This window comes from Acinetobacter sp. ANC 7912 (assembly GCF_039862785.1).
In the GTDB taxonomy this organism is placed as follows: Bacteria; Pseudomonadota; Gammaproteobacteria; order Pseudomonadales; family Moraxellaceae; genus Acinetobacter; species Acinetobacter thermotolerans.
Genome location: NZ_CP156795.1, coordinates 806,316 through 1,037,001, shown reverse-complemented (window position 1 = coordinate 1,037,001; position 230,686 = coordinate 806,316). Strand labels below are relative to the sequence as shown.

Here is a 230,686-nt window from a genome sequence, read left to right as displayed (position 1 = left end):
GTATTCCGTATATCGCGGTGATCGTGACTATGATTGGTGGTATGCCAGGTTTGCTGTCTGAACAGTTTGCGCCAGAAACCATTTTCACCAACCTACTTGGTATTGCTGCTTTTACCATGGTGGTGGTGTGGATGAGCATCTGCGTCAGTATGTTTAACTTCCGCCGTGAATGGCACAAACAAGGCAAAACTGCCAAAGACCTGCAATTCGCTGCACCGCTCTTTCCAATCGTGCCGATTTTGGGCTTTGTGTTCTGTTTAATCACCTGTATCAGTATGGTGTTTGACCCGAGCATGCGCATCAGCTTCTTTGGCTGTCTGCTGTTTATTGCACTGTGCTATATCAGCTATTACAAGTTCTATCACCCAAAAGCTTAAACATTAAAATCACGAAAAGAGCGGCTTCGGCTGCTCTTTTTTATCTATACTGAAAATGTTTCAGGCAGCCAGCGTGGTGTGTCGATGAAAATTATTTATATTCATGGCATGAACAAGCAGAAGTTCAGCTCTGCTTCCCTACGTCAACGCTGGCTCAGTCTGCTAAAACACGGTCTGGAACAGTCGCATCAACAAGCACAGTTCTCTTATCTTAAACGGCATATCCGTATCCCTTTTTATGGCGACTTATTGTCACGACATCATTTGCATAATGTATTGAATGCCAGTACCTTAATGCCACAAGACTGGCCGCGTTTTCCCTTCCATCATCCACTTAAATCTCAGCCGCCACCGCCGCATTGCCCGCACTATTCACCTGAAACTTGTGAGATTCCCGAGTTAAAGGCTGAAGATGCCATGACCTTTAACCAGAAACTGAAATTCATTACTATCTTAAGCCGGAATACTGCCTTACGGGATTTTGTGATTTTGTTAAATCATTTTCCTTATCTCCACGATACGCTGATCAAAAAATTCCTGATCGAGACCTATTCCTATCTGGCAAATTCCACTTTTATGCAGCAAGTTCATCAGCGAATTGGTCAGCAACTGCATGGTGATAAACCCTGTATCCTGATGGCACATTCTTTAGGCAGTGTGATTGCCTATCATTATCTGCTTTTGCACCCTGAACTGAATATTCAACGCTTTATTAGCATGGGATCACCAATGGCTTTCCGGGTAATTCAGGAACACTTACCTCAACCTATTCACCGACCTAAAGCCATTACCGGTGACTGGATCAATTTCTATTGCAGCGATGACTTTCTCACTGCTTTTCCTTTATCAGAACCACCCTTCCAGTTTCAACCGGCAATTATCAATCGGGAGATTCGTACTTCCATCTATCATCCACATGATATTGATGGCTATATCCAACATCCAGAAGTCATCAAAGCCCTGCTGGAATTACTCTAAAAATCACCTCAATCTCTAGAGTTCATTTTACGATTTCCTTCGCCCGCCCTATTATTCCATTTAGTCAAATCGTTGACCTAGAACTGCTCATTTTCTGCTTTTAAATATCTTAATTTTATAAATATACACATGTCTGTTAATTATTGTTTTATCGAAGGAATTTACACATTAACACCACAAAAAGCGCTGCTTTTGCTACGCTAAATATCTCTATACTGTGAATATAAAGCTATCGAACTCAGTGGGGTATCGATGAAAGTTATTTTTATTCATGGAATGAATCAGCAACATCATACCGCTGCCTCCATCCGGCAGCGCTGGCTACATATACTTCAAAAAGGGATTCGCAAACATCAACAAGATGCCAGATTCAGTTATTTAAAACGTCACATTCGCATTCCATTTTATGGCGATCTGCTTTCACGCTATAACGTCCGCAATATCCTGAATGCCGGTACCTTGATGCCACAGCAATGGCCGAGTTTTTCTTTTCGTCAGCCGGTTCAGCCCCCACCTCCTGCGCCAGTACCACGCCCCGGCTGGCGCAAACCTGTCATTCCTGATATTCCCGAGCTTAAATTGAATGACTCGATGAATTTCAACCAGAAGCTCAAATTCATTACCACTTTGAGCAAGAATGTGGCACTTCGGGATTTTGTGCTACTGCTCAATTATTTTCCACGCCTGCACCGCAGCCTGCTTCAGAAATTCCTGATTGAAACTTATCTGTATCTAGATAATCCGGATTTTATACGCGAAGTGCATGAACGGATTGCCCGGCAGCTCAATGGTCGTAAACCCTGCATTGTGATTGCACACTCACTTGGCAGCGTGATTGCCTACAATCATCTGATTCAGCATCCTGAACTGAATGTGCAGCGTTTCATTACCTTGGGCGCGCCAATGGCCTTCCGGGTAATCCAGGAACATCTGCCACAGCCCATCGTGCGGCCTGAGGCAATTAAAGGCGACTGGATCAATTTCTATTCAACCGATGATTTTTTGACGGCTTTTCCACTGTCTGAACCGCCATTTCAGTTTGAACCGGAAATTATCAACTATGGCATCCGGACTCATATCCACCGTCCGCACGATATTACCGGTTATTTACTGCATCCACAGGTGGTGGAAGCGATTCTGGAATTGCTGAAAAATCCTGCTTAAGCCATGTATTTTTCAAGTATTTTCCTGATATTGTTTTAAAATTATGCACTCAACGCAAAAATGCAAAAAAAGTGTAGAAATGCGTTTGACACCCCCCTATTTTCACCCTATTATACGCCCACCTCTGAAACGTCCCTATCGTCTAGAGGCCTAGGACATCGCCCTTTCACGGCGGTAACCGGGGTTCGAATCCCCGTAGGGACGCCAATTTCAGAAGTCATATTTTATTAAGTCCCTATCGTCTAGAGGCCTAGGACATCGCCCTTTCACGGCGGTAACCGGGGTTCGAATCCCCGTAGGGACGCCATTACTTCTAAAAGTTCTGGTTTAAAATATTTCTTCTACACTGTCCCTATCGTCTAGAGGCCTAGGACATCGCCCTTTCACGGCGGTAACCGGGGTTCGAATCCCCGTAGGGACGCCATATTCGAGATGGATGTTTAAATTCTCTCATAAAAAAGCTCAGGCATAGCGACCTGGGCTTTTTTATTGCCTTCTTTTTATTTAACTTTTATTTTAATTTCAAAATAAAACTGCCGTAATTCTTTACGCAGCTTTGCAAAGGCTGTGTATTTCCTGTCATAAAAGTGAACAAAAACTAAACACCTGATCTTTCACATAAGGCTAAGGTAAGTGAGGAGCAAAAATGCAAGGATAATAATTATGTTCACCAGTACGGAGTTTTGTTTAGCTGTATCCCCGATTCAAAATATTGCTCACCAACCAACAAACTTTAAAGATTGGGTAAATTTTTTCCAGGATGAGCAGATTTCCAAAACAACAAAAACACATTCGGCAGAACAATATCTCAGTCATTTAATCAAACATCTGGATCTCAGCTCCTTAAGCTGGCTGGATCATCCCGAACATGCCGGTTCTCATTTCATGGAAGATCATCATAAGACTTGCAGCATATTTCAGGACTATCTGGCTCGTCGTCAACAAGGCGGTCAGCGTGAATTTTTCCCCACTGTCTCACATGCATTCGAATTTCTCTATCGCGTTGCTCCAACTAAAATGGTCGATGGTTCCTGGCTCTACTCCACTCTGGATCATGCCGATCAGGCGGCAGTCAAAGACCTGATTCATATCTACCTGGAAGAACTTGGTTTAGGTCATCCGCAGGCCAATCATGTCACTATGTATCAGGACTTGCTGAATACTTATGAGCTGAGCACGTATGCTGAACAGCTGGATGATCGCTACTATGAACAGGCTGCTGTGCAACTGGTACTGGCCTATGCTCCACCGGAATATTTACCTTTGGTGATTGGCTTTAATCTGGGTTATGAACAGCTGCCGCTACATTTGCTCATTACCAATTACGAACTGGCCGAACTCGGTATCAATCCGCATTATTTTAATGTGCATATCACGATTGATAATGCACACAATGGTCATGCACAAAAATCCTTGCAAGCTTTTGTCGATCTGTACCGTTCTGCGGAAGATCCACAGCGTTATCTTGAAATGGTCAAACAGGGTTATCTACTCAATGATATCGGCAAAAGTTCGACTCAGATTGTGCGGGAACTGGATCTGGATCAACAGGTACTTAAACTGTTCCGACAAAAAGCCCTGATTGGTCAGTATATCCATAACCAGAAATGCCAGTTTAGTGGTAAGACCATTAATGAATGGCTGTCTCAGCCGGAGCAGATTCACGAATTTCTGCACGTACTCATGAAAAAAAGCTGGATTCAACGCGGACAGCCAGCCGAACAAAGTCACTTCTGGAAACTGATTGATGATCCCGATGGCAAAATGTTTGGCGTCTTTAATGCTACCGAGAAACAGATGATCCGTGACTGGATTCAGGGTCCTGAATTAGCACGCCGGTTGTCTTCACATCAGCTGCATATGCCATCACCTGTAGTTGACCGGCAACAGCAACGCAAGCTGGAAGAACTACGCTTGCATTTAAGACAATGTGAAAACCATGAAGAAAAGCTGGAACTGCTGATACCTAATATCGCACCACATTGTCATTACATTCAGCCAGGATTATGGGCAACGCAACAGGTATCTAAAATTCTGTTTCCCTTCCAGACGCAGGCGTTACAGTTCAGCTAAATATTGGAGCATTTAAAAAGGCACTCAAAGTGCCTTTTTATTTATCAAAACTACGCTGATTTACGCGAATTGATCTGCCCTTTAATCACTGCAGTAACATTCCCACGCAGATAATTCAGAAAGACTTTGAGCGGCGATAATTTTGGATCCGGCTGCTTGCCTTGGGCAATACGCTTAAACTGCGCCGCATACCAGATGATTTCCATAATCGCCATTTTATCGATCATTGGAATACCGGTTTTGATTTTTTCCACCGCATAGCGTACATCCTGCCCCGCCACCAATTTCTGCCCCAAATCGGTTTCCACGGCAAATGGACGGGCGATCCCCACAAAATCACAGGCACCACTATCCAGTGCAGCATTCATACCGGCTGCGGTTCTAAAGCCACCAGTGACCATCATATGACAATTGACTTGTTTACGGATCTTCTCGGAAAAATCCAGGAAATAGGCTTCACGGGCGATCGTTGATGCTTTACGTCTTTCAGCCTTGGCTCCTGCCATGGCGGGTGCTTCATAGGTGCCACCTGACACTTCAATCAGGTCAATCCCGGCAGCATCAATCGCTTTAAATACATAAATCACATCCTCTTCAGTAATACCACCACGCTGGAAGTCTGCTGAATTTAGCTTCACTGAAATAATGAAATTTTCTGAAGTTGCAGCTCGTACTGCCTTATAAATTTCCAGCAAGAAACGGGTACGGTTTTCAATACTGCCACCCCATTGATCCCTACGCTTATTGGTCAGTGGTGATAGAAACTGGCTGATCAGATAACCATGGGCTCCATGCAGCTGCACACCTTCAAAACCCGCCTTTTCACAAATGGCTGCAGAGTTGGCAAAGCGCTGAATAATGTCCAGAATCTCATCTTCACGCAGTTCCCTTGGCGTACCAAAGCTCACTGCCAGCGCCGGACTAAACGGCACTGCCGACGGCGCCACGGTTTCCTTATTCAATCCTTTCGGACATTGACGCCCTGGATGTGATAACTGTATCAGCTGCACCATGTCATGACGCTTGCCCACCCCAGCCCATGCTTTCAGCTTATCCAGATCACGTTCAGTTTCTACTACAACGACACCCGGTTCATTCTTGGCACGAAAGTCCACCATGACATTGCCAGTAATCGCACAGCCCAAACCACCTTTGGCCCAAGCCTCATACAGCTTTAAATGCGCATCATTCGGCTGACCGGCATCATTCGCCAGTGCTTCACTCATGGCACCTTTGATAATGCGGTTTTTAAATATGGTTTTGCGAATCTGTATTGAATCTGTCAGTTGAGTCATGTTTCATCCTAAATCTTTATTGTTTTATTCCATGCTTGTTATAACCTGACAGTCAGAAATTGACAATGATACATGTCAATTTTGATTGCAGAGATTTGTAGCCTAATACTGGCTGGCTGCAATCAGCTGACGGGTATATTCGGTTTGCGGATGCAGGAATAACTGTTCGGTTTCCTGAAATTCCATTACCTGGGCATGATGCAGGACCAGCACCTGTTGGCATAGCGCACGTACGACTTTCAAATCATGACTAATAAACAGATAGCTAATACCTTCTTCCTGCTGAATCCGGCGCAGCAATTTAACAATAGCTCGCTGTGTGGTCCGGTCCAGTGCCGAGGTTGGTTCATCCAGAATCAGTAATTTTGGTCGCAGAACCAAAGCACGTGCCAATGACACCCGTTGTCGCTGTCCACCGGAAAGTTCATGCGGATAACGGTCTTTATTAAACGCAGCTGGCAATTCCACGCGCTCTAAAGCCTGCTCCACCCGACTGCGGATCTGCTCTTTGGACATGGCTTTGAGACCTAAGCCTTCACCAATGATCTGCTCAATAGTCATCCGCGGATTCAAGCTACTAAAAGGATCCTGAAATACGATCTGGAAATCACTGCGTAATGGTCGTAAAGCTTTTTCAGACAGTTTGTTCAAGTCTCGTCTTTGCAGCAAAATCTGCCCACTGCTGTCAATCAGTCGGGAAATAGCGAGCGCCAGTGAACTTTTACCCGAACCACTTTCCCCGACGATACCAATCGACTGGCCTTGCATCAACGTTAGATCAAGAGGTTCTACTGCCGTGACATAGCTTTTCACGCGATTGAGTAAACCCTGCTTGATTGAGAATTTTACTTCCACTTGTTTCAGTTCCAGCAAGGTTTCTGTTTGCCCCAAAGGCAATGCCTGACCAAAATCATGATTCAGTAGGTCTTGGGTATAGGCTGACTGCGGTGTATTAAAAATCTGCTCGACTTTGCCCTGCTCTTCCACAATGCCTTTATTCATCACTATCACCTGATCAGCATAGCGTTTGACCAAATTCAGGTCATGACTGATCAGGATCATTGCCATCTGTCTAGTTTTTTGTAGAGATTTAAGTAGTTTTAAAATCTGTGCTTGCAGGGTGACATCCAGTGCCGTAGTCGGTTCATCGGCAATCAGGATATCCGGATCCTGTGCCAATGCCATGGCAATCATCACCCGCTGACGTTGCCCACCAGACAATTCATAAGGATAACGTTTTAACTTGTCTTCCGGTTCTGGAATCCCCACGTCATTGAGTAGTTCCAGAACCCGTTCACGCACTTTGGTTTTGGACCAACCCTGTAGCAGCAAGGTTTCACCAATAATTTTTTCCACCCGATGCAAAGGATTCAGCGCGGTCATTGGCTCCTGAAAAATCATGGCAATTTTCTGGCCACGAATCTGGCGCAGTTGCGGCTGGTTCATGGACAGTAAATTCTGACCATCCAGCATCACCTGACCTTGGACTTTCAGATTTTTCGGTAAAAGACCAAGAATCGCGAGGCTACTGATGGATTTACCGGAACCGCTTTCCCCCACGATTGCTACAGTCTCGCCGGCATGTAGCTGAAAATCCAGCTGTTGTACCAGTACCTGATCTGGGCTGCGGATCTGTAGGTTCTCGACCTGCAACAGCGGCGCTGCGTTATTGACGTCTTGGATCGAATGCATCACGCGTCGCCTCCCCAATATAGATCAGTAATGAAAGAACAATGGCCAGGGTAAAGAAGCCGGATAAAGCTAGCCACGGCGCATTCAAATTGTTTTTGCCTTGCAATAACAGTTCACCGAGTGAAGCAGCATCGGGTGGCAAACCATAACCGAGAAAGTCCAATGCGGTTAAAGCTGTAATATTGGCGGTCAGCATAAAAGGTAATTGCGACAGGCTGGAACTCATCGCATTCGGCAGAATATGCCGAAAGATGATGGCACGATCTGAAACACCGAGACTGCGTGCTGCACGGACATAGTCAAAATTCCGTGCTCGTAAAAATTCAGCCCGAACCAGCCCCACCAATGTGGTCCAGCCAAACAGTAGCATAATGAGGAATAGCCAGTACACATTCGGGGTAAACATGCTAACCAGAATCATCACCATAAACAGCATTGGTAAACCACCCCAGACTTCCAGAATGCGTTGTCCGGCCAGATCAATCCAACCACCGTAATAGCCCTGAATCGCACCGACAATAATGCCGATCACAGCCGAAGCCAGCGTCAGTGCAAAACCAAACAGCAGTGACACCCTTAAGCCATAAAGAATCCGGGCCAGTACATCACGGCCTTGGTCATCGGTACCTAGCCAGTTTTGTGCAGTCGGTGCTGAAGGTACCGGAACGGTTAGCTCTAAATTTGGTGTCTGGTAGGAATATTCAATTAGCGGCCACAGTGCCCAGCCCTTGGCATTGATCAGTTGCTGTACCACCGGATCTTTATAATCCGCTTCAGTTTCAAATACTCCACCAAATGTCGTTTCCGGATAAGTCTTAAAGGCTGGGATATAGAGAGAATTGTCGTATTTCACCAGCAGCGGTTTATCATTCGCAATCAGTCCTGAACCCAGCGATAAAACAAAAATAATGATAAAGACTATAAAGCAGCCAAAGCCGAGTTTATTTTCCTTAAACCGTTGCAGGCGCGCTCGCATAATTGGTGACATTATTTGGCACCTCGCGATTCAAAGTTAATTCGTGGATCAATCACCTGATACAGCACATCACTGATCAGACGCAGAATCAGGCCTAGCAAGGTAAAGATAAACAGGGTGCCAAAAATCACCGGATAATCACGCTGGGTGATTGCTTCAAAGCCAAGCAACCCCAACCCATCCAGATTAAAAATGATCTCAATAAACAGGTTGCCGACAAAGAAAATTCCCACCAGTGCTTCTGGCAAACCCGCAATCACGATCAGCATGGCATTACGGAATACATGCCCATATAAGACGCGAGATTCATTTAAGCCTTTGGCACGTGCTGCCAACACATATTGCTTACCCAACTCTTCCATAAAAGAATATTTAGTCAGATAGCTCAATCCGGCAAAACCACCAATCACCATCGCCAAGAGTGGCAAGGTCATATGCCAGAAATAGTCTTTGATTTTTCCGAATACAGACAATTCAGCAAAGTTTTCCGATACCAGTCCTTGTAAGGGGAACCATTGGAAATAGGAACCACCGGCAAAAAACACAATCAACAAAATAGCAAACACAAAGGCTGGAATGGCATAACCGACGGCAAGCAGCATCGAAGTGGATTTATCAAACAGACTGCCATGCTGACGCGCTTTGCGAATCCCCAGCGGAATCGAAACCAGATAGATCAGTAAGGTGCTCCATAAGCCAAGGGACAGTGATACTGGAAATTTTTCCACCAGTAATGTGGTCACAGGCTTATCCTTGAAGAAACTGGTACCAAAATCCAGCTGTATATAGCTTTTCAGCATTTCCCAGAAACGGACATGCGCTGGCTGATCAAATCCATATTGTGCCTTGATCTTTTCCACCATCTCATCACTGAGACCTTTGGCCCCCTGATAATTGCTGGTTGCCTTGGCAGTTTCAGCACCCATGGTACCGCTCATTCCCTGGAATTCTTCAGCCTGCTGAATCGCCTGCTCGACTGGGCCACCGGGTGCAATCTGGATCACCACGAAATTAATCAGCAGAATCAAAAATAAGGTCGGAATAATCAGCAAAAGTCGTTTGAGTATATAAGTTCCCATCAGCTGTCTTGTTCCTTGTTATTTTTGACGGCGTAAATATTGTGCCACCTGTGCGGCTTTTTTCGGGTTGCTCCACCAGAAGTCTTCCCCGACCGCCAGCTTTGGCTTGACCTTTGGCTGCTCATACATATTCCAGTACGCATACCAGTTATCGCCCTTGCCATAGGTCGGAATCTGATAATAACCAGCCCGTAACAGGCGATCCAGCACCCGGGTTCGCGTTACTAATTCCTTGCGATCTGGCGCATAAATAATCTTGTTGATGACATCATCAATCGCCGCATTTTTAATGCCGGCATAATTGTAGTTCCCTGGCTGATCAGCAGATGCACTGCCCCAGAACTGGGATTGTTCATTGCCCGGATTTAAGGATTGCGGCAAGACATTGGTGGTCAGGTCAAAATCCTTGTTACGCATCCGTTCGATATATTGTGGCACATCCACATGGCGGATATTCACGCTAATCCCCAAGCGTTTCAGATTGCGTATAAACGGCATCAAGGTACGCTGCAAGCCATCCTGATGAATCAGAAATTCCAACTGAATCGGCTTTCCTTTCGGATCCAGCAATTGCATATTCTGATAACGATAACCAGCTTTTAACAGTAATTCTCGGGCAATCAGCAAATTGTTGCGGTTAAATCCGGATGCATCCGAAACGGAATATTTCCATTCTTTCAGTACCCCTGCACGTTGAATCGGATCTAGCTTAGCTAAATGCGGTTTTAAAATCGCCAGTTCTTCGGCTGTGGGTTTGCCTTTGGCTTCCAGTTCACTATTGGAGAAAAAACTTTGCAGACGGCGATATTGACCATAAAACAGCGCCTTGTTCTGCCATTCAAAGTCATAAGCATACGTCAGCGCCTGACGGAAACGAATATCCTGCATCGGCGCACGACGGGTATTAAACACAAAACTCTGGGTCGGAATCGGGTTTTCGTGCTTGAACTTGTATTTCACCACCATGTTATTTTTGATGGCCGGGAAATTGTATTCAGTGACCCATTTACGCGCAGTATATTCCTGATGCAGGGTGTACTGGCCGGATTTAAAACCCTCAAAGGCCACATCCATATTGCGGTAATAGACAAACTTGAGCCGGTCAAAATTATATTTGCCGCGATTCACCGGCAGGTCTTTGGCCCAATAATTCGGATTGCGTTTATAGCTAATACTACGCCCGGCATCAATACTTTCAATCAGATAGGGTCCTGAACCCAGAATCGGCTGCATGGTCACCCGGGTAAAATCCTTGCCCTGCCAATACTTTTTTGAATAGATCGGCATTTGCGCCAGAATCAGAGGCATTTCCGAATTGTTATCTGACTTAAAGCTCATCTTGACCTGATACTTGGACAGTACTTCGGTTTTGGCCAGATCCGACAGATACATCTGCAGCCCCGGATTGCCCTGAGTCGTATAAGTATCGAAGCTGAATTTCACATCTTCCGCAGTGACGGGAGAACCATCACTAAAACGAGCTTTCGGATTTAAGTGATAAATGACAAATGCCGTCTGCTTGGGATCATAAGTAACTTTCTCTGCCAGCAAGGGATACATCACCCCCGGCTCATCCAGTGAACTCGACATCAGGTTATCAAACAGATATTGCACCCCATCTGCAGAGGTGCCCTTGCCATTCATAGCGTTCAGATTATCAAAAGTCCCTTTGGAACTTTGACTTAGATAACCACCTTTTGGCGCAGAAGGATTGGCATAGGGCAAATAACTCAGCCCAACATATTTGGGCTGGCTATGAATGGCAATATAGGGCGTCGTCTGCAGTGCAGCCCATGTCCCCTGAGTCACGACTGACCATCCCACAAGATAAAGCAGGCGTTTTGCCACTGCAAACGGCATTCAGATACTCCCTGTATCGTTATTATTTTTTAGAGGTTCGGTACCTTGATCACATCACCAATACGCAACTGGGTATTTGGCTTCATGTCATTCATTTCTGCCAATGTACCACTGTCAACCCCATAACGCGATGCCAGACCGATCAAGGTATCACCGCGCTTGATCTTGTACTCGGTCACACGTTTCGGCACATGCAGGGTTTGACCGACACGCAGCCCTGCTTTGGCAGATAGATTATTCATGTCAGCTAATTCAACTGTACTCAGACCATAACGGCTGGCAATCGCAGTCAGGGATTCTCCAGATTTAACCGTATAACTTTCAGTTCCTTTTGTAGAAGTAGCAGATACCTTGGTCGCTACCGGTGCTGCAGTTACAGGACGAATACTGTTGGCACGTGCCTCAATTTCTGGCGGTAAACCAATTTTTAGCTGCTGGCCGACACGCACCTTGCTGGTGGTGGTTAAATCATTCAAATCCGCCAGATACTGCAGTTGCAGATAATGCTGACGCGCAATCGAACTTAAAGTTTCACCTGCTTTGACCACATGTACAGTTGGTTTTACACCTTTTACAGCATGTTCGGTAGTAGATGCACTTGTATGTGTCTGTTCAACTTCACCAGTTAATTTAAGACGTTGTCCGACACGCAAACCTGCGGTACGTGACAAGCCATTCAGACTGGCAAGATGCTCCATAGTCAGATTATATTTGGCGGCAACACCGGATAAGGTATCCCCTGACTGTACGGTATAGCTATCTGGCACCTTGCTACCAGCCGGAATCTTGATAGTCTGACCCACACGCAGGCCACTGTTGCTAGACAAACCATTCAAGGCTGCCAGTTCGCTGACACTCAGTTTCGCCTGGCTGGCAATGCTATACAGGGTTTCACCACGTTTGACCTGATGATTTTCAGTCGAGATATGATCGACTTTGACATTCTCGATCTTCTGCTCAACTTTCTTGCTGTTGCTGGACGCAGTTTCTACCTCATGTACCGGCACATTGATTTTCTGGCCGACCATTAAACTACTGGTCGCAGTCAGACCCGGCGTCAATGCAGCCAGTTCAGCATTGGATAGTGCATAACGATCCGCGATCAGTTTCAGATATTCACCACGTTGCACCGTATAAGTCTTGGTCTGCACTTTGGTTAATTCTGCTTTTTTCGCTTCTTCCACTTTAGCTTTGGATGCTGCAGTTTCTTTCAGTGACAGCTTCTGACCGACATAAAGACCACTTGTCGTGCTGAGGCCATTATAGTCGGCCAGTTGTTTAACCGTAAGACCGAACTGACTCGCAACACCTGTAAGAGAATCATTGGCCTGAACCACATAGGTTTCAGGTTTCGCTGCTGGCTTTTTAGTTTCCTGTACCGGTTTGGCATCGTACAGGTAAATGGTGGTGCCGACATACAAGGTTGCGTTCGGATCGATCTGGTTCCATTTCGCTACATCACGCCAGTTCACGCCGTTCTTTGCCGCGATTAACGCTAAAGTATCGCCCGGCAATACGGTATAGGTACTGCGATTGCCTTTCGGTGGAACAACGACCACTTCAGACTCGGTCTTGACGTAGTTTTTACCCTGGTTCAGCTTGGCTTCAACAGAATCCGCCTTGGTATTTTCCGCCACACCTTTCGGATAAGAGAAACCTTTAGTCAGCTCTTTACCCTGCTGTTCGGCAACAGACAGGCTGGTCTGAATCGCAGTCAACTTGATCTTGCCATCATAAGGATCGACAATTTCCGTTCCTGCAGGCGCCAGCGCTTTCAGCTCTTCAACCACTTCTGCTTGTTCCGCTGGCGTTGCCACTGGCTTCAGGATTTCATCTACCGACTTTGGCAGTTCTTCAGCAGCAACCGCAGCCAGAATTTGCTGACGTTCAACTTCGGAAATTGGTGGTTCGACCTGAATTGGTTTTACCGGTTCAACTGGCGTCACCGCCACTGGAATACGTGGTGCACTTGGAATTGGCACATCACTCTTGGCAGCAAACTCAGCCAGTGCAGCAGAACCTTGCGGTGTCGCCACTTTCTTGGTGTTTAGTGCAGTCAGGTTTGGTGTTGCTGTAGATGCTGCAACTGTAGCTGTCGTGGTCGCAGTCTTGCTTGCAGTTGTTACTGCAGCAGTTGTTGCAGTAGTTGCTGCCTTCACTGCTGTTGTTGCTGCTGGAGTAGTAGCCGTACTTGTAGGTTTAACAGTAGTCTTCATTGTGGTTGAAGCCGTAAGTGCTGGCGGTGTCTGCTTCGACGGCGTAATCGTTGCCGTATTTAACACAGGTGGTGTGGTCTTCACCGGGGTAATGGTCTGATTGTTTTTCGGTAAAGTGCTCGCAGGGCCTGCCCATAAACCTTTTCCTGACTGCAATTTTTTCAGCTTTTCATCCACGGATGGGCTCAGGTCTGCCGGAATCAGGATACGGCGTGGACTTTCCGGATCAATCCAGTCACCACGATGCCCCGGGTTCAACTGATACAGCTCAGCACGGCTTAAGCCCGTAATCGCAGCGATTTCATTCAGACTCGCTGCACCGACACTGACTTCACGGAAGTGCGGACGGTTGGCAATTGGTGGCAGGCTAACACCATATTTGGATGGATTCTTGATGATCTGCGCCACCGCAATAAAACGCGGCACATAGTTCATAGTTTCCTGTGGCAGTTTCAATGACCAGTAATCGGTTGGCAAGCCCGCAGCCTTGTTGCGGTTAATCGCCTGCTGGATCCGACCCGGACCGGCATTATAAGATGCCAGAGCCAGTTCCCATGAACCGAACTGATTATAAAGCGCACCTAAAAATTCATACGCAGCACGAGTCGATTCCACCACGTCACGACGGCCATCGTACATCGAGGTTTGTTTCAGACCATAAATACGGCCAGTACTTGGAATAAACTGCCATAAACCTGCAGCTGCAGCACTACTGGTGGCTGCCGGGTCATAAGAACTTTCAATTACGGGCAATAAGGCCAATTCGGTTGGCATACCCCGGCGTTCGGCTTCTTTCACGGTATGGTACAAATAACGTGAAGCACGCGCACTCAAACGATCGAGGTAAGGCTGACGTGAAATAAACCAGCCCCGCTGGGCATCAATACGCGGATTCCAGACATCCAGGTTCATTTTGAAACCCACCGTCATGCGTTTCCACACATCACCATGTTTCAGGATCAGTAAGCGGTCACCTTCTACCGCACGCATATCCGTTGCAGACAACAGGTCTTCCAGACCATCCAGACTATCAGCACCTAAGAAATCAGAACTGCTCTGTTTGTGTTTGGAACCTGCTGCACTTTGTGTCGTCGAACAACCCGTTAAACCTAAGGAAGCTAGTGCTGTACCAAGTATGGATACTTTTAAGAATGAAGGTAACGAGGGCTGCCACAATGATGCAGTTGGTTTATACATAAAGAAATCCAAACAACTTGTATAAAATTTATTTTTTAGATATGCCATTTTAGTGAAGCATGTCGACGACACAAGCGGATAATTTACCGCGATTTGCCGTTAAATGTTACAAGAAATTAAAAAATCGCGCTGATATGGATTATTCAAACGTATTTGCGTTATACAATAGCTCGTTCAGCTAGTTCTTTTTTGATCGGATTTGATTTATGTCTCAAACAATCACACTCTACGTGGATGGCGCTTGCCGCGGCAATGGTAAGGATGTCGCTGTAGGCGGATGGGGAGCCTTTATTCAGACCGGCACCGAAGAACACAAGATTTATGGCGGCGAACTGCAGACCACCAATAACCGCATGGAGTTGACTGCGGCGATTGAAGGCATTTCCATTTGCCCGAAAGATACCAAACTGGTGATCTGGACCGATTCCAACTATGTCAAAAAAGGTATTACCGAATGGATTGAAGGCTGGAAACGCAAGAACTGGAAAGATGTGAAAAATCCGGACCTTTGGAAACAGCTGGATGCGGTATGCCAAGGTCGTGAGATTGAATGGAACTGGATTAAAGGCCATGCCGGTCATGCGGGCAATGAAATGGCAGATCATTTAGCCAATCTCGGGGCCGATCTGGCCCTAAAAAATAATGGAATTGCCCGTCATGTGCCACAAATTCAGTTCGAGAAACCCTCTAGCAATGAAGCACAAGATATAAAAAAGCCTGAACAGGACTGGCTGCTGGACGACCCGTTTGGCCTGGAACTCGCTGAAGATATGGCGGAAGAGGAGATCATAGAAATCATGGAAGAAGAAACTGAAATAGAAATTGAAACTAATCTAGAAAATGACACTGAAACTGAAGAAAATTCGATAGAAAATCAGCTGCATCCACAGATTGTGATTACCCCCGCAACACTGGAAGCTCATGGCCCGCGTCAACTGATTCTGGATACCGAAACCACCGGTTTCTATTATCAGGATGGTGACCGGATTATCGAAGTCGGTGCGATCGAAATGATCAACCGTAAGCTGACCGGCAGCTCGATTCATATCTATATCAATCCGCAAAAACCAGTGGGTGAATCCGTCACTGTCCACGGCATTACCGATGAATTCCTGCAGGACAAGCCGCTATTTGAGGACATTTCCCAAGTCTTGTTCGACTATCTGAAAGGTGCAGAAATCATCGCGCATAACGCGACCTTCGATATGAACTTCCTGGATATGGAATTCACCCGTGCTGGCTTCCCTGCTTTATCCGAAGTCTGCGAAGTCACTGATACTCTGGCGATGGCCAAATCCCGTCACCCGGGCCAGAAAAATTCCTTGGATGCCTTGGTTCGCCGCTACGAAATTCCACAGCGTGACCGTACTTTCCACGGTGCCTTGCTCGATGCGGAAATCCTGTCTGATGTTTACCTTGCCATGACCGGTGGACAGGTGTCTTTTGATATGGAGGCCCTGTCACATACCGAAGAACAAAGCACCAGCTCAGGCGCTGTCAGGATTGAGATCGAATTGCCGGTGATTTTACCGTCTGCCGAGGAACTAGAAGCACATGAGAACTGGGTCAAACAATATGAGGAAAAACATGGTGCACCCTGCCTTTTTGCGAAATAAATTCCATCATTCCTGCAACATTTTATATATAAAAGAATAACAGTTCAGTTATAGTAATGAGAAAGAGGTCCCACCATTGGGGAGTGGGGCTTAAAATTAGATAAAACTTTAGGAAAGGTGCAGATCAATGTCTTACCAAACCTCTATACATTTTGACCCGACGGCTTTACTGATAATAAAAAATGAGGTTGATAATTCGATCAAATTGGTTGAATCAGCAGTCAGTACACTGGTAGAAGATCAAACCTTGCCTTTTGGGATCGATGACGCACTAAACCAGTTTGAACAGTGCGCACAGGTACTGGCACTGATTGATATGCCTAGCCTGTCCAAAGTCGCGCAATATTCCGCAGATCTCATGCGTAAAATCATGGCCAATCCGGCTGAAATCAATAAAGCAGATGTGATTGCCCTGAGTGAAGGCACCACCATGCTGAAGCGTTATATCGAATTTATTTGTCTGCGTGAAGTCCGTATCCCACAATTCCTGCTGGATACCTTGAATCGTCTGGAACTGTCTTTAGGCAAACCGCTAACCACTGAAGGCCAACATATTGAGCCACTGCTGGATTGCATCACGCCTGACTTTGATCTGCCACAAGCACCATCTTTAGAAAAATCAGCTTATGTGCACCGTCTGTACAAACTGTCGTTAAACCGTTTCCTAAAACAGGAAGAAACGGATCTGGATCTGCAAGCGATTAAACTGGTCGGTGCTTATCTGGGCAGCCTGGCAGAGAAACATCCAAGCAAGCAGTACTGGAATCTGGTCTATGTCGCGTTTAATCACATTGATGCGATCATCATTAATGACCCGCGTCTGCGCACCCTGATTGGCGTTGAACGCAACATGGCGCAGTACTTCGATGCACCAGACCGCTTTAAAGCTAACATTGCTGATTTAGCTAATATCCTGAGCTTGTGCATCAGCCAGGAAGATGATGTTGCGCATCATATCCGCAGCAAGCTGAACATTGGTGAAGATTCGCTGACCGATACTCAGCTGGAAGTGTTCAGTCGTCATCTGTATGGTCCTGACTTTGCAACCATGCACACCATCAGTGAACTGGTGACTACGGAAATGGCACAGATCCGTAATGATATTGAATACAACTACCAGAACATGACACCTGAAAAGACTCAGGAATTGCAAGCGCAGCTGCGTAGCATGGCCAATATCTTCAAGGTACTGAACCTAACTGAAGCGGCGAATGACCTGACCCGCCAGGCAGAATCATTAAGCCAAGCTGAAATCCTAAAAGATGAAAGTTTTGCACAACAGCTGATGAATGTCATTCTGTCTGCGATGAACTCGATAGGTGTACTGGAACGTCATCATACTTCAAGCCGCTTGCAGCTGCGTGTGCATAACATGAACATTTCACTGGACCGCCTGGATGAAGCTCATGCTGTACTGATGAATGAAACCAGAGCAGTCATTGATCTGGCCAATCAGACCCTAACCAATTATCTGCAAGATCATAACCTGCAGACTTTGGAAACACTGCCAGCACAATTACGTGAAATCGGCGGTGCCCTGCTGTTCCTGAATGCTGAAAACGGTCAGGCTGCACTCAATACAGCTGCTGAATTTGTCCAGGATCGCGTTTCATCTTCAACGGCTTTAACCGCTGAAGATGTCAATCGTGTGCTCGATCCATTGGCCAGCGCTGACATGCTCATCGACAATTTAAAGAACAAACAGCCTGTATTACACTCGATGTTTGAGGTAGCATTGGACAGTAGTCAAAAACTGAAAACTGTAGCCTAATGTCAAAACTGTCACTTGCGTATATCTTTCAACAACAGCAACTTTTAGTCGATGAAAACCTCCAGCTTCCACAAGTGGAAGCGCTCGCAAGTGACATTCAGCTCGGCACAGGCGATCAGGTAATTGCCCGTGACCTGCTCCCGGATGAACCGATTCCCGAAGGTCTCCAGCTCGTTCCGATCCGCCAGCTGCTGCAACACTGGGATACCTCCCAGTTTGAACAGGCCAGCCGTGCTGTACAGTTACTGGAATGGCGCCGCAATCACCGTTTCTGCAGCCACTGTGGCACGCCCACTGAAGCACATCCGACCGAATATGCCATGGTCTGTCCAGCGTGCCGTTATCACCAGTATCCACGTGTACAACCGTGTGTCATTACCGTAATCACCCGGGGTGAGGATGAAATCCTGCTGGCTAAAAATGCCCGCAACAAAAACAGCCAGATGTATGGCCTGATTGCCGGTTTTGTCGAAGTGGGTGAAACCCTGGAAGAAGCAGTACGCCGTGAAACTCAGGAAGAAGTTGGCATTCAGGTCAGGAATATCCAGTATCTGGCCAGTCAGCCTTGGCCTTTCCCAAGCAACCTAATGATTGCCTTTAAGGTAGAATATGCTGCTGGTGAAATCAAACTCCAGGAAGAAGAAATCAGCGATGCACAGTTCTTCAAGTTCGATGCCCTGCCGGAAATTCCATTTAAGGGCAGTATTGCACATGCCATGATCATGCACGTGACTCAAGGCACGCCGGTAGCTGATGATACCCAGGAATGGCTCTAAGCCATTTCCAATAAAAAAGCCCAGTTTTATCCGGGCTTTTTATGTATCCATCTTTACTTAAAGGCATCTTCCAGTGCCCACAGCACTTTGGACTTGGTTGGAAAGAAACGGCTAAACAGGCTTGAGAGTGAACCAACAATGGTAATGTGTCCCAGCTTAGGAATACTAATTACATGACTGTGGTTGCCATGTTGTTTCAACACACGATCCAGATCATGACTGTTGAAATGGCCGACAATCGTATCTTTTTCAGCAATAAACAGATAATGTTTTACCGGTTGCGGCTGAACAAAATACAGCGGCATCACCTGCTGATATGGCACAGACTGGTCAAAAGCATCAGCACAGAGCGGATCATCTTTATAGTCAAAATGATACGGACCTGCCAGACCAATAATGGCGCGGATATTTGCCAGACGTTCCGACTTATGCTGTTTCGGATAATACACTGCCGACATCACATTAAAAGCACCCGCGGAATGGCCCATCAACACAATATTCTCTACAGAGATCTGTAATCGGTGTGAGGATGCTTGCAAATAATCTAGTAACAAATGCAGGTCATCCACATAATGCGGAAAAATATATTCCGGTGCGAGGTGGTAATTGGGAATCACCACATCATAACCTTCACGGGCAAAAGCCTCACCAATAAACTGGTAATCCTTCTTGTCCCCATGCATCCAGGCACCGCCATGCACGAACACAATCAGCGGTCGATGAGTTAAAGGCTGCGCTGTACGATATAAGTCAAAACGCTGACGGGCTTTTAGCCCATAAGCCAGATGCTTTTCAACGTTATAACCTTCTTTGGGAGTCAATCGATTCAGCGCATAGCTGCCAAGGTCATACAGACGGAAATCACGATAGACTTGTCGTGCAACATTCAGATGACTCGACAGCTTGGCTTTTAGTGAATACACCTTATTGGGCATAACTTGGTTCTTCTGCATCTGGATCAATAGCGATTGGGGTTTGCACCAAAGCACTCGTGGTTCCAGGAGTTGCATAGCTTTGACGGCTTAAATTTAGCTCATCCAGATTATCAATCAAGGTTACGATCTTGGTGACATTGGTCACTTGAGTCAGTACCTGATTTAGATCCACAATTTCAGCACTGTTCAGACGGCCCATCACATACAACACGCCATCTTCGGTATGCACATGCACTTTGCTGTCAGACACTACCGGCGCACGCATGATCAGACGGCGGGTATTCGCAGTTGCAGCAGTATCCTGCATGATGGTGCCATAGCTAATCTGGTTACCTACAGTGATGTAGTTATGCACGGCTTTCACATCACTCATGGATTTGACATTGTCTTCTGCCAACTGCTTCAGATGCGCATCCGGTACCTGACCGGTCAACAACACATGACCATGGAAACTTTCAATATTGACCCGTGACTGGTTAAAACGGTTATCTAATTTATACAGATTAATTTTTGCAGTCCGGACAATGGAGGAATCAATAAAAACCTGTCCAAGCGTGCGTTCACCCTGCTCTTTTCCTACAGGAGCCGTGCCTGTACCATTGGAAATAAAGCTGGCACAGCCCGATAAACTTGCGATACATAACATTGTTATTGCAATACGCTTAACCACTCAGCAAGACTCCTTATTTTAATGCGTCTTTTGTTCACTCTATTTAATTCTGTTGTCTGATTCGATCAACTTAAAATATCGTTGAACATTACAGTAATTTATTGACAAAACACTGTATCAAATACCCTGTATTGCTCAAAGATTAATAAACTCTGGATCAAAAGTAAAAGCATTTTCAATCCATTGCAAATCATAAGGGTAATCGCCAAAATCGTATTGTATGGTTTTTGCAAAATGTTGCTGAAAATCAAAACAAATCACGTCAAAACGACAGAAACACAGCTGGAAATCTTCATAATTTTGCAGAAAATGCAGCGCAGTTTTTAACAGTTTGCGCTGTTTACTTAAGGAAATGGTTTCGACTGCTTGGGCATAATCGGTACTGGCACGTGCTTTGACTTCGACAAAAACCAGCTCCATGTCTCGCTTAACAATCAGGTCAATTTCGCCATAACGGCTATGATAATTGGCCTGGATCAGTTCAAAGCCATGCTGTTGTAGTAACAGCAATGCCTGCTGCTCGGCCCATTTTCCTAGCTTTGGATTATTCCCCATACCGGTTAGCCTTTAACAAAGCTGCAATATCCAGATTTACTAATGCAGCACCAATGAATGCAGATTTATGAGTGACATACGACTTCAGAAAATTTGAGATCTTTGTCGAAATCGTATTTACCCATTTAATCAATACGGGCTGCCCAAATTCCATATCAGTACTGATGATTCTCTGTCTGATCTTCAATCCAGCTCGCACCAAAGGCCCTGGTTCGGGTAGAATAACCACCACTTCCGCTTGAACGCTGCTGATCCAGCCCAATAAGCCCAAGATATTTTTTAGCATCTTCCCATTTTTATTATTTTGTATATTCCACATGGAGAAACCTATGAGTGCTCAGTTATTTGTTGTTGCGACTCCAATCGGGCACTTAGATGATATTAGTTTTCGTGCTGTTGAGGTACTGAAGTCAGTGAGCCTGATTGCTGCTGAGGATACACGAACTTCAGCACAATTGCTCAAGCATTTTAATATCTCCACCCCACTCACGGCCTGCCACGACCATAATGAAAGCAACAAGATCGACCAGCTGATCCAGCGTTTATTGAATGGCGAAAACATGGCACTGATCAGTGATGCCGGTACGCCACTGATCAGCGATCCAGGCTTTAAATTTGTGCGTGCTGCACAGGAACATAATATTCGAGTGATTCCAGTACCGGGTGCCTGTGCTGCGATTGCCGCTTTGAGCGCGGTTGGTCTACCAAGCGACCGTTTCAGTTTTGAAGGGTTTCTTCCTTCCAAGCAAAGCCAGCGTATTCAAAATCTAGAAAAACTGAAAGATGAAACCCAGACCATGATTTTCTATGAAGCGCCACACCGTATTCTGGAATGTGTCAAAGATATGGCTGAGGTGTTTGGTAAAGACCGTCCAGTAGGTTTTGCCCGGGAAATTACCAAGACGTTTGAAACCATCCGCAAGATGACACTCGGTGAGCTGATTGATTTTGTTGCCAATGATCCCAACCAGCAGAAAGGTGAAATCGTGCTGGTGATTGGTGGTGCCACTGTAGAAAAAGATCTGGATCAGGAAAAACTGGACAAATTGTTGCTACGCCTGTTGCAAGACCTATCTGTCAAAGCGGCTTCACAACTGGCAGCTGACTTGACGGGTATCAAAAAGAAAGTCGCTTACCAGCGTGCATTAGAATTGACCGGGGCAAATGACTAAATTGTCATTTCACCTTCAGTCATAAAAAAAACACCACAGTAATCTGTGGTGTTTTTTTATATTCAGGAAATAATTTACTTATTCACGTACTGAATCGTCTGCTGGAACTTCAGTAATTCGACCACCGCGAGCTAGGAAGGCAGCCACTTCATCTTCAAGTGCCTGACGTTTTTTCTGCTTTGCAGTCACCGTTAAAGTTTCGGCTTCAATTACATCTGTATCGCTGACAACTTCGTCGCTATCCGCAGCACCTTTTTCGGCTGCTTTCGCTTCATCATCATCGATCGCTGGATCTTCTACATCATCATATTCGTTAATATCAGTCATCTTCATCTCCCCGCAAATGACGGCTATATGGCTGTTTCAGCTAACTTGTAAATTACCTGAAATTTAGCAATCTCTTTCTGTTTCGCCTAGTACCAAATATCAAAAAATCGTATCTTTTTTAAACAAATTCGTTTCTACATGCAGATGTTTGTATAAAAAAATGACATTCCCATGCTAGACGGCGTAGCGGGTGTTTTTGAGTAAATTTAAACCATTGGCCTGATTCATAAAGGCATCTTTCAGCATCGGTAACTGTTCAACCTGTTTTAGGCCAAAATTACGTGCCCAAACCACTGGAAACAGTTGAGTGGTTTCCAGCCAGCCAATCGCCGACATGCTGTGCATCATGGCTTCATTCTGGCCTTTACGCAGGTGTTCATAACGCTGCAAAGTCTGTTCATGTGCCCAAACGCCTCGTGCCTTGTCATGTAGCAATACCTCACACAGTACTGCTGCATCCAGACAACCAATATTCACCCCTTGACCTGCCAGTGGATGAATCACATGCGCAGCATCACCAATCAGCGCCAATCCATCCTGTACATAATGCTGGGCAGCACGGGCTTTTAATGGAAAGGTCGCACGTGGTGTCACTTCCAGTACCTCTCCCAACATATGATGACTTTCTCGGGTAAGTAAGTGGGTAAATTCCTGATCATTTAAAGCCGCATATTCTTCAGCATAATCATCTGGCAACGTCCAAACAATGGATTGCCAATAGCCCTGCTCTTCGGGTTTCAGGCTAGCCATTGGCAGGTAAGCCAAAGGTCCTGTCTCCAGAAAGATCTGTCGTGCTACATGCTGGTGGGGTTGCGCTGTCTTGATCGCGCAGCTCAGACCTGCCTGTTTATAGTCCAGTACATCAATATCAATAAAGGCCTGCTCACGGACAAAAGAATTGGCACCATCAGCACCGATCAGCAATCTGGTTTTTAGCTGGGTACCATCTGCCAGATGTACAGTCCAAACACCAACACCGCGTTCGATTCGGCTGACTTTGACCTGAGTGCGATAATCTTTCACTTCTTCCAGCATTTTCTGCTGAATTGCTAGATTTAAGATACTTGGCTCAACCATAGAACCGAGCGCCTGCTCGACTTTTGGTGTTTTCTCAGATGGCTGACCGAAGTTGATTTCACCATAGCCATTTTTATTCCAGACCTGCATGCCGGTATAGGGTTGCTGACGCGCCAGTTTGTTCCAGACACCTACGGTTTTCAGCAAATGAATGGTTGCTTGGCTCAATGCTAGTACACGAGGGTTAGCAACACTTAAAGTCTTTTCAGCATCCAGAATCGGCACAGCATCCAGTACGGTTGCCTGTACACCACCTTGTGCCAATAGCAGTGCAGTTAAACCACCAACCAGACCACCACCAACGATGACAGCATCGAGTACCTGATTTTGTTCTGTCATGCTTTAAGCCCCATTGCATAGTTAGCAACTAATGGTTTAATTCCCGGAATATTTTCAAAAGCAACCAGGCCAGTATTACGGATCAGTTTCAGGAATGGATTCTGGTTACTAAAACCACGTACCACGGAATCACAGAACTTGATCACGCGTTGCTGGTCTTTCAGGCGGGATTTCTCATAATCCTGCAGCATTTGAACATCACCGAGATCATTACCTTGTTCTAGTTGTTCTTTCAAGTAACGGTTCAGCACATAGGCATCGCGCATGCACAGGTTAAAACCCTGACCTGCGACAGGGTGAATGGTATGGGCGGCATTGCCCATCAGCACCACACGCCCCACGGCCTGTTTCTCTGCCAATACTTGTGACAACGGGAAACTGAAACGACGACCTGTTTTCTGAAATTTTCCAGCACGGTCACCATAAGTTTGCTGCAAGGCATTCAGAAAATGTTGATCATTTTCCTCACCTAACCATTCATGCTCGGTTCCTTTCGGTACCGGCCAGACCACAGAACGGCGGTATTCACCCGGCAGTGGCAACAAAGCCAATGGACCCAGCGGGCTAAAGCGCTCAAAACCGACATGCTTATGTGGTTTGGAAGTTTGTACGGTAGTCACAATCGCGACTTGGTCATAGTCATGTACTGATGCGCCAATACCGAGGGCTTTACGACAGAAGGAATCACGCCCATCGGCTGCGATTACCAGTTTGGATTGCAGCTTCAAAGTCTCATCACCACGTTGCGCTTCGATATAAGCCAACTCAGCATCCTGAGTCAGTGAAGTGACCTGTACCCCATCGATCAGTTCAATGAGTTGTTCTTTTTTCACTTGGGTCAGTAGCACACGACCAAGCCAGGCATTTTCAATCACCTGACCAAAGCTTTCAACTTTTTCCTGTTCTGCAATGAGACGTGCCTTACCAAAACTGCCCTGCTCTGTAATATTCACTTCTAGAATCGGTGTTGCATGTTCTTGCAATGCATCCCACAAACCCAATTCCTGATAAATTTGTACACTACGGCGCGACAAGGCACTGTTACGCGCGTCAAAGCTAGAATGATATAGAGCAAGATTTGCGTCATCATAATTCGGGTACTGGATGGCTTCTAACAGTTTTACTGCAATCCCGGTTTTTGCCAACATCAGGGAGAGGCTTAAGCCTACCATCCCACCACCAACAATGATGACTTCTTGTTGCATGCTTTGATCCTTATTTGTGGTATCCATCAAGTTTAGATACGTCTCATCATAATAGATTTTATCTTACCTCAAAGATTTTCATTTTTATAATGAATTAGTGGTTTGGACGTAAGTGATGCTGCTTTGTTGACAGGTTAAATTTAAAGATGATGAAGTTAATCCACTGCCATATTTTATGAAGCCTATCCCTAATCATGAATGGCTTTCTACACCGAAAAACCTGTAGGAATATTTAAAGAGATGTCAGTTCTGCAAGTCTTAAAAAATCATAGTGATTGAATTAAACAACGCATTTTATAGCCTCCTGTTCGGTCGAAGCCATTTGCCTGATAAAAGGAAACGGTTTGATCAAATTCAGGAACTGGAGGCGTACATAATTCGATGCATTTCCAACCCACCTGTTTTGCGTAATACTTAATAGCTGCAAGCATCTCATGGCCTATATGCTCTGAACGATATTCAGGAAGTACGGCAGATTCAAGCGGCAAGTGCAACAGTATAAAAACCAGCCATAACTTCACTCGGTGTATACCAACCTAGCGTTTTTCTAGGACGATGGTTGAGTGCAAATTCTATCTGCTCTATTTGTTCGTTTGACACGTCATCAAACGATGATGATTTTGGCAGATATTGACGGATTAAACCATTCGTATTTTCATTTCTAGCTCGCTGAATAGACTTGTAAGGATCAGCAAAATACGTCTCTATCCCGGCATCAGTAATTCTTTTGTGTTCGGAAAATTCTTTACCATTATCAAATGTCACACTATAAGCATGGCTCATTCGTAAACGATCTAACGCACAAGTAATCGTTTGAGAGGATGCTCTCGTTGATCCTAAATGAACAATATGTACATACAGGCTCTTTCGATCAACAAGGGTTAATAAAGCACCTTTATGATGTTTACCAATCACCGTGTCACCTTCGAAATCTCCTAAACGTTGTCGTTGATCAATGACCTGGTCTCGACAGTGAATACTTGTTTTTATCAATGATTTGCCCCCTACGATCCGTGTTTTTGTAACCTCGTTTTCGATATTTCTTCTGATGCCTTAAGTGTAGATGGAGTTTACCGCCTTTTGATTTATCTTGATAAATGTACTGGTAAATCCACTCATGTGAAGGTACATCCAGCCAACCGCGTTGTGTTAAAGCACCTGAAATTTGTTCTGGTGACCAGTCCAAGCCAATTAAATAATCAATATAGGCGAAGGCAAATGCTGTCATTGATGAGGAAGGACGGTACCGTCTTTGACTTGCAAATTTAGCTGCCTGTTGAGCCCTATATCCACGTTGCCCAGTATTTCTTTTTAATTCACGGTAGATGGTTGATCGTGAACGCCCTAACTCCCGAGCAAGGTTAGCGATTGAGCTTTTACTTTTCAAAGTAGCATAAATTTCGTATCTTTCATCTTGAGAAAGTTGGGTGTATTTCTTCATTGTGTGCTTTCCAATTGCGAGTTGAAAAAGTCTAATGATTCTATGAATACACCTAACTTTTTCAACTAACTACAAATGTGTCGCACTTGGGATTTGAATCTGCGCCTTCGCTAGACGTAGACGTGGTCACAGAAAACTCAAAATCGACTCAATCCTCTGGAGATTTATTGTTGAAGCGATCCGTTGTTTATGGTCTCCTCAGCAAATATCGAAGCGTTTAAAGACATTTTCTGATTTGGATCAAACAATGAATGTAAGCCATACAACGATTTACTCAACTATACGAGCATTACCAAAGGGTGAGTTGAAAAAAGACTTATTATCCTGTCTGCGTCATGAAAATAAAAAGCGAAAAGCTAACGGTGAATCTAAAAAAGATTCTATATTACAGGATATTAAAACTATTCATGAGCGCCCAGCTGAAGTTCAAGAAAGAAAAATACCGGGTCATTGGGAGGCCGATTTAATTAAAGGTAAAGACAATAAAAGTTCGATAGCAACACTTATTGAACGAAATACACGGCTCTGTATCTTGGCAACATTACCTGATGCAAAGGCAGAATCAGTGCGCAAGGCTTTAACTGAAGCTCTGAAATATTTACCTGCAGAACTGCGTAAAACGTTGACCTATGACCGTGGACGTGAGATGTCAGAACATAAAATACTCGAAGAAGATTTAGGCATAGATGTATATTTCTGTGACCCACATTCACCATGGCAAAAAGGCACATGCGAAAATATGAATGGTTTAATTAGGCAATATTTACCTAAAGGGATTGATTTAAATCAGGCAGATCAGCATTATTTAAATCAAGTTGCCATGTCACTGAATACTCGTCCTAGAAAAGCGTTAGATTGGCTTACACCATTAGAGAAGTTTGCTCAGCTTGTTGATTATCATAAGGCTTTTGAAACTGTCGCACCTCATGTTTGAATTCGCCATTTTTGATTAATTCTCACCCAAGATTATGCGAGCTTTAGCGGAACGAATATGTAGTCTTGATGCTAAAAAATCCCTTTTCTGTGTAGATCTATGTTGAATAAATGTCATGTTATAAATGACAAATTTTAATTACGTTAGTTTTCTTTGATTACTTAGAGCTCTAAGTAATCTGGATATTTTTATTGCTAATAATGATCCTCTTTAATCCTTTCTAAAAGATCATTTCTTACATAAAAATTAACCATTCAACAATTTGGCCTGTTTCTTATGCGCATACATCTTCTTATCCGCCTCAATTAAAACCTCATGCAAATCAGTGGTTAATTGACGGGCAGCAAAGCCTATCGCAACATGAATATCCGCAGCAGAAAACATCTCGGTCAGACGTTGATATAAAACTGCCGCATCTGCTGCTTTGGTTTCAGGACATAAAATCGTGAATTCATCCCCGCCGATCCGTGCGATCACATCATTCACCCGCATATGCTCTACCAGCAAATCTGCAGTACGCTGAATGAGTTGATCTCCCGCATCATGTCCAAACTGATCATTGACCTGTTTTAAATCATTCAAATCGATACTGAATATCGAAGCAGGTAGACCGTAACGCTGACAGCGCCCTTCCTCAGCTTCCAATAACTGATCCCAAGCCCGGCGGTTATATAACCCAGTGAGACTGTCGGTAAGCGCTTCCACCTCATAACGCTCACGTAAACGGCGCTGTTTATTTTCCCGCAATTCACTTTGCAGAATCGAGCTTAATAAACTACCCAACAACTCAACCAGTGCTGCATCTTTGATGATTTCTTCAGAGTGCGGTTCATTATCAATTGCACAAATAGTTCCGAATATTGAACCATCTTCTAGATAAAGAGGTTCCCCAATATACGATTTAATCGATAAGGTCTTGGCGATTTTCGCCTTGGCATACAGCTCAATTTGCTCAGAACATGGTGCAATTTTAGGCGTGGCGCCCTGCACCATGTGATAGCAAAAAGAATCCGCCCAACGGAAAACATCACCAGGCTTTACCGCATATTTTTCATTTTCAGCCTGCAAGATAATCCAATCCTCATTGTCTAAACGAGTGATCATCCATAACCCGAAACCAAAGTGGTGATGCAAATATTGAAGTACTAATTTTCCTGCTTCTTCAAAATTGTGAAACTTAATGGTGTGCATAAATAACACTCAACTTTATGAGTATTACGCCAATCTCAACTTTAAATAAGCTTTTCAAATTGAATCGGTGAATAACCACATTTTTTATTCATAACGACGCAGACCGTATGTGACAAAATCTTTCTGATAAAACGATGCGATAAGTGCCATAAATCTCTTGCCCTTACTTTTTGAATATTAAAGCGATCAGTTAATTGACCAATGACCGTTTCAATTTTCCTTCGTGCTCTCATAAGCAACCTCATTGATTCTTGAGATCTAGAGTCCGGCATATTCTTTCTTAAAGGAGTTTGTAGATCAACGTACTGAAATTTATAGTATTCTTTCAAGCTGGGTCTTAAGTAACCTTTATCTGCACCTAGTAACCCATGAATATTTTCTGTGATTTCTGGTGCAACATCACGCTCATCTACATTTGCTGGAGCGAAAGTATAGCCAGTAATCATACCCTCCAAATTAATTACAAGATGCCCTTTAAAACCATAGTATTTCTCTTGTTGTGCAGCACAATAACTAAAACCTGCATGTTCTTTGAAATTCTTGTGTCTTTTTGCTCGACTATAACGACAAACAGGTATAGGAAATCCATCAATAAAATGAATATGATCCTGACCATAATGTGCAGTTAATTGGGCTGTGATTTTTTGATGAACTTGCCATAAGTTTGCACAATGCTTACAAAAGTTAGGATATGAACCTAAATGAGGGAACCAACTTAAATAATTGTTTTTAAAAAACATCCATATGCTTTTATCCGTATCCATTTTGAGACACTCACCAACAATTTGCATTGTGATAATTTCAATATCGGTTAAAGCAGGTGGAAAACCACGTTTTCTTAATGGTTCAGAGACTATAGTTGGGTAAATTTCCTCTATGATTAAATAGACAATGATGATAAATTCTTCAGTGGACATAACTGTAATTTTATTTTCATAGACGGATTTAAAATGAGGTTATGTCCTTTTTATTTCAATGACTTAAAAAGTTGAGATTGGCGTGAGTATTGGCAAATACTACTTGGGAGATTTTAATCACTAAATTATATAAGAGTTGAATAGAAAAAATGCCAGATATTTCGAATGATCTTGATCGGGAAATAAAATAACTGAACTTTTAATTTGATCCTTTACACACTATTTTCCTAAACAAAAAAGCCAGTCACGTGACCGGCTTTTTTACAATCCACTTTTAAGCAGCACGGGCTTTAGCTATAAGCGCTTCAATATCTTCTACGGTTTTCACCACTTTTGCGGTTAATACCAGTGGACCATTCTTGGTCGCTACGACATCATCCTCAATCCGGATGCCGATACCACGCCATTTTGGATCAACAGTTTCATCATCCGGAGCGATATACAGTCCTGGCTCTACAGTGACGACCATACCTTCTTCATAAGCACGCCAGTCACCACTGGCTTTATAAGTCCCGACATCATGCACATCCATGCCCAACCAGTGACCGGTACCGTGCATATAGAATTGGCGGAAACTCTCGGTTTCGATAATTTCCTCAATATCACCCTGCATGATGCCTAGATCCAGCAAACCCTGAACCAAGATACGTACCGCAACATTGTGCGGTTCTTTATAAGAATTACCGATTTGAACCGCATTGATTGCGGCAAGCTGCGCATCCAGCACGACATTATATAAAGCTTTCTGTTCTGGACTGAATTTACCATTGACTGGGAAAGTACGGGTAATGTCTGAGGCATAAAACTGATATTCACAAGCTGCATCAATCAGGACCAGATCGCCATCTTTCAGCTCTTTATCATTTTCGACATAGTGCAGAATGCAGGCATTTTCACCGCCGCCAACAATACTGTTATAGGATGGTACACAGCCATTCTTGCCAAAGACATAATTCAGCTCAGCTTCCAGCGCATATTCCATCATGCCCGGACGTACAGTTTGCATTGCACGTGTATGTGCTTCCGCAGAAATATCCGAAGCAATCTGCATCAGTTCGATTTCATTGGCATCTTTATGTAAACGCATTTCATCGACAATACGATCTAGCTGAATCACTTGAGCAGGTGCAGAAGTCCCCCGACGGCTTTCACCATTGGCTTGGGCAATCCATTTCGCGACACGCGCATCAAACTCGGCATTGTGTCCGATGCGATAAAACAGTTTGTCCTTGTTCTGCAGTTTAACCAGAATTTCTTCATCCAGCAGATCAATCGCATAGGCTTCATCTGCTTCATAATCGTCAATGGCACCATCAATGCCAGCCCGGTAACCATTCCAGATTTCCATCTCACGGTTACGCTCACGGCAAAACAGACTGTAGGTGTAGCCTTCTTCTTCGGTATCAAACGTTTCAATGACTGCCACTGCTTCTGGCTCGGCAAAACCGGTCAGGTAGAAGAAACTGCTGTCAGCACGATATTTATAGTCAGCATCACGGTTACGAATCGCGACTGGACTCGTGGCAATAATGGCGATACTGCGTAGCCCCATTTCTCCTGCGAGGATGTCACGGCGTTGCTGAAATTCTGCTTGTGTCAGTTTCTTCATTGGACCTTACTTCTTATCTATGCTGTTGTTCACTATAAAATAATATTCCGGCAAAAGTTAAATCCTACTTACCGGAATATTGAAGCTAAATTAGAGTTTAGCTTGGACGTTTAGGCGAGAAAATCTCCACCACAGATTGCGGCTGGGTATCTGACTCTTTTTTCTCAGTTTGTTCCTGCCCAATAAAATGTTGTAGTAATGGAGTTTCATCCACTTCTACTTTTTTACGGCCCATAGATAGGCTTACCGGAATCAGACGCACAAATTCATACAGTTCCTGATAGCTTTCTTCGCCTTCGGCATCATCATCTGAATCTTCAAATTCGACTGCTGCCACATCCTGTAAATGTTCAATCAGTTCGCGTTCATCACTGCGGATATGACCTGAAGCCAGACCAAAACCAAGTACAACACCGGCACACCAGTCGGCCAATGCCTGTACTCGTTCAGCCAGTGTATGTTCATCATCTGGAAGCAATGGCAGGTAATCCAGCTCATCTTCAGACAATGAGTGGAATACGTCTTCCGCCTCGCCAGTCAACAGATCCAACGCTTCAGGATTAAGCTCAGGAATATCCAGAGTTTCCAGAATCTGTACCCACTCTTCACTGGTCGGTGCCTGAGTGACACAAACGATGCCAGTAAGCAAGCCATGTAACTCGCTTGGGCTGGAAATTTCTTCAATTGATGAAAAATTACGGTGCCAATCTGACCAACCTGAAATATCGTCTTGCATTCGTTTATCCAATCTCTATACTGCTTATATATTACCTTTGTTTGCAATACTGTGCGACCTCGATATGTTAGAAGAATTACAGCGTCTACAAGTGCATATTGGCGTTTTGAAAACGCGACTTGCACAACTGGAAAGTGAAAATTCCAGCTTACGTGAAGAACAAGACTCCTCAGTGAGTCAACATCAAGCCGAAATCAGTCAAAAAAACAGCATTATTAGCCAAAAACAACAAGAAAATGACAGCCTCACCGAACAGCTGGCTGAATCCCGCGCGCAATATCAACAGCTGAATAATGATGCCACTGCACTTGCTGACCGCTATAGCCGTCTGGAAAAAAGCTGTACTGACCTGAAAAACCGCTTTCAGGAAATTCTGGCTGAACGTAACGAACTTCGTGCACTGAAAGAAAAACTGCTACAAGAACAACATCAGTCGCATCAGGAAATCCAGCGCCTGCATCAGGAAACGGATCGTTTAACCCAGAAAAATGAGCATGCCAAAGCCAAGGTTGAAGCGATTATTCAGCGTCTGGCGATTCTGGGTACCGCACAAGATCATCATGCACAGGAAATTCAACAATTGGCCCATCCAACCGAATCGACTGAGGAAGCATCAACATGAGTGAACAGATCACTATTGATTTAAGAGTGCTGGGCCACAGTTTCCGTCTGGCATCTACCGCAGATCAGCGTGAAGAACTGGAACGTGCTGCAGAATTATTGAATGAGAAATACGATGAATTTCGTCGTAAAGCACCACGTATGGAACCAATTAAACTGGTGATTATGGTGGCGCTGGAGCTGATGCAGGAAGTGCTGACCATGAACAAGTCTTTGCAGCAGTACGCACACTGTGAACGTTTGTTACAAACTATTTTAGAAGAGGTTGAGGAACTCGCTGAATAAACAGAATTTTTGTTTAAACTTCATCCGATCAACGGTCAAGTTTACAGTTCCAACACAGCATTCAGTTGTCTCCTAAGCATTATCAGTTATACTAAGTCTAACTCTGGGATGTTCGCCAGCGGGTCAGATTCCCCTGAGCCGATATTTAAATCTTAGGATTGCGTTCTGCATATTTAGAGCGTATGCCCACCTCGAGTGGGAAACCCAGCAAGTATGCGTCGCGTCCACCTTGAACTTTAGGGTTCAAGGGTAATGACATGCAGCGGCATCTCCGGAGTGTCTTTATTTTTCAAATAAAAATCACTTGTTATTAATATTGTTTTTAATAATTCCACCTTTCTTTATCCAATTTAGTTTTCAATTCGCTTAATTTCTCGCGCTAACTCCATATCCATTTCCGGTAATACCTGTCTTAAAAATTGCAATGTAGCAATTGCTTCATCTGTCGTTACAGCCTGAGCTTTAACCAGTTTGTACTGCTCGTCTGCAAGTTGACTCACTATACGCAAATCAGGCTTCTGTCCTTGGCTGAGTTGAGTCGTGATATCTGAAATTTTTAAATAAAGCGCATCTCGTTGCTGGATCAATTCAGGTTCTAATTCTGAAGTTTTTATATCTTCTTCCACGCCTGTAACCATGACCTCAGATTCAGATCTCTGCTGAGTTTCTAAAAGAGGATTTTCTACTTGTGGATTTACTATTCCGCCATTGTCTGCGTTATTTGAATAAAAGATGAATATCAAAGCACCAAAAAAATATCGCTATTATGCCCATCCCCAGCGATTTATTTTTATCTAGCATTTTATGTATCCCAGCAAAATATCTTAAAGCTATCAGCCTTCGACCAATAGCTTTAAGACTTTAAATGAGTTATTGAGTTATGGCGTAGACCAGTCAGCTGGTGCATAACCGATACGGACACGCTGTGGATGGTTGCCTACAGGTACACTTCGAACTTTATGACCTGTAGCAAAATCAATAACTGTGACAACATCTGCCTCACTTTCAGAAATCACACAGTTTTTACCATCTGGACTTACGGTCGCCCAATATGGTTTCCCTGCTGAAATGAGTGGACCTGCTGTTAAAGTTTTACGATCTACAATGGTGGCATAATCATCCATGGTGCCTGCTACACATAATTTTTCTCCATCCTCACTGATTGAAAGTCCGTGATGGCGAGAATCATTGACCCATTTAGTACGGTCACTTGGAATAGTGCTGCTACCTGGCAGCTGGCCAATCTTGGTAATTTTGTCTTGATTTAAATCATATTCAATCAGACCATTAAAGAAAGACACCTGCGCGTAGATTTTGCTTTCATCCTTGCTTAAGACCATTGGACGAACTGAATTAGATAAATCTTTACGACCAAATTTATCTAAAGCTGGACGGAAATCAATTTTCTTCAGTACTTTAAACGTATTGGCATCAGCAATTGTCAGATAGCGTTTACCCTTGGTAAAGTCTTGCCACTGTGCATCTAACGATGTTTCCACATTACCAATGGCAGAGTTTATAATTTTACTGCCTCCATTGAAGTAGATATTTTCATGTGGTTTGTCACCCGTTGCAAAACGTCCAAGCTCCTTACCAGTATTAATATCTAAAACCTGTACGACATTCCCTGAAGATGCTGAAACTGCAATACGCTGCCCATCTGGAGAAACTGCCATATGATCTGCCCGGAAACCTTCTACGGGCTTACGCCAATTAATTTTTCCAGTTTTAATATTGATTGAAACCACATCTGCAAAGCTTGGCCGTGAAGCCACCACCGACTGACCATCCGGAGTGGAATACATATCATCCACTAACTGATCATTACCCTCGCCCGCTGTAGCTTGAATGTAGGTATAGGCAATCAGTTTGATGGGGTTTAGGTGAATTTCTAGTAAGCGCTCTTTGCGATCTGGAATCATATTAATAACACCAATTTTTTCAAAATTACCCGAAGGCTTGATGACCGTCACAGTACCATCCCAATTATTCCCAACAAAAAAGACCTGTTGGGTACCTGGAGGTGCCGGTTGATTCATTGTTGCTGCATAACTTGATGCTGAAATCAGTGCTGCACCGCCAAAAATGAGTTGCATGAACCGTGTCAAAGGTTGGATTTTCCTGGTCATTATTCTAGTCCTTATCATTTTTATATTCTTATTATGTTGAGTATTTGCCAGATGTAACTATGGGCAGACCTCAAGCCCATTCAATATACAAAGGTCTTTTGAAACGGTGTGTAGTTTCCGATAAAGGTTCTTGAACAACTTAGACAGCACCTAGGTATTCTTGATTAAATATCCATTTTTACTTTCCTCCTTTCATCCCTTAAACTAAATCCGCCCTACTAAGTAACTTCTAAAATTTATGACTACGACCATCCCGGAACTTCGCAAACACCTCCGCAAAGCCCGTCGTCGTATATCAAGATTTCAACAAAGAAAGTCGGCCCAGCAGGTACTCAATCTATTCAGGTTAAGGCTGAATCCACAATTTAAATCTGCAAAAAAAATCGGTTTGTATTTAGATGCCTTTGGCGAGATTCATACTCGACTACTCATCGAGTATTGTTTTGCACAAGGCAAACTGGTTTATCTTCCTGTCATTTGTAATATGAATCAGCACCTAGTCTGGGTGCGGATCACTCCACATCAATACCGAAATAAACGCTTTTCCCACCATGGGCTGGGTATGCGGGAACCACTGCAACACCGAGGTGTGCATGTCTCCAAACTTGATCTGTTGATCATGCCTTTACTTGCATGTGACGACCGTGGTACAAGAATTGGTATGGGCGGGGGCTATTATGACCGGACTTTAGCAACGGCGTATAAAAAGCCCTATCGTCTTGGTTTGGCACATGATTTACAAGTGGTTGAAAAAACTTTACCACGTGAGTCTTGGGATCAACCTTTGGATGCCCTATTAACACCAACACGCCTGCTGCGTTTCAAGCGTTATTACGGGCATCCGGATGTACCAAGATCTTTCTAAATCAAATAATTAATCAATAATTATACAATTTCATCTGCACAGCCCTTGTAATTTTGAAATTACCCATCACTATAAAATACATGGCAACACCGTTGTCACTCATTAGGAGTGCCCATGTCTGAAATTATTATGAATGAAGAAAGCTTCGAGCCTCAGGTTCCAAGTGTATTACCACTTTTAGCGCTGCGTGATGTGGTGGTGTACCCACACATGCAAATTGCGCTATTTGTTGGCCGTGAAAAATCGATCAATGCAGTTGATGTGGCTCGTAACAGTGACAATCTAGTATTTGTGGTTGCGCAAAAAGATTCGCTTACAGAAGAAATTGATCACGATAACCTTTATCAATACGGTACTGTCGCGAAGATTGTGCAAGTTGTGAATCATGAGAATGATGAGAACTGTATTAAAGTTCTGATCGAAGGCCTGTATCGTGCCAAATTAACTAAAATCATTGACGACACGAACTACCTGACTGCTGAGCATGAACTCAGTCCAATTACTGTCAATATTGACAAAGATACTCAGGCAACTCGTGTGCAAGAGCTACGTGCCCTGTTTGCTCAATATGCAGAAGCGAAGTTACGTAATGCACGTGAACTGATCGCTGCTGCAAACAAAATTGATGACCTGCTTCAATTACTGTTCTTCGTGGCAACGCGTGTTCCGTTGAATATTGAAGTCAAACAGAAATTCCTTGAGCACGATGAGTTTGAGGCACATCTGAATGAACTCATGACCTATCTGTTACAACAGTCTGAAGAACAACAGATTGAGCAGACTTTGCATGATTCAGTGAAACGCCAGATGGAAAAGAATCAGCGCGAATACTTCCTGAATGAGAAAATGAAAGTCATTCAGCGCGAACTGTCTGACCTGAACGGTGGTGCTGAAGATGATGTGGCTGAGATTGAAAAACGTCTTGCAGAAGCAGACCTGCCTGAGCATGTGCGCAAGAAAGCTGAATCTGAATTCCGCAAACTGAAAGCAATGCAACCTGCTTCAAGTGAAGCGGCTGTAGTTCGCAACTATCTTGAGGTGATCCTGGATACACCTTGGAACAAGGCGAGCAAAGTCAGCATTAACCTGAAGAAAGCACAGGAAATTCTTGATGCGGACCACTATGGTCTGGATGACGTCAAGGATCGCATTGTGGAATATCTTGCAGTTCAGTCTCGCGTAAAAAAACTGCGTGGTCCAATTCTTTGCTTGGTAGGTCCTCCAGGTGTGGGTAAAACTTCACTCGGTGAATCTGTAGCAAAAGCAACTGGCCGTGAGTTTGTGCGTATGGCCCTCGGTGGTGTACGTGACGAAGCTGAAATTCGTGGTCACCGTCGTACCTATATCGGTGCGATGCCAGGTAAGATCGTGCAGTCTCTGACTAAAGTCGGCGTGAAAAACCCACTATTCTTGCTCGATGAGATCGACAAGATGGCTCAGGACTATCGCGGTGATCCAGCTGCTGCTCTGCTTGAAGTACTAGATCCATCACAAAACAACAAGTTCAATGACCACTATCTGGATCTTGACCTTGACCTGTCTGAAGTGATGTTTATCTGTACTGCGAACAGCATGAATATTCCTGAGGCTCTGCTTGACCGTATGGAAGTGATCCGTCTGCCAGGTTATACCGAAGACGAGAAGATCAACATTGCTGAACGCTACCTGGTTCCGAAAGCGATCAAGAACAATGGTCTGCGCAATAAAGAGCTGACTGTGCATGAAGATGCAATTCGTGACATCGTACAACGTTATACCCGCGAAGCTGGTGTTCGTAGCCTGGAACGTGAAATCTCTAAGATTGCACGTAAAGTGGTGAAAGAAGCAGTTAGCAAGAAAGCGAAAAACCTTGAGGTTGACGTGACTTCTGCAAACCTGCCTGACTACCTCGGTCCGCACAAATTCGACTTCGGCATGGCTGAAGAAGAAGCTCAAGTGGGTCGCGTAAATGGTCTAGCATGGACTTCAGTTGGTGGAGAGTTACTGACCATTGAAGTTGCAGCAGTTCCTGGTAAAGGTAAATTCATTACTACCGGTTCACTAGGTGATGTAATGAAAGAGTCAATTACCGCTGCCATGACCGTGGTTCGTACCCGTGCGGATGAACTAGGTATCGAAGCATCACGCTTTGAAGAAACTGATGTACACGTCCACTTGCCAGAAGGTGCAACACCGAAAGATGGTCCATCTGCAGGTCTTGCTTTAACCACTGCCCTAGTATCTGCATTCACAGGTATTGCGATTCGTCCTGACATCGCCATGACTGGTGAAACCAGCTTACGTGGCCGAGCAATGCGTATCGGTGGCTTGAAGGAAAAACTGCTTGCTGCACACCGTGGCGGCATCAAGACTGTGTTTATCCCTCAGGAAAACGTGCGTGATCTGACCGAAATTCCTGAAAATGTGAAGGAAGGTCTGGAAATCAAGCCGGTGAAATCCATCGACGAGATCTTGCCACTGGCTCTGATTTCTATGCCAAAACCTTTGGTGAAAACACCCATCGTGAAAGCACCTGAAGAAGGTAAAGCAGCGCGTCACTAAGTGATCTAGCTAAACAAAAACCCTGCTCCGGCAGGGTTTTTTATTGTTTATTTGAAAAATATCGAATGGTTTAAAGATTCAGAATGGTATCGACCAACCCATCAATCACATAAGTCATTTTTTTTAGGTTAAGTTTATCCAAGGTGTCCTGCTCAGTATGGTCATAAGGATAACGATAATGTGCCGTATCGCTGATCAATACTGTTGGATAATTTTGTCGCGCATAATTCAGATAACCGGAATAATCCATGCTGTGCATAAAGTTTGGGATAATAAAACGCTCACAATCCAACCTCTGGCGTCGTTGCATCGCATCACAGAAATCACTGGTCAGTCCCACCGAACTGAGATGCCCAATACTGGCAATAAAATTGGCATGTTTCGGATAGATCCATTTCAACCCAGCTGGATAATTCTGTACCAGATTTTCGTCATAGTAACCAATCGAATCCAGCACAAATACACCTTTAACCTTCTGCTTGCTCTTTTTTAAGGATTTGGCATGAAGATAACTGCCCATATGTTCAGTTTTGAAATAAGGTGGTTCTTCCAGCGTATAAAACACAAATTCGATATTATTTTTCAGTTTGTTTTTTTGCAGACTGAGCAGACGTGCCGTTTCCAATACTCCAACCACACCCGAAGCATTGTTATTTGCTCCCAAAGTATTGGCGAATACATCATAGTGCGCCCCAACCACAATAGAACTCCCGGCTTTGGCATTTAACTTACAGATCAGGTTTCGATAACTTAGGCTATTCACCTGATAGCCCTGATACTCACATGGCACACCGAAACGGCGCATCTGCTCTTTCAGCCAGGCCGAAACCCGGTTCAGTTCAGCTATATTTTTATGGTTCCGAAATTCATCGAGACTTAAAATCTGGCTAAAAAATAGCTCCAGATTTGCCACCTGTGCATTTCGCTCTGGATTCGCCCAAGTCCAGCCTGGAAAGATCAATGAGAGACTAATCAATAACCCTAAAAAACTTCTTCTTAAAATCGCTGCAATCCGCATTTGTTATTATCCATATCCTGATCAAGCGGAAACTTGACTCTGTCTATATATGCAGCAGCAGATTTTCCAATTCAATTTCAATTTGTTTACAGACTCAACTTCATGTTGTTTCATCGTTATAATGGGCCTCTCCTGAACAAAATGAAGTCTGTATGAAAATCCGTATTCTGACCATCGGTCAAAAAATGCCTAGCTGGGTACTCACTGGTTTTGAAGATTACTTCAAGCGTATACAGCCTTTTGTTCAGACTCAGATACTTGAGCTGCCGATGGCCAAACGCGGCAAAAATGATTCGGAAGCCGATATCCTGAAATATCGCAATATTGAAGGTGAAAGCATTTTAAATGCCCTCAAGCCAAATGAAACCCTAATTGCGCTTGAAGTGGGTGGTCGTGAATTCAGCACCGAAAAACTGGCAGAAACCATGAAAGGCTGGATGCTGGAAGGCAATGATGTGGCACTAGCCATTGGCGGACCGGATGGTCATTCTGAAGCAGTACGTAAAGCAGCCGCATGGCACTGGTCACTCTCCAAACTGACCCTGCCACATCCACTAGTCCGTGTGATGCTGATTGAACAACTGTACCGTGCGATGAGTATTAACAACAATCATCCCTACCATCGTGCAGGCTAGGCAGAATGGACAGTGTTCCATTTCTGCAACGTATTGTTGGACAAGAGTGACTCCCCTATAGCCTGCATTTCATGCATTATTAATCTACTTTCTTTGAATTATTTCCAGTTGTGGCCTGAACTATGAATCTACAAACGCTTCCCGGCTTATTTATCTCACATGGCTCACCGATGCTTGCCCTGAATCCTGAGCAAGTCGGCCCGGCGCTGGAACGTTTGAGTATTAACCTACCCCGCCCACAGGCCATTATTGTCATGTCGGCACACTGGGAAAGTAATGCTCTGGAAGTAAATACTGGAATTCGCCCAGAAACCTGGCATGACTTCCGTGGTTTCCCGCCACAGCTTTATCAGATGCGCTACCCGGCACCGGGTGAACCCGAACTGGCAGAAAAAATTTTAGGCATGCTCTCTGAAGCCGGTTTGCATGCCTATGCCAACAATACCCGCCCAAATGATCACGGGGTCTGGATGCCACTGCTACACATGTATCCTGAAGCGGATATTCCGGTGGTTGGTATTTCCCTGCCTATGAGCAGGACTGCACATGATATCTATCGGATTGGCCAGACACTGGCACCATTACGTGAACAGCAAATTCTGCTGATTGGTTCAGGCAGCATTACCCATAACCTACGTGAATTGGATCGTACCGGTCAGGCGGCGACTATACCGGAATGGGCCTCAACCTTCCGCAACTATGTGGTCAGCAAACTCAATCACAGCGATTATGAAGCGGTGCTGGACTGGCCTAACCTTCCTTATCTGCAACGCAACCACCCGACGCTAGAACACTTCGCCCCACTGTTCTTTTCCATGGGCACAGGCACACGTTTTAGTCTGGTGCATAGCAGTTTTAGCATGGGTTCACTCGGGATGGATATTTACCGTTTTGACTAAAACGGTTTGTTCCATACAAACCTTGATCTGGGCTGTATTAATTTCTTATTATCTGTTTTTTCCTGCCTAAAATTTGGATACATTTTGCTACCAAAATCTTCAAAATGTATTCATATCTTTTAAAAATGAATAGGTTAAGCTTCAAGCTGTTTAACTTACTTCATGATTATTCATTCAATGAAATTAAAATATTTATTTGCGCTTGTTCTTCCTTTTAGTCTGGCTGCCTGCCAATCCAATGATGTGCAAAAAGTGGGAGATCTCGCTGTGTCTGTACTCCAACAGCAAAATGCTGCAAAAACCCTAACCGCCTATGAATGGCATCTGGATACCGGAGCAACTGATCATCTAGTGTTGAGTTTCCATAAAGACAATCGTTTTAGTGTGAAAACCATGTGTAACAGTTTAGGTGGAAGCTGGAATATCAACGCTGATAAACTGGAAACGGGCACAGTCATTTCCACCATGAAAGCCTGCACCCCTGAAGCCATGCAGCAGGAAAAGCTAGCGGGTGAAATCTTTGATAATCACCAGCTTCCCTTTAACCTGAATGCGACTGATACCGAAGCACCAACTTTAACTATTACCGCGAATAATCAGCAGTATGTTCTACACGGTAAAATGACACCAGAAACTAAATAACCTGAGTTCGATATAAAAAAAGAGTAGAAAAAAAGCCCTGTTTTTGTAACATATTGGTTCTCAAGACAAAATGTTATAAAACAAGGCTTCTCAATGGATCATATTACCGAATTATTTTGTATTTTGGATGATTTCTGCAAAAAATTTAATGAATCTTTAGAGAAAGCTTTAATTTCTAATCAAAAAACCAGGTTGAAAAAGTCAGCTTTAAGCTTGTCTGAAGCAATGACCATTGTCATTTTATTTCATCAATCCGGTTTTAGATTCTTCAAATATTTTTATTGCCAAATGATCGTTCCATTCTGGAAATCTGCTTTTCCTAAACTGCTTAGCTACAACCGATTTATTGAAATCATGCCCCGTTGTTTGCAAGCTCTGAGTAGCTTCTTCCATCAGGTGAAAGGAAAAGATACGGGAATCAGTATCATTGACTCCACTAAATTGGTAGTTTGCCATAATCTTCGGATTAAAAGGCATCGTGTATTTAAAGGCTTGGCCGGTCGTGGAAAAAGTAGTACGGGTTGGTTTTATGGTTTTAAATTACATCTCGTTATCAATAATTTAGGTGAAATTATTAATCTCAAGCTGACATCGGGAAATGTTCATGATGTTGCTATATTAGAATCTTTAACTCAAGAATTAAAAGGGATCCTACTCGGAGACAAAGGCTATTTAAGCAAAGCAAAAGCCGAAGCTTTAGCAGCAAGAGGACTGAAAATATTGACCCCATCACGTCGGAATATGAAAAATAAACCCATCCAAACTGAAGAAGAAAAACAATTACTTTGCAGAAGAGGATTGATCGAAACAGTGAATGATCAATTAAAAAATTTACATCAACTTGAACATTCACGTCATCGTTCGGTAAATAACTTCATGGTGAATATCATGGCTGCTGTAGTGGCTTATTGTTTGAACCCCAATAAGCCAACTTTCCAAAATATGCTAAAAGGTTAAGTGGATTTCATCGAACTCAGGTTAAATATAATGGTGAAGCTGAAATCGTTTTCCTGGAAATTGCACCAGAAACCAAACCATGTACCGGTGTTGTACCGCAAACCTGTCTACAGGTTCGTGAAATCAAATATAACGAGCAAGGCTTAAAAACGCAGGTAGATAAAAACTGGACGCTGTTCCATGACCAGATTAAAGGTTTTCAGCATAGTCCGAATGAACGCCAGATCATTCGGGTAAAGCGTTTTGAGGTTAAGAACCCTGCCGCAGACCAATCTAAGTATGTCTATATTTTTGATCTGGCTGTGGAACGGGAAGCTGTGAAAGGTTCTCTTTAATAATTTTCAATAAATATAAAAAAACCGGAGCAATCACTCCGGTTTTTTAAGCTTAGTCTAAGTTAGAACTTAGAATACGCCTTGCGAAAGCATTGCATCAGCAACTTTCACGAAGCCAGCGATGTTTGCGCCGTCTACGTAGTTTACAGTACCATCTTCTTTAGTACCGTATTTCACACAGTTGCGGTGAATTTCTTTCATGATTGCGTGCAGACGTTCGTCAACTTCTTCGAAAGTCCAACCTAAACGCAGAGCGTTTTGAGACATTTCCAAACCAGAAGTTGCTACACCACCCGCGTTAGAGGCTTTACCTGGAGCGTAAAGGATTTTCGCTGCAACGAATTTTTCAACTGCTTCAAGTGTAGAAGGCATGTTTGCACCTTCAGCAACACAGATTGTACCATTTGCAAGAAGTTTGTCTGCATCAGCACCATCCAACTCGTTTTGAGTTGCACATGGAAGCGCGATATCACATTTGATACCCCAAGGACGTTGACCTTCCAGGTATTCAAAACCGTGAGCAGCAGCAAATTCAGAGATACGGCCACGTTTCACGTTTTTCAGTTCCATCACTTCAGCAAGAAGTTCAGTAGTGAAACCGTCTTTCACGTAAACAGTACCGTTAGAGTCAGAAAGTGAAACCACTTTCGCCCCCAGGAACATTGCTTTTTCAGCAGCGTACTGAGCCACGTTACCAGAACCAGAAATCGCTACGATTTTATCTTTGAAGCTGTCGCCACGAGTTTTCAGCATTTCTTCAGCGAAGTACACAGTACCGTAACCAGTTGCTTCTGGACGAGCCAGTGAACCACCGAAAGTCAGACCTTTACCAGTGAATACACATGAAGTGTCATTGCTGAGTTTTTTCATCATACCAGCCATGTAACCAACTTCACGGCCGCCCACACCGATATCACCCGCAGGAATGTCAGTGTTAGAACCAAGATGACGATAAAGCTCGATGATCAACGCTTGGCAGAAACGCATGATTTCGCCTTCTGACTTGCCTTTAGGGTCGAAGTCAGAACCACCTTTACCACCGCCCATAGGCAGCGTAGTCAAGGCATTTTTGAAAGTTTGTTCAAAGCCCAGGAATTTCAGGATAGACAGGTTCACTGATGGGTGGAAACGCATACCACCTTTGAATGGACCAATCGCTGAGTTGTATTGTACGCGGAAAGCACGGTTCACTTGTGTTTGACCTTGGTCATCTACCCAAGCAACACGGAACTGGATTGCGCGTTCTGGTTCAACTAGACGTTCTAGTAAGCCGTGAGCTGCGTATTGTGGGTTCTTTTCAATGAACGGCCACAAGCTTGTCATCACTTCTTCTACAGCTTGAAGAAATTCTGGTTGATGTGCATCACGTGATTTAACGTAATCTAGGAACTCATTAAGTGTTTTGTATTTCAACGCTTAATCCTCAGCAGAAAATGGATCAAAATTGGTCAAATTTACAATCAATGTTAAATTTTGGCGCAAAATATTAAATATCTTTTGTAACTAATCCACAATAGGTTTTTTCAAAAAAATTGAAAATTAATTTTATAACAATCATTTATATTTATTATGAATCAAATTAACATCTTCAAAAAACTCAGTTTAATCAAAGTTTAATTGTTATTTTATGCCTTAAAATAATGCAGTTTGTGTACCTAAATCGGGCACAACTTTAGTGTTAAAAAACATGTTAATATTTATATTCAGACATATTTTGTTTCACCTCTTGCAATGCTCATTATGAGCGGCTTTGACTTAACATGAATTCGCAGATCTCTCTCATCCAGTCCATTGATGCTTTATTGCCCCAAACCCAGTGCGGTTTATGTGGTCATCGTGACGGCTGCCTGCCCTATGCCCAAGCCATTGCCGGAGGAGAAGATGCCAATAAATGTGTTCCGGGTGGACAATCTGTCGCGGATGCCCTTGCCAAATTACTGAATCGTCCACGTCTCGAAGCGGAAAAAAGTGTCTGGCCGATTCAGGCTGATGGTCGCCCGCAGCGTATGAAAGCAGTCATCCGTGAAGATGAATGCATTGGCTGCACCAAATGCATTAATGCCTGCCCGGTGGATGCCATTATTGGTTCGGGTAAGCTGATGCATACCGTATTGACCGATCTATGCACTGGTTGTGAACTGTGTATCCCACCGTGCCCAGTCGATTGTATTGATTTGGTCGAAGATATCCAGCCACTCATGACTGAGGAGCAGCGCATCGAAGAACAGAATGACCTGCGCCGCCGTTATTACGCCCATATCCAGCGTGAAGAAAAACGCCGCATCAACCGTAAAGGTCCGGTGGTACGCGCCGAAATCAATACCGAACTGTTTGCTGAATTCTCGGCGCATAGTACCCATGTACCCGTGATTGAAGTGGTAGAAAAACCAGCAGAAACCATCGTCACGATAGATGCACAGACTACAATTCAACTGGCCAAACTTCGTACTCAGATTAAGAAACTGGAAAAACAGCTGTCGGTACGTGAAGATGCCCGTAAACGTGCTCAGCTTGAAGAACTAACTCAGCAACTCCAGGATTTACAGGGATAAGACATTGATGACCACTGCAAATGGCAAGCCTGTCAAAAACATGACCCGCAAGCAGATTCAGACCTTCTTTGAGCGCCTGCGTGAACAACGTCCCCATCCAAAAACCGAGCTGAATTATTCTAGTCCGTTTGAGTTACTGGTCGCCGTCACCCTTTCTGCACAAGCAACGGATGTCAGCGTCAATAAAGCCACGGATAAGCTGTTCCCTGTTGCCAATACACCAGAAGCCATCTATGCACTGGGTGTGGATGGACTCAAGGAATATATCAAGACCATCGGGCTGTATAATTCTAAGGCCGAAAATGTCATCAAGGCCTGTGAGATGCTGATCAAGAAGCACAACGGTGTGGTACCGAATGACCGTGCCAATCTGGAAGCCTTACCGGGTGTCGGCCGTAAAACGGCAAATGTGGTACTCAATACCGCTTTTGGTCAGCCGACCATGGCTGTTGATACCCATATTTTCCGTTTAGGTAACCGTACCGGCTTGGCTGTAGGTAAAAATGTACTTGAAGTTGAACACCGACTAGTAAAAGTGATTCCCAAAGAATTTATTGTGGATGCGCATCACTGGCTGATTTTACATGGCCGCTACTGTTGTATCGCGCGCAAGCCGAAATGTCATGAATGTGTAGTGTCGGATGTGTGCAACTGGCCAGACCGTTTTGACTTTGGCGCTTTAAAACCCATTGCAGTTAAAAATATTGATTAATCCTATTCTAAAACAAAAAAAGCTGAACTTTGGTTCAGCTTTTTTACGCGAATTCTTCATCTGATAAAAATTCTATTTCTTGTTTTTGTTACGCTGTTCGAATTCTGCCTGAAGTTTTGGATGTAGCTGACGAGCAGGTATTTTGCCGGCATTTTCCCGTTGTTCCTGCTTGTTCACTTTAGTGAGTATACGGGCACTCATGACCACCAGCCCCACGAGAATGACCAAGAACAACACCATGAGCAAGATCAGACCAATTTTCACAGTTACTGTCCCTATACATCCCAATAAAAAGAGCCCTAATATGACTTAGAGCTCTTTGAATGTCAAAATGATCGAAGGTCGATTATTTTGATTGGTCCAGAATCGCGAACAGATCAGTTTGAACTTCGTCGATTGGACGTAAGCCGTTTAGCTTGTCGTAAGTCGGTGCATTTTCACCAGATGCTGCACGGCCTTGGTAGAAGCCAACCAGCTGTTCAGTTTCAGCGTGGTATGCGCCAAGGCGTTTACGGATGGTTTCTTCCTGGTCATCTGGACGTTGAACCAGGTCTTCACCAGTTTCATCATCTTTACCTTCCACTTTTGGTGGGTTGTAAACGATGTGGTAAACACGACCAGAAGCTGGGTGCTGACGACGACCTGAAAGACGTTTTACGATTTCTTCGTCTGGCACATCAATTTCAATCACGTGATCAATTGCGATGCCTTCTTTTTCCAGCGCTTCCGCTTGAGGAATGGTACGTGGGAAACCATCAAAAATGCAGCCATTTGCACAGTCAGGTTGAGCAATACGTTCTTTAACAAGACCGATGATCAACTCATCAGAAACCAAACCGCCATTTTCCATGACGCTTTTAGCTTGTAAACCTAATTCAGTTCCTTCACGAATTGCAGCACGGAGCATATCACCGGTTGAAATTTGTGGGATATTGTAGCGCTTACAGATCAACTGAGCTTGTGTACCTTTACCTGCTCCAGGTGGTCCGAGTAAGATAATGCGCATATATAAACATCCTCATTTTTTAACAATGTATAGGACACCAAATGTCCGGATCTACCCAAAGATATCCGGCATTTCAGCATCTCGTTATAAGAAAGCCACAAACAAATGGATTAAACCCGCGAAAAAACCGGTAACTCCACCGAGTACAATCAGAATCCATTCATCTTCCTGAAATGCAGGACGTAACAGGTTCTGAAACTCTTTCGGTGTTAACTCGCGTATGCGGTCTCTAAACATTTGATAGATTTTCTGTGCACGGCTCGCATTAAACGCAGGGTCGCATACAGGCACCATCGTAATTTCAATCGAGCGATCGATCAAGTCTGTCTTGAGTTTTGCATACTCTTTTGGCCCTAAAGACAACTGTAAAGAGGTCCGAACCAGCGGAGTTTCCATAATTTCGTTAATGTGGCGTTTGACGATCCGGCGGGTTTTGTCTTTTTTCCCACCATACATCATTTCAGTCATGATTGATTTTAACGTAATCAGGTCTTCTGTCACTACGCTCGCGAAGACGTCAGAGACTTCTTCCTGACGTTTCATAAATGCACCTTGTATGTTATAGGTGCCGATGCGCGGAATAACTGGCTTGATCCACGGAAACTTACGATTTTTAGTCAATTCAAAGAACTGTGGGTATTTCACGTAGTGCGGCTCAATCGGGTTAAACACCATCCAGATTGCGATCCAGTTGGTCAGGAAACCCCAAATCGAAGCCCAGAACGGTACAGTCCAGTGCCATGGTACCACGAACCAGACAATCATCTGGAACAGACCAAAGAACATCCCAATCACGGCACTGATATGCCAGATAAAGTTGATCTCTTTCTGCCCCACTTTCAGAAACATGCGTACCATCAGACGACGATCACCTTCCATCTGGCTGACCACCATTTCCCGCATATCTACCAGTGACTCGACGTTCATGGTCAGCTCAGTCACCAGTTGACGCAAAATATTTGGAAGCTGTTTATGCGCTTGAGCATAGATCCGGCGCTTGATCGAATACGGCAGGTTTTCCCAGAGCACTGCATTGCGGTCAATCATCACTTCATCGATCAGGTGTTCCAGTTCAAAACCGACCTGTTCCCCGATGATGCGTGCCATGTCTTCCGGATCCATCGCTTGCAGGAATTCCTGAATCGAGCCCAGTTTTGACAAGGTATTATCAGTGATAATCCCGGAAATCCGGCCTGCCTTACGCGGCACAATGCCCTGCCAACCCACTGGCAGTGGTCCAATATGGAATCCCCAGAAAGTAATTGGATAGAACACCATTTTCAGTGCCATCCAGACGTGTGCCCAGGTAACGAATGCTGTGACAGGTATGATACTCAGCACGGCCCAGAAATCGGGACGTTGCAAAAAGGCTTGCCACAACTCGTTAACGTACTCAAGCATGTATAACTTCCATATGTAATTCTTTAATTCACAGAATACGGTTATTTATCAAGTCGAATATTTTGTCTATAAACTGATACTTAAAGTATAGGAGAATTGTAGTACGGGTTCAGTTTCGGCTACGACATAGCCACTGCGGCTGGTCAGCTTTTCCCCTGCACCGATGCCGACACTGAAGGTACTGATCCGTTCTGAGCTCAGCATGACATAAGCAAGATCTATTCCGCCGCCCAGCTGTGCTTCATATTCCCCATCGACCTGTTTGGTCTGTAGGTGTCCGGTATAAACCCCGACATAATACCCATTTTTGTCCTTTCCTGTGAGATGTGCCGGATATCGAAAGCCAGCTTGAGCACCAAATGTCTTGTCATCGTCCAGAAAAACACCAGCTTTCACATAACCAATCCCATACGGGTTCACCCATTCCGGATTGACATGGATCATTTTCTTGGTAAATCCCGCCCCAATATTCCAAGTACTGGCTTGAGCATCTCCTAATTTTGGCTCAGGCGTGGAAAATATCTGGTCTTGTGCATAAGCCGCATTCGTCATCAAAGCCAATGCCAGTAAAGGGTAAAGTTTGTTCATTCCTTTTCACCAATATCCGTAAATCATTATTGTTTTTAGGTATCTTGCTTTTTATTCACTTTGGACTTTAGCAGAATTATTCCGGTAGTTGTATACAAAGCACCATAATTTTAATGTCTGCAAAGTCAACGTTCAGCACATGGACAGCCAAGTTGTTTTTAAATATCCAAAGCAGGCCAGTTGCGCTAGAATATTCCACTTTCTTTTAATCCGTGTTCAGGTCTAAGTCGATCTCGTATGAAGCAACATTTTCCCCTAAAAAATGTACAGCAGGAAAAACGCATTTATCGCAATCGTGTGTTTTTCTCGATTGGCTTGGTCACCATCTGCATGCTGCTTTTGGTTAGTCGCTATGCCTACCTGCAGATTGTCAGCTATGATAAGTTTAATACCGCTTCCGACCAGAACCGTATCCGGCTGCAACCCCTAGCCCCTGCCCGTGGTTATATCTATGACCGTAATGGGATTTTGCTGGCAGACAATTATCCGGTCTTTACCGCGACCATGAGTCGTGCTGATGTCGAAGACATTGAAGGAACGATCAAGCGACTGACGCCGATTCTGGAACTGACTCAGGAAGATATTGACCGTTTCCACAGCCGAATCCAGACTGCACGTAAAACTGAACGCGTCTCAATCAAGCTTAACCTGACCGAAAATGATATTGCCCGTTTCAGTGAAGTGAAATATCAGTTCCCAGGTGTGAAGATTGACACCCAGATGACCCGTTACTATCCACATGGTGAGCTGTTTGCGCACGTGATTGGTTATGTGGGCCGGATTAACGATAAAGAACTGAAAGAAATTGATAAGGATCTATATGCCGGCACCAACCTGATCGGGAAAATCGGGGTCGAAAAATACTATGAAGATCTGCTGCATGGCGTACCAGGGAATGAATCGGTAGAAGCTGATGCCCATGGTAATGTGCTACGTCACCTGGGACGTAAAGAGCCGGTTCGCGGCAATGATATGTATCTCTCTCTCGACTACGGTTTGCAAATGGTCGCATCAGAACAGCTGGCTGGCCGTCGCGGTGCCATTATTGCCATGGATCCGAATACTGGTGAAATTCTGGCACTAGTCTCCAGTCCAAGTTTTAACCCGAACCTGTTTGTCACCGGGATCAGCTCTAAAGATTATGCTTTTCTACGCGACAACTTAGATCAGCCACTATATAACCGTGCCGTGCAAGGGGTTTACCCTCCTGGCTCTACGATCAAGCCTATGTTTGGTCTCGGTGGCCTGCACTATGACTTGATTGACTGGGGCACAGCTATTTCCGATCCAGGCTATTTCTCCTTACCAGGTGATTCACATAAATTCCGTGACTGGCGTAAATCTGGCCATGGTAGCGTCAACCTACATAAGGCACAGGTGATTTCCTGTGATACCTTCTACTATATTCTGGCCTACCGCATGGGTATTGAGCGTATGAATGAGTGGATGCGCCAGTTTGGTTTTGGTGAAAAAACTGGGGTCGATTTACCAAGTGAAAGTTCCGGTCTGTATCCAAGTCCGGAATGGAAAATGCGGACCCGTAAATCCAAGTGGTTACGTGGTGAAACCATTTCCGTCAGTATCGGTCAGGGTGCCTTTACTGCCACCCCATTACAATTAGCCATGGCGACCGCGATTACCGCTAACCAGGGTTCGCATGTGACCCCACACGTGCTGCGTGACAGCAAAGGTGCCAAAGCCTACAAAGCGCATAATGCCCCGGATGGTAAAATCCAGTTTAACGGCAAACCTGAAGACTGGGCCAAAATGCGTGATGCCATGGTGGATGTGGTAGAAGCCGGTACAGGTCGCGGTATTCGCACTCCGATGTATCTGATCGCTGGTAAGACCGGTACCGCCCAGGTGAAAAGTATTGCACAGGGTAAACGCTATAATGAAGCCCTGCTGACTGAGCGCCAGCTCGACCATGGCCTGTTCGTTGGGTTTGCCCCTGCGGATAAACCACAGATTGCCGTCGCCATTATTTGGGAAAATGGTAAACACGGTGCTTCTGCAGCACAATTAGCACGTCCTATTTTTGACTATTGGCTACTGAAACGTAAAAAAGAGCCAATTGTGCCATCAGCCCACCAAATTAGTGGCGGCCTGATGACAGCAGGTATTAAACCAGGTGAACTGCCAAGCGGTTCAGGCATTCTCAGCCCGGATAGTGCGGCCACCCCAGCCAGCCAGCAACAAAACCACAATACCGGTGCAGCACATCCGGCTGCACCTGCACGTCCAGCCACTGCGGTTGAAGGAGATTAAACATGAAAAATCAGCTGCGTATTATTGGTGGTGACTGGAAACGTCGTCAGCTGGCTTTTGCCAGTATTGAAGGCTTACGCCCGACACCTGACCGTGTTCGCGAAACTTTGTTTAACTGGCTGATGTGGGATGTACAGAATGCTAAAGTACTAGACATTTGCACTGGCTCTGGTGCGCTGTCTTTTGAAGCCTTATCCCGTGGTGCATCCAGTGTCGTCATGATTGAACCTGATCGTACCCAGGCACAGTTTCTCACTCAAAATCTGGAGCTCTTAAAAGTCACCAAAGCACGTGCCCAGCTCAAAATCACGACGGCGCAACAGGCCCTGCCCAATTTAAAAGATCAGTTTGATCTGGTATTTCTGGACCCCCCGTATAGCCTGAATTTATGGACTGAACTGGCTGAACTGGCTGATCCATTGATTCAAACTAATGGCTTGATTTACGTTGAAGCCGACCGTGAATTACAGACTTTACAACTTCCCGCTTCATGGCAATTGATTAAAAACACAAAAGCTGGAACGGTTCGTGCTGGACTCTATCAGAAAAACGTCAGTGCATAACCCTAACTTTGCACAACATAAAAAAGGATTCCATTAAGGAATCCTTTTTTATTATATAGAGAGTAATAATTAAAACTATGGACCATCCTATTAACGGCTACGTCGCCAGTCACGGTTGTCACGATCACGGTTCCAATCACGATTATCCTTATGTTTCCATTTTCCATCATGATCCCGGTCATAATGGCCATGACGGTCGCGATGACCACGGTCATCATCATAATATGGATCCATCACACAGCCAGTCAGGGCGACTGCCAATACCGATGACAGCACTATCATTTTTTTCATCATGTTGATCACCTCTCTCCTTCACCCTGTCAGTATCAGACCTTTTCATGAAGAGTAATCGGAGCAAATGTTGATCTATTGTTTGAGTTTGTTTGCGTTTTATACATATTAAAATCAGCTAAATACTTTTTTGCCTAAACCTTTTATCAAACCCTGAACTTAGGTTTGCATAAATACAGCTAAGGATAAGCTTGGATTTTCAGGCTAGTTTCTAAATACTACATTTTTTCTAAAGTACTGATCTGTATGAACTGGCTATTATTTATTCTCGGTGCAATGGTGGCAGGCTTCGTACAGGGTCTGACCGGTTTTGCCTTTGCTCTTGTTGCCATGTCATTCTGGGTTTGGGGGCTCAGTCCACAGCTCGCCGCACCTTTAGTGGTTTTTGCTTCCGTCTGGAGTCATATCATTTCACTTCCGAATGAGCCTAAAACGACACATTTAAAGAAAGCACTCTATCTGCCCTATTTAATTGCCGGGCTGATCGGTGTGCCACTCGGTACTTGGTTATTGAACATTGTCGAAGCTGAAACTTTCCGTATCTTACTCGGGATATTTCTGGTCATCTGGTGCCCACTGATGTTATTGAACCCTAAAATCAAATCGATTCAGCATTCCGGCAAGACAGTCGATGCTTCGATTGGTCTGATTGGTGGAGTTCTAGGGGGACTGGGCGGATTCTGCGGTTCTGTGCCTTCAGCATGGTTAATGCTCAAACAGCTTCCGAAAGAGCAGCAGCGTTATATCTTGCGCCACTTCAATTTTGCTATTCAAGTCTTTACTCTGGCTGCTTATCTCTTGCACGGGACTTTAAATCAGAATCATTTACCCTATCTGGCCATACTCATTCTAGCAGTTAGCATTCCTGCCATTCTGGGTGCACGGCTATTTCATCGTATCTCGGAACAACGCTTTAAACAGATTGTACTGGGACTACTGTTTAGTTCAGGCTGTTTTCTACTCATCAAAGCGCTGATGATTTAAGCAAAGAAAAAATGTCAAAGTTTTGCATTGCTTTGCATCCAATGGGATTGCTGCTAAGGTAATCCAAATCATTTTATTCAAAATTGAACTATGCAGATATTGAACTATGCAGATTCGTGATCAAATTGTACTTGTAACAGGCGGTGCTCGTGGCCTTGGTCTAGCTATTACACAACAACTGATTCAGGAAGGTGCCAGTGTCGTGGTGAACTACTTGAGTAGTAAAACCCAAGCAGAAGCTTTACAAGACCAATACCCAAAACAAGTATTTGCCTATCAGGCTAATGTCACTCAGGCGGATCAGGTCAAAGCGATGTTTGCTGCAGCAAAAGCCCATTTTGGTGAGGCTATTCATTCTGTTGTAAATAATGCCCTGATCCAGTTTGAGTTTAATGGGGATGCACGTCCTAAAGTGGAAGACCTGACCTGGGAAGCCATGTCTCAACAATTCAGTGGTGCTGTACAAGCATGTCTGAATACCACTCAAGCGGCACTGGATGATATGAAACAGGCTCACTTTGGCCGTATCGTGAATATTGGGACTAACCTCGTGCAAAACCCGGTCGTGCCTTATCACGACTACACCACCGCAAAAGCTGCCCTGTTGGCTTTTACCCGCACGACAGCACAGGACTTGGGGCAATACGGTATTAACGTCAATATGCTTTCAGGCGGTCTGTTACAAATGACGGATGCCAGTAAAGCAACACCCGATTTTGTGTTTGACCTGATTGCGCAGTCCACTCCGCTCCGCCGAGTAATTACACCAGAAGAATTTGCTTCAGCCATCCTGATGTTTTTGTCTCCTTATTCACGTGCTGTGACTGGTCAAAACCTGATTGTCGATGGTGGTCTGGTAAAAGGCTAAGACTTAAATCTTGTGCAGTGATGATCAATCAATAAATCATGCTGCACAATACCTCATATTTTGATCAATCGCAGAGCCAACCAAGGTTCAACCTTTAAAAATCCGCTTAAAATATCAGAACTCCCTTCTCTCTATCTGATACCTAAAATGAAAGCCTTTGCAGCACTCAGTCTTATGCTCTGTCTTACAGCATGTTTATCCAATGATGCTCAAAAAGCTAAACAGATGTTAAAGCTGTTTCATTGCAATGGTATTGAATCCTCACAGATGCAGCATAATAGCGTGACTCAATATTTCGAACAGTCCTTATATAGCTCAAAAAGCAAAGCGGAATCGTATATAGAAAAATATGAAAATGGCGAAGAACCTGCAGAGATGCCTTTATATGATGCAGTGACTCAGCAATATGATTTATATAAATCAGCTTGTCAGAATTTGGGGGGGATTCCGGCTAAAGAGAGCTCCTCATAATAAAGAAACCTGAATTAATATTACCACTATTAATTCAGACACATAATTTAGTTTATTCTTGGATAAACTATCAAAAATATATTTAAAGATTTATTAATATGTAATGGCTTTGTTGCACAAACCTATCTGTAAAGGCTTTTTCAGCGATATAATTTTCAAATGAAGAAGCCTACACATAAAATCTACCACACAACCAATTGGCCCGCATATAACCGAGTACTCATGAGTCGCGGAAATATTGCCATTTGGTTTGATCCTGCTACGCAATGGTATGCTCCATCAAAAGGCAAACAAGGGCGAAATCAAACCTACTCCGACGCAGCTATCCAATGCTGCTTAATGATTAAATCCTTATTCCGTCTATCTTTACGTATGGTCACTGGCTTTGTGCAAAGTCTGATTGAACTTTGCGGATTAAATTGGACCGCACCAGATTACAGTACGCTTTGTAGAAGACAAAAGCATATTGATATTGCAATCAGCTACCAAAAAAGTAGCGAGGGGCTGCATCTACTTGTAGACTCTACAGGCATGAAGTTTCTAGGTGAGGGCGAATGGAAACGCAAGAAACATGGACCTGAATATCGTCGCCAATGGCGTAAACTACATATTGGTATAGATGCCAAAACCCTACAAATACGCGCTATTCAGCTCACAATCAATAATGTCAGTGATTCACAGGTGCTTGGTGATTTACTTAATCAGATTCCACAAGATGAGCAGATTGACTCTGTTTATACCGATGGAGCTTATGACACCAAGCAATGCCGTCAGGTCATTGCAGATCGGCAAGCACATGCGGTGATTCCACCTAGAAAAAATGCGAAACCATGGAAAGATAGAAAGAGTAGCTCGCTAGAGCGAAATGAATTACTTCGAACAGTTAAACGTTTAGGCAGGACATTATGGAAAAAATGGTCAGGCTATCATCGCCGCAGTTTGGTGGAAACCAAGATGCATTGCATCAAATTATTAGGCGATAAATTAATGGCAAGAAGCTTTCCTAGTCAGGTGAATGAAATTCATGCACGTGTAGCAGTCCTCAACCGATTTACGGAATTAGGTCGACCACTTACCCAAATTACGCCTTAAATTTGGCTCAATTAGGGGCGCTTTGCATTTCAAATCTTTGTGCAACAAAGCCATATGTAATTTTAAAAAATCTCTTTTTAAATCAATCATAATTATATTTAATATTTTTCAATTCAAATTCTAACTTACTTCTTTTCGTCTAATATAAAAGTACAAATCATTTATTAATAACAACCCTATTCAATATTTAAATGTATACCCTCCCTAAATAGGGATATCACCTTATTCATATGAATCTTTATATTAACAAGACTAATACATGAGGGAACCGAAATGAAAAAAACATTACTCGCACTTACATTATCTGGGCTATTAACTGCTTGTGGCGGGGACTCATCAAATGATTCTTCATCTACACCTCAACCACCACAAAGTTCATCAAAAATTGGTGTATTGACTGATGGTGTCATTATAGGTGCAAATTACACCATTAATGGTGTGACTAAGCAGACCAACGATCGTGGAGAATTTGAATATCAAGAAGGAGATGAAATCACCTTTAGTGTTGGAGATATTCCAATTGGGACTGTGAAGGCAGCTGAACGAATTACACCTCTTGAATTAGCAAAAGATGAAAAAGCTCAGCTTAATCTAATGGTTTTCTTACAATCACTTGATACAGAAGGTGATCATGATGATGGGATCACAATCCCACCAGATCTTTCATCAATTTCTAAAGAAACAATTAATTTTTCAGCAGCACCCGAAGAATTTGCTCAAAACTTACAAACTCAACTAAAAAATATTCCTGAACTCCAAAATAAGAGTGTAGTTAGCCCAGAAAAAGCTAAAGAAAATTTTAGTAAAACCATATTAAAAGATATTGCAGGTATCTGGTATGTTCAAGGTACTGAAGAAGATGAATCACCGATAGCTCTGATTATTAAAGAAGATGGCAGCTATATCATGGGTGAGGTTGTTCTTAATGATGAAGAAAAAGAGTTCAATGGTATGGAAGTAGGGAAAATTGATTCATATGACCCTATTACTGGCATATTTACTGCGTCCGCCACCCTTGATACTAACCAAGATTGGGGTCTAACTGATTTTGGAAAACCTCGAAATATGGTACTTCAATTCGATGGTACTCAACTTCTCATTCAAGAAGAAAAGAACCCTGAGGAATCAGCTACCTTTAGCCGACTACCAAATACAGTAAATGGAATTATAGGGGTATGGCAAAGCCCTGCTTCCCATATCTTTATTTTCAATGCAAACAATACTTATTTACTACTCGATCCAGTGGGTGATGACCAAGTAGAACCTGGAGATACACCTTGTGGTGGCCCTGGGATTGAATATGGAAAATATCGTGTTTTAGATAATAAACTCTACATCGATCCTCGAGATATTATCATTGACACCAATGGTTGTGCAGGTTTATCAGATACGAATGCGCAATCAGGTCTTTCCCTGAATGTTCAGGCAGATAAACTAACCTTCACAGTTGCAGGAGAAGGTAGCTATACCTTAAATCGGTACAAATAATAATTTACACATACTTAGCCTAATCCTTGATTAGGCTAAGTTATTCAATATGCTCAAAATTTAAAGTTAAGCCCATCAACAACCGAAGTAATTCCACTTGGGAAGTACATTTGGTCTTAGAATAAATCGTTTTCAAATAAGTTCTTAAGGAGCTCATGGTAATTTTACAGTACTGACTAATACTCTCTAAATCATAGCCATTTAAAAATAGCTCACAAATTTCAATTTCTCTTGGTGATAAACCATATACCTCTTTCATGACCTTAGTAGACAGTGAATATCGAGAATTTAATTGACTGATAAAAATTGCGACTGCTTTATTAATCTTTATAAATTCATGATCTGGAATATAATTTAAAGGCACTATAGTTAGCATCAGTGGATGCTCTTCTGCGTTTTTAATACAGAGTACTCCACCTATTTCATGATTGATTGCAGCTTTAGAGTTTTTATTTAACACACTTTGGATCAGGCTTTCTAATTGTGGCTGGTACTGTGCTAAGGTTTTTATACGTTGCTTTTGATCAACCCATAATAACTGGGTTTGATTCAGAATATTTTGAGCATACTGGTTGCTGAATCTAAGCTCCATATTTTCATTCAGTAAAATAACACCCACTTTTAATTTATCCAGAATTTGAGTGTTTTTACTATTTTCATTTTTCAATTCAATAATCTGTCGATAAATTTGCAGTGATCGTCTTAGATGCTTTCCGAATCTTTCCAGTATTTTTTTATCCTGTTCACTATAACTCTCCAATTGATCTGCACGATGGACTGCGAACATCGCCCATTTATAAGCTCCATGCTCCAATAACACCCCATTCAGATAGCGTATATTGGAAGGTTTTAGACACTTTAAATAAAATTTTTGTGCATCTGTATTTTGCATAAGCTCATAGGGTTTACTATCCAAGGTATAGCAACGCCCAACGCCCAATGCTTTCATGGTCTCCCCATGTAATTTCATATCAATGACATCAAGATGTTCTTTATGGTAATTTGCCAGGCCTTCAGCAGGAATATTATGGGTCAATACAAAATTCTGTTCAGGATTTAATTGGTCCAGATAGGTATAAATCGCCGTAGTACTCTTGGTAAATGCAACAATTTCTCCCAATACTTTATTCCAAAACTCTGGATTTAAGGCAGCATCATAAATGAGTTCAATAATTTCATTTTCTTTATCACTTAACATCATCCCCTCCTTACCCACTGATAATAAAGATTGAGCGATTTAGGCAAAAGATGCACTTCTTGTATAGCGTCTTATTTCTGCCTGTATTCTTCTTTCGAGGTTTTATCGCTTCTACTTCATAGTTCTCTTTTTTAAATATTAAATTAGATTAAATCTCTAATGGCTTTCTTTGAGCACATTGCTTAGCAACAATACTATCATTTACAAAGTTCCACTACTTTTTTGATTTCTAAATTTTTATCTTTTAAATTAAGAAATATATTCATGAGTTCAGAAAAATGAAAAATACTCTCCTTCTTGTTACAGTTACGATAGTCGCCTTAGGATTAACTGCATGCTCTAAAACCCAACAACCTTCAACTGTAGAAAATCCTGATCAACAAACAGCTATGCAAAACAATGCACCAAGTATGCCAAAGAATACTACTGTCGGGGATACTGCAGAAACTTCATTGGACTGGGCGGGTGAATATAAAGGGACTTTCCCTTGTGCGGATTGTGAAGGAATCAATATAGAACTGGAGTTACATCCAGACAAAACTTATGAACTCAAAGAAGAGTATATTTCAGACACTAAAAATACCGAAGTAAAAACTAAAGGTAGTTTTAGCTTCGATCCGAATCAGCCTTCCATCATTACACTGGACGAAAAAGGTGAAAACCGTAAATTCTTTGTTGGAGAAAATTTTGTCGAAGTCCGCGATATCCAGACAGGCGAGAAAATTAATAGCAGTCTGAATTACAAGTTAGTGAAAGAGATGAATTAAATTATATAAATAGCCCAATAAAAAATCCCCGCAAAAGCGGGGATTTTTTTGGATCAATGATCGGATGATGAATTACATCATGCCGCCCATGCCACCCATGCCGCCCATGTCAGGCATAGCAGGTTTGTCTTCTGGGATTTCAGTGATCATACATTCTGTAGTCAGCATCAGGCCAGCAACAGAAGCTGCATGTTCAAGCGCAGAACGAGTCACTTTCGCTGGATCCAGGATACCCATTTCCAGCATGTCGCCGTATTCACCAGTTGCAGCGTTGTAACCAAAGTTACCTTCACCATTCTTCACAGCGTTAATCACAACAGATGGTTCATCACCAGCGTTGGCAACGATTTGACGAAGAGGGGCTTCAATTGCACGACGAAGAATGTTGATACCTACGTTTTGGTCATCGTTGGCACCAGTTACACCGTCAAGCGCTTTAGCAGCACGTACCAGCGCAACACCACCACCTGCAACTACACCTTCTTCAACTGCAGCACGAGTTGCATGAAGTGCATCATCTACGCGGTCTTTCTTCTCTTTCATTTCAACTTCAGTTGCAGCACCGATTTTAATCACTGCTACACCGCCAGCCAGTTTAGCTACGCGTTCTTGAAGTTTTTCTTTGTCGTATTCAGAAGTAGACTCTTCGATTTGAGCACGGATCTGTTGAACACGTTCAGAAATTTGTTCTGGGTTACCAGCACCATCAACGATTACTGTATTTTCTTTAGATACAGTCACTTTGTGTGCAGTACCTAAGTGTTCAAGTGTAGTTTGATCCAACTGCATACCGATTTCTTCAGAAATGACAGTACCGCCAGTCAGGATCGCGATGTCTTGCAGCATTGCTTTACGACGGTCACCGAAGCCAGGTGCTTTAACCGCACATACTTTGATGATACCGCGCATGTTGTTGACAACCAGAGTAGCCAGCGCTTCACCTTCCACATCTTCAGCAATGATCAGCAGTGGTTTACCAGTTTTCGCAACAGCTTCCAGAACAGTGATCAGTTCACGGATGTTGCTGATTTTCTTGTCAACCAACAGGATGTATGGGTTTTCAAGCTCAGCAGTTAAAGTGTCTTGTTTGTTTGCGAAGTATGGAGAGATATAACCGCGGTCAAACTGCATACCTTCTACAACGTCAAGCGCGTCTTCGAAGCCAGAACCTTCTTCAACAGTGATTACGCCCTCTTTACCTACTTTTTCCATTGCTTGCGCAATCAGTTTACCAACAGTAGTGTCAGAGTTCGCAGAGATCGAACCAACTTGTTCAATCGCTTTAGAATCAGAAGCAGGTTTTGCAGTTGCTTTGATTTCAGCTACCAGAGATTTAACCGCAATGTCGATACCACGTTTCAGGTCCATTGGGTTCATACCCGCTGTTACTGATTTGATACCTTCATTCAGGATTGCTTGAGCAAGTACAGTTGCAGTTGTTGTACCGTCACCTGCGATGTCATTAGTTTTTGAAGATACTTCGCGAACCAGTTGAGCACCCATGTTCTCGAATTTGTCTTTTAAAGTGATTTCTTTCGCAACAGAAACACCATCTTTAGTGATGTGTGGTGCACCGAAAGAACGGTCGATGACAACGTTACGGCCTTTAGGACCAAGGGTCACTTTTACTGCATCTGCAAGAATGTTCACACCAGCAATCATTTTGCTGCGAGCTGAATCACCAAATTTTACGTCTTTAGCTGACATGTTTGACTCCAAATATTTTTATATCTTTACAAAATCTGAAATGGAATATGTAAGATCGTTTTTTAGCGAAGATTAGTCTTCCAGAACCGCTAAAATGTCAGATTCTTTCATGATGAGAAGTTCTTCACCGTTTACTTTTACAGTTGTACCCGCATAGGTACCGAACAATACTTTGTCGCCAACTTTTACATCTAACGCGCGTACGCCATTGTCAGTGATTTGACCATTACCAACTGCAATAATTTCCCCTTGCGCTGGTTTTTCTGCAGCAGAACCTGGAAGTAAAATACCGCCAGCTGTTTTAGTTTCTTCTTCAACACGACGAATAACAACGCGGTCATGTAATGGACGAATGTTGCTCATATTTAACTCCATCAGACTAAGTCTTTTTTTGATGACTGATGATGACTCATTATTCCCTGGTCACCATCAAAACTTTTTGATGTCCTTTTTATGGAGATGGAATAAATCGCTTCAAGGGCTAAAACAAAAAAAAATTCATTTTTTTTAATTTTTTTAGTAGGAGAATCTTGTTTTTGGTTATTTTTTAATCCATTCAACCTCAGAATTAGACCCGGCTTTAGTATTTTTCATCATTTTCTTTGCGTGACAACACTTTTAGAGACTTTTATAGGAAATGTTTTAGACAAAAATAAGGAAACTCATTAAAGTCAAAATTGAGCAAAATAACCTACTTCTAAAGTGTAAATTTCTTTTACGCCAGAGATCTAGATTTAAGTTCCCTTCGCTCTTTCATTCTTCTCTTCTTAAGACTTCAACATTATATAATGTTCTGCTAGATAGGCATTCGCATGGAAGAGATGAATATGCGTTATTCACCTTTTGGCAACTGACTAAAGCCTGATCCTTATGCCCTACTTATTTATATAACGCCAATCTCAACTTTAAATAAGCTTTTCAAATTGAATCGGCGAATAACCACATTTTTTATTCATAACGACGCAGACCGTATGTGACAAAATCTTTCTGATAAAACGATGCGATAAATGCCATAAATCTCTTGCCCTTACTTTTTGAATATTAAAGCGATCAGTTAATTGACCAATGACCGTTTCAATTTTCCTTCGTGCTCTCATAAGCAACCTCATTGATTCTTGAGATCTAGAGTCCGGCATATTCTTTCTTAAAGGAGTTTGTAGATCAACATACTGAAATTTATAGTATTCTTTCAAGCTGGGTCTTAAGTAACCTTTATCTGCACCTAGTAACCCATGAATATTTTCTGTGATTTCTGGTGCAACATCACGCTCATCTACATTTGCTGGAGCGAAAGTATAGCCAGTAATCATACCCTCCAAATTAATTACAAGATGCCCTTTAAAACCATAGTATTTCTCTTGTTGTGCAGCACAATAACTAAAACCTGCATGTTCTTTGAAATTCTTGTGTCTTTTTGCTCGACTATAACGACAAACAGGTATAGGAAATCCATCAATAAAATGAATATGATCCTGACCATAATGTGCAGTTAATTGGGCTGTGATTTTTTGATGAACTTGCCATAAGTTTGCACAATGCTTACAAAAGTTAGGATATGAACCTAAATGAGGGAACCAACTTAAGTAATTGTTTTTAAAAAACATCCATATGCTTTTATCCGTATCCATTTTGAGACACTCACCAACAATTTGCATTGTGATAATTTCAATATCGGTTAAAGCAGGTGGAAAACCACGTTTTCTTAATGGTTCAGAGACTATAGTTGGGTAAATTTCCTCTATGATTAAATAGACAATGATGATAAATTCTTCAGTGGACATAACTGTAATTTTATTTTCATAGACGGATTTAAAATGAGGTTATGTCCTTTTTATTTCAATGACTTAAAAAGTTGAGATTGGCGTTTATATAGCTAATTTATAGACGACGATCAGTTGTGTCAGAAAAATTACAAAAGTTAAGATTAAAAATTTCATCCAAGAACCCTAATACCAACTCTATACTTCAACAACGTGAGTTGAATCGCTTGGGCACAATAAAAATTCAGCCTTTTAGCTATACCTAAATCATTCTATACAATAGAAAAAAAATATATAAAATCAATATAGTGCAAAGATTAAACCGAATTGAGAAAATCTTAAGCAACTGTGAATAATTTCTAAACACATTCATAGGGTCTATGCAAAATTCGAATTACCATCATTTATTTAATCAATGATGAGCTGCGTTCGGCGCAAAATAATAATGTTTTGATTTTTAAAGTTATATCTTCATAAAATATTACACATCATTGAAATAAATACAAAGTTTCAGCACTACACTCACGTCTATCTTCTTGTTATTAAATCATTTAATTTAAGAATTGCATTTTGTGACAATTTCACTCTAACCCTGCTTAAGTCTTATTTTTTTTGTGATTTTATGCTTTAATACAGCCACTTTTTTTCATATTTCATCTGGGCGGTATTTTCATCACCCAGACTATACTTTGTACATATTTGTACACTTTTGAGATAGGCCTCACCATGACCCAAGTGAACGCACCAGAATTCGTTCGTCACCCTAAGCTTATTGCCTGGGTGGAAGAGATTGCTAAATTAACAAAACCAGCAAAAATTGAATGGTGTGACGGTAGCGCAGAAGAATATCAACGTCTCATCGACTTGATGATCGCTAACGGCACAATGCAAGCGCTTAACCCAGAAAAACATCCGGGTTCTTATCTTGCAAATTCTGACCCTTCTGACGTTGCTCGTGTTGAAGGTCGTACTTTTATCTGTTCAGAAAATAAAGAAGATGCTGGCGCAACTAACAACTGGGAAGCGCCTGCAGAAATGCGTGCTCGCCTTAACGGTTTATTTGATGGCGCAATGAAAGGCCGTACTATGTACGTGGTTCCTTTCTCTATGGGTCCTTTAGGTTCTCATATTGCCCACATCGGTATTGAAATCACTGATTCTCCATACGTTGCAGTAAGCATGTCTAAAATGGCACGTATGGGTAAAGCAGTTTATGACGTTCTTGGCACTGATGGCGAATTCGTTCCATGTGTACACACAGTTGGCGCACCATTAGAAGAAGGTCAAAAAGACGTTGCATGGCCTTGCAACCCTGAAAAATACATCGTGCATTATCCAGAAACTCGCGAAATCTGGTCTTTCGGTTCAGGTTACGGCGGTAACGCACTATTAGGTAAAAAATGCCTGGCGTTACGTATTGCATCTTACATGGGTCGTCAACAAGGCTGGTTAGCTGAACACATGCTGATCCTTGGCGTGACTAACCCACAAGGTGAAAAACACTACATCGCAGCGGCATTCCCATCAGCTTGTGGTAAAACTAACTTCGCGATGCTGATTCCACCAGCAGGTTACGAAGGCTGGAAAATTGAAACTGTAGGTGACGATATTGCCTGGATCAAACCAGGTGAAGATGGTCGTTTATATGCAATCAACCCAGAAGCTGGTTTCTTCGGTGTAGCACCTGGTACAAACACCAAAACTAACCCGAACTGTATGGCTACCCTGCACAAAGACGTGATCTACACTAACGTAGCGGTAACTGACAACGGTGAAGTATGGTGGGAAGGTCTGACTAAAGAAGCGCCTGCTAACCTGACTAACTGGAAAGGCCAACCACACACTGGCGAAGAAAAAGCAGCACATCCTAATGCTCGTTTCACAGTTTCTGCAGCTCAATGTCCTTCTATTGATGCTGACTGGGAAAATCCAGCAGGTGTTCCAATTTCTGCGTTCATCTTTGGTGGTCGTCGTGCCGACACAGTGCCTCTAGTATCTGAAGCATTTGACTGGGTTGACGGTGTTTATAAAGCAGCAACTATGGGTTCTGAAACTACTGCAGCTGCAGTGGGTCAACAAGGTGTGGTACGCCGTGACCCATTCGCGATGCTTCCATTCGCTGGTTACAACATGGCAGACTACTTCACTCACTGGTTAGAAATGGGTGAAAAAGTTGGTGCTAAAGCAGCTGCTGCTGGCAACAAGCTTCCTGGCATCTACAACGTGAACTGGTTCCGTCGTGATGCTGAAGGCAACTTCGTATGGCCTGGTTTCGGTCAAAACATGCGTGTTCTTGAGTGGATCATCGATCGTTGTGAAGGTCGTGCAGACGCTGTTGAAACACCAATTGGCCGTGTTCCAACTTACGAACAGTTGAACTGGACTGGTTCTGACTTCACTAAAGAACAGTTTGACCTAGTAACTTCTCAAGACAAAGATCAATGGATCAAAGAACTTGAAAGCCACACTGAATTGTTCAACAAATTAGGCGACCGTATGCCAGCTGCGTTAATCAAACGCCAAGCTGAGCTTCTGGAAGCTGTTAAATCTGCTTAATTGCTGATTTAAATAAAAAGGTCGCGTAAGCGGCCTTTTTTTATTGCTTTAAGATTAAGGGCATCACCACTTTTTGATCTGTTTTATATCTAAATAACTATATTTTCTAAACGCTACCTCTATTCATTAAAGAACAATATTTAGGCAATCAATCTATTATTAAAATCAAGTAATTACTCTAAACAAATGGTAAATTTTTGTTTTATAAAAATATTTGAAACTTCTCTTATTTATTAAGACTAAAGTCCTATAAAAAGCGAAAAGTTGCAGGCGTATAAGTATATGAAATCTCCCCATTTTCCTTCTCACTAAAACATACCTTTTTAGATTTTATAGTAATGAAAATGTAAAAAAGATGTGTTTTACAGCATTCCTTTGGAGCAATGTTGTGAATCAGCCCCTTTCTGAAGCTGTTGCACCGCAGCTTGACCGTAAAACACGGGTTAAATCCATTCTCGGTGGTTCTGCAGGTAACCTGGTCGAATGGTACGACTGGTATGTCTACGCTGCCTTTACCTTATATTTCGCTTCTCAGTTCTTCCCGGATGGTGACAACACCGTAAAACTCCTGCAAGCCGCTGCTGTCTTCGCACTGGGCTTCCTGATGCGCCCGATTGGCGCATGGATTATGGGGATTTACGCAGACCGTAAAGGCCGTAAAGCAGGTTTAACCCTTTCAGTTTCATTGATGTGTGTCGGCTCGCTGATTATTGCCTGTGCCCCAACTTATGATTCGGTCGGCATGCTGGCTCCTGCACTGCTGTTGTTCGCGCGTTTGCTGCAAGGTCTCAGTGTCGGTGGTGAATATGGTTCAAGTGCCACTTACCTGACTGAAATGGCGGGTAAAAATCATCGTGGTTTCTACTCAAGCTTCCAATATGTGACCCTGATTTCAGGTCAGCTGTTAGCACTCTGTGTACTGATCTTCCTGCAACGTACGTTGACTGAAACACAACTGACTGAATGGGGTTGGCGTATTCCCTTCCTGATCGGCGCTTTCCTGGCGATTGTCGTATTCTGGATCCGTCGTGGTCTGGTTGAAACCCAATCTGCAAAACAGGCAGTGGAACAAGCGAAAAAAGGTGGTCCGAAATCTGGTGCCCTTGCATTATTCACCAAATACCCTAAACAGGCATTTACCGTAATCATGCTGACTGCCGGTGGTACTTTGGCCTTCAACACCTTTACCACTTACCTGCAAAAATATCTGGTCAATACCTCTGGTTTTGAAAAAACCACAGCAACTGAAATCACCACCCTTGCCATCTTTGTATTTATGTTACTGCAACCGGTGATTGGCGCCCTTTCTGACCGCATCGGCCGCAAACCAATTATGATTGCATTTGGTGTACTGGGTGTACTATTCACCATCCCAATCTTCAATGGCCTAGGTTCTACTACCAGTCCAACTACTGCATTTATGCTATGCATGAGTGGTATGGTGATTGTGACTGGTTATACAGCGATTAATGCGGTGGTGAAAGCTGAACTGTTCCCAGCTCATATCCGTGCCCTGGGTGTAGCACTGCCTTACGCGATTGCCAACACTCTGTTTGGTGGTACTGCCGAACTGGTGGCTTTAAGCTTTAAAAACGCCGGTCATGAAAACTATTTCTTCTACTACATTACTTTCATGATTGCTTTGTCACTATTGACTTATGTCTTTATGAAAGACACCAAAAAGCACAGCATGATTACTGATGACTAAGTAACTGTATTGCTTTAGGAGCTTTCCGGGTGGAAACATTCGGAAAGCTTTTTTATTGGAATTTTATGTTTGCTGCCATTCCGCTTTTTCACTGCTATGGCATACTTGTCAGATAAAAATATGGGAAATCATCATGATGAAAAAAACAGTTGTTTTACTGGGTGTAGCAATCGGTTCTTTAAGCTTGGCAGCATGTCAAACCACCCCACAACCGTATAACGGTCAGACTGGCTACGAAGTGATTGAACAGGGTGCAAATAGCGCAACGTTGCGTTATACACTTTCTGGCAAAGCCAGCAGAGATGAAGCACGTTTGCAGTCAGCCTGCAGACAGGTACTCGGTTCATCGAAGAGCTGGAATGTTACTGTGTTAAGCAGCAATGAAATTAGTAATACTGCTCTGGCAGATCAGCAATATGGTCGCCAGTTAGGTAATACCCGCGCACAAATCAGCTTAAGTAACACGCCTGACCTGTACAATACCGAAAATCCAGGCGTACGTGATGCACTGAATGCTCGCCCAAGTACATTACGCGTGATTCAGTTCACCTGTTCTTAATGGTTGAGATTTGAAAAAAGGGCTAAATGCCCTTTTTTTTGTTTGTATTGCTCGTGCTTATAAAGTTTTATAGAAACTCACATTACGGAATTCAGGTGATTCATCCAAATCAGGCCAAGTGGTCGCGCTACGCTCATCCAATTTTTCATATTTCGGATGGCTAAAGTTTTTTACCCGACTGTCAGCCACCCACACTTCTGGAGCGAATTTCAGGAATTCATCAAGGAAGAAACGGTTGCACTGGTCATATAAAACATCAGCTGCTAACAGGATATCCACCTGCTCTGCTTTATACAGATCATCCAGATATTCCAGCTCGACATGATTCAGTTCAGCATTGGCACGACAGGCATCCAGACTAACCTGATCAATGTCACAGCAGATGACACGCTTAGCCCCTGCCATTTTCGCGGCAATCGCCACGACACCTGAACCTGCACCAAAATCTAGCACCACTTTATCTTTGACATGATGCGGTTCTGCTAGGAGCCACTGTGCCATCGCCAAACCCGACGCCCAGCAGAAGATCCAATACGGTGTATCGTTCCAAATCCGGCGAATCACTTCATCATCTAGCTTATCCGTTGGAAATACTGGTGGAATCAACCACAATGAAATCGGTGTTTCCGGCAGCTGTTGTGCCATTAATTCACAATTGGGAATGACTTGGTGTAAGGCTTGCAGTAAATGCTCAGGGGCTTGGGGAAATTGGAAAGTACAGCTCATTGGATTTCTTTTAATTGGTATTTATATCTTTATTCAATCTCCCCTAACCCCTCTTTAATAAAGAGGGGAACTTGCTTCTAAACAAAAATGTCTTACGCATAAATTCCCTCCTTTGAAAAAGGAGGGTTAGGGAGGATTTTATTAACCTAAAGCCTTCTCAGCAGCTTCTACAGTTTGACGAATCAAAGTTGTAATCGTCATAGGACCTACACCACCTGGCACTGGTGTATAAGCAGAAGCAATTTCTTCAATACCTTGTAACTGAATATCACCAACACCGCCACCATCACGTGGATGGAAACCAGCATCAACCACCACAGCACCTGGCTTGATCCAGTCTTTTTGAATCAGTTCAGCCTTACCTACTGCACCCACCACGATATCTGCTTGTTTCACCAGTTCAGGTAGGTTTTGAGTACGTGAGTGACAGATGGTTACTGTTGCGTTTGCTTGCAGTAACATCATCGCCATTGGTTTACCCAGAATCGCAGAACGACCAACAACCACCGCATGTTTACCCGCGATTTCAATGTTGTTTTCTTTCAGGATGGTCATGATGCCTGCAGGCGTTGCAGAACCATAAGCTGCTTCCCCCATCGCCATACGACCGAAGCCCAGGCAAGTTACACCGTCTACGTCTTTTTCAAGCGAAATTGCATCGAAACAAGCACGTTCATCAATTTGAGCAGGTACTGGGTGTTGTAACAGAATACCGTGAACATCTGGGTTTGCATTGAGTTTTTCAATTTCAGCAAGCAACTGTTCAGTAGTCGTTTCTTTTGGAAGTTCAACTTTTAAAGAGTCCATACTGACACGGCGGCAAGCATTTCCTTTCATACGAACATAAGTTGCAGATGCGCCATCGTCACCTACCAAAATAGTCGCAAGGATTGGAGTACGACCTGATTTTGCTTTAAGCGCTTCAACGCGAGTTAACAAATCAGTCTCAATTTGCTTTGCCAATGCACGACCATCTAAAACTAATGCCACGGCACTTCTCCCAAGTGTTGATATGAATCAATTTTGCACATTCTACATGATAATTCTGAATATTTTCCGTCATATGCTGTTTTTATGCGCATATGAATGAATACACTATTGTTTTTTTTGCAGGGCTTGATAATATACGCATCAACAAGACGCGGCGGGGTGGCAGAGTGGTCATGCAGCGGACTGCAACTCCGTGGACGCCGGTTCGATTCCGACCTCCGCCTCCAATCTTGTTAAAGCCCGAGTGGTGAAATCGGTAGACACAGGGGATTTAAAATCCCCCGCCCTTCAAGGCGTGCCAGTTCGAGTCTGGCCTCGGGCACCATTTTTAGACAATGAAAATGGTGTAATAAAAGAACCCAGCGTAAGCTGGTTTTTTTATGCCTGAAATTCGGTGAAATAGATTCCTACTGATATTTCTATCAGCTCCATCTCCTATCTTTCACAGAATGAATTAACGACGGCGTTTACGTTTGCCACCTTTCGCCAAGCGGTTCAAATAATTTTCCAGATTTAACAAGGCCAGATAAAACACTTTGGCTTGCTTGGATGTCACACGATTAAACAGTCGTGCCTGAATGACCTGTGCTAATGCCCGGCTTTGATGGATGGGTTTAAAAGGTCCTTTTGCAATCAACATGGCTGTTCTCCCCGGATCAAGCAAAATGAGAGTGACCACTGGATGAATGGTCTTGCTTAAACCATTGCAAAAACCCGACCAGTTTTTTACTTAAAATTCAAAAATGCACTCATTAATAGGCAGAACCAAAAGAATCAGCTGAATGAAATAACTATAAATAATTGTTATTTAATAATTTTAATTAAAAAAGTAATTCGAAATATTTTTCACATAAATGCGCATGTTTTTCAACAACAAATATTCTAGCCCAGAACAATACGTACTTCATTGCTATAAACTGACATAATCTGTCAGTTTTTGGTCACAAAATATACAAATAATTTTGTAAAAACTGAGTATGCGCAAGTGGATTATTATGTGAGAAATATCATATCCCGCACAAAAAAAGATCAGTCTGTTTATTCAAGCGGAAGTTATCAATCTTGAATAATGCTTACCCATTCTTTAAATAAAAAAGGGATAAAACCGTGACGATTTTATCCCGCATAACAGCAGCTTATTTTAAATCACTTCAACCACAATCTTACCAACGTGATCGCCCGTATCCATCGCTGCATGGGCATCCTGAATCTGATCAAACTTGAAAGTCTTATAAATCATTGGCAGACACTGACCTTGTTCCAGTAATGGCCAAACGGTTTCTTCCAGACCTTTGGCAATTTCTGCTTTCTCTTCAGTATTACGCGCACGCATGGTTGAACCGGTAATGGTCAGACGTTTCATCATGATCTGCCCCAGTTTGACCTCTTTGGCCTTTGCACCTCCCAAGAAAGCAATATAGACCAGACGACCATCACGACGCAGCAGGTTCAGGTTTCGTTCCAGATACGGCGCACCAACGATATCCAGAATCACATCCACGCCAGCATTGTCAGTCGCTTCATTGATGACTTGTTCAAAATCTTGGGTCTTGTAATTAATCGCTGTGGTCAGATGCGAGATCGCCTGCACTTTTTCATCCGTACCCACAGTTGCAAAAGTTTTCATGCCGAGTGCATTACACAGCATCAATGCCGTGGTTCCGATTCCGCTGGTACCGCCATGAATTAGCACGGTTTCTCCTGCTTTGGCTTTGCCCATCTGGAACACATTCGCCCATACGGTAAAGAAAGTTTCAGGAATCGCCGCGGCCTGTACATAACTCACTCCATTTGGAATCGGTAAAGTCTGGCTTTCTGGGACCACACAATATTCGGCATAGCCACCACCATTGGTCAGGCCACAAACCTTATCACCCACCTGAAAGCATTTTACATGGCTACCAACTGCAATCACTTCACCTGCCACTTCTAGCCCCGGAACAGGCGTTACCCCTTTGGGCATTGGGTATAAACCCTGACGCTGCAAGATATCCGGACGGTTAATTCCGAAAGCATGAACCCTAACCAGCACTTCATTCGCTTCAGGTTCAGGAATGGCAACCGTTTCATAAGCCAGTTTCTCTACGCCACCCGGTTCAGTAATGATGACTTGTTGCATGGTTTGCTGCGACATGAATTCTTTCCCTAATCTTTACGTTTCATCTATTTCCGGTTTATTTGAACACAGAAAGTCGGCAGATTGAAGAACTATGGACTTATGTATAATCAGCACAGTATTTAGTAAATTGATATACAACGACTCATGACAATAATTCAAAAAGCAAAACCAGAAGATATTAATCCAATGCTGAACATCTGGCTCAAGGCATCGCTTAAAGCCCATGATTTTATTCCTGCGGATTATTGGAAAAATCAGCTGATTCCAATGCGAGATCTGTATCTGCCCTTGTCAGAAAATTATGTGATTAAGGAACAAGACAACATTCTAGGTTTTATTTCCTTATTAAGAGCAGAAAATGTTCTGGCGGCGCTGTTTATTGATCCTGAGCAGCAAGGTGCTGGCTATGGCAAAAGCCTGGTGGACTTCTTAAAACAGCAATATGATCAATTGCATTTGAATGTCTATGCAGACAATACGTCAGCCGTTGGTTTTTATCAAAAACAGGGGTTTCAAATCATCTCTCAAGGAATTGATGAGAATACCGGACAGGCGGAACTCAACATGAGCTGGTTTAGGTCATCTTCTTAAAAAATCAAAATGAGATCAGGATGATAAAAAATGGATTTAAAAATCATTTTGCTGTTTTGTATTTTGCCTTGTATCGGGGTGGTTTTTGTCACATGGCTATTACGCTTTCCCTGGCCCTGGTTTCTAAAAGCAATGATTGGCCTTGAAATTGTGATTGCTGCCTTCAGTATGCTGATTGAGATTGATGCCCAGCGCACACCGGGAAATAGTGGCTGGATCATGATGTTTGCCGCAGCCTTTCAAGTCTATTTAGTCTTGATGCTGTTTTTGGCTCGCTTGATCATTTGGCAGGGCGAAAAACGGGACTAAACCGGCTCCATTTATCCCGCCCCCATGCTTCAACTTTTACTATTTTTCTTTTGGCATTTCGATAAACTGCATCAGAAATTTACGTACTAGCGGTAACACCACCAGAATCAATGGAAATGCCATCAGCCATGACAGGCTCCAAGCATGCAGCCACAAGGAAATAAACTGGTCACTCCAGCCTTTGTTAATGAACATGTTAAAGCAGGAAATTGCGCCACTCATAATACCGGAAAGAATTAGCGGCATGAGCCAGTTCAGGTGTTTCGGATGGAATTTTGGGAGATTGTTACTCATAAATAACCTTTTTACTTACTTCTTTTCTTTAAGATGATGTTGTGCTTTCACGGTTTGCTTCATATCGCACTTTTATAAATGGGCGATCTTAGCTGCAGCCTGTTCGATCTGATCGGCGATTTCTTTGATCTGTTCAACACTCATGTTTGTTTGCAGTTTTAAACGTAGAGACGCTTTCAGGCTCTCCATCGCTTGGTTGATATCACTATAACGCTCATCAGTCTGAATACGTCGACGGGTTTCAAAGCGACTCAGGATCAGCTCAATAGCGTCTTTATGAGCTGCGAGATGTTCAATGCCTTGAGAGGAAATGCTGTAGCGTTTACGTTCATCTGTCGTGATTTTTGAGGTGATGAACTGCTGTTCTTCCAGATAATTAATAGTTGGGCAAATCGTACCTGTACTCGGCTTATAGTTTCCGCCTACGAGCGCTGCCACGTCTTTGATAATGTCATAGCTATATTTAGGGTTCTGCGCCACAAAATGCAGTACCAATAGCTTCATCTGCCCTGCTTCAAAGAGGCGTTTACGTGGCTTGGGAGAGTTTTCTCGTTCTTCTGAAATGACAGAATCAGGAATACTTGACATAACAAAGATATATCTTAAATTTAATTAAGATATATCTTATCACCATTAAAATAATTATCAAATCATGTAACATTCAATCATATTTTCTTTTTGAGTTGTTTTTATGGGGAAAATAAGAGACATGCTCCTAACAGGCATGACACAAGCAGAGCGTAAAGAAGTACAACAAGCACTTGGACAATTAAGTGAATTACATAGAAAACTTTCAACCACTTATACACTAGCAGATAATTTAGAACATATTACTGATGGACGTGATGCAGCTGCAAAATTAATTAAAGGTGAAATTGATTTACTGCAGCTAGAAATTCAAATCTTAATTAACAAAGTAAGCGTCCGCTGAATCCCATACCAATTTTTAATTCGATTTAGGTTTCCAGCAGTGTGGCAGTAACTCTTCAATCTGGGTCACTTTATGTGTCGGCAGCCTTTTCAGCACATCACTTAAATAGGCATACGGATCCAGCCCATTTAGCTTTGCTGACTGGATTAACGTCATGATGTTTGCCGCTCGCTGACCACTGCGCAGCGAACCTGCAAACAGCCAGTTCTTGCGCCCCAACGCCCAGGGACGCATCTGATTCTCGACCCAATTATTGCAAATAGGTAGATTGCCATCATCCAGATAGCGACTTAAAGCTGGCCAACGCTTCAGAGTGTAATTGATCGCCTTGGCGGTGGGAGAACTCGATGGCACTGTCAGATGATATTGGTTGAGCCATTCATATAGTTGTTGCATCACTGGTTGACTATGCTGTTGTCGGTATTCGCGGCGGTCTTCCGCTGTACCATCGGTCTTTTTCCTGAGCTCTGCTTCTATCGCATACAGTTTCTGAATCAGCACCAATGCCTGTTCAGCGACCTGACTTTTCCCGGTCACATGCAGTTCATGGAATTTACGACGTGCATGGGCCATGCAGCCCACCTCTATGACCTGGCCTGATTTAAAGCGTGCTTTATAACCACTGTAATCATCACAGACTAGATAGCCCTGCCAGCCTTTCAAGAACTCTGCAGCATGCTGGCCTGAACGACTATCCTGAAAGTCATAGATCACTGCCTGAACTGGATTGTACTGTGTAGTGGCATAGGCCCAGACATAACCTTTCTTCGGTTTTTTATCATTCTCACCCATCCGCATGATGGTGACCGGCGTTTCATCGGCATGCAGCACCTGCTGTTGTAGTACCACCTCTTTTAAGGCATTGGCCAGAGGCTCCAGTTCTACACCGCAGCGACCTATCCAGTCAGATAAAGTTGATCTAGAAAGTTCGATTCCCGCCCGCTGATAGATCAGACGTTGACGGTACAGCGGCAAATGATCGGCATATTTCGATACCAACACATGGCTGAGCAGTTCAGGTGAAGCAATGCCTTTATCAATCACATAGGCGGGCATCGCTTGCTGAGTCAGGGTGTCACACTGATCACAGACCCATTTACCACGCACATGCTGTTCCTTATAGAACTGTGCCGGTCTGAAATGCAGTTTTTCACTGATATCTTCGCCGATACGACGTAACTGGCAGCCACAACTGCATTGGGTTGATGCTGGTTCATGCTCAATACGAATGGTGTGTAGATGATCGGGCAGCAGTCGACGTTTAGGTTTGTTGACTGTGGCTTTCTCTGTCGCTGCATCGGTTTTATCTGCATTTAATCGTTCTAATTCTAGATCAACCGCGGCAATATCTTCTTCAACCGCTTCGTCCCACAGGTGGATTTGTTTGGTCGTTAAGTGTTCATTCTTCTGGGCGAACTTATGCCGTTTAAACAGCGCCAGTTCATGCTCGTATTTTTGAGTGAGAATAGAAAGATGTTGAACTTTAGAATCTAATTGCTGATTGGTGACTTCAAGATGTTGAACTCTGGCATCTAATTGCTGGTTTGATTGTGCTAGAGACTGATGCTGCAGCGCCAACTGCCGGGTGAATTCCAGCAGTTGTTCATGGGTCAGTTGGCTTAAGTCAGGCAGCGTATTCATGACCGCAGTATGCCTGAGGTCATGAGAAGAATGAAATAGAACGTTTGGAGAATAGCAGAATGGACCAACCTAGTTTAGAGCATCGTCACCACCTGCTGTCGTCCAATGCGCTGCCAGGGCAAACCTTGGATCAGTGCCTGTAACTGTTCCGGGCTGAGGGCCACGGTTTCACCTTGGTGAACTTGAGCCCAGTGAAATTTGCCCTGTTCCAGCCGCCGGGCACACAGCCAGATGCCCAGTCCATCATGTACCAGTACTTTCATGCGATGGCCACGTTTATTACAGAACAGGTAAGCACAATGCGGTTTGATGTAGCCAAAGGCTCTCACCACCTGAGCCATGGTCGTATCCATACCTGCACGCATGTCCATGGGCTGAGTAGACAACCAGATTTCATCAATGCGGATCATGTTGCAAGTGCCTTGAGTAATTCTGCCAAGGCAGGTATTTCTGATGTCTGCCATTTTAGCTGAATATCATTATTCGTATGAGGCACGGTGATACACAACGTGATTCTCTCATCAATAGGTTGGCTGATTGCAGCAGTGTAAGGCAAAGCAATAAATGCTGGATTCACATGAGTAGGATCCTGTACGGCACCCTCATGATGGCTGAAGATCCTGATCCAACGACTGACAAGGTTGGCATTAATACTATGTTGCAGTGCGACCGAAGCGATCGAGGTATTAGGATTTTTACAGGCATTGACAATACTGAGTTTGAATTCTTTGCTGTATTTTCTGCGTTTTTTAGCAACAGGAGGTGTTGCTGAATATATATCCATGTTCATGGATTAAGTCCCCACTTGTTTTTAGGTGGGAACTAAATTAAGGCTTATAGGATCGCTTGGTAAGGCTGTGTTAGCCGGATGCTTACTTAACAAATTCTAAATCTACCCTCTTTCTGTTGTGCTCCAGATTTGTATTTATACATCCTCGCTTATATACCTCTGTCATATTCAAGCTACTATATTTTCTCATTATAGATGTGATATCAGTGTCTTTTGTTTCCAACATATAATTGATAGCTTCACTGAATCCATAGTTAAAACCTTTCATCCGGCTTTCTTCTTCTTTTCTAATTTCCACTTGCTCTTCTGCGGTTAAATCGCCCTGCTCAAGTTTATTTCTTGATGTAAAACTACGCCCAAACGTTTCATACAAATCTAAATTTGGCTCAGTTATGCCTTTTTTAATTGAAGCGACTGCACCATACCACCCCCAAAAAGCAGCGTCTGAGAAGTCAAAACAATGCGATTCAACATCCCTATTGAGTTCATCTAATACTTGCTGTTTTGTTTTACCACAAGATACCAATACACAGAATATTAGTAATAAATATAACCATTTTCATTTTATTCTCAATTTTTAAACTTATATTTTGTCTTTAATATTTAAATTATCACTTTAGACTCATTCAAAAACCCTATCAACATAATTTTCTTTTAATGCATTGAAAAACCCGCCTTACAGCGGGTTTTTCTTAAAATCAGTCTAGTCTTATAGACGAACTAATTCCACAATTTTCTCAGCAAGTTCTTCAACGGCTTCTTGTGCATAAGTCACATCTGTACCTTCTGCAAGGTCAGTAATCACTACCACACCAGTTTCACGTACAAGTGCAACCTGTTCAGCAGTCAGACCAGCTTTTGCAATTGCAACCACACCTTGTTGGATCAACAGGCTTTCAAGTGCTTGTGCATTTTCCAGAGCTTTTGCAGTTACAGTTACTGCAGCAGGTTTTTGACCTAAACGTGCAGCACGTGCTTCAGCAGTTACAGGCTCGTTGTGTGCAGTCCATTCTACCGCAGCTTCAACCATACCCGCACCAACAGTCACGTTGCTTAGACGGTCAATGAAGATGAATGAACCTGTGTAACGGCTGTCTTGATAACGGTCGAATACCACTGGCGCATCAAATTCAATGGTCACGTCAGCAATCGCATTCAGATCAAGCTGCTCAACCTGCATTTTTTCCAATGTATTCACATTGGTACGGTAGTTAATTTTTGCAACTTTTGCAGGGATGGTTTGAGTACCAAACTTCACATTATAAAGTTTGCCAACAACCAATGGCTGATCATTCATCCAAACTACAGATGCACGAGCAGAACGTGAAATTAGCGGTTGTTCACCTGCTTTCACCAACACGTTACCACGTGAAATATCAATTTCGTCGTTCAGTGTTAATGTGATCGCCTGACCTGCAACAGCATGATCCAGATTACCGTCAAAAGTCACGATTTCTTTCACTGTTGATTTCTTGCCAGATGGCAGCGCAACAATTTCATCGCCAACTTTTACTTCACCCAGTGCGATGGTACCGCAGAAACCACGGAAGTCGAGGTTAGGACGGTTGACATACTGAACTGGGAAACGGAATTCGTGCTTGCTGGTATCGTGCGCAATTTCAACGTTTTCCAAAGTCTCCATTAAGGTTTCACCTTGGTACCAAGGTGTATTTGGAGATTTGTTGACAACGTTATCACCATTTAACGCAGAAATTGGCGTAAAGATGATGTTGGCAGGCTTACGATCGCCTAACTGATCAACGAACTTGTTGTATTCAGCCTGAATTTCATTGAAGCGTGCTTCAGAAAATTCAACCAGGTCCATCTTGTTCACTGCAACCACGATATTACGAATACCTAAAAGACTCGCAATAAATGAGTGACGACGTGTCTGAGTCTGAACACCATAACGCGCATCGATCAGGATGATCGCAAGGTCGGCAGTAGACGCACCAGTGGCCATGTTACGGGTGTACTGTTCGTGCCCCGGGGTGTCGGCAATAATGAACTTACGTTTTTCAGTAGAGAAATAACGGTAAGCCACATCAATAGTAATACCCTGCTCACGTTCAGCTTGCAGACCATCGACAAGAAGTGCCAAGTCAGGTGCATCGCCAGTCGTACCCACTTTTTTAGAGTCACGAGTTACGGCTTGCAGCTGATCTTCATAAATCAGTTTTGAATCGTAAAGCAGACGGCCGATCAGGGTTGATTTACCATCATCCACGTTACCGCAAGTCAGGAAACGCAATAAGTCTTTATTTTCGTGCTGTTTCAAATAAGCCAAAATATCTTGGCTAATAAGTTCTGATTGGTGAGACATCGCTCAAAGCTCCACAAATACGTTGAAATCGTTTCTAATCTTCAAATCCACCTAAATCCTCCTTTACTAAAGGAGGAATTTCCTCCGTTTCCTTTCAGGAGTTCCCCCTCTTTATCAAAGAGGGTGAGCAGCACTGCTGCGCAAGGGAGATTTCTTAAGATTCTTAGAAGTAACCTTCCTGCTTTTTCTTTTCCATCGAACCTGCTTCATCATGGTCGATCATACGGCCTTGACGTTCAGATGTGGTTGCTAAAAGCATTTCCTGGATAATTTCCGGTAAAGTTGTTGCAGTAGATTCAACTGCACCAGTCAGTGGATAACAACCTAAAGTACGGAAACGAACCGATTTCATTTGTGGCACTTCGCCTGGGTTCAGGCGCATACGCTCATCATCAACCATGATCAGCGTACCATTACGCTCAACTACTGGACGTTCAGCAGCTAAGTACAATGGAACAAGTTTAATATTTTCAAGGTAGATATATTGCCAGATGTCTAATTCAGTCCAGTTAGACAGTGGGAATACACGAATACTTTCGCCTTTGTTTACTTTACCGTTGTAAAGGTTCCAAAGTTCAGGACGCTGGTTTTTAGGATCCCAACGATGTTTAGAATCACGGAATGAATAAACACGTTCTTTGGCACGTGATTTTTCTTCGTCACGACGTGCACCACCGAAAGCAGCATCAAACTGATATTTGTCCAGCGCCTGTTTCAGACCTTGGGTTTTCATAATGTCAGTATATTTAGAGCTGCCATAGTCGAATGGGTTAACGCCCGCATCACGACCTTCTTTGTTCTGATGCACGATCAGATCAAAGCCATGCTCTTTGGCCATGTTGTCACGGAACTTGATCATGTCTTTAAACTTCCAGCCCGTATCTACATGGAGTAGTGGGAATGGAAGCTTGGCAGGATAGAACGCTTTCAGTGCTAAATGCAGCATTACTGCTGAATCTTTACCAATTGAGTAAAGCATGACTGGGTTTTCAAACTCAGCTGCAACTTCGCGAATGATGTGAATACTCTCAGCTTCAAGCTGTTTAAGATGAGTAAGTCTTTCCTCATTTAATGACATGGACAACCTGCGTATTACACGTGTACTTATTACACTTTATAAAATTTATATTCATTATAGTGATTAAGTATTCATAACGTTTTCTTGTTTTGTGCTATCCATATATTAAAAGATCATATAAAAAATCTCTGATATATCTTATAAGTTTTATTCAATCTTATGATTTATAATGTATTTGATCTTGCTATTTTCGCGCATTCTGCCTCAAAGACCCACTATTTTTTAATAATAAGTTGATAGAAAAATCATATAAAGTGGCGGTTTTCAATAGAAGTAAAACCACCTAGAGTAGATCGTAGCTCTTATGATGATGATTCCAGATATGCCATTTAATCAATACGATCTCGAAACATTAAAAAACCGACTCGAACAAGCACCATTGGCTGGCTATATCTATCAGCATGAACAACACATGCTGATTTTGCAGGAACCTTTTGCCGATGATGGCAGCCCTTTAAATGTTTATGTACAACATGAACTGACAGCAGACCAAATCGGCCTGCAGTTCGGCATCCGCCTTAAAGATGGCCAGGCGGAGTACGTACTGGGCATTACCCACAGCAATCAGAATCCGAGTTATGAAATCGGTGCAGGCAACCTGCGCAGTGATCAAAAAGCCTTTAACCTTTTATATGCTTTCTATAATTATCCAAAAGCCTTTTATCTGGTTGCTCTACCTTTGGCAGCAAATAGCCAGGCGCTGGAAAAGGCTTTGGAAGAACAACTCTTTAATAAGCCTGAACTTGCTTTCTTGGAAACTGCAGTAAAAACCAATCCAATGGGTGAACAAATCCAGTGGATGAAGGCTTATATCCTGCAACAGGCTTTGGACATGAAAGTTCGTATCCAGACTTCCTTGCTGTAATTTTGCTTAGACGAATGGATGCAATCTACTGTCCTACTTTAGTCGAGTGGTATGCTGCATCCTTTCTTATTGACTAATTGCTCTGTTTTATCAGTGACTAAAAATATATAGTCATCAGACTTCCATGTTTTGAATTAGATACCTTCTCCCACAATTCGTCGGAAACGATATTTGCTTTTTCCTCAAGATTTTTCAGGTTTTATAAGTCCTTGAGAAGTCTGACTTCTTTATCTATTTCTTTATTCTGATCGATCAAAAACTCAAATCACAAGACTAAACCTATGAGTTTCCTAATTTATTTCATAATAGGATAAAAATTAGAAAATTATGTCTTCTATTCAACATCCTCCAATATTTCGCATAAAAGTTCGTTCAATATCTTATTTCGTATTTATGAATCAAGTCTCAAACGCTGAACTTTTGTGTGGATTTTGATTGCAAAATGTTTAATCAATGTTATCTTTTTTATAAGCAAGAATTATTCTTACTAAACCGAAAATCATAATTATAGAGACCCTAAGGAATGTGGGAGCTTTTTACCGAACCATCTAACATTGTATTTAGTATCAGTTTAAGCCTGATGCTGATGTTTGCAGCCCTAGAATGCATCCTGCTGTTCTTGGGAGGCGGTTCGCAAAGTGTTTTTGATCAGCTCCTGCCCGAAGATACTTCTCTCTCTGAGCTGCATCCCGCGCAAGATCCAAGCCTGTTTACTAAAGTTTTTGACTGGCTTTATTTAGGCAAATTGCCAATCTTTATCTGGCTGATTATCTTCCTGAGTACCTATGGTTTAAGCGGCCTGATCCTGCAGGGCCTCTTTGAACGGATAACTGGCTATTTACTTAGTGGCTGGCTAATTTCCCCTGCCTGTCTGTTCCTATGCATGCCAATCGTACGTTTCAATGCCAAAATGGCTGAGAAAATCATGCCTAAAGATGAAACCACCGCGATTCATATTGAAGAACTCATTGGCCGTACCGGTACCATTATTCTAGGCGATGCCCGCATCAACTCCCCGGCCCAAGCCAAGGTTCAGGACCAGTTCGGTCAAACCCATTATGTCCTGGTTGAACCTGCGGCGGATGAAGTTTTGCCACAAGGTCAGAATGTTGTACTGGTAGAAAAAACACGTGTCGGCTTTCAGGCAACCAGACTCTGATTTAGCAATTTAAAAAAAAATTAATTCACAACCGTTTTACACACATAACAATAGGGTCTCAATAACAATGCTAGATTTTGATTTATTTAATATTTTAATTATTGCAGGGGTAATTTTTGTTGTTCTGATTACTTTTGGGTTAATCATTGCACGTCTTTATCACCGCTCCAGCAAGGAAATTTCTTTTGTTCGTACCGGTTGGGGCGGTGAAAAAGTGATTCTTGGCGGTGGCGCCATCGTTTTACCGGTGCTGCACGAAATCATTCCAGTGAATATGAATACCCTGCGTCTCGAAGTCCGCCGCGCAGATGATCAGGCGCTGATTACCCGAGACCGTATGCGTGTCGATGTGATGGCAGAGTTCTATGTCCGGGTAAAACCGACTGCAGATTCCATTGCCACAGCAGCACAAACCCTCGGTCAAAAGACCATGTCTCCAAATGAGCTAAAAAATCTGGTGGAAGGTAAATTCGTCGATTCTTTACGTGCCGTTGCAGCCGAAATGGCGATGGAAGAACTGCATGAAAAACGGGTCGACTTCGTCCAGAAAGTTCAACAAGTAGTTTCAGAAGACTTGCATAAAAATGGCCTGGAACTTGAAACCGTTTCTTTAACTGGCCTAGATCAAACTGGCTTTAAATATTTCAATCCACAAAATGCCTTCGATGCCGAAGGTTTAACCAAGCTGACTGAAACCATCGAAGACCGTCGCCGTAAACGTAACCATATTGAACAGGATACTGATCTGGCGATTCGTGCCAAAAACCTTGAAGCAGAACAGGCACGTTTACAGATCATCCGTGAAGAAGAATATGCCAAGCTGCAACAGGAACGTGAAATTGCCATTCGCCGTGCTGAACAGTTTGCTGAAATTGCAGCACAGGAAGCTGCGAAAAAACGGGAAGCGGAAGAAGCGCGTATTGCAGCAGAACGTGAAATTGAATTAAAACGCATTGCCTCAGCACGCGATGTTGAAAATGAAAATATCCAAAAAGCCCAACTAGTACAAAAAGCACAAGTTGAGCAAAAGAAAACCATTGAGCTGGCTGAACAGGATCGCGCCATTGCCATTGCAGAAAAATCTCGCGCTGAATCTGAAGCTAAAGCACAAGCGGATCTCGCCCGTGCTCAAGCAGTAAAAGCGGAAGAAGAAGTTGTGACTGTGCGTCAAATCCAGCAAGCAGAACGTCAAAAAGCAGTTGAACTGGTTGCGGCAAAAGAACAGGCAGAAAAAGAAGCCATTGCCATTACGGTTGCTGCCGAAGCAGGCAAACAGGCTGCTGCTGATGAGGCAGAAGCGGTACGTATTGCTGCTGAAGCAGAAGCTGAAAAAGTCCGTCTAAAAGCGAAAGGTGAAGCGGAAGCCAAGGTGTTACTGGCGGAAGCAATGGAGAAACAATATAAAGTTGATGCAGAAGGGACCCGCGCGGTCAACGAAGCAAATAATGTCCTGTCTTCTGAACAGGTGGAAATGCAAATCCGTCTGGCCATGCTGAAATACTTGCCAGAAATTATTCGTGAAAGTGTTAAGCCTATGGAAAATATTGACGATATCAAGATCCTACAAGTTAATGGTCTGCATGGGTCATCTGCTGGAGCTGAGGCTTCTTATGAAGGTAATAATGTTGCCCTTTCCGACCAAGTCGTAAATAGTGCGCTACGTTACCGCAGCCAAGCACCCCTCATCGATAGCCTGATGAGTGAATTAGGGATTCAGGGTGGAGATATTAATGGGATGACGCAAAGCCTAAAAGCGAAAGCTTGATTTTTTTTATTTTCTAAGACATCTAACAAAAGGCTTCCGGTTTGGAAGCCTTTTGCAATAATTAAACATATTTCTAAAAATAAATATGTTATTTCTGAATAATAAAAATAAGCATTAAGAGGTGGTCCCACTTGTTTGAACAACTAAAAGCTTATTTATAAGTGATATTCTGCTCTAGTTAAGCTACCTTATTTTGTTGTGGTAGCTGGTCATAGTAAAACTCATCTGGAGTCATTTTGTCCAGACTCGAATGAGGTCGTTTCAAATTATAAAATTCAAAATATGCATTTAATTGCTTTTTCGCATCAAAAACATTGCTGTAGGCTTTGAGATAAACCTCCTCGTATTTAACGCTCCGCCATAATCGTTCAATCATCACATTATCGACCTATGAGCAGCGATGCTGCGCAAGATTACCGTCCATGCTGATTTGGATGTCATTTGATTTTAACACTTCAATAAACGCATCACTGGTAAATTGACTGCCTTGGTCTGTATTAAAGACTTCAGGTCGGCCATATTTTTCAATAGCTTCATTTAATGTTTCTATACAAAATGCAACCTCCATACTAATCGATACGCTATGGGCAAGCACCTTACGGCTGTGCCAATCAATCACAGCACATAAGTAGACGAAGCCTTTTGCCATAGGGATATATGTTATATCCGTTGCCCACACTTGATTACTCCGTTGAATATTCAATCCTTTGAGCAGATATGGATATTTACGGTGAGCTTCATTGGCCTGACTTAGATTTGGTTTACGATATAACGCATTAATGCCCATTTTCTTCATTAAAGTACGTGTATGACGTCGTCCTATATGATGTCCTTGACGGTTCAATAAATCACGCATCATACGGCTACCTGCAAAAGGGTATTGCATATGTAATTCATCAATACAGCGCATCAGCTTCAGATCTGATGCACTCACAGGTTTTGGGCGATAGTAATAACAACCACGGGAGACTTTCAGTAGCTTAGCTTGCTTAGATACTGAAATCTGAAGTGAGTCGTCGATTAACTTTTGTGGTTGAAGCGGCCCAGTTTCTTCAACGCACCTTCTAAAAAATCAATTTCTAATGCCTGCTCACCGATTTTTGCATGTAGTTTTTTTAGATCAATGGGTGGTTCTGCTGGAGCTTTTGATTGATCGAAGGCTTGCGAGGAAGCCGAAATCAATTGATTTTTCCAGTCGATAATTTGGTTTTGATGAACATCAAATTCAGCACTCAATTCAGCAAGTGTTTTTTCTGCTTTAATTGCAGCAAGTGCTACCTTAGCTTTAAAGTCATTTGAATGATTTCTTCTTGGTCTACGTGCCATAAAATACTCCATATATCGATGTTTATAACATCATTTGGAGAGCAAAATATCACTTATAGGTGTTGTTCAAATTTACGGAGCCATCTCTTTATGCCGATAAGGTATTATTCATTTTCCTATAATAACGATAATTAATGGAATAGCATTATGAAAATTAAATTTTCTTCTAGAGAAAAACTATTCAATATAAGTTTCAGTTTAATCTGTTGTTTGAGCTTAATCAGCCCAGCCTCTAGTTCAGCAAATGACTTAAATAACCTTTCCTATTCAAACTCGCCAACAGCAGAACAAAATAAGTTAGATCAACAAATTGAAATGTCGATCATGCATCTGGATATAGACTATATTTACGATCCAGATCCAAAACAACTAACACAGAATATTACTCATTTAATTAAAAGAATTCACGAAGTACAACCAAATACAATTTTCCTGCAAGCTTTCGCTGATCCAGATGCGAATGGTTCAGCACATGAAGTGTATTTTCCTAATCCTCATCTACCTGTAAGAGCAGATTTGTTTAAAAACATCACTGATCAGATTCGTAGTCAGACCACTGTCAAAACAATCTATGCGTGGCTACCGATGTGGGCTTGGGAACTACCACAGCATTATCAAGCAAATTATGTAAAACATGCGAATCAGAATTCTAAAGGCTATATTCGTCTTTCACCTTTTGATCCTAAAAACTTTGTTTACGTTTATGATGTTTATAAGGCTCTAACTAATGAGGTGACTATTGATGGAATTTTGTATCATGATGACATTACCTTAAACGACTTTGAAGATAGTTCGACTTATGCTATACAAGTTTACAAACGCTGGGGATTTAGAAATGCTGAGAAATTGCTTCGTAATCCAAAGCATTCCGATCAATTAAAATTTGCCAAGGCAAAAACTGCCTATCTTGATGGCCTTGCCCTACAATTAAGTCTTAAACTAAAAGAAATACATCCTAATCTCAGGTTTGCTCGCAATTCTTATGCCCCTGTCCTGCTAAATCCTGAAAGCGAAAAGTGGTTTGCACAATCCACAGTAAGTACTCTACAACACTATGATTACAACGCTGTAATGGCAATGCCATATATGGAAAAGGCAGCAGATCCAAAACAGTTTTATCTCGATCTGATTGTAAAAGCACGCCAGCATGATCCGGCACTGGCCCGAACTATTTTCGAGATTCAGACTATTGATTGGAACACACAACGTAAGCTGTCAAATGAAGAACTATTAGAAACAGTGCAATTATTGAAAGAACAAGGGGTGCAGCATATTGGTTATTATCCGGAAGACCCGTACCTACCACACCCCTCCTCATTAATTTTTAAGCCGAAGAAACCTTCATAAATTGCCCTTGAATATTATACTGTTCTAATTTACCCGCTTGATTATAGTGTAAAGTCAAATTCTTGGCCTGCACCATTTCCAATAGGGCATGTTTATCAAGTGCAAAATTATGTGCAATTTGCTGTGACTCCACTGGTTTAGGGGCTGATCTCCGATCCTTTCCATTAAAACGAAACCAGTTATAGCCTGCCCAGATCAACAAGCATGAAAAAGTGATTACAATTAAACTAGCCAGCTTGATTAAAGTCAGTCCTTGATAGGGACTAGATTCACTTAATATCTGCCCCATAATCAGATTAGACTCAAACCACCATAAACTTAATGAAACCAGAGGCATAAACAACCAAGCCCATACCATCCAACCTACAGCCATTAGGGTATACCCACCTGTTCTGTCTTTCACATAATCTGGGACATCTATATATTCAGGAATATCTAATTCCACACCTTCCACCTGAGAAAGCTCAAGCTTAGGTATTTCAATAGTTGCCGGGACTTCTATATATTCTGCAATTTTAATCTGCTTCTGCGCAGTATTATTGTTATTTTTCAGCATTTTATTCTACCTCTGTCTCACCACGGTAACCTCTGTCAGGACTTGTCCACCGTGCTCGGGTTTTGGTTTTGAAAATGGTTTTCGGTAAAGCAACTACCGTCGTTAACATAGTTAAAATCCAGAAAAATAACGGATACCAAATGACCCAGAAATAACTTCTAAACATTCTCCCTTTGTCATAACGACGATCAATCCACAAACTCACGATGAATTGAATCAAACAGCTAGAACCGAGTATTACACCATACCATTGTGGCATGAGCGATTTGATATACCACTCTGGTGCCACTGAAAAGAACAATCCATAGAAAAATAAGACGAATACACCGAACATAGTATAAGCCCAAAGCACACTGATCATAGATTCCAGCGCGATTGGCCACATACGGCGTAGATGCCATTTGAATATTTTTGGGACATAGGCAAACAGGACTTCTACTCCCCCCTGTGCCCAACGAAGACGCTGCTTCCATAAGCCTTTAAATGTTTCGGGCATATAGATATAGGTCAATGCCTGTGGAACGTATTGCACATCCCAGTGGTCAAATTGTAGACGCCACGATACATCAATATCCTCCGTAATCATGTCATCACGCCAATAGCCAATACGGTTTAACGCAGTTTTTCTAAAACCCGCGCACACACCAGAGACAGTAAAGATCCGTCCATAAGTGCGCTGTGCACGTTTTATCAGCCCAATAATAGAGGAGAATTCCCCCACCTGAACTTTACCTAAAACACTGGAACGATTCAGAATGCGTGGGTTTCCTGTGACCGCTCCCACACGTGGATACATTGTTAAATGATGCATCATCCACAAAACACAATGCGGATGTATTAAAGCATCACCATCAATGCAGATTAAATATTCATAGCGACTGACCATTGCACCAGCACGCAGTGCATAGGCTTTACCTTGGTTTTCTGCAAGATGGACCACTCGCAAATTTGGATATTTATCCGATAACTCATCTAAAATATTGCCAGTTTGATCAGTACTCCCATCATTAATCGCAATCACCTCAAATTTGGGATATTGGGTTTGCATGGCATAACGTATCGTTTGCTTGATCTGCTCAGCCTCATTAAAACAAGGGATCAAAATACTGCAACCCGCATTACCCGGTTCAGGCAAATCCTTCTGATTAAACTCACGTTTAAAAAAGAACCAAAGACCACCTGCAATCCACATCCAAGCCATAAATAGTGGATAGAAAAAGGCAAAACCAAAGACCACATCACTTAAATTAATTTGACTCATTGATGTTCTCCTTGTGCCTTAAATGGATCACGATAAGCCAAAGGATTACCATTTAAACTAATAGATGCATAAAGCCTTTGCTGAACATGTCCGGCATTTTTAAAGTTATAGTTTTCAAGTGAGATTTTTTGAATGCCCTGTTTACGTAGATCGGCAATGCGACGTGTAGTCCACTGATCTTTATTTAGCTGGCCAGCGAGATCAAAACCCACCATCAAGCGTTGTTTTTGTACAGGTGTAAGAAGCTGAATACTTTTAAGAAGCTGATTATGCTCAGCTTTATTCATTTTTTCATCGACTACTAGATAAATATAATCAGCATCATCTAACAGATTATCAAATAAATGTTTTAATCCAATACTCTTATTCGTTTTAATCTTCAAAACTGCAAGGTATACATTACTGATATTGGCATAGTATTTTGCCTGTTGCCCAGACTGCTGTTTTAAATCAATGACACGCTGGATTTGTTTTTTACAGTCATCAGACCATTGTGAAGTTTCGATTGCACAGTTTAACTCCTTTCCTGCATCAATAACTAAACCTTCCAGGTTACCATTATATTTGAACATATCTTCAACCAGCTGAACCAGGTTATAACCTTGATTGGCTAGGCTCAGCGGCAACTCTGCATATACACGCTGGTAAGTTCGCGTGCGGGCCTGCCAGACTGTACGGTTAAGCAGATCCTGCTGCATTTTTAACTGTCGATTTGGGAAATAAGTCACATCAATCGTGCCATTGCCATCCAAGTCAGCAACTGGTTTTAGAATTAGCTGATTAGTTTTCAAGGCATCTAGTTGATTCAAAAACTGGCTTAACTTTTCATCTGCCTGTTTTAGCGTTGGCTGGCTAAGATCTTGTAAGTTAAACTGAATGAAGCTCTTTTGTTCCAGATAAGGCTGTTTGGTATGGTACAAGAAGTCAGCCATAGCTTCAGATATTTCAGCAGGATTAGGATTATTCATAATCAGTGCCCGCTGATAGGTTTTAACTGAATCCGCCAGTGGTGCCATAGTTCCCAAACTGAAGGACATATTAAGCCCAGCTTGCTTAGCAATATCTTCAACCTCTGGGGTTACAGCTCCGTATGGCCAAAAGATCGCATGAGTCGGTGCCGAAAGTTCTCGCTCCAAAATTTCTTTAGAACGCTTTAAATCATTCATCACACGCCGTTTAAATGCTTGATCAGATTCGTAACGAGCAGTCTTGGGATTATAAATTCTTGCAGTCGCCGCAGGTTGTGTATTTTTTTGTGGATTTGCCAACACACCACGGTGCATATCGTGTGAATGGGAAACGAATTCAACCAGACCACTACTTTGCATTTCCCGCATTTGATCCCAACTCATCAGGTTATTAGCACCATAAGCTTCTATGGCATCTTTATGATTAGTACCAATCCAGCTGGTTGGAATTGCAAATACAGCATGCAATTTATATTGCTTTAATAAAGGAAAAACCTTGGTATAACCACTCAAAGCCCCATCATCAAAAGTTAATAAAACAGATTTTGCCGGTAAGGAAACTTTCTGCTCACGGGCGCGACGAATATCTTTCAAACTAATGGTCTTCCAGCCTTCGCGGTTTAACCAAGAAAAATATTGTGCTAGATATTCGGTACTAATTGCGTACTGATCCCGGTCCCCTCGACGAGCCACATCATCCCGTACATCATGAAACGTCAACGTTACAAACTGGTTTTCAGGTAAGTCCATCGCTGTCTTTTCAGCATGGCTAGCACTCATACATAGACTTAAGCATCCTAATAGGGCTATTGCTATTTTAGTTCTTATTATTTTCATTAGAATCTCCCCTCAAATCCAAAACTTGCTTCTAGTCTATTTTCATCTTCACCGTCATAAGGGTGTTGTCCATAGGACACCCCATAATTTAATGACCAAGTTCGCGTAATCTTCCAAAGGTGCTGATATTTTGCTAAGTAAATCAGTCCGGCATCATAATCTTTCTGATTAAACACCCCTAGATTCAATGAGATACGCTGTGTCAAAGATTGATCATAACTACGCCAAGTCAGCCAGTCATGTTCTAATCCCGCTTCCGCACTCCAGCTTGAAGAGGGATTGAAATATGATGTTTCTACTTCTTTATTAGCTGCCCAGAAACCATATAAGTTCATATGGGTTAAATGATGGGGGGACTGAAATATACGTTGCTTAAAATAAGTACCGAGCTCTTGGCGCTCGTTGCCATCATCAATATCTGTAAATTGATAACTTAAACCAGCTTTCGTAGATTCATGTTTTTGCCAGTTCAAATCAAAACGGTAAGACTGCCCTTCATGCTCATCTTGTATTTGTAACGGAATATCTGCTTGGCTGTTATAACCAATACCATAATTCCAGTGGTCATCTAGCCAGTGATTCCAGGTCAAATTGACACCAAAGCGATCACCTTCGGTTGCTTGAGAAACAACAACTGTGGCATATTTGCGTTTATTTGCCCACTCCAAACCTAAGCCAATACGCTGATCATCTCGATCTCCTTCTTCATACTCCCCGCTACGATATTGATGTTCCACAAAACTCCGGAAATAATCTGAGAACCATGGTGTATTTAATCTTGTCCAGCTTTGTTTCTCACGTGCACCATTCAGATTATTCACTTCATTTTGTTCATCTGCATCACTTTTAGCATAAAGACTATTATGGGAAATAGTGAAACGATCGCGATCTCGAAGCTCTTTATGACTACGGATCACACCAGTATCATTTTCTGCTCGTCTTAACAAATCAGTATTGCTAGCACGCCAATTTTTTACATCCACAACAGCTTGAGCATTTTCCATAGTATTAATTCGGGTTGCTCGAGCCACCGGCTCTGTACCATTCAATAAAGATACTGTCGCTTGTGCTTGTAATGGCTTTTCACGCCAACGCTGTACTGTTGCTAGATAATTACGGTAACTATGATTTCCAGGAGATTTATCCACCAGATTTTGGAAATATTCTTCCGCCTTATCTAGTTGATTTCTATATCCATAGTGTAAGCCTCGTAAAATAATAAATTCATCGCGATCCCAATGAATGTCTCGATCCACGCCTTTGGCATTACTATAGAAAAATATAGGTAAGCGCTGATCCATTTCATCCATCAGCACATCAGCTTCTTTAAATTTTTCCTGTTCAATCAGGCTATAATACAGACCCGCATAAACATCATAATCCACATAATTCTTTTCTTTAAACAGACTACGGTACAGTATTTCCGCCTGTCTTGGTTTATGCTCTCGCAGATAGCTGTCAGCAAGTGCATGTCGTACATAAGCAGGCATTTGTTCTACAGGTTGATTGATTTTGGCGAGCTGTGCTAATGCTTCTTTAGAACGCTGACGGGCATTTAATGCATATATATAATTATAATAAAATTTCTGGCGCACCTCAGGATATTCAGCTAGTTCTTTTTCATAAGCTCGCATTTCAGCCAATACAGCATCAAGCTCTGTATATGCGATTTTGCCTTGATCCTGTTCAGTTTGTACCTGATAAAAGTCAATTGCATGACGAATATTTTGACCAAACTGTATTAACTGAACTTCATGCTTTAGCTGGCTATTTTCTTTACCATTCAGCTGTAAAAACTTGTGAGCATTTTCATAATCGGCATTAGCTGCTAAAGCTAGTACATACTGCTCCTGTACATTTTCAGCACGACTCATCGCTAAAGCACTGTTTGCTATCTCGAGTGCCTGCACTGGTTGTCTAAGTAAACGATAGGTATATGCTAATTGTGCCAACTGATCCGCATTTAATTTCTGTGGATCTATCTGCTTAAGTCGCTGTCTGGCTTCTTCAATTTTTCCATCTTCTGCTAGCAACATTCCCCGATATAAATTCCATGGAATATCACTGATACTGTGTTTTTGAAAGCCTGCAGCATACTGCTCAGCCAGCTGAAATTTCCCCTGATCTCTCAACAGCATCACTAATGGCAACTGACCATACACCGGATATGTTGAAAAATTTAAGTGATTTAGCTGGTAATCTTGGAGAGAAATTTGTGGATTGTATTGCTTGCTTAACAAAATATAATCAGCCAGCAAAGTCATATTGCTCGGATCTTTTTGCACCATATCAGCAAGCAATTTAAGTCCTGTTTGGGCTTTTCCCGCCTTAATTTGTTCAACGACCTGTTGCCGATGAACATCTGAAATAGCTGCATATAGAGGTGTGGAAGTCATTCCCGCCATTAACAGCATGTAGACAAATGAATAATGATTCTTGTAATTTCGCATTTGTGTATATCTTATTGTGTATTGTAGTTTTACAATCATTATAACAAAGTGAGACATTTATCACAATTTCTTTCTATCTAACCAAATTATTGTTAATTTGTTGTAAAAAAAGCCCTCGTATAGAGGGCTTTATATTTGATTATTACAGTTTAGATTAAGCCATTATCTTTTAATACCTGATACATGGTTGAACCCAACTCTGCCGGACTACGGGTATATGCGATGCCCGCTTTTTCAAAGGCAGCAAATTTTTCTTCTGCAGTACCTTTACCACCAGAAATAATCGCACCCGCATGGCCCATGCGCTTACCTTTCGGTGCTGTCACACCTGCAATATAACCCACCACCGGTTTAGTTACATTGGACTGGATATATTCAGCAGCTTCTTCCTCAGCTGTACCCCCAATCTCACCAATCATGATAATCGCTTCAGTTTCAGGATCTTCTTCGAACAGTTTCAGGCAGTCAATCTGGTTCATGCCTGGAATTGGGTCACCACCAATACCAATACAAGTCGACTGGCCTAGACCTAATTTAGTCGTTTGTGATACTGCTTCATACGTTAAAGTACCTGAACGCGAGATAATTCCGATCTTCCCTTTCTTGTGAATATGTCCTGGCATAATGCCGATTTTACATTCTTCAGGGGTAATGATCCCTGGACAATTTGGGCCAATCAGACGTGTACCATTGCCATTGGTTTCCAGATAGCGTTTGGCTTTCAGCATGTCTAGGGTTGGTACACCTTCTGTGATGACTACGATCAGCTCAATACCAGAGTCAATCGATTCAATAATCGAATCTAGTACAAATGGTGCTGGCACATAAATTGAAGTGGCTGTTGCACCGGTTTCACGTACTGCTTCTTTCATCGTATTGAAAACTGGCAAATTCAGATGGGTTGTTCCACCCTTGCCTGGAGTTACCCCACCCACGACTTTAGTACCGTATGCAATCGATTGCTCTGAATGGAAAGTACCGTTTTTACCTGTAAAACCCTGAACCAAAACTGTAGTGTCTTTATTAACTAATACGCTCATGCTCGATACTCCCTTATGCTTTTACTGCAGCAACAATTTTTTCTGCAGCATCGGCAAGGCCATTTGCAGAAATCAATTTCAAACCTGATTCATCCAGTAACTTGGCACCCAGCTCTGCGTTGTTGCCCTCAAGGCGAACAACTACAGGCACAGTGACATTCACTTCCTGAACCGCTGCAATAATTGCCTCAGCAATCATGTCACAACGTACAATTCCACCAAAAATATTAATCAAGACACCTTGTACAGAAGAATCTGCCAGGATAATTTTGAATGCTTCAATCACACGCTCTTTGGTTGCACCACCACCCACGTCCAGGAAATTGGCTGGCTGACCACCATACAGTTTGATGATGTCCATAGTTGCCATCGCAAGACCGGCACCATTGACCATACAACCAATATTTCCTTCAAGCGCCACATAGTTCAGGTCAAACTCAGAGGCTTTTAGCTCACGTTCATTTTCCTGAGATTTATCACGTAATGCTGCAATTTCAGGCAAGCGATATAAGGCATTGGAATCAATACCCACTTTGGCATCGACACAAAGAATGTCACCATTTTCACGTACAGACAGCGGGTTAATTTCAAACAGGGCAAAGTCATTTTCAACAAAAGCCTTGTAAGCAGCGGTCATGACTTTGACAAACTGGTTCACTTGACCATCTTTCAGGTTCAGTGCAAAAGCCACTTCACGGACCTGGAATGGCAACAAACCCACTAAAGGATCAACTTCAACTTTAATAATTTTCTCAGGGGTTTCTTCAGCGACTTTTTCAATTTCAACACCGCCTTCTGTGGATGCCATAAAGGTAATACGACGGCTAGAACGGTCAACCACTGCACCGAGATAGAGTTCACGTTCAACCGGATAAACATCTTCAGCCACCAAAATACTATTCACTGGTTGGCCATTGGCATCGGTTTGATAGGTGACTAAACGAGTTCCAATAATCTGATTGGCATATTCAGCAGCTTCTTCAGCAGATTTGACCACCTTTACCCCACCGGCCTTACCACGCCCCCCGGCATGTACCTGTGCCTTTAATACGGCAAATTTCCCACCTAATTGCTGGAATGCCTGCACGGCTTCTTCGGCATTGGTCGCCAGAATACCTTCTTGCACTGGCATCCCATATTTTTTTAATAAAGTTTTGGCTTGATATTCATGTAAATTCATTGATTGACCTTTTACTACTTTTTCACTTTGTTATTACCGCGTCCAATATCCTGTGGCGCTGCAACATCGATATTGGAATTTTTTAAAACGATGTCTTATTTCTTGTCTTTATTTTTAGATGATTATTCAAACAAACACAACCATCAAATGTAAAAAGAGCGGCTGATGCCGCTCTCTTTTTAATTATTTACGCTTACGTTGGATCGCGTGAATTGCACGCCCATCCACTGCCAGAGCAGCTTCATGCACCACTTCAGAGAATGTTGGGTGACCGAAAGTCATCAACTGCAGATCTTCCACTGAAGATACAAATTCAAGTGCGATCATGCCTTGGTGTACGATGTCAGACGCATTTGGTCCGATCACGTGCATACCTAGCAAACGGTCAGTTTTCGCATCAGCAACAAACTTCACGAAACCAGCACCTTCACCAGCAGCCAGCGCACGACCGTTTACAGCAAAGCCGAATTGACCAGTTTTTACTTCGTGGCCTTTTTCTTTCGCTTGCTCTTCTGTTAAACCTACCCAAGCCGCTTCCGGGTGAGTGTAGATTACAGAAATGATGGTATCGTAGTTCACTTGAGCAGCATGACCGTGAATACGTTCAACCGCCATGACGCCTTCTTCCATTGCCTTATGCGCAAGCATTGGACCGCGTACCAAGTCACCGATTGCATATACACCTTCAACAGAAGTTGCACACCAGTCGTTTACTTCAACCAGACCACGTTCAGTCAGTTTGATGCCTGAATCTTCAGCCAGCAGACCTTCTGCATATGCTTTACGGCCTACACAAACGATCAGTTTATCGAAAGTCTGTTCTTTGTCTTCGCCGCCTTGGTTATATTTAACAGTCACTTCGCGACCATTAATTTCAGTGCCAGATACTTTTGCACCGATACGGATATCCAGGCCCTGTTTAGTCAGGATTTTTTGGTATTCTTTAGACAGTGCTTTGTCCGCCATTGGCAGGAATGCGTCCATTGCTTCAAATACCACAACTTCAGCACCCAGACGACGCCATACTGAACCCAGTTCAAGACCGATTACACCAGCACCGATCACGCCAAGACGTTTAGGAACTTCCGGGAATTCAAGTGCGCCAGTTGAATCCACGATCAGGTCTTGATCTACAGGAGCCACTGGAATGTTTACAGGTACAGAACCAGATGCAAGGATTACATATTTAGGTTCTAAAACTTGAGTTTCACCTTCGTGAGGAACGAACTCAACTTTTTTACCAGCAAGTAGTTTACCAGTACCTTGTAACCAGTCGATGCCATTACCTTTAAGTAATTGCGCAACACCACCAGTCAGTTGATCAACAACTTTGTCTTTACGAGCAAGCAGTTTAGAAAGATCGAAGCTTACTTCACCAGTTGTAATACCGTGGTCATCTAAGTGATGAACAGTATCTTCGTAACGGTGAGAAGAATCTAGAAGTGCTTTAGAAGGAATACAACCTACGTTTAAGCAAGTACCACCTAAAGATGGTTTACCTTTATGGATGCGTTTTTCGATACACGCAACTTTGTAACCAAGCTGTGCTGCACGGATCGCAGCTTCATAACCACCTGGTCCACCACCGATTACAACTAAATCGTATTGAGACATTTTTATCTCCAAAAACGAGTTCAAAGGATCGCTTTGAACTCGTTCAGATTATTCTTAAGAACTAAAATTATAGGTCAAGGATAAGGCGAGCTGGTTCTTCTAACAATTCTTTGATAGTTACCAGGAAGCCAACAGCTTCTTTACCATCAATCAGACGGTGGTCATAAGAAAGTGCCAGGTACATCATAGGCAGGATTTCAACCTGACCATTTACCGCCATAGGACGTTCTTGGATTTTGTGCATACCCAGGATCGCAGTTTGTGGCTGGTTCAGAATCGGAGTTGAAAGCAGTGAACCGAAAGTACCACCGTTGGTAATTGTGAAAGTACCACCAGTCATGTCTTCGATTGCAAGTTTGCCTTCACGTGCCTTGCCAGCGTAAGCACGGATACCGTTTTCAACTTCTGCATAGCTCATGCGGTCAGTATCACGCAGAACTGGCACAACTAGACCACGATCAGAAGATACTGCCACGCCGATGTCATAGTAACCGTGGTAAACGATATCGTCGCCATCGATAGAAGCGTTCACTGCTGGGTAGCGTTTTAGTGCCTCAGTCGCTGCTTTAACGAAGAATGACATGAAGCCTAGACGTGCACCGTGACGTTTTTCGAAAACGTCTTTGTATTGCGCACGCATTTCCATGATTGGTTTCATGTTTACTTCGTTGAAAGTCGTCAACATTGCTGTTTCTTGAGTCGCAGCAAGCAGACGTTCAGCAACACGTTTACGCAGACGAGTCATTGGAACGCGTTTTTCGATACGCTCACCAACAGCAACACTTAGAGGTGCTACTGGAGCAGCAGCTGCAGGTTTAGCTTGGTGGTTCGCAACATCTTCTTTAGTGATGCGACCGCCACGGCCTGTACCAGCAACGTCAGCAGCATTGATACCAGATTCAGTCAATGCTTTACGTACTGCAGGTGCTTGGTCTTGAACTTGGCTACGCTCAACGATCGGTGCATTACCCGCTTGAGTTTGCGCAGCAGCTTGTTCAACTTTCTCTTCAGATTGAACCGCTTGAGTTTGCGCAGCGCCGGAAACAGCACCTTCTTCGAATTGTGCAATCACTTCAGCAGAAAGCACTGTGTCGCCTTCGTTTTTGATGATTGATGCAATTGTACCGTCAGCAGGAGCAACAACTTCTAAAACAACTTTATCAGTTTCGATATCACAGATCACTTCATCACGTGATACTGCTTCACCTGGTTGTTTGTGCCAAGTTGCGATCGTGCCGTCCGCAACTGACTCTGGAAATACCGGTGCTTTAATTTCGGTTGCCATTATTTAGAATCTCCTGGATTATTCAGCATCGATCGCTAGAGCGTCGTTAACGAGCTGAGCTTGTTGTTTTGCATGCAAATATGGTGAACCACACGCTGGAGCTGCAGAAGCTTCACGGCCAGCGTAGCTAATGCGGATCTGTTTACCAGACTTCATCACATCTTCGTATAGACGTGGAGCAATGAACAGCCAAGCACCTTGGTTCTTCGGTTCTTCTTGAGCCCATACCAATTCAGTTACGTTTGGATATTGAGCCAGAACTTCAGCAAGACGTGCTTCTGGGTATGGATACAATTGTTCAATACGAACGATTGCAGTGTTGTTCAATTCTTTTTCACGACGTTTTTCTAGCAGGTCGTAGTAAACCTTACCACCACACAGTACCAGACGAGTAACGTCAGATTTGTTGATGTTGTCAACTTCGTCGATCACAGTTTGGAATGTACCATTTGCCAGCTCATCTAGGTTAGACACAGCTAACTTGTGACGCAGCAATGACTTAGGAGACATTACGATCATTGGTTTACGGATCGGACGGATTGCTTGACGACGCAATGCGTGGAAGATCTGAGCAGGTGTAGTTGGTGTTAACACTTGCATGTTTTCTTCAGCACATAATTGCAGGAAGCGTTCCAGACGTGCAGATGAGTGCTCTGGACCTTGACCTTCGAAGCCGTGTGGCAGAAGCATAGTCAGACCACATACACGTTCCCATTTGGTTTCGCCAGATGAGATGAACTGGTCGATTACAACTTGTGCACAGTTAGCGAAGTCACCGAACTGAGCTTCCCAGATGATCAGGCTCTTAGGCAGAGTTGTTGCATAACCATATTCGAATGCCAGTACTGCCATTTCAGACAGTAAAGAGTCATAGATCGCAACACGTGGTTGGTTTTCTTTGATATGGCAAAGTGGGATATATACAGAACCATCTACCTGGTTATGCAGTTTAGCGTGACGGTGTGAGAAGGTACCACGACCAACGTCTTCACCAGTTAAACGAACCAGGTAACCTTCGTCTAGAAGTGTTGCATAAGCCAGAGTTTCAGCAGCACCCCAGTTCAGTGGCATTTCACCAGTCTGCATTTTCAGACGGTCATCAATCACTTTAGAGACTTGGCGTTGCATTACAAAGCCTTCTGGAAGCTCACGCATTTTACGGCCAAGTTCTTTCAGACGATCTTCTGGGAATGTAGTATCCCAAACGTCTGTGTATTCATGACCCAGGTAAGGAGTCCAGTCCACGAACATTTTCTTGTTCGGTTCAAGAACAAGCGCATTGGCAACGTGGTTACCTGCTTCAAGGTCAGAACGATACTGCTCTACCATTGCATCCGCAGTTGCACGGTCAAGAATGCCTTCTTGTACAAGTTTGTCAGCATATAATGTACGAGTAGTCGCTTTTTTGGTGATCACTTGGTACATCAATGGCTGAGTTGCAGCTGGTTCGTCCGCTTCGTTGTGACCACGACGACGGTAACAGAACATGTCGATCACGACGTCTTTACGGAAAGTATGACGGAAATCATGCGCCAATTGAGCAACAAATAGTACTGCTTCTGGATCATCACCGTTCACATGGAAGATCGGTGCCTGGATCATTTTCGCGATGTCAGTACAGTATTCTGTAGAACGTGCGTCACGTGGATCAGAAGTAGTAAAACCAACCTGGTTGTTCACAACGATGTGAACTGTACCACCAACGGTGTAACCACGAGTTTGTGACATTTGGAAGGTTTCTTGGTTTACACCTTGACCTGCAAATGCTGCGTCACCGTGAACGATGATTGGTAATACATCATCACCACCGATATCTTTACGACGTACTTGACGAGCACGTACAGAACCTTCAACTACAGGTCCAACGATTTCAAGGTGAGATGGGTTAAACGCCAATGCCAAGTGAACTTCTCCACCAGGAGTCATGACGTTAGAAGAGAAACCTTGGTGGTATTTAACGTCACCAGAACCTTTTTTGTTCAGGGATTTACCTTCGAACTCGCCGAACAGGTCAGCCGGGTTTTTACCCATGATGTTCACAAGAAGATTCAGACGGCCACGGTGTGGCATACCGATCACAACTTCTTTACAACCTACAGAACCTGCACGTTGAATCACGGCATCAACCATCGGAATGAAAGACTCGCCGCCTTCAACACCGAAACGTTTCGCACCAACGTATTTGTTACCTAAATATTTTTCTAAACCTTCAGCTGCAGTTAAACGTTCAAGGACGTGTTTTTTCTGATCCGTAGAGAAGTTGAATTTGCCACGTGCACCTTCAAGACGTTGTTGGATCCAACGTTTTTCTTTGGTGTCCACGATGTGCATGTATTCAGCACCGATAGAACCACAGTAAGTGGTTTCTAGTGCTTCAAGAATTTCAGCAAGAGTTGCTTCTTCTTTACCAATTGCAAGATTGCCAGTATTGAATACTGTGTCCAGGTCAGATTTAGTCAGACCGTGAGCATCCAGTTCCAGGTCAAACGCCTGTTCACGTTTTGCCAGACCTAGTGGATCTAGTTTCGCTTTTTGGTGACCGCGGTTACGGTATGCTGCAATCAGTTGCAACACGCCGATTTGACGACGCTCATGCTCAGAACTTACTGCACTTTGTACAACAGGCTGAATACGGTTTGAGTTGCGACCTAGAAGAAGGAATTGCTCACGTACATTGCTGTGTGGTTGATCACCTTTAGGGAATTTACCGAAGTATTCCTGCCAGTCAGCACCCACTGATTCTGGAGCGGTCAGATATTGCTCATAAAGCTCTTCAATATACGCTGCACTATCAGCGCTTAATTCAGTGTCAAGACGCAATGCGTCAGCAACTTCTTGCATTTGTGGACCCATTTCCTATTGCAAAAACATTTTCAGGATGCTTTTTAAGCAAAACCCAGGATTTGTAATGTCAAATTGGTAATATGACATTAGTCCCCCATAAGGCATAAGCCATGAGGCGTTATCACCACATCAAGACCAAGGCTTGACATGTTTAATGAACAATAACGCCCCTCAGCGGCATCATCACTCATTGAATACCCGATCGTGACCGGGCAATTTTTTGCAAATCGACTTAGAAAAAACAATGATTTAAGCCTAATTTTTTCTAAAGCGACTCCACCATACATTTATATACCAAGTGCCTCTCTTTCCATGTTTAAAAAATGTACGCAGAAAGACTCTTTTTTAAGTATGCTCGTACGCTAAATGCTAACACGATCTCGACTAATCAATTGATTTTTTTGACAAGAAACGTATATTTTTTAGTCAAATACACCACCCGGGAATTACTCTATCATAAGTGGATTTAAATGAGAAACCGACTAAAGTTCTACATCCCATTGATAAACAAAAAGAGAGTAAATTTTCCAATCCACTCCCTTCAAAATAATGCGTTATATAATAACATTATTACGCAGCATTTTCAGGTCAGATTTCCCCCTAAAACCCATAAATAAATCGAATCCGATCAAATGAGTGCACAAAGTTGAGCAGCACGCTCTGAAATAGCGCATCACCCCGCCCTATTACATAAGACAGAATATTGAAAACGCCAGCTTTTCGCTTCACCTGTCATTTTACGTGCCCCTATAAAGCAAAAAGCACACCAAGTGGTGTGCTTTTTGACAAACTGTTATATGCAGTCTGGATTAGCCAGCCATATCTAGAAGCATGTTACGGATGTGACCGATTGCTTTAGTAGGGTTCAGGCCTTTAGGACATACAGATACACAATTCATGATTCCTTTACAACGGAACAGCGAGAATGGGTCGTCAAGACGAGCCAGACGCTCTTGAGTCGCTGTATCACGTGAATCGATGATGAAACGGTATGCATTCAGCAATGCTGAAGGACCCAAGAATTTGTCTGGGTTCCACCAGAATGATGGACATGAAGTTGAACAACATGCACATAGAATACATTCGTACAGACCATTCAGGTGTTCACGTTCTTCAGGAGACTGCAGACGCTCTTTAGGCGGCGCAGGCTGGTTGTTGATCAAGAACGGATGAATTTTGTTGTATTGATCGTAGAACTGGTTCATGTCAACTACAAGGTCTTTGATTACTGGAAGACCTGGCAGTGGACGGATCGTAATGGTTTCTGGCAAATCATTCAGGTTTTGCAGACATGCAAGACCGTTTTTACCATTGATGTTTACACCATCAGAACCACAGATACCTTCACGACATGAACGACGGAACGTCAAAGTTTCGTCTTGTACTTTCAATGCTAGAAGCGCATCAAGCAACATACGGTGCTTGTCAGTCAGCTCAAGCTTGAAAGTTTGCATGTATGGTGCTGCATCCTTATCAGGATCGTAGCGGTAGATATTAAATGTACGAGTACCTCTACTCATCTCACATCTCCTAATTAGAATGTACGTGGTTTCGGTGGAATCGCATCAACCGATAAAGGTTTATAGCGAACTGGCTTGTACTCAAGATGGTTATCAGCAGAGAACCATAATGTGTGCTTCATCCACTCATCATCGCGACGGCCGTATGGGTAGTCTGGGTGATCAGGTGGCAATTCGAAGTCAACAACCGTATGTGCACCACGACATTCTTTACGGGCAGCAGCAGAAATCAGGGTTGCTTTCGCTACTTCGTACAAGTTTTCAACTTCAAGTGCTTCGATACGCGCTGTGTTGAAGACTTTAGATTTGTCTTTCAGGTGGATGTTGCGAACACGTGGTTCCAGCGCAAGAATCTGTTTAACACCTTCTTCAAGCAGCGCAGTTGTACGGAATACACCCGCATGATCTTGAACGATGTCACGAATTGCGTCAGCAACTTCCTGAGCATTTTCACCTGAAGTAGATTCGTCAAGTTTACGAACACGTTCAAGTGTTTTCTCAAGTACAGTTGTAGGAAGTGGCGCGTACTCATCACCGTGGTGTTTAGTCACGTAGTCAATGATATGTTCACCAGCTGCTTTACCAAATACAACAAGGTCAAGCAGAGAGTTTGTACCCAGACGGTTTGCACCGTGTACAGATACACATGAACATTCACCAATTGCGTAAAAACCTTTCACTGGTTTAGTGAAGTTACGATCAGTATTCACAGTATAACTATCTGTGTTTTTGTCGTAATGAGTCACTAGAGGAGCAGTTTCGTTACCTTCTGGTACTACAACCTGACCATGGATATTGGTCGGAATACCACCCATTTGATAGTGGATTGTAGGTACTACAGGAATTGGCTCTTTGGTGATGTCAACGTTCGCGAATTTCTTACCAATCTCGAATACAGATGGCAGACGTTTCATGATAGTTTCAGCACCTAGGTGAGTCATATCCAGCAGGATATAGTCGCCTTTAGGACCACAACCACGACCTTCTTTGATTTCTTGGTCCATAGAACGTGATACGAAGTCACGAGGAGCCAAGTCTTTCAGCGTCGGTGCATAACGTTCCATGAACGGTTCGCCGTCTTTGTTACGAAGGATCGCACCTTCACCACGACAACCTTCAGTTAATAGTACGCCTGCGCCCGCAACACCTGTAGGGTGGAATTGCCAGAATTCCATGTCTTGCAGTGGAATACCAGCACGAGCCGCCATACCAAGACCGTCACCAGTGTTGATATAAGCGTTAGTCGATGCACGGTAAACACGACCAGCACCACCAGTAGCGAATAATGTCGCTTTTGCTTGGAATACTGCAATTTTACCAGTTTCCTGGTCAATTGCTGTAACACCCAGTACATCACCAGCTTCGTTACGAATCAGGTCAAGCGCGATCCATTCTACGAAGAATTGAGTACCCATTTTCACGTTGCTTTGGTACAGCGTGTGAAGTAGTGCGTGACCTGTACGGTCAGCAGCAGCACATGCACGTGGAACTGCTTTTTCACCGTAGTTTGCAGAGTGACCACCGAATGGACGTTGGTAGATTGTACCATCTGCGTTACGGTCGAATGGCATACCCAGGTGTTCAAGTTCATATACAACTTGTGGCGCTTCTCGAGTCATGAACTCGATTGCGTCTTGGTCACCTAACCAGTCAGAACCTTTAACAGTGTCATAGAAGTGATAGTGCCAGTTATCTTCTTGCATGTTACCAAGAGATGCACCAATACCACCCTGTGCAGCCACAGTATGAGAACGTGTTGGGAATACTTTAGTCAGTACAGCAACTTTCAAACCAGCTTGAGCAAGTTGGTAAGAAGCACGCATACCTGAACCACCACCACCGACAATCACTGCGTCGAAAGTTAAATGTGGAATATTTGTGTAGTCTTCTTTAGGGGTTATAGCGCCCATGATTGTTTCCTATCAATTCGCCCAAAAAATCCGGATAGCCCAGATTGCATATGCAAATACAGCAATGATCACTGCTGAAGTCAGTACAAGGCGTAAACCTGAAGCCGATGGACCCATTTGACGAGTAGTCACATAGTCAGTGAATACTTGCCACATACCGATCCAAGCATGCGCAACAAGAGATAAGACTGCCAATAAAGACATAATCTTCATTGGTAATGTCATCATAAAGCCGTACCATTGCTCGAAGTTGAAACCACCATTCAGTAGGATCCAACCCAATACCACAACGGTATAAACAGCTAAAACTACAGCACTAATGCGTTGGATAAACCAATCACGAGAACCTGAACCTGTTAAACCAGTAGCACTTTTCATTAGAGTACGATCCATACAAATGCTGCAACGATACCGATAGCAGACAAGATTAATGAAATAGTAGCTGCAGTACGACCGCTTTGCAGTTCCTCTGCAACGCCGATATCTGCCAGTAAGTGCTTAATACCAGTGAACAAATGATAAATTAAGCCGGCTACAAACACCCATACGACGAAGCGAACAATGAAACCGTTAAAGATTTCTTGCACTTGTGCAAAACCTTCAGGTGAAGACAATGATTTGTCTAAAATCCATAGAAGGACCGGTACGAGTAGAAATACGATTACACCCGAAAGACGGTGTAGAATTGATGCAATAGCCACAGGTGATTTTAAGTTTACTTCTAAAACTTGACCCATGGACAAATTGACAGGTCTGTTGCTTTTCACAGCTGGCATCCTGTAGTTAAAAACTCCATCCGGAGTTTGTTGGAATTAATTCGAAGGAAAGCTGGCATTATTAGACAAATACATGCCTAAACATAAAACGACACTGAATTATAAAACGCTAAATATTAAAACACAAACAACTCTATTTCGCTTTTTCACTAAAAAATATTTAAATAAGAATCATTAACAATTAAAAGCGCAATTCCCGCCCTTTCAAATAGTTAGCATATGATGTTTATTTCTTTGTTTTTTAAAAATAAACCTGATCAAATTGGTGTAGTATATATAGTTAACAACATTGTCTATACTTTAGACTAAAGGAGAAGATTCAACCACTTATGTGAGCCATTGAAAATATCACTCAAATAAGCCAGTACTTCTTTTGGTCTGGTAAGCCTATATATAAAGAAGGATATCATTTGAGTCTAAATATTTTGCTGGCGTATTCGACAATATTCGGCCTTATTTAATTGAGTCCCCCATCTTATTAATTTCCCCCTGCGCTTTAATTAATAAAAATGTGACAAAAATCTCACAAATATATCTTCACACAATATTATGGCTGTTCCAAATCAGTCATTTTTTAACCAAACAATCATTTTAATGAAAAGTGTTAAGCGCTTTTAATTATAAAACTGAACAAAAACAACAAGACTTTAAAAGTTAGCTAAGTCGCGAAATTTATATAGTTTTGCGAAGGGTTCTCATCTGAAAGGTGGATTTATAAACATTTTTTTACGATTAAACGATGATGATTATTGCTACAAACAATGTTTTTTTTTCTGCACCTAAAGATATTTTTACCTTATTATACCGCGTTGATGCTGTGATTTTCATGAAAGCTTTATACAGAGATTATGTGACTAAACCACTGTGTAATGTCATTTTTTATCCATAAGTATAATTGACAAAATTTCAGTACTCACTAATCTTATAGCAATTTTTTGATCCGTCCGTTTTGTGCATTAAAAGATTGATAGACAACTCGGATAAACATTCACCAGGACAGGAGATCTATTGAATGTCTGAAGCAACTGGCAAGAAAGCCGTTTTACAGCTTGATGGCAAACAAATTGAACTACCAATTTACAGCGGCACATTGGGCCCAGATGTAATCGACGTTAAAGATGTATTGGCTGCAGGTCACTTTACTTTTGATCCTGGTTTCGTGTCTACAGCGGCGTGCGAATCTAAAATCACATTCATCGATGGCGGTAAAGGCGTTCTTTTACACCGTGGTTACCCAATCGACCAGTTAGCAACTAAAGCAGACTACCTAGAAACTTGCTACCTGTTGTTAAATGGCGAGCTTCCAACTGCTGAACAAAAAGCTGAGTTCGACTCTAAAGTTCGTAACCACACTATGGTTCACGACCAAGTTAGCCGCTTCTTCAATGGTTTCCGTCGTGACGCTCACCCTATGGCGATCATGTGTGGTGTGGTTGGTGCACTTTCTGCGTTCTATCACAACAGCCTGGACATCGAAAACATTGACCACCGTGAAATCACTGCAATCCGTCTGATTGCTAAAGTTCCTACTCTGGCTGCTTGGACTTACAAATACACAGTTGGTCAACCATTCGTTTACCCACGTAACGACTTAAGCTACGCTGAAAACTTCCTGTACATGATGTTTGCTACTCCAGCAGACCGTGACTACAAAGTTAACCCAATTCTTGCGAAAGCAATGGACCGTATCTTTACGCTTCATGCTGACCACGAACAAAACGCGTCTACTTCTACCGTACGTCTAGCGGGTTCTACTGGTGCTAACCCATATGCATGTATCGCTGCGGGTATCGCTGCACTTTGGGGTCCTGCTCACGGTGGTGCAAACGAAGCTGTTCTTAAGATGCTTGATGAAATCGGCACTGTAGAGAACGTTGCTCCGTTCATGGAAAAAGTGAAAACTAAAGAAGTTAAACTCATGGGCTTCGGTCACCGTGTGTACAAAAACTTCGACCCACGTGCGAAAGTAATGAAAGAAACTTGCGACGAAGTGTTAACTGCACTTGGTATCAACGATCCACAGCTTGCACTGGCTATGGAACTTGAACGTATCGCACTTTCTGACGAATACTTCATCAAACGTAACCTGTACCCTAACGTAGACTTCTACTCAGGTATCATCCTTAAAGCGATTGGTATCCCAACAGAAATGTTTACTGTAATCTTCGCTCTTGCACGTACAGTGGGTTGGATCAGCCACTGGTTAGAAATGCACAGCGCACCTTACAAAATCGGTCGTCCTCGTCAGCTTTACACTGGCGAAACTCAACGCGACATCAACCGTTAATTCAGTACGCGTCGAAAGACCACAAAAACCGCCCTTTGGGCGGTTTTTTTATGACTGATAAAATTAAAATCCTATCAGAGATGAGCTCTCGCTAAAAAAACCTTATGCATTCGGCTGCAATTCAATCACTTTTCCGGTACTGGACTGGTAAATCCACTGATGGTCAAACAATCCTTTATCGAGATGATCAAAGCGGAAACTTCCAATCGCGACTCCATAAAAGCCAGCGCCCTGCTGCTTCTGCAGATCAATTTTTTCCATCAGCTCTGGACTGAGCTGCCCCATAATAAAATCGGAAATCACAGCGACATCGGCATTTTGAAATTCTGGCTGTTCTAGCATTTCTACTGCATGCTGCATCGCCGGAATAATATCGGTGCCACCATGAAAGGACTGACTCAGAAAATGAATCAGGCCATCCAATGCAGTATTCGTATTTAAACTCAGTGCTGTCAAATTAGTGGAGAAGTTAATCAGGTACATTGGGCGCTTTTCCCGCATCGCCTGAATGCCCAGGTACAGGCAAATAGCTTTGGAAATCAGTTCCGGCTGGCCATGCATGGAACCGCTGGTATCTAGACAGACAACCATAGGCCCTTTCTGTCCCAGCTTTTTCTTGGCATGCCGAGAATCTTCAATCACCCGGCCAGACTGCTGCCCCTGCATATGAAAGCTCATCAGATTAGATTCGAGATACTTCAGATCAAACAGAATCTGCAGGTCCGGATCAGACAATAGCGCCAGCTCATTGGGTAGAGCCAGATTCGGATCTTGCCCCAACGAAATTCCGGTAATTTCTTCATGTGCTTGTTGACGTATCTGTTCTTGAGCCTGAAAGTCATATTTGGCAGCAAAGTTTTTACGTGGATAGCGAGATGGCTGTGCTGATCCAATCATCCTGCATAAACGTATCAGTTCGGCATCCTGTTCCAGATAGTGACTCCACTGCTCAAACTGCTGTACATCCTGCTGGGTCAGTTTGCCACTGGAATAATCCAGAAAGATGCCAGTATCTGCACCGAGACTATCCTTATAGCGGGACATTTTTTGCAGCGAAGCCAAAAAATCTTTAATCTCTTCTAGGAATGTATCCCGTAGCAATGCCAGCTGTTCAAATTCCCAATGTGCTACCGCTTCAGTTAGCTTACGTTGCCATTTTTCTTTCATCAACTGGAACTGCAACTGAGTGACGCTGTGCTTCGCCTGTTGCAGCTGATACTGCCAAAAATCGCTTAGATCTGGCAGACCAATTTGCTGAGTAAAACTTTGGTATTGCTCCAGTATCTGCTGAAACTGTGCTGCATTAACCTGCTCTAGTTGCAGCCAATATTCCAAATGCTGCTGCGCTTCCTGATAAGGATGCTGTTCATCCAGATTATTTTTGGCCTGATAGGCCCACTCCTGCACTTTTTCATCCAACCATTGTGCCGTTTTATGGTCATTCAGCCAATGCTTGAGTGTGGACTGGCGCAGTTCATCGTATAGTTGATCGGTCAGCCTTTCTAATGATTGCTGTGTCTGTAACGGTGAACGCAGGTTTAGCTTCTGCATAACTGTTCCAGACGGGCACAATCCTGCATCTGCAGCTGATAGCGTTCCAGCTGTTGTTGCATGCCTTGTTGTAGTTGCTGAATATCTACATCCTGTACAAATGGTGAATCAAGGGCCGCTCTTTCTGTTTCAAGATGTTGCTGCATGCGGGCTACATCTGCCTGCAGTTTCTGTTTCAGTTGTTTAAGTTGTTGCAGCAGATCAATGCGCACTTCGCTGGCTACACTACTACGTGTAGTGCCTTTACTGTGTTTAATATAAGGCGAAACCGTTTCTTCCAGCCCGTAATAACCACCTTTCAGGGTACACATGCGCGATCCGTTAAAATTACAGACGATACCGCGGATTTCTTCACCACTTTCATCCACCGCGAAGAAATCTTTTTTGGTGCCCATCTTGTTTAGCTCCAAATACAGCACTTTATCTTTGTAGTGATGATCCAGATTGTTGACAGCGCGTAGATATTCTTTATCACGAATCAGGTAGCTTTCATACACATCATCGGTATAGTAAAAGCTGTTCAAGATATTCTGTTCCAGCGTTTCTTTTTCTATGGTCAGTGTTTCCAGCTCTGAATCAAAAGCCAGACCAGTTTCCAGGATAGCGCTATCTACAGCCTGATTGACCAATGGCACATCTTCCACCTGATTCCAGAGACAGTGTTTGAGGAGAAATAGATCATTCAACTGCACCTGGCTACGCTCATTTAAAAATGCGGCCGCTTTGACCAGATAGGCAGTTCGTTGCCAGCGACGGTCAGAGACATAGACCTGATGATCTTCATAGCTATGATTTAGTCGCTGTTTGATCTCATCAAATACTGCCAGCACATACGCTGGCAGCTCAACTTCATGAATCTGATTACGCCATTCAGCTAGTTCATGTTTTTTAATTTTTAGGGCTTCATCAACTTCAGGTTTCGCGCGTGCCGGCTTGGCTTGCAGCAATGCATGAAAATTGGTTGTCTGCTCAATCGGAGGCACAGTCAGGCGTAAAATAAAGCGGTCATATAATGCATCCAGTCCCTGATTCGGTTCTGGAATCTCATTGGATGCACTCATCAACACCTTTAAGGGCACCTGCTGAATCATATCCCCATTTTTAAAGATGCGCTCATTCACCAGCGTTAATAATGTATTCAGAATTGCCGGACTTGCTTTCCAGATTTCATCCAGAAAAGCGAAGTCTGCTTTTGGCAAATAGTGCTCGGTTTTGCGGATGTATTGATCTTCTTTCAACGCCTTGATCGAGACTGGCCCGAAAATTTCTTCCGGCGTACTGAAACGGTTCATCAAATATTCAAAATATTCTGCCACTTCAAAAGCACAAGCGATGCGGCGCGAAATCAGGCTTTTGGCAGTCCCCGGATGACCATACAGAAAGGTATTCATCCCCGCTGCTCCTGCCAGCAAACTCAGGGCGATAATATGTTCGCGCTCATACATATTTGCACTGATGGCAGAAATGAGAGTATGGATGCGCGCTTTCATAAATGAACTACCTGTTTGGAATCGAACTATTGTAACTTTCCAGCAGTTTGGATGAAACCGTGCAAGCTAACTTGCACAGCTTAAAAATAGGATGCTAAGGTTTGTCTATATATTTCACCCATTTCCCTGCACTGTGCCCTATGTTGTTGCTGAAACTACTGCCCTTTCTGATCAGGCTGCTCAAACTGGATCGCTTTAAATGCCGCCCACTCACTGAAGGTGAAATCCAAATGTGCCATTCAGTGTTTGGCACCCGAATTGATTACAGTAAAGTGCATGTCATGAATCATCCTTTCCTGCCCTGGCAACCGAAACATATCTTGATGGCACCTGTAGGATATGTTCATGTGCGCAATATTCTTTTTAAGGAGGATTATTCCAAAGAGAATGCGAGTTTTCGCGCCGTATTTATTCATGAGATGACCCATATTTTCCAGCATCAGCATGGCATTAATGTGGTGTTGCGAGGTGCAATTTTACAAACCGCTTATTTTTTAAGTTTTGGCAAATATAATCCCTATCAATATACCTATATTCCGGGTAAGTCTTTCTGGCACTATAACATCGAACAGCAAGGCGATATTGCACGTGATATTTATCTTAAGAAAATACCCAATATTATTCAGGAACTGGAATAGTTTTTTTAGAGCTAAAATCCTAATTTTTCACACAACATACTCACTTCAGACGGATTCCTTACAAAAGCATAAGCGTTCGTTTTATTTTTAATGATACAGTTGCATTTCAACAATAAATCTATGCAAACAACGCTAGCATCTGCTTCAAAATTCGATAGAATAACTCATGTCTGATATTTTCCTCCCAATAATTGAGATTAAATATCACGCTTTATGATTGTGTTTAAAATTTATAGCCATTTGGCATTATGTTAGTACACCCCAATTGCACTCTACTGAAGAACTATAATTTTAAATATCAGCCGATTAGTGCAAAAAATCTATCAGGATTAGGATTTAGTTGGAATGAAAAGTTTTAAAATTGCCCTTGCTCAATTCTCTCCACATGTAGGCAATATCGACGCAAATACGCAAAAAATTATCGAACAGGCCAATCTGGCAAAAAAAGACAATGCTGATCTGATTATCTTTCCAGAACTTTCGATTCTTGGTTACCCTGCAGAAGATTTAATTCTGCGTCCAAGTTTGACCAAACGTACTCAACAGGCATTTGATCAACTGGCACAAGTCAAAGACATCGTGATGATATTTGGTTTTGTGAATGTGGCTGAAGATGGTCAGCGTTTTAACTCTGCTGCTGTGATGAAAGATGGTCAGGTACTGGGTGTTTATAACAAGCAGACACTACCTAATTACAGCGTTTTTGATGAAAAGCGTTATTTCAATAAAGGCCATCAACACCTGGTCTTTGAATACCTCGGTCACAAGTTTGGCGTACTGATTTGCGAAGATGTCTGGTCTTTAAATACGGTGCAGCAATTGGCTCAGCTTAATATCGATACTGCCCTGGTACTGAACTCTTCACCTTATGAAGTCGGCAAACCACAGCACCGTATCGATACTATGGCTGCATTGGTCAAAGAACTGAATATCAATCTAGTTTACTGTAACCAGGTCGGTGGACAGGATGATCTGGTCTTTGACGGCACTAGCTTTGTTCTGAATAAAACCGGTGAACTGGCACTGCAAGCTCCAAGCTTCCAGGAAGGCCTGCATCTGGTGGAATTCGATGCTGAACAACAAGCTTTCAGTAAAGGTACCGTAACTCCTGTACTGGACACCATGGCAGAGATTTATCAAAGCTTGGTGGTTGGCACACGTGATTATGTGCAACGTTCTGGCTTCCCGGGTGTCATTCTAGGTCTGTCTGGCGGGATCGACTCTGCATTGACTTTAGCCATTGCCGTGGATGCCTTGGGTGCTGACAAAGTCCAAGCAGTGATGATGCCTTATACTTATACTGCGCAAATCAGTGTAGAAGATGCAGCAGAACAGGCCAAAACTCTAGGCGTGACTTTCGGTATTGCAGAAATCAACCCAATTGTTAATGGCTTCCTGCAAACCTTGTATCCATTCTTTGGCGATGCGCCAGTGGATGCAACCGAAGAAAACCTACAAGCACGTTCACGCGGCACACTGCTGATGGCATTATCCAACAAGTTTGGTAACCTGGTACTTTCTACCGGCAACAAATCTGAACTTTCTGTAGGCTACTGTACTCTGTACGGTGATATGGTTGGTGGTTTCGCAGTACTGAAAGACGTCTACAAAACCATTGTATTTGAACTGGCGAAATACCGTAATAGCATTGCTGAAACTCCAGTGATTCCTGAACGTGTCATCACTCGTCCACCTTCAGCAGAACTTCGCCCAGACCAAGTGGATCAGGACTCATTACCTCCATACGAAGTGCTGGATGCAATCCTGTACTCTTATATCGAAGAAGATCAAAGCCAAGATGACATCATTGCCAAAGGCTTTGATGAAGAGGTAGTAAAACGCGTGATTCGTCTGGTGGATATCAACGAATACAAACGCCGCCAAGGTGCAATCGGTCCTCGTATCAGCTCACGTTCCTTTAGCCGTGAACGCCGTTACCCAATCGTGAATGGCTGGAAACCGGGCGTCTAAGACTCCTCTTTTCTGAAAAGACAGAAATTCAAAATCGCTTAAGTCCGCTTAGGCGATTTTTTTATTTTTGATGTCTGAATGATGGGGATTTCCAAAGAAACGAATTACAGAAATTTAGATTTAGGATTCAGAAGAATAGTGCAACAGTTTTGGAAGAATAAAATATTTTTTTTAAACACAAAAAAAGAGACCAAGCTGAGAGCTTGGTCTATAAAAATGGTGGCTATGACGAGACTTGAACTTGTGACCCCCGCATTATGAGTGCGGTGCTCTAACCAACTGAGCTACATAGCCGTAAACTGTGTGCGCATTATCTTAACTTCCTCCCCCATCGTCAAGCATTTTTACAGGTAAATGTTCAGTCTTTATGCAATCATGTAATAATCATTTAAAAATTAAACAAATTCATCATCTTAATATTTATTCTAGTTTTTACCTAGAATTCCTCTTCTGATCTATTGAGTAAAAAGAAGGAGTTAATCAACATACTATTTATTTTTAAATCACCCGTCCAGAAAGATCAGCAAAGAATGTATTTTCAAGCAACTATTTTATTTTAGAAAATACCTCCAACCATATCCGCTTAGGCCCGCAAGTTTAAAATGATTAGCAGCTAAATAAATTTAATAAACCATTCATACAAAGCTCTTTCCCCCTCCATTGCAGCAACAAGAACCCAAATGATTTAACCATTCCCAAGATCAATCATTTAAAGACTCCAAATAAGATTTTTCTACTACTGGAATTTTAGCTTAATTTTTCATCTATCTATTCAAACTAATTTTCCTGAATTCCTACGAATTTAGCTGGTTTTATTTCTCATCAATAGAGTATATGATCAAACTATAAGCAGGAAATTTTAGCCCGGACAACCGGTTCATAATTATAAAACTTTGCTTCCGTAAGGAGATTGGTTATGTCTTTTCAAAATATTTTAGTTCCTATTGATGGTTCACAAACTTCACTTGCTGCTGTAGATAAGGCTGTAGAACTGGCCAAAGCATTTAACAGCAAAATCACCGTGGTTCAGGTGATGACTCTAGACCCTTATATCGCTGCTGAATACATCACAGCAGCACAAACCAATGACCTGATTGAACGTGCGCGCACTTCCATTCAGCAAAACTTGGATGAAGCGAAAAAACGTTTTGAAGCTGCAGGTGTTCAAGTAGAAACCCAGTTATTAGAAGGCCAGGTGGTGAATACCGAAATCACCAAAGCCGCAAAAACTTTAGGTGCTGACCTGATTGTGATCGGTTCACATGGTCGTACTGGCTTCAAGAAATTTTTCTTGGGTAGCGTGGCGCAAAGCATTCTTGGACAGGCTGAAATTCCAGTGCTGGTGGTACGCGGTCACGACTAAGCCTTGATTCTCTATCTCTAAAATACCTCATCTCCGCATGGGGTATTTTTATGCATGCAAACCATCCCATCGATAAACTTTTAGATTCACTTTATCCCCTATCACCACCACACCTTCTTGCATTAATTTAGCCGCCTGTATATTCATTCCCTGCTCATCCAGCTTATGCACACTAATTTTGCCTTGAGAATTAATCACCCGATGCCAAGGCAAGTCTGAAGATGCATCCATTTCCTTGAGTACACGTCCGACCAGTCGCGCATGCCGTGGCAATCCTGCAAGTTTGGCAATCTGGCCATAGCTTGCCACTTTACCTTTTGGAATCAAGGCTACGACGCTAAGAATCATTTGGGCAAGTTCATCACTGAATCTGGCTGGCATCATTAATATTCCTTTTACTCTGTCCTGATCATACTCATTTCAATATCAGCTCGCCAAGTTAAGGCACAGGCAATAAAAAAAGAGAATCCGGAGATTCTCTTTTTAGCATAAGCAAGAAATTAGAAGTTGTCCGGACTTTCCAGACGTTTTACTTCCTGCACTTTTTCCGGATTATGTACTGCTGCCACACCATCCTCATCTTTCTCATCAATTAAGGTTTCTGGCTGATATACAGTAATGGTTTCATTACCCTGCGCATCTTCACCGATAATATACTTAAAGCCTTTGCGATTCATTCGATGGCACAACCGTTGATACCAGCCTTTCCAACCCAGGGTTTCTTCATTTGGGTTGTGATAAAACGCATTCATTACGGCCGGCAGCCCCAGTCCACACACCACACCGGAGAGCAGCACTACAATAAAGGTATAGCCAATCAGGATACTGCTATATTCTTCCAGCTCCGGAATATTAGCAACCGCAAGAATCAGTGCCAGCGAAATCCCCCCACGGACACCACCCCAAGACAGAATTGCCAGACTGCCGTTGTAACGCTTTCTGCGCAGATGTGGGAACATTGAGAAAGATAAAAAGTTCGCTGCAAAACGCGCAACGTGCAAGATAATAAAGGCCACGATCCCGCCCAGAATCAGACTGGTACTCAGGTCAATAATAAACAGTTCCAGACCAATCAGCGTAAACAAGAAGGAATTAATAATCCCTTCCACGGTATGCCAGAAATGGTTGACGTCACCGATATCGGCATCGGCCAGAATTTCTTTCCACTTGTTACCGACAATCAGACCACCAATCACACAGGCAATAGGTGCAGACGCATGGGCTAACAATGCCACCAGATAAGAACCACAGGCCAATAATGAGGTGGTCAGAATCAGCGATTCCATTTCATGCTTACCACGAAGAATACGCAACATCGCCCAACCAAATACCACACCGATCAGCACGGCGACGACAATCTCATATAGCAGCGTTTGCAATACACCCAGAATAGTAAAGCTTTCCCCTTGCAATACATTCAGCAAGGTCATAAACAAGGCAATACACATTGCGTCATTAAATAGCGACTCGCCTTCCAGTTTCACCATCAGGTGATACGGCGCACGCACCGAACTGAGTACCCCTTTGATTCCGATCGGGTCGGTAGCCCCCAAGGCGGCGCCAAGCAGCAGAAGTACCACTAAATCAACATGTTTGCCGATCAGGAATTGATACCCATAAAGTGCTAAGCCAAAGAATACTGCACAGAATACCAGTGCCAGACTCGCCAGAATCCCGATGGGACGCCAGTGGTTACGTAAATCAGACACCTTAAATTTCAGCGCAGATGAAGTCAGGATGAAACAGATCACCCCATTGATCAGGAAATCATAGAAATCAATATGCCGGACTGCATTTTCAATATTGGTAATATTAATGCTGAAAAAAGGATTGCCATGTAGCAGACTCGCGCCCCATTGCAGGATAAACACGAAAATCGCGGAAACAATCGGCACCCCAATCGCTTGAGGAAAGCCGAGGACCCGCTTATTAAATAGTGTCGTGGCAATGGATAGGGCAAAAACAACGGTGAGAAGTTGTAAGAAAAAGAAATTTCCCATGGATTTCCTTAAAAAATGCAGCCCACGCCTGAGAAAAGTGCCGGCCTATCAAAAAATAAAATATCTAGCAAAGAGGTATTTCCGGGTGAAATAAGTTTAATCCCCTTTCCCAGGCTTTTGAGTTAAGTTTCTTTTCAAGGATTTTAACTGATGAATTATCATACAATTCAATCATCATTTCTCATATATGCTTCGGCGTAATTTTTAACAGTTCTTTCATGCTTCAAATAGGGAAAACTATTTTTCGCCTATATCTGGCCATAATATTTTTCTAGTCATACTTTCGTTGTGCTTGACCTATTTTGCCCAAATTCAGGAAATTCTGCAGGTGGATCAAAACTATCAGCAAGTTTAACCTCTGACTTTAACCAGCAGTCCATCTGAGCAATAGATATTAGTCTCCAATAACCCAAAACCGGACAATGCTGTGTTTGTTCTCAACTGAGAAAAAGCAGATTTTATTTATCCCAAACATTCGATTCAGCAGTTTTATCATCACGACATTTCTAACCTGAAATTTACAGTATTTAGGATCGGTCTATTTGCAATTGCTGTCTTATTTATCTGTTTTAATCTGATTAAAGACTTCCGCCATTTTTAAGCTAATAATTTAAATATTGAGCAAAAAATAAAGGAGCATTTCTGCTCCTTTATTCGTTCTACAAAAAACTGAAATATTAAACAGCTTTAAATTCCTTTATTAAAAGTATCGCAGTCCGCCATTTGCCCCGATTTCAGACCGGTATTAAACCACTGCATCCGCTGTGCGCTGGTACCATGGGTAAAGCTGTCAGGTACTGCATGCCCTTGGGCTTTTTTCTGTAAATAGTCATCACCAATCTTATGTGCAGCATCCATCGCTTCTTGCACGTCACCCTGTTCCAGAAACTGGGTACGTTCATGGTTATGATATGCCCACACCCCTGCCAGACAGTCGGCTTGTAATTCTTGATACACAGATAACTTATTCGCCTGCGCTTTGGTCGCCTGCTGACGTGCCTGTTGTACCTGTGAAGAAATGCCTAACAAGGTCTGAATATGATGTCCAACCTCATGTGCCACCACATACGCCTGAGCAAAATCACCCGCCTGGTCATTACGAGACAATTCAGTTTGATTCTGCTCGCCACTGATGTCCATCTGGGTACGCATATCTTTAAAGAAAGACGTATCGATATACACTCTCTGGTCTGCTGGGCAATAGAACGGCCCCATGGCGGATTGTGCGGTACCACAACCGGAATTCACTACACCACTAAACATCACCAGTTTTGGTGGCGTATATTGCTGGTTCAGCTGCTGCTGGAAGACTTGTGACCAGGTATCCTCTGTATCTGCGAGCACAGTACCGACAAATTCCATCGCTTCCTGTTGCTCAGGAGTAGGATTATCCAGACCACTCGTTTCTGCACTGGAAACATTTTGAGTCACTTGTTTGGTGGCTTGATAAGCCTGTTGCGGATCGACACCAAAAAATTTCCAGGCCACAAAGGCCACGATCAGGCCAAGAATACTGATCCCACCCGCTTTAGCCCCTCCGCCACGGCGGTCTTCTACATTGCTACTAACTCGACGACCTTTCCAGCGCATAGTGATTTCCTTATAGTTTACTTCAGCTTATTTTAGCGAGTCAGGATTAATTATGCCTGCTTCGATTTAGATTTAATCTTTTGAATTAAAGCAATTACGATAAATACTAGCAACCCGGCAATAAAACCAATCACCAAATTAATAAATGTTGGAGTAACCGCACCCACAATACTCCCCATTGTCGGAATATGCTCGACATACTCTACGGAATCTTCGGTGAAATGATGGAACCATGGGATGGTATGCGCAATAATCCCGCCTCCAACTAGGAACATGGCAATCGTTCCTACAATCGTTAGCGTCTTCATAAGCTTGGGCGCAAAAGCCAGCAAACCACGCCCCACACTTTGTTTGAAACTTGATGCCTGCTCGGTTAGGTATAATCCCAGATCATCAATTTTTACAATCATGGCCACAAAGCCATACACTCCGATCGTCATCAACACCGCAATTGCCGAGAGTACCATCACCTTAGTCGTAAAAGCTGCAGTAGCGACAGTACCTAGCGAAATCACAACAATTTCAGCCGACAAAATAAAGTCAGTACGAATCGCACCTTTAATTTTGTCTTTTTCGAATTGCACCAGATCTGTTTCAATTGTGGTTAATTCTGCTTCAGCTTCTTCTTCAGTCTTGGCTTTTTTGTGCTTTAGGCTATGTAGCACCTTTTCCACGCCTTCATAACACAGAAACAGACCACCAATCATTAATAAAGGATTGATTAACCATGGTGCGACTACGCTGATCAGCAAAGCCAAAGGAACAAGAATGAGTTTATTAACGAAGGAGCCTTTGGCGACACCCCATACTACAGGAAGCTCACGTTCTGAACGTACACCACTCACTTGCTGAGCATTGAGCGCCAAATCATCCCCCAATACCCCAGCCGTCTTTTTTGCCGCCATTTTACTCATGACCGCAACATCGTCCAGAACCGTGGCAATATCATCCAGTAATATTAATAAGCTACTCGCCATTCTTGTTATTCCTTATAAATGTAGAAATATTCTACTCACAAACAAGCTTCAAGATTGTATTTGCTTCTTTAAATTCCTAGATTTTTTACAGCAGGCATTTATTGTGACTGACATTCAAAAACAGAATGCCGTACAATGTTGCGATCCTAAAAATTTTGAATGTAGTACGACTACTGTTTTGGAATAGATAATGAGTAATCAAGATAATCGTCCAGTGATCTTGACTGGCGACCGTCCTACCGGACAACTTCACCTCGGTCACTTTGTTGGTTCTTTGCGTTCTCGCGTGGGTTTACAGGATTCGCACCATCAACATTTGCTGCTTGCTGACGCTCAGGCCCTGACAGACAATGCAGATAACTTCGAAAAAGTACGTCGTAATATCATTGAAGTTGCAACTGACTATCTTGCTGTCGGTATTGATCCGACTAAAACTACGATCTGTGTACAGTCTTGCCTGCCCGCGCTGAATGAGCTGACCATGCTGTACCTGAACTTCGTAACGGTTTCTCGTCTGGAACGTAACCCAACGATTAAATCTGAAATCCAGATGCGTGGCTTCGAGCGTGATATTCCAGCGGGCTTCCTGTGCTACCCAGTCGCTCAAGCTGCTGACATTACTGCATTCAAGGCAACTGTCGTTCCAGTGGGTGAAGACCAGATTCCAATGATCGAACAGACCAATGAAATCGTGCGTCGTCTGAACCGTCAGGTGGGTCGTGAATTACTGCCTGAATGTAAAGCACTACTGTCAAATGTTGGCCGTCTACCTGGTTTTGATGGTAAGGCGAAAATGTCGAAATCTTTAGGCAATACTATTGTTCTTGATGCATCGGATAAAGACATCAAAAAAGCAGTCAATGCAATGTATACCGACCCGAACCACCTGCGTATTGAAGATCCAGGCCAAGTTGAAGGTAATGTGGTATTTACTTATCTTGATGCATTCGATCCTAACAAAGAAGAACTGGAAGAGCTAAAAGCGCATTACCGTCGCGGTGGTTTAGGCGATGGCGTGGTGAAAAAACGTCTGGAAGGCATCCTGAAAGAGCTGATCGGCCCAATCCGTGAACGTCGTATGGAACTTCAAAAAGATCCTGACTACATCATGGATGTCCTGAAAACAGGTACTGATAAATGCCGTGATATTACTCAGGCAACTTTAGATGAAGTGAAAAATGCACTCGGTGTGTTTCACTTCTAAGTCCGGAAAAAAGCTTTAAAATACTGAAAAGCCCTTCTCATGAAGTAATGCCAGTCAGTTAAGAGATTGACTGGCTTTTTCTTGGGTATTTTTGAGGTTTTCCTTTTACAACCCTTGGATAACTCCTCACTCTTCTCTCAGGTATAACATACCGATTAGATTTCTCCATTAAACTTTCCAGATGTTTGGGTAGATTACCTGCAGAAGCCAAAGAGTCGAATCTGAGTAAATTAAGAAGGGCAATAGATGCAATATGAAAACTGATCCTCAACGGGCTTACTTTGGCACGTTGAGCCATATATTTCATTTGTCTTCTTAGAACATTATAAGCAATCAAGACACCCCATAATTCTTGATAAATTAAGTCTGGCTGTTTGCTCCTTAAGTGCTTACCTTCCTGTAAATTGCTTTTAATTTCTCGGTAACACATTTCAATTTCCCAACGCTGAGCATATAACTTTGCCAAGGCTATAAGTGGGTATGTCTTTGAATCTAATAATGAAGTAATGTAACGTCTGATTTTTCCTGCCTGCTCAACTTCAATTAAACGTGCTTCCCAGTAATCTCCTAATGCTGGATTAAGTTTTTTGGCTCTTGCTGATATTGGCATCCTGATATGAAAATCATGTGGGGAATTCCGTTTAATTATGTCATAACGTAAATTATCTTTTGCTCGCATCAGCCAATGACTTGATTCTCCACGTGTTTGCCAGCCTATTAAAAAATCAGCAGAGAAATAAGCTCGATCAAACAAAGTAATACTTTGTGCTGGAGGAGATAATTGATTTACTAATGTGAGTTCACCTTGATCCATACTGCCTATTTGGGCATCTATGATTTCATGAGTATTGGTATTCACTAGACACGTGGCTCTAACTTGTGGGTAAGGTGCTACAGCAGTTTTACCTTTAGATGAGCCAAAATGATTAAAATTCTCCTTGGTCAGTGGCATAGACCAAACCACCCCGTCAACAGCACATACACTAAGACCTTGAAAGGTTGAATATTGTTGTTGTGATTCATCAAACCATGCTTGGCTGATTAAGGAGAATAAGGCGGCTAAGGGTTCTCGACCTAAACGTTGTCGAGCTTGGACAGCTGCACTAGGAACACAATAATCTGTTGTACCAAACACGAGTTTTAATTGTTCTACCACATAGCTGATGGGTTGATTGCGAAACAAGGCAAGCCCAAGAACAAGCCAAACCACGTGCTCAGCAGGTAATTTTCTCCTTCTGATCGATGCCTTACCTGTTTGATGCAGAGATGTTTCAATCCAATTTAAGTCAATAAGTTCACAAAAATGGCTAAGTGATGGGAGAGCATGTTCAAGAGTGGATTCTAAATGTTCAGATAAAGACATAAAAAAATGAGCGTATTTACATACACTCATTTTTACTACATTTTGCTAATATTTGCTTAACTGACTGGCATTACTTCTCATGAAGGGCTTTTTTGTGAGTCATCTCCATAATTAGTTCATATTATGGAATTTAAGTCACAGAACTGTTTAAAAACTTACTTTAGTTAACAGCACTTAACACGTTTACCAATGTAATAAAGGCTGGATGGTTTTATTCTGATTACATATTCAGGAAACAGCAAGAAACATTCTCCACAGTTTCATTTGCAATAAGTTTTTCCTTTTTCTACGCAATGACAACCCCAATCATTGCGTTTTTTTTGTCTGCCGTTTTTGTAAGAAGCCATTCTAGCCTAGAGGAGTCTATCACAATGTTCGGCTTATGTGACAAAAAGTAATCATAAAAAAAACCCGCATCATGTGCGGGGTTTTTTCGTGCTTAGACTTAAGCGTGTTTATGACGCATGTGCGGGAACAGGATTACGTCACGGATACTTGGTGCATTAGTAAAGATCATTACCAGACGGTCGATCCCGATACCTTCACCTGCTGTTGGAGGCAAACCGTATTCTAGTGCTTCAATGAAGTCAGCATCATAATGCATTGCTTCATCATCACCTGCATCTTTCTCAGCAACCTGAGCCTGGAAGCGTTCAGCCTGGTCAATCGGGTCATTCAATTCCGAGAAGCCATTCGCCAGCTCACGACCACCGATGAAGAATTCAAAACGATCCGTGATATGTGGGTTTTCATCATTACGACGAGCCAGTGGAGAAGTTTCCGCGGGGTATTCAGTGACGAAAGTTGGCTGACGCAGTTTGGTTTCTACAGTTTCTTCAAACACGATGGTTTGCAGTTTGCCCAGACCGAAACCTGGTTTCACTTCTTCTTTCAGCTCTTCACGCACGAATTTCGCCAGGAATTCACGGTCATTCACGTTTTCAGGTGTGAATTGTGGATTGTGCTCAAGAATCGCATCAAACATGGAGATTTTCTTGAATGGACCTTTAAAGCTATACACTTCATCGCCATAAGGCACGTCAGTTGTACCCAGGATATCCAATGCTAGTTTTTCCAGCATCTGTTCAGTCAGTTCCATCAGATCTTTATAGTCTGCATAAGCCTGGTAGAACTCGATCATGGTGAATTCTGGGTTGTGACGGGTCGAAACACCTTCATTACGGAAGTTACGGTTGATTTCGAAGACACGTTCAAAACCACCTACAACCAGACGTTTCAGGTAAAGCTCTGGCGCAATACGCAGGAACAGTGGCATATCCAAAGCGTTGTGGTGTGTTTCGAATGGACGTGCAGACGCACCGCCTGGAATCACGTGCATCATTGGTGTTTCCACTTCCATGAAGCGTTTTTCAGTCAGGTAGCTACGGATACCAGCAACCACTTTGGCACGGATTTCAAAAGTTTTACGGGTTTCTTCGTTAACAATCAGATCCAGATAACGTTTACGATATTTCACTTCTGTGTCAGTCAGACCATGGAATTTGTCTGGCAGTGGACGTAGTGATTTAGTTAACAATTCAAAATGTTCGATATGAACATAAAGATCACCTTTACCAGAACGGCCGATATAACCTTTTGCTGCGATGATATCGCCCAGATCCAGTGATTTGATGGTTGCCAGTGTATCGGTATCCAGTTCTTTACGTGGTACATACAGCTGGATACGGCCAGTCATGTCCTGGATCACGATGAATGAACCACGGTTCAACATCACACGACCCGCAACTTTTACATAAACCTTTTCGCCTGCTTCAATTTCTTCTTTTGATTTATCAGCGAACTGGTCTTGAAGGTCTTGTGCATAATGTTCACGCTTGAAGGTATTTGGCCATGGGCTCTTACCTGTTTCCTTGGCGTGGTCTTCAATCTGCTTTAACTTGGCATGACGCTGTGCAATTAAATCGTTTTCGGAAATGTGTTGTTCAGAAGTCGATTGAGCGTTAGTTTGCGTCATCTCTGCCTCGAATAAGATTAGTTTAAAAATAGAAGGTGCATACAATAGCAGATTTTGACACTAAATCGTAGCGTCATCACTCATCTGAATTCTCTTTTCTGCTCAAATCTATCCTTTCCCTATAAATTTATTCCTGTCAGACAACCGCCAACTCTTAACAAAGAAGAATTTGTTAAAAATTAATTGACCATTAATTCAAAAAATAACGTTTTGATATCAAAGTGGTGAAAGAATGCTTGCGACCTTTGGGTTAATTCTTTCGTTGGGCAAAATCTCTTAGACCAAATGCTAACTTCTTTCATTGTATAGACGTTCTACAATGTGCTCAGACGCAAATCATTGCTGGACCAGAAAACAAACGAATACGACGACCATAATGAGCCAATGCACTTCTAAAATCCTGTTTATTCATGGACTTGATTCTTCCAAAGAGTCAACAAAATTCCATGCTATCGATGCAGACAAAAAATATTGTATCGATGTGGATTATCGTAACCTCAATTATGTAACTGTAGCCGAATTTTATAGCGAAATTATTCAGAAAATTCAGCCAGATATCCTTGTCGGACATAGTTTGGGCGGTTACTGGGCCTTAAAGATGTCGCAGCGCTTCCAGATTCCTTGTGTGATTGCCAATCCAAGCCTGAATCCGAATTTCCGTGATGACTACCCTGCCATCTGTGATGAGGACCTGCAGCACGATATTCCTCAATTTGCCTATATCGAACTGGGCGATGAAATGCTGGACATGCATACAGTGCAGTCACAACTGGAAGATTATATGCATGTTGAAGCGGTTGCCGGGGGGCATCACCGTCTGGAACATCCGGAACGACTCAATCCACTGATTCTGCAAATTGAGCAGCTTTTGCAAAATCACTACATCATATAAAAATAACAGCCATAAAAAAGCCCCACAGGCTGTGAGGCTCTCAATTACCTAATCAGACTTAAGCCGCTTCTACTTCAGGCTTAGATTTGTCATCCAGTACAGTCCAGATATCCAGACCTAAGTCATTGTGCAGATCTGGCAGATCTAGGAAGATACTAGCACCCAGAACTTCATGATTACATTTAGCAGCCAGCTCACGTACCGCTTTTAAAGTACCACCAGTGGCCAATACATCATCAACAATAATCACTTTTTTAGACTGTACTTCAGCAGACATTTCCAGACGATCCAGACCATATTCCAGACTGTAACCGACACCCACGACTGGAGGTGGCAATTTACCTGCCTTACGAACCAGCAATAAGCCTTTTCCGGTACGCTGCGCCAACAGGCTAGCCAGCACGAAACCACGTGCTTCAACCGCAATAAAGCTGTCTACTTCTTCCAGCTTTTCAGCAGGAATGCTCGCAATCAAGGCATCAGTTAATGCACCGATGTTGTTCATGAAAAGCGGTGTCAAGTCAAAGAAGCAGATACCTGGCTTTGGAAAATCCTGGACAGTACGAATGTGAGACCACAATGAAGTAGACATATTGCTCATGGGAGATCATTAGATAAGAAAAAGGAACCCGCGAATTTTAAACTGTATTACGACTAAAGGATAGTGGAAATTGTGTATTTTTCCTGCAATTTCCCTCTTGACATTTCCATATCTATTTTTAATTCAGGGAATTATCATAGTGCTTTTTTAATAAAAATTTTAATGTTTATTCCAAGTACTATAACTCACTTCAGCAAAGTCAAATATTCTTCAGCTGGCACTCATCACCAGAAAAAAATCATCTTCGATTGATTCATCTAAATGGTGAATTTTCCAGCATATTTCAATCCATAAAAAAATTGAGCAAATGACATTTTCTGACCCGTATCGCTATTCTGCTTTTAATTTCACTGAATAAACTGTTATCCACTTTACTTTCTGAACAGAACTGCGTAAAAATTTAGCCAAATATGAATGCTGAAAATGCCATATTATTAGAGTCTTGCCTGTTCAGGTTTTTATCCAGCCCGAAGAATCGCTGGTTTTTGGAGAGTTACATGAAAAAATATCAATGCATCGTTTGTGGATGGATTTACGACGAAGCTGAAGGCTGGCCGCAGGACGGTATCGCACCAGGAACAAAATGGGAAGATATTCCAGATGACTGGACTTGCCCAGACTGTGGCGTATCTAAACTCGATTTTGAAATGATCGAAGTCTGATCACAGCCAGACAAAGGCCATTTTCAGTGGTCTTTTTTTATGCCCTTAAATACATACTAAAAAAGCATGGAGTTCAATATGCATCCTATCGTCATCATTGGTTCGGGTATGGCAGGTTATGCTGTCGCACGAGAGTTTCGTAAGCTTAATCCAGACCATGAACTGCTCATGATTTGCGCCGATGATGCGACCAATTATGCCAAGCCTACCCTGTCCAATGCTTTCGTCGGCAAAAAAGCGCCTGAAAATATTGCACTAGGTGATGCAGCAAAAATGGCAGCTCAACTGAATATGCGTATTGAAACTCATACCTGGGTGAAAGCGATTGATGCCGTAGCCCATGAACTCACTATTGCCAAAGACGGACAAGAACAGAAACAGCCTTATTCCAAACTGGTGCTGGCTGTCGGTGCCAATCCGATCCGTTTAGCCATTTCAGGTGATGGTAGTGATGACATTCACGTGGTGAACAACCTGACTGACTATAAAGCTTTCCGTACCAGCCTTGCAGCTCGTCAGGACAAGCGTGTTGTAATTCTAGGTGCAGGCCTGATCGGCTGTGAATTTGCCAATGACTTGCAACATACTGGTCATCAGGTCACCATCATTGACCTGGCACCATATCCATTAGTGCGTTTGCTGCCAGAACATGTGGCTAAAGCCTTCCAGCAAAATCTGGCAGAAACTGGCATCAAATTTGTCTTGGGTACTACGGTTGAAAAAGTCTCTAAAGTGGACAATGGTGACTATCTGGTAACGTTAGCCAATGGTCAGTCTGTGATTGCCGATGTAGTCTTGTCTGCTGTTGGCTTACAGCCAAATGCTTCTATGGCCAAAGCCTCTGGTGTACATGCAGTACGCGGTATCTTGACTAATGCGCATCTGGAAACCAACCTGCCAGACATTTACGCAGTCGGTGACTGTGCAGAAGTTAACGGGACTTTACTGCCTTATGTGATGCCGATCATGCAACAGGCGCGTGCCTTGGCAAAAACCCTGAATGGCGAATCGACTTCTGTGCACTACCCAGCAATGCCAGTGGCTGTCAAAACCCCAGCAGCACCATTAACCGTACTTCCGGCTCCTGCTGAAGTCGAAGTAACCTGGGAAACTGAAGAGTTTGACGATGGTATGCTGGCCAAAGCCACGGATAGCGAAGGCACACTTCGCGGCTTTGTATTACTCGGGCCAACTGCAGCAAAACAAAGACTTACACTGACTAAACAGGTCCCTGACTTGATTCCTGCAGCTGTTTAAGGTTTAAATACACAGGACATTCTTTGTACAGAATGTCCTTTTTTCAGGAAATTGGTCATGAACAGTGCCTTGCAATACAGTGTTTCCCCATACTCAGCTTTTATGCATGAAACCAAGGTCGATCTTGGTAATGGCATTGAACTGCATGTCGAAGTTGGCGGTTTAGAAAATCAGCCCACGCTGCTGTTAATCATGGGACTCGGTGCACAAATGCTGTTCTGGCCAGATTTTTTCTGTAAATCCCTAATTGACCAGGGCTTTCGTGTTATTCGTTTCGATAACCGTGATATCGGCCTATCTTCCAAGGTGCATCATAAAGGTCCACGCCTGAATACCTTGAAACTGATGGGACGTTTCATGCTGGGACTGGAAAATCAGGGCGCACCTTATACCCTGTATGACATGGCCGATGATGTCAGTCTGCTGATTGACTGCATGGGTCTCGATGAAGTTTATGTGCTGGGCGCATCGATGGGCGGCATGATTGCCCAGATTCTGGCAGCGCGTTATCCGGAAAAAGTGAAAAAGCTTGGTTTATTATTTACCAGCAATAACCAACCGCTGTTACCCCCTCCATTTCCAAAACAACTCTTTAGTCTAATTGGCAAGCCGGCTTCGCATGATGAAGATGGAATTGTCGACCACAGCCTAAAGCTTTTTAAAATCATTGGCTCACCGGGTTATGTCAACCAAATCGAAGCCATGCAGACCGCCCGCAAATTATATCAGCGAAGTTATTACCCAGCGGGTGTACTTCAACAGTTTTTAGCAATATTATGTACGGGCTCGTTGTTGCAACTGGATAAGCAAATTCCTCATGAGACGCTTGTGGTTCATGGCTCTCACGATCGCTTGCTCCCTCCCGGCCATGGTAAGGCTGTTGCAAAGGCAATATCAGGTGCTAAATTTGAATTAATTGATGGAATGGGGCATGATATCCCACCGCATTTTATTCCATATCTTAGCGAATTATTTGCTGATCATTTTAAATCATTAAATTAGGACACTATGGCTGCATTACCATCCCTAAGACAGCTGTCATACCTCGTAACACTGTCAGAGACGCTGCATTTTACAGAAGCTGCTCGCCGTTCTTTTGTGACTCAGTCCACCCTGTCTGGCGGGATCATGGAATTGGAGCGTTTGCTTGGTGGCGTTCTTGTTGAACGTGATCGTCAGAACGTACGTTTGACCCCGCTTGGTGAACAAGTGGTTGCACGCGCCCGTGTTCTACTGGCAGATGCTCAAGACCTGATGCGTTTAAGCCGCGAAATGAGCGAGCCGCTGACCGGCGACCTGCATCTTGGGGTGATTCCAACTATCGCGCCATTTATCCTGTCACAACTATTGGATGAAGTGCATAAACAGTTACCAAAAATCCAGCTGTACCTGCACGAAGCCCAAAGTGAAAAGATTGTGGAACGTCTGGAACACGGCAACCTGGATATGGTGGTGCTGGCACTGCCGTTTGATACTCGCAGCTTGAAAGTCGCTGAGATTGCCAAAGAAAGTCTGTACGTAGTTCATCACAAATCTGACCAGAATGCAGCAAATGCCAAAACACTAGAAGATCTGGATCTGTCTCGTCTGATGTTGCTGGAAGAAGGCCACTGTCTACGTGATCATGCTTTAAGTGCCTGTCCGATCGGTGAACGTAAAAATGATCACCGCCTGAAAGCAAGCTCACTACCGACACTGATTGAAATGGTTTCTTCTGATTTAGGCTTCACCCTGCTGCCAGAAATTGCAATTCATACCAATATGGTGAAAGCTAATTCAGAGCTTCAGGTGAACCGGATTAGTGGTGCACCAAGCCGTACTTTGGCTTTGGTAACACGTAAAAGTACACCGCTGCAAAGTGAATTCGATGTATTGCTACAGATTCTACAAAAAGTTACTCAACACTAATCTGCTAGACTAGCCCAAAAGGAGCACTTCGGTCGCTCCCTTTTTATTACCTAAATGATTTGAGATAGGCCGCAGAATAAGCTTTCGATTAAGCCGATTCAAAATAAAAAGAGGCCTCATTTTGAGCCTCTTTTTGAATGAAAATTGACGTATTACTTAAAGGTTTCTAACAGTACCCGCTGTGCATTATGCGGTGCTTCCCCTTCTGCCGGTTGTGCGCGTACCCAAGTACCATCACTTTGCAACAACCAGGCCTGCTGGTTGTCTTTCAGGTAGTTCAACAAACCTTGCTGATAGATGCGTTTTTTCAAGGTTTCATCTTCAATCGGGAAACAAGCTTCAACCCGGTTAAACAGGTTTCGGTCCATCCAGTCGGCACTTGAACAATAAATACGTGAATCGCCATTATTCAGGAAGTAATACACGCGGGTATGCTCCAGAAAACGACCGACAATAGAACGTACACGAATATTTTCCGACAAACCCGGTAAACCCGGACGTAGACAACAGATTGAACGGATGATCAGGTCAATCTTCACACCAGCTTGAGAAGCTTCATACAGCTTGTTAATCAGCTGCAGTTCGGTCAAAGCATTCACTTTGACGATGATCTGCGCTTTTTTGCCCACTTTGGCATTGGCAATTTCATTGTCGATGTAATTGATGAGTTGGGCATGCAAGGTAAATGGCGCATGTAGCAGCTTTTTCAGCTTGGCCATTTTGCCCATACCAGTCAGTTCCTGGAAGATCCGGTGCACATCTTCACACAAGTCTTTGTCCGTGGTCAGCAAACCATAGTCGGTATAGATACGCGCATTGCCAGCATGGTAGTTCCCGGTTCCGAGATGGACATAACGTACCAGCTTGTTGTTTTCTCGACGTACTACCAGAATCATCTTGGCATGGGTTTTATAACCCACGATGCCATACACCACGACTGCACCTGCTTCCTGCAGCACATTGGCTACGGCGATATTGGATTCTTCATCAAAACGTGCACGCAGTTCAATAACGGCGGTAACTTCCTTACCATTCCGCGCAGCTTCTGCCAGTACCTGCACGATTTCGGAATCTGCACCGCTGCGGTAAAGCGTCTGCTTGATCGCCAGCACCTGTGGATCGCGTGCCGCTTCACGCAGCAAAGAAATTACCGGAGAGAAAGACTCAAACGGATGATGCAGCAGGATGTCCTGCTTCTGCATCGCGCTAAAGATATTTTCCGATTTCTTCAGGACTTTAGGTACCACCGGGGTAAATGAGTCATAACGCAGATGTGGACGTTTAAAATTCGACAGTAAACGCGCCAGATTTACCGGACCGGCCACTTTATAGAGTTGCTCTTCTTCCAGGTCGAATTCATCCAGCAGGTACTGATAAATATGCTGAGGACAGTTTTCTGTCACTTCCAGACGCACGGCACGACCAAAACGGCGTGAGTTCAGCTCGCCTTTGAGGGCAATTGCCAGATCTTCCACATCTTCATTCAGTGCCAAGTCGGCATTACGGGTGACACGGAACTGATAGCATCCGGTTGCGGTCATGCCCGGAAACAGGTCAGAGACATGCTCGTGAATAATCGCAGACAGCATCACGTGGTGTTCTTTACCACCAGTCAGTTCATCCGGCAGACGTACCACACGTGGCAAGGAACGTGGTGCAGGAACCACAGCCAGATCGATCTGACGACCAAAGGCATCCTTCCCTTCCAGAGTTACGATAAAGTTCAGGGATTTATTGACCAGACGCGGGAATGGATGCGCTGGGTCCAAACTGATTGGAGTCAGTACGGGAGCGACCTGTTCCTGGAAATATTTTTTCACCCATTGCGATTGGGCTGGGGTTAACTCACCACGACGCAGGAAACAAATATCTTCTTCACGCAGTTTCGGCAAGATTTCTTCATTTAAAATACGATACTGTCGTTCAATCGCTGCATGGGCAGTTTTGGAAATCTGTTCTAGCACCTGTTTCGGCGTCAGGCCATCCGGACTACGGCTTTCATTGCCCAGATACAGCTGTTCCATCACCCCTGCTACACGGATCTCGAAGAACTCGTCCAGGTTACGGGAAAAGATCAGCAGGAAGTTCATACGTTCCAACAGAGGATGTAGTGGATCCACCGCCTGCTCCAGAACACGCAAATGGAAATCCAGAATAGACAGTTCCCGGTTAATATAGCGGTCGTTATAGGTATATTCAGTCTGTACTGTAGGGCTATTCGCTGCCGTATTCATATGGAACCTATATAAATTCTAAAGTCTTCATTCATTACTATCAGTATGCTTTAAATTTATGACATTTTCATAAAAAAAGCCCGATTTCTCGGGCTTGATGGTGAATATTTATAACAATATTTCCCTTAAGGAATTTCCGCATAACGCATATAGCGGTGAATCATATGCTTACGTGCCTTGAGCGCAGAGGCATGACGATGTTCTTCAAAGTATTTCGGATTGGTCAGAATCGCGGCCAAGAAGATGGCTTCATCTTTGGTCAGGCTTTCTGAAGTTTTGCCAAAATAGTGTTTGGCTGCGGCTTCGGCCCCATAAACATGATGACCGAACTCAATCGAGTTTAAATACACTTCCAGAATACGCTCTTTTGACCACATCCGTTCCATCATCCAAGTGGCAATCACTTCCTGGCCCTTACGCAAAAAAGAACGCTTGTTAAATAGGAATAGGTTTTTCGCCAGCTGCTGGGAAATAGTCGAACCACCTGCTACGACCTTGCCCTGCTCTTTGTTTTTACTCAATGCGGTCTGAATACCTTCCCAGTCAAAACCGTGGTGATGCATAAACTTGCCATCTTCAGCAGTGACCACGGCCTTTTTCAGGTTAGTACTGATCTCGTCATAAGGGCGCCATTGATGCTTGATCGGTACAGCTGGCTCACTCCAGTAATCCAGACGCATCATCATGGTAGTATCCACCGGCTTGAAACGCCACCAGGCCAGAGAGGCAAAAATCCAGAGCTGGATACATAGAAACACACTGAACAACAGCAGGAAGATTCGGATCAGAAAAGCTTTCATGTCAGTGTGTTACTCCTGAAGATGTCAATTTTTCGTGTTAAGCTTGTCGGAAAGATAAATACAGCACAAGAATAGCATGTCTGAATACGCACCGCCTTCCATTCACCGTAAACTGGACGTCCACGCCTGGTGGTTCACTGCCCTGTTGATTGCTGTGAATATCGGATTATTTGTCTGGCAGATTCTGACTGGCACCGATGCCAGCAGTCCGGGTACGCAAGACGCCATTCGCTGGGGAGCTGATTATGCACCTTTGACCTATCTGGCGGAACCCATTCGCGTATTTAGCAGCATGTTTTTTCATTTTGGTCTGATTCACTTGATGTTGAACATGTGGGCACTGTATATCTTTGGCAGTGTTGCCGAGCAGATGCTGGGACGAGCCTATTTCGTTGGTCTGTATCTCTGTGCTGGGCTGATGGGCAGTCTGCTCAGTGGTTATATGAGCATTCAAGATACCTATACACTGATCGAAGGCGGTGTCGCCAATCCTGAGCTATTTCCACGTGTCAGTGCCGGTGCTTCAGGTGCCGTGATGGGTCTTGGTGGTGCACTGACCATTATTTCCATTCTGCCAATTTTGCCGCGTCAGCGTTTTATTCTGGATAAAAAGACCCTGCTGATGGTAATGGGGATCAACCTGTTTATGGGCTTTATGATTGCCGGCATTAATAATGCCGCGCATATCGGCGGCATGATCATGGGTGCGGTACTTGCAGCCCTTTGGTATGCCGGGCAAAGACTACATAAGCCGGCAATCATTAATTTCATCGCCCTGCTTGCCGCCTTTGCAGCCTGCTATTTCATGTATCAATACAACCTTAAACTGCTTGAACCAATTCAGCCGCTCTGGGAAGAAGTACTGGAGATGATGCGTAAGCAACTGAACATCTAATTTACGTATCATCAATTTCTTATTGGTTTAATTCTCGCAAGCTTTGCAACGGGGGAATTTCACTGAGATAACTCAGTCGATAACGTCCAATCAAGGCACACAGCACCGTCATAAAGATTGGCAGAATTAGCCAGATTTCCCAATGTGGCTGAATCGGCAATTCCATGCGGTAGCTTGCCACCGCACTAATTACTTCCGCAAATAGGCAAGAGACAACGCCAGCACAGAATCCAATAAAACCAATTTCCAGACTAAGCATGGTTTTCAGTTTCTGCCTGGAGCTGCCAAAAGAGCGTAACAAGGCTACTTCCCGCTTGCGTTCATCCATCAGTAAATTCAGGCAGGCAATCAGCACCAACACCCCAGAAATACTGACCAGTAGTGCCAGTACAGTGACGATCTGCACCAGCACATTCACAATGCGTTTAATCTCGTTCAGGATCAGGCTGACATCAATAAATACAGTATTGGAAAATTGCTGGATCAACTGCACCAGTTTCGGCCGTTCCTGTTCCGGCACATAGAAACTCCCCAGATAACTGCCAGCATTAGCATCCATGGTATTCGGCGTAAAGATAAAGAAAAAGTTTGGACTAAAGCTTTCCCATTCCACACTACGCAGATTCACCACTTTGGCTTCCAGTGGGCCTTCCGGCAGACTAAAGGTCAGCTTGTCGCCAATCTTAATTCCAAGTTCTTCTGCAGTTGCTGCTTCGACCGACACTTCTCCCCGCTGTTTTAGTTCAGCCTGACCACTAACAATCACATTATCCTGCGGATAGCGATCGGTCTGGGTCAGGTTCAATTCACGACGGAGTGTATTGCTCTTTTTTACCAGTTCAGCAGAAAAAGGTTGGTCATTTTTGGCAATCAGACGACCGCGAATATTCGGATACAAAGGCGTACTTTTCCAGCCATTTGCTTCTACCCGTGATTTAAATGCCGGCATGTCAAACGGCGGCAAGCCATACACAAACTGGTTCGGTGTCCCTTCCGGCAATTGCTGCTGCCAGCGCTCCAGCAGATCGGTACGCAACACGGCCAGCACCGTAATCAAACTTAAACCGAGAGCCAAAGCGGTAATCTGTAAAGCGGTCTGATAAGGCGTACGGACATAAGTGGAGATTCTTGACTTGGAATTACGTAGAACTTTCAGTAAGCCCCAAACTGTCAGATACAGCACGGCACAGAGCAAAATTATCGCGCCTATCACCCAAGCCGTCAGCACAATATCCTCTGTCAGTACAATACTGAAAATGATCAGGCTGACAGTGCCACAGACCAGCATCCACAGCATGGAATGTACCGATTTTTCTTCCTGACGGATGACACGGATGGGTGGTGTGTTCAGCAACTGCCATAAGCTTGGCATTACAAAACCCAGTAACACCACTGCACTGGTCAGCATGGCAATTGGCAAGGGCCCCAGCAGCATCGCCGTAGCAGAGAACTCAAGCTGCAAGTTTGGAATCAGCTGTAGCATGAGCTGCAGCAAGCCATAACCCAATGCAACACCTATCACGCTACCAATCAGCATGGCGATTAAAAGCACTAAACCCAGCAAAGCCAGATAAGCGGCTAGAATCTGATTTTTAGTCGCGCCGATACAACGCATCAGGGCAATATGATCCTGATTCTGCTGCACATAACGCTGTGCAGTTAAGGCGATCGCAATACCACATAGCAAGATGGTGAGAATATTGGCCAGTTGCAGGAAGGTATCCAGATTGGCAATTGGCTTCATCAAGCGGGTATTGCTTTCATTGGCATTTCTGAGACGCAGGCTGTTCTGCTCTTCAAACTGCTCTTGATCCGCATCGGAATCCGATTCAGGTTTGATAATTTTTTTAAAATCTTTCTGATAGGCTTTAATGCTTTCTGGCTCACCTGCCATCAACAAACGGTAATCAATCCGGCTACCAACCTGAATCGCATTGGTTCTGGCTATATCAGCCTGAGAAATAATCACGGTTGGAGAAAAACCGGAAAAGCCTAGTTCCTGATTGGAGTCATAATCAATCACTGCGGTGATCTTAAACGCAGCGTCAGCAATATTAACCTGCTCCCCGACTTTAACCTTGAGCAAATCCATAGCACGTTGACTCAGCCAGATTTGGCCTGGCTGAATCTGCTTGGCAGCTGGTTTAACACGGAGCTCACCACGTAAGGGAAAAGCTGAATCAATGGCTTTGACATTGACCATGACAAATTCATCATGGGTATGTGCCATACTACCAAATACAGTGACTTCGGATTGTTGCAAGCCCAGCTGATCTGCTTTATCCCGCCAGCGATCTTCAATCGGTTCATTGTTGCTAAGCTGCAAATCCCCGGCCAGCATTTCTGCTGCCTGTAGTGCTACCGCATTCTGAATCTGTTCATTACTAAACTTGAGTGCAGTGGTCGCGCTAATCGCTAGAGTCAGGGCAATGATCAGCAGATAAATACCGGTGGTCTTAAAGCTCTGGGTCAGTAAAGGTCGGAAGAGATGCATATCATCCTCCATTCGCATGTTCAGTTAATTGACCATTGCTCAATTCAAAATGGCGCTGGCATTGCTGCGCCAATTTCTGATCATGCGTGACCAGTACCAGCGTCGTGCCGAGTTCCCGGTTTAACTGGAATAACAGCTGTTCGATTTCCTGTGCAGTTTCTCCATCCAAATTACCCGTTGGTTCATCGGCAAAGATAATTTTGGGTTCACTGACCAAGGCTCGGGCAATGGCAACGCGTTGCTGTTCCCCACCCGATAAGACTTTTGGCGTTTGCTGTGCTTGTCGATCCAGCCCAACTCGCTTTAACAGATTTAAAGCTTTCTGTTCCGCTCCGGCATAGTTAAAGTTTGGTTGCAGTCGTAATGGCAACATGACATTTTCCAGTGCAGTCAGATGCGGCAACAGCTGAAAGGACTGAAATACAAAGCCGATATTTTCCAGTCGAACCTTGGCACGTTGTTCTTCATTCAGTTCGGTAATTAATTCACCGCAAACCTGTAACTGCCCGGAACTGGCCTGATCGAGGGTAGCCAGAATACCCAGCAAAGTTGATTTTCCAGAGCCGGATCGTCCAGTAATCACCACCTGCTCACCGGCCTGAATTTCCAGATTCAGATTCTCAAAAATCGTCAACTGTTTTTGTGATAGTTGTATCTTTTGTGTCAATTGTTGAGCAGAAATGATGGGCTGTGGCATGATGGAGTTTTCCCGGCGGTCTTGAATCATACTTATCCTATGCGTCTTAATATTCGAATTCTAAAGTCTTATTTATTCCGCAGCTTAGCGCTTTTCAGCCTGTGCCTGACGCCTGTTCTAGTTTCAGCAAAGACGATTATGATTTTGGGTGACAGCTTAAGTGCGGGTTATGGTATTCAACCTGAACAGGGTTGGGTCTATCTGTTGCAAAAACGTTTAGACCAACAGTATCCGAAACAGCATAAAGTGGTCAATGCAAGTGTCAGCGGCGAAACTACCAGCGGTGCACTGGCGCGTCTGCCTAAACTGCTGCAGACACATAAGCCGCATATTGTGGTCATTGAACTGGGGGGAAATGATGGTCTGCGTGGTCAGCCACCACAAATGATTCAGAAGAATCTGTCCAGTCTGGTCCAGCAAAGTCAGAAAGCCAAGGCAAAAGTCATTTTATTTGGCATGAAAATGCCACCCAATTATGGCCAAAGCTACAGCAAAGCTTTTGAAAATAATTACAAGGTGGTCAGCCAGCAATATAAAGTGAAATTACTGCCATTTTTCCTGAATGGCGTGGCGGGAAATAAAAGCCTGATGCAGCAGGATCTGGTGCATCCAACGGCTAAGGCACAAACAATCCTGTTAAATAATGCCTATCCATACATTAAAGGCGCCCTCTAAGGCGCCTTTAATTCAATCAGATTACAGAATCTGATCAGAAGTCAAAAAAAGTGACTTCACCTGTTTCCAGTGAATATTCTGCACCAATCACTTGCAGTTTGCCTTGCAGAATCAGGTTCTCTAGTACGGCAGACCCATGACGCAACTGGTTGACTGAAGCAAAGACGTTCGATTTCACTGCATGTCGAGACAGTTTGTTCAGGTCATCTTTCAGCTCAGTCTGCATCAGGATTTCAACTGATGGACGCACACGGTTCACAATTGACATTAGGTTTGCAGATGGCGGGGTTGCCGGATTGGTCAGGGCTTCAATGGTTGAATGAATCGCACCACAATGGGTATGACCCAATACAATGACCACAGGACAGCCAAAGCTTTCTGCTGCGAATTCCACACTACCGACCTGAGACGGCGCCACAATGTTACCCGCAACACGAATCACGAACAGGTCACCCAAGCCTTGGTCAAAGATCATTTCCGCAGGTACACGCGAATCTGAACAGCCTAAAATAATCGCAAAGGGTTCCTGACTTTCTGCCATTTCCGCACGTTCTTGATGCGATAATAATTTTAAATGCTGTGTTTCACCATTAACAAAGCGCTGGTTACCTTTTTTAAGACGTTCGATCGCTTCCTGAGCTGTGAGCATTCCTGTTTACCACCATTGTTTTAAGTTGCAATATCTTAATCCCCTGATATGGGAATGTCACTTGCAAAAAAAGAACTTGTGCAAATTTCTATCTTTTCGGATAGTTCACAGTTTTTTTGCCATTTCCCAGCATACTTCACATGAAAACCGGATTTTTTCTAGACAACTGTATAAGAAATTCGTGACATTGGTTCACAATAATTTACAATAGAAAACACATCATCGTTTTCACCCAAAAGTTCTATTTACTTTGTGATTCAAACGATCTTTGAGCAGTGCACCTGATGCAATACACGGAATTGTAGCCATGATAAAAAAACCAATAAAACGCTCAAAATTACTGTGCGCGCTTGCCCTAGCTGTTACTTCAACTGTTAGTACGATGAGTCAGGCCCAGGTCTTTTCACCTGCTCGTGCTCAGACTTCGAGCAATATCTTAAATCAATATTTATTCCAGCAACGCACCCAAGCAGGCTTGCAAAATAAAAGCATCAAAGTTGGGGAAATTACCTGGAGTTATAATGAAGGTGGCAGTAAAAACCGACCTTCGATTGTACTGATTCACGGTCTGGCCGGTACCAAAGATCACTGGAATCGTGTCGCACAATTTCTAACCCCTTATTACCATGTCATCATTCCAGACCTGCCGAATAATGGCGATACCAGAACGCCTGAGGACTTTGACTTTTCCGTACCAAATGTCACCTCACAGCTGCGCCAGTTTCTTGAAACCTTAAAAGTTGAGAAAAACCTGCATGTGGCAGGTCATTCGCTGGGCGGTTCTATTGCCACTGTTTATGCAGCTCAATATCCTTTTGATACACAAAGTCTGTTTCTCATCAATAGTGCCGGCATCTATAAACAGGCCAATACTCCATATACTCGTGATCCACATGCTTTAAAAAATCTGATCGTAAATAAACCGGGCGATCTGGATGATGTGCGACATAAACTGATGCAGCATCCACCAGCTTTACCAGACAAACTGGTACAGGCACAGGAAAAACTGCTGATTTCACAAGCGGACAAAACCAGCAAAACCATTGACCAGATTGTCATGCTGAGCCGCATCTATACGCCAGAGACTTTTGCCCGCTTAACCCGTAATGTAGAAGCGCCAACGCTGATTCTCTGGGGCAAACAGGATCGTATTATTAATGTCGAAGTCGCCAAGGAACTACATTCCCTGCTCAAACGTGCGGAAACACCAATTATCCTGAATAATGTCGGTCACGTGCCATTACTCGAAGCAGACCAACAGGTGGCGCAGTATTATTTACCATTCCTGGCCAAAACCCAGACCCTAAAAAATCCGCTGGCAGATAAACTCATTCCTTTAAATTAAGTTTTAGAATAACCATGCAGAAACACCCGATGATTGAGCAATTGATTGATGCTCAACTTGATTTCCTCGATCAATCCTTTGCTCAATCTGAAACCATTCAGCAAGAGTTTCAAGCATTCTATCTCTGGTTTCGTAAACAGGCACTGAAAGATCTGTGGAACCCAGCCCAGATTAACCAGCTGCTACAAAAGCAAATCTTAGGCACAGCAGCAAGCTCTTTTCTAATCGAACAGATTGCCGAACATATCCGTTTTGCACTGGTACATCCGGCAAATGACACGACCAAGATTTCTGATGTGATTCCGGTCATGACCATCGACAAGATTGCCCAGTATGTGGCGAGTAAAAGTAGTCACCGCCAACGCCTGATCAAACGCATCGTGAATAATCCTGCTTTCTCTGCCATGATCAGCCAATTGATCCAGCATTCGATTCAGGATTATCTGGACAATTCAATGATTGCGAAAAGTGTTCCAGGTGTTTCCCGCTTTATGAAAATGGGAAAATCTGTTTTGGAAAATGTCACCGATAGCAGTCTGGACAATGCCATCAGCAAGTATCTGCAAAAGAATATTCTGAAGCTGGGCCAGTTGAGTGAAAATATTCTGAACCAGCATTTTGATGATGAGAAACTGTATCATTTTCAGGCAAATCTCTGGCATAAAATCAAGGATATGCCATTATCAGTACTGAAAAATTATATTGAGGTGCAGGATTTGAGTCAGACCGTGGATCTGGGTCATGAAATCTGGGACCACATCCGTCAGACCGATTATTTGCAGCAACAGTTACATGATGGCATTCATGCCTGGTATGTACGCAATCAGGAACATACTTTTGATCAATTATTACGAGATCTGAATATTGATGAATCGCTGATCCAGACCGAACTGAATGAATTGCTGACACCGATTATTCAGCAGATGATTCATCAGGGCTATTTACGTGAACGTGCCCGTGCCTATCTGGAAAAATTCTATTATTCAGAAAGCACACTGAAAATTTTGAAAGTTGAAGAATAAAAAAAGCCGCGAAAGCGGCTTATTTTATAAGATGACTTTAAAATTTAGCATTCAGGCTGATACTGTAACGGCGACCATCTAATAATTGGTCTCCCTCTACATCTTCAGCCTTCTCGTCTAAAAGATTATAAACACCGAACTTGCCTGTCAGGTTTGGAGTAAATTTATAATTAAAGCCAACATCAATGAAGCTATATCCAGGGTTTGGATCTGCCATAGACGTACGGCTTAAGTACGCTGAAGTCTCTGAGCGATAGTGTAAACGAGACCAAATATTTAAAGCATCGGTGACTTCATGATCGACTAAGATATTGAACATATGTTCTGGCATCTGGTTAAGTGGCTGGCCTTTAAACTCACCTGACTTAAACTCAGAATCAGTAAAAGTATAGTTTGCAGACAAAGTTGTATAATCCGTTAAGTCTGCTTCTATAGTCGCTTCTACCCCTTTGATTTCTGCCTCATCGACATTAATGCGCTCGCTAATAAAGTAGAAAGGTGTTGGGCCTTCGAAACATGCCCAGTTTTGCCAGTTATTACGGTTGGTGCTGCTACCATCTATATCTGTTTCACAGGCACGAACTTCTGTAATACGGTCTTTATACGTGGTCATAAACCCAGTTAAAGATGTATTTACATAGTCATTTTTCCAATTAAAGCTCAACTCAGTTGATACACTTGATTCTGGTTCAAGATCCGGATTGGCACGGATAATCCCACGGCCTGTCGGAAGTGGAGAACCACCACCACCTGTGACACTATAAAAGCCTTCAGTAGCCGCACGGATGTCAGGCTGTTTATAACCGGTCGCTACCCCGCCTTTCACTGTAAAATTATCATTTACTGCATAGACACCATATAAACGTGGTGACAAATGACCACTATAGTTTTCATCATGGTCATAACGTAAACCTGCGGTTAAATCGAAACGATCCGTTAGACGCCATGTATCTTCTAAAAATAATGCAGCAGACCAACGGGTTAATTCATTAAACTCTGGTGCATTAGGATTACGGTTCGTTGCCTTATCAATCAGCTTTTCATCTTTGTAGTGAGCCCCCATTGATAAGGTGTGATTACCTAATAACCAGTTCCATTGACTGTTTGCAATCCAGGTTTCCAAAGTAATGCCCTGGGTGCCTAAAGTTGTATTCTCACGGTCTGGATTTTTTGAACTTTCATATTGGATATAGGATGAGCTATCCAGATTGTCTGTATAACGACCATTATGTGTTAAGGCATATACACTACGATAATTCCGTGATGCTGAGTCAGCTGCGCCTGCGGCAGCTTCAACTGTTTTTCCTACAGATGTCGTTGAGTCCTGTTGAACAAAGTTAGCTTCTAATTGCAGGTCATGGTCATCATTCAACACATAAGTTAAACGTGAGTTCAAGCTTTCACGTTCTGTGCCTCGAAAACCACCAACGTAACTATCTTCTTCACGCTCTTGTTTGTTGAGCGCAAGTTGCAGTCCCAATTTCTCCTGAATCAGTGGACCAGAAACATAGACTGAGCCATTTTTAATATCACCTGATTTAGAGCTGTCCTGTATGGTGGTACCGAGCTCAATATTACCTGTCCATTCATCAGACACTTTTTTAGTAATGATGTTAACGACCCCACCCATCGCATCTGTACCATACAAGGTCGATGCCGGGCCACGAATGATCTCGATACGTTCAATAGAAGCCATCGGTGGCAGAATATTTTTCTCAAAACCAGCATCATCACCATTCGGGTTTACGTCTTTACCGTATTGGCGCTTACCATCTACCAGAAATAAAGTGTAATTTGAGCTCATTCCCCGAATACTAATGGTCTGCGCTGATCCTGAACCAGAAACTACCACACCAGGGGTATTACGCAATACATCCGTAATATCGTTATATTCGCGTTTATCTAATTCTTCTCTGGTAATCACAGTCATTGAAGATGGCGCTTTTTCAACTTCCTGTTCATAACCCGTAGCTGATACCACAATCGTCTGTAATTTTATCGCTTCTGTTTTTACATCACTTTTTTGTTCTTCATTAAATTGGTCTTGTGCCTGCACAGATAATGCCATTGCTGAAACCACTGCAAAGGCCAACGTCGATTTAAAAAACGGCTTATTCATACTTAATTACGCCCCAGAAGTTGATTTATGAAGAAATGTTGAATGAATTGTGAGGCATTGTAGCAATTTTAAATATAAATACAATTACTATTGATAATTATTCTCATTATTATTTGGAAGTTAAAAAAAGACCCCGAAAATTCGAGGTCTCATTTAAAAGCTAAATTTTATCGGCTACTTATTTAAAGTATGCACCTTCAGCCTGGCTGTGGTCAGTCTGGTCAACGACACGTGCAAGCTCTGGAATATGCTGTTTCAAAGTGGTTTCAACACCCTGTTTCAGCGTTACATCAATTGCTGAACAACCTTGACAACCACCACCGAATTTCAAGACTGCAGTCAGACCATGCTCTTCATCTTCAATCACTTCCACCAGTGCACAATTACCACCATGACCTGCCAGACCTGGGTTGATTTCTGACTGAAGCACGTAAGTAATACGCTCTTCTACAGAGGCATCTGGACCCACACGTGGCACTTTAGAGTTTGGCGCACGGAAAGTCAGCTGACCACCAAAACGGTCTTTGTTGTAATCAATCACTGCATCCAGCAAATAAGGAATAGATGGAGTATCGATGTACGCAGGAAAATCTGGATATTCCTGTTTGTAGTCTGTCGGTACAACTTCATCTGGTGCACTATAAGCCATGCAACATTCAGCGCGCGGAGTACCAGGATTTTCCACGAAAATACGCACACCAATGCCCGGCGTGTTTTGCTTTTCCAGCAATTCTTTCAAATACTCTTGCGCATTTGGTGTAATCAATAGGTTAGGAATTTCCTCTGCAACTGCAGTGCTGCTGTTCTCAGTCGACATAACAATAATTTCCTCAAGCTGAAGCTGCTATTTTAACTGAAGATGCGGGGTAAATATAAAATTTCAACTAAAATTGTCGGATTTATTATAAAAGTTCTACCTAAAAGCCAGATTAATGGCAAGATTAACTATTCCGACTTCAGAATTAGAACTGTCTTATATGCTGCACTTACCGTTTAACCATACCATTACCCTTATTCTAATTACCTGCATTATCTCCTTTATTGCCTTTTCCAAAGAACAGGTGATGAACCGCCTGATCTTCTGGCCGCCTGCCATTCAACGTGGTGAATATGACCGCTTTATTGCGCATGGTTTTATTCATGCCGATGGTACGCATCTGCTGTTCAATATGATTACTCTGTTCTTCTTTGGCAGTATCATTGAAAGCTTTTACCGCCAATATCTGTTTGACATGGGTTTTGTGCTGTTCTATCTGGGGGGGCTAATTGCGGCAATTCTGCCAAGCTATTTAAAGAATAAAAATAATCCACGCTGGGCCAGTCTAGGGGCTTCTGGCGCGGTTTCTGCGGTACTGTTCGCCTATATCCTGTTTGAGCCATGGAAACTGATTTTTGTGTTCTTTATTCCGGTACCGGCGATTATTTTTGCCGTGCTGTATGTGGCTTATAGTGTCTGGTCAGGCAAGCGTGGCAACAGCAATATCAACCATAGTGCTCACCTGTGGGGAGCAGCCTATGGGGTAATCATGACCATCATTTTGGAACCTCGGGTCATTCCACATTTCCTGAATAAACTGGCGCAACTCCCTCTTTAAATATTATTAAAAAGGGATAGTCACTATCCCTTTTTAATAATTCTCATATAAAAATGATTATCATTTACTAAAATCATGCTAATCTTTGCCGACATTTAAAGGGGGTTAACATGAAATTTAAAACTTTAGCACTTGCCACACTTTTGGGGTTAACTACATCTTTCGCCGTTTCTGCACAGGTAACTTTCAACTACAAAGACCAGAACATTCAGCTGAAAAAAGTGCCAAAAAAGATTGCAGTGTATGACCTGTCAGCACTGGACACTTTAAATGCCTTGGGTCTTGAAGCACAGCTGGTCCCTGCTGCAAGCTATACAGGTCATCTAGCGAAATACCAGCAGGACAAATTTATCAAAGCGGGTTCATTGTTTGAGCCAGATGTGAATGCACTAAAAGCAGCCAAGCCTGACCTGATTATTGTTGGTGGTCGTTCTACATCTAAATCAGACACAGTTAAAGACATCGCCCCTACCCTAAACCTGTCGCCAAATACCGAGCAATATATTGCTGATCTGACTGAACGTACGCATGTACTAGCACGCGCATTTGGTAAGGAAAAAATTGCGACTGAAAAGCTGGATAAAATTTCGGCCCTGCAACAACAACTGAAAAAGCAGACTGAAGGCAAAACTGCATTGATGCTATTTGCTGTCGGTGATAACTTTATGCCACATGCAGAAAATGACCGTTTTGGCTTTATTTATGAACTGGCTGGCCTGAAACCGGTAGTAGATCCATCTGAAAAATCTGATGCGCCGCGTCCAGAAGCTGGCTCACCAGAGGCACTCAAAGCGGCTGAAAAAAATGTTCAACGTATTGCTGCTGCGGTAGAAAAGAATCCGAATTATATTATCGTTCTGGACCGTGGTGCAGTGAATACGCAAAAACATACGGCTCAGGACAATATTCAAAAACACCCGGCCCTGAAAAATGCCAAAGCATTAACCGAGAAGAAAGTCATCTATGTAAATGCTGATGCCTGGTACTTAACTGGTGCTGGTCTGGATAATACTGCATTTATGTTAGAAGAACTGATTAAAGGTACGACTCATTAATTGTAGTCAGTTGCCCAAAAAGGAAGCTTCACGCTTCCTTTTTACTTGAAACATCTCGTAATAATTTCTAAAGTCAGGATGTCATATATTGCCAAGCTTGGACTAAATTTTGCAGCGATAATGTTTATATCTATCTATAAATCGCTGTAAGTCACGAGATATTTTGCATGTCCAATTCCCTAGACGGTCTTCAATTCCCCATTCCAGCCTCAGAAAAAAAACCAAGCACCTCAAAAATCGGCCGTAACATCATTTCCGCAGCCCTAGGTGCAGTTGATCCTGTACATGCCAATGCCGCGCAACAGGAGAAAAACTGGCGCAAACAGTATCCAGTGCATTTTAAGCGCCTGGTTAAAGATGGGCTGCGTTCTGCCGGCGCTGCACTGAGTATTGCCAAACAGGGTCTGGAAACGGCGCATTGCAGTTTTGAGTTTTACCGTAATGATCAAAAGCATGTACTCAAAGATGCGATGTCTTTGCCTGCAGAAAAACTGCATACTTTCCAGCTAAAAGGCTCATCTGAAAATTCACCAGAATGGTATGTGCCTTATCATGGCAAAAAACTGCAAGGACAAGCCTTACTAGATCAGATCCAGTCTTGGGAAGAACGTGGCATTGTCGAACCAAGTCATGCCAATGCCCTGCGTGAATGTATTGCCCATCCAGAATGGTTTGACCTGTCGGATCGTACTACAGTGCTTTTCGGTGCTGCTTCTGAAGCTGGCCCACTGACCTGGTTATCCAAATGGAAAGCTAATATTGTCGCGATTGATCTGCCGAATACCCGTGTTTGGGGCAAGATTCTGGATACCGTGAGTCAAGGCAATGCCACTTTATATGCTCCTTCCGTTGAAGCCCTGCCTGCAGATACATCACTGGAAATCTTAAAAGAAAAACTCGGCGCAAATCTGCTGACCCAGATTCCTGAAATTGCCCAATGGCTGATTCAATTTAAGCAGGATCTGGATCTGGCCGCGATTGCCTATCTGGATGGCGAAAAGCACGTGCGGGTTTCCATGGCAATGGATGCCATTATGAGCTACGTCAGTGAACAGAAAGCCAATACCAGCCTGATGTATATGTGTACTCCAACCGATGTCTACGCAGTACCTGCAGAAGTGGTGCAGGCTGCACAAAGCAAATACCAGCAATTGTCTAAACTGGAAAGTACCTTAACCAAGGGAATTTCATTGATTTCCCGCAAGCATTTCTTCCAGAAAAATGAGCAGGAACTGTTCAAAGTTGGCGAAAAATCCTACGGTGTTAGTGACTGTCTGGTGGTGGAACAAGGTCCAAACTATGCACTGGCCAAACGTCTACAACAATGGCGTGCGACACTGGCACGTGCTAACGGGCAACGGGTCAGTATTAACATTGCCCCTTCTACTACAACGTATTCAGTCACAAAAAATCCACTGCTGAAAGCCGCATTTAATGGCGCCAGCCTGTTTGATGTCGAAGCCTTTGCCCCTGAAACCACCAATGCGATTATGGCAGCCCTGTGGATTCATGACCTACGTAATCCTGAGTCAGTTGCCAATCCAGATGTAAAATTGAACCATCCACTCGAGCTAATGATGTATGGTGCAAACCATGGCGGTTTATGGCGTGTAGCTTATCTAGCGCGTACTGCCTTGCCGTTTGCAGCACTGTATGGTTTTGCAACGGAGAAATTACCAAAAGGATTGTTGAGTAAGTTGAAGAAGTAATTTTTCTTACATAAAACACTCATCAATTTACGTGGTTGGGCGACATGGATGTCGCCGTTAGGCTGTGATATATGGAAGTATCATCAGCCTAACAAAAGATTTTTGTTACTTTTGATCTTTCAAAAGTAAAGCTAAGCAATACTCATTTTATATTGAGTTGAAATTAGCTATTAATTCTTTTATTAAAGTACTCTTGGTCTTCTTATTACTCTCACCCAGCCCTCTCTTGCGCTTCGTTTAAAGCAGTGCTTTAATTTCGCTCAGGGAGCGGGAGTTTCCTCTATAAATTTAATAATGTATTTTCTCCTCTCTCCTTTTAGGAAATGAGCAGTACTGCTGTGCAAGGGAGAGGACTTTAAAAACACCCATAAAAAACGCTGCCTTAGCAGCGTTTTTTTACAACAGATCTTTTTTAGAAAACTTTTAACAACAACCAGTACAGTGCACCGGATAAACAGATCGTTGCAGGTAATGTAAACACCCAAGCCGATAGGATCGATTTCACCATTTTAAAGTTCAGACCGGATTTATTCGCTACCATGGTACCTGCAACAGCAGAGTTTAAAACGTGTGTGGTTGATACCGGCATACCAAAACCATCTGCAGCAGCGATTGTAGACATAGCAACTAGCTCGGCAGACATGCCCTGACCATAAGTCATGTGCTCTTTACCGATACGCTCACCAACCGTCACCACGATACGTTTCCAACCCACCATGGTACCAAGACCCAATGCTAATGCAGTTGCCACTTTCACCCAAGTTGGAATGTATTGCAGGAAGGAATCCAGATTGTCGCGGTATTCATCCACTGTTTTTTCCTGTGTAGCCGTCATCGCAGGTAAAGCTTCGGCTTTTTCCAGACGTTTAAATGCTGTAGTGCTCAGGTACATATCATTACGGAATTCTGAAACTTGAGCTTCTGGCACATCCTTGATGTTACTGTAGCTACCGACTTTATCACCCAAGTGATCGGTCAGGCTTGCCAGTGCGGGTACCACTTCAGCATTCAGTTCTTTTGTTTGAATGTAAGTTGTGATGATGGCACGGGCTTTCTCATCCGGAATATTCTCATGTTTCGGATAGATCGCATCAGCCGTTTGTGCAGACAGCTGACCGAAAGACTGGATATGTTGGGCATCCAGATTCTTGTTTAGTGAGTAAGCTAGCGGCACACAGCCGATCAGGATCAACATGATCAGACCCATACCTTTTTGACCGTCGTTTGAACCATGCGCAAAGCTGACACCAGTACAGGTAAAGATCAGAATGGCACGGATTAGCGGTGGTGGTGGCTTGTTACCTTCAGGTGGCTTAAACAGTTCAAGTTGGCGTTTGAAGATTTTTTTCACCAGCAGGAACAGAATGCTGGCAAAGACAAAACCGATCAGTGGTGAGAACAGTAAGGCTTTACCAACCTTGATCACCTGCTCAACATCGACACCAGAAGCACCACTACCCGCATTCAGCAGGTAGTTCATAATACCAACACCCAGAATCGAACCGATTAGGGTATGCGAACTGGAAGCTGGTATACCAAGGAACCAAGTGCCCAAGTTCCAGAGAATTGCCGCAATTAGCATGGAAAAGACCATAGCGAAACCGGCACCGGTGCCAACATTCATGATCAGCTCCACCGGCAGCAGTGCGATAATCCCATAGGCAACCGCGCCGCTTGCGACCATTACCCCCATGAAATTACAGAAACCTGCCCACATCACGGCCACAGGTGCAGACAAGGCATTGGTATAAATCACAGTCGCCACTGCATTGGCGGTATCGTGGAAACCGTTTACAAATTCAAAGCCCAGCGCAATCAATAATGCTGTGCCTAAAAGGATCAATGACCCCATCTGTACCGCAGGGACATGTGCAATATCGGAAGTCAATTGAAAGCCGATATAGATCAGCGTCGAAATGATTAGAGTCAGGAACACCGGCATAAAAAACTTCGGTGTCGGCACATGTACGTTCTTCGCTTGATTTGAAGACGTTCCTTGTGCTGATTCTAAGGGAGTTTGATTAGAATTCATGCAAGCAGGAATAGAGGATTCTAGAATCCCCATATTGTTCAATTAAATTGTGACAATTATATGACAATGACCTGCCAGCGACAGTAATTTTTTAGACTTTATAACTGCCATTGATCCTAAAATTTTTACAAAAAATTTTATTTTTAAATTTTATTAATCAATTACTTGTGAACATTCATCCTTTTCTAATGTACCAGTTTTTATAGGTTTTGAGCTATATAAGCGGCTAAAGTTCAGCCTGTCACAGAACCATTTCGTTTCTGCTTGCCTAAATATTGCCCGGCAAAGATGACTGTTTGATGAAACCCGCTTACATTTTTCTGTTCAGTTCAGCTTGTTAATCTGGCCATCGCTTTTTTGAGTTTTCTATCTGATTTCAGTCTTCTATCCCATACCTAAACTGCTTATCAAAATTTCATATCAGACATATCCAGCATTCTGAAGAACAGCTACAGCAAACTGTCCACTAATCTGTTAAGATTATTGCCGTTTTTTGATGCTTACTGAGAAAGTTTGAATGTCCACACTTGCCACCCTAAAAGAACTTCTTGCCAAGAGAATTTTAATTATCGATGGTGCGATGGGTACCATGATCCAACGCCATAAATTGGAAGAAGCCGATTATCGTGGTGAGCGTTTTGCTGATTGGGCATACGACCTTAAAGGCAATAACGACTTATTGGTACTGACCCAGCCACAGATTATTCAAGGCATTCACGAAGCCTACCTTGAAGCCGGTGCCGACATCATTGAAACCAACTCCTTCAATGGTACCCGCGTTTCCATGTCTGACTATCACATGGAAGATCTGGTTCCGGAAATTAACCGTGAAGCTGCGCGTCTGGCCAAAGAAGCTTGTGCCAAATATTCAACACCGGAAAAACCACGTTTCGTGGCAGGTGTGATTGGGCCAACATCACGCACCACATCAATTTCACCGAATGTGAACGACCCAGCCTTCCGTAATATCACTTTTGACGAACTGAAAGTGAATTACATGGAATCGACCAAGGCGTTGATTGAAGGCGGTGCCGATATCATCCTGATCGAAACCGTCTTCGATACCCTGAATGCCAAGGCTGCGATCTTTGCAGTCAAAGAAGTGTTCAAGGAACTGGGTACTGAATTGCCAATCATGATTTCCGGTACCATTACTGATGCGTCTGGCCGTACTTTAACTGGTCAAACTGCAGAAGCATTCTGGAACTCGGTACGTCATGCGGAACCACTATCAATCGGCTTTAACTGTGCACTTGGTGCCGATGCCATGCGTCCACACGTCAAAACTGTGTCTGATGTCGCAGATACCTTTGTTTCTGCACACCCGAATGCTGGCCTACCAAATGCGTTTGGTGGTTATGATGAAACGCCAGAACAGACTGCTGCTTTCATCAAAGAATTCGCTGAAAGCGGTCTGATCAACATTACCGGTGGTTGTTGTGGTACCACTCCGGATCACATCCGTGCCATTGCTCAAGCGGTTGAAGGTATTGCACCACGTAAAGTGCCAGAAATTGAGCCAGCATGCCGCTTAAGTGGTTTGGAACCATTTAACATCACCAAAGATTCATTATTCGTAAACGTCGGTGAACGTACCAACGTCACCGGTTCGAAAAAATTCCTGCGTCTGATCAAAGAAGAAAACTTCACTGAAGCTTTGGACGTTGCCCGTCAGCAGGTTGAAGCCGGTGCACAGATCATCGACATCAACATGGATGAAGGTATGCTGGATTCTCAAGGGGCAATGGTTCACTTCCTGAACCTGATCGCCTCTGAGCCAGATATCTCGCGTGTGCCAATCATGCTGGATTCGTCTAAATGGGACATTATCGAAGCTGGCCTGAAATGCGTGCAGGGTAAAGCCGTTGTGAACTCGATTTCCCTGAAAGAAGGTTATGACGAGTTTGTTGAACGTGCCCGCTTGTGCCGTCAGTACGGTGCTGCCGTGATCGTCATGGCCTTTGATGAAGACGGTCAGGCAGATACTGCTGAACGTAAAAAATCGATCTGTAAACGTTCCTATGACATTCTGGTGAATGAAGTCGGCTTCCCTTCTGAAGACATCATCTTTGACCCGAACGTGTTTGCGGTGGCAACTGGTATCGAAGAACACAACAACTATGCCGTGGACTTTATCGAAGCCACTGGATGGATCAAACAGAACCTGCCAAATGCCATGATCTCTGGCGGTATCTCGAATGTATCCTTCTCATTCCGCGGGAATGAGCCAGTCCGTGAAGCGATCCATGCAGTATTCCTGTACTACGGTATCCAGCAAGGTCTGACCATGGGTATCGTGAATGCCGGTCAGCTGGCGATTTACGATGACATCGATCCTGAACTGAAAGCTGCGGTTGAAGATGTGATCCTGAACCGCAACCAGGGCGAAAGCGGCAACGAAGCGACTGAAAAACTGCTTGAGATTGCCGAGAAATACCGTGGTCAAGGCGGCAGCCAAAAAGCTGAAGAAGATCTGGCTTGGCGTAATGAACCAGTAGAAAAACGTCTTGAGTATGCCCTGGTGAAAGGTATTACTACTTATATCGATCAGGATACTGAAGAAGCACGCCTGAAAGCGGTTCGTCCATTAGATGTGATTGAAGGTCCATTGATGGCTGGTATGAACGTGGTCGGTGACCTGTTCGGTGCCGGTAAAATGTTCCTGCCACAGGTGGTGAAATCTGCACGTGTGATGAAACAGGCCGTGGCTTGGCTGAATCCGTTCATTGAAGCAGAGAAAACCCAAGGCGAAGCCAAAGGTAAAATCCTGCTGGCGACCGTAAAAGGCGACGTACACGATATCGGTAAGAACATTGTCGGCGTGGTACTGGGCTGTAATGGTTATGACATCGTGGATCTTGGCGTAATGGTGCCATGTGAGAAAATCCTGCAAACTGCGATTGACGAAAAAGTCGATATCATCGGTCTGTCTGGTCTGATCACCCCTTCTCTGGATGAGATGGTCTTCGTTGCCAAAGAAATGCAGCGTAAAGGCTTCAAGATTCCATTGATGATTGGTGGTGCAACCACATCTAAAGCACACACTGCGGTGAAGATTGCTCCGCAATACCAAAATGATGGCGTGCTTTATACGGCTGATGCTTCACGTGCGGTGGGTGTGGCGACCCAGTTACTGTCTCCAGAAATGAAGCCGCAGTTACTGGCAGACTATGCCGCGGATTATGAAAAAATCCGTGTGCGTTTAGCGAATAAACAACCGAAAGCTGCAAAACTATCTTATCAGGAAGCAATTGAAAATAGCTTCAAGATCGACTTCGACAAGAATGCGCCAGTTAAACCGAACTTCATTGGTTCGCAAACTTTCACCAACTATCCTCTAGAAACCTTAGTGGAATACTTTGACTGGACCCCATTCTTTATTTCCTGGAGTTTGGCGGGCAAATTCCCGAAAATCCTGGAAGATGAAGTGGTCGGTGAAGCAGCGCGTGACCTGTATAACCAGGCTCAGGAAATGCTGAAAGACATCATCGAAAATAAACGTTTCGATGCGCGTGCAACCTTTAGCATTTACCCAGCGAACCGTGTCGCAGCTGATACGGTTGCGGTTGCTGACAAAAATGGCAATGTCACTCATACCTTCCAGCATCTGCGTCAGCAGTCTGACAAGGTGACTGGCAAAGCCAACTACTCACTGGCGGATTTTATTGCGCCGAAAGATGTGGCTCAGGATTATCTGGGTGGCTTTACCGTTTCGATCTTCGGTGCGGAAGAGTTGGCAAATGAATACAAGGCCAAAGGCGATGACTATAACGCGATTCTGGTACAGTCACTGGCTGACCGCTTTGCGGAAGCCTTTGCCGAGCACCTGCACCAGCGTATCCGTAAAGAGTTCTGGGGGTATCAGGCAGATGAGTCTTTAACCAACGATGAGTTGATTAAAGAGAAATATGTCGGTATCCGTCCAGCTCCAGGTTACCCTGCTTGTCCGGAGCACTCTGAAAAAGCACCATTGTTTGACTGGTTAGGTTCAACTGACAAGATTGGTACTTACCTGACTTCTAGCTTTGCGATGTGGCCACCTTCATCAGTCAGCGGTTTCTACTATGCGAACCCGCAAACTGAATACTTTAACGTGGGCAAAATTTCTGGTGATCAACTGGAAGATTATGCGAAGCGTAAAGGCTGGACGCTGGATGAAGCGAAACGCTGGTTAGCGCCGAATCTGGATGATTCTATTGTGTAAGATTCCTCTAGTTTAGAGAAGAAAAAATCCCCTCGATTGAGGGGATTTTTGTTTTTAATCTCCCCTAGCCCCTCTTTTTCAAAGAGGGGAATTTCGCGTATCAAATTGATTACGTAACAGCTCCTCCCTTTTCTAAAGGGAGGTTGGGAGGGATTTTTTAGCTAATTTGCAGGAAATATTATTAATCCTTATTTTCATTTTATATCGCCATATTTCTTTATTTTTTAATGGCTCTGGATATTTTAATCTCGCTACTATTTCAATTTTTTCAGCTTTACTCAACTGAAAAGATTTTTTATGGTTCTTTTTTAAGTAATGATCTATTCCATTCATTCCTGATCCTAAGAATGCGACTTTGAGATAAGCTGTTGCTATTTGTTTGCGACTAAATTTTTTACAAATTAAAATAGCTAGTAATTGCTCTCTAAATTTTCTAATCCATGTTCGCTCATATCTCTCAGTAATTACTCTCACATATTGCTGAGCGACTGTACTTGCTCCTTGAAATTGATTTCTAAACTTTGTGTAGTAAACAGCACGAAACATTGCATAGTGATCAATTCCAAAGTGCCTTGAAATTCTATGGTCTTCTGCAATAAATAAAATATTCAGTATTTCATCATCTACTAATTGATGAATGCTGTTTAAATGAGATTCGCATTTCTTTAGATCAGAATATATCTCTACTAAATTTAGAATTTGAAATAATTTAGCTAGAAAATAGAATGGGATTGTTGCCAAGAAATAAAGCACTTTCATACTTTTTCTTTAATTTCAGGAATGGATTGATGAAATGGTTCTTTAGATAAACAAACTTTTCCACTTTGATCAGCAACCATTGAATAAAAATCACCCTCAAACTTAGTTGCTTTCCGATTACTGAAAAGATGGAATTTTTTCTTTAATTCAAATCTACAATAAATTGTAGATTGTCTACGCTCTCCATACTCAGTTGCATGTAATGTTAATATATCTGGACCAAAAATATTTTTTTGAATTGACCCTTCTATTTGTGCTCTGGCACGATGTTTACCAGTATATTTCAGAACATGCCGAGTATGCGTAGAACGTTTTCCATAACTAGAGTCTTCATAAACTTTTTCAGAAGCTCCTCGAATATTATTCCCTTCTAATCTCAAAAATAAATTATGTTGTAATTCCATATTTTCATAGGGTCTATATGCTGATTTCTCAGTTTTAGATCTTAAGTACCATTTCCCAGAAAAGTCTGGAATACCTAAAACTCGCTCTCTAATCCAAAAGAAAAGACCAGCAATAATGATTGCAGCAAAAACCGCTTCAAGTACATCCCCACATGCAAAATCTTTAATTATCCATTCCATTTTTAAAAATTATTTTATAAAAAAATCAAAATATTACACTAATGACTTAAAATCAATATATCTCATTAAGTTGAATATTCTCCCTAATCAATTCAATAATATTTTCTGCCTCTTGTAATACTTGCTTATTATCAAACCTCAGCACCTTTAGCTCAAGCTGAGCCAAAGCTTCATCCCGAACTCGATCTGCTTCCTGTCCTTTATCCGTAAAGTGCTGATCGCCATCGCACTCAATCACCAGATTTGCTAATGGACAATAAAAATCCACAATGTAATTTAAAATTGGTTTCTGGTGGTAAAACTGCAAACCTAAAATTTGTTTGCCACGAAATTTTGACCAAAGCAGTTTTTCAGCCTCAGTCATGTTATTGCGTAAGTCACGCGAGGCTTGTTTTAAGTTTTTATTATAGGGTTTCATTTTTATTCTACTAATTTGTTTTTATTAATCCCTCCTCTTGCACCATACATGGCTCACCTTTAAGAAAGGGAGGAACTACGCGGATTTTATGCTGGCCTTGAATTCACGAAAAGTCCCCCTTTGCAAAAGGTGAGAGGCATTGCTTCGCAAGAGCGAAGATTCCATTCTACTTAAACCTCCCTAAAAACTTCTCCAATTCCTCCATCACCACATCTCTTTTCCTACCCTTCAACTGTTCCTTATCCAGCAAATCTTCTGAATCCACCACCACAACCTTATGTCCATCCTGTTTTAAACGATCGACACCTTCAAACAGCATCCTTACCCCCACATCATGAATTAAACTCAGATTTGTGAGATCCAGAACAATCATACTTTTCCCGGCTGGTTCCTCTTCCAATATCCGTAACAGCATTTCCGACTCGGTAAACTGCAATACGCCACGCAGTTCATAGACCACGACATTATTCTTTTTGCCGACAATGTAACGGCTTTGCAGAATGGTCTGTGCCGACGGCGTACCTTCCATTAAATGCAGCCCCATATCCCGTGCCAGATTTTCAAAAATTCTTAGCCCTCGTACACTGTTACCATGCTCATCAATCTTAGGGGAAAACACTGCAATCCCAACCTGTCCGGGCAGCACACCAATAATCCCGCCTGCCACACCACTCTTGGCAGGAATTCCTACGGTCGTGAGCCAGTCACCGGCAGCGTCATACATGCCGCAGCTCAACATAACACTCAATACCTGTCGAACCACGGAACGATCTAACAAGCGCTTACCGGTTTTCGGCTGTATCCCGCCATTGGCCAAGACACTGGTCATCACCGCCAGATCTTTGACCGTGACCTTGATGGCACATTGCTTGATATAGCCATTAACCATTTCTTTCGGATCATCCTCCAGTACACCAACAGTACGCAGCATGTAGCCAATCGACATGTTCCGAAAAGCTGTCTTGATTTCAGACTGATACACCTGCTCATCAAAAGACAGTTCTCGTCCTGCCAGCTCACTTAAAAAACGGCGGATCTGTTCAGCACGTGGCACGGTTTTCTTATACGGAATCAGGGAATGGGTAGTGATCGCCCCAGAATTAATCATGGGATTCTTGGGAATATTGCGTTCTTTATCAAGGGAAATCTGGTTAAAAGCTTCCCCAGAGGGCTCTACCCCAACTTTTTCCGATACCTTGACCAGTCCTATTTCTTTAATGGCTAATGCATAGGTAAAAGGCTTGGATAGGGATTGCATGGTAAATTCCACTTCATCATCCCCAGCGGAGTAAATCGTGCCGTCTACGGTTGAAAGTGCCAGCCCAAGCCGGTCTGGATTGACATTGGCCAGCTCAGGAATATAGTCCGCCAGTTTGCCTTTATCATTCGCAGCGCAGGCCGACAACACATGCTTTAAATAATCCGGGACGGGTGTTTTCATCCGAATGACCTTTAAATTTTTATCCTGATTTCACCTTAATTTTTTAGGATAAAACTTCAAGTATGGATGGGTAGCGTTTTGCAACATGATTGAGCCTATGCTATTTACCGGCATAAAAGTTGAGATCCAAAAAGCGAAAGAGTTCCGTTTTTTAAATTTTCAATTTGATCGATTAGATCTCTTTCAGGCTTTTATTTTTAAAGCTATTCTTGATCATGGAAAATGATATTATTCATCTAACGGCTAATATTCGACCTACATATGCTCTCTTCAGATCTTACTTTTTATAGCTTACTGGTGCCGAGTATTATGTCGAGCCTGGGGATCATCACGCTCGGTATTTCCCATTATAAAGGCTTACCCAGCTATTTAAGCTCCTACGCCTATGCCCTGATTCTGTTTGGTTTGGCAATCTTGCTGAATACCGTTCTATCCGGTTCAGCGTTAATCGAAATCTCCAGTCTTGTAGCTGTTCTGTATTTCTTGTCCTGTGCATTTCACAGTAAAGCGATTTATGAGCGTTTAAACGTCGACTATTTCTGGCCGCCCTATATTTACCTGATTAGCTTAGGTGCATTCGGCATTTACTACTATACCCAGGTGACGGTAGACCAGACCGCCCGCCTGCTGATTATCGGCATCATTACTGCAGCCATCTATCTGCACCGTCCGATGGCTTTTATTCAGTCAACCCCACGCTTGCAGATTGACCGATACCTGAAAATCATGACCTTTGTGACCGCGTTTATCGCCATTGGCCGTGCTGTCCTGTTAACTGTTTTAATTAAGGATCAAGGATTCGTCGCGCATTACGCACCCGCATGGGCATTAACCCAACTGCTGCTGTTAATTGAGCTGATTTTCTTAGGCATGTTCATCAGCTGTGCGATTTTGGATCTGGTATTAAGGCTTCAACAGGAACGCTATCGCGATCCGTTGACCGGTTTATTAAACCGTCGTGGACTTGAAGCCTATATTCAAAAAATAGATTCCGCTCCGAAATTACAGCATGCAGTTTTAATGGCCGATTTAGACCATTTCAAATCCGTGAATGACCGTTACGGGCATCAAGTGGGTGATCTGGTGTTACAGCATATTAGCCAGATCCTGAAAGCCAATATTCGCAGCAAAGACCAAGTAGCACGTATTGGTGGTGAAGAGTTTTTAATTGTCTTGCCGCATATTCAAAAGGATGCTGCCTTGAAAATTGCGGAACGTATCCGCTTGCAACTTGAAGCCACCCCATTACAGCATGAACATCAGTCCATTTATCTAACTATTTAGTATCGGAGTCTACTTCTTCAAAGATCCTGCACAGATTGAAGAAGCCATCGTAGCGGCCGATCAGCATCTGTATCAGGCTAAGCAAATGGGTCGTAATCAGGTGCAATCTGCATAGAAGAATTTTTCATATATGTAAAAATAATCATGCAATTAATGAGTAAATTTATTGTTTAATATTCATTAAATTTAAAACAATAATTTATTTTCTCATCAGGTTTCAAATGCTTACAATTATCATCACTCATGCTTCAATTCATCATTGATATCAGTACAAACTAATAAGAAAATTTGTTGGATTTTTGTTTAATTTCTCTTACCAATATAAGTTATTATGTTCAAAATCTCTCCCCGACTCGCCTGATCAATGTTCGATGCCCAGCTGAACTTTTACAGCATACTCATCCCTATTACCATTATCTGTTTGGGGATTGCGATCGCCTGTCTGTATATCTTTCAAAGACTGCCACGCTATTTGGCAAGCTATTCGCTGGCCTTGATCTGTGTCGGTTTCAGTCTGCTGCTGCAAACTGTCCTCACTGAAGATTTTCTAGAAATTGTTTTAGGCCCGCTTTTCGCCATCTATTTTTTAGGCTGTGCCTTGCATATCTATGCCATCCATGAACGCCTCCATCTGCCTGCCCGTTGGCCTGTGCTGATTAGCCTGATTTTTTTAGGTTCGATCGCCATTTTTTATTTTTCTGCGATTGAGCATCAACAAGTGTATTCACTGCTCGTAACCAGTTTTACTACGGCTGCCATTTTCCTGCATCGCCCGATTGCACTATGGCAGCACCGTGCCAAACTAAAAATTGACCGGGCTTTAAAAGTTCTGATTTTAGTGGTCGTGTTCTTCATTATCATGCGTGCAGTGCTTTTTAGTTTCCTGATGCAAGGCGATGACCCGCTCTCCTCTTATGATGGTTTATGGGCCTTTACCCAATTACTGCGTCTCTTGGTCGATATTATATTTTTAAGTTTGTTCTTTAATGGCGCTTTTCAGGAAGTCGTGGTACGCCTGAGCCAGGAACGCAATTATGACCCATTAACCGGTTTATTGAATCGGCGCGCTTTAGAACAATATCTGACGAAAATCAAAAACCAGCCTAGTACACAAAAAGCAGTCCTGATTGCAGACCTTGACCATTTTAAACAGGTTAATGACCAGTATGGGCATACCTTTGGCGATCTGGCCCTGCAACATGTCAGCCAGATATTCCAGCAGAACATTCGCAGCTCGGACAAAGTGATTCGTATGGGCGGTGAAGAGTTCCTGATCTTATTGGATCAGTGCCCGCATGCCAAAGCATTACAGATTGCAGAACGCATTCGCAGTTCCGTCGAGAATATGCCCCTGCAATACCGCGGTCAGTGCATTCATTTGACCATCAGTGTCGGTGTCAGCTTTTTTAAACAGTCGGATGAATTTGAACATGCCTATAACCAAGCCGATGAATTGCTGTATCAAGCAAAAAATCAAGGCCGTAATCGCGTCCATTTTCAACCCAATCTCGCCTAAGCCTCTTTTAGAAACCTAAAAAAAAGAGCATTAACATGCTCTTTTTTTTATATCTGGTGGTTGATTATTTCACCTTGGTTTTGCGAATCATCTTGTATAGCAACTTCGGTGAAATCCGCGAAACTAGCACCCCGATTTTTTCCTTGGTGCCACCGACCACGATATATTCCTCACCCAGCTGCAAGGCTTTGACCGTCTGTTGAGCAAAGTCTTCCGGAGCCAGACCATTTTCAATCGCTTCATCCTGTTTGGCCTGTGGCTTGCCTTCACCATTTAAGGCATTAAATGAGACATTGGTTTTGACAAAGCCCGGGAAAATCACCGAAACGCCAATGCCCTGATCGGACACTTCCGCTCGCAGACTGTTAGCCCACATATGAATGGCACCTTTGGCGGCTGAATAGGACGCACGATATTGGGTACCGAGCAAACCCGCCACACTGGAAATAAAGGCAATTCGGCCCGACTTCTGTTTCAGGAACGTTGGCAATACGGTTTTGGTCAGGAACACCTGCGAGAAATAGTCCACTTCCATAATGGCACGCTCGGTTTGCATGGTGGTTTCCTGAATCAGGGCACGCAGGCTTAAACCGGCATTATTGATCAGCCAATCAATACGGCCTTTCTGTTCCAGTACAGTTGCATAAGCTTTTTCCACTTGGCTTTCATTGGTAATGTCAGCGACAACAGATAAATGCTGATCCGGGTTTGGCAAACTGAGACGGACATTTTCCAGTTCTTCAAAACGGCGTGCAGTTAAAACAATCTGTGCGCCCTGGGCCGCGCATTCCTGTGCAATTGCCTTACCGATCCCTGAAGATGCCCCGGTAATCCATACCACTTTCCCATTTAAATTTTCCAGCTTTGCCATTGATCCCTCTTATTCAATATGTGAAGCCTGTTTTATTTCTTCATCTAAAAATGCCAAAAAATGCTCGAAGTAATAACTGATGGTATCTGCATCATGCAGACTACCCAATTTATCAAAACGTTTATAACCGAGTTGCGTGGTTAAATGAATCACACCATTCAAGGTTTTATCAACCACGACATTGAATTTTAATAACTGTTTTGGCTGACGCACCAGCTGAGTTACGCCCTGATCGACCACTTCGGTAAAGGCCTTTAATGCTGGTGATACATAGTGCGAATTGCCAGATTTGATTTCTTGGACATAACTATAGAGTTCCAGCACCAGATTTTTTTCGACTGGATAGCGGACGTAGTAATCGCCTTCAATTTCATGGGTCATTTCATACAGATAATTCACCAGCGGAATTAGGCGGTCATTGCCAAAGAAAGAGACTGACCACGGCATGTATTTGCGGGTCGTGCCCTTAATTTGTTGAATAATTTTTTCAGATTCCTGATCTGCCGACGTGGACATCCGTGCCAGCCGGCCAAAGACCTGTTCGATAATTTCGCAGGCAATATCCGCTAAAGTTTCACCTAAAGGTTTGGACAGGCTATTGGACTCACCTTCATTTAAACGTGTATGGATCTCGCGGAAACGGTGATGAGTTTCGGGCTGGATTTGTAGGGATATCTTGTAGCTCATCTCAGTCTCCTCTGCTGCGAGTCGTCATTATTCTAATATGCGATGAGTCGCCTTTCTGTTGTTCTATCATAGCCAAGCCTAGCTCACAAGCTTCATGGTTCAAGAATGCATCGGCTTGGGCTGCCGCAGCTGCCATTTTTTTTGCTACAATAGATGCAATTTTTTATCTACTTTTGATCTGTTTAGACTATGACTGATTCAGCGCAAAATATTGCTACGACCTACGATCCTACCGAGATCGAGAAAAAATGGTACAAAACCTGGGAAGAGCGTGGCTACTTCAAGCCGTCTCAAAAAGGCGAATCATTCTGTATCATGATTCCGCCGCCAAACGTCACCGGTAGCTTGCACATGGGTCATGGTTTTAACAATGCCATCATGGATGCGCTGACCCGTTATAACCGTATGTCCGGCAAAAATACCTTGTGGCAGCCAGGTACTGATCACGCGGGTATTGCAACCCAAATGGTTGTAGAACGTCAGCTCGGTGCGCAAGGCATCAGCCGTCATGACCTGGGCCGTGAAAAATTCATTGAAAAAGTCTGGGAATGGAAAGAACAGTCTGGTGGCAATATTACTCGCCAAATCCGTCGTTTAGGTTCTTCTGTAGACTGGTCACGTGAACGCTTCACCATGGATGAAGGCTTATCCAATGCAGTAAAAGAAGTGTTCGTAAAACTGCATGAAGAAGGCCTGATCTACCGCGGCAAACGTCTGGTGAACTGGGACCCTAAACTGCAAACTGCCCTGTCTGACCTGGAAGTTGAGTCTGATAAAGAAGAACAAGGTTCTCTGTGGCACTTCAAATATTTCTTTGAAGATAAATCCCTGCGTACCCAAGATGGCAAAGACTACATCGTCGTTGCTACCACTCGTCCAGAAACATTGCTCGGTGATACTGCTGTTGCGGTAAACCCTGAAGATGAACGCTATGCGCACCTGGTTGGCAAGAACATCATCCTGCCGATTACTGGCCGTCCAGTGGCGATCGTTGCTGACGAATATGTTGAAAAAGAATTTGGTACAGGTTGTGTAAAAATCACCCCTGCACACGACTTCAATGACTATGAAGTGGGTAAACGTTGCAACCTGCCAATCATCAACATTTTCAACAAAAATGCTGAAATACTGGCTGAGTTCGAATACATCGAAAAAGCGGGTGAGCAGATTTCTAAAACTATCCCTGCTCCTGCAGACTACATCGGTTTAGAGCGTTTTGAAGCACGTAAAAAACTGGTTGCTCAAGCCGAAGCTGAAGGCTGGTTAGATCAAATCCAACCATACACCCTGAAACCACCTCGCGGTGACCGTTCAGGCGTGATCGTTGAGCCATTACTGACTGACCAATGGTATGTGAAAATCGCTCCGCTTGCGAAACCAGCAATTGAAGCCGTTCAAGACGGTCGCATCAAGTTCGTGCCTGAACAATACAGCAACATGTACATGGCATGGATGAACAATATCCAGGACTGGTGTATCTCTCGTCAATTGTGGTGGGGTCACCGTATCCCTGCTTGGTACGATGCTGAAGGCAATGTTTACGTGGGCCGTAACGAGGAAGAAGTGCGTGCGAAACACAACATCGCCGCTGACATTGAACTGAACCAGGACGAAGACGTACTGGATACCTGGTTCTCTTCTGGTCTGTGGACATTCTCAACTTTAGGTTGGACTGGTGACGAAGCGAAAGACAAAGAAAACTATTTCTTGAATACCTTCCACCCAACTGACGTATTGGTGACTGGTTTTGACATCATCTTCTTCTGGGTTGCCCGTATGATCATGATGACCATGCACTTCATGAAAAATGAAGATGGTACTCCACAAGTACCGTTTAAAACTGTGTACGTTCACGGTTTAGTACGTGATGGCGAAGGTCAGAAGATGTCTAAGTCTAAAGGTAATGTACTTGACCCATTAGACATTATTGACGGTGTTGATCTGGAAACTCTGGTACAAAAACGTACTTACGGTCTGATGAACCCTAAACAGGCTGCGAAGATTGAAAAATCGACCCGTAAAGAATTCCCAGAAGGTATTCAGGCTTACGGTACTGACGCAGTTCGTTTCACATTCTGTGCGCTGGCAAACACTGGTCGTGACATCAAGTTCGACATGAAACGTGTGGAAGGTTACCGTAACTTTGCCAACAAAATCTGGAACGCAACCCGTTTCGTATTGATGAACATTGAAGGTCAAACCATCGGTCAGGAAGTTCGTCAAGACCTTTGGGAACTGCCAGAACAATGGATCGTAAGCCGTCTACAAAAAGCGGAGCAAGCAGTTCAACAAGCATTTGCAACTTACCGTTTAGACTTGGCTGCACAAGCGATTTACGAGTTCATCTGGAATGAATACTGTGACTGGTATGTCGAGCTGACTAAACCGGTGCTGAATGATGAAAACGTGTCTGAAGAGCGTAAAGCTGAAGTTCGCCGTGTGTTATTGGCTGTGATGGAAGCATCTTTACGACTTGCTCATCCAATCATGCCGTACCTGACTGAAGAAATCTGGCAAACACTTGCACCTAAACTGGGGATCGCTGGTGAAACCATTATGCTGGCTCAGTACCCTGTTGCTGATGAAACTCTGATCAATGAACAGGCTGAAGCGGACATGCAATGGCTGCAAGGTTTGATTGGTGCGGTACGTAACATCCGTGGTGAGATGGGTCTAGGTAATGCTCGCTTATTGCCTGTACTTCTTCAAAACACCACTGATACAGAAAAAGCTCAAATCGCGCGTATTGAACCGTTGTTTAAAGCATTGGCAAAAGTTGAAAGCATTACTTTCCTTGCTGATGCTGAACAACCACCATTGTCTTCTTCATCTGTAGTCGGTCATGTGTCTGTATTCGTTCCAATGAAGGGCTTAATTGACCCTAAAGCGGAATTGGCTCGTTTGCAAAAAGACTTAGACAAGGTTCAAAAACAGCATGACCAAATTGCCACTAAACTTAGCAATGAAGGTTTTGTGGCGAAAGCACCTGCTGCTGTGGTTGAAGGCGAGAAAGTGAAACTTGCTGAGTTTGCGGATCAGTTAGCGAAGATTAAAGCGAATATGGAGCAAATTGCAGCGCTTTAATGTATTGTTAGTTTGATCTAATTTATAGTATAAAGGGCTGATTATTCAGCCCTTTATTTTTAGAGTCAAACGGCTTTGTTGCATAAATATGTAAGCATCTGATTTAAATAAATTTAATTTTGGATCAAAAAATAATCAAAACTTCTAAAATCATATAGTTATGAAATCTTTGTGCAACAAAGCCGAGTCAAACTAATCTATATCCCCAAGAGTATTCAATTATCTTATCCAAAAAACGATTATCATCATCAGATAACTTGTGTTTGTTACCAAATTTAATTTTGAATTCTTTTAAAAACTCTTGTGTGATTCCCATAAAATATTTTGGCAACTCAAAATGACTTAAGTTTCTTAATAAATCATCTTGACCATATAATTCATTCAATAATTTTCTTACTGCCTCCAAAGTTTTCTGTTGCTTGAAGAATGCTTCATTATTTTCGTCGATTAACTCAGGATCAATTTCAACAAATGTTGTTCCATGTGCCAATATATTTCTTAAACTGAATAAGATTCTGATTTTATTACAAATATCAGGATTAACTTCTTTATTAATATTAAATTTTAAAAATCCTATATAAAAATTAAATAGACCTCTTGCGAAAGTAAAAACTACCTCAATATAGATTTCATGAAATATCAGAAATTAAACCGTTTTTCAGATTCTGAATTCAAGCGCTTGGTTGGTGTACCTCGACCAGTTTTTAGTGAAATGGTCGAAGTTTTAAAAGAAGCAGAATCACTTAAAAAGAAATCTGGGCGTCCTCATACTTTAGCTATAGAGGATCAATTATTATTAACACTCAATTACTTACGGAATTACAGCACTCAATTGGAATTGGCTGCAAATTACCATATCGCTGAAAGTAATGTGAATCGAACTATTAAAAAGGTTGAAGATGCATTAATGAAATCAAGACGTTTTACCCTGCCAAAACGAAGCATTACCACAGCAGACGAACAATTTAACTGGGTAATTATTGATGCGACAGAATGTTCAATAGAACGCCCGAAAAAAAAATCAGAGTAAGTTTTACAGTGGTAAAAAGAAGAAACATACGTTAAAAGCCCAAGTGATCTATCATCCGAAGAGCAAACAAATCATAGGAGTAGATATATCGTCTGGCAGTCAGCATGATATTAAATTGGCAAGAAAAACAGTTAAGAAATTCAAACATTGTGACTATGTTATGACCGATTTAGGGTACTATGGGTTAGAGCAAGATGGCTTTAAGTTATTGATGCCAATAAAGAAAAAGAAGAATTTCCCCTTATTTGATGCTGAGAAAAATTACAATAAAATGATTGGAAAAATACGAGTTGTAATCGAACATATTAATAGTCAATTGAAAAGATTTAGAATACTAAGTGAACGCTATCGAAATAGACGAAAAAGATTCGGTTTACGCATTAACTTAATCGCTGCACTGGTAAACCGGATGAACTTGCAATAACGACTTTCGCAAGAGGTCTAATAATTTCTCAATCCCACCTTCATTTTCTAATTTAATAAGAAAAGTGTCTAATATATTTTCATAGGGAGATTTACCTGTAGCACCCCTTCTTGAATTTTCTTCAATATGTTTATTAATTTCCTGTCTTAAATTTTGAGATAAAATATATCGTAAAGCACCTTCTACTATTGCAGCATTTAGTGAAAGTAATGGGAAGTTATACACATAATTATCTATTATTTTTTCTTCCTTACAAAATACTTTCAAGTAACTCTCGCTAAATCTATCATCAGTTAATTTTGAGTTTTCAGGCTTATTTTTTCTATTATGTAATATAGCTAATTCCTCATAACTTCGTAGTAATACTTGATGTGTAGCTAGATTCAAATACGACATTATTTTCCCTATATAAAATTAATATTCAATCCTCTTGATTATACACTCACCCCAACTCTCACCCATAAGGAGAGCGAACGTCATTTGATTTAATGCCAATATGAATTTCAAAATCGAGTTCCCTCTCCTGAACAAGTTTTAAAGCACTGCTTTAAAACAAAGCGCAAGTGAGGGGTAGGGAGAGGTCTGTTTTAGTTCAAAACATCTCTACCACAAATCTTCTAAAACCATATCCGTCCGCCCCAACTCATCATGATTCCGATAATGTACAACGGTTAAACCCAAAGCCTCTAAAAACTTGGTTCGTGCAGCATCATATTCAATAGCATCATCTATTCCATGCTGTCCACCATCTACCTCAATCACCAAGCCAATTTCATGACAGTAAAAATCTAGAATATAAGGTTTGATCACATGCTGACGACGAAATTTAAGATTCATAAATCGCTTGGCGCGTAGAAGTTGCCACATTAAATGTTCTGCATCGGTGGCAGTGTGACGCATGGATTTGGCGAAGGCGAATAATCAGCGGGTTAAAGTGCATAAAAAAAGCATCGTCAAAATGACGATGCTCTGAATGACAATCAATGCTAAAAATTACTCAAATGACCAACTAAATGCTCTGCTTTTCAGTAAAATTTTTAAGTAATCAAAATCCTTATAATCATTTAAACGCTTTTCATCTCTTAACAGTTTTGCTTGAATATCTGCTAAATCGCGTTGATATTTTTTTATCAAATCAACAGGTTTAAAACGCTGTTTGTAAAAACCAGAGCCGATCCAATCAAATGAATAAATAATATCATCTATTTCAAATTGCAATTTCTCTACTTGCTCTTCCAACAATAAATTATAAGATTTCAAATGCTCATTCGCGATTTTTGTTGCCTGTTCCTGATCACCTTGCGCTGTAAAAACACGCAATTTCAAAAGAGTAAGCAAATCTTTTTCCTCTAATGCAGCATTTGCTTGCTGTAATAATTCGGTTTTTTCAATGCGCTTTTGTTCATCTTGCTCTCGATCAGGGTGAATTAAGGCAGCAATTTTTGAATAAATGCTTTTTAGAGATTGCCCTGCCATTTTTTTCGCTTCTTCAAGCTGTGTTTGCTTCTTTAAAATTTTCTTTTTTTCCTTTTCAACAAACTTTTGATATTCATCACGCTCATCTTCATTAAGCTGATTTTGAATAAAATTTGCTTCTTCTCGATCTAATTTATCTTTTACTTTTTCCATAAACGCGTCGAGATTATTGAGATCCAAATCAAAGTCAAGCCAAGCTACGGGTACCCCGATTTGGTCTGCTATCATTTCTTTTATGGCTTGTTTTTGCATCATTTCATCAGCATCATGCGCTTGATGCGAATGATCATTTACATGAGAGCTGACTTCTTCAGCATCAGCACTTTCTTCTATCAGCTCATAATGTTGAGCAATGATAAGCGTCAACTCATGTTGTTGTTCAGAAAGATTCGGATTATTAAGCAGCTGACTCGCTAAAATTGAAATTTTTTCATCTAAACGCACTAAATATGTTTTTGCGATTTTATGCGTATTTTTATATTGCCAAAGCGTCTCTAATTGAGCGAACAAAACGTGGTGCCACTGACGATATACAGGTAATAGCTCATCTCTTGCATCCTCTTGAACTTGTTTTTGCGTTTGTTGCCAGTCCGCCAATACCATTTGTAATTGCTCAATTTTTTCAAGCAACCGATTAAACTTTTTTTGTTGTGCCGATAATTTTTCACTCGTTTGATAAATGCTTAAATCTAAATTGCTCATTCACTGACTTCAACGCTAATCTTAATTTCTGTAATATTTTAGCATAATGAATAGCATACAAACTTTTTGCTTAGTTCAAAAAAACTATATTCTTTACAAAACCCCATGCTCCAACAACATCCCTAGCCCACTCTCTTTCCCCATAAAACTCAGCCGTTGCTTCTCCGCTTTTAACTGATGCTTCACGTTCGACACATCCGCATCAATCTGTTTATACAACTGCTCAATATTGAGTTGCCCTTTGGACTTTTGCACCGCAATTTTGGCTTTATTTGACCATACAAGCGAGTTAATCAATTCCTGCATCTGCTGTTTTAAGGACTGGCTTTGTGCTTCTAACGCCTGTTGGTAAAACTTGAATTGTTCTGTGCTTAAACCTTTGTTTGAACCGTTTTTACTTTGCTCAACTTCAAGCTGAAGTTTCAGTAAAAAGAATAAATCTTCCTGTTCGTATGCTTCATTGGCACGTTGTAAAAGCTCGGTCTTTTCCTCTTTTTTAGCTTCATCGGGCTCACGATCAGGGTGAATGATGGAAGCAATCTTGAGATACACAGTTTTGAGTGATTGATTCACCATCTTTTCAGCTTGCGCTTGTTTTTCTTGCTGACGTTTTAACTTGGCTTGCTCACGTGCTTGTTGGTATTGATCATTATTCCAATCTTCAAATACATCATCGGCTTGGACTGTTTCAGTTTCAGGCTCATCAAAAGTGTCTATATTTTTCTTCTTGTTTTTTTCTTGCTGTATTCATCTGCCTGCTGATAATAGACATGCATTTTTTCCACTTCATCTAACTGCTTTTGACTCAGCAAATGTGAACCTTGTAGTAACCGTGCTAAAGTTTGGATTTTATCTTCCACCAATGCTGTATTTGATTTCGTGAAACTATAACTACTTAGACCATTCCAAAGTGTCTTCATCTGTTCATACAAAGTGCTATATAACTCACGATACGCAGGCATCAGCGCCTTTTGACTATAGGCACGAATGTCATCTTGGGCATGTTGCCATGCAAGCAATAACTGTTTCTGCTGTTCAATCTCATCAATTAAACGATTCAGCTTCTGATGCTGTGGTGAGACTTCAAGCACCATGTTTGGCATGGTTTTCAGCGCAAAAGGCATAGGGAAGATAAAAGCAAAAGAGAAATTATACCTGATTTATGTGAAAGTATTTTTTGACTCATCTCAGTAAAACTGAAGCAAAGCAAAATCCTGAGCAAATAAGCCTTAACATTACATGGCTTCAGATCAGGTAATTTTTTGAATTAACCAAGTCACTCAAATCATTGCAGTTTATTACGCAACTATAAACATTCAGCCGCCGCAATTCATGCATAGTATCAACAAAGACCAACAGATTATAAAAAGGACATTCACATGGATTGGGCCAGTATTTTTATTCATGACACCACCTGGGCTTTTGCTGCTGAAATTAGCGTGCGTGCCATCCTCATGTTCAGCATGATCATTATTTTTTTACGTCTGACTGGAAAACGTGGTGTGCGCCAGCTGTCAATTTTTGAACTGGCGATTATTCTATCGCTGGGTTCAATTGCCGGCGACCCGATGTTCACCGAAGATCTGCCGCTGATTCAGGCCCTGCTAATCATGAGCATCGTGATTTTCCTGTATCGTCTGGTGACCTGGTTAATGATGAAATACCAACCCTTTGAAGATCTGCTGGAAGGTAAGTCACTGTATATTGTCGAAGATGGTGAGCTGGTCTTAGAAAAGATTAAGCGCGGTAAAATGTCGCATGATGAATTCTTTGCCGAAATGCGCCAGCAAGGGGTCGAACATCTGGGACAGGTACGGGTCGGTTTACTCGAAAATGATGGCAAGTTTAGCATCCTGTTTTTTTCCAATGATCAGGTGCGTTACGGTTTGCCCCTGTTTCCCAAAGCCTGTCAGGAAATTACCGAAGTCAAACCGCATACCCATTACGCCTGCGTATACTGTGGCTATACCGATTTTTTGCAAAGTGCCGAGCAGATCTGCCCGCGTTGTGACAGCTGTCACTGGACTGAAGCCATCAATACCCAGCGCCAAACTTAAGCTTTGAGATAATCTAGCACTTCGACCAGATTCTGGATTTTTCTTTCAATCGGTTGCACAGGAGTATGAAAGCCTTCCATCCATAAACTTTGCATACCCGCATTTTCTGCCCCTTGAATATCGTTGATCGGGTGATCACCGATATATAGACAATGTTCTGGGGTAACTTCGAGCTTCTGTGCAGTATGTAGAAAAATCTCGGGATTCGGTTTGCTGATCCCGACCAATTCCGAACTGACAATTTCATCAAAATAATGACCAAATCCAAGCCCTTTAATGATATTCATCCGGGTGTCATGCCCACCATTAGAAATAATGGCCAGCTTATAATCTGCAGCTTTAAGTGATTGCAATAAGTTTTCTGCCTGCGGCATGGCTATGGCAAACTGACCAAAATTCTGAAACCAGAAATTGCTCAGTTCTTCTAATGGCGGCTGAGATTGCCAAGACAATTCTTGAAGCAAGGCAAAAGCAACTGATCCACCAATCGTGGAGTGTGTGAGTAGTTCTTTTTTAGGATATCCGCCATTATCAATACGGCGTACGATCTCGGTAATTTTTGCAACATCGACCAGATCTAGCGCATGACTATAATGCTCTGCCAGATATCGGCTATACGCCTGCACACTTAGGTCGCGATGGGTTAATGTATTGTCCAAGTCAAATAAAACAGCACGTATGGTCATAATGATATACATCAAACTTTTGCGCTTACTTTAACAGTTCAGACAGGGCTGCTATTCGCTTTAAACTCATAAGCTATACAAATATCCATATAAAAAGGCGATGTAAAAACATCGCCTTTTTTCAGATCATAAAATCTAAATTAGAATTTGTATTCTAGACCAGTACCTAGAACTGGTTGTTTAGTTTCATCAGAACCTTGTTCCAATGTTAAATAACCCGCATAACCATATGCTTTAACTTGTTTACTGAACGCGTAATCTGCACCTACTAAGATTTGTTGTGCATCAAAGTCAGATATACCATTTTCCTTAAAGCTTGTAGAATTTTGACTATATTGACCTTTAACTGTCCATGCTTGTGCATTTGGTAGATTATATTCAGCACCAATTAACCAACCTTGAGCATCATCAATAGCTGCTGAAGCACCCGTATTCCCGTTAACTTCTTCTACTTCTGAAGTTTGATAAAGCGCTTTTAATGCTAAACCACCATCTAAATTAACTCGCCCAATTGCACGAACTGTATTAGCTGCAGCAAAAGCTGCAAGTGGAGTACCTTCAGCATTTACAAGAACTTCTGGTGCAGAAGCATTACTGAAACCACGCCCTAGGAAGTTAGTTGGAATTGCTTTGTCATAAGCGATACCCGCAACAACTACAGGGCTGTCATAGACTACGGAAGCAGACCAAGCATCACCTAAACCACGATTTGCAGTTTTAACTACACCTTTGTCAGATTTAATTCCTGAATTTTCACCAGTTGCCAGTAAAGCATTAACTTTAATCTTACCTTCAGACAAAGCAATTGCTGGAGCTTCATAAACTACTGCATTTGCTACACGGCTTTCACCTGTGAAAATACCATTTACATCAGCACGGTTACCTACATAGTTATTGAAAGTATCTACCGGGCTAGACAATTGTTTTAATGGAGTATCATGTGCACCAATTTTTAATGTACCTAGTTTTGCATCTTTTAAACCAACAAAACGGTTACGCTTAGACCAGTCATCCCCTTCGCCATCAGAATTAAATGCCCATTCAATCGCATAAATACCGCTTAAACGATCAGTCAGTTTTTCTTCACCTTTTAAACCAACGAATGAGCTATTTGAACTTAGTTCAACTACATCTTTATCTGATACTGGAGAAGCATTATCTTCAGGTAAGTAATCTACAGATGCATCAATTTCACCATAAAAAGTTGGTGCTGCAAAAGTTGTCCCCGCTAAAAGGCTTAATGCAATCGCTGTTGCTAACTTAGTTTTCATTTCAATAGTCCTTTGGTTAATTTTGTAACAAATCATACACAACGTCTTTATACTACAAAATTATTAAAAACATATTTATATATTCTTTTTAGTACTTTAGGCTAATATCCAACCAAACAATTGATTCAGATCATTTTTAAATCACTTTCACGTTGTTTCATCCAACCGTTTATCGGGATTAAGCACAATATTGCAATAAAAACGATGCCATACAGATAATTCTGATAGCCCAACTTATCCCCTAATATTCCACTAATACTATAAAGTCCACCACTAACCGTCGCCATAATCGCGACTTGAAAAGTGAAGTCTGTGCCTGCTAAATGCTTACGGCTGTATTGCATTACTAACGTTAGCATTACAACTAGTAACATGGCAGAAATCATGTCTTCAGCTGCATTCACTATATAAATCACCACAGGTGCAACTGACTGCTTGGCCTCGTATTGCATGGCTAGCCAGGCATAAGCCATTAGGCTCATAATCTTAATGATTGAAAACACCAGTAAAGTTCGGGTACGGGAAAATATTTTCAAACACCAGCCCGCCAATCCTGCTCCGATCAGTGCTGCAAATGCACCGAGCATAGTGACGTAAATCCCGATCTGGCTAAAACTGAGTCCTAGATCCACCATCAACGGTTTGAGTAAAGGCCCAGATAAGCCATCAGCAATTTTAAAAGTGATTAGAACCGCTAACCAACAGCGTAATTCTGGTTGCTGGATAAAATACTGAAAATAGCTTTTTATTTGAAACTTTTGTTCAGACGTTGAATGATCTAGTGAATACCTTTGTGGCTCTTTATAAAGCAGTACCGGCAATGTATTGAGAAAAACTAAAGCAGCTAAAATCAGAAATGTGGTTTGCCATTGCAGAATATCCAGCAACCACAGAATTGCTCCACCACCGACAATAAACCCCAGCCGTGAACCAATCACCTGAAAAGTATTACCCCAATGCTGCTGTTCATTTTTTAGAATATTGACGGCAAGTCCATCGGTGGCAATATCCTGTGTCGCCCCAACGCCATTCATAAACAGCAACGCCACAAAAAAAGCCAACAGATACACTGGCTGGTTCAATGCATCGATCGGCATAAAAGACAGGATGATCAGTACGATGACCGACAACAGCTGTGTCGGAATAATCCAGCTACGATAATGCCCTTTTGCAGCTGAACCATACCGGTCTACCAACGGCGCCCAAAAAACTTTGATCGACCAAGGCAACATCAACAGGCCAAATCCACCGATATGGGTTAAAGATACGCCTTGAGCACGTAGAATGACTGGAAGTGCATGTGTCATAAATCCCACTGGCAAACCTTGCGCCCAGTACAAAGAAAACAGCAACAGGTAAATATTGCGCGTAACAGGCATAGGTCATCCTTTGGCAAAAGGTATAGGTGAAGGGTTAGAGATCTGACTTTTTTGCTAATGAATTTTTTATTTCAAACGAATAATACAATAAAAAATAAAGAATGTTGTCGTAATTAAAAGAGTCGTATAGATGGCAAAAAAATCTTTCCCTACCCTCCCACCGCTCGTTCCTGGACGTGGTAGTAAATTTAGCCGTGCTTTTTATAAAAAACTTTTTCTGGCACAAGGCTGGCAAATGGTAGGTGAATTCCCCAATCTTCCCAAAGCTGTTGCCATCATTTCCCCGCATACCTCGAACTTCGATGCCTGGCTGGGCTTTAATGCCCTACTGGGCTTAGGCATTCAGATCACGATTTTTGGTAAAGACAGCCTGTTCCGAACCCCACTGAAACCGATTTTGGAATGGATTGGTGTGGTTCCGGTAGTACGTGATACCCCACAAGGTCAAACCAAACAGATTGTCGATGTGATTAACAAAACCAATCATATCTGGGTGGGGATGGCTCCCGAAGGTTCTCGCAAAGCCCCTGAGAAAATTCGTAGTGGTTTCTATCATATTGCTAAGGCAGCCAAATTGCCGATCGTGATGTTTTCCTTTGATTATGATCATAAGATCATTCACATTTTGGGTGTTTACCATATTACTGGTGATTATGACTACGATCTGGAGCAGATCTATAAGCATTATGAAGGCAAGATTTCCGCCAAAAATCCAGATTGGATCGCCAAGCCACTACGTAAACTGGTGAAAAAGGACTAGGCAAAACTACACTTTTCTGCTGAGATAAGCCTGATTTGTCTATTAAATATTCAATATTTTTAGAATGAAAATAATTCGTTATGCCATGATTAGCTGTCTGGGCTTGAGCCTGGCAGCCTGTGATAAAAGCTCGACCAAACCCACAACAACGCCGACCATTAAAGCCCGTGAACCAGTGATTGCTCTTACCTTGGGTGGCGGTGGTGCCAAGGGATTTGCTCATATTGGAGTGATTAAAGTTTTGGAATCACATGGTATTAAACCGAAAATTGTCACAGGAACCAGTGCCGGAAGTTTTGTGGGCAGTTTGTATGCCAGTGGTAAAACACCTTTCCAATTACAGCAAATTGCACTGAATTTTAAAGAATCAGATATTCGTGACCTGACCTTAAACCGTCAAGGCATTATTGCCGGACAAAAGCTGCAAGATTATGTAAATAAGCAGATTGCCAATAAGCCGATTGAACAGTTCCCGATCCGTTTTGCCGCGGTCGCAACCCGTTTGGACACGGGTCGCAAGGCTGATTTTATTAAAGGCAACGCTGGTCAGGCAGTTCGTGCATCTTGCAGCATTCCAAATGTCTTTGTCCCTGCCACGATTGGCGGTAAACAGTATGTCGATGGTGGTTTGGTCAGCCCGATTCCGGTAAAAACCGCGAAAGACATGGGCGCGGATATTATCATCGCGGTAGATATTTCTGCCCGTCCGGATGGTAGCAAAGCCATGAATATATTTGGCTTGCTGGATCAGACCCTGAATATCATGGGACAGCGAAGTATTAATGAAGAGCTGAATCAGGCCAATGTGGTGATTCAACCCAAGGTCGGACATATTGGTACACTGGATTTAAAAGCCAGCAATGAAACCATTTTGGAAGGTGAAAAAGCAGCCCAACTAAAAATACGTGCTATTGAAAAACTGATAAGTGATTTCAGCAAATCACCTGCCACTTTGCAACCATCAGCTAAGCCAAAGTTCTAGCACAGGATTTCAGTAGGCATCGATAGCGACATCTGCTACATTGAAGTAGATATAAAAATCATGATGAATATTTAATTATTGAATGACATAGGCCAATTTATGGAATTTGTTCTCGAACCTTGGCACTGGTTTGTATTTGGCATTCTGCTAATCCTGTCGGAACTTATTTTGCCAGCATTTGCCGCCCTGTGGTTTGGTATTGGAGCGATTATGGTCGGCATCCTGTACTGGATGTTTCCGATGATGGGACTGACCACGCAGCTGCTGACCTGGATCATTTTGTCGGTGCTGTGTACGCTGGCCTGGTTCAAGTTTATCAAGCCACTTTCCGTGGATAAGACCAAAGCCGGACTGTCACGTGAAGCCACGATTGGTCAGATCGGCATGGTGATTCAGACTGATCTGAACAATGGTCAAGTGAAAGTGCGTTTTCCTTTACCTGTACTCGGTTCAGATGAATGGGATTGCCGCACGCTGAGTCCGGTACAGGTCGGTGACCGGGTACGCGTGGTAGATATTCTCGGCAATGATCTTGTGGTGCAACCGCATAGCAATAACTAACAAAAGGAAAATAATATGAGCGTGAGTTCTATCATTATGCTGGCCCTGCTGGCATTTGTTGCTGTCACCATTTTTAAAGGTGTGCGTATTGTTCCGCAAGGCTATAAATGGATCGTACAGCGTCTGGGTAAATACCATTCCACTCTGAATCCGGGCCTGAATTTTGTCATCCCATATATTGATGAAGTCGCTTATAAGGTCACCACCAAAGATATCGTGCTGGATATTCCGTCTCAGGAAGTAATTACCCGTGATAATGCCGTACTGCTGATGAATGCCGTGGCTTATATCAACCTGACTACACCTGAAAAAGCCGTCTATGGGATTGAAAATTATTCTTGGGCGATTCAGAACCTGGTACAAACTTCCCTGCGTTCAATTGTTGGTGAAATGGATCTGGATGATGCCCTGTCTTCCCGCGACCATATCAAGGCACGTCTGAAAGCCAGCATTTCTGATGACATTTCGGACTGGGGGATTACCCTAAAAACAGTCGAAATTCAGGATATTAAACCATCCCATACCATGCAGGCGGCGATGGAAGAACAGGCTGCTGCAGAACGTCAACGTCGTGCAACCGTGACCAAAGCGGACGGCGAAAAACAGGCCGCAATTCTGGAAGCCGATGGTCGTCTGGAAGCCTCTCGTCGTGATGCAGAAGCCCAAGTGGTTCTGGCTCAAGCTTCGCAACGTGCCATTGATATGGTGACTCAAGCGATTGGCGACAAGGAAATTCCTGTGGCTTATCTGCTCGGTGAACAATATGTGAAAGCCATGCAAGAGATGGCAAAATCTCCAAATGCCAAAACTGTGGTACTTCCGGCCGATGTGCTGAATACCATTCGTGGTGTCATGGGCCGTCATAATCCTTAAGGATTCTTAAGAAATTACGACAAATAGGCAGTCATTTGGCTGCCTATTTTCTTTTTAGTCAGAAAATCTCAGCAAAGATTGTGAAATTATGGTTAAATTTCGCGTTAATTTTTGAAATCTCCTGGATTCGAGGTTGCATAACTTTCGGATTAAAGTTCACTGCATCTGCCATAATCCTTATTTCGATCTACTGTCCAACTTCAAAATGGATACCGTATGAGCTCCCTAAATCCAACCTTAATAACCTTCCTGTTCTATATTGTCGCCATGATCGCGATCGGCCTGCTGGCTTATCGTGCGACAAGCAACTTTTCCGATTACATTTTAGGGGGCCGACGTTTAGGTAGTTTCGTCACTGCACTTTCTGCCGGGGCTTCCGATATGAGCGGCTGGCTGCTGATGGGTCTGCCAGGTGCGATCTACCTGTCAGGTCTGTCAGAAATGTGGATCGCCATTGGCCTGATCATTGGTGCCTGGATGAACTGGCTGCTGGTGGCCGGCCGTCTGCGTGTACATACCGAAGTACAACACAATGCCCTCACCTTACCCGACTATTTCTCCAATCGTTTTAATGACCAGAAAAAAGTACTGCGTATCGTTTCAGCCTGTGTAATTCTGATCTTCTTTGCAATTTACTGTGCATCCGGCATGGTCGCAGGTGCACGTCTGTTCGAAAGTATGTTCGCTCTGCCATACAGCACTGCCCTGTGGATTAGTGCGATTGCCACCATCAGCTATGTCTTTATTGGGGGCTTCCTGGCTGTCAGCTGGACCGATACCATTCAAGCAACCTTGATGATCTTCGCGCTGTTATTAACACCGATTGTCACCATTTTAAGTTTCTCGGATTTGTCACAAATGACGTTGGCTTTGGAAGCTGCACGTCCACAAGCTATGAATGTCATGGGCAACTTAAGCTTTGTAGCCATTATTTCCCTACTCGCTTGGGGCCTGGGTTACTTCGGCCAGCCGCATATTCTGGTGCGCTTTATGGCGGCAGATTCAGTGAAATCGATTCCGAATGCGCGTCGTATCGGCATGACCTGGATGACCCTGTGTCTCGGTGGTGCGGTAGCAGCTGGTTTCTTCGGGATCGCTTACTTCCAGGCGCATCCAGAATTGGCGGGTACGGTCACAGCCAACCCTGAAACCGTGTTTATGGAACTGACCAAAATCCTGTTTAACCCATGGGTTGCTGGTATCGTTCTGGCGGCAATTCTGGCAGCAGTGATGAGTACCCTGAGCTGTCAGTTACTGGTGTGTTCTAGTACCCTGACTGAAGACTTCTATAAATCCTTCTTGCGTAAAAATGCGTCTCAGAAAGAACTGGTTTGGGTGGGTCGTCTGATGGTGCTTTTGATTGCTTTACTGGCGATCTGGATGGCAGGTAACCCTGAATCTAAAGTCCTTGGTCTGGTCGCTTATGCATGGGCAGGTTTTGGTGCTGCCTTTGGTCCGCTGATTATTCTGTCGCTGTTCTGGAAACGCATGACATTGAATGGCGCATTAGCCGGTATGATCGTGGGTGCTGCAGTGGTGATTCTTTGGAAGAACCTGTTTGCCGCAACTGGCCTGTATGAAATCATTCCTGGCTTTATCTGTTCAATGATTGCGATTGTCGTGGTCAGCCTGATGGGCAAAGCACCGACTGCTGAAATTACCGATCGTTTTGAACAGGCAGAACGACTGTATAACGAAAGCAAATAAATTTAACTTTCAATAAAAAAGAGGACTTTAAGTCCTCTTTTTTATGCCTGTGCATTACAGCAATTGCTGATGATTAGTTCTTACGATGTAACAGGAATTGAGTAATCTGGGTCAATTCTTCCGCTTGCCCATCAAAATATGACAAAGCACTGAGAGCCTGATCATGTAGCTGTTTGGCATATTGCTGGGCTTTATCTAAGCCCATCAACGCAGGATAAGTTGATTTCTCAACCATCTCATCTTTACCAGCAGTTTTACCTAGTACTTCGGTATCGGAAATAATATCCAAAATATCATCCTGCACCTGGAACGCTAAACCAAGTGACTGTCCGAATTCACGTAGTTTCGGAATTGCCAGATCTGTGCCTTCAAAAATCGTTACGGCTGCCATCATGATCGCGGCAGAAATCAGTGCTCCGGTTTTATTGCGGTGAATGGTTTCCAAAGCATCCTGATCAATTTTTTTGCCTTCCGCCTGTAAATCCAGCACCTGACCATTGACCATTTTTGAAGACGCAGTTGCCAGAATCTGCATCTGCTTCAACACAATTGCCGGTTCTACTGATGGACCTTGATCAAACAGGCGGCTGCCCAGAATTTCAAACGCCATCGATTGCAGAATATCGCCAGCAAGTAAAGCCGTATCTTCACCAAAAGCCGCATGACAGGTCGGCTGACCACGGCGAAGTAAATCATTGTCCATACATGGCAGGTCATCATGTGCCAGCGAATAGCAATGGATAAATTCAATGGCTACTGCGGCACGGCGTACCGCTGCCATATTCTGATTAGATTTTAAAGCTGCTGTGGCATAGCATAAGGCTGGACGAACACGTTTACCACCCAACATCACCGCATGGTGCACCGCAGACTTTAACGGTTCAGGAATGGCAAAGGCATCAAGTGCTGTCAGTAGGTCCTGTTGAATACGATGTTGTGCTTGAGTCAATGCATGGGTTGACAGCTCAGTTATTGATGACACATTCGCCTCGGATACGTTGTCCAATAGAGTTTAATGACAAGATACTGCTCTTGCCGCTTTATACCGTTATTGTACCTTTAAACCTGAAGAATTATCAGCTTGAAATCCTGCTGTTGTTTTGTTCTATACCTGAATTTCAAATATCCAATCCTCTACAAATAATAAAAAACCACTGAGCTGGCAGTGGTTTTTAAAATCTAAGGAGAAACTTGAATAGAGATTATTCAACTAGCACTTCAGGGGGTACGCGTACCCAGCCTTCCATGATGACTCGAGCACTACGGCTCATAATGGCTTTTTTCACCTTCCATTCACCATTTTCCTGTACTGCCTGCGCACCCACACGCAAAGTTCCGGACGGATGACCAAAGCGTACCGCTTCACGTTCACCGCCACCTGCTGCCAGATTCACTAGAGTACCTGGAATAGCAGCCGCTGTACCAATCGATACTGCCACGGTACCCATCATGGCATGGTGCAACTTACCCATAGATAAGGCACGTACTAGCACATCAGTATCCTGTTCGGTAATCGCCTTACCACCAGATGAAACATAAGCTTTAGGCTCAGAAACAAAGGCAATCTTCGGCGTATGCTGGCGTTGTGCTGCTTCACTAATATCTGAAATCAGGCCCATTTTTAATGCACCATAAGCACGAATGGTTTCAAACTTTTTCAGTGCTGCCGGGTCGCTGTTAATATCTTCTTGCAGTTCTGTGCCCTGATAACCTAGGTCTTCGGCCTTCAGGAAAATCGTTGGAATCCCAGCATTGATCAAAGTCGCTTCGAAGGTGCCATAATCTGGAACGACTAACTGATCTACCAGATTGCCTGTTGGGAACATCGCTCCACCCTCGGCATCATCATCGGCTGGGTCAAGGAATTCAATTTGTACTTCAGCTGCTGGGAAAGTCACGCCATCCAGCTCAAAGTCACCGAGTTCCTGTACCTGACCATTCACAATAGGTACATGGGCAATAATAGTTTTCTGGATATTCACCTGCCAGATATGTACCGTACAGATGCCATTTTCCGGAATACGTGCGGAATCCACTAATCCATTGCTAATGGCAAATGAGCCGACACCTGCAGTCAGGTTGCCACAGTTGCCGCTCCAGTCGATAAAAGGCTGATCAATTGAGACCTGCCCAAACAAATAATCCACGTCATGATCGGGTTGCTGGCTTTTTGACAGAATCACGGTTTTACTGGTACTGGAGGTTGCATTGCCCAAGCCATCAATCTGCTTTCCATACGGATCTGGACTGCCAATGACACGTAATAACAACTGATCCCTGATTTTGCCCGGCTGTTGTGCTGCTTCTGGAAGATCTTCTAGTTTGAAAAAAACACCTTTACTGGTACCACCACGCATATAGGTAGCTGGAATCTTGATTTGCGGGGCAAAAGTCATAATTTTTGTCTTCCTTCGTCTTGTCTTTATTTTGTAAACAATTACGGGCGAAACCGGATTTTGAGTATAGTAGACCTCTTGCGAAAGTCGTTATTGCAAGTTCATCCGGTTTACCAGTGCAGCGATTAAGTTAATGCGTAAACCGAATCTTTTTCGTCTATTTCGATAGCGTTCACTTAGTATTCTAAATCTTTTCAATTGACTATTAATATGTTCGATTACAACTCGTATTTTTCCAATCATTTTATTGTAATTTTTCTCAGCATCAAATAAGGGGAAATTCTTCTTTTTCTTTATTGGCATCAATAACTTAAAGCCATCTTGCTCTAACCCATAGTACCCTAAATCGGTCATAACATAGTCACAATGTTTGAATTTCTTAACTGTTTTTCTTGCCAATTTAATATCATGCTGACTGCCAGACGATATATCTACTCCTATGATTTGTTTGCTCTTCGGATGATAGATCACTTGGGCTTTTAACGTATGTTTCTTCTTTTTACCACTGTAAAACTTACTCTGATTTTTTTTTCGGGCGTTCTATTGAACATTCTGTCGCATCAATAATTACCCAGTTAAATTGTTCGTCTGCTGTGGTAATGCTTCGTTTTGGCAGGGTAAAACGTCTTGATTTCATTAATGCATCTTCAACCTTTTTAATAGTTCGATTCACATTACTTTCAGCGATATGGTAATTTGCAGCCAATTCCAATTGAGTGCTGTAATTCCGTAAGTAATTGAGTGTTAATAATAATTGATCCTCTATAGCTAAAGTATGAGGACGCCCAGATTTCTTTTTAAGTGATTCTGCTTCTTTTAAAACTTCGACCATTTCACTAAAAACTGGTCGAGGTACACCAACCAAGCGCTTGAATTCAGAATCTGAAAAACGGTTTAATTTCTGATATTTCATGAAATCTATATTGAGGTAGTTTTTACTTTCGCAAGAGGTCTAGTATATTTATTGCGTGATACATTGACTGCAAGACCTTTGTATAAAAAAACAACATCTGCAAGTCGTCTATTTTCTAATGCGGATGAGAATTATCAGATTCAATAAAATTAATATATTGATTCGTTTATTATTTATTTAGTTTATTTTTATAATTATTTTTTATACATCTGATAATTATATTTCATTCAAAGACTTGCTCTAGGCTTATCTGGCCTGATCTATTACAATCTTTTCACTTATTTTTTACATTGTCGGGCTGAAAACTTTGAATAACGAGTCTTCACAACTTCAGCGTGGCTTAAAGAACCGTCATATTCAGTTGATCGCCATGGGCGGTGCAATTGGCACAGGCTTATTCTTAGGTTCCGCACAGGTGATCCAGTCTGCTGGTCCTTCGATTATTTTGGGCTATGCCATTGGTGGCTTTATTGCATTCCTGATCATGCGTCAATTGGGTGAAATGATTGTTCACGAACCAGTTGCTGGTTCGTTCAGCCATTTTGCTTATAAATACTGGGGTAAATTCCCCGGCTTCCTTGCAGGTTGGAACTACTGGATTTTATATATTCTGGTCGCCATGACCGAGCTTACCGCTGTCGCGAAATACATTAACTATTGGTGGCCACATATTCCAGCATGGGCATCAGTACTGTTTTTCTTTGTCGTGATTACCTTGGTCAACCTCGGCAATGTGAAATTCTATGGAGAATCGGAATTCTGGCTTTCTATCGTCAAAGTCACTGCCGTGATTTCGATGATTGTCTTTGGTCTGTATCTATTACTTACAGCCGATGCTTCGTCAACTGCAACATTTAGTAACCTGTGGACTGCGGGCGGTTTCTTCCCAAATGGCTTTGAAGGTTTATTCTATATGCTAGCTTTCCTAATGTTCGCCTTTGGTGGGATCGAACTGATTGGTATGGCAGCTGCAGAAGCGGAAAATCCGGAAAAAACCATTCCAAAAGCGATTAACCAGGTTGTGTTCCGTATCCTGATTTTCTATGTCGGGGCATTAACTATTCTGTTGTCACTGGTGCCTTGGAATCAGCTGGAACTTGGTGGTCTGGACAAGAGTCCCTTCGTGCTGATCTTTAGCCAGTTAGGCATTGACTGGGCAGCCCATCTACTGAACTTCATCATTCTGACTGCTGCCTTGTCTGTGTATAACAGTGGGATGTACGCCAATAGCCGTATGCTGTTTGGTCTGGCTAAACAAGGCAATGCTCCTAAAATGTTCCTGAAAGTGAACAAGCAAGGTACGCCGATCACTGCAGTATTGTTCTCTGCAATCCTGATTTTTGGTTGTGTATTGTTGAACTACTTTGTTCCAGAAGATGCCTTAAGCCACCTGATCTATGTTGTGGTGGGGGCACTGGTACTAAACTGGGCGATGATCAGCTTGACGCACTTCAAGTTTATTCAGCACATGAAACAGCTAGGCGAGAAAACCAAGTTCCCTGCCCTGTGGTCTCCATTTAGCAATGTGCTAGTACTTGGCTTTATTGCGATAATTCTTTACATCATGTGGACACAAGGCTTTAAGGAATCTGTGCTGATGCTTCCAATCTGGGTTGCGATCATGTTTGGTCTATTTAAAGCACTTCGCCCTAAAAATTGATTAAAAAATATTTTAGTAAAATGATTTTTAAAGTTATTGCTACGGCAATAACTTTTTTTTTACCTAGTTTTGGAGTAGATTAGGGTTCGTTTTGCGCCCTTAGCTTAACTGGATAGAGCAGTTGCCTCCTAAGCGACCGACGTGGGTTCGAGTCCCGCAGGGCGCACAAACTTTAAATATGTGAACTAATTAACAAAATATTTAAGAAATAATTCAAGAAATTTATATTTTTTTAATTCAATGTTTTCTATTTTAAAAAACTTTATTTTCAAATACTTACAGCATTAAGCTCCTTTCTAATTAGTATTTTTACTCTAATATGATGTTTTTTTGAACTCATTATTCAAGCTAGAGCATTTACTCTTTTTTTTATTATGCTATTTTTGACACATGGAGTAACAAAACAGCCATTGAAGGCATCGAAATGTCTCCAAAAACAATACCAAGCAAATACCGAATAATCGTTTAAAACTCCAATTTGTACCTCAAGGGAAGATGAAGAATGAAATTAAAAGCGCTTAGTACAGCAATGATTTTGGCAGCCTTACCAATGACTGGCGCGTTTGCAGCAGCTATGGATCGTTCTGGCCAATCAATGGCAGCATTTTTACAGCCTGGTAACTATTTTGAAGCAGGGATTTCTATACTAGATGCTGATGTATCTGGTAGAGAGGCTGGTGAAACAACCACACGCCGTGATATTGATGACATGGCAGAAAGCTACTATTTTCCTAATGCAGCTCTAAAAATCCAAGCTACTGATAACTTTTCAATAGGCTTATTATACGATCAGCCATTTGGTGCAAAAGCTAAATATACAGGTAATAATGCTTTTGTGTCAGATTATGGTACTGACACAATACTTCCACAAACAACTTTAAATAATATGCTTAGAGATCAGATTCGTACTGGTCTAGGCGATTCTTTTGATCAATTTAATCAGCAAGCTTTAGGTGGTAATTTTAACCAAGCCTCACCAGAACAAATTCAAGCTGCATTAAATGCTACAGCAGCACAATATCGTGCTGATGTAGAAGGACTCCCAGAAACTCTGCCAGCAGTTCAACAAGCTTTAGCAACTGCCACCGCTTTAGAAGGAGCAGCCAATAATATTGGAAATGCCTTAAATTCTAGATTCTTACTTGGAGAAGGAAATACAGTCGTTGACCTGAAATCACAAAATTTATCTTTAGTGTTCGGTTACCAGCCTACTGTAAATTGGAATCTTTACGCAGGTGCAGTTTACCAAACCGTTGAAGGTGATCTAAGTCTACGTGGCCAAGCTTATAGCATTTACAATGGTTATGATGCTACTCTTCCAGAAACTGATGCATGGGGTTGGTTAGCAGGCTTTGCTTATCAAATTCCAGAAATTGCATTAAAAGCTTCTGTTACTTATCGCTCCGAAATTGAACATGAAGCAAATGCAAGAGAATCTTTACCTGCTCTAGCAGCTCTTTCTCTGATTGATGCAACTCAAGGGCCTGTTTTTGCTAATGCTATTGCAAATGCCACAGGTAAATCTAAATTTACCACTCCTCAATCTGTAAACATCGATTTGCAATCAGGGATTATGCAAGATACGGTTGCATTCTTAAATGTTCGTTGGGTCGATTGGTCTGAATTTGCACTTCGCCCACTTAAATTTGGTATGTTAAGTGAAGTCGTAGGTCAATTAGATTCCGTAAATCGTCCTAATGGTTTTGATATTGTTAAATACGATAAGGATCAATGGACTGCTACTGCAGGTGTAGGCCGTAAACTTTCAGAAAAATGGGCTGGGAATGTATCTGTAGGTTGGGACTCAGGTGCTGGCAATCCAATCACTACACTTGGTCCAACTGATGGCTACTGGAATGTTGGTTTAGGCGTTCAATACAGCCCTGCACCAAATTACTTTATTGCCGGTGGTGTTAAATACTTCTGGTTAGGTGATGCAGAATCACAAACTGCAGCTCAAGTAGGTGAAGACAACCGTATCGTAGGTGATTTTAAAGATAATAACGCAATTGCTTATGGTCTAAAAATTGGTTACCGCTTCTAATATCTAGAACTTTAAAAAACCACCTTCGGGTGGTTTTTTTATTGTTTAAAATTTATTTTTATACACTTGTAAACTATCTGATGATTTAAACATCAATTAATTTTTAATTAATTTATGTGTCATTTCAGTCAATCCATATAAATAAAATATTATTTAATTCACATATTTAACCTTATATTTTTAGTACAAAAACTCTAACCCCTCCTATTTTAATTACTGATCAGTTCAAATCTTCATCAAAGGCGAGCATTTACTCTTTTTAATTTTATGTTACTTTTCCACAACTTTTTATTATGTTTATGCAACATTTCAAGGAAGAGCCATGAAGCTTAAGCCGATTTCTACTGCAATATTACTTGCAATACTTCCAACTTCAGCAGTTTTTGCTGGTGGTTTAGACCGTTCTGGTCAGTCTATTCAAGCATTTTTACAGCCGGGCAACTATGCAGAGGTTGGTATTTCGGTTTTAGATCCTGATGTCTCAGGAACTTCTAAAACTTCCGGTTTTGAAGGGGAGAAAATCAGTGATATGGCTGATGATTACTCTTTCATTAATGCGGCAATCAAAGTTCAAGCAACTGATAAAATTTCCTTAGGTCTGATTTATGACCAACCTTTTGGTGCAGATGCACAATATGATGCAGCTACTAATTCATTTGGAAATGGCTCAGAAGGTACATCAGTTGAAGTTAAAACTCAGAATTTAACAGCCCTTATAGGATATCAACCTACAGAAAACTGGAATTTTTATGCTGGTCCAGTTTGGCAAACGGTAGAAGCGGATATTAAATTACGTGGTCAAGCTTATAGTGTTCTTAGTGGCTATAACATTAAGCTAGAAGAAGAGGAAGCATTTGGCTGGTTAGCTGGTTTTGCTTATCAAATTCCTGAAATTGCGTTAAAAACGTCTATAACTTATCGTTCAGAAATTAAACATGATGCAAGTTCTCATGAAACATCTTTACTTCCTCAAGTTGCACAAGATCCTCGCGTATCTCCTGGACTTACAGCAGAACAAAAATATGCATTCCCACTGTTAGGTCATATTGATTCCAAAGTTAATGCAACAACTCCTCAGTCGGTAAATATTGATTTCCAAACTGGCGTCGCGCCAAATACACTTGCGTTCGCAAATGTGCGCTGGGTACATTGGGATCAGTTTACCGTCAGCCCGCAACTACTTAACACATTAGGCCAAGATCTAATTTCATATTCAGATGACCAATGGTCTGCAAATGTCGGTGTAGGCCATAAATTCTCAGATAAATGGTCTGCTTCTACTTCAATCGGTTGGGACTCTGGTGCAGGTAATCCTGTAACAACACTTGGTCCAACTGAAGGCTACTGGAGCTTAGGTCTGGGTGCTCAATATAGCCCTGCTGAAAATTACTTCATTCAAGCAGGAGTAAAACACTTATGGTTAGGTGACGCACACGCTCAAACAGGGGGCAATGTGGTTGCTGAATTTGAAGACAATAATGCATGGGCATACGGTATGAAGATCGGTTACCGTTTCTAATCTCAAACTTATGTAAATAAAAAAGCCGCATAAAGCGGCTTTTTTATTGTTTATTTTATTATGCTGGAATATCACGTACTGAAGCATTACGAATTGCTTCTTTTAATGCTGCGTAACCATGAATTGGCGGGAATTGCGGGAATTCTGCAATCACATTTTCTGGTGCATCGAATAAGAAGCCTTTGTCTGCTTCACCTAACATCGTAGTGTCATTATAAGAATCACCTGCCGCAATGACACGGAAGTTTAAACCATGTAATGCTTTCACTGCCTGACGTTTCTGGTCTGGCTGACGCAGTTTGTAGGCGGTGATCATGCCATTTTCATCAGTTTCCAGTTTGTGACAGAAAATCGTTGGCCAGCCCAGCTGTTTCATTAAAGGATGCGCAAATTCATAGAAAGTATCAGAAAGAATGATCAGCTGGAAATGAGTACGTACCCATTCTACAAATTCTTTAGCGCCTTCAAATGGACCCATATCAGCAATCACTTCCTGAATATCATTCAGGCCGAGACCATGCTGTTTTAGGATATTCAGACGCTGGGTCATCAGCACATCATAGTCAGGAATATCACGAGTCGTCGCTTCTAGTTCCTTAATCCCTGTTTTCTTTGCAAAATTGATCCAAATTTCAGGAACCAGAACACCTTCAAGATCCAGACATACGACTTCCATGAATATTCCCCTCAGCAGTCTTATTTAAAAAATTTCGCATATCATAGCTGAATCTTCACATTTTGCACTGTTCTTTTTTAAATCTATTTTTTTCATAAGCATTTATTTTTTAGTGATAAGGTGACTAATTCTATTCTATTAAAATAGATGTGAAATTAATTAATATAGGCAGAGTTATTCCAAGCCTATATCGCCAGGATTCTCATGACCACTATTCCTACTATTGATATGGTAGATGCGCTTGCATCTGAATATACAGACAAATCTCCAAGTGAAATTTTGGAACTTGCCCTGAGCCAGCCCGGTGAAATTGCGATTTCATTTTCCGGTGCGGAAGATGTCGTACTGATTGATATGGCTTCACATCTGGGCAAACCCTTCCGTGTGTTTAGTCTGGATACTGGACGTTTGCACCCTGAAACCTATCAGTTTATTGATCAGGTGCGTAAACACTATAACATCGACATTGAGATCTGTTTCCCTGAAGCAGAAGCCGTACAGAATCTGACGACTACGAAAGGCATGTTCAGTTTCTATGAAGATGGTCACAAAGAATGTTGTGGTATCCGTAAGGTTCAGCCATTACGTAAAAAACTGGCCACTTTGGATGGCTGGATTACTGGTCAACGTAAGGATCAAAGCCCTGGTACCCGTAATGAAATTCCAGTCATTCAGGCTGATGCTGGTTTTTCTGGCCCAGGCAAACAGCTGATCAAATATAATCCTTTAGCCAACTGGTCCAGTGCTGATGTCTGGAACTACATCCGTATGATGGAAATTCCATACAATCCACTACATGAAAAAGGCTTTATTTCCATTGGTTGTGAACCATGTACCCGACCTGTTCTGCCAAACCAGCATGAACGCGAAGGCCGCTGGTGGTGGGAAGAAGCTACTCACAAAGAATGTGGGCTGCACGCCGGCAACCTGAAAAAATAAGCTGGCTTTAAGTCCATCTAAAAGGCTGTCATTTTTTAAAGACAGCTTTTTTTATTTCATATCTGGATTTATTTTCAAGGTGAAATCATCCATATTTACCGTTTATCGGGAAGTACCATTTTAATATTTAAAGAATTTCTAAACTGTTAGTCGATTGATTTACTGGCATAAAAATGTGAAATATAGATTAATAAAATTTTATAAATCGCAGATGATTATGTAGATAGGCTTTATTCAAATTACAAAAAATCTATTTTTATTCCGCAAATATAAAACTAAAATTTTCACATTTCATGGACTTAGGAATAGTTTTAAGTGCTTGTCAATAGCTACTTATTTTGCTGATCCGATCAGAGAAAGCAGTTCACATATATGTTAAAACCGCTATACTTTGTGAACTAAAGCAATAATTCTAACAAGGCTTTTCAGAAAGAGAAGAGCTATAGAGTGCAGTGAGGCAATCCACGCTATGCGTCCATTACATCCAATTGATTTAATTTTTTTATCATTAGAAAAACGGCAACAACCTATGCATGTAGGTGGTCTTTTTTTATTTCAGATTCCAGAAAATGCACCTGCAACTTTTATTCAAGATCTGGTCAAAGATATCCGTACTTCCAAATCGATGCCCATTCCACCCTTCAATAATTATTTAAACGGTTTGTTCTGGGACGAAGATGATCAGTTTGATCTGGATCATCATTTCCGTCATATCGCCCTGCCGAAACCTGGCCGTATCCGTGAATTACTGACTTATATTTCACAGGAACACAGTGCCCTGATTGACCGCGCTAAGCCATTATGGATGTGCCACCTGATTGAAGGCATTGAAGGCAATCGTTTTGCCATGTACTTCAAGATTCATCATGCCATGGTCGATGGGATTGCCGGCATGCGTCTGGTTGAAAAATCTCTCTCCCATGATCCAAATACGAAAAGCATTGTCCCGCTATGGTGTGTAGAAAGCCCGCGTGCTAAGCGTTTAAAAGCACCTAAAGTCAGCCGACTAAAAGGCACATTATCGACCATTAAGGGACAGTTAGAATCAACACCGCGCGTCTTGTATGAATTATCGCAAACCGTGCTCAAAGATATGGGACGTAACCCGGATTATGTTTCCAGCTTCCAGGCACCGCCTTCCATTCTCAATCAGCGGATTACCGCCTCACGCCGATTTGCGGCACAGTCTTTTGAATTCTCACGTCTGCGCCATATTTCTAAAGAACTTGGCGTAACTATTAATGATATCGTGCTAGCGATCTGCTCCGGTGCGCTACGTGAATACCTGATCACTCAGGATGCCTTACCGAAGAAACCGCTAATTGCCATGGTACCTGCTTCGGTACGTAGCGATGATTCCGATGTCTCGAATCGTATTACCATGATTCTGGCGAATCTGGGTACGCATAAGGAAGACCCACTGGAGCGTCTGAAAATCGTACGCCGCAGCGTATTGAATGCCAAAGAACGCTTTAAGCGTATGACCGCGAATCAGATCCTGAATTACAGTGCCTTTGTGTATGGTGCGGCTGGCCTAAATATCGCCTCTGGCCTCATGCCAAAACGTCAGGCATTTAACCTGGTGATTTCTAACGTACCAGGTCCACAAGAACCGTTGTACTGGAATGGCGCACGTCTAGAAGCATTATATCCAGCCTCAATCGTGCTGGACGGTCAGGCACTGAATATCACCATGACCAGCTATATGGATAAACTGGAAGTTGGCTTAACCGCTTGCCGAAATGCCCTGCCAAAAATGCAGAATCTGCTGACTCACTTAGAGGACGAAATCCAGCGTTTTGAACGGATTGTCGATGGTGATAAAACCCCAAAGCTGGTGGCCGCAGCCGGATAATGGATGATTCCGACTGAGGTTTTCAGTAAAAAATTGGTATGAGCATTTTTGCCAATTCTTTCACGCAAAAATTAAGGGGCTTTGCAGCCCCTTTTATTTTTATTTGATTATTTTTTATTCAGACCGTGTCACAAATTTAGAATCTTAACTTTTTACCGTACGGCATTGTTTCAGCAACTGATGGCAGACTGCACGGATCATAGAGGAAGTAATCTGCACTTCATTCCCGCGTTCATCGACAATGTACCCCGCGTGTACAGTTTTTTTAGGTTCTAATACGTGTTTTAGGCCTTTATTTAATACCGCTTTACTTATACTCATGACTCACCTCGTGTTTGCTAAGCCAAAAATACTGGGAGATCGGCTTTGGCTACTTGATGAATCTAGTATTCAAAATTCACAGGACATTGTAAAACTTCAGTTGTAACAAGGGTTTTACGACATTCTGTTACAATTTCAGCTAAGAATGATATCGTATTGCTCTTGCGTGTATAAATTTTCAACCTGGAATTTAATTACACGTTTGATGAAATGCTCTAAATCTGCGACAGCTGGCGCTTCTGCAGTCAGCAGACGATCAATCACCGATGGATGCGCGACGACAGTAAAGCCACTCTGTGACTCATAAGCGCGTGCATAACGCAGGATTTCCCGAAAGATTTCGTAACATACCGACTCGGCTGTTTTCACATAACCGCGTCCCTGACAGGTCGGGCAAGACTCACAAAGTAAGTGTTCCAAAGATTCGCGGGTACGCTTACGAGTCATTTCTACCAGTCCCAGTTCAGATACCTGGGTGATCTTGGTTTTGGCATGATCACGTTCCAGCATTTTCACAAACTGGTTCATCACCTCTTCACGATGATAGGCTTCCTGCATGTCAATGAAATCAATAATGATGATGCCACCGAGATTGCGCAGACGCAGCTGACGGGCAATGACCTGGGTCGCTTCCATGTTGGTCTTGAACACGGTGTCTTCCAGCGAACGGCCGCCAACATAAGAGCCAGTATTGACATCAATCGTGGTCATGGCCTCAGTCTGGTCAATCATCAGATAACCGCCAGATTTTAAAGCCACACGGGTTTGTAACGCTTTCTGGATATCATCTTCAACGTTATACAGATCAAAGATCGGACGCTCACCCGGATAATGCAGCAGACGATCCTTCATGCTTGGCACGAACTCATCCACAAACTCGGTCAGCTTGCCGTGAATTTCACGTGAATCGACATATATTTTCGCAGTGTTTTCATTGGCCAGATCGCGAATCACACGCTGCGGTAATGGCAGTTCTTCAAAGATCAGCGAAGGCACTACCACACTTTTTTGCTTGCGCTGGATGTATTCCCAAAGCTTGGCCAAATAAGCCATATCCTGCGCGATTTCAGCTTCTTCAATGCCTTCCGCCGCGGTACGGACAATCACTGAACCCGGCAGCTTATGCTCTTCCTGAATGCGCTCAATGATGGAACGTAAACGGTTACGCTCTTCTTCATCTTCGATACGCTGGGAGACACCAATATGGTTGCCATACGGCATCAGAACCAGATAACGGGATGGAATAGACAGATCAGTGGACAGGCGTGCGCCCTTGGTGCCGAGCATGTCTTTCATCACCTGGACGGTCAGGGTTTGACCCGGCTGCAGGAGTTCAAATACATTCGGCGTCGGCTGCTGGCGTGGCCAGACCATATCATTGATATGTAAAAAGGCGGTACGGGACAGACCAATATCAACAAAAGCCGCCTGCATGCCGGGCAGCACACGGACGACCTTGCCCTTATAGACATTCCCCACCAGACCGCGCTTTGCGGTACGCTCGACGAACAGTTCGTTCACCGTGCCGTTTTCAATTAACGCCACACGACACTCCATCGGTGTGACGTTAATCAACAACTCGTCAGACATAACAACACTCAAAACATTATAAGAATTCTTTTGCAGCAGTTAATTTAGTGCCTTAACCGTCTGTAATAACTGTACCGTTTCATATAGCGGCAAACCGACTACATTGGTATAACTCCCCTGTATCGCAGGAATATAGCGCGCTGCAATGCCTTGAATAGCATAGCCGCCTGCCTTTCCAACCGGTTCACCTGTTGCCCAATAACTTTCCATATCATGGGTGGTTAGTGATTGAAATTCAACCTGTGTTCGTACCACTATACTGTATTTTTCATTTTTTGTGCGAACGCAAACGCCGCTTAACACATCGTGTTTGCGGCCGGAAATTTTTGCCCACATTTCAAAGGCGTGCTGTTTTGATTCTGGCTTACCCAGAATCTCGCCATCCACACTAAGACTGGTATCCGCCGCAATGATAATGGCCTCAGGATAACGCTCGGCTACCGCATCAGCCTTGGCTCTGGCCAGGCGCTCGACATAGGCTTCCACCGTCTCACCCGGAAGAACCGACTCATCGATATGGGGACTGTAGATTTCAAATTCCAGTCCCAATTGCTGTAGCAGTTCACGGCGTCGAGGTGAACTGGAAGCCAGAATCAGATGCGCCATTTTCTTAGCAGATAATAAATGACCGGATAGATTACCACGCTGGTCAGCAGCGGCAGCCAGTGACGTGGAATCGAGAAATGCTCACCGCTCAGCACCTGGGCAAAAAAGGTAATCATTAGATGCGCGATCAGTGCTAAGGTAGTAATTACCCAGAGATTGCCAAACGTTAAGATCCGGCGTTCACGAGTGAGGAACCGTGCCATAAAGGCGATAATAATAAAACTTAATGCATTCAGGCCCAACGGTGCATCCATCAGCAGATCCAGGAAAATTCCGGTACTGAACGCGAACCACACCCCACACCAGGTCGGCTGGCATAGCACCCAGAACAGCATCACCATCAGCATAAACTGCGGACGCCATCCAGATACTGAATAGGATAAGGGATAAACCACCAGCGCCGAGGCCACAATCACCGAAATAATAATTGGAAATAGTGGATCACGATGGGTTTTGGGCTGCATCTTAGCGATCGACATACGGTTGCTCCATCGCTAATGAGTCAGAGAATAGCACCACCACATGATGACCGCCAGCCAGTTGGGCTGCAGGTGTCACATCAATCTGGGCAAATTCCCCGGAATTATGTCGTTGTACTTTGGAAATGGTGCCGACCAGATAACCTGCCGGGAAATGCTGACCCAGACCGGAACTGTAGACCTTCTCGCCCACCTTGATGTTAGCGCTGGTTGGCACATATTCCATTTTCAGACGCCCCAGATCACCCGTCCCCGAGACGATGGCACGCATGCCGGTGTGTTCCAAACGCACTGAAAGTGAATGTTCCTTGTCTGACAGCAGCATGACGCGGCTACTATGCGGATAGACACTGATGATCTGCCCCATAATCCCCTTGTCATCCAATACGGTCTGCCCAACGCGGAGCTGGCTGTTAGAACCACGGTTAATCACGATGATATGCCGTAAAGGATCAGGATCTGTCCCAATCACTTCGGCAATTTCCATACGGCCATCAATAATTAACGGCGTGTCTAAAAGACCGCGCAGACGGGTATTTTCAGCAGAGAGTTCTGCAATTTTTTGCAGACGAACCTGAGCCTGCAGCAGCTCAGCACGCATCGCGGTATTTTCGCGACGCAACTGGGCTTCAGACTTGGTTTGTTGATTCAGCCATTCTCGCGACAGTACAGGATAGCTGGCCAAAGCATAAATCGGATTATATGCCGCGTTCAGCACTTCCCTTGCAGGTTGAACCAGGTGTGGCATGCGCCAGTCAAAGAATAGCACCACCAGACAGGTCACCAACGCAATGATGAATGAGCGAAAAGATGGCGGTTGTCTAGAAAACAGATGTGTTTGCACCCGCCGTGTCCTGTTCTTAGCCTACGAATAACATGTCATGATTTGGGTTGTCGAAGAATTCGAGCACCTTACCGCCACCACGGGTGACACAGGATAGTGGATCTTCTGCAACGACCACTGGCAGACCAGTTTCTTTGGCAAGCAGCTTGTCCAGGTTACGCAATAATGCGCCACCACCGGTCAACACGATCCCGCGCTCAGCGATGTCAGAAGACAGTTCAGGAGGCGTTTGTTCCAGTGCAGATTTTACTGCAGACACGATATTTTGTAGCGGATCAGCAATCGCCTGAGTCACTTCATCAGAAGTCACGGTAATTGCACGAGGCACACCTTCTGCGAGGTTACGGCCACGAACTTCGATTTCCAGTGGTTTCGCACCTTCATCTGGAAGTGCCATACCCACTTCTTTCTTGATGGTTTCTGCTGTGGTTTCACCAATCACACAACCATGCGCTTTACGCACGTAATTGATGATCTGTTCGTCAAATACATCACCACCGATACGCAGCGAGTCTGCATAGACACAGCCCTGCAGCGAGATGATCGCGATTTCTGTAGTACCACCGCCCACATCTACAACCATTGAACCACATGCCTGTTCTACCGGCATGCCAGCACCGATGGCTGCAGCCATTGGCTCTTCAATCAGACGAACTTCACGCGCGCCAGCGTTATACACTGCTTCACGGATTGCACGGCGTTCAACCAGGGTAGATTTACACGGTACACACACCACAACACGTGGCGCTGGTGGAAATAAACGTTTTTCGTGAACTTTACCGATGAACTGGTTCAGCATCGTTTCAGTTACTTCGAAGTCGGCAATCACGCCATCCTTCATCGGACGGATTGCTGAAATATTTGCCGGGGTACGACCAAGCATTTGTTTCGCGTCAAGACCTACGGCAGCAACAATTTTCTGTGAACCACTATGACGGATTGCTACAACCGTCGGTTCATTTAATATAATGCCTCGTCCTGGCGCATAAATAAGTGTATTTGCAGTACCTAAATCAATGGCTAGATCTGGCGAAAACAAGCCTATTAGTCGTTTTAGAATCACGGGGACGTTCTCAATTAAACTTTATATGGACGCAAGGTGGCAACTTTAACTAAATGTGATGCTTTGGACAAGTCAATCGCTTATCATAACGCATGATAATTTGATTTTTTTTTAATACTGATTAGGTAATGTTATGTCTACATCGGATGCACAGCATTCTGCAGATTTAAATGCAGAAACAGTTTCAGCGATTGCACACCTCGCAAGGTTATCTCTGGATGATACGCAATCTACTGAATATGCTCAAAGTTTAAATAAAATTTTAGGCATGATGGAAACGCTGAAAGGTATCAATACTGACGGTGTTGAACCATTGAAGAGCCCTTTCGACCATCCACAGCCATTACGTGAAGACGCGGTGACTGAAAGCAACCATCGTGATGAATACCAAGCCGTAGCGCCTGCTGTACAGGACGGCTTATACCTGGTTCCACGCGTGATTGAGTAATTACTACCCAGTTCATTCTTTTTATTAAATTAAACGTAAAGAATTATTTCTCATGACAGATTTACACCGCCTATCAGTTCGTGAACTTACCGAAGGTTTGGCACAAGCTAAATTTTCATCGCGCGAACTGACTGAACATTACTTAAAGCGCATTGAAAAAGTAGATGCTCAAGTGAAGTCCTATGTGACTGTCACTGCCGAGCAGGCACTGGCACAGGCTGATGCTGCAGATGAACTGCGTCGTGCTGGCACTGCAGGCGTGCTGACCGGTGTGCCGATTGCCCACAAAGATATTTTCTGTACCCAAGGCATCCGAACTTCTGCGGGTTCTAAAATGCTGGACAATTTTATTTCTCCTTACGACGCGACCGTTGTAGCGAAAGGTAAAGCTGCGGGCCTGGTGACGCTTGGTAAAGTGAACATGGACGAATTCGCCATGGGTTCAACTTCCGAGTCTTCTTACTATGGCGCGACCAAAAACCCTTGGGCACTCGATCACGTCCCTGGCGGTTCTTCAGGCGGCTCTGCAGCCGTTGTCGCTGCTGACCTAGCTCCATTTGCAACCGGTACTGATACCGGTGGTTCAATCCGTCAGCCAGCCTCTTTCTGTGGTCTGACTGGCCTTAAACCAACGTATGGCCGTGTATCACGTTACGGCATGATTGCCTACGCATCATCACTGGACCAAGGTGGTCCAATGGCGCGCTCTGCTGAAGACTGTGCTTATCTGATGAATGTGATGGCAGGTCACGATGCGAAAGATTCAACTTCAGTTGAAAAAGACGTGGATGATTACGTTGCGAACCTGAATGGCACGTCTGTGAAAGGCTTACGCATCGGTATTCCTAAACAGTACTTCAACGTGGCTGGTCTGGCTGCTGACGTAAAAGCGCGTGTTGAAGAATCACTGAAAAAACTGGAAGAAATGGGTGCCATTCTGGTTGAGATTGACCTCAACATGACTGAAGCCTATGTACCGACTTACTACCTGATCGCACCTGCGGAAGCATCTTCGAATCTGTCACGTTATGACGGCGTGCGTTATGGTTACCGCTGTGAAGATCCGAAAGACATCATGGACCTGTACAAACGTTCCCGTTCAGAAGGTTTCGGCCCTGAAGTTCAGCGTCGTATCCTGATCGGTACTTATGCCCTGTCTGCCGGTTATTACGATGCATATTATGTGAAAGCACAAAAAGTCCGTCGTTTAATTCAACAAGACTTCCTGAAAGCATTTGAATCAGTCGACGTGATTGCTGCTCCTGCTGCACCAACAACGGCTTACAAGATCGGTGCCAACCTGTCTCCAGTGGAAATGTACCTGGGTGACATCTACACCATCGCGGTTAACCTTGCAGGTCTTCCTGCAATCAGCGCACCTGTTGGTTTTGACCAGGACAACCTGCCAGTTGGCTTACAGCTGATTGGTAACTACTGGTCTGAATCTCAATTGCTGTCTGTAGTACACCAGTATCAACAGGCAACCGATTGGCATACAAAACGCGCTGCAATTGCTGAGGAGAATGCATAATGGCTAAAAACGCTGCTAAACCAAAATCTAACCTGATTGATGGTTGGGAAGTCGTTATTGGTATCGAGATTCACACTCAGCTTGCGACTAAATCTAAAATCTTCTCCGGTTCATCAACTGAATTTGGTAATGATCCAAACACTCAGGCGAGCCTAGTGGATTTGGCAATGCCGGGCGTACTGCCAGTGCTGAACAAAGAAGTGGTTGATCTTGCAATCCGCTTTGGTCTGGGTATTGATGCTTACATCGACCAGGCTTCTGTATTTGCGCGTAAAAACTACTTCTATCCGGATTCTCCAAAAGGCTACCAGATCAGCCAGATGGACAACCCGATTGTGGGCTTGGGCCATATCGACATCCAGCTTGAAGATGGCACCGTGAAACGCATTGGTGTGACTCGTGCGCATCTTGAAGAAGATGCCGGTAAATCGATTCACGACCAGTTTGAAGGCATGTCTGGTATCGACTTGAACCGCGCTGGTACTCCACTGCTGGAAATCGTCTCTGAACCGGATATGCGTTCTGTTGAAGAAGCTGTGGCTTATATCAAGGCGATTCACACGCTGGTACGCTGGTTAGGTATTTCTGACGGTAACATGGCAGAAGGTTCGTTCCGTGCCGACTGTAACGTATCTTTACGTCGTCCGGGTGAACCGTTTGGTACCCGTTGTGAGCTGAAAAACCTAAACTCATTCCGTTTCATTGAACAGGCAATCAATGTTGAAATTGAACGTCAGATGGAAATTCTGGAATGGGGTGGTGAAATCGATCAGGAAACTCGTCTGTTCGACCCTGCGAAGATGGAAACCCGTTCAATGCGCTCGAAAGAAGAAGCGAACGATTACCGCTACTTCCCGGACCCAGACCTGTTACCTGTGATCATTCCAGACGAACAGATCGAAGCGATTAAAGCACAAATGCCTGAGCTACCTGCTGCACGTCGTGCACGTTTCGTAGCAGACTTCGGTGTGACTGAGTACGATGCTCACGTGCTTACATTGACTCGTGAAATGTCAGAGTTTTACGAAGATGTGGTAAAAGCTGCTGGCGGTGCTGCTCAAGGTAAGATTGCTGCGAACTGGGTGATGGGTGAATTCTCAGGTGCCCTGAACAAAGCTGGCCTTGACCTTGCTGATTCCCCGGTTTCTGCTGAGAAACTAGGCGGCATGATCGCACGTATCGTGGACAACACTATTAGCGGTAAGATCGCGAAACAGGTGTTCAACTTTATGTGGGAAGAAGGCAAAACTGCGGACGAAATTATTGCTGAGAAAGGTCTGAAGCAGGAAACTGATACAGGCGCGATTGAAGCAATGATTAAAGAAGTGCTTGCTGCGAACCAGAAGATGGTAGATGAGTACAAGTCTGGTAAAGAGAAAGCCTTTAATGGTCTGGTTGGTCAGGTGATGAAAGCATCACGTGGTAAGGCTAACCCTGCTCAGGTGAATGAATTGATGAAGAAATTGATTGGTTAATACTAATTAGCTTTGGAATAAAAAACCCGCTCTAGAGTGTAATGCCAGTCAGTTAAGCAAATATTAGTAAAATGTAGTAAAAATGAGTGTATGTAAATACGCTCATTTTTTTTTATGACTTTATCTGAAAATTTAGATTGCACCCTTCAACATTCTTTACCTTCACTTAGCCATTTTAGTGAATTTATTGATTTCAACTGGATTGAGGAAAGTCTGAATCAAACAGGTAAGGCATCAATTAGAAGAAGGAAGTTACCCGCTGAACATGTGGTATGGCTTGTCATTGGACTCGCTTTATTTCGAAATCAACCTATCGGATATGTCGTAGAACAACTAAAACTTGTATTTGGTACAACAGAATATTGTGTTCCTAGCGCAGTAGTACAAGCACGACAACGTTTAGGATCAGAACCTTTAAATGCGCTATTTTCTTTACTTAGCCAAGCCTGGTTTGAAGAATCTCAGCAGCAATACTCAAACTTTCACGGTCTGAGTGTGTGCGCTGTTGATGGTGTTGTTTGGTCTATGCCTTATACAGATGAGAATTTTGCACACTTTGGTTCATCTAAAGGAAAAACTGCTGATGCTCCTTATCCACAAGTGAGAGCAACCTGCTTAGTAAATACCGCGACCCATGAAATTATAGATGCTCAAATAGGCAGTATGGATCAAGGTGAACTCACACTGGCAAGCCAATTATCTCCTTGTTCACACAGTATTACCCTATTTGATCGAGCCTATTTCTCTGCAGATTTTCTCATCGGGTGGCAAAAACGTGCAGAAGAAAGTCATTGGCTTATGCGTGCAAAAGATAATTTACGGTATGAGATTGTGGAGCGTAATTCGCAACATGACTTTCATATTAGAATGCCGATATCAACAAGAGCTAAAAAACTTAATCCAGCCTTAGGAGATTATTGGGAAGCACGTCTCATTGAGGTTGAGCAGGCAGGTAAGATTAGACGTTATATCACTTCACTAATAGATTCAAAGAGATATCCATTATTAGCTTTAGCAAAACTCTATGCCCAGCGTTGGGAAATAGAAATGTGTTACCGAGAAATCAAGAGTAACTTACAGGAAGGGAAGCATTTAAGGAGTAAACAACCTACCTTGATTTATCAAGAGTTATGGGGAGTCTTTATTGCCTATAATATTCTAAGAAGACAAATGAAATATATGGCTCAACGTGCAAAAGTCAGTCCTTTGAGAATGAGCTTTCATATTACCTCTATTGCTATCCTTAACCTATTGAAGTTTGATTCTTTGGCTTCCGCAGGCAATTTGCCTAAACATCTAGAAAGTTTAATGGAAAAATCTAAAAGGTATGTTTTACCGAAAAAAAGAAGTAGAAACTACCCACGAGTTGTGAAAGGGAAACCACAGAAATACCCAAAAAAATGCCAGTCAATCTCTTAACTGACTGGCATTAGCTCTAGAGTGGGTTTTTTATTCAGTTAGTTTTATACATAATAAATAGAAATACATATCTAGGCGAATTCAAACATGAGGTGCGACAGTTTCAAAAGCCTTATGATAATCAACAAGCTGAGCAAACTTCTCTAATGGTGTAAGCCAATCTAACGCTTTTCTAGGACGAGTATTCAGTGACATGGCAACTTGATTTAAATAATGCTGATCTGCCTGATTTAAATCAATCCCTTTAGGTAAATATTGCCTAATTAAACCATTCATATTTTCGCATGTGCCTTTTTGCCATGGTGAATGTGGGTCACAGAAATATACATCTATGCCTAAATCTTCTTCGAGTATTTTATGTTCTGACATCTCACGTCCACGGTCATAGGTCAACGTTTTACGCAGTTCTGCAGGTAAATATTTCAGAGCTTCAGTTAAAGCCTTGCGCACTGATTCTGCCTTTGCATCAGGTAATGTTGCCAAGATACAGAGCCGTGTATTTCGTTCAATAAGTGTTGCTATCGAACTTTTATTGTCTTTACCTTTAATTAAATCGGCCTCCCAATGACCCGGTATTTTTCTTTCTTGAACTTCAGCTGGGCGCTCATGAATAGTTTTAATATCCTGTAATATAGAATCTTTTTTAGGTTCACCGTTAGCTTTTCGCTTTTTATTTTCATGACGCAGACAGGATAATAAGTCTTTTTTCAACTCACCCTTTGGTAATGCTCGTATAGTTGAGTAAATCGTTGTATGGCTTACATTCATTGTTTGATCCAAATCAGAAAATGTCTTTAAACGCTTCGATATTTGCTGAGGAGACCATAAACAACGGATCGCTTCAACAATAAATCTCCAGAGGATTGAGTCGATTTTGAGTTTTCTGTGACCACGTCTACGTCTAGCGAAGGTGTTATCAGAAGCATATCGAGCTTGATAAACGTCATTGATGCTATTTCTTTTAAGTTCACGATAGATCGTACTAGGATGTCTTTTAATAAGTTCAGCAAATTTTCTGGGTGAAAAGCCTTCTTTTCTTGACTCAAGCATTAATGCAGTACGATCTTCAAAGTTAAGATGATGGTATGACAATTTTATATACTCCATAAACCCTTTAAATTAATTAGGTGGTTTATGTCGCACTTCAAGTTTTACTCTGCCCTAATATACTCTTAGTACAATTTTGCAATATGCATTAAAAACTGTTCTCGAGGGATCAAATGCTTAAAAAATTTCTTATTACTATATCAATTTTTAGCAGTTTTTGTTTAACTCATGCAATGAGTCCTTTAACTAAAATTCCACTTATTAATAATGAAATGACAATTAGTGTTTCTAGTGAATCTATATCTAAATTTCGATATGGTGCGATGCGTGATAAATCATTACCGAATGCTCAAGTGCTCATTGGACTTCCTCCAACAATTGGTGGCGCAATGCCAACACCTGGACCACTTTTTGCAGAGATTATCGGACTAAGTATTGCTAACAATAATGTAAGTAATGCAAAAACTGCAAATCGATCACTTTTCTTACAGCAAAAAAAATTTGATCAACTTGTCACTGAAAAACTAAAAAAGAAACTGATAACTTCTAGCCCTTCTTTTGTTTTTAGCATAGATGAGAAAACAGATATTAAATTAATACCCTATGTTTTCGTTTCATCTGATAAAAATAAGTTTTATTTAGATTTTACGATTGCGATGGATATTAATAAAAAGACACGAATGTATCGTTATAGAAGTGAACACTTTTCTGTGATCACTGAAATTGATGAAAAACGATTTGATGAAGTAGCTAGTTATGCATTTGACCGTATTTTTGAACTCATGTTTACAGATCTAAGTGATGTTCTGGATTTTTCACAACAAGATTCAGAGCTACAAGCTAGCTGTGAAAAAATCTCTGGTAAAAAATGGGGTGTAAATAGTCCATTCAATATTAATTTCAAATATATTAAAAATCCAAAAAATCTATGCATTGCCAATGTAAGAGATACTTTAGGTGCCGAATTCATAGCCTATCCAATGGTCTATATAATTGAAGAAACAAAAAATCAGCCGATTCCACAAATAGCAAACTAACTTTCAAGGATTTATACGTTTTTTTATCACATCTTCGCCTCTCTCTGGAAGAAGGAGCTTTCATCCCTCTATCAAATTTCTTCATAAATTTAGTAATGGATATTCCCTCTCCTTTATTAAAGGAGAGGGATAGGGAGTGGATTATTATTTAAATTTCATCAATTTAAACATACAATCAACCCAGACACTTCCTATCAAAAACAACATGACCATCAAAAAAGTATCCTCTATTAATAAACTTGAAGATTTAGGACGTATCCGACTTTCAAAGTCCTTCTTTATGCGTGACTTCCTCTATAGCGAAATCGCCAATTGGTACGGCATTCCTAATTTTCCAGACCATCCTGACATTGCCATTCGCACAGGCACGGAACTCTGCCAACAGCGACTTGAACCGCTACAAGACAAATTTGGTCGTATCGCCATTCGATCTGCTTATCGTTCGCCAAGCGTGAACCAACTCGGCAATGAAAAAGGACATAACTGCGCCAGTAATGAGAAAAACTTTGCTAGCCATATTTGGGACTATCCTGACGAAAAAGGCTACGGCGCAACGGCGTGTATAGTCATTCCTTCATTTCTAGAACTGTATGAAAAAGACCAATCCAACTGGCAACAGCTTGCTTATTGGATTCATAACAATCTGAACTATAGCCATCTACAATTTTTCCCAAAACTTTGTGCTTTTAATATTGGCTGGCACGAACAGCCTGCACGGGAAATCTATAGTTATATTCAGCCGAAAGGTTATTTGCTGCGAGGTGAAGCAGTGAATTTGGAGTTTGAGAAGTTTTATCCTAATTTACTGTGATTTTAATCCCTCTAAATCTCCCTTTAAAAAGGGAGACTTTATCACGTAATCAATTTGAGACGCGGGATTCCCTCTCCTTTTTTAAAAGATAGGGTTAGGGAGAGGATTATCTTTTATGCTATAAAATCAAAAACATCAAGGAAAAACAAAAATGACACCTGACCTTTTGCTCTTCGTTATCCAGATCGCCATTGGCTTATTTGCGCTAGTCATCATCATTTTGATGTTGATTCCCAAAAGCCGTAAATGGCTATCCGAAATGCAACCCGAACCCCGCAGAAAACAGCGAGGTCTAGGCTTGGTGGATGGAATCGAATTTATTTTCTATCCCATTTACTGGCTGGTTAGAATCATCGTTGCCATTTTCAAATAGGGCTTGAAAACCTTATTTCCCTCTTACCACACCCAACTTATTCCAAATATCCGGTGTCAAGAAAGTGGTAATTAACTTACTCATATCCACATAACGCAACACACCCTTCAGTTGATTATTCACTTCCGGATTTTTCAAAATTTCCTCACCCGTACTACGTCCGAGTGCCTGAAAACTATTCCCCACTGCTTCCAAACCTTCCGCCTGAATTACAGCTTTAGTCTGTGCCGAACATTGCTCCACCAATATTCGCTGCAATACCGCTGCCAGATTCTTATTCAGACTTTCCTTGTGCTGTGCAGACACATTGCTAAACGCTTTTAGGTCTGGATGTGCCGCCAAAGCCACAAAAGTCCATTGCATCACTGTAGTTTTATCGGCAGCAGTGGTTGATTTTTCTAAACAATCACTGAGTTGATCAACCGTTGAGCCTGCATTTGCCAGTTGCACCGTTCCAAACAAGGCCGTTGCCATCAGTGCAGAACGAATGATTTTAAAAAATCTATGGCGTACAGGGGAAACACAGCGAGACATAAGCAAACTCCAATCAACAGTCTGCCTGTTGTACCATAAAACATGACAGTTCATCTGTTATTGCATTGCAAAATCCACCTGATTTTTAAGCTGTTTAAAGTGAATAAAACTGAGCTTGTCCAGCTACGACTAAAGTGAACAATAAACATATTAAATCCAAAACCGGCCTATGCTATGGTGAATGAAAGTAAATTTCCTATATAAATCATAATGAATGAGAGGGTAACAACATGGCTAAACAACTGCTGATGCTGGTCGGTGACTATGCCGAAGACTATGAAACCATGGTGCCATTCCAGTTTTTAACTGGCCTCGGCTATACCGTACATGCCGTCTGCCCGGACAAAAAAGCCGGTGACACGGTAGCCACTGCCATTCACGACTTTGAAGGCGACCAGACCTATAGCGAAAAACGCGGCCATAACTTTGCCATCAACTATGACTTTAGTGCGGTGAACACGTCTGAATATATCGGACTGGTGATTCCTGGTGGCCGTGCACCGGAATACCTGCGTATGAATGAACGCGTAATTGAAATCGTACGTGAATTTGACAGTGCCCAAAAACCGATTGCAGCCGTGTGTCATGGTGCCCAGCTGCTTGCTGCTGCGAATGTACTCAAAGGCCGTACCTGTTCTGCCTACCCGGCCTGTGCGGCTGAAGTGAAACTGGCGGGTGGACAGTATGCCGATATCGCCGTGACTGAAGCAGTAACCGATGGAAATCTGGTGACTGCGCCAGCGTGGCCTGCACATCCAGCCTGGTTGGCTCAGTTTGTGAAAGTGCTAGGGGCAACCATCACACTATAAGTATTTGCTGAATTCAGCCTTAAGAATAAAAAATGCCACGTCCGGAAACATGGCATTTTCAATTGAACCGGAATATTTACTTGAGCTGTCTCAGCATGTTCTTCGCCCCAGCATGGTTATATTGGCTAGCCAAGCCATTCAGTATCCGCTTTGCCTGCCCTCTGGCATTTGGAAAACGGCTACTATATACCGGCACACTGGTCAGGCATTTTGCCACCAACATCCCTGATTCAGTATAAATGCGGGTGCCTTCTGCACCTTGCAGCTTGCCATAGTTATAGGCACGCTGGGCATTGTTACAGGCATTCAGCATGTTTCTGCCACTTTGAATGTCACGTCGTGCGGCCGCATAGAGTTTTAACTGTTGTTGCTGTGGAGTCTCTGCCACCGGACTGCGTGATGTTTCTTTTACAGCTGCTTTGAGTTCTTTTTCCTTTTTCTCGGCTTCTTTTTTTTCCAGCTCTTTGCGTTCCAGTTCCTTACGCTCGAGTTCTTTGTCTTTCTTTTCCTGTTCCTTACGCGCCAGTTCTTTGGCATCTGGTACTTTAGCATTTGCAGCTTTAGCGGTTGCCGCTGCTTTGGCTGGAGCTGCGCTCAGTTTGGCTTTTTCTTCAGCGATAGCTGCTTTGGAAGGACGGTAAAAATTCTTCGCCTCATTTGCACTCATCAAACGCGTCAGTAACCTGACACTACGGCTAGAACTGCTATTATTCATCTGCCGTTCGGAAAGTGGCTCAATCGAAGCAATCCAGCTATCGGTCAGATCATCCATATTACATTTATACGCCCCAATCCCCTGCATAACCCCACGGTTGCTGCTTAAACGTTTGCGCTGGGCAGCATCTCGAACCAGATTTAGCTGACTTTTATATAGCAGGGAAAATTTACCGCCCTGTTCATGACAGTACTGGGTCAAGATCGAACGCGGATACATGGCCTGTGTGGCATTATTCTGCTGGTTTTTATCCCAGAGATAAACATAGTCTTTGGCACTGCCATCCGTATTGTTTAACTGTCGTTTGGCAATCAGTTCCTGCGGACTATGATAAGGATGCATGATCGTTTTTTTTCCATGCTGTATTCCATTACACGCGGCCAAACCCATTGTTATTATTGTGAGAGCAAATACTTTCAGTTTCACTTCCGTTATCTCAACCCAAAGCATGCCCATAACATAAAGCAAAAATGGGGAAACAACAAATACAAAACTTTGATTAATAAAAATTATTTAACTCATAGAAAATCATTCAAATGACAACCAGAGCACAGAACAATGATCAATGATTGATCTATTCTGCTTAATTTTTATCTGGATAGATGAGGCTTGAAGGTTAAAATCAGACATGAAAAAAGACCAAAGAAGAAATGTTAACTTCTTTGGTCTGCGGAACTGTCATGCTGAAACACGAGCTCTTAAAGGTGGACAGCAAAGCACTCTCCATCACCAGCATACAGTTAAATGCGCTTCAAACTCCTTAATTTTCACTCACGTACAGTTATTATTTTTATACGGCAGAGGGACTGAAAATTAAGCACCAAACAAACTTGGTCTTTATGATTCTAGTCATGCGAAAATTCACTGAATATCCCAAAATTGGGATGTTTTTCACATTTTTTCACTTAATATCAACCGTTCATCGGATACTTAGTTTAATTCGAAGTAGACATAAAAAAACCAGTCATAAAACTGGTCTTTTAAAATGAATCTGCACCGATTAATGGATATGCGATTCAAATGCTTTCAAACGTTTATAGATCGATAGCAGTTCGATAATTTTCGGCCAAGACAAAATCAAATACTGGAATGATTCACGTACTTTGTTAAATACATTCAGAATCTGCATCATCAAACCTAAAGTAATCGTCCCTGCTGCAATGCTCGGGAACAGCACAAACAGACCATAGATATTGTCCAGCTGCAAATACCAGATCCGTACCATGTTGAAATAGGCATAGTGGAAATACAAGCGGAAATAGTTCCAGCGCACCCGTCCAAACAGTTCTTTTAAGGTCAGTGGCTGAGCACGTTCGGCATAATCTTCACCATAGACCAGTTCCTTCCGGTAAGCCGCTTCCACCTTCTGGTTGTTAAATTCCAGACCAGGCAGTTTCATCCCCACTACCATCAGGATCACCGTGCCCAGAACGGCCCAACCCAGTGATGCCCACATCAAGGCATGATCGACATGCCCCACGATCGGCAAAATGGTGACATGACTGGACAGCTTGTACAGCACTGGCAGGAAGGCCATTAGCAGCATAAAGGATTCAATAAAGGATACGCCCAACTCTTCAGTACTACGGGCAAAGCGCATGGTATCTTCCTGAATACGCTGTGAAGCCCCTTCAATATGGCGCAGTTTTTCCCAGAACGAGGTGTAATAATCGTTCATTGCCGTACGCCAACGGAATACATAGTGGCTGACAAAGAACATGTTAAATACCGCCAAGGTCACATAAATCATCGCGATATAAATAAAGGTCAATGCCCCCTGATACAATAGTCCGACATCGCCACCACCACTGGTCAACATCTTCTGAATCTGGTCATAGAACGGGCTGTACCACTCATTCAGCACTACATTGACCTGAACGCCAAACCAGATATTAAACAGGATAAAGGCTGAGCCCCAGACCGACCAGCGCTGCCAGGGATGACGTGCCACCACATACCAAAATCCTGCAAACAAGGCTGTCGCGGTCAGGAACCACAGATAAAACCACAAGAATTTTTGCGACCAGAACCGGCTGATATCAATCGCCAATGTCGCTTCATGATAACCTTCACTAAACCCCACATAGCTGCCCCAGCCGGAACCACCGGAATGCCAGATCGCGAGGTTGATAAAAAACCAGATCACCACGCTGAGAAAAAACCAGAGGGGTTTCGGAAAGAAAGACTTAAACATGTCCTTTGCATGCTCCTTATTTTTGTAGACCACAGGTCAAGAAATCGCTGCGTATTATGCTGTAATGTTTTGCAGCTCAGTGCAGTTGTTACGGTATTATTAAATAATCTCTGCTGGAAAACACGTTATTTTTAAAGTACCTGGTACGAAAGATAATAATTCACGTGGCCAATGTCTTGAAAACTCATGCAATATATCATTTTTAGAATAAAATACGAGCATAAACAATAACTAACATATTAGTACCTCATTTATACGTACGTCCCAAATCAATTATTCTAAACTTTATGACTTTGTATCTTTGACATCCTCTCCGACCTAAAGGACGGAGATTCCTCCTGCGAGACGCCCATGTCCGAGCGCAAGAATATTCAGTGCTGAGTTTATATCTCTATCGTGGAATGTACCGCACTCCACACACTGCCATTCTCTTATTCCAAGTCCTGCTCTACCTTTCAGACTACTGGAGCGTGAGCCGCAGCACGAGCAAGTTTGGGTGGTATAGGCTTCATTGACTTCTTCATACCATACCCCTGCGTTCTCGCATTTATACTTGAGCATGGTTCTTAAGGTCGTCCAACCTGCATCGAGTACAGACTTAGCTAATTTTGTCTGTGCCAATGCTTTGGCATTCACATTACCAACGAAGATGGCTGCATGTTCATTCACCAGTTTATGACTGAATTGATGCAGCATATTTTGACGTAGATTTTTGATCTTGGCATGAATCGCTTTGACACGTTTTTTATTTCTTGCTCTTTGAGCAATACCAAGTTTTTGTTCATATTGACGATAGATTTTAGGCGCTTTGAACTTTACACCATCTGAGCAAGTCGCAAGGTCTTTGAGTCCTAGATCAATGCCAATTGAGGTTTTAGCGGTGGTTTTCTCTGTTTTAATTGAATCAACCACAAGACATACATACCAACGCCCTCGGCTATCCTCGACAAACGAGCCTGTTTTAACATTGTATTTACTTAGTCCGTAACTGTCCCATAGCTTGAATTGATGCTTGCCGTATTGGACATACCCATCGGCATATTTCACCGCCACTTTTTTAAATGGAATCCAACCGAGAGAACGTCTAGCATTTTTTTTGTTACTGACACGCCATTTTAGCTTGGCTTTTTTAAATTGCTTTCTTCGAGTAACTAATTCTTCCGCAACTGCCTGTATGGTTTGGCTGTGCAAATTGCACTCTTTTGATGTACCTTTCGTGTATTTAGCAATATCGTAAGCTGAAAAGAATTGTTGTTTTCTTTGCAAGTGTTTAAAACACAAATCATTGACATAGTTCCAGACAAAATTAACTTCAGATGCCAATTGGTCTAGCACCTTGCAATGTTTGTCTTTTATGCGTAATTTAAGTGTCTTCATCACTAAAATATATTTGGTCTATGGATAATAGTCAAGAGATTAGAACAGGTCGTCACTGTGTTTTTAATATGCACGTTCATTTAGTCTTTGTGGCTAAATATCGTAGAGATGTTTTTACCAAAGCTATGCTCGAAACTATGAATGAAGTATTCAAGCGCATTTGCTTAGACTTTGAAGCTAAGTTGGTAGAATTTGATGGTGAGCATGATCATGTTCATTTACTTGTGAACTATCCACCAAAAGTAGCTATTTCTAGCTTGGTTAACAGCCTAAAAGGTGCATCTAGTCGTATTTTAAGAACTAAACACCCTGAAATTAAAAACAAATTATGGGGGAATGCTTTGTGGTCGCCTAGTTATTTCGCTGCATCGTGTGGAGGTGCTCCCATTGGGATTATTAAACAATATATCCAACAACAGCAAACACCGCATTAGCAATCCTAGCTAATCCCCACAAGGGGGACTAGCGGATTGCAGCCTTATATCCCCGCCCTGAAGGGCATAGGTATCTACACATCTTTAGGTACCTAGTGCAATAGTTGCGATTTCATTCAGTTCATCTATTGAATATTCTGAGAGCAGTTGAAGAGTATTTAGTAAAATCGAGAGTCCTGCCAATATGGCAGGCGCACTCTCTACCTTGCCTCTTTTCTGTTGTCTACCTGAAAGTCTAGTCAAAAATGCACGGACTTTCTGATTTTGTTCATCTGTACAACGCTGTACTCTCCACGTCAACACACAAGCCATACAACTGATTAGCAAACGCCTTAAAATCGCTTCTGGCGTAGTCTGAAGCCATGACTCAATATCATGGCCTGCTTGCTTGAGAAGTTTGAAATAACATTCGATTGACCAACGCCAGTAATACCAAGTCGTCAGTTCTACTGCGGTAATCTCAGTTGGTACATTACTGATCAATGACCATCTTGCAACTGTCTTTTCATTAATATCTTTAACCACCGCAATAATCAGTCTAGCCTCAATTGCAGCACCTTTCTGAGGAGCAACTCTTTGACCTAAACAATCTTTTTTATTTGATTTTGCAGCACGGGTAAGCCGAACATTGGTTTCTCCAACATAAAGCATATGTTGATTACCCTTATAAGAAATGGGTTTCACTTGCTGTATTTCGATACGTTCAGCAACTTCTCCAACTTTACATATTTCACCCTGATGCTCAATCCGATTTCCTTCCTTTGCTCGAATAAGCCATTGAAAACCATGACTGCTTAATTCCCTGAGATGAGCAATGGAATCTCCTTCACGATCAATAATATGTACGCAGGTTTTATCAAGAGGAAACTGTTCAACTTTTTGAATTTGTTCAGAAAGGGAGTCTAAATGGGTTTTACGTTCGGTCTGTTGCTCATTGAATGTCGAATAGCAACCTGAAGCACTAGAAAGGGTCTGAGCTAATGGAGCAACAGGTAGTCCAGAAGCAGCATCAACAAGTAAGCTCGTTTGTAATTCATAGCCTGAGTCGTACTGATGTGTCCTTTGGAGTTTTTGGGTTTTATTACGATGTGTCACATATTGGATTTGTGACCAATCATGAATAACTAAAGCATAACGATGCAGCGATGTCTTAATCTGATCACAAGTAAGTTTTTGAATAGGTTCATTTAATTGTTTAAATGAGATTTTATCATTATTTAAAAACCGCCATACAGCTTGCGTCGTTGCGAAACTATTTTTTTGAGCAGAGGCAATATCTTTGATTGCAGGAGCAAGTGAAGCAAGAGGATTCATATTGAGTTGAACGAGGTTGTTGTAACGTTTGACAAGGCGCTGATCTAAGCGAGAGATGTTAAAATTGAAGAGCATGCTCTTCAATTTAACGCAAAACATGGAAATTGTGTAGATACCTATGCCTGAAGGGCGAGGTTTTACGGCTAAAGGGATAAAGCAAATAGGTATAAAAAATAACGATAAACTATGTTATTCTTAAACGAAAATACGAACAATTGAAGCTTGGGGAATACATCATGGAAAGCTCTGTCATTGAACTACTAAAACCAGTTACCTTGGAAAAGGAAAATTGCACACCACTGGTGTTTGAAGAAGGCACAGTGCTGAAAGTAGTTATGCAAACACCAACCAGCCTGTTGGTGACTACAGACAACCAGTTTAATTTCACGGTTTCCCTTAAAGACCAAAACGAGGTCTGGAAAGAGCTGTAATTTTCCGAATTCAATCAAATGTTGTGATTGTTCTTTCCCCTCACAATACTCGACTTGCTAAATGTTCTTTTGAATGAATGGCAGTCCAATAAAAAACCTCCATCAAGGAGGTTTTTTATTGGGTAGAATTTTACTTTCGCTTAATACGCTAGATGTAGCAGGAAGCGGAAAATCCCGGCAATGATCACCATGGTCAGGAAACCGCCGAGCCAGAGTAGGATAAACCAGCCCGCCTGATTCAATTTCATCACACGTACCTCCCTGCCTTAATGATAACCTTCATCACCGACCCGGACTTTATCCCGGAACACCCAGTACGACAGCCCGGTATAAAACAGGATAATCGGAATCAGGATTAGTGCGCCAATCAGGGTAAAAAGTTGGCTGCTTTGCGGTGCAGCAGCTTCCCACAGCGTCACAGTTGGCGGAATGATATAAGGCCACAGACTGATCAGAAATCCTGTATAGGCTAGGACTACGAGTGCCAGCATATAGATAAACGGTGCGAACTCGCGACGGCGTTTACAGGCACGCAAGGATAGAAAGGTAAATAGCAACACCAGAATCGGCACCGGACTGAAATAGAAAATCTGCGGCTGACTAAACCAGCGTTCTGCAATCTGTTGATGAGCCAATGGAGTATAAATACTGACGGCGCCAAATATAAACAATAAGGCAATAATCAGTTTAGGCATCAACTTGAACATCTTGTCCTGCAGCTCATGGTCGGTTTTAAAGATCAGCCAGCCACAGCCCAACGTTGCATAGAGGGTCACTACACCTAGACCGGTAAATAGAGAGAATGGAGTCAGCCAGTCCAGCCCGCCACCACTATAAATACCATTGGTGGTTTTAATCCCCTGAATATAAGCACCGAGAATCACCCCTTGCAGGAAAGAAGTCAGCAGTGAACCGCCAATAAAAGCTACATCCCACCAGTGTTTACCCCGATGTGCCTTAAAACGAAACTCAAAAGCAACGCCACGGAAAATCAGTGACACCACCATCAGGATAATTGGCATATATAGAGCGGACAGCACAGTGGAATAGACCAGCGGGAAGGCAGCAAACAGCCCGGCTCCACCGAGTACCATCCAGGTTTCATTCCCATCCCAAACGGGTGCCACGGTATTCATCATCACATCGCGTTCATGCTGATCTTTAAAGAAAGGAAACAGAATACCGATGCCCAAGTCAAAGCCATCCAGCACCACATACATCAGGACACCAAGCGCGATAATTGCAATCCAGATCAACGACAGATCAATCATTTGTTATCCTCCTGCTCACGTTGAGCACGCGCGTCCTCTTCATTTTCCTCGAAAGTACTCATTGGACGTTTAGACGCACGGATGACTTCACCCTCAGTATGCGGACGGGCATGAATAAATTCTGGTCCCTTGTGCATCATTTTCAGCATGTAATAAATGCCGACACCAAATACCACGCAGTAGACCAGTACAAAAATAATTAGGGTCAATCCGACCTGCTCGGCAGAAACCGGAGACAGCGCATCCCGGGTTCGCATTACCCCATAAACGACCCAGGGTTGACGGCCGACTTCTGTAGTAAACCAGCCAGCGAGTAAGGCAATAAATCCGGAAGGTGCCATCATCAAGGCAAAGCGATGAAACCACTGCGCTTCATAAAAACGCCCAGTTTTACGCAGGATCAGACCTGCCAGTGCCATGATGAGCATCAACACGCCCAAACCCACCATGATGCGGAAGCTCCAGAAGATTACTAATGAGTTTGGACGGTCTTCAGGTGCAAAGTCTTTTAGGCCCTGCACTTCCCCATCCATACTATGCGTCAGAATCAGGCTACCCAATTTGGGAATACCAATAGCATATTTGGTTTCTTCGGCTTCCATATCCGGGATCCCGAACAGATACAGCGGCATACTTTCGCCACGGTTGGTTTCCCAATGTCCTTCAATTGCCGCAATCTTGGCTGGCTGATATTCACGGGTGTTCAGTCCATGAAAGTCGCCCACAATTACTTGTAACGGTGCCAACACCAAAATCATCCACATGGCCATGGAAAAGGAGGTTTTAACCAAGGCATCCCGGCGTCCTTTGAGCAAATGCCAGGCTGCCACGCCCTGTACCAGCAAAGCTGAGGACAGGAAAGCAGCAATGCCCATATGTGCCAGCCGATAAGGAAAGGAAGGGTTGAAAACGATGGCAAACCAGTCCTGTGGAACAATAAGGCCATTTTCAATACTGAAGCCCTGCGGGGTCTGCATCCAGCTGTTAGAAGACAGAATCCAAAACATAGAAATACAGGTGCCGATCGCCACCATAACAGTGGAAAAAAAATGAGTTCTAGGTCCCACCCGATCCCAGCCGAACAGCATGATGCCAAGGAAACCAGCTTCCAGAAAGAAAGCACTTAAGACTTCATAAGTCAGCAACGGCCCGGTGACACTTCCGGCTACACGGGAAAATTCACTCCAGTTGGTACCGAATTGATAACTCATCACTACGCCAGAGACCACACCCATACCAAAGGCCAGCGCGAAAATTTTGATCCAGAACTTGAACAGATCCCGGTAAGCCGGATCATTGGTTTTCAGCCAGCGCCATTCCAGTACCGCCAAAAAGCTGGCCAGGCCAATCGAAATCGCTGGGAAAATAATATGAAAGGAGACAGTAAAGGCAAATTGGATACGTGCCAGTTCCAGCGCAGTTAAACCTAAATCCATGTCATCACCTTATTGTTGAATTTGTTGGTGAGAAATCTTCAGCATAAGCAGCTGAAATGGCTTTATTTTGTAGTGTAGGTCGTACGCAACTTTCACAATGTTGCAAATCTGTAGGACTTTGATATCTGCCTGAGCTTTTTTTCAGGCGTGCAAAGTTCCAGTCCGCAATGGAAAACTCATGCGAAATTCATCATTTTCACGGTGTAAATCTTTTTAAAACGTTTCAGACAAGCGCAAAGATGGCTTGCCGGACTTAACGAGTTAAAGAGTACATGGAAGTGCCTTGCCTTGCGGCGGAAAATAGGGATGGAACTCAGGATTTAAAATAATTCAGCGGTAATTTCAGATAGGAAGTGCCATTGGCTTCTGGCTCAGGAAACTGCCCAGCCCGCATATTGACCTGAATTGCAGGCAAAATCAGTTTCGGCATACTCAAGCCTGCATCACGCTGGTTGCGCATCTCGACAAATTCAGCCTTGCTAATGCCCTGCCGGATATGAATATTCTGGGTTTTCTGGGTCTGAATATCAGTCTGGCAGACAAAATGCTGACGGTCTTTGGGTAAATAGTCATGGCACAGAAATACCCGAGTCTGGTCAGGTAACTGGAAAAGTTTGTGCACCGAATCATACAAGGTTTCAGCACTGCCACGCGGAAAGTCACAACGCGCCGTACCATAGTCCGGCATAAATAGCGTATCACCGACAAACACGGCATCACCAATCACATAGCTGAGACAGGCGGGTGTATGTCCTGGAGTTGGAATGTTATAGGCATCCAGATGACCAATTTTGAAAGCTTCACCATCTTCAAACAGATAGTCAAAAGGCTGCAAGGCATTAAACTGCTTGATGTCGAGGTTATAAATGCTGCTAAAGGTTTCCTGCACCAGCGAAATTTTATGGCTCATGGCAATCTTGCCGCCCAGCACCGATTTTAGATATTGTGAGGCGGTTAAATGATCGGCATGCACATGGGTTTCCAGAATCCATTCAACGGTTAGATTCTGTGCCTGCACATAGGCAATGATCTGGTCGGCATGTGTGGTCGAGGTGCTGGCAGAGGCAGCATCATAGTCCAGTACGCTGTCGATAATGGCACATTGCTGTGTGATAGCATCGCTGACCACATAACTAAAGGTATTGGTATTCGCATCAAAAAATTCCTGTACCTGTGGCTGTTGTAACATGCTTATCCCCCTGCCCATTTTTTATGAATGAAAACACCGGTCAACATCGCCATAATAAAGTAAAACACCTGATAATGTCCTAGACCAATAAGGGTAAAACTTGGTGCTGGACAGATGCCGGCAGTGCCCCAACCTATCCCAAATAATAGGCTGCCAATAATCAGTTTGCGATCAAGTTCAGTTTTGGTCGGTAGTTCAATCGTTTCACCGAATAGGGTTTTCGTTGCTGGATTACGTACTGCTTTCTGGAATGGAATAAAAGCCACCATAATCGCGCCCAGCATGACAAAAGCCAGACTCGGATCCCAGTTGCCGAATAAATTCAGAAAGCCAAGTACCTTTTCCGGATTAGACATCCCGGAAAGCATCAGTCCGACTGAGAACAGACCACCAAAGACAAAAGCCAACAGATTTTTCATGCTAGAACGCTCCTGTCACATGGCGAATCATATAGACCGTGATAAAACCGGTGCCCATGAAACATAAAGTCGCCACGATAGAACGGCCTGACAGACGACTGATGCCACAAATGCCATGTCCGCTGGTACAGCCAGAACCGAGTCGTGTCCCAAAACCAACCAAGAGTCCAGCTACAATCATCATCAATGGGCTGGCATTCAACTTAATCTCGGACTGGATAAACAAACCATAGATAAATGGAGTAATGATCAGGCCAGCCAAAAACCAGATTGCCGGAGTTTTAAAGCGGGTCTGTTTATTCACGACCTGTCCGACCAGTCCACTGACACCCGCAATCCGACCATTCACATAGAGATAGCCGACGACAGCAACACCAAGTAGTAAACCACCGAGAAAGGCCAAGGTAAAATCGTGCATAATAATTCTGAAATTTAATATATAATTTTATAATATATAATTAATAACATTATTCAAGCCGAATTTAGTAAGACATATTTTCAGATTAGCATCTCAGACGCGCTATAGGTATTTAATATGGACTTTTCCAAGGTTGATCAGGTTACTAATTTGTTGAAAGTTCTGGCGAATCCAGACCGCTTAAAAATTCTCTGTGTTCTGGTCGATACTGAGCTGAATGTACAAGAGATTGCCGACTGTTCTGGTATTCAGCAGCCGACCCTGTCACAGCAACTCACTGTGCTGCGCAAATATGAAGTGGTGAATACCCGCCGTGAAGGCAAACAGATTTATTATCAGCTGAGTGATCCAAAAATTGTTAAAATCATACAAACCCTGCATCAGTTGTATTGTCAGGAGATGAATTGAACAGATCCTGAAAAATTATTAGTCAAACTGTCTCGATTCAGCCCCTAAGCGATTGAGCAGTTTCGATTGGCATAAAATTAAGACTGAACCACCGATTCCTCTAGTTAATTCAAGCCTCAACCACAGGAATATCCAGCCACTGGGCCTCTGGAAAATGCTGGTGTAAATATTGCTGTAAATACTGAATGGTATCCTGTGCAATCACTTCATCTTGAGCATCATCGGCATGGTTAAAAGCCAGTGCATACAGTTTGATCTTGCGCTGCTTTAACAGCTCCAGACTGAGCAAGGTATGGTTAATACTACCGAGACGACCAGAAGTGACCAGAATCACCGGGAACTGCTGTGCTGTAATATAATCCACCGTTAACAGTTCTTCAGTCAGTGGTACCATCAAGCCGCCTGCACCTTCTAGTAATACCCGGTCATAGCGTTGAGCTAAGGTTTGAGTCGCCTGCTGAATTTTTGCAAAGTTCACCAGACGCTGTTCCAGCCGGGCAGCCAGATGCGGCGAAGCCGGATAGGCATAGATTTCCGGCATGGTCAGCCTTGCATGATCTTCCGGTAAAAGACCACAGCCCATCATCTTGCGATGCTGTTCAATATCCTCAGATAAATCGGTATTACCAGTCTGGATCAGCTTTTGGGTAATGGTACGAATGCCCTGATCGTTCCAGCTTTTGGCCAGAAAACCAGTGGCATAAGTCTTACCAATGCCAGTATCGATACCGCTGACAAAATAGACTTGTGGGTTCATGGGCGCTTCCGTGCAATGAGATAAATCGGGTGATAGGTCAAAGGATATTGCTGGCTATCTGGTAACTGGAATTGTTGATATTGCGCATAAAACTGTTGCAAGGAAGACTTTACCCAGCGGAAACCCTCAGCGGTTGCTTGCACCCCGGTGGCCTTGATATGTTTCAGCACATCACGCGGGTGTTCAAATTCCAGAATCAGGTGCTGTTCTTCCTGAACCAAAACTTCATAACCACAAGATTCCAGTAATTCAATCATTTGCGGCAGTGAAAGATAATCCAAGCCCTGCCCAGTCAGTGCTTTAATTTCCTTCAAGTTGTCCTGTGCATAGCTGGCAAAACACAACCATCCAGATGAATTCAAGGTCTGATGAATTTTCAGGAATAACGCTTCAAGCTGCTGCACCCACTGCAAGGCGGAACAGGACACGACCAGATCCAGCGATTGTGGTAGCGGCAAAATTTCAATATTACCAATGCCCCAGTAAATCCGGGCATCTTCATCAAAATGCTGTTTAACTTCCGGATAGAGATCGTTCAGAAACAGCTGATCAAAGCTGTAATACTGCATCAGCTGACGGGTGAATAAACCTGAACCACAACCAATTTCCAGAATCCGCTGCAGATGCGGCGGGACATGCAGCTGCATACGTTGGATCAGTTCCAAAGCGACCCGACGCTGGGCAATCGCCTGCTGTTCATAGCTGGATTGTGCCTGGGCAAAACGTTGTGCAACCAGATCAGTGTTCATCGTGTTAACTCCTGCAACACATCCAGCAACTGTTGCACCTGTACCGGGCTGACCTGCTGATGCAGGCAGATGCGCAATCTGGAAGTATTTTTCGGCACAGTTGGCGGCCGTACTGGCAATACATAAAAGCCTTTCTGCTGCACATATTCTGCGGCATCCACAGTTTTAGCCACATCGCCAATAATCACCGGCACAATTTGTGAACTGGAGGGACAAGGATAACCAAGGGCTTGAATCCCCTGATGACAGCGACTGGACAGACTGGCAAGTTGTTGACGTTGTTGATTCATTTTCTGCATTTTCTGGAAAATAAAATTCGTCCAGGCCATACAGATCGGTGGCTGCGCAGTACTGAAAATCAGTGGACGCATGCTGTTGATCAGATATTCCCGGATGACTGGATGGCAGACCAGATAACCACCGACCGAAGCCAGAGCCTTGCCAAAAGTTCCGACCAGCAGATCAATCTGATCTAGCACCTGATACTGCTCGGCACAACCCAGCCCGCGCTCACCACGTACACCAATGGCATGGGCTTCATCCACATACAGCATGACCTTATCAAACTGCTGCTTGAGCGCGGCTAGCGCAGCAAGATCAGTTTCATCGCCATCCATACTGAAAATGGATTCGGTAACGACAATAATCCGCTGTATAGCCTTATCCGTCTGATACTTTGCTAAAAGCTCCTGCAGATGTTCCAGATCATTATGCCGGTAACGCACATAGCTGGCATTGGACAGACGAATGCCATCAATGATGCTGGCATGTACCAGCTTGTCAGCAATGATCATGGTCTTGCTATCCGCAAGTGCGGGAAGAATGCCGATATTCATGTGATAGCCACTATTAAACAGCAGCACAGAGCGGCCCAAAGCCTGTGCCATGCTGGCTTCCAGCTGTTCATAGGCCAGAAAATTTCCAGTCAGCAGACGCGAAGAACTGGAACTCATCTGTCGTTCAGCAAGTGGGGTGAGGTCAAAAAACTCTTCCCGCAGCTGCAGATTAGCCGCCAGCCCGAGGTAGTCATTGGAGGCCAGATTCAGCATCTCAACACCATTCAGCTGAAGAACAGGCTGGCTGGAAATGCCCTGCTTAAATTGGCGGTACTGATCCTGCTGTTTTAAATCATCCAGCTGCTGCTGAAAATGTTCCAGATGCTTCATGCTGTTGCTCCCAGTGCCTGAATCATCTCCACCATATGGGTCAATAAAGTTGCCAGTTGCTCATCGGAAATCACAAATGGCGGCATCACATACACCAGTTTTCCAAACGGGCGAATCCAGACTCCACGGCGTACACATTCGGCCTGGAAGCTGGCCAGATCGACCGGCTGCTGCAGTTCTACCACGCCAATCGCGCCAAGGACACGGACATCCGCAACCTGCGGCAATGTCTTCAGTGGCTGTAAATAGCTTTTTAATAACTGTTCAATCCGCTGCACTCTCGCTTGCCAGTCCTGTGCCAAGAGCAGTTGGGTACTTTTGAGGGCTACAGCACACGCCAATGGATTAGCCATAAAAGTCGGGCCATGCATGAATACGCCTGCTTCACCCTGCGAGATAGTGTCTGCTACATGCTGGGTGGTCAGGGTTGCTGACATGGTCATATAGCCACCGGTGAGCGCTTTGCCCAGACATATGATATCCGGGCTGATATCTGCATGTTCACAGGCAAACAGTTTGCCACTACGACCAAAACCTGTGGCAATTTCATCCAGAATCAGCAGAATATTGTAACGATCACATAGCTGTCGTACTTGGCGCAGATATTCCGGATGATACAAGCGCATACCACCCGCACCTTGCACGATTGGCTCAATAATCATCGCTGCGATCTGTGCATGTTTTTCTGCCAGCAGCTGTTCCAAAGGCTGAATATCTTCAGGCTGCCATTCACCATCAAAACGGCTTTGCGGTGCCGGGACAAAGTAACGATGTGGTAGGCTGGAACCAAAAATCTGGTGCATGCCAGTGACCGGATCACAGACCGACATGGCATTCCAGGTATCGCCATGGTAGCCGGAACGTGTGGTGACAAAATTGCTTTTTTTTGCCTGACCGCGGGCATGCCAGTACTGCACTGCCATTTTCAAAGCCACTTCTACCGCTACCGAGCCGGAATCTGCATAGAAAATCCGGTCTAACGGTTCTGGAGTAATCTCGATTAACAGTTTAGCCAGATCAATCGCCGGCTGATGGGTCAAACCTCCAAACATGACATGCGCCATGGACTGTAGCTGTTCTTGTACCGCCTGATTCAGTTCCGGATGGTTATAGCCATGAATCGTGCACCACCAGGAAGACATACCATCAATCAGCTGGGTGCCATCTTCCAGCTCAATTACAGCGCCATGCGCCGTCCTGACCTTGTAACAAGGCAATGGATGGGTCATGGATGTATAAGGATGCCAAATATGCTGCTGATCAAAAGAATCGTGCACAGAAAATAACCTAAACAATAGCGCTGCCCCGATCTTAACGGTTTAATTTTGAAATGAACATCCACCGGATAGTCAGGAAATTTTAACTGAATGAATGTCTTGTAAAAATTGCAAAATTGGCTCAATCACTAAACTGGTATCGAACAGGATGGCATCATGCGCAGCCAGAATTTTTACAAAGTTCAGATTACTTGCAGAGATAAGTGCAATATCTTGCAAAACTTTGCAGGGAACCAGCATATCTTTCTCGGAATTAATAAATAGCATCTTGCCTGGATAGCTTTCCACGATATTGACCAGATTTAATTGTTCCAAAAGATAGAGATGTGATTGCTGATAGGATAAATCAATATTTATCAATTGCTGTTGTAAATATTTTGCACGTTCCCTAGGTGCTGCAGAACCTAGCGTCACCAGTGCACAGAAGCGTTTCAGCGCCTGCTCTGGCTGCAACATCACCGCATGTTTAAACTGCTGATACTGATCTTGTAGCATCGCATGCGGCCAATTTTCCTGTACTACAAAGCTAGGATTGGACATACAGGCAATTACAGGCTTGGTATCTTGGGTCTGCTGATAAAGTTCATTGGCCAATAACATCGCCAGTTGCCCGCCCAGCGACCAGCCGATCAGCACATCCATATCGGCAGCTGTCTGTACTTTTTCTGCCAGCAGTTCTGCATTGTTCGGATCAAAGATGTCCCAAATGATAACCTGATGTTGCTGTCCTGACTGCTGTTCCAGCTGCTGCACAAATTCATTCAGCACTTGGGTACCCAGCCCCCAACCGCTGATGAGCAGAATTTTCATCAATCCTGTTCCCTATATTTTTGTTGTGATCCATTCAATAAAAAAGGGATCAATCTCTTTCGAAATGATCCCTGATAGACAGCTGCAGAATTTAAGCAGGCTGCATAGCATCCACGGCAAGTTCGCGACCGGTTTTCTTCGGTGCCTCGGCTTTTAGCCCCAGTTTGGCAAACAGGGCCTTGTCCTTACCTTCACCGCTATTTGGTGCGGTCAGCAATTTATCGCCTGAGAACAGCGAGTTGGCACCAGCCATAAATGCCAGAGCCTGATCCGAATCTGACAGGGATTCACGACCTGCAGACAAACGGATATAGCTTTTTGGCATGATGATCCGTGCCACAGCAATAGTACGGATCCAGTCAATCACATCCAGTTTTTCTACATCGGCCAGTGGTGTCCCTTCAATCGGAACCAGCATATTGATGGGCACAGATTCCGGATGGATCGGCATGGTGGCTAGCTCATATAACAGACCAATACGATCTTGTTTGGCTTCACCCAGACCGACAATACCGCCACTGCAGACATTGATTCCGGCCGCACGGACATGTTCTAGGGTATTCAGACGGTCATCATAAGTACGGGTGCTGATGACATTGGCATAGTATTCACGCGAAGTGTCGAGGTTATGATTGTAATAATCCAGACCCGCTTCTTTTAAACGTTCTGCCTGGGATGCATTCAGCATACCCAAGGTCATACAGGTTTCCATGCCCAGCTTTTTAACTTCCTGGATCAGTTCCAACACATAAGGCATATCTCGTTCATGTGGATTACGCCATGCGGCACCCATACAGAAACGGGTGGAACCGGATTCTTTGGCCTGTTTCGCTTCAGCAATGGCCTTCTGCACCTCCACCCTTTTTTCAATTTCTAAGTCAGTATCATAATGGGCAGACTGGGAACAGTATTTACAGTCCTCTGGGCAACGGCCGGTTTTAATCGAAAGTAAGGTACTGACTTGTACGGTATTGGCGTCAAAATGCTCACGGTGAATTTGCTGTGCCTGGAACAGTAAATCCATCAGCGGTTGATCATAAAGTGCCTGAATCTCGTCACGCGTCCAGTCATTGCGAATCATAATCTCAACATCAATGTTAGAAAGAATTGGAGAAATAATACGCGGTTTTTTGAAATTTGGTTTAGCCTTTTCTATCAAAATTCTAAAAAAACCTGAGTTCGATATAAAAAAAGAGTAGAAAAAAAGCCCTGTTTTTGTAACATATTGGTTCTCAAGACAAAATGTTATAAAACAAGGCTTCTCAATGGATCATATTACCGAATTATTTTGTATTTTGGATGATTTCTGCAAAAAATTTAATGAATCTTTAGAGAAAGCTTTAATTTCTAATCAAAAAACCAGGTTGAAAAAGTCAGCTTTAAGCTTGTCTGAAGCAATGACCATTGTCATTTTATTTCATCAATCCGGTTTTAGATTCTTCAAATATTTTTATTGCCAAATGATCGTTCCATTCTGGAAATCTGCTTTTCCTAAACTGCTTAGCTACAACCGATTTATTGAAATCATGCCCCGTTGTTTGCAAGCTCTGAGTAGCTTCTTCCATCAGGTGAAAGGAAAAGATACGGGAATCAGTATCATTGACTCCACTAAATTGGTAGTTTGCCATAATCTTCGGATTAAAAGGCATCGTGTATTTAAAGGCTTGGCCGGTCGTGGAAAAAGTAGTACGGGTTGGTTTTATGGTTTTAAATTACATCTCGTTATCAATAATTTAGGTGAAATTATTAATCTCAAGCTGACATCGGGAAATGTTCATGATGTTGCTATATTAGAATCTTTAACTCAAGAATTAAAAGGGATCCTACTCGGAGACAAAGGCTATTTAAGCAAAGCAAAAGCCGAAGCTTTAGCAGCAAGAGGACTGAAAATATTGACCCCATCACGTCGGAATATGAAAAATAAACCCATCCAAACTGAAGAAGAAAAACAATTACTTTGCAGAAGAGGATTGATCGAAACAGTGAATGATCAATTAAAAAATTTACATCAACTTGAACATTCACGTCATCGTTCGGTAAATAACTTCATGGTGAATATCATGGCTGCTGTAGTGGCTTATTGTTTGAACCCCAATAAGCCAACTTTCCAAAATATGCTAAAAGGTTAAGTGGATTTCATCGAACTCAGGTTAAAAAAGCATTTTTACTTTCAAGATAAGCTTTATAATTCGCAGATTCAAATCCCAAGTGCGACACATTTGTAATTAGTTGAAAAAGTTAGGTGTATTCATAGAATCATTAGACTTTTTCAACTCGCAATTGGAAAGCACACAATGAAGAAATACACCCAACTTTCTCAAGATGAAAGATGCGAAATTTATGCTACTTTGAAAAGTAAAAGCTCAATCGCTAACCTTGCTCGGGAGTTAGGGCGTTCACGATCAACCATCTACCGTGAATTAAAAAGAAATACTGGGCAACGTGGATATAGGGCTCAACAGGCAGCTAAATTTGCAAGTCAAAGACGGTACCGTCCTTCCTCATCAATGACAGCATTTGCCTTCGCCTATATTGATTATTTAATTGGCTTGGACTGGTCACCAGAACAAATTTCAGGTGCTTTAACACAACGCGGTTGGCTGGATGTACCTTCACATGAGTGGATTTACCAGTACATTTATCAAGATAAATCAAAAGGCGGTAAACTCCATCTACACTTAAGGCATCAGAAGAAATATCGAAAACGAGGTTACAAAAACACGGATCGTAGGGGGCAAATCATTGATAAAACAAGTATTCACTGTCGAGACCAGGTCATTGATCAACGACAACGTTTAGGAGATTTCGAAGGTGACACGGTGATTGGTAAACATCATAAAGGTGCTTTATTAACCCTTGTTGATCGAAAGAGCCTGTATGTACATATTGTTCATTTAGGATCAACGAGAGCATCCTCTCAAACGATTACTTGTGCGTTAGATCGTTTACGAATGAGCCATGCTTATAGTGTGACATTTGATAATGGTAAAGAATTTTCCGAACACAAAAGAATTACTGATGCCGGGATAGAGACGTATTTTGCTGATCCTTACAAGTCTATTCAGCGAGCTAGAAATGAAAATACGAATGGTTTAATCCGTCAATATCTGCCAAAATCATCATCGTTTGATGACGTGTCAAACGAACAAATAGAGCAGATAGAATTTGCACTCAACCATCGTCCTAGAAAAACGCTAGGTTGGTATACACCGAGTGAAGTTATGGCTGGTTTTTATACTGTTGCACTTGCCGCTTGAATCCGCCATTAAAGAAAGTATTTTGAATCATTTAAAATCTATAAAGCCATGATATTTATTAATTTTTCAATTAAATAAGACTATCTAACAAGTAATGAGTTCACCAGAAATCTTTTGAAATTGTATTTAAGTTATATTGGTTATTTTCATAGCTGAGTCATGTGCTCAATTTCCTTATGTAAAAATGTCTCTACCCCCAACAACTCTATACAAAATTTGGATTCAAGCTTTTTAGAATGCTTGAGCTAGTAAAGACTATTTTTGAATAAATTAAGACAGTTAATTCCCTGAAATTTACTTAGAGCATATATAAAAATACTCATATCGCTACGCGGCTTCTAACAAATACACATAATAGTGTCCGAGATTCTGTAGAACTATGAGCATGAGCAACTCTTGGAAAGCTAGATTATTTTTCTTAAAAGCCCTATTTAGTTATGTCATTAAATCTTTTCTCATTTAAACAAAGTAGCATTATAAAATTCTGATAAGCATCAGACCTTCAGATCAAACTAAAATTAATTAATGGATCCAATTTCATCTTTTTAATAGTATATATGTTGACTATTTAAATAAATATACTTAAATTGGATCCAATTGATAAGGAGATCAACGATGTTTATTAAAAATGCATGGTATGTTGCAGCTCGACCTGAAGAAGTGACTGACAAACCTTTAGGCCGTCAAATCTGCGGCGAAAAAATGGTGTTTTACCGCGGCAAAGAAAACAAAGTTTATGCAGTAGAAGATTTTTGCCCACACCGTGGTGCACCTCTTTCTTTGGGTTTCGTTGAAGATGGCAATCTGGTATGTGGTTATCATGGTCTAGTCATGGGCTGCGATGGTAAAACAGTTTCTATGCCAGGACAGCGTGTTCGCGGTTTTCCCTGCAATAAAAGCTATAGCGTAGTAGAGAAATTTGGGTTTATCTGGGTATGGCCAGGAGAGCAGTCTCTTGCAAGCGAAGATCAATTACCTGAACTTGAATGGGCTGATAACCCTGAATGGGCCTATGGTGGCGGATTATTCCATATCAACTGCGATTACCGTCTGATGATTGATAACCTGATGGATCTTACCCATGAAACTTATGTCCATTCAGCAAGTATTGGCCAGAAAGAAATTGATGAAGCAGCCCCTACTACCCGTGTAGAGGGTGACCATGTGATTACAGAACGACATATGGAAAATGTCTTTGCTCCACCTTTTTGGAAAATGGCTTTGAGAGGCAACAATCTTGCCGATGACGTTCCTGTCGACCGTTGGCAGATTTGCCATTTCTTTGCTCCAAGCAATGTACACATCGAAGTTGGTGTTGCTCATGCAGGTAAAGGTGGGTATCAAGCACCTGCTGAACATAAAGTCTCTTCCATTGTCGTAGACTTTATTACACCAGAAACAGAGACTTCTCACTGGTATTTTTGGGGTATGGCTCGTCATTTCCAACCAAACAACGCCGATCTGACAGACCAGATTCGTGAAGGTCAAGGTAAGATTTTCTCTGAAGATCTGGACATGTTGGAACAACAGCAACAGAACCTGCTGCGTTATCCTGAGCGTAAATTGTTGATGCTAAATATTGATGCAGGTGGTGTACAGGCGCGCAAAGTGATTGATCGCCTGATTAGCCAAGAGCAAATCAACGAGATTGCAGGCAAAGAACAGATCCCATCAGTGACTATTGGCTAAATAGCAAAAGTTTTCACTGGTATTTTGATTTTTCCATTTTTGGAGCGGTACTCACATGGAAGTGACCATTCATCAGATCCATCAACACAACAATCAAATTCGTTCATTTGAATTGATCAGTTGTGATGGACAACTTTTACCTCCTTTTAAAGCGGGTGCACATATTGATGTACATATGCATGAAGGTTTAATACGCCAGTATTCCTTGGCCAACTGTAGTAGTGAGCAGCATAGATACATCATTGGTGTACTGAATGACCCTCAGTCACGAGGTGGTTCACGCTATATGCATGAACAGCTTCAGCCTGGCCAGCGTATTAAAATTAGTGAACCACGTAATCTGTTTGCACTAGATGAACAACTTGAACATGCCATTTTATGTGCGGGTGGGATTGGGATTACTCCTATTCTGGCAATGGCCAAAGAATTAAAGCGACTAAACAAATCATTTAAGCTCTTTTACTTTGTAAAAACCCGTGATGCCCTAGCTTTTCAGGAGGACTTGGCTCAACTTGGTGAAGCTGTACATTTGCATATTGATGATGAAGCTGAAACCCATTGCAATTTAGCACTGGAAATTGCACAACCTAATCCATCTCATCATGTTTATGTGTGTGGACCGCAAGGTTTCATGGATTTCGTTATACGCACTGCTCAACAGCAATCTTGGTCCGAAACAAATATTCATAAAGAGCACTTTAGCGCGCCAGCTATAGATACCAGTGATGATGGCAGTTTTAGTCTTAAAATCTTAAAAACAGGTCAGCTCATCCAGGTTGCTCAGGACCAAACTGCAGTACAGGCATTAGAAGCTGCAGGGGTGCATGTTCCAGTATCATGTGAACAAGGAATCTGTGGAACTTGTTTAGTCAAAGTAATTGAAGGTGAAATTGATCATCGAGATCTATATCTCACCGAAGAAGAGCAAGCTGCAAATGATCAATTTACGCCTTGTTGTTCAAGGGCTAAATCCAAAATGCTAGTCATAGACGTCTAAGCTTTAAGGCTGCAACCTGTAGCCTCTAGATATTCATATATCCATGACAGCTACGAAACAGATTTATCTTCCCCATGTTCTTCCCTTCTGCCCTCAGAAGGGTTTTTCTATTTAGAAGTAGTAAAACTTGAATATCAAATGTGAGAGTTTGATCCAGGTGTAAAAATAGAACGCATCATGTCTCCTAGCGTCACAACCAAGCTATGCTCCCGCATTAAACTCTCGGCACGTGCAGAGTCACGATTTTTCAGGGCATTGAAAATAGCACAATGCTGTATATGTGCATGATGAAGACGACGTATTTCCGAGAGTGGATTATTTTTATCAAAAGTCAGCGCTTGAGCAGAAGCCATAGGCAACTGATTATTTTTACTTAAAGCCTGCACAATCGCGATATTTTCAGCCCCATGAATAATAGTATTGTGGAAAATTGTGTTGTAGTGATGATAAGTTTCAAGATCCGCATCTGTTAATTCTGGCTTTTTGAATATCGGATCAATACGGGTAATACACTGCATTAACTGATCATGCTGTTCTGCAGTTAAGCCTTTTTCAGCCAGTTTTTTTGCGGCCAGTCCCTCCAATACACCACGAACTTCCAGGGCATCTTGAATCAGTTTAGGAGAAATCTCACGAACTGTATAACCACGAGTCGGATTTTTAAGTAATAAGCCTTCTTGCTCAAGTAATCTAAAGGCCATACGAACTGGCTGACGTGATACCCCCAGCATTTCCGCTGTCGGAATTTCTGCCATTCGGGCACCACCGGGAATTTCCCCTGAAATGATCATTTTTCTAAGTTCAATCAGTACCTGCTGACCTGATGACATGGACTTACTCATTTATAATATCTGTGATGATGCTACCGGGTGAATGAAAATAATTCAACAGATAGCAAATTCATTGTTTTTCTTTTCTTAATGATCCATGACCTATATTGGTCATTTGGCCTTAATTAAAAATATCAAATGAATAGTCATTCATTTTTTAACTGCTGAAGGTTGGATACCATAATTTCCAGGTTGTTTCTGATGAGGAAGGCTAAATTAATATCAATACCCTGCAACATGGTCTGTTCCAGTTCCTTGACGACTTCACGGCATGCATTGACTTTATCCATACCTTCTTGAGTAACATTAATCAGAATTCGGCGCCCATGAGAAGGATCGGATTCTTTACTGATCCAGCCATTACTTAATAAATCTTGCAAAATCTTGTTAGTCGACTGTGGTTTAATAAATGATCGTTCTGCAAGTTTGGCATTAGAAAGATTACCTTTGGCAGCCAATACCGATAAGGTTGTAAATTGAGGCAGAGTGATCTCCAAGGGCTTTAAACGTTCACTCAGCAATTTATTGATAATACGGTCTACACGAGCAATCATATAACTCAGAGTAGGAAGCTGATTTAGTTGATGATTCATAATATTTAATTCAACCTTAAATCCTAGACATAAAAAAGTATGGCCAATTATGGCCATACTTGAGTCAACACATTACTGGGTCGATGTATTTAATACAGACATTGGTTGTGTTGCCTTAGGCTTACGCACCAAGCAAAGCGCTGCAATTGCGGCAATCAGAATCAATGGAATACTTGCACCGATAACCATTGCGGAACTAGATCCCAAAGATAATAATGCACCAGCAAAGAGAGGTCCGGCGAAAGATCCGATACGCCCAACGGCTACTGCTGCTCCAACACCTGTACCGCGCATTTCTGTAGGATAGAACATTGCAGCAAGACCATAGAGTGCAGATTGACCGCCTACAATAAACAGTCCACATCCCACAGCGGATAAAGACAGTAATGCAACTGTAGGGGAAATAGCAAGGCAGCAAAGTGAAATCAGAATACCGACATAAATCAACTTGATTACAAAACTCATGCGTAATTTATCCAGCAAAATACCCATAAGGATTGAGCCTAAAATACCGCCGATGTTGTAGCCAATCTGCACATAGTTCGCTTCGGCTTTTCCTAAACCCTGTGCCCCCATAAGTAACGGCAACCAGTTTAAAAGGAAATATAACACCACTAATGTAAAGAAGAAGCTGATCCAGATTTGAATGGTAGAAAAACGACGTTCTTTCGCAAATAGTACCTCCATAAATGACGTAGTTGGCTTATTTTGATGAGCTTCAAGATAGGCAGTCGATTCAGGCAGGAATTTCATTAAAATTGGAATAAGCAGGACAGGCGCAATACCTCCGACATAAAAAATATGCCTCCATTCAGTATCACCTGCCATAGCCATTGCTACAAATGCAGCTAACATTCCGCCAAAAGGAATGCCACTATACATGACACTAACTGCGGTTCCTTTGTATTTCTCAGAAACTGCCTCAGATGCCATGGTAATCATCATTGGTAATGCTCCCCCCATCCCTAGCCCAGTTAAAAAACGGATGAGAAGCATCAAACTGTATTCACTAGCATATGCTGTCAGTACAGACATGACACCAAAGATAAGAATACTAATGAGAAGAACCGCTTTACGTCCAATTTTATCTGCATAGCGCCCACCAAGTAATGCACCGGGTAATGTACCTAAAATGGCAGCACTAAATGCCCATGCCATTTGGGCATTATCTAAACCAAACTCTGCTCGCATACGTGGTGCTGCGACTCCCATCGATTGAAGATCAAAACCTTCAAATATGGCAATAGCAAAACACAATACGAGTGTCAGTGTGGTTTTACCTTTACTACTCACACTATTTTCCATTAGTTATTGTCCTTTATTAAATTTTTAATTCATACACATCCTATGTATTGCTTACCGTCCTAAGCAACCAAAAAAATATCACCTAAACTTATAATTTAATCAATATATATTTTTATATTTTTACAAAATAAATAATTAATTCATTAAATTTCTTGTGCTTATAAAAAAATCATAAAAAATTTAAAATAAGACTTGAATGTAAGTTTAACTGATATTAAATTAAATTACATCAGGACATAAAACAAACACTAAGGAGTAGGAAATGTCTTATCAAAACCGCTGGAAAACAGTAGATGTACAAGTTGAAGCAGGCATTGCTTGGGTCACTTTAAATCGCCCAGAAAAAAAGAATGCAATGAGTCCAACTCTCAATAAAGAAATGATTGATGTGCTTGAAACACTTGAGCTAGATCCAGAAGCAAAAGTGCTTGTATTAACTGGTGCAGGTGATTCCTGGACGGCTGGCATGGACTTAAAAGAATATTTCCGTGAAGTAGATAGCCAACCTGAAATTTTCCAGGAGCGTATTCGCCGTGATGCATCTCGTTGGCAATGGCATTTATTACGCTTCTATTCAAAACCAACAATTGCCATGGTAAATGGCTGGTGCTTCGGTGGTGGCTTCTCTCCTCTTGTTGCATGTGATTTAGCGATTGCTGCTGATGAGGCAACATTCGGCCTGTCTGAAATCAACTGGGGCATCCCTCCTGGCAACCTGGTAAGTAAAGCAATGGCAGATACCGTAGGCCACCGTACTTCGCTTTACTACATCATGACAGGCAAAACTTTTAATGGTCAGGAAGCTGCTGCAATGGGCCTGGTAAACAAGAGTGTGCCTCTTGCTCAACTGAAAGCTGAAGTTACCGAGCTGGCAAATAATCTTCTTGAGAAAAACCCAGTTGTACTTCGTACTGCGAAGAATGGCTTCAAACGTTGCCGTGAACTGACATGGGAACAAAATGAAGACTATTTATATGCAAAACTTGACCAGTGCAACCATCGAGATGATGAGGGTGGTCGTGAACAAGGCCTTAAACAGTTCCTTGATGATAAATCCATCAAACCAGGTCTACAGGCTTATAAGCGTCCAGCTTAATAACGATTGATTAAACATTTAAATGATGGACATGTAAGGAAACATTAGCCATGCAAAACGTAGAGTTACTGATTCACGGTCAATCACTGGCTGCAAGTTCGGGACAAACTTTTGAAAGAATCAGCCCAATCGATGGTCGCGTTGCCTCTATCAGTGCAGCTGCAACACTCAGTGATGTAGATCGCGCCATTAAATCGGCCCATCAAGCTTTTCAGACGTGGTCTGCTCTTTCTCCAACAGAACGACGTTTACGCTTGTTAAAAGCCGCGGACTTGATGGATCAAAAAACTGAACAGTTTATACAGACAGCAATCCGTGAAATTGGCTCTACAGCTACCTGGTATGGCTTTAATGTTCACCTTGCAGCCAACATGCTTCGTGAAGCGGCTGCAATGACCACACAAATAGATGGCAGCGTTATTCCATCAGATGTACCGGGCAATTTAGCCATGGGCATCCGTGTTCCATGTGGTGTCATCGTCGGAATGGCACCATGGAATGCTCCAGTCATTTTAGCCACCCGTGCGCTGGCTATGCCGCTTGCATGTGGCAATACAGTTGTACTCAAAGCTTCTGAAGCATGTCCAGCTACCCATCGTTTGATTGGTGAAGTACTACATGAAGCAGGTCTGGGCGATGGCGTGGTCAACGTCATTACCCACGCTCCTCAAGATGCGCCACAGATTGTTGAACGACTGATTTCTCATCCTTTAACTAAACGTATTAACTTTACTGGCTCTACACATGTCGGCCGTATCATTGCAGAAACTGCAGCAAAATATCTAAAACCAGTACTGCTAGAACTTGGCGGCAAAGCACCCGTAATCGTGCTTGAACATGCTGATCTAGATGAAGCCGTCAATGCTATCAGTTTTGGTGCTTTCTTTAACCAAGGGCAAATCTGTATGTCTACAGAACGTGTATTGGTTGATGAAAAAATTGCTGACGCATTTATTGAAAAATTAATTGAAAAAACTCGTAACATTCGTGCAGGAAATCCACTGGAAAGCAATTACCCATTGGGTATACTGGAAAGCAAAAAAGCTGCCTCTCGCATTCAATCATTAGTTGAAGATGCGCGTGAAAAAGGTGCAAATTTACCACTCGGTTTAGACATTCAAGATGCTATTATGCAACCTACCTTAGTGGTTGACGTTACTAAGGAAATGAAATTGTATGCAGAAGAATCCTTCGGCCCTGTTTGTACCGTACAACGATTTAAGACTGTAGATGAAGCGGTTGAACTGGCTAATGATTCTGAATTTGGCCTGTCTGCAGCCGTGTTCAGCCAAGATCTTGCACAAGCCCTAGCAGTTGCAAAAAGAATCGAGTCAGGCATCTGCCATATTAATGGTGCAACAGTGCATGATGAGGCACAAATGCCATTTGGTGGTGTAAAACAAAGTGGTTACGGACGATTTGGAAGTAAGGTGTCTGTGGCTGAATTCACTGAACTGCGCTGGATTACCATTCAAACCAGCTCGCGCCACTATCCAGTTTAAGAAACTTAAAGGAGTTGACATGAAGTCAGCTCCTTTTATTTGGAACAAGAATAGCTAAAAATACATGGAGTATAAGTAATGGCACACATGACGGTTTCAGCACAGAAATATCCTGAACGTTTTGTAAAATTAGGCAGTCATGAAACATATTTTGAATATAAAAATGGCGCGCTTTATATCTCTCCAAAAGAACAACTTAAACCGTATCCACAGAAACTGACCGATCGACTATTAGAACATGCTGCGGCTCACCCGGACCGTGTCTTTGCAGCGAAACGTGATGCACAAGGCGAGTGGATCAAACTGACTTATGCTGAAACAGCCAACCGTGCATGGCGAATCGCTCAAGCCTTAAAGAACCGTGCCCATTTATCTACTGAACGACCAATTGTGATCCTGTCGGGCAATGATCTAGAGCATTTAACACTATCCATGGGTGCAATGCTGGCAGGTATTCCCTTCTCTGCTATTTCTCCAGCTTATTCACTGATTTCCAAAGATTTTGGCAAACTTAAACATATATTCGATACACTGACGCCTGGTTTAGTTTTTGCTAATGATGGGGATGCTTTTGCTTCCGCTATACAAAGTTGTCTAAATAATGATGACATCGAGATTATCACCAACTCGGGCAGACTAGGTGAACAAGACTGTACAGCTTTTGCCTCCCTACTCGACTCAGAAATAAAAGATATCAAAGCACATTACGCTACGATTG

General features: G+C 42.9%; 203 protein-coding genes, 7 tRNA genes, 1 other RNA gene and 8 pseudogenes (2 of these 219 only partly in view). 97 read left to right on the top strand and 122 right to left on the bottom strand.

Going from position 1 to position 230,686, the window contains the following annotated elements:
* The 7 genes from ABEF84_RS05140 to ABEF84_RS05110 all read left to right on the top strand — a co-directional run.
* Nucleotides 1-377: the final stretch of an amino acid permease gene (locus ABEF84_RS05140; RefSeq protein ID WP_347453773.1), read on the top strand. 1,036 nt of this gene lie to the left of the window's left edge; the window shows 377 of its 1,413 coding nt (coding positions 1,037-1,413); its start codon lies beyond the left edge, outside the window; the stop codon is at nt 375-377.
* Between the two features lie 84 nt (nt 378-461).
* The gene (locus ABEF84_RS05135) at nt 462-1,355 is read left to right on the top strand and encodes an alpha/beta hydrolase (protein ID WP_347454142.1); all 894 of its coding nucleotides are present in this window, start codon (nt 462-464) and stop codon (nt 1,353-1,355) included.
* Between the two features lie 252 nt (nt 1,356-1,607).
* Nucleotides 1,608-2,519 (top strand): hypothetical protein, encoded by a 912-nt coding sequence (locus ABEF84_RS05130; RefSeq protein WP_034582267.1) that lies wholly within the window; start codon nt 1,608-1,610, stop codon nt 2,517-2,519.
* Nucleotides 2,520-2,650: 131 nt separating this feature from the next.
* Nucleotides 2,651-2,726, top strand: a tRNA-Glu gene (locus ABEF84_RS05125).
* 24 nt (nt 2,727-2,750) lie between these two features.
* Nucleotides 2,751-2,826: transfer RNA gene (locus tag ABEF84_RS05120), tRNA-Glu, on the top strand.
* 41 nt (nt 2,827-2,867) lie between these two features.
* Nucleotides 2,868-2,943 (top strand) — tRNA-Glu (locus tag ABEF84_RS05115).
* A 239-nt stretch (nt 2,944-3,182) separates the two neighbouring features.
* Nucleotides 3,183-4,592: an iron-containing redox enzyme family protein gene (locus ABEF84_RS05110; RefSeq protein WP_347460727.1), complete on the top strand. Its 1,410-nt coding sequence runs from the start codon at nt 3,183-3,185 to the stop codon at nt 4,590-4,592.
* A gap of 50 nt (nt 4,593-4,642) precedes the next feature.
* Here the strand turns inward: ABEF84_RS05110 and ABEF84_RS05105 are convergent, their stop codons facing one another.
* From ABEF84_RS05105 to ABEF84_RS05080, 6 genes are all read right to left on the bottom strand, one after another.
* Nucleotides 4,643-5,887, bottom strand: coding sequence for an NADH:flavin oxidoreductase/NADH oxidase family protein (locus ABEF84_RS05105; RefSeq protein WP_034582262.1), 1,245 nt, complete (start codon nt 5,885-5,887; stop codon nt 4,643-4,645).
* 102 nt (nt 5,888-5,989) lie between these two features.
* Nucleotides 5,990-7,579 carry an ABC transporter ATP-binding protein gene (locus ABEF84_RS05100; protein WP_034582260.1) on the bottom strand — a complete coding sequence of 530 codons (1,590 nt, stop codon included), beginning with the start codon at nt 7,577-7,579 and terminating at the stop codon, nt 5,990-5,992.
* A complete protein-coding gene (locus ABEF84_RS05095) occupies nt 7,554-8,567 on the bottom strand; it encodes an ABC transporter permease (protein WP_034582258.1) in 1,014 nt (337 codons plus the stop codon). The genes ABEF84_RS05100 and ABEF84_RS05095 overlap by 26 nt, the downstream gene beginning before the upstream one ends.
* On the bottom strand, nt 8,567-9,634 hold the full coding sequence (locus ABEF84_RS05090; protein ID WP_034582256.1) for a microcin C ABC transporter permease YejB: 1,068 nt from the start codon (nt 9,632-9,634) through the stop codon (nt 8,567-8,569). Before ABEF84_RS05090 ends, ABEF84_RS05095 begins: the two co-directional genes overlap by 1 nt.
* A gap of 18 nt (nt 9,635-9,652) precedes the next feature.
* The gene (locus tag ABEF84_RS05085) at nt 9,653-11,494 is read right to left on the bottom strand and encodes an extracellular solute-binding protein (RefSeq protein ID WP_034582254.1); all 1,842 of its coding nucleotides are present in this window, start codon (nt 11,492-11,494) and stop codon (nt 9,653-9,655) included.
* Nucleotides 11,495-11,523: 29 nt separating this feature from the next.
* Nucleotides 11,524-14,907, bottom strand: a complete 3,384-nt coding sequence (locus ABEF84_RS05080; protein ID WP_034582252.1) for a LysM peptidoglycan-binding domain-containing protein — start codon at nt 14,905-14,907, stop codon at nt 11,524-11,526.
* Between the two features lie 206 nt (nt 14,908-15,113).
* Here ABEF84_RS05080 and dnaQ point away from each other — a divergent pair, with 206 nt between their 5' ends.
* The 3 genes from dnaQ to nudC all read left to right on the top strand — a co-directional run bounded on the left by dnaQ (nt 15,114) and on the right by nudC (nt 19,070).
* Nucleotides 15,114-16,523 carry a DNA polymerase III subunit epsilon gene (gene dnaQ / locus ABEF84_RS05075; RefSeq protein ID WP_034582250.1) on the top strand — a complete coding sequence of 470 codons (1,410 nt, stop codon included), beginning with the start codon at nt 15,114-15,116 and terminating at the stop codon, nt 16,521-16,523.
* A 127-nt stretch (nt 16,524-16,650) separates the two neighbouring features.
* Entirely contained in the window at nt 16,651-18,294 is a 1,644-nt protein-coding gene (locus ABEF84_RS05070; protein ID WP_034582247.1) for a hypothetical protein, read from the top strand.
* A complete protein-coding gene (gene nudC, locus ABEF84_RS05065; protein ID WP_034582246.1) occupies nt 18,294-19,070 on the top strand; it encodes an NAD(+) diphosphatase in 777 nt (258 codons plus the stop codon). Before ABEF84_RS05070 ends, nudC begins: the two co-directional genes overlap by 1 nt.
* Before the next feature lie 53 nt (nt 19,071-19,123).
* On the opposite strand, the gene ABEF84_RS05060 is transcribed toward nudC, so the two are convergent.
* The 4 genes from ABEF84_RS05060 to ABEF84_RS05045 all read right to left on the bottom strand — a co-directional run bounded on the left by ABEF84_RS05060 (nt 19,124) and on the right by ABEF84_RS05045 (nt 21,549).
* Nucleotides 19,124-20,005: an alpha/beta hydrolase gene (locus ABEF84_RS05060; RefSeq protein ID WP_347473787.1), complete on the bottom strand. Its 882-nt coding sequence runs from the start codon at nt 20,003-20,005 to the stop codon at nt 19,124-19,126.
* Nucleotides 19,995-20,675 (bottom strand): BON domain-containing protein, encoded by a 681-nt coding sequence (locus tag ABEF84_RS05055; protein ID WP_034582241.1) that lies wholly within the window; start codon nt 20,673-20,675, stop codon nt 19,995-19,997. Before ABEF84_RS05055 ends, ABEF84_RS05060 begins: the two co-directional genes overlap by 11 nt.
* 135 nt (nt 20,676-20,810) lie before the next feature.
* Nucleotides 20,811-21,230, bottom strand: a complete 420-nt coding sequence (locus ABEF84_RS05050; RefSeq protein ID WP_034582238.1) for a YraN family protein — start codon at nt 21,228-21,230, stop codon at nt 20,811-20,813.
* Entirely contained in the window at nt 21,220-21,549 is a 330-nt protein-coding gene (locus ABEF84_RS05045; RefSeq protein ID WP_347453770.1) for a hypothetical protein, read from the bottom strand. Before ABEF84_RS05045 ends, ABEF84_RS05050 begins: the two co-directional genes overlap by 11 nt.
* Nucleotides 21,550-21,559: 10 nt before the next feature.
* On the opposite strand from ABEF84_RS05045, the gene rsmI reads away from it, so the two are divergent.
* Complete coding sequence (rsmI, locus tag ABEF84_RS05040; RefSeq protein ID WP_034582234.1) at nt 21,560-22,402, top strand: 16S rRNA (cytidine(1402)-2'-O)-methyltransferase; 843 nt, start codon at nt 21,560-21,562, stop codon at nt 22,400-22,402.
* A gap of 78 nt (nt 22,403-22,480) precedes the next feature.
* Here rsmI and ABEF84_RS05035 read toward each other — a convergent pair whose 3' ends face one another.
* From ABEF84_RS05035 to ABEF84_RS05015, 5 genes and pseudogenes are all read right to left on the bottom strand, one after another.
* Nucleotides 22,481-22,729: a hypothetical protein gene (locus ABEF84_RS05035; protein WP_034582231.1), complete on the bottom strand. Its 249-nt coding sequence runs from the start codon at nt 22,727-22,729 to the stop codon at nt 22,481-22,483.
* A 174-nt stretch (nt 22,730-22,903) separates the two neighbouring features.
* Nucleotides 22,904-24,145, bottom strand: coding sequence for an FAD-dependent monooxygenase (locus ABEF84_RS05030; RefSeq protein WP_347453768.1), 1,242 nt, complete (start codon nt 24,143-24,145; stop codon nt 22,904-22,906).
* On the bottom strand, nt 24,142-25,350 hold the full coding sequence (gene ubiH, locus ABEF84_RS05025; RefSeq protein ID WP_034582226.1) for a 2-octaprenyl-6-methoxyphenyl hydroxylase: 1,209 nt from the start codon (nt 25,348-25,350) through the stop codon (nt 24,142-24,144). The genes ABEF84_RS05030 and ubiH overlap by 4 nt, the downstream gene beginning before the upstream one ends.
* A gap of 266 nt (nt 25,351-25,616) precedes the next feature.
* Nucleotides 25,617-25,781, bottom strand: coding sequence for a hypothetical protein (locus tag ABEF84_RS05020; RefSeq protein ID WP_309294754.1), 165 nt, complete (start codon nt 25,779-25,781; stop codon nt 25,617-25,619).
* Nucleotides 25,782-25,827: 46 nt separating this feature from the next.
* Nucleotides 25,828-26,791: pseudogene (locus tag ABEF84_RS05015) on the bottom strand (IS30-like element IS18 family transposase).
* A 106-nt stretch (nt 26,792-26,897) separates the two neighbouring features.
* Between ABEF84_RS05015 and ABEF84_RS05010 the strand changes: the two are divergent.
* A pseudogene (locus ABEF84_RS05010) lies at nt 26,898-27,725 on the top strand (IS30-like element ISAba125 family transposase); the annotation flags it as partial.
* 246 nt (nt 27,726-27,971) lie between these two features.
* Here the strand turns inward: ABEF84_RS05010 and ABEF84_RS05005 are convergent.
* The 4 genes from ABEF84_RS05005 to ABEF84_RS04990 form a co-directional block, all read right to left on the bottom strand.
* On the bottom strand, nt 27,972-28,916 hold the full coding sequence (locus ABEF84_RS05005) for a sensor domain-containing diguanylate cyclase (RefSeq protein ID WP_347454370.1): 945 nt from the start codon (nt 28,914-28,916) through the stop codon (nt 27,972-27,974).
* Between the two features lie 41 nt (nt 28,917-28,957).
* The gene (locus ABEF84_RS05000) at nt 28,958-29,833 is read right to left on the bottom strand and encodes an IS982-like element ISAba825 family transposase (protein WP_000102417.1); all 876 of its coding nucleotides are present in this window, start codon (nt 29,831-29,833) and stop codon (nt 28,958-28,960) included.
* A 274-nt stretch (nt 29,834-30,107) separates the two neighbouring features.
* The gene (gene pepP / locus ABEF84_RS04995) at nt 30,108-31,442 is read right to left on the bottom strand and encodes a Xaa-Pro aminopeptidase (RefSeq protein WP_034586429.1); all 1,335 of its coding nucleotides are present in this window, start codon (nt 31,440-31,442) and stop codon (nt 30,108-30,110) included.
* Nucleotides 31,443-31,539: 97 nt separating this feature from the next.
* Nucleotides 31,540-32,178, bottom strand: a complete 639-nt coding sequence (locus ABEF84_RS04990) for a UPF0149 family protein (RefSeq protein ID WP_034586426.1) — start codon at nt 32,176-32,178, stop codon at nt 31,540-31,542.
* Between the two features lie 64 nt (nt 32,179-32,242).
* Between ABEF84_RS04990 and ABEF84_RS04985 the strand changes: the two genes are divergently transcribed.
* The 3 genes from ABEF84_RS04985 to ssrS all read left to right on the top strand — a co-directional run bounded on the left by ABEF84_RS04985 (nt 32,243) and on the right by ssrS (nt 33,366).
* Complete coding sequence (locus ABEF84_RS04985; RefSeq protein WP_034586423.1) at nt 32,243-32,800, top strand: hypothetical protein; 558 nt, start codon at nt 32,243-32,245, stop codon at nt 32,798-32,800.
* On the top strand, nt 32,797-33,084 hold the full coding sequence (locus tag ABEF84_RS04980) for a cell division protein ZapA (protein WP_034586420.1): 288 nt from the start codon (nt 32,797-32,799) through the stop codon (nt 33,082-33,084). Before ABEF84_RS04985 ends, ABEF84_RS04980 begins: the two co-directional genes overlap by 4 nt.
* A 97-nt stretch (nt 33,085-33,181) precedes the next feature.
* Nucleotides 33,182-33,366, top strand: a non-coding RNA gene (ssrS, locus tag ABEF84_RS04975) — 6S RNA.
* Between the two features lie 68 nt (nt 33,367-33,434).
* Here the strand turns inward: ssrS and ABEF84_RS04970 are convergent.
* Both ABEF84_RS04970 and ABEF84_RS04965 read right to left on the bottom strand, forming a co-directional pair.
* Nucleotides 33,435-33,827 (bottom strand): hypothetical protein, encoded by a 393-nt coding sequence (locus tag ABEF84_RS04970; RefSeq protein WP_347473786.1) that lies wholly within the window; start codon nt 33,825-33,827, stop codon nt 33,435-33,437.
* A 135-nt stretch (nt 33,828-33,962) separates the two neighbouring features.
* Nucleotides 33,963-35,213 carry a YncE family protein gene (locus ABEF84_RS04965; RefSeq protein WP_034586414.1) on the bottom strand — a complete coding sequence of 417 codons (1,251 nt, stop codon included), beginning with the start codon at nt 35,211-35,213 and terminating at the stop codon, nt 33,963-33,965.
* Between the two features lie 238 nt (nt 35,214-35,451).
* Between ABEF84_RS04965 and ABEF84_RS04960 the strand changes: the two genes are divergently transcribed.
* Nucleotides 35,452-36,078 carry a 5-formyltetrahydrofolate cyclo-ligase gene (locus tag ABEF84_RS04960; RefSeq protein WP_052127902.1) on the top strand — a complete coding sequence of 209 codons (627 nt, stop codon included), beginning with the start codon at nt 35,452-35,454 and terminating at the stop codon, nt 36,076-36,078.
* 114 nt (nt 36,079-36,192) lie between these two features.
* Nucleotides 36,193-38,619 carry an endopeptidase La gene (gene lon / locus ABEF84_RS04955; RefSeq protein WP_034586412.1) on the top strand — a complete coding sequence of 809 codons (2,427 nt, stop codon included), beginning with the start codon at nt 36,193-36,195 and terminating at the stop codon, nt 38,617-38,619.
* A 70-nt stretch (nt 38,620-38,689) separates the two neighbouring features.
* Here the strand turns inward: lon and ABEF84_RS04950 are convergent, their stop codons facing one another.
* The gene (locus ABEF84_RS04950; protein ID WP_034586409.1) at nt 38,690-39,637 is read right to left on the bottom strand and encodes a M28 family peptidase; all 948 of its coding nucleotides are present in this window, start codon (nt 39,635-39,637) and stop codon (nt 38,690-38,692) included.
* A 152-nt stretch (nt 39,638-39,789) separates the two neighbouring features.
* On the opposite strand from ABEF84_RS04950, the gene rlmH reads away from it, so the two are divergent.
* The 5 genes and pseudogenes from rlmH to ABEF84_RS04925 form a co-directional block, all read left to right on the top strand.
* Nucleotides 39,790-40,272 carry a 23S rRNA (pseudouridine(1915)-N(3))-methyltransferase RlmH gene (rlmH, locus tag ABEF84_RS04945; protein ID WP_034586406.1) on the top strand — a complete coding sequence of 161 codons (483 nt, stop codon included), beginning with the start codon at nt 39,790-39,792 and terminating at the stop codon, nt 40,270-40,272.
* A 122-nt stretch (nt 40,273-40,394) separates the two neighbouring features.
* Entirely contained in the window at nt 40,395-41,171 is a 777-nt protein-coding gene (locus ABEF84_RS04940) for a class III extradiol ring-cleavage dioxygenase (RefSeq protein ID WP_347453762.1), read from the top strand.
* Nucleotides 41,172-41,348: 177 nt separating this feature from the next.
* Entirely contained in the window at nt 41,349-41,813 is a 465-nt protein-coding gene (locus ABEF84_RS04935) for an META domain-containing protein (RefSeq protein WP_347455615.1), read from the top strand.
* 93 nt (nt 41,814-41,906) lie between these two features.
* Nucleotides 41,907-42,770: an IS982 family transposase gene (locus ABEF84_RS04930; protein WP_004679438.1), complete on the top strand. Its 864-nt coding sequence runs from the start codon at nt 41,907-41,909 to the stop codon at nt 42,768-42,770.
* Between the two features lie 17 nt (nt 42,771-42,787).
* A pseudogene (locus ABEF84_RS04925) lies at nt 42,788-43,105 on the top strand (DUF4377 domain-containing protein); the annotation flags it as partial.
* Nucleotides 43,106-43,174: 69 nt separating this feature from the next.
* Here ABEF84_RS04925 and gdhA read toward each other — a convergent pair.
* On the bottom strand, nt 43,175-44,518 hold the full coding sequence (gene gdhA, locus ABEF84_RS04920; RefSeq protein WP_347453760.1) for an NADP-specific glutamate dehydrogenase: 1,344 nt from the start codon (nt 44,516-44,518) through the stop codon (nt 43,175-43,177).
* A gap of 347 nt (nt 44,519-44,865) precedes the next feature.
* On the opposite strand from gdhA, the gene ABEF84_RS04915 reads away from it, so the two are divergent.
* On the top strand, nt 44,866-45,657 hold the full coding sequence (locus ABEF84_RS04915) for an RnfABCDGE type electron transport complex subunit B (RefSeq protein WP_347453759.1): 792 nt from the start codon (nt 44,866-44,868) through the stop codon (nt 45,655-45,657).
* A 7-nt stretch (nt 45,658-45,664) separates the two neighbouring features.
* The gene (nth, locus tag ABEF84_RS04910) at nt 45,665-46,369 is read left to right on the top strand and encodes an endonuclease III (RefSeq protein WP_347455613.1); all 705 of its coding nucleotides are present in this window, start codon (nt 45,665-45,667) and stop codon (nt 46,367-46,369) included.
* 72 nt (nt 46,370-46,441) lie between these two features.
* Here nth and ABEF84_RS04905 read toward each other — a convergent pair whose 3' ends face one another.
* The 4 genes from ABEF84_RS04905 to ABEF84_RS04890 form a co-directional block, all read right to left on the bottom strand.
* Nucleotides 46,442-46,633 carry a hypothetical protein gene (locus tag ABEF84_RS04905; RefSeq protein ID WP_347455612.1) on the bottom strand — a complete coding sequence of 64 codons (192 nt, stop codon included), beginning with the start codon at nt 46,631-46,633 and terminating at the stop codon, nt 46,442-46,444.
* An 82-nt stretch (nt 46,634-46,715) separates the two neighbouring features.
* Nucleotides 46,716-47,375 carry an adenylate kinase gene (gene adk, locus ABEF84_RS04900; protein ID WP_034586393.1) on the bottom strand — a complete coding sequence of 220 codons (660 nt, stop codon included), beginning with the start codon at nt 47,373-47,375 and terminating at the stop codon, nt 46,716-46,718.
* 84 nt (nt 47,376-47,459) lie between these two features.
* Nucleotides 47,460-48,776 (bottom strand): hypothetical protein, encoded by a 1,317-nt coding sequence (locus ABEF84_RS04895; RefSeq protein WP_347455611.1) that lies wholly within the window; start codon nt 48,774-48,776, stop codon nt 47,460-47,462.
* Between the two features lie 66 nt (nt 48,777-48,842).
* Nucleotides 48,843-49,364 (bottom strand): hypothetical protein, encoded by a 522-nt coding sequence (locus tag ABEF84_RS04890; RefSeq protein WP_347455610.1) that lies wholly within the window; start codon nt 49,362-49,364, stop codon nt 48,843-48,845.
* Nucleotides 49,365-49,601: 237 nt separating this feature from the next.
* Here ABEF84_RS04890 and mrdA point away from each other — a divergent pair, with 237 nt between their 5' ends.
* Together mrdA and rsmD are read left to right on the top strand one after the other, a co-directional pair.
* Nucleotides 49,602-51,632 carry a penicillin-binding protein 2 gene (mrdA, locus tag ABEF84_RS04885; RefSeq protein WP_347455609.1) on the top strand — a complete coding sequence of 677 codons (2,031 nt, stop codon included), beginning with the start codon at nt 49,602-49,604 and terminating at the stop codon, nt 51,630-51,632.
* 2 nt (nt 51,633-51,634) lie between these two features.
* A complete protein-coding gene (gene rsmD / locus ABEF84_RS04880; protein WP_347453754.1) occupies nt 51,635-52,195 on the top strand; it encodes a 16S rRNA (guanine(966)-N(2))-methyltransferase RsmD in 561 nt (186 codons plus the stop codon).
* 90 nt (nt 52,196-52,285) lie between these two features.
* Here the strand turns inward: rsmD and ABEF84_RS04875 are convergent, their stop codons facing one another.
* The gene (locus ABEF84_RS04875) at nt 52,286-52,489 is read right to left on the bottom strand and encodes a hypothetical protein (RefSeq protein WP_347453753.1); all 204 of its coding nucleotides are present in this window, start codon (nt 52,487-52,489) and stop codon (nt 52,286-52,288) included.
* 243 nt (nt 52,490-52,732) lie between these two features.
* Here ABEF84_RS04875 and ABEF84_RS04870 point away from each other — a divergent pair, with 243 nt between their 5' ends.
* From ABEF84_RS04870 to ABEF84_RS04850, 5 genes are all read left to right on the top strand, one after another.
* Nucleotides 52,733-53,470, top strand: coding sequence for a sulfite exporter TauE/SafE family protein (locus ABEF84_RS04870; protein ID WP_347455608.1), 738 nt, complete (start codon nt 52,733-52,735; stop codon nt 53,468-53,470).
* A 106-nt stretch (nt 53,471-53,576) separates the two neighbouring features.
* Nucleotides 53,577-54,338 (top strand): 3-oxoacyl-ACP reductase, encoded by a 762-nt coding sequence (locus ABEF84_RS04865; protein ID WP_347453751.1) that lies wholly within the window; start codon nt 53,577-53,579, stop codon nt 54,336-54,338.
* A gap of 147 nt (nt 54,339-54,485) precedes the next feature.
* Nucleotides 54,486-54,809: a hypothetical protein gene (locus ABEF84_RS04860; protein ID WP_347453750.1), complete on the top strand. Its 324-nt coding sequence runs from the start codon at nt 54,486-54,488 to the stop codon at nt 54,807-54,809.
* 159 nt (nt 54,810-54,968) lie between these two features.
* A complete protein-coding gene (locus ABEF84_RS04855) occupies nt 54,969-55,901 on the top strand; it encodes an IS5 family transposase (RefSeq protein WP_347453749.1) in 933 nt (310 codons plus the stop codon).
* Between the two features lie 273 nt (nt 55,902-56,174).
* Nucleotides 56,175-57,389, top strand: a complete 1,215-nt coding sequence (locus tag ABEF84_RS04850; protein ID WP_347453748.1) for a hypothetical protein — start codon at nt 56,175-56,177, stop codon at nt 57,387-57,389.
* A gap of 40 nt (nt 57,390-57,429) precedes the next feature.
* On the opposite strand, the gene ABEF84_RS04845 is transcribed toward ABEF84_RS04850, so the two are convergent.
* Entirely contained in the window at nt 57,430-58,590 is a 1,161-nt protein-coding gene (locus ABEF84_RS04845; protein WP_347473785.1) for a LuxR C-terminal-related transcriptional regulator, read from the bottom strand.
* 275 nt (nt 58,591-58,865) lie between these two features.
* Here ABEF84_RS04845 and ABEF84_RS04840 point away from each other — a divergent pair, with 275 nt between their 5' ends.
* Nucleotides 58,866-59,354 carry a copper resistance protein NlpE gene (locus tag ABEF84_RS04840; protein ID WP_347453746.1) on the top strand — a complete coding sequence of 163 codons (489 nt, stop codon included), beginning with the start codon at nt 58,866-58,868 and terminating at the stop codon, nt 59,352-59,354.
* 72 nt (nt 59,355-59,426) lie between these two features.
* On the opposite strand, the gene groL is transcribed toward ABEF84_RS04840, so the two are convergent.
* From groL to ABEF84_RS04825, 3 genes are all read right to left on the bottom strand, one after another.
* Nucleotides 59,427-61,061 (bottom strand): chaperonin GroEL, encoded by a 1,635-nt coding sequence (groL, locus tag ABEF84_RS04835; RefSeq protein WP_034586365.1) that lies wholly within the window; start codon nt 61,059-61,061, stop codon nt 59,427-59,429.
* Nucleotides 61,062-61,133: 72 nt separating this feature from the next.
* Nucleotides 61,134-61,424 (bottom strand): co-chaperone GroES, encoded by a 291-nt coding sequence (groES, locus tag ABEF84_RS04830; RefSeq protein WP_034586362.1) that lies wholly within the window; start codon nt 61,422-61,424, stop codon nt 61,134-61,136.
* A gap of 542 nt (nt 61,425-61,966) precedes the next feature.
* On the bottom strand, nt 61,967-62,842 hold the full coding sequence (locus ABEF84_RS04825) for an IS982-like element ISAba825 family transposase (protein WP_000102417.1): 876 nt from the start codon (nt 62,840-62,842) through the stop codon (nt 61,967-61,969).
* Between the two features lie 705 nt (nt 62,843-63,547).
* Between ABEF84_RS04825 and ABEF84_RS04820 the strand changes: the two genes are divergently transcribed.
* From ABEF84_RS04820 to ABEF84_RS04810, 3 genes are all read left to right on the top strand, one after another.
* Entirely contained in the window at nt 63,548-65,377 is a 1,830-nt protein-coding gene (locus tag ABEF84_RS04820) for a phosphoenolpyruvate carboxykinase (GTP) (RefSeq protein ID WP_347453744.1), read from the top strand.
* Nucleotides 65,378-65,732: 355 nt separating this feature from the next.
* The gene (locus tag ABEF84_RS04815) at nt 65,733-67,085 is read left to right on the top strand and encodes an MFS transporter (protein ID WP_404798866.1); all 1,353 of its coding nucleotides are present in this window, start codon (nt 65,733-65,735) and stop codon (nt 67,083-67,085) included.
* A 136-nt stretch (nt 67,086-67,221) separates the two neighbouring features.
* Complete coding sequence (locus ABEF84_RS04810; RefSeq protein ID WP_347454139.1) at nt 67,222-67,644, top strand: hypothetical protein; 423 nt, start codon at nt 67,222-67,224, stop codon at nt 67,642-67,644.
* A 57-nt stretch (nt 67,645-67,701) separates the two neighbouring features.
* On the opposite strand, the gene ABEF84_RS04805 is transcribed toward ABEF84_RS04810, so the two are convergent.
* Nucleotides 67,702-68,370 carry a 50S ribosomal protein L11 methyltransferase gene (locus ABEF84_RS04805; RefSeq protein ID WP_347453742.1) on the bottom strand — a complete coding sequence of 223 codons (669 nt, stop codon included), beginning with the start codon at nt 68,368-68,370 and terminating at the stop codon, nt 67,702-67,704.
* Between the two features lie 141 nt (nt 68,371-68,511).
* Nucleotides 68,512-69,360: a bifunctional methylenetetrahydrofolate dehydrogenase/methenyltetrahydrofolate cyclohydrolase FolD gene (folD, locus tag ABEF84_RS04800; RefSeq protein WP_347473784.1), complete on the bottom strand. Its 849-nt coding sequence runs from the start codon at nt 69,358-69,360 to the stop codon at nt 68,512-68,514.
* 153 nt (nt 69,361-69,513) lie between these two features.
* On the opposite strand from folD, the gene ABEF84_RS04795 reads away from it, so the two are divergent.
* Nucleotides 69,514-69,587, top strand: a tRNA-Cys gene (locus ABEF84_RS04795).
* Between the two features lie 11 nt (nt 69,588-69,598).
* Nucleotides 69,599-69,685 (top strand) — tRNA-Leu (locus ABEF84_RS04790).
* 129 nt (nt 69,686-69,814) lie between these two features.
* Here ABEF84_RS04790 and ABEF84_RS04785 read toward each other — a convergent pair.
* Nucleotides 69,815-70,000: a hypothetical protein gene (locus tag ABEF84_RS04785; RefSeq protein ID WP_347453740.1), complete on the bottom strand. Its 186-nt coding sequence runs from the start codon at nt 69,998-70,000 to the stop codon at nt 69,815-69,817.
* 501 nt (nt 70,001-70,501) lie between these two features.
* Nucleotides 70,502-71,494, bottom strand: coding sequence for an NAD(P)H-quinone oxidoreductase (locus ABEF84_RS04780; RefSeq protein WP_347454386.1), 993 nt, complete (start codon nt 71,492-71,494; stop codon nt 70,502-70,504).
* 129 nt (nt 71,495-71,623) lie between these two features.
* Between ABEF84_RS04780 and ABEF84_RS04775 the strand changes: the two genes are divergently transcribed.
* Nucleotides 71,624-72,070: an N-acetyltransferase gene (locus ABEF84_RS04775; RefSeq protein ID WP_347453738.1), complete on the top strand. Its 447-nt coding sequence runs from the start codon at nt 71,624-71,626 to the stop codon at nt 72,068-72,070.
* A 30-nt stretch (nt 72,071-72,100) separates the two neighbouring features.
* A complete protein-coding gene (locus tag ABEF84_RS04770) occupies nt 72,101-72,379 on the top strand; it encodes a hypothetical protein (RefSeq protein ID WP_347454387.1) in 279 nt (92 codons plus the stop codon).
* A 39-nt stretch (nt 72,380-72,418) separates the two neighbouring features.
* Here the strand turns inward: ABEF84_RS04770 and ABEF84_RS04765 are convergent, their stop codons facing one another.
* Nucleotides 72,419-72,673, bottom strand: coding sequence for a DUF2798 domain-containing protein (locus ABEF84_RS04765; protein ID WP_347453736.1), 255 nt, complete (start codon nt 72,671-72,673; stop codon nt 72,419-72,421).
* A gap of 72 nt (nt 72,674-72,745) precedes the next feature.
* Nucleotides 72,746-73,261, bottom strand: coding sequence for a PadR family transcriptional regulator (locus tag ABEF84_RS04760; RefSeq protein ID WP_347453735.1), 516 nt, complete (start codon nt 73,259-73,261; stop codon nt 72,746-72,748).
* A 121-nt stretch (nt 73,262-73,382) separates the two neighbouring features.
* Between ABEF84_RS04760 and ABEF84_RS04755 the strand changes: the two genes are divergently transcribed.
* The gene (locus ABEF84_RS04755) at nt 73,383-73,604 is read left to right on the top strand and encodes a hypothetical protein (RefSeq protein ID WP_347473783.1); all 222 of its coding nucleotides are present in this window, start codon (nt 73,383-73,385) and stop codon (nt 73,602-73,604) included.
* 15 nt (nt 73,605-73,619) lie between these two features.
* Here ABEF84_RS04755 and tnpC read toward each other — a convergent pair whose 3' ends face one another.
* The 6 genes from tnpC to cysD form a co-directional block, all read right to left on the bottom strand.
* Nucleotides 73,620-75,245, bottom strand: coding sequence for an IS66 family transposase (gene tnpC, locus ABEF84_RS04750; protein ID WP_347452878.1), 1,626 nt, complete (start codon nt 75,243-75,245; stop codon nt 73,620-73,622).
* Between the two features lie 74 nt (nt 75,246-75,319).
* Nucleotides 75,320-75,655 carry an IS66 family insertion sequence element accessory protein TnpB gene (gene tnpB, locus ABEF84_RS04745; RefSeq protein WP_000618091.1) on the bottom strand — a complete coding sequence of 112 codons (336 nt, stop codon included), beginning with the start codon at nt 75,653-75,655 and terminating at the stop codon, nt 75,320-75,322.
* Nucleotides 75,652-76,035: a transposase gene (locus tag ABEF84_RS04740; protein ID WP_001055585.1), complete on the bottom strand. Its 384-nt coding sequence runs from the start codon at nt 76,033-76,035 to the stop codon at nt 75,652-75,654. Before ABEF84_RS04740 ends, tnpB begins: the two co-directional genes overlap by 4 nt.
* A gap of 82 nt (nt 76,036-76,117) precedes the next feature.
* Nucleotides 76,118-76,561, bottom strand: a complete 444-nt coding sequence (locus tag ABEF84_RS04735) for a hypothetical protein (RefSeq protein ID WP_347473782.1) — start codon at nt 76,559-76,561, stop codon at nt 76,118-76,120.
* Nucleotides 76,562-76,744: 183 nt separating this feature from the next.
* Nucleotides 76,745-78,358: a sulfate adenylyltransferase subunit CysN gene (cysN, locus tag ABEF84_RS04730; protein ID WP_347453733.1), complete on the bottom strand. Its 1,614-nt coding sequence runs from the start codon at nt 78,356-78,358 to the stop codon at nt 76,745-76,747.
* A gap of 163 nt (nt 78,359-78,521) precedes the next feature.
* Nucleotides 78,522-79,436 carry a sulfate adenylyltransferase subunit CysD gene (gene cysD / locus ABEF84_RS04725; protein ID WP_034170514.1) on the bottom strand — a complete coding sequence of 305 codons (915 nt, stop codon included), beginning with the start codon at nt 79,434-79,436 and terminating at the stop codon, nt 78,522-78,524.
* Between the two features lie 322 nt (nt 79,437-79,758).
* On the opposite strand from cysD, the gene ABEF84_RS04720 reads away from it, so the two are divergent.
* The 3 genes from ABEF84_RS04720 (at nt 79,759) to ABEF84_RS04710 (ending at nt 83,225) form a co-directional block, all read left to right on the top strand.
* On the top strand, nt 79,759-80,301 hold the full coding sequence (locus ABEF84_RS04720; protein ID WP_347454138.1) for a hypothetical protein: 543 nt from the start codon (nt 79,759-79,761) through the stop codon (nt 80,299-80,301).
* A 523-nt stretch (nt 80,302-80,824) separates the two neighbouring features.
* Nucleotides 80,825-81,460: a YqiJ family protein gene (locus ABEF84_RS04715; RefSeq protein WP_347453732.1), complete on the top strand. Its 636-nt coding sequence runs from the start codon at nt 80,825-80,827 to the stop codon at nt 81,458-81,460.
* Nucleotides 81,461-81,527: 67 nt separating this feature from the next.
* Complete coding sequence (locus ABEF84_RS04710) at nt 81,528-83,225, top strand: flotillin family protein (RefSeq protein WP_347454389.1); 1,698 nt, start codon at nt 81,528-81,530, stop codon at nt 83,223-83,225.
* 178 nt (nt 83,226-83,403) lie between these two features.
* Here the strand turns inward: ABEF84_RS04710 and ABEF84_RS04705 are convergent.
* Nucleotides 83,404-84,563: pseudogene (locus ABEF84_RS04705) on the bottom strand (IS3 family transposase).
* Nucleotides 84,564-84,698: 135 nt separating this feature from the next.
* Here ABEF84_RS04705 and pgaB (ABEF84_RS04700) point away from each other — a divergent pair.
* The gene (gene pgaB, locus ABEF84_RS04700; RefSeq protein WP_347453731.1) at nt 84,699-85,898 is read left to right on the top strand and encodes a poly-beta-1,6-N-acetyl-D-glucosamine N-deacetylase PgaB; all 1,200 of its coding nucleotides are present in this window, start codon (nt 84,699-84,701) and stop codon (nt 85,896-85,898) included.
* On the opposite strand, the gene pgaD is transcribed toward pgaB (ABEF84_RS04700), so the two are convergent.
* From pgaD to sdhC, 13 genes are all read right to left on the bottom strand, one after another.
* On the bottom strand, nt 85,876-86,454 hold the full coding sequence (gene pgaD / locus ABEF84_RS04695) for a poly-beta-1,6-N-acetyl-D-glucosamine biosynthesis protein PgaD (protein ID WP_347453730.1): 579 nt from the start codon (nt 86,452-86,454) through the stop codon (nt 85,876-85,878). The genes pgaB (ABEF84_RS04700) and pgaD overlap by 23 nt on opposite strands.
* A gap of 1 nt (nt 86,455) precedes the next feature.
* Complete coding sequence (pgaC, locus tag ABEF84_RS04690) at nt 86,456-87,715, bottom strand: poly-beta-1,6-N-acetyl-D-glucosamine synthase (RefSeq protein WP_347453729.1); 1,260 nt, start codon at nt 87,713-87,715, stop codon at nt 86,456-86,458.
* On the bottom strand, nt 87,712-89,463 hold the full coding sequence (pgaB, locus tag ABEF84_RS04685) for a poly-beta-1,6-N-acetyl-D-glucosamine N-deacetylase PgaB (protein WP_347453728.1): 1,752 nt from the start codon (nt 89,461-89,463) through the stop codon (nt 87,712-87,714). The genes pgaC and pgaB (ABEF84_RS04685) overlap by 4 nt, the downstream gene beginning before the upstream one ends.
* Nucleotides 89,464-89,519: 56 nt before the next feature.
* On the bottom strand, nt 89,520-91,916 hold the full coding sequence (locus ABEF84_RS04680; protein ID WP_347453727.1) for a poly-beta-1,6 N-acetyl-D-glucosamine export porin PgaA: 2,397 nt from the start codon (nt 91,914-91,916) through the stop codon (nt 89,520-89,522).
* Nucleotides 91,917-92,119: 203 nt separating this feature from the next.
* The gene (gene sucD / locus ABEF84_RS04675) at nt 92,120-93,010 is read right to left on the bottom strand and encodes a succinate--CoA ligase subunit alpha (protein WP_034586310.1); all 891 of its coding nucleotides are present in this window, start codon (nt 93,008-93,010) and stop codon (nt 92,120-92,122) included.
* A 13-nt stretch (nt 93,011-93,023) separates the two neighbouring features.
* Nucleotides 93,024-94,190, bottom strand: a complete 1,167-nt coding sequence (sucC, locus tag ABEF84_RS04670) for an ADP-forming succinate--CoA ligase subunit beta (protein WP_347453725.1) — start codon at nt 94,188-94,190, stop codon at nt 93,024-93,026.
* Nucleotides 94,191-94,373: 183 nt separating this feature from the next.
* Nucleotides 94,374-95,804, bottom strand: a complete 1,431-nt coding sequence (lpdA, locus tag ABEF84_RS04665; RefSeq protein WP_347453724.1) for a dihydrolipoyl dehydrogenase — start codon at nt 95,802-95,804, stop codon at nt 94,374-94,376.
* Between the two features lie 67 nt (nt 95,805-95,871).
* Entirely contained in the window at nt 95,872-97,089 is a 1,218-nt protein-coding gene (gene odhB, locus ABEF84_RS04660) for a 2-oxoglutarate dehydrogenase complex dihydrolipoyllysine-residue succinyltransferase (RefSeq protein WP_034586303.1), read from the bottom strand.
* Between the two features lie 18 nt (nt 97,090-97,107).
* Nucleotides 97,108-99,930, bottom strand: a complete 2,823-nt coding sequence (locus ABEF84_RS04655) for a 2-oxoglutarate dehydrogenase E1 component (RefSeq protein WP_347453723.1) — start codon at nt 99,928-99,930, stop codon at nt 97,108-97,110.
* An 812-nt stretch (nt 99,931-100,742) separates the two neighbouring features.
* Nucleotides 100,743-101,453, bottom strand: a complete 711-nt coding sequence (locus ABEF84_RS04650; RefSeq protein ID WP_034586301.1) for a succinate dehydrogenase iron-sulfur subunit — start codon at nt 101,451-101,453, stop codon at nt 100,743-100,745.
* A gap of 14 nt (nt 101,454-101,467) precedes the next feature.
* Nucleotides 101,468-103,363: a succinate dehydrogenase flavoprotein subunit gene (sdhA, locus tag ABEF84_RS04645; protein ID WP_347453722.1), complete on the bottom strand. Its 1,896-nt coding sequence runs from the start codon at nt 103,361-103,363 to the stop codon at nt 101,468-101,470.
* Between the two features lie 12 nt (nt 103,364-103,375).
* Nucleotides 103,376-103,741: a succinate dehydrogenase, hydrophobic membrane anchor protein gene (sdhD, locus tag ABEF84_RS04640; protein WP_034586296.1), complete on the bottom strand. Its 366-nt coding sequence runs from the start codon at nt 103,739-103,741 to the stop codon at nt 103,376-103,378.
* Nucleotides 103,741-104,139 (bottom strand): succinate dehydrogenase, cytochrome b556 subunit, encoded by a 399-nt coding sequence (gene sdhC, locus ABEF84_RS04635; RefSeq protein ID WP_034586294.1) that lies wholly within the window; start codon nt 104,137-104,139, stop codon nt 103,741-103,743. Before sdhC ends, sdhD begins: the two co-directional genes overlap by 1 nt.
* Before the next feature lie 1,012 nt (nt 104,140-105,151).
* Between sdhC and gltA the strand changes: the two genes are divergently transcribed.
* Nucleotides 105,152-106,426 carry a citrate synthase gene (gltA, locus tag ABEF84_RS04630; RefSeq protein ID WP_034586290.1) on the top strand — a complete coding sequence of 425 codons (1,275 nt, stop codon included), beginning with the start codon at nt 105,152-105,154 and terminating at the stop codon, nt 106,424-106,426.
* Between the two features lie 102 nt (nt 106,427-106,528).
* On the opposite strand, the gene ABEF84_RS04625 is transcribed toward gltA, so the two are convergent.
* The gene (locus tag ABEF84_RS04625) at nt 106,529-107,977 is read right to left on the bottom strand and encodes a VWA domain-containing protein (protein ID WP_347453721.1); all 1,449 of its coding nucleotides are present in this window, start codon (nt 107,975-107,977) and stop codon (nt 106,529-106,531) included.
* The gene (locus ABEF84_RS04620; RefSeq protein ID WP_347453720.1) at nt 107,965-109,467 is read right to left on the bottom strand and encodes an AAA family ATPase; all 1,503 of its coding nucleotides are present in this window, start codon (nt 109,465-109,467) and stop codon (nt 107,965-107,967) included. The genes ABEF84_RS04625 and ABEF84_RS04620 overlap by 13 nt, the downstream gene beginning before the upstream one ends.
* Nucleotides 109,468-109,610: 143 nt before the next feature.
* Here ABEF84_RS04620 and ABEF84_RS04615 point away from each other — a divergent pair, with 143 nt between their 5' ends.
* Both ABEF84_RS04615 and ABEF84_RS04610 read left to right on the top strand, forming a co-directional pair.
* Nucleotides 109,611-110,105, top strand: a complete 495-nt coding sequence (locus tag ABEF84_RS04615; RefSeq protein WP_347454137.1) for a hypothetical protein — start codon at nt 109,611-109,613, stop codon at nt 110,103-110,105.
* A 345-nt stretch (nt 110,106-110,450) separates the two neighbouring features.
* Entirely contained in the window at nt 110,451-112,076 is a 1,626-nt protein-coding gene (locus ABEF84_RS04610) for an NAD+ synthase (RefSeq protein WP_347453719.1), read from the top strand.
* A gap of 217 nt (nt 112,077-112,293) precedes the next feature.
* Here the strand turns inward: ABEF84_RS04610 and ABEF84_RS04605 are convergent.
* Nucleotides 112,294-112,370 (bottom strand) — tRNA-Met (locus ABEF84_RS04605).
* Between the two features lie 622 nt (nt 112,371-112,992).
* Here ABEF84_RS04605 and ABEF84_RS04600 point away from each other — a divergent pair.
* Nucleotides 112,993-113,439 carry a universal stress protein gene (locus ABEF84_RS04600; protein WP_347453718.1) on the top strand — a complete coding sequence of 149 codons (447 nt, stop codon included), beginning with the start codon at nt 112,993-112,995 and terminating at the stop codon, nt 113,437-113,439.
* A 48-nt stretch (nt 113,440-113,487) separates the two neighbouring features.
* Here ABEF84_RS04600 and ABEF84_RS04595 read toward each other — a convergent pair whose 3' ends face one another.
* From ABEF84_RS04595 to ABEF84_RS04580, 4 genes are all read right to left on the bottom strand, one after another.
* Nucleotides 113,488-113,820, bottom strand: a complete 333-nt coding sequence (locus ABEF84_RS04595; protein WP_347454136.1) for an MGMT family protein — start codon at nt 113,818-113,820, stop codon at nt 113,488-113,490.
* A gap of 119 nt (nt 113,821-113,939) precedes the next feature.
* Nucleotides 113,940-115,439: a sodium:proton antiporter gene (locus ABEF84_RS04590; protein ID WP_347453717.1), complete on the bottom strand. Its 1,500-nt coding sequence runs from the start codon at nt 115,437-115,439 to the stop codon at nt 113,940-113,942.
* Between the two features lie 687 nt (nt 115,440-116,126).
* On the bottom strand, nt 116,127-117,029 hold the full coding sequence (locus tag ABEF84_RS04585; protein WP_347453716.1) for a neutral zinc metallopeptidase: 903 nt from the start codon (nt 117,027-117,029) through the stop codon (nt 116,127-116,129).
* Between the two features lie 50 nt (nt 117,030-117,079).
* Entirely contained in the window at nt 117,080-118,006 is a 927-nt protein-coding gene (locus ABEF84_RS04580; RefSeq protein ID WP_347453715.1) for a DUF808 domain-containing protein, read from the bottom strand.
* Between the two features lie 190 nt (nt 118,007-118,196).
* On the opposite strand from ABEF84_RS04580, the gene trpS reads away from it, so the two are divergent.
* Complete coding sequence (trpS, locus tag ABEF84_RS04575; RefSeq protein WP_347453714.1) at nt 118,197-119,210, top strand: tryptophan--tRNA ligase; 1,014 nt, start codon at nt 118,197-118,199, stop codon at nt 119,208-119,210.
* A gap of 58 nt (nt 119,211-119,268) precedes the next feature.
* Here the strand turns inward: trpS and ABEF84_RS04570 are convergent, their stop codons facing one another.
* Nucleotides 119,269-120,573 (bottom strand): IS4 family transposase, encoded by a 1,305-nt coding sequence (locus ABEF84_RS04570; protein WP_347464086.1) that lies wholly within the window; start codon nt 120,571-120,573, stop codon nt 119,269-119,271.
* 445 nt (nt 120,574-121,018) lie between these two features.
* Complete coding sequence (lysS, locus tag ABEF84_RS04565; RefSeq protein WP_347454394.1) at nt 121,019-122,548, bottom strand: lysine--tRNA ligase; 1,530 nt, start codon at nt 122,546-122,548, stop codon at nt 121,019-121,021.
* A 376-nt stretch (nt 122,549-122,924) separates the two neighbouring features.
* Between lysS and ABEF84_RS04560 the strand changes: the two genes are divergently transcribed.
* Nucleotides 122,925-123,440 carry a YqiA/YcfP family alpha/beta fold hydrolase gene (locus ABEF84_RS04560; RefSeq protein WP_347453712.1) on the top strand — a complete coding sequence of 172 codons (516 nt, stop codon included), beginning with the start codon at nt 122,925-122,927 and terminating at the stop codon, nt 123,438-123,440.
* Nucleotides 123,441-123,498: 58 nt separating this feature from the next.
* Here the strand turns inward: ABEF84_RS04560 and ABEF84_RS04555 are convergent, their stop codons facing one another.
* The gene (locus ABEF84_RS04555) at nt 123,499-124,041 is read right to left on the bottom strand and encodes an adenine phosphoribosyltransferase (protein WP_034586249.1); all 543 of its coding nucleotides are present in this window, start codon (nt 124,039-124,041) and stop codon (nt 123,499-123,501) included.
* A 497-nt stretch (nt 124,042-124,538) separates the two neighbouring features.
* On the opposite strand from ABEF84_RS04555, the gene rubA reads away from it, so the two are divergent.
* The 4 genes from rubA to oxyR all read left to right on the top strand — a co-directional run bounded on the left by rubA (nt 124,539) and on the right by oxyR (nt 127,868).
* Nucleotides 124,539-124,703 (top strand): rubredoxin RubA, encoded by a 165-nt coding sequence (rubA, locus tag ABEF84_RS04550; RefSeq protein WP_034586247.1) that lies wholly within the window; start codon nt 124,539-124,541, stop codon nt 124,701-124,703.
* 78 nt (nt 124,704-124,781) lie between these two features.
* Entirely contained in the window at nt 124,782-125,960 is a 1,179-nt protein-coding gene (locus tag ABEF84_RS04545; protein ID WP_347453711.1) for an FAD-dependent oxidoreductase, read from the top strand.
* A 57-nt stretch (nt 125,961-126,017) separates the two neighbouring features.
* A complete protein-coding gene (gene estB / locus ABEF84_RS04540; protein ID WP_347453710.1) occupies nt 126,018-126,962 on the top strand; it encodes an esterase EstB in 945 nt (314 codons plus the stop codon).
* A gap of 6 nt (nt 126,963-126,968) precedes the next feature.
* Entirely contained in the window at nt 126,969-127,868 is a 900-nt protein-coding gene (oxyR, locus tag ABEF84_RS04535; RefSeq protein ID WP_347454395.1) for a LysR family transcriptional regulator OxyR, read from the top strand.
* Between the two features lie 152 nt (nt 127,869-128,020).
* Here oxyR and ppk1 read toward each other — a convergent pair whose 3' ends face one another.
* Both ppk1 and mtgA read right to left on the bottom strand, forming a co-directional pair.
* Nucleotides 128,021-130,102: a polyphosphate kinase 1 gene (ppk1, locus tag ABEF84_RS04530; RefSeq protein WP_347453708.1), complete on the bottom strand. Its 2,082-nt coding sequence runs from the start codon at nt 130,100-130,102 to the stop codon at nt 128,021-128,023.
* 125 nt (nt 130,103-130,227) lie between these two features.
* Nucleotides 130,228-130,902, bottom strand: coding sequence for a monofunctional biosynthetic peptidoglycan transglycosylase (gene mtgA / locus ABEF84_RS04525; protein WP_347453707.1), 675 nt, complete (start codon nt 130,900-130,902; stop codon nt 130,228-130,230).
* Nucleotides 130,903-130,978: 76 nt separating this feature from the next.
* Here mtgA and ABEF84_RS04520 point away from each other — a divergent pair, with 76 nt between their 5' ends.
* On the top strand, nt 130,979-131,797 hold the full coding sequence (locus ABEF84_RS04520) for a rhomboid family intramembrane serine protease (RefSeq protein WP_347453706.1): 819 nt from the start codon (nt 130,979-130,981) through the stop codon (nt 131,795-131,797).
* Between the two features lie 19 nt (nt 131,798-131,816).
* Here ABEF84_RS04520 and ABEF84_RS04515 read toward each other — a convergent pair.
* From ABEF84_RS04515 to ABEF84_RS04510, 3 genes and pseudogenes are all read right to left on the bottom strand, one after another.
* Nucleotides 131,817-133,601 (bottom strand): annotated as a pseudogene (locus tag ABEF84_RS04515) (ABC transporter permease); the annotation flags it as partial.
* 74 nt (nt 133,602-133,675) lie between these two features.
* A pseudogene (locus ABEF84_RS15610) lies at nt 133,676-134,291 on the bottom strand (ABC transporter permease); the annotation flags it as partial.
* A gap of 1 nt (nt 134,292) precedes the next feature.
* Nucleotides 134,293-135,018 carry an ABC transporter ATP-binding protein gene (locus ABEF84_RS04510; RefSeq protein WP_347453704.1) on the bottom strand — a complete coding sequence of 242 codons (726 nt, stop codon included), beginning with the start codon at nt 135,016-135,018 and terminating at the stop codon, nt 134,293-134,295.
* 9 nt (nt 135,019-135,027) lie between these two features.
* Here ABEF84_RS04510 and ABEF84_RS04505 point away from each other — a divergent pair, with 9 nt between their 5' ends.
* Nucleotides 135,028-135,663, top strand: a complete 636-nt coding sequence (locus tag ABEF84_RS04505) for an arylesterase (protein ID WP_404798867.1) — start codon at nt 135,028-135,030, stop codon at nt 135,661-135,663.
* Nucleotides 135,664-135,697: 34 nt separating this feature from the next.
* Here the strand turns inward: ABEF84_RS04505 and ABEF84_RS04500 are convergent, their stop codons facing one another.
* Nucleotides 135,698-136,312 carry a carbonic anhydrase gene (locus ABEF84_RS04500; protein ID WP_034586221.1) on the bottom strand — a complete coding sequence of 205 codons (615 nt, stop codon included), beginning with the start codon at nt 136,310-136,312 and terminating at the stop codon, nt 135,698-135,700.
* A 382-nt stretch (nt 136,313-136,694) separates the two neighbouring features.
* On the opposite strand from ABEF84_RS04500, the gene ABEF84_RS04495 reads away from it, so the two are divergent.
* Nucleotides 136,695-137,657 (top strand): alpha/beta fold hydrolase, encoded by a 963-nt coding sequence (locus tag ABEF84_RS04495; protein ID WP_404798886.1) that lies wholly within the window; start codon nt 136,695-136,697, stop codon nt 137,655-137,657.
* A 14-nt stretch (nt 137,658-137,671) separates the two neighbouring features.
* Nucleotides 137,672-138,679, top strand: a complete 1,008-nt coding sequence (locus tag ABEF84_RS04490) for a hypothetical protein (RefSeq protein ID WP_347453702.1) — start codon at nt 137,672-137,674, stop codon at nt 138,677-138,679.
* Between the two features lie 37 nt (nt 138,680-138,716).
* Here ABEF84_RS04490 and ABEF84_RS04485 read toward each other — a convergent pair whose 3' ends face one another.
* Nucleotides 138,717-140,798: a TonB-dependent receptor domain-containing protein gene (locus ABEF84_RS04485; RefSeq protein WP_347453701.1), complete on the bottom strand. Its 2,082-nt coding sequence runs from the start codon at nt 140,796-140,798 to the stop codon at nt 138,717-138,719.
* 178 nt (nt 140,799-140,976) lie between these two features.
* Complete coding sequence (gene nfuA / locus ABEF84_RS04480; protein ID WP_347454399.1) at nt 140,977-141,615, bottom strand: Fe-S biogenesis protein NfuA; 639 nt, start codon at nt 141,613-141,615, stop codon at nt 140,977-140,979.
* 160 nt (nt 141,616-141,775) lie between these two features.
* On the opposite strand from nfuA, the gene ABEF84_RS04475 reads away from it, so the two are divergent.
* From ABEF84_RS04475 to ABEF84_RS04465, 3 genes are all read left to right on the top strand, one after another.
* Nucleotides 141,776-142,393, top strand: a complete 618-nt coding sequence (locus ABEF84_RS04475) for a rhomboid family intramembrane serine protease (RefSeq protein WP_347454134.1) — start codon at nt 141,776-141,778, stop codon at nt 142,391-142,393.
* Between the two features lie 110 nt (nt 142,394-142,503).
* On the top strand, nt 142,504-143,448 hold the full coding sequence (locus tag ABEF84_RS04470; RefSeq protein WP_347473781.1) for an ABC transporter substrate-binding protein: 945 nt from the start codon (nt 142,504-142,506) through the stop codon (nt 143,446-143,448).
* Nucleotides 143,449-143,615: 167 nt separating this feature from the next.
* Nucleotides 143,616-145,157 (top strand): hypothetical protein, encoded by a 1,542-nt coding sequence (locus ABEF84_RS04465; RefSeq protein ID WP_347454401.1) that lies wholly within the window; start codon nt 143,616-143,618, stop codon nt 145,155-145,157.
* A 412-nt stretch (nt 145,158-145,569) separates the two neighbouring features.
* Here ABEF84_RS04465 and ABEF84_RS04460 read toward each other — a convergent pair whose 3' ends face one another.
* The gene (locus ABEF84_RS04460; RefSeq protein ID WP_347473780.1) at nt 145,570-147,189 is read right to left on the bottom strand and encodes an inorganic phosphate transporter; all 1,620 of its coding nucleotides are present in this window, start codon (nt 147,187-147,189) and stop codon (nt 145,570-145,572) included.
* A 517-nt stretch (nt 147,190-147,706) separates the two neighbouring features.
* Here ABEF84_RS04460 and metH point away from each other — a divergent pair.
* Nucleotides 147,707-151,393 carry a methionine synthase gene (metH, locus tag ABEF84_RS04455; protein WP_347473779.1) on the top strand — a complete coding sequence of 1,229 codons (3,687 nt, stop codon included), beginning with the start codon at nt 147,707-147,709 and terminating at the stop codon, nt 151,391-151,393.
* A 132-nt stretch (nt 151,394-151,525) separates the two neighbouring features.
* Here metH and ABEF84_RS04450 read toward each other — a convergent pair whose 3' ends face one another.
* The 4 genes from ABEF84_RS04450 to ABEF84_RS04435 form a co-directional block, all read right to left on the bottom strand.
* The gene (locus ABEF84_RS04450; protein WP_347473778.1) at nt 151,526-152,152 is read right to left on the bottom strand and encodes a transglycosylase domain-containing protein; all 627 of its coding nucleotides are present in this window, start codon (nt 152,150-152,152) and stop codon (nt 151,526-151,528) included.
* Nucleotides 152,149-152,736, bottom strand: a complete 588-nt coding sequence (locus tag ABEF84_RS04445) for a hypothetical protein (RefSeq protein WP_347473777.1) — start codon at nt 152,734-152,736, stop codon at nt 152,149-152,151. Before ABEF84_RS04445 ends, ABEF84_RS04450 begins: the two co-directional genes overlap by 4 nt.
* A 52-nt stretch (nt 152,737-152,788) precedes the next feature.
* Nucleotides 152,789-153,154, bottom strand: a complete 366-nt coding sequence (locus ABEF84_RS04440; RefSeq protein ID WP_347473776.1) for an endonuclease domain-containing protein — start codon at nt 153,152-153,154, stop codon at nt 152,789-152,791.
* 166 nt (nt 153,155-153,320) lie between these two features.
* On the bottom strand, nt 153,321-154,595 hold the full coding sequence (locus ABEF84_RS04435) for a glutaminase (protein WP_347473775.1): 1,275 nt from the start codon (nt 154,593-154,595) through the stop codon (nt 153,321-153,323).
* A 261-nt stretch (nt 154,596-154,856) separates the two neighbouring features.
* Between ABEF84_RS04435 and ABEF84_RS04430 the strand changes: the two genes are divergently transcribed.
* The 3 genes from ABEF84_RS04430 to ABEF84_RS04420 all read left to right on the top strand — a co-directional run bounded on the left by ABEF84_RS04430 (nt 154,857) and on the right by ABEF84_RS04420 (nt 157,395).
* A complete protein-coding gene (locus tag ABEF84_RS04430) occupies nt 154,857-155,879 on the top strand; it encodes a GGDEF domain-containing protein (RefSeq protein WP_347473774.1) in 1,023 nt (340 codons plus the stop codon).
* Between the two features lies 1 nt (nt 155,880).
* Complete coding sequence (locus ABEF84_RS04425; RefSeq protein WP_347454133.1) at nt 155,881-155,994, top strand: hypothetical protein; 114 nt, start codon at nt 155,881-155,883, stop codon at nt 155,992-155,994.
* 357 nt (nt 155,995-156,351) lie between these two features.
* Nucleotides 156,352-157,395, top strand: a complete 1,044-nt coding sequence (locus ABEF84_RS04420) for a GGDEF domain-containing protein (protein WP_347473773.1) — start codon at nt 156,352-156,354, stop codon at nt 157,393-157,395.
* A 64-nt stretch (nt 157,396-157,459) separates the two neighbouring features.
* Here the strand turns inward: ABEF84_RS04420 and ABEF84_RS04415 are convergent, their stop codons facing one another.
* A complete protein-coding gene (locus ABEF84_RS04415) occupies nt 157,460-158,266 on the bottom strand; it encodes an SDR family oxidoreductase (RefSeq protein WP_347453690.1) in 807 nt (268 codons plus the stop codon).
* 9 nt (nt 158,267-158,275) lie between these two features.
* Entirely contained in the window at nt 158,276-158,953 is a 678-nt protein-coding gene (locus tag ABEF84_RS04410; RefSeq protein ID WP_347453689.1) for a hypothetical protein, read from the bottom strand.
* A gap of 189 nt (nt 158,954-159,142) precedes the next feature.
* Here ABEF84_RS04410 and ABEF84_RS04405 point away from each other — a divergent pair, with 189 nt between their 5' ends.
* A complete protein-coding gene (locus ABEF84_RS04405; protein WP_347453688.1) occupies nt 159,143-162,037 on the top strand; it encodes a valine--tRNA ligase in 2,895 nt (964 codons plus the stop codon).
* 187 nt (nt 162,038-162,224) lie between these two features.
* On the opposite strand, the gene ABEF84_RS04400 is transcribed toward ABEF84_RS04405, so the two are convergent.
* A complete protein-coding gene (locus ABEF84_RS04400) occupies nt 162,225-162,527 on the bottom strand; it encodes a hypothetical protein (protein ID WP_347473772.1) in 303 nt (100 codons plus the stop codon).
* A gap of 141 nt (nt 162,528-162,668) precedes the next feature.
* Here ABEF84_RS04400 and ABEF84_RS04395 point away from each other — a divergent pair.
* A protein-coding gene (locus tag ABEF84_RS04395) for an IS5 family transposase (protein ID WP_141667073.1) occupies nt 162,669-163,491 on the top strand; the annotation gives its coding sequence in 2 pieces (ribosomal slippage) (nt 162,669-163,049 and nt 163,051-163,491; 822 coding nt in all).
* Here ABEF84_RS04395 and ABEF84_RS04390 read toward each other — a convergent pair.
* The 4 genes and pseudogenes from ABEF84_RS04390 to ABEF84_RS04375 all read right to left on the bottom strand — a co-directional run bounded on the left by ABEF84_RS04390 (nt 163,453) and on the right by ABEF84_RS04375 (nt 166,793).
* A complete protein-coding gene (locus ABEF84_RS04390) occupies nt 163,453-163,887 on the bottom strand; it encodes a hypothetical protein (RefSeq protein WP_347473771.1) in 435 nt (144 codons plus the stop codon). The two genes, ABEF84_RS04395 and ABEF84_RS04390, sit on opposite strands and share 39 nt — an antisense overlap.
* A gap of 207 nt (nt 163,888-164,094) precedes the next feature.
* Nucleotides 164,095-164,412, bottom strand: a pseudogene (locus ABEF84_RS04385) (endonuclease domain-containing protein); the annotation flags it as partial.
* 72 nt (nt 164,413-164,484) lie between these two features.
* Complete coding sequence (locus ABEF84_RS04380; protein WP_075167554.1) at nt 164,485-165,669, bottom strand: molecular chaperone DnaJ; 1,185 nt, start codon at nt 165,667-165,669, stop codon at nt 164,485-164,487.
* A gap of 93 nt (nt 165,670-165,762) precedes the next feature.
* Nucleotides 165,763-166,793: pseudogene (locus tag ABEF84_RS04375) on the bottom strand (molecular chaperone DnaJ).
* A gap of 255 nt (nt 166,794-167,048) precedes the next feature.
* On the opposite strand from ABEF84_RS04375, the gene ABEF84_RS04370 reads away from it, so the two are divergent.
* The gene (locus ABEF84_RS04370; protein ID WP_347453687.1) at nt 167,049-167,726 is read left to right on the top strand and encodes a YetF domain-containing protein; all 678 of its coding nucleotides are present in this window, start codon (nt 167,049-167,051) and stop codon (nt 167,724-167,726) included.
* Here the strand turns inward: ABEF84_RS04370 and ABEF84_RS04365 are convergent.
* The 3 genes from ABEF84_RS04365 to ABEF84_RS04355 form a co-directional block, all read right to left on the bottom strand.
* Entirely contained in the window at nt 167,723-168,412 is a 690-nt protein-coding gene (locus ABEF84_RS04365) for an HAD family hydrolase (protein ID WP_347453686.1), read from the bottom strand. The two genes, ABEF84_RS04370 and ABEF84_RS04365, sit on opposite strands and share 4 nt — an antisense overlap.
* A gap of 140 nt (nt 168,413-168,552) precedes the next feature.
* The gene (locus ABEF84_RS04360; protein WP_347453685.1) at nt 168,553-169,683 is read right to left on the bottom strand and encodes a porin; all 1,131 of its coding nucleotides are present in this window, start codon (nt 169,681-169,683) and stop codon (nt 168,553-168,555) included.
* A gap of 125 nt (nt 169,684-169,808) precedes the next feature.
* Nucleotides 169,809-171,062 (bottom strand): MFS transporter, encoded by a 1,254-nt coding sequence (locus tag ABEF84_RS04355; protein ID WP_347473770.1) that lies wholly within the window; start codon nt 171,060-171,062, stop codon nt 169,809-169,811.
* Between the two features lie 130 nt (nt 171,063-171,192).
* Here ABEF84_RS04355 and ABEF84_RS04350 point away from each other — a divergent pair, with 130 nt between their 5' ends.
* From ABEF84_RS04350 to putP, 5 genes are all read left to right on the top strand, one after another.
* Nucleotides 171,193-171,822, top strand: a complete 630-nt coding sequence (locus ABEF84_RS04350) for a 1-acyl-sn-glycerol-3-phosphate acyltransferase (protein WP_347456234.1) — start codon at nt 171,193-171,195, stop codon at nt 171,820-171,822.
* A 64-nt stretch (nt 171,823-171,886) separates the two neighbouring features.
* Complete coding sequence (locus tag ABEF84_RS04345; RefSeq protein WP_347473769.1) at nt 171,887-172,804, top strand: patatin-like phospholipase family protein; 918 nt, start codon at nt 171,887-171,889, stop codon at nt 172,802-172,804.
* 99 nt (nt 172,805-172,903) lie between these two features.
* A complete protein-coding gene (locus ABEF84_RS04340) occupies nt 172,904-173,365 on the top strand; it encodes an NfeD family protein (protein ID WP_347453682.1) in 462 nt (153 codons plus the stop codon).
* A gap of 15 nt (nt 173,366-173,380) precedes the next feature.
* Entirely contained in the window at nt 173,381-174,238 is an 858-nt protein-coding gene (locus ABEF84_RS04335; RefSeq protein WP_347454414.1) for an SPFH domain-containing protein, read from the top strand.
* 216 nt (nt 174,239-174,454) lie between these two features.
* A complete protein-coding gene (gene putP, locus ABEF84_RS04330; protein ID WP_034585415.1) occupies nt 174,455-175,945 on the top strand; it encodes a sodium/proline symporter PutP in 1,491 nt (496 codons plus the stop codon).
* A gap of 73 nt (nt 175,946-176,018) precedes the next feature.
* Here putP and ABEF84_RS04325 read toward each other — a convergent pair whose 3' ends face one another.
* The 3 genes from ABEF84_RS04325 to ABEF84_RS04315 form a co-directional block, all read right to left on the bottom strand.
* Complete coding sequence (locus ABEF84_RS04325; protein ID WP_034585418.1) at nt 176,019-176,927, bottom strand: polyprenyl synthetase family protein; 909 nt, start codon at nt 176,925-176,927, stop codon at nt 176,019-176,021.
* A gap of 220 nt (nt 176,928-177,147) precedes the next feature.
* On the bottom strand, nt 177,148-178,341 hold the full coding sequence (gene prpF / locus ABEF84_RS04320) for a 2-methylaconitate cis-trans isomerase PrpF (protein WP_034585423.1): 1,194 nt from the start codon (nt 178,339-178,341) through the stop codon (nt 177,148-177,150).
* A 90-nt stretch (nt 178,342-178,431) separates the two neighbouring features.
* Nucleotides 178,432-179,254, bottom strand: a protein-coding gene (locus ABEF84_RS04315) for an IS5 family transposase (RefSeq protein WP_141667073.1) whose coding sequence is annotated in 2 segments (ribosomal slippage) — nt 178,432-178,872 and nt 178,874-179,254 — 822 coding nt in all. Because the reading frame shifts where the segments join, the coding sequence is not laid out codon by codon here.
* Between the two features lie 307 nt (nt 179,255-179,561).
* On the opposite strand from ABEF84_RS04315, the gene ABEF84_RS04310 reads away from it, so the two are divergent.
* The 4 genes from ABEF84_RS04310 (at nt 179,562) to ABEF84_RS04295 (ending at nt 184,477) form a co-directional block, all read left to right on the top strand.
* The gene (locus ABEF84_RS04310) at nt 179,562-180,914 is read left to right on the top strand and encodes an amino acid permease (protein ID WP_347455586.1); all 1,353 of its coding nucleotides are present in this window, start codon (nt 179,562-179,564) and stop codon (nt 180,912-180,914) included.
* Between the two features lie 93 nt (nt 180,915-181,007).
* A tRNA-Arg gene (locus tag ABEF84_RS04305) sits at nt 181,008-181,080 on the top strand.
* 336 nt (nt 181,081-181,416) lie between these two features.
* Complete coding sequence (locus tag ABEF84_RS04300) at nt 181,417-182,958, top strand: outer membrane protein transport protein (protein WP_347455585.1); 1,542 nt, start codon at nt 181,417-181,419, stop codon at nt 182,956-182,958.
* A gap of 322 nt (nt 182,959-183,280) precedes the next feature.
* Complete coding sequence (locus ABEF84_RS04295; protein WP_347455584.1) at nt 183,281-184,477, top strand: outer membrane protein transport protein; 1,197 nt, start codon at nt 183,281-183,283, stop codon at nt 184,475-184,477.
* A gap of 58 nt (nt 184,478-184,535) precedes the next feature.
* Here ABEF84_RS04295 and thrH read toward each other — a convergent pair whose 3' ends face one another.
* Entirely contained in the window at nt 184,536-185,153 is a 618-nt protein-coding gene (gene thrH / locus ABEF84_RS04290) for a bifunctional phosphoserine phosphatase/homoserine phosphotransferase ThrH (RefSeq protein ID WP_347455583.1), read from the bottom strand.
* Between the two features lie 204 nt (nt 185,154-185,357).
* Between thrH and ABEF84_RS04285 the strand changes: the two genes are divergently transcribed.
* Together ABEF84_RS04285 and ABEF84_RS04280 are read left to right on the top strand one after the other, a co-directional pair.
* Entirely contained in the window at nt 185,358-186,092 is a 735-nt protein-coding gene (locus tag ABEF84_RS04285; protein WP_034585435.1) for a phosphoadenylyl-sulfate reductase, read from the top strand.
* A gap of 469 nt (nt 186,093-186,561) precedes the next feature.
* Nucleotides 186,562-187,947, top strand: a complete 1,386-nt coding sequence (locus ABEF84_RS04280) for a wax ester/triacylglycerol synthase family O-acyltransferase (protein ID WP_034585437.1) — start codon at nt 186,562-186,564, stop codon at nt 187,945-187,947.
* Between the two features lie 144 nt (nt 187,948-188,091).
* Here the strand turns inward: ABEF84_RS04280 and ABEF84_RS04275 are convergent, their stop codons facing one another.
* The 6 genes from ABEF84_RS04275 to ABEF84_RS04250 all read right to left on the bottom strand — a co-directional run bounded on the left by ABEF84_RS04275 (nt 188,092) and on the right by ABEF84_RS04250 (nt 192,850).
* On the bottom strand, nt 188,092-188,268 hold the full coding sequence (locus tag ABEF84_RS04275) for a PA1571 family protein (protein WP_171077677.1): 177 nt from the start codon (nt 188,266-188,268) through the stop codon (nt 188,092-188,094).
* Between the two features lie 135 nt (nt 188,269-188,403).
* A complete protein-coding gene (gene rng / locus ABEF84_RS04270) occupies nt 188,404-189,858 on the bottom strand; it encodes a ribonuclease G (protein WP_347473768.1) in 1,455 nt (484 codons plus the stop codon).
* 39 nt (nt 189,859-189,897) lie between these two features.
* On the bottom strand, nt 189,898-190,464 hold the full coding sequence (locus ABEF84_RS04265; protein ID WP_034585442.1) for a Maf-like protein: 567 nt from the start codon (nt 190,462-190,464) through the stop codon (nt 189,898-189,900).
* Nucleotides 190,452-190,943, bottom strand: coding sequence for a rod shape-determining protein MreD (gene mreD, locus ABEF84_RS04260; protein ID WP_034585444.1), 492 nt, complete (start codon nt 190,941-190,943; stop codon nt 190,452-190,454). The genes ABEF84_RS04265 and mreD overlap by 13 nt, the downstream gene beginning before the upstream one ends.
* Nucleotides 190,930-191,787 (bottom strand): rod shape-determining protein MreC, encoded by an 858-nt coding sequence (gene mreC / locus ABEF84_RS04255; RefSeq protein ID WP_347473767.1) that lies wholly within the window; start codon nt 191,785-191,787, stop codon nt 190,930-190,932. Before mreC ends, mreD begins: the two co-directional genes overlap by 14 nt.
* Before the next feature lie 16 nt (nt 191,788-191,803).
* A complete protein-coding gene (locus tag ABEF84_RS04250; protein WP_034585448.1) occupies nt 191,804-192,850 on the bottom strand; it encodes a rod shape-determining protein in 1,047 nt (348 codons plus the stop codon).
* Between the two features lie 133 nt (nt 192,851-192,983).
* On the opposite strand from ABEF84_RS04250, the gene gatC reads away from it, so the two are divergent.
* From gatC to ABEF84_RS04230, 4 genes are all read left to right on the top strand, one after another.
* Complete coding sequence (gatC, locus tag ABEF84_RS04245) at nt 192,984-193,298, top strand: Asp-tRNA(Asn)/Glu-tRNA(Gln) amidotransferase subunit GatC (RefSeq protein ID WP_347473766.1); 315 nt, start codon at nt 192,984-192,986, stop codon at nt 193,296-193,298.
* Nucleotides 193,299-193,350: 52 nt separating this feature from the next.
* Entirely contained in the window at nt 193,351-194,829 is a 1,479-nt protein-coding gene (gene gatA / locus ABEF84_RS04240) for an Asp-tRNA(Asn)/Glu-tRNA(Gln) amidotransferase subunit GatA (RefSeq protein ID WP_034585452.1), read from the top strand.
* Entirely contained in the window at nt 194,829-196,304 is a 1,476-nt protein-coding gene (gatB, locus tag ABEF84_RS04235) for an Asp-tRNA(Asn)/Glu-tRNA(Gln) amidotransferase subunit GatB (protein WP_034585455.1), read from the top strand. The genes gatA and gatB overlap by 1 nt, the downstream gene beginning before the upstream one ends.
* 114 nt (nt 196,305-196,418) lie before the next feature.
* Nucleotides 196,419-197,723 (top strand): IS4 family transposase, encoded by a 1,305-nt coding sequence (locus ABEF84_RS04230; protein WP_347453003.1) that lies wholly within the window; start codon nt 196,419-196,421, stop codon nt 197,721-197,723.
* A gap of 81 nt (nt 197,724-197,804) precedes the next feature.
* Here ABEF84_RS04230 and ABEF84_RS04225 read toward each other — a convergent pair whose 3' ends face one another.
* Nucleotides 197,805-198,773, bottom strand: coding sequence for an IS30 family transposase (locus ABEF84_RS04225; protein ID WP_257218617.1), 969 nt, complete (start codon nt 198,771-198,773; stop codon nt 197,805-197,807).
* A gap of 170 nt (nt 198,774-198,943) precedes the next feature.
* Here ABEF84_RS04225 and ABEF84_RS04220 point away from each other — a divergent pair, with 170 nt between their 5' ends.
* From ABEF84_RS04220 to ABEF84_RS04210, 3 genes are all read left to right on the top strand, one after another.
* The gene (locus ABEF84_RS04220) at nt 198,944-199,807 is read left to right on the top strand and encodes a hypothetical protein (RefSeq protein WP_034586192.1); all 864 of its coding nucleotides are present in this window, start codon (nt 198,944-198,946) and stop codon (nt 199,805-199,807) included.
* 205 nt (nt 199,808-200,012) lie between these two features.
* Nucleotides 200,013-200,618 (top strand): hypothetical protein, encoded by a 606-nt coding sequence (locus tag ABEF84_RS04215; RefSeq protein ID WP_052127899.1) that lies wholly within the window; start codon nt 200,013-200,015, stop codon nt 200,616-200,618.
* Nucleotides 200,619-200,769: 151 nt separating this feature from the next.
* Nucleotides 200,770-200,991: a hypothetical protein gene (locus ABEF84_RS04210; protein ID WP_034586189.1), complete on the top strand. Its 222-nt coding sequence runs from the start codon at nt 200,770-200,772 to the stop codon at nt 200,989-200,991.
* A gap of 12 nt (nt 200,992-201,003) precedes the next feature.
* On the opposite strand, the gene ABEF84_RS04205 is transcribed toward ABEF84_RS04210, so the two are convergent.
* Nucleotides 201,004-201,525, bottom strand: coding sequence for a hypothetical protein (locus ABEF84_RS04205; protein ID WP_034586186.1), 522 nt, complete (start codon nt 201,523-201,525; stop codon nt 201,004-201,006).
* Between the two features lie 230 nt (nt 201,526-201,755).
* Here ABEF84_RS04205 and ABEF84_RS04200 point away from each other — a divergent pair, with 230 nt between their 5' ends.
* A complete protein-coding gene (locus tag ABEF84_RS04200; RefSeq protein ID WP_034586183.1) occupies nt 201,756-202,334 on the top strand; it encodes a DJ-1/PfpI family protein in 579 nt (192 codons plus the stop codon).
* Between the two features lie 76 nt (nt 202,335-202,410).
* On the opposite strand, the gene ABEF84_RS04195 is transcribed toward ABEF84_RS04200, so the two are convergent.
* The 3 genes from ABEF84_RS04195 to ABEF84_RS04185 form a co-directional block, all read right to left on the bottom strand.
* Complete coding sequence (locus ABEF84_RS04195; RefSeq protein WP_034586180.1) at nt 202,411-203,439, bottom strand: hypothetical protein; 1,029 nt, start codon at nt 203,437-203,439, stop codon at nt 202,411-202,413.
* Nucleotides 203,440-204,049: 610 nt separating this feature from the next.
* On the bottom strand, nt 204,050-205,243 hold the full coding sequence (gene sbmA / locus ABEF84_RS04190) for a peptide antibiotic transporter SbmA (RefSeq protein ID WP_034586177.1): 1,194 nt from the start codon (nt 205,241-205,243) through the stop codon (nt 204,050-204,052).
* Between the two features lie 318 nt (nt 205,244-205,561).
* Nucleotides 205,562-206,620, bottom strand: a complete 1,059-nt coding sequence (locus ABEF84_RS04185; RefSeq protein ID WP_034586922.1) for an RNA-guided endonuclease TnpB family protein — start codon at nt 206,618-206,620, stop codon at nt 205,562-205,564.
* 20 nt (nt 206,621-206,640) lie between these two features.
* Here ABEF84_RS04185 and tnpA point away from each other — a divergent pair, with 20 nt between their 5' ends.
* Nucleotides 206,641-207,054 carry an IS200/IS605 family transposase gene (gene tnpA / locus ABEF84_RS04180; protein ID WP_075167884.1) on the top strand — a complete coding sequence of 138 codons (414 nt, stop codon included), beginning with the start codon at nt 206,641-206,643 and terminating at the stop codon, nt 207,052-207,054.
* An 84-nt stretch (nt 207,055-207,138) separates the two neighbouring features.
* Here the strand turns inward: tnpA and ABEF84_RS04175 are convergent, their stop codons facing one another.
* A complete protein-coding gene (locus ABEF84_RS04175) occupies nt 207,139-208,368 on the bottom strand; it encodes a transposase (protein ID WP_347454975.1) in 1,230 nt (409 codons plus the stop codon).
* A gap of 236 nt (nt 208,369-208,604) precedes the next feature.
* Between ABEF84_RS04175 and ABEF84_RS04170 the strand changes: the two genes are divergently transcribed.
* Complete coding sequence (locus ABEF84_RS04170) at nt 208,605-208,799, top strand: hypothetical protein (RefSeq protein WP_034586888.1); 195 nt, start codon at nt 208,605-208,607, stop codon at nt 208,797-208,799.
* Between the two features lie 140 nt (nt 208,800-208,939).
* On the opposite strand, the gene ABEF84_RS04165 is transcribed toward ABEF84_RS04170, so the two are convergent.
* The 6 genes from ABEF84_RS04165 to ABEF84_RS04140 all read right to left on the bottom strand — a co-directional run bounded on the left by ABEF84_RS04165 (nt 208,940) and on the right by ABEF84_RS04140 (nt 213,532).
* Nucleotides 208,940-209,047: a DUF2474 domain-containing protein gene (locus tag ABEF84_RS04165; protein ID WP_152598546.1), complete on the bottom strand. Its 108-nt coding sequence runs from the start codon at nt 209,045-209,047 to the stop codon at nt 208,940-208,942.
* An 18-nt stretch (nt 209,048-209,065) separates the two neighbouring features.
* On the bottom strand, nt 209,066-210,070 hold the full coding sequence (cydB, locus tag ABEF84_RS04160) for a cytochrome d ubiquinol oxidase subunit II (RefSeq protein ID WP_034586885.1): 1,005 nt from the start codon (nt 210,068-210,070) through the stop codon (nt 209,066-209,068).
* Nucleotides 210,067-211,506: a cytochrome ubiquinol oxidase subunit I gene (locus ABEF84_RS04155; protein ID WP_347456225.1), complete on the bottom strand. Its 1,440-nt coding sequence runs from the start codon at nt 211,504-211,506 to the stop codon at nt 210,067-210,069. Before ABEF84_RS04155 ends, cydB begins: the two co-directional genes overlap by 4 nt.
* Before the next feature lie 313 nt (nt 211,507-211,819).
* Nucleotides 211,820-212,695: an MBL fold metallo-hydrolase gene (locus ABEF84_RS04150; protein ID WP_034586879.1), complete on the bottom strand. Its 876-nt coding sequence runs from the start codon at nt 212,693-212,695 to the stop codon at nt 211,820-211,822.
* Nucleotides 212,696-212,697: 2 nt separating this feature from the next.
* Complete coding sequence (locus ABEF84_RS04145) at nt 212,698-213,114, bottom strand: DUF6691 family protein (RefSeq protein WP_034586877.1); 417 nt, start codon at nt 213,112-213,114, stop codon at nt 212,698-212,700.
* Nucleotide 213,115: 1 nt separating this feature from the next.
* Nucleotides 213,116-213,532, bottom strand: coding sequence for a YeeE/YedE family protein (locus tag ABEF84_RS04140; RefSeq protein WP_034586875.1), 417 nt, complete (start codon nt 213,530-213,532; stop codon nt 213,116-213,118).
* Between the two features lie 117 nt (nt 213,533-213,649).
* On the opposite strand from ABEF84_RS04140, the gene ABEF84_RS04135 reads away from it, so the two are divergent.
* A complete protein-coding gene (locus tag ABEF84_RS04135; protein ID WP_034586873.1) occupies nt 213,650-213,940 on the top strand; it encodes a helix-turn-helix transcriptional regulator in 291 nt (96 codons plus the stop codon).
* A gap of 109 nt (nt 213,941-214,049) precedes the next feature.
* On the opposite strand, the gene bioD is transcribed toward ABEF84_RS04135, so the two are convergent.
* From bioD to bioB, 6 genes are all read right to left on the bottom strand, one after another.
* On the bottom strand, nt 214,050-214,697 hold the full coding sequence (gene bioD / locus ABEF84_RS04130; RefSeq protein ID WP_347455581.1) for a dethiobiotin synthase: 648 nt from the start codon (nt 214,695-214,697) through the stop codon (nt 214,050-214,052).
* Nucleotides 214,694-215,446, bottom strand: coding sequence for a malonyl-ACP O-methyltransferase BioC (gene bioC / locus ABEF84_RS04125; protein ID WP_347456224.1), 753 nt, complete (start codon nt 215,444-215,446; stop codon nt 214,694-214,696). Before bioC ends, bioD begins: the two co-directional genes overlap by 4 nt.
* Nucleotides 215,443-216,612 (bottom strand): 8-amino-7-oxononanoate synthase, encoded by a 1,170-nt coding sequence (locus ABEF84_RS04120; protein ID WP_347456223.1) that lies wholly within the window; start codon nt 216,610-216,612, stop codon nt 215,443-215,445. The genes bioC and ABEF84_RS04120 overlap by 4 nt, the downstream gene beginning before the upstream one ends.
* Nucleotides 216,609-217,889 (bottom strand): adenosylmethionine--8-amino-7-oxononanoate transaminase, encoded by a 1,281-nt coding sequence (bioA, locus tag ABEF84_RS04115; RefSeq protein ID WP_034586862.1) that lies wholly within the window; start codon nt 217,887-217,889, stop codon nt 216,609-216,611. The genes ABEF84_RS04120 and bioA overlap by 4 nt, the downstream gene beginning before the upstream one ends.
* 72 nt (nt 217,890-217,961) lie before the next feature.
* Nucleotides 217,962-218,699, bottom strand: a complete 738-nt coding sequence (locus tag ABEF84_RS04110) for an alpha/beta hydrolase (RefSeq protein WP_034586859.1) — start codon at nt 218,697-218,699, stop codon at nt 217,962-217,964.
* Between the two features lie 91 nt (nt 218,700-218,790).
* A complete protein-coding gene (bioB, locus tag ABEF84_RS04105) occupies nt 218,791-219,783 on the bottom strand; it encodes a biotin synthase BioB (protein ID WP_034586893.1) in 993 nt (330 codons plus the stop codon).
* Nucleotides 219,784-219,964: 181 nt separating this feature from the next.
* Between bioB and ABEF84_RS04100 the strand changes: the two genes are divergently transcribed.
* From ABEF84_RS04100 to ABEF84_RS04085, 4 genes are all read left to right on the top strand, one after another.
* Nucleotides 219,965-220,828, top strand: coding sequence for an IS982 family transposase (locus ABEF84_RS04100; RefSeq protein ID WP_004679438.1), 864 nt, complete (start codon nt 219,965-219,967; stop codon nt 220,826-220,828).
* A 165-nt stretch (nt 220,829-220,993) separates the two neighbouring features.
* On the top strand, nt 220,994-221,956 hold the full coding sequence (locus ABEF84_RS04095) for an IS30-like element IS18 family transposase (protein ID WP_347456222.1): 963 nt from the start codon (nt 220,994-220,996) through the stop codon (nt 221,954-221,956).
* A 615-nt stretch (nt 221,957-222,571) separates the two neighbouring features.
* Entirely contained in the window at nt 222,572-223,645 is a 1,074-nt protein-coding gene (locus ABEF84_RS04090) for an aromatic ring-hydroxylating dioxygenase subunit alpha (RefSeq protein ID WP_347455578.1), read from the top strand.
* 55 nt (nt 223,646-223,700) lie between these two features.
* Entirely contained in the window at nt 223,701-224,642 is a 942-nt protein-coding gene (locus ABEF84_RS04085) for a PDR/VanB family oxidoreductase (RefSeq protein WP_347455577.1), read from the top strand.
* Between the two features lie 134 nt (nt 224,643-224,776).
* Here ABEF84_RS04085 and ABEF84_RS04080 read toward each other — a convergent pair whose 3' ends face one another.
* The 3 genes from ABEF84_RS04080 to mhpT form a co-directional block, all read right to left on the bottom strand.
* Nucleotides 224,777-225,472: a GntR family transcriptional regulator gene (locus ABEF84_RS04080; protein ID WP_347455576.1), complete on the bottom strand. Its 696-nt coding sequence runs from the start codon at nt 225,470-225,472 to the stop codon at nt 224,777-224,779.
* 146 nt (nt 225,473-225,618) lie between these two features.
* Nucleotides 225,619-226,065, bottom strand: a complete 447-nt coding sequence (locus ABEF84_RS04075; protein WP_347455575.1) for a MarR family transcriptional regulator — start codon at nt 226,063-226,065, stop codon at nt 225,619-225,621.
* A 72-nt stretch (nt 226,066-226,137) separates the two neighbouring features.
* On the bottom strand, nt 226,138-227,370 hold the full coding sequence (mhpT, locus tag ABEF84_RS04070) for a 3-(3-hydroxy-phenyl)propionate transporter MhpT (protein WP_347455574.1): 1,233 nt from the start codon (nt 227,368-227,370) through the stop codon (nt 226,138-226,140).
* Between the two features lie 262 nt (nt 227,371-227,632).
* Between mhpT and ABEF84_RS04065 the strand changes: the two genes are divergently transcribed.
* The 3 genes from ABEF84_RS04065 to ABEF84_RS04055 all read left to right on the top strand — a co-directional run.
* A complete protein-coding gene (locus ABEF84_RS04065; protein WP_347455573.1) occupies nt 227,633-228,466 on the top strand; it encodes a p-hydroxycinnamoyl CoA hydratase/lyase in 834 nt (277 codons plus the stop codon).
* A gap of 50 nt (nt 228,467-228,516) precedes the next feature.
* On the top strand, nt 228,517-229,968 hold the full coding sequence (locus ABEF84_RS04060) for an aldehyde dehydrogenase (RefSeq protein ID WP_347455572.1): 1,452 nt from the start codon (nt 228,517-228,519) through the stop codon (nt 229,966-229,968).
* 78 nt (nt 229,969-230,046) lie between these two features.
* Nucleotides 230,047-230,686 carry the 5' portion of a feruloyl-CoA synthase gene (locus ABEF84_RS04055; RefSeq protein ID WP_347455571.1) on the top strand. 1,247 nt of this gene lie beyond the right edge of the window, so the window shows 640 of its 1,887 coding nt (coding positions 1-640); the start codon lies at nt 230,047-230,049; its stop codon lies beyond the right edge, outside the window.

What these genes read in the sequence shown, in the direction of transcription:
- groL (WP_034586365.1), bottom strand. Translation starts at nt 61,061, where the DNA reads ATGTCAGCTAAAGACGTAAAATTTGGTGATTCAGCTCGCAGCAAAATG.
- ABEF84_RS04740 (WP_001055585.1), bottom strand. Translation starts at nt 76,035, where the DNA reads ATGAACATGGATATATATTCAGCAACACCTCCTGTTGCTAAAAAACGC.
- sdhA (WP_347453722.1), bottom strand. Translation starts at nt 103,363, where the DNA reads ATGGGCGCTATAACCCCTAAAGAAGACTACACAAATATTCCACATTTA.
- mtgA (WP_347453707.1), bottom strand. Translation starts at nt 130,902, where the DNA reads ATGAAAGCTTTTCTGATCCGAATCTTCCTGCTGTTGTTCAGTGTGTTT.
- ABEF84_RS04510 (WP_347453704.1), bottom strand. Translation starts at nt 135,018, where the DNA reads ATGATTCAAGACCGCCGGGAAAACTCCATCATGCCACAGCCCATCATT.
- rubA (WP_034586247.1), top strand. Translation starts at nt 124,539, where the DNA reads ATGAAAAAATATCAATGCATCGTTTGTGGATGGATTTACGACGAAGCT.
- ABEF84_RS04680 (WP_347453727.1), bottom strand. Translation starts at nt 91,916, where the DNA reads ATGACTTCCACACCTCTATATGCAGCTATTTCAGATGTTCATCGGCAA.
- ABEF84_RS04855 (WP_347453749.1), top strand. Translation starts at nt 54,969, where the DNA reads ATGAAGAAGCCTACACATAAAATCTACCACACAACCAATTGGCCCGCA.
- ABEF84_RS04765 (WP_347453736.1), bottom strand. Translation starts at nt 72,673, where the DNA reads ATGAGTAACAATCTCCCAAAATTCCATCCGAAACACCTGAACTGGCTC.
- ABEF84_RS04445 (WP_347473777.1), bottom strand. Translation starts at nt 152,736, where the DNA reads ATGGAATGGATAATTAAAGATTTTGCATGTGGGGATGTACTTGAAGCG.
- ABEF84_RS05090 (WP_034582256.1), bottom strand. Translation starts at nt 9,634, where the DNA reads ATGGGAACTTATATACTCAAACGACTTTTGCTGATTATTCCGACCTTA.
- ABEF84_RS04990 (WP_034586426.1), bottom strand. Translation starts at nt 32,178, where the DNA reads ATGCAAGACGATATTTCAGGTTGGTCAGATTGGCACCGTAATTTTTCA.
- ABEF84_RS04085 (WP_347455577.1), top strand. Translation starts at nt 223,701, where the DNA reads ATGGAAGTGACCATTCATCAGATCCATCAACACAACAATCAAATTCGT.
- ABEF84_RS04430 (WP_347473774.1), top strand. Translation starts at nt 154,857, where the DNA reads ATGCTCTCTTCAGATCTTACTTTTTATAGCTTACTGGTGCCGAGTATT.
- ABEF84_RS04895 (WP_347455611.1), bottom strand. Translation starts at nt 48,776, where the DNA reads ATGCTTGAGTACGTTAACGAGTTGTGGCAAGCCTTTTTGCAACGTCCC.
- dnaQ (WP_034582250.1), top strand. Translation starts at nt 15,114, where the DNA reads ATGTCTCAAACAATCACACTCTACGTGGATGGCGCTTGCCGCGGCAAT.
- ABEF84_RS04500 (WP_034586221.1), bottom strand. Translation starts at nt 136,312, where the DNA reads ATGCTCACAGCTCAGGAAGCGATCGAACGTCTTAAAAAAGGTAACCAG.
- gatC (WP_347473766.1), top strand. Translation starts at nt 192,984, where the DNA reads ATGTCTACATCGGATGCACAGCATTCTGCAGATTTAAATGCAGAAACA.
- ubiH (WP_034582226.1), bottom strand. Translation starts at nt 25,350, where the DNA reads ATGCAACAAGAAGTCATCATTGTTGGTGGTGGGATGGTAGGCTTAAGC.
- ABEF84_RS04135 (WP_034586873.1), top strand. Translation starts at nt 213,650, where the DNA reads ATGGACTTTTCCAAGGTTGATCAGGTTACTAATTTGTTGAAAGTTCTG.
- ABEF84_RS04775 (WP_347453738.1), top strand. Translation starts at nt 71,624, where the DNA reads ATGACAATAATTCAAAAAGCAAAACCAGAAGATATTAATCCAATGCTG.
- ABEF84_RS04185 (WP_034586922.1), bottom strand. Translation starts at nt 206,620, where the DNA reads ATGAAGACACTTAAATTACGCATAAAAGACAAACATTGCAAGGTGCTA.
- ABEF84_RS04100 (WP_004679438.1), top strand. Translation starts at nt 219,965, where the DNA reads ATGGATCATATTACCGAATTATTTTGTATTTTGGATGATTTCTGCAAA.
- rsmI (WP_034582234.1), top strand. Translation starts at nt 21,560, where the DNA reads ATGAGTGCTCAGTTATTTGTTGTTGCGACTCCAATCGGGCACTTAGAT.
- trpS (WP_347453714.1), top strand. Translation starts at nt 118,197, where the DNA reads ATGAGTAATCAAGATAATCGTCCAGTGATCTTGACTGGCGACCGTCCT.
- ABEF84_RS04965 (WP_034586414.1), bottom strand. Translation starts at nt 35,213, where the DNA reads ATGACCAGGAAAATCCAACCTTTGACACGGTTCATGCAACTCATTTTT.
- ABEF84_RS05110 (WP_347460727.1), top strand. Translation starts at nt 3,183, where the DNA reads ATGTTCACCAGTACGGAGTTTTGTTTAGCTGTATCCCCGATTCAAAAT.
- groES (WP_034586362.1), bottom strand. Translation starts at nt 61,424, where the DNA reads ATGAGCAACATTCGTCCATTACATGACCGCGTTGTTATTCGTCGTGTT.
- ABEF84_RS04170 (WP_034586888.1), top strand. Translation starts at nt 208,605, where the DNA reads ATGGAAAGCTCTGTCATTGAACTACTAAAACCAGTTACCTTGGAAAAG.
- bioD (WP_347455581.1), bottom strand. Translation starts at nt 214,697, where the DNA reads ATGAACCCACAAGTCTATTTTGTCAGCGGTATCGATACTGGCATTGGT.
- ABEF84_RS04095 (WP_347456222.1), top strand. Translation starts at nt 220,994, where the DNA reads ATGAAGAAATACACCCAACTTTCTCAAGATGAAAGATGCGAAATTTAT.
- cydB (WP_034586885.1), bottom strand. Translation starts at nt 210,070, where the DNA reads ATGATTGATCTGTCGTTGATCTGGATTGCAATTATCGCGCTTGGTGTC.
- ABEF84_RS04850 (WP_347453748.1), top strand. Translation starts at nt 56,175, where the DNA reads ATGAAAAAAACATTACTCGCACTTACATTATCTGGGCTATTAACTGCT.
- ABEF84_RS04335 (WP_347454414.1), top strand. Translation starts at nt 173,381, where the DNA reads ATGAGCGTGAGTTCTATCATTATGCTGGCCCTGCTGGCATTTGTTGCT.
- ABEF84_RS04935 (WP_347455615.1), top strand. Translation starts at nt 41,349, where the DNA reads ATGAAATTAAAATATTTATTTGCGCTTGTTCTTCCTTTTAGTCTGGCT.
- ABEF84_RS04620 (WP_347453720.1), bottom strand. Translation starts at nt 109,467, where the DNA reads ATGAAAGCGCGCATCCATACTCTCATTTCTGCCATCAGTGCAAATATG.
- ABEF84_RS04650 (WP_034586301.1), bottom strand. Translation starts at nt 101,453, where the DNA reads ATGAGTAGAGGTACTCGTACATTTAATATCTACCGCTACGATCCTGAT.
- ABEF84_RS04580 (WP_347453715.1), bottom strand. Translation starts at nt 118,006, where the DNA reads ATGGCGAGTAGCTTATTAATATTACTGGATGATATTGCCACGGTTCTG.
- ppk1 (WP_347453708.1), bottom strand. Translation starts at nt 130,102, where the DNA reads ATGAATACGGCAGCGAATAGCCCTACAGTACAGACTGAATATACCTAT.
- ABEF84_RS04860 (WP_347453750.1), top strand. Translation starts at nt 54,486, where the DNA reads ATGAAAGCCTTTGCAGCACTCAGTCTTATGCTCTGTCTTACAGCATGT.
- ABEF84_RS04980 (WP_034586420.1), top strand. Translation starts at nt 32,797, where the DNA reads ATGAGTGAACAGATCACTATTGATTTAAGAGTGCTGGGCCACAGTTTC.
- ABEF84_RS04145 (WP_034586877.1), bottom strand. Translation starts at nt 213,114, where the DNA reads ATGAAAAATCTGTTGGCTTTTGTCTTTGGTGGTCTGTTCTCAGTCGGA.
- ABEF84_RS05060 (WP_347473787.1), bottom strand. Translation starts at nt 20,005, where the DNA reads ATGCCCAATAAGGTGTATTCACTAAAAGCCAAGCTGTCGAGTCATCTG.
- sdhD (WP_034586296.1), bottom strand. Translation starts at nt 103,741, where the DNA reads ATGAAAAGTGCTACTGGTTTAACAGGTTCAGGTTCTCGTGATTGGTTT.
- ABEF84_RS04285 (WP_034585435.1), top strand. Translation starts at nt 185,358, where the DNA reads ATGACCACTATTCCTACTATTGATATGGTAGATGCGCTTGCATCTGAA.
- ABEF84_RS04460 (WP_347473780.1), bottom strand. Translation starts at nt 147,189, where the DNA reads ATGAATTCTAATCAAACTCCCTTAGAATCAGCACAAGGAACGTCTTCA.
- ABEF84_RS04435 (WP_347473775.1), bottom strand. Translation starts at nt 154,595, where the DNA reads ATGAAAACACCCGTCCCGGATTATTTAAAGCATGTGTTGTCGGCCTGC.
- ABEF84_RS04440 (WP_347473776.1), bottom strand. Translation starts at nt 153,154, where the DNA reads ATGAAACCCTATAATAAAAACTTAAAACAAGCCTCGCGTGACTTACGC.
- estB (WP_347453710.1), top strand. Translation starts at nt 126,018, where the DNA reads ATGAACAGTGCCTTGCAATACAGTGTTTCCCCATACTCAGCTTTTATG.
- ABEF84_RS04470 (WP_347473781.1), top strand. Translation starts at nt 142,504, where the DNA reads ATGAAATTTAAAACTTTAGCACTTGCCACACTTTTGGGGTTAACTACA.
- ABEF84_RS04560 (WP_347453712.1), top strand. Translation starts at nt 122,925, where the DNA reads ATGAGCCAATGCACTTCTAAAATCCTGTTTATTCATGGACTTGATTCT.
- ABEF84_RS04505 (WP_404798867.1), top strand. Translation starts at nt 135,028, where the DNA reads ATGCGTCTTAATATTCGAATTCTAAAGTCTTATTTATTCCGCAGCTTA.
- oxyR (WP_347454395.1), top strand. Translation starts at nt 126,969, where the DNA reads ATGGCTGCATTACCATCCCTAAGACAGCTGTCATACCTCGTAACACTG.
- ABEF84_RS04200 (WP_034586183.1), top strand. Translation starts at nt 201,756, where the DNA reads ATGGCTAAACAACTGCTGATGCTGGTCGGTGACTATGCCGAAGACTAT.
- sbmA (WP_034586177.1), bottom strand. Translation starts at nt 205,243, where the DNA reads ATGTTTAAGTCTTTCTTTCCGAAACCCCTCTGGTTTTTTCTCAGCGTG.
- ABEF84_RS04755 (WP_347473783.1), top strand. Translation starts at nt 73,383, where the DNA reads ATGCTCCTAACAGGCATGACACAAGCAGAGCGTAAAGAAGTACAACAA.
- pgaB (WP_347453731.1), top strand. Translation starts at nt 84,699, where the DNA reads ATGAAAATTAAATTTTCTTCTAGAGAAAAACTATTCAATATAAGTTTC.
- ABEF84_RS04280 (WP_034585437.1), top strand. Translation starts at nt 186,562, where the DNA reads ATGCGTCCATTACATCCAATTGATTTAATTTTTTTATCATTAGAAAAA.
- ABEF84_RS04220 (WP_034586192.1), top strand. Translation starts at nt 198,944, where the DNA reads ATGCTTAAAAAATTTCTTATTACTATATCAATTTTTAGCAGTTTTTGT.
- ABEF84_RS04930 (WP_004679438.1), top strand. Translation starts at nt 41,907, where the DNA reads ATGGATCATATTACCGAATTATTTTGTATTTTGGATGATTTCTGCAAA.
- ABEF84_RS04495 (WP_404798886.1), top strand. Translation starts at nt 136,695, where the DNA reads ATGAGTCAGGCCCAGGTCTTTTCACCTGCTCGTGCTCAGACTTCGAGC.
- ABEF84_RS05100 (WP_034582260.1), bottom strand. Translation starts at nt 7,579, where the DNA reads ATGCATTCGATCCAAGACGTCAATAACGCAGCGCCGCTGTTGCAGGTC.
- ABEF84_RS04450 (WP_347473778.1), bottom strand. Translation starts at nt 152,152, where the DNA reads ATGAAAGTGCTTTATTTCTTGGCAACAATCCCATTCTATTTTCTAGCT.
- ABEF84_RS04295 (WP_347455584.1), top strand. Translation starts at nt 183,281, where the DNA reads ATGAAGCTTAAGCCGATTTCTACTGCAATATTACTTGCAATACTTCCA.
- ABEF84_RS04370 (WP_347453687.1), top strand. Translation starts at nt 167,049, where the DNA reads ATGGATTGGGCCAGTATTTTTATTCATGACACCACCTGGGCTTTTGCT.
- metH (WP_347473779.1), top strand. Translation starts at nt 147,707, where the DNA reads ATGTCCACACTTGCCACCCTAAAAGAACTTCTTGCCAAGAGAATTTTA.
- ABEF84_RS04865 (WP_347453751.1), top strand. Translation starts at nt 53,577, where the DNA reads ATGCAGATTCGTGATCAAATTGTACTTGTAACAGGCGGTGCTCGTGGC.
- pgaD (WP_347453730.1), bottom strand. Translation starts at nt 86,454, where the DNA reads ATGCTGAAAAATAACAATAATACTGCGCAGAAGCAGATTAAAATTGCA.
- ABEF84_RS04155 (WP_347456225.1), bottom strand. Translation starts at nt 211,506, where the DNA reads ATGGATTTAGGTTTAACTGCGCTGGAACTGGCACGTATCCAATTTGCC.
- rlmH (WP_034586406.1), top strand. Translation starts at nt 39,790, where the DNA reads ATGAAAATCCGTATTCTGACCATCGGTCAAAAAATGCCTAGCTGGGTA.
- pgaC (WP_347453729.1), bottom strand. Translation starts at nt 87,715, where the DNA reads ATGAGTCAAATTAATTTAAGTGATGTGGTCTTTGGTTTTGCCTTTTTC.
- ABEF84_RS04355 (WP_347473770.1), bottom strand. Translation starts at nt 171,062, where the DNA reads ATGCCTGTTACGCGCAATATTTACCTGTTGCTGTTTTCTTTGTACTGG.
- nudC (WP_034582246.1), top strand. Translation starts at nt 18,294, where the DNA reads ATGTCAAAACTGTCACTTGCGTATATCTTTCAACAACAGCAACTTTTA.
- ABEF84_RS05105 (WP_034582262.1), bottom strand. Translation starts at nt 5,887, where the DNA reads ATGACTCAACTGACAGATTCAATACAGATTCGCAAAACCATATTTAAA.
- pepP (WP_034586429.1), bottom strand. Translation starts at nt 31,442, where the DNA reads ATGAAGAAACTGACACAAGCAGAATTTCAGCAACGCCGTGACATCCTC.
- ABEF84_RS04360 (WP_347453685.1), bottom strand. Translation starts at nt 169,683, where the DNA reads ATGAAAACTAAGTTAGCAACAGCGATTGCATTAAGCCTTTTAGCGGGG.
- ABEF84_RS04215 (WP_052127899.1), top strand. Translation starts at nt 200,013, where the DNA reads ATGACCATCAAAAAAGTATCCTCTATTAATAAACTTGAAGATTTAGGA.
- mreD (WP_034585444.1), bottom strand. Translation starts at nt 190,943, where the DNA reads ATGTCGATCGCTAAGATGCAGCCCAAAACCCATCGTGATCCACTATTT.
- sucC (WP_347453725.1), bottom strand. Translation starts at nt 94,190, where the DNA reads ATGAATTTACATGAATATCAAGCCAAAACTTTATTAAAAAAATATGGG.
- ABEF84_RS04110 (WP_034586859.1), bottom strand. Translation starts at nt 218,699, where the DNA reads ATGAAAATTCTGCTCATCAGCGGTTGGGGGCTGGGTACCCAAGTGCTG.
- ABEF84_RS04655 (WP_347453723.1), bottom strand. Translation starts at nt 99,930, where the DNA reads ATGCAAGAAGTTGCTGACGCATTGCGTCTTGACACTGAATTAAGCGCT.
- ABEF84_RS05000 (WP_000102417.1), bottom strand. Translation starts at nt 29,833, where the DNA reads ATGTCCACTGAAGAATTTATCATCATTGTCTATTTAATCATAGAGGAA.
- ABEF84_RS04465 (WP_347454401.1), top strand. Translation starts at nt 143,616, where the DNA reads ATGTCCAATTCCCTAGACGGTCTTCAATTCCCCATTCCAGCCTCAGAA.
- ABEF84_RS05020 (WP_309294754.1), bottom strand. Translation starts at nt 25,781, where the DNA reads ATGCTTGCAGCTATTAAGTATTACGCAAAACAGGTGGGTTGGAAATGC.
- ABEF84_RS05135 (WP_347454142.1), top strand. Translation starts at nt 462, where the DNA reads ATGAAAATTATTTATATTCATGGCATGAACAAGCAGAAGTTCAGCTCT.
- ABEF84_RS04210 (WP_034586189.1), top strand. Translation starts at nt 200,770, where the DNA reads ATGACACCTGACCTTTTGCTCTTCGTTATCCAGATCGCCATTGGCTTA.
- ABEF84_RS04610 (WP_347453719.1), top strand. Translation starts at nt 110,451, where the DNA reads ATGAAAAGTTTTAAAATTGCCCTTGCTCAATTCTCTCCACATGTAGGC.
- ABEF84_RS05070 (WP_034582247.1), top strand. Translation starts at nt 16,651, where the DNA reads ATGTCTTACCAAACCTCTATACATTTTGACCCGACGGCTTTACTGATA.
- ABEF84_RS05045 (WP_347453770.1), bottom strand. Translation starts at nt 21,549, where the DNA reads ATGTGGAATATACAAAATAATAAAAATGGGAAGATGCTAAAAAATATC.
- ABEF84_RS04300 (WP_347455585.1), top strand. Translation starts at nt 181,417, where the DNA reads ATGAAATTAAAAGCGCTTAGTACAGCAATGATTTTGGCAGCCTTACCA.
- ABEF84_RS04590 (WP_347453717.1), bottom strand. Translation starts at nt 115,439, where the DNA reads ATGGGAAATTTCTTTTTCTTACAACTTCTCACCGTTGTTTTTGCCCTA.
- ABEF84_RS04760 (WP_347453735.1), bottom strand. Translation starts at nt 73,261, where the DNA reads ATGTCAAGTATTCCTGATTCTGTCATTTCAGAAGAACGAGAAAACTCT.
- ABEF84_RS04710 (WP_347454389.1), top strand. Translation starts at nt 81,528, where the DNA reads ATGCTAGATTTTGATTTATTTAATATTTTAATTATTGCAGGGGTAATT.
- ABEF84_RS04490 (WP_347453702.1), top strand. Translation starts at nt 137,672, where the DNA reads ATGCAGAAACACCCGATGATTGAGCAATTGATTGATGCTCAACTTGAT.
- ABEF84_RS05085 (WP_034582254.1), bottom strand. Translation starts at nt 11,494, where the DNA reads ATGCCGTTTGCAGTGGCAAAACGCCTGCTTTATCTTGTGGGATGGTCA.
- ABEF84_RS04875 (WP_347453753.1), bottom strand. Translation starts at nt 52,489, where the DNA reads ATGATGAAAAAAATGATAGTGCTGTCATCGGTATTGGCAGTCGCCCTG.
- ABEF84_RS04600 (WP_347453718.1), top strand. Translation starts at nt 112,993, where the DNA reads ATGTCTTTTCAAAATATTTTAGTTCCTATTGATGGTTCACAAACTTCA.
- ABEF84_RS04265 (WP_034585442.1), bottom strand. Translation starts at nt 190,464, where the DNA reads ATGGCGCATCTGATTCTGGCTTCCAGTTCACCTCGACGCCGTGAACTG.
- ABEF84_RS04715 (WP_347453732.1), top strand. Translation starts at nt 80,825, where the DNA reads ATGTGGGAGCTTTTTACCGAACCATCTAACATTGTATTTAGTATCAGT.
- lpdA (WP_347453724.1), bottom strand. Translation starts at nt 95,804, where the DNA reads ATGTCTCAATACGATTTAGTTGTAATCGGTGGTGGACCAGGTGGTTAT.
- putP (WP_034585415.1), top strand. Translation starts at nt 174,455, where the DNA reads ATGAGCTCCCTAAATCCAACCTTAATAACCTTCCTGTTCTATATTGTC.
- ABEF84_RS04570 (WP_347464086.1), bottom strand. Translation starts at nt 120,573, where the DNA reads ATGTCTTTATCTGAACATTTAGAATCCACTCTTGAACATGCTCTCCCA.
- ABEF84_RS04720 (WP_347454138.1), top strand. Translation starts at nt 79,759, where the DNA reads ATGCCATTTAATCAATACGATCTCGAAACATTAAAAAACCGACTCGAA.
- ABEF84_RS04805 (WP_347453742.1), bottom strand. Translation starts at nt 68,370, where the DNA reads ATGAGCTGTACTTTCCAATTTCCCCAAGCCCCTGAGCATTTACTGCAA.
- ABEF84_RS04520 (WP_347453706.1), top strand. Translation starts at nt 130,979, where the DNA reads ATGTCTGAATACGCACCGCCTTCCATTCACCGTAAACTGGACGTCCAC.
- ABEF84_RS04555 (WP_034586249.1), bottom strand. Translation starts at nt 124,041, where the DNA reads ATGAGCAATATGTCTACTTCATTGTGGTCTCACATTCGTACTGTCCAG.
- ABEF84_RS04410 (WP_347453689.1), bottom strand. Translation starts at nt 158,953, where the DNA reads ATGAGCTACAAGATATCCCTACAAATCCAGCCCGAAACTCATCACCGT.
- ABEF84_RS04345 (WP_347473769.1), top strand. Translation starts at nt 171,887, where the DNA reads ATGAAAATAATTCGTTATGCCATGATTAGCTGTCTGGGCTTGAGCCTG.
- sucD (WP_034586310.1), bottom strand. Translation starts at nt 93,010, where the DNA reads ATGAGCGTATTAGTTAATAAAGACACTACAGTTTTGGTTCAGGGTTTT.
- ABEF84_RS04075 (WP_347455575.1), bottom strand. Translation starts at nt 226,065, where the DNA reads ATGAATCATCAACTAAATCAGCTTCCTACTCTGAGTTATATGATTGCT.
- ABEF84_RS04915 (WP_347453759.1), top strand. Translation starts at nt 44,866, where the DNA reads ATGAATTCGCAGATCTCTCTCATCCAGTCCATTGATGCTTTATTGCCC.
- ABEF84_RS04625 (WP_347453721.1), bottom strand. Translation starts at nt 107,977, where the DNA reads ATGCAGAAGCTAAACCTGCGTTCACCGTTACAGACACAGCAATCATTA.
- ABEF84_RS05035 (WP_034582231.1), bottom strand. Translation starts at nt 22,729, where the DNA reads ATGACTGATATTAACGAATATGATGATGTAGAAGATCCAGCGATCGAT.
- bioC (WP_347456224.1), bottom strand. Translation starts at nt 215,446, where the DNA reads ATGAACACTGATCTGGTTGCACAACGTTTTGCCCAGGCACAATCCAGC.
- ABEF84_RS04380 (WP_075167554.1), bottom strand. Translation starts at nt 165,669, where the DNA reads ATGAGCAATTTAGATTTAAGCATTTATCAAACGAGTGAAAAATTATCG.
- odhB (WP_034586303.1), bottom strand. Translation starts at nt 97,089, where the DNA reads ATGGCAACCGAAATTAAAGCACCGGTATTTCCAGAGTCAGTTGCGGAC.
- ABEF84_RS05005 (WP_347454370.1), bottom strand. Translation starts at nt 28,916, where the DNA reads ATGCACACCATTAAGTTTCACAATTTTGAAGAAGCAGGAAAATTAGTA.
- cysN (WP_347453733.1), bottom strand. Translation starts at nt 78,358, where the DNA reads ATGTCTCACCAATCAGAACTTATTAGCCAAGATATTTTGGCTTATTTG.
- gatA (WP_034585452.1), top strand. Translation starts at nt 193,351, where the DNA reads ATGACAGATTTACACCGCCTATCAGTTCGTGAACTTACCGAAGGTTTG.
- ABEF84_RS05130 (WP_034582267.1), top strand. Translation starts at nt 1,608, where the DNA reads ATGAAAGTTATTTTTATTCATGGAATGAATCAGCAACATCATACCGCT.
- ABEF84_RS04340 (WP_347453682.1), top strand. Translation starts at nt 172,904, where the DNA reads ATGGAATTTGTTCTCGAACCTTGGCACTGGTTTGTATTTGGCATTCTG.
- ABEF84_RS04120 (WP_347456223.1), bottom strand. Translation starts at nt 216,612, where the DNA reads ATGAAGCATCTGGAACATTTTCAGCAGCAGCTGGATGATTTAAAACAG.
- cysD (WP_034170514.1), bottom strand. Translation starts at nt 79,436, where the DNA reads ATGTCATTAAATGAGGAAAGACTTACTCATCTTAAACAGCTTGAAGCT.
- ABEF84_RS04545 (WP_347453711.1), top strand. Translation starts at nt 124,782, where the DNA reads ATGCATCCTATCGTCATCATTGGTTCGGGTATGGCAGGTTATGCTGTC.
- tnpA (WP_075167884.1), top strand. Translation starts at nt 206,641, where the DNA reads ATGGATAATAGTCAAGAGATTAGAACAGGTCGTCACTGTGTTTTTAAT.
- ABEF84_RS04165 (WP_152598546.1), bottom strand. Translation starts at nt 209,047, where the DNA reads ATGAAATTGAATCAGGCGGGCTGGTTTATCCTACTCTGGCTCGGCGGT.
- ABEF84_RS04780 (WP_347454386.1), bottom strand. Translation starts at nt 71,494, where the DNA reads ATGTCGCAGCAAACCATGCAACAAGTCATCATTACTGAACCGGGTGGC.
- ABEF84_RS04175 (WP_347454975.1), bottom strand. Translation starts at nt 208,368, where the DNA reads ATGAATCCTCTTGCTTCACTTGCTCCTGCAATCAAAGATATTGCCTCT.
- gltA (WP_034586290.1), top strand. Translation starts at nt 105,152, where the DNA reads ATGTCTGAAGCAACTGGCAAGAAAGCCGTTTTACAGCTTGATGGCAAA.
- nth (WP_347455613.1), top strand. Translation starts at nt 45,665, where the DNA reads ATGACCACTGCAAATGGCAAGCCTGTCAAAAACATGACCCGCAAGCAG.
- ABEF84_RS04415 (WP_347453690.1), bottom strand. Translation starts at nt 158,266, where the DNA reads ATGGCAAAGCTGGAAAATTTAAATGGGAAAGTGGTATGGATTACCGGG.
- sdhC (WP_034586294.1), bottom strand. Translation starts at nt 104,139, where the DNA reads ATGCCAGCTGTGAAAAGCAACAGACCTGTCAATTTGTCCATGGGTCAA.
- lon (WP_034586412.1), top strand. Translation starts at nt 36,193, where the DNA reads ATGTCTGAAATTATTATGAATGAAGAAAGCTTCGAGCCTCAGGTTCCA.
- ABEF84_RS04785 (WP_347453740.1), bottom strand. Translation starts at nt 70,000, where the DNA reads ATGTTGATTGCAAAAGGACCTTTTAAACCCATCCATCAAAGCCGGGCA.
- ABEF84_RS04820 (WP_347453744.1), top strand. Translation starts at nt 63,548, where the DNA reads ATGACCCAAGTGAACGCACCAGAATTCGTTCGTCACCCTAAGCTTATT.
- ABEF84_RS04230 (WP_347453003.1), top strand. Translation starts at nt 196,419, where the DNA reads ATGACTTTATCTGAAAATTTAGATTGCACCCTTCAACATTCTTTACCT.
- ABEF84_RS04585 (WP_347453716.1), bottom strand. Translation starts at nt 117,029, where the DNA reads ATGCGCTGGAAAGGTCGTCGAGTTAGTAGCAATGTAGAAGACCGCCGT.
- ABEF84_RS04985 (WP_034586423.1), top strand. Translation starts at nt 32,243, where the DNA reads ATGTTAGAAGAATTACAGCGTCTACAAGTGCATATTGGCGTTTTGAAA.
- ABEF84_RS04770 (WP_347454387.1), top strand. Translation starts at nt 72,101, where the DNA reads ATGGATTTAAAAATCATTTTGCTGTTTTGTATTTTGCCTTGTATCGGG.
- ABEF84_RS04140 (WP_034586875.1), bottom strand. Translation starts at nt 213,532, where the DNA reads ATGCACGATTTTACCTTGGCCTTTCTCGGTGGTTTACTACTTGGTGTT.
- ABEF84_RS04940 (WP_347453762.1), top strand. Translation starts at nt 40,395, where the DNA reads ATGAATCTACAAACGCTTCCCGGCTTATTTATCTCACATGGCTCACCG.
- ABEF84_RS04960 (WP_052127902.1), top strand. Translation starts at nt 35,452, where the DNA reads ATGACTACGACCATCCCGGAACTTCGCAAACACCTCCGCAAAGCCCGT.
- ABEF84_RS04595 (WP_347454136.1), bottom strand. Translation starts at nt 113,820, where the DNA reads ATGCCAGCCAGATTCAGTGATGAACTTGCCCAAATGATTCTTAGCGTC.
- ABEF84_RS04390 (WP_347473771.1), bottom strand. Translation starts at nt 163,887, where the DNA reads ATGTCGTATTTGAATCTAGCTACACATCAAGTATTACTACGAAGTTAT.
- tnpC (WP_347452878.1), bottom strand. Translation starts at nt 75,245, where the DNA reads ATGAATACGCTGCCTGACTTAAGCCAACTGACCCATGAACAACTGCTG.
- thrH (WP_347455583.1), bottom strand. Translation starts at nt 185,153, where the DNA reads ATGGAAGTCGTATGTCTGGATCTTGAAGGTGTTCTGGTTCCTGAAATT.
- ABEF84_RS04060 (WP_347455572.1), top strand. Translation starts at nt 228,517, where the DNA reads ATGCAAAACGTAGAGTTACTGATTCACGGTCAATCACTGGCTGCAAGT.
- ABEF84_RS04825 (WP_000102417.1), bottom strand. Translation starts at nt 62,842, where the DNA reads ATGTCCACTGAAGAATTTATCATCATTGTCTATTTAATCATAGAGGAA.
- ABEF84_RS04365 (WP_347453686.1), bottom strand. Translation starts at nt 168,412, where the DNA reads ATGACCATACGTGCTGTTTTATTTGACTTGGACAATACATTAACCCAT.
- ABEF84_RS04405 (WP_347453688.1), top strand. Translation starts at nt 159,143, where the DNA reads ATGACTGATTCAGCGCAAAATATTGCTACGACCTACGATCCTACCGAG.
- mhpT (WP_347455574.1), bottom strand. Translation starts at nt 227,370, where the DNA reads ATGGAAAATAGTGTGAGTAGTAAAGGTAAAACCACACTGACACTCGTA.
- nfuA (WP_347454399.1), bottom strand. Translation starts at nt 141,615, where the DNA reads ATGTCGACTGAGAACAGCAGCACTGCAGTTGCAGAGGAAATTCCTAAC.
- ABEF84_RS04845 (WP_347473785.1), bottom strand. Translation starts at nt 58,590, where the DNA reads ATGATGTTAAGTGATAAAGAAAATGAAATTATTGAACTCATTTATGAT.
- rsmD (WP_347453754.1), top strand. Translation starts at nt 51,635, where the DNA reads ATGAAAAATCAGCTGCGTATTATTGGTGGTGACTGGAAACGTCGTCAG.
- ABEF84_RS04205 (WP_034586186.1), bottom strand. Translation starts at nt 201,525, where the DNA reads ATGTCTCGCTGTGTTTCCCCTGTACGCCATAGATTTTTTAAAATCATT.
- ABEF84_RS05030 (WP_347453768.1), bottom strand. Translation starts at nt 24,145, where the DNA reads ATGACAGAACAAAATCAGGTACTCGATGCTGTCATCGTTGGTGGTGGT.
- ABEF84_RS04890 (WP_347455610.1), bottom strand. Translation starts at nt 49,364, where the DNA reads ATGAACAAACTTTACCCTTTACTGGCATTGGCTTTGATGACGAATGCG.
- ABEF84_RS04475 (WP_347454134.1), top strand. Translation starts at nt 141,776, where the DNA reads ATGCTGCACTTACCGTTTAACCATACCATTACCCTTATTCTAATTACC.
- ABEF84_RS04195 (WP_034586180.1), bottom strand. Translation starts at nt 203,439, where the DNA reads ATGGGTTTGGCCGCGTGTAATGGAATACAGCATGGAAAAAAAACGATC.
- ABEF84_RS04275 (WP_171077677.1), bottom strand. Translation starts at nt 188,268, where the DNA reads ATGAGTATAAGTAAAGCGGTATTAAATAAAGGCCTAAAACACGTATTA.
- ABEF84_RS05095 (WP_034582258.1), bottom strand. Translation starts at nt 8,567, where the DNA reads ATGTCACCAATTATGCGAGCGCGCCTGCAACGGTTTAAGGAAAATAAA.
- ABEF84_RS04350 (WP_347456234.1), top strand. Translation starts at nt 171,193, where the DNA reads ATGGCAAAAAAATCTTTCCCTACCCTCCCACCGCTCGTTCCTGGACGT.
- ABEF84_RS04080 (WP_347455576.1), bottom strand. Translation starts at nt 225,472, where the DNA reads ATGTCATCAGGTCAGCAGGTACTGATTGAACTTAGAAAAATGATCATT.
- rng (WP_347473768.1), bottom strand. Translation starts at nt 189,858, where the DNA reads ATGTCTGACGAGTTGTTGATTAACGTCACACCGATGGAGTGTCGTGTG.
- ABEF84_RS04815 (WP_404798866.1), top strand. Translation starts at nt 65,733, where the DNA reads ATGTGTTTTACAGCATTCCTTTGGAGCAATGTTGTGAATCAGCCCCTT.
- pgaB (WP_347453728.1), bottom strand. Translation starts at nt 89,463, where the DNA reads ATGAGTGCTAGCCATGCTGAAAAGACAGCGATGGACTTACCTGAAAAC.
- adk (WP_034586393.1), bottom strand. Translation starts at nt 47,375, where the DNA reads ATGCGCATTATCTTACTCGGACCACCTGGAGCAGGTAAAGGTACACAA.
- ABEF84_RS04950 (WP_034586409.1), bottom strand. Translation starts at nt 39,637, where the DNA reads ATGCGGATTGCAGCGATTTTAAGAAGAAGTTTTTTAGGGTTATTGATT.
- ABEF84_RS04225 (WP_257218617.1), bottom strand. Translation starts at nt 198,773, where the DNA reads ATGCTTGAGTCAAGAAAAGAAGGCTTTTCACCCAGAAAATTTGCTGAA.
- mrdA (WP_347455609.1), top strand. Translation starts at nt 49,602, where the DNA reads ATGAAGCAACATTTTCCCCTAAAAAATGTACAGCAGGAAAAACGCATT.
- ABEF84_RS04485 (WP_347453701.1), bottom strand. Translation starts at nt 140,798, where the DNA reads ATGAATAAGCCGTTTTTTAAATCGACGTTGGCCTTTGCAGTGGTTTCA.
- ABEF84_RS04810 (WP_347454139.1), top strand. Translation starts at nt 67,222, where the DNA reads ATGAAAAAAACAGTTGTTTTACTGGGTGTAGCAATCGGTTCTTTAAGC.
- prpF (WP_034585423.1), bottom strand. Translation starts at nt 178,341, where the DNA reads ATGACTTTTGCCCCGCAAATCAAGATTCCAGCTACCTATATGCGTGGT.
- ABEF84_RS05080 (WP_034582252.1), bottom strand. Translation starts at nt 14,907, where the DNA reads ATGTATAAACCAACTGCATCATTGTGGCAGCCCTCGTTACCTTCATTC.
- ABEF84_RS04840 (WP_347453746.1), top strand. Translation starts at nt 58,866, where the DNA reads ATGAAAAATACTCTCCTTCTTGTTACAGTTACGATAGTCGCCTTAGGA.
- gatB (WP_034585455.1), top strand. Translation starts at nt 194,829, where the DNA reads ATGGCTAAAAACGCTGCTAAACCAAAATCTAACCTGATTGATGGTTGG.
- ABEF84_RS05050 (WP_034582238.1), bottom strand. Translation starts at nt 21,230, where the DNA reads ATGGGGAATAATCCAAAGCTAGGAAAATGGGCCGAGCAGCAGGCATTG.
- lysS (WP_347454394.1), bottom strand. Translation starts at nt 122,548, where the DNA reads ATGACGCAAACTAACGCTCAATCGACTTCTGAACAACACATTTCCGAA.
- ABEF84_RS04090 (WP_347455578.1), top strand. Translation starts at nt 222,572, where the DNA reads ATGTTTATTAAAAATGCATGGTATGTTGCAGCTCGACCTGAAGAAGTG.
- ABEF84_RS04065 (WP_347455573.1), top strand. Translation starts at nt 227,633, where the DNA reads ATGTCTTATCAAAACCGCTGGAAAACAGTAGATGTACAAGTTGAAGCA.
- ABEF84_RS04870 (WP_347455608.1), top strand. Translation starts at nt 52,733, where the DNA reads ATGAACTGGCTATTATTTATTCTCGGTGCAATGGTGGCAGGCTTCGTA.
- ABEF84_RS04150 (WP_034586879.1), bottom strand. Translation starts at nt 212,695, where the DNA reads ATGTTACAACAGCCACAGGTACAGGAATTTTTTGATGCGAATACCAAT.
- tnpB (WP_000618091.1), bottom strand. Translation starts at nt 75,655, where the DNA reads ATGATCCGCATTGATGAAATCTGGTTGTCTACTCAGCCCATGGACATG.